This window comes from Altererythrobacter sp. MTPC7 (assembly GCF_042851395.1).
Lineage (GTDB): Bacteria > Pseudomonadota > Alphaproteobacteria > Sphingomonadales > Sphingomonadaceae > CAJXSN01.
Map to the genome: position 1 here is coordinate 1 of NZ_BTGS01000006.1, position 205,366 is coordinate 205,366.

Here is a 205,366-nt window from a genome sequence, read left to right on the forward strand (position 1 = left end):
GACCTACAACGACTGCACCTTGCCATATTTAGGCTGGTGCGAGAGCCGTCCACGACATCACGTCACAACACCGCCAGACGATGGTCGCCGTTTTGGGGGAGGTGAATCTAATGCATCGCATCTGCTTAGGTCACCAGCTGAAATGCCCGGATGTTGATCTATCGACCTTTGGATTGGCACCAGCTTTCGCTTTCATCTGAGATCGACTCACAAGCCCTTGCCTTGAATATCGCGAATGGTGTCGGAAGCCGCACGGCAGCATTTTATTCCTCGAATGCTCAAGGCGGACAGATCGTATACGCCCCCGACTTCGTCGCCGGTCCAATGTCCGCTATTTCAAATGCGCGGCCTAAAAGCCGACCGTCGCACATCCACCCTAACTCGGCCGTGCGGGCTTGCGATCCTGTCAGCTGAAACCTGCCGAACTTATAACGCTGGATGGAAGCCGCTTCCCATGAATCTGTGTCATAATGCACAAAAGCCAGGAAGATGGCGGGGGAGTTGGTCGAGAAACTCAATGTGAGAGCGATCGTAACCTAGGGCGTAACCTAAGGCAAGTCTTCGTTGAGAAAAATTCGCTTAAGTCATTGAAAAATTGGTGGACGCACTAGGGTTCGAACCTAGGACCCGCTGATTAAGAGTCAGCTGCTCTACCAACTGAGCTATGCGTCCACGCTCGGGGCCACGATGGATCATCCGATGTCCATCTCGACACGAGAGGCGCCGCATTTAGCGCGTGCGCGGCGCGATACAAGAGGCAATTTTCATTTCTTGCAAATGGGCGGCTCGACGACGGTTGCAATTCGGCCTTTCCCGGCAGGCGCGGCATTCATTTCGTCGCGCATCGACGACCCAGGCTTACGGCCTTCGCCAAAGTCGCTCAGTCCGAAATCAGCCCGCCGCTGCTGCGTTTGCGGTTCCACCTGTTCACCATCATCAGGCTGCCGATGCAGATCATGTTGGTCATCATCGACGAACCGCCATGGCTCATGAATGGCAGCGGGATACCGACGACCGGCGCCAACCCCATGACCATCATCAGGTTGATGGCGACGTAGAAGAAGATGGTGGCGGTCATCCCCGATGCCAGTAGCCGGTCGAACCGGTGTTCCGCAGCGCGCGCGACTTTCATCCCCCAGCCGAGGATCAGGCCGAAGGCGCCGATTACGAATATGCCGCCCAGCAGCCCCCATTCCTCTGCCATTGTGGCGAAAACGAAGTCGGTATGCGGTTCGGGCAGATAGTTCAGATGGCTTTGCGAGCCTTCGTTGAAACCCTTGCCGAACCACCCGCCGGACCCGATTGCGATTTTCGACTGGGTGATGTGATATCCGGTGCCCAGCGGATCGCTTTCCGGGTCGAGGAAGGTGTTCACGCGCTTCTGCTGGTACGGCTGCAGTGCGAAGAAATAGGCGAGCGGGATTGCGGCTGCGCCTGCCAGCCCGGCTCCGACAAACCATTTGAGCGGCAGGCCGGCGAGGAAGAGAACGACGCCCGCCCCGAAAACAATCGCGAGCGAGGTCCCGAGATCGGGCTGCATCAGGACCAGCGCGACAGGCATTCCGATAAGACCTGCTGCCGGCATCAGAGCGCGCCAGGTATTGATCATGCCGGTGGGCAGGGAGGCATAGAAATGGGCAAGCACCAGGACGATCGCCGGCTTCATGATCTCCGACGGCTGCAGGCGCATGAAGCCCAGGTCCAGCCAGCGCTGTGCGCCGCCCCCCAGCGCGCCCATGACCTCCACCCCGACCAGAAGGACAAGGGTGATCGCATAGATCGGATAGGCGGCAAACCGCGCCAGGTCGCGCGTGAACAGGGTCAGGATGCCGGCCATCACCAGGAATACGGCGAACCGGATGCCATGCGACATGGCATAGGGCTGGAGATTGCCGCCCGCTGCCGAGAACAGGACCAGCCCGCCGAAGCCTGTCAGCAACAGGAGCGGGAAAAGCATCCCCCATGGCTGACGGGCCACCGGGGTGGGGACGATACCGCTCACTCCGCCCGCTCCCCGCGCAATTGCTCGGCAATGGCCTCCTGCTGCGCGGCGGCGGCGCGTGCCTCTGCTTCGACGCGGGCCCCGATATCCTCGTTCCGGGCGGCGACCGGCTCGACCTGTTCACCCGCTGCCTGGGCATAGGCTGCATATTTGCGGTTGAGGCGTTCCTGCGCGGTGCCGCCCCATTGTTCCTCGTAGGTGCGCAGGGCCTCCATGCCTTTTGCCGGGTCGAAGAGGTAGGTCATGACGTCGCGCGCGATCGGGTAGGCGGAGCCGGAGCCGCCGCCATGCTCTATCACGACCGCGCCTGCGTATTTCGGGTTTTCCAGTGGAGCAAAGAACACGAACAGGCCGTGATCGCGGTATTTCCAGGGGCCGGACCGTCCATCGGAAACGCTGAGCGAGACGACCTGCGCCGTACCGGTCTTGCCCGCCATCTTCACATCGTCGAGCGGCAGGCGCGCACGGCCTGCCGTGCCGGGCCCGTTGACGACGTCGCTCATCGCCTCGCGCACCTTGATCAGGTGTTCGGAGTTGAACCCTTCGCTTTCGAACACCGGATCCTTGCCCGTTAGCAGCAGCCGCGGCTCGACATGCTTGTTCGTTGCGAGCCGTGCCGACATCACCGCCAGTTGCAACGGATTGGCAAGGTAATAGCCCTGGCCGATCGAAGCGTTGACGGTGTCGTAGGGCTGCCATGCCCGGTCGAACTTGTTCTGCTTCCAGTCCGGGCTGGGCACCGTGCCGTAGAACTGGTTGAGCACCGGCAGGTCGAATTGCTGCCCCATGCCCAGCCGCTTCGCAAAGGCGGCGACCTTGCCGAAGCCGACCTGCTGCGCGAAGTGGTAGTAATAGCTGTCGCAGCTTTGGTAAATGGCTTTCGCCATGTCGACCGTGCCGTGATTGCTCCAGCAATTGAAGAACCGGTTGCCGATGCGCCGTCCGCCGCCACACTGGATTGTCTCCGAAGGATCGACCCCGTCGAGCAGGAAGGCCATCGAATGCATCGGCTTGATCGTTGAGCCGGGCGGATAGAGGCCTTTCAGGACCTTGTTGCGCAGCGGAACGCGCTCGTCATCGCGCAGCATCGAATATTCCAGGCTGCCGATGCCGGAAGAAAAGCTGTTGGGATCGAAACTGGGCATGGATGCCATGCACAACAGGTCGCCCGTTTCGCAGTCCATCACGACGACAGAGCCGCTTTCCAGGCCGATCCGCCGCGCGGCGTAATCCTGCAGGGGTCCGTCGATCGTGGTCCTGAGGGGATCGCCCTGCACATCGGGCCGCGTGTCCAAGTCGCGCACGATGCGGCCCGATGCGGTCACCTCCACCCGGCGCGCGCCGGGTTCGCCGCGGATGACCTGCTCGAACTGTTTTTCCAGGCCGTCCTTGCCGATCTTGTAGCCCGGCGTCACGAGCAGGGGGTTCTTCTCCTCCTCATATTCTTCCGCATTGGCCACGCCGACATAGCCGATGAGATGGCCGACGCTGGGGCCGGTCGGGTAATAGCGCGAGAAACCGCGCTGCGGGATGACACCCGGCAGGTCCGGCAGGCGTAGGCTGACAGCGGCGAACTGGTCGTAATCCAGGCCGCTGGCAACCTCGACCGGCTGGTAGCTCGTGCCTTTCTCGATCTCGTCGAGGATGTCCGCCTTGCGCACCGGGTCGAGGTCCAGCAACTCGCCGAGGATCTCGACCTGCTGCTCTGCATTCACCAAACGTTCGGGAATGATATCGACCCGAAAATCGGCGCGGTTGGAGGCGAGGGGGGCGCCGTTGCGATCGAGGATCCAGCCCCGGCGCGGCGGGATCAGAGTCAGGTTGACGCGGTTGCTCTCGCTCTCGACCTCGTACCGCTCGTTCTCGGCAATCGCGATATAGCCCATGCGAACAGCCAGCAGCGTGCCGATGCCGGCCCCGAACGATCCGAGCACGAAGCTGCGCCGGTCGAAGCTGTTCTTCAGCGTCGCCCCGGTGATGATCTGCCCCGACTTCCCGCTCAGCATCAGTCGTTCACCCTGAAGCGAAGAAGGCGCAGCCGATCGAGCACCGCCACGATGCGCGCGATAACCGGGAAGATGAGGATCGAGAGCAGGATCTGGGGACCGGTTGCGATGATTGCCAACAGACTGACATCGGCCCCCGACAGGAGAGCCGCGCCGACGATTGCGACCATGATGGCAAGCGAGGCGGCCAGCCAGTCCTGCCAGAAGCTGCGCCACGGGAAGCGGGTCTCGAACGCCTCGATGGCAAGCATGGTCACGGAAAAGAACACGATACCACTGCCGAGTGGCTGTCCGCTGAACAGGTCGTCGAACAGGCCGAGGGGGAAACCGGCCCAGACAGGAAGGAGCCCCGGACGCACGAGCCGCCAGGCCAGCATCATCAGGAACCCGAGCGGCGGAACGAGCGGGATGGCGCTGACCATGGCAAGGAATGGCAGCATCGAACCGATTAGGATCGAAAGCCACGGAACGACATTGGCGAGGATCCGCGAGTGATCGCGGTTTATCCGGCTACCATATCTGTCGCGCCGCGAATTGTTGGACAGCCGCTCGATCACCGGTCGATGTCTGTGTCTGCGCCCGTGTCGCCTTCGGTCTCTCCATCCGCATCGGCCGACAGGTCGATCTCGACCGGGGTCGCCGCGCCCGAAGTTGCTGCAGGCTGGAAGATTGGATCGACCGACACGTAGTCGGTGGCCGCGGGATCGGAGATGATGCGGGCGATCCCGCCGTCATCCGTCAGCTTCGATACGATGGCGACGGCGATACCGGGGGCGTAGAACCCGCCTGCGCCGCTGGTAACGAACACGTCGCCGACCTTGAGCGGATTGATACCGAGATTGATAAGGCGGATGTCGATCTGCCCGTCGCCGCGTCCTTCGGCGAACGCGACCGTATCGTCGGTCGCGCGGCGGACCGGCACGATGCTTTCGCTGTCGGTCAGCAGGAGGACGCGCGAGCTTCTGGTGCCGACTTCCAGCACGCGGCCGACCACGCCGCGGGCGGAGCGGACGGGCATGCCCGCCTCGACACCGTCGCGGCGGCCTGCGCCGAGATAGGCGAAGCGGCGGGTGCTGGACGAACTCGACCCGATCAGGCGGGCAACCGTCACTGGCTCCCGCCCATCCTCGCGCAGCCCCAAAATGCCGCGCAGGCGGGCATTTTCCTGTTTCAGCGCCTCTGCTTCGGCAAGCCGGATGCGGGCAAGTTCGACTTCGCGCCGCAGCGCCTCGTTCTGGCTGCCCGCGCGCAGATAGCCGCGTATGTCTTCGATAAAGCCGCGACTTTCGCTGCGAACGACGGCATTCGCCTCCGCCACCGGCTTTACCGTATCGCTGGCAGCGGTCTTCGGGCCGGACATGATGTCCGGCCTGAACAGGGAAAGCGCCAGCAGGACAGCACCGATCAGCGCGCCCAGTCCGGCGACGACATACCCCGTGAACAGCCCGTATTGCGCCCTACGCGAATGGCCGGAGCGCCTGGATGATGCAGGCGGCGCCATGCGTTGCCCCTCCTCGTCCTATCAGGCCGTCATCAGGACGCCGCGATAGATCGGGTCCTCCATCGCGCGCCCCGTTCCGATGGCAACGCAAGTCAGCGGATCTTCCGCGATACTGACCGGCAGGCCGGTTTCATCGCGCAGGTGATCGTCGAGCCCTGCGATAAGCGCACCGCCGCCGGTGAGCACGATGCCCTGGTCGACGATGTCGGCAGCCAGTTCGGGCGCGGTGTTTTCCAGCGCGATGCGCACGCCTTCAACGATGGCGCCGATCGGCTCGTTCAGGGCCTCAGCCACATGGCCCTGATTGATGGTGATTTCCTTGGGCACGCCGTTCACCAGGTCGCGGCCCTTGATGACGATGCTTTCCCCGATCCCGTCGGCAGGAGCGACGGCGACGCCGTAATCCTTCTTGATCCGCTCAGCCGTGGAATCTCCGATCAGCAGGTTGTGATGTCGGCGGACGTAGGAGACGATGGCTTCGTCCATCTTGTCACCGCCGGTGCGCACCGAAGTGGTGTAGGCGAGGCCGCGCAGCGACAGCACCGCGACTTCGGTCGTGCCGCCGCCGATATCGACAACCATGGAACCGACCGGCTCCGTCACCGGCATGTCGGCGCCGATGGCGGCGGCCATGGGTTCCAGGATCAGGTAGACCGCGCTGGCACCGGCATTGCTCGCCGCATCGCGGATCGCACGCTTTTCCACCGAGGTGGAGCCGGAGGGCACACAGATCGTGATCTCGGGATAACGGAACAGGCTCTTCTTGCCGTGTACCTTGCGGATGAAGTGCTTGATCATTTCTTCCGCGATTTCGATGTCGGCGATGACGCCGTCGCGCAGCGGGCGGATGGCCTGGATGCTGTCGGGCGTCTTGCCCATCATCAGCTTGGCATCGTCGCCGACGGCCTTGACCTTGGTCTGGCCGTTGATGGTCTCGATCGCAACGACGGAGGGTTCATCCAGCACGATGCCCTGGTCCTGCACATAGACCAGCGTATTGGCCGTTCCGAGGTCGATCGCCATGTTCTGCGAACCGAATTTGAAAAGGTTGCTCAGAAAACTCATCGTGAACCGGATTCCATTGTCTTGAAGTTATTCAGAATTAGCCGTGACATTCCCGTGGGATAAGACCGTCTCTTGCGAAGCGTGCAACCCAGCGCGTTTGTGAATGCGCGTCCTTACCGAGTCGCCGGGCAGAATGCCATGCGAATTGCCAGATTGTCGGGGTAAAACCCCCCATCCGTCTCGTATAGCGGGCCACTGGTCGCTATGGTTCCGCAAATGCCGGAAATTCGTCGCCTGCCAGAACATCTCGTCAACCGGATCGCCGCTGGCGAGGTGGTCGAACGTCCGGCCGCCGCGCTGAAGGAACTGGTGGAAAACGCAGTCGATGCCGGGGCGACCCGGATTGCTGTCTCGCTGGTCGATGGCGGGCTCGCCCGGTTGGAAGTGACCGACAATGGCTGCGGGATGGAACCGGCGGCGATGGAAATGGCGCTCGAGCGCCATGCGACCTCGAAATTGCCCGATACCCTTATCGGAGAGGACCAGGCGATCGAGCGCGTGGCGACGCTGGGTTTCCGGGGGGAGGCCCTGCCTTCCATTGCCAGCGTGTCGCGCTTTACGCTGGAAAGCCGGCCACACGATGCGGACAATGGCTGGCGCCGCGTGGTCGATCACGGCGTGCTGGTGGATGAGGGGCCGGCCGCCCTGCCGCCGGGCACACGGGCGCGGGTCGAACAGGTGTTCGCCAAGGTTCCTGCCCGGCGCAAGTTCCTGCGCACGGCGCGCAGCGAATACGGCGCGTGCCTCGACATCGTGCGGCGCCTGGCAATGGCGCGGCCGGACATCGGCTTCACCCTGCAGCATGGCGACCGGCGGACCATTGCGACGCAGCCGGACGAGGCGCTGGCCGACCGCGTGGCGCAGATCGTCACGCGCGAGCTGAAGGACAACGGCGTGCTGCTCGACATGGAGCGGGGCGCCATGCGGCTGACCGGCATTGCAGGTCTGCCGACCTATAATCGCGGCGTGGCGGACCACCAGTACCTGTTCGTCAACGGTCGCCCGGTAAAGGACCGCCTGCTGGTCGGCGCGGTGCGGGGCGCCTATTCCGACATGCTGGCCCGAGATCGCCACGCCGTGCTCGCCCTGTTCCTCGACCTGCCGTCGGAAGATGTCGATGTGAACGTCCATCCGGCAAAGACGGAGGTCCGTTTCCGCGATGCGCAGGGCGTTCGCGGCTTCATCGTTTCCGGGCTCCGGCAGGCGCTATCGACGGGCGACCGGCGAAGCGCGCAGGGTCCGGACCGCGCAGCCATGGAAAGGTGGCAGCAGGAACCGGTCCGCGAGGAACCGGCACCGGCGCTGCGGTCCATCTTCGACAACCGCGACTGGAGCGCACCTGCGCAGCGCGTTGGCGAAGCTCGCCCCGGCTGGCGGGGTTACGAACAGGACGTGATGACCGCGCCGATGGGCCGCGCCGAGGAAGCGGCGCCCGTGGCGGCAGAGCAGGATTTCCCCCTGGGCATTGCGCGGGGGCAGGTTGCGAACACCTACATCGTCGCGGAATCGAAGGACGGGCTGGTTCTGGTCGACCAGCACGCGGCGCATGAGCGGCTCGTCCTCGAACGGCTGAAGGCAGCGGGGGCGGGGGAAGCGGTCGCCCGCAGCCAGGCCATGCTGATCCCCGAAGTCGTCGAGCTGGAGGAGCCGGCCTGCGACCGGCTGGAAGAGGCAGCGGACAAGCTGGACGCGCTGGGCCTTGCCATCGAACGTTTCGGTCCCGCCGCAATGCTGGTCCGTTCCATGCCTCATGCACTGGCGGGCGGCGATCCGCACAAGCTGCTGCAGGACATTGCGGACGACCTGGCGAAGCATGGCACGAGCCTGCTGCTGGGGGAGAAACTGGACCTCGTGCTGGCCACGATGGCGTGCCACGGATCGGTCAGAGCGGGGCGCACATTGCGCGTCGATGAAATGAATGCGTTGCTGCGCGAAATGGAGCGCACGCCGCGATCGGGGCAATGCAACCATGGACGGCCCACATGGGTGAAACTGGGGATGGACGATGTCGAGAAACTGTTCGGGCGTCATTAGCGCGGGGCTTGCCGCAATCCTGCTGGCAGGCTGCAACTCGGGCGAGGAAACCGCTGCCGACGAAACTGCTGCATCTCTCCAGCTTGGCGCGCTCGGTGCGCCCGATATCGAACGTCACGAAATCTACGGCACGGTCTGCGGTTTCCGCGAAGCCGGGGGTAGCATGAGGGCGCTGGCCCTGATCCAGCCCGAACAGGCATGGGTCAAGCTGGACGGCGAAGCGGTTGCGCTGCCGGTGGCCGACGATGCCGGCGAGGGGCCGCTCGGTATCGGGCTGGCCTATACCGCCGCCCCGGCGAGCCTGTCGCTGGCAGTCGAGGGTGAGGAGAAAGCATCCGGAGGCGGTCGCAGCGAAACTGGCGCCACGCTGACCGTCCGCACGGCGGCGGGTGATACAGCCGAGCTATCAGGCACGCTGCAATGTTCGTCCGGTTCCGTCTGACCGGACGCAGCCGGACGCGGTCGGGCGCGGTCGTCAATCCTCGATCGGGGCATCCCTGTCCCGGACCTCGATCAATCCGTTGCTGACCATTTCCAACACCGCTTCGCCGTGCTGGTTGTAGGTGGTGCCGCGTGACTTGAAGATACCCATTTCCCGCCGCGACTTGCTGCGGCGCTTCTCGATCACCTCGGTCTCTACCCGCAACGTATCGCCGGGATAGACGGGTTTCTTCCAGCGCAGCTGGTCGACCCCGGGCGAACCCAGCCCTGCCTGCGCATTGTCCTTCATGTTATCGACCATCATCCGCATGGTCATGGCGCAGGTGTGCCACCCGCTTGCCGAGATGCGGCCGAAATGGGTCGCTGCCGCGGCGTCTGCGTCGAGATGGAAAGCCTGCGGGTCGTATTTCGAGGCGAATTCCCGAACCTCTTCCGCCGTGACTTCGTAACGGCCGAAACTTGAACGCGATCCGACCTCTATATCTTCGTAATACAGCATGGCGCGACACTACGCGTTAAAGGGTAGGGCGCAAGAGCATCCAGATCGCCATCCCGACCATGGCAAGATTTTCGCTGAGCGAGATGAAGCCGAGTGGGACATCACCGCTGCCCCCTACACAGGCGCATTTGATGTCGCGTTTCTGGACGTACACGGCGTAGAACACGCTCACCGCACCGATCGTCCCGATGACGAGGGCCACCGGAATCGAGATCCACGGCAGGATCCGCCCGGCCATCAGCACCGCAGCCGCCGCCTCCAGGAAAGGATAGGCGTAGGCATAGGGGACGAAGCGCTGCCCCAGCAGGTCATAGCCGACAAACATGGTCGAGAACTGCTCGACATCCTGCAATTTCAGCATGGCCAGCATTGCCATCGAAAAGGCGACGAACCATTCGGCCGTGCGGATGTGGAGCGGTGTGCCGTAGACGAAAAACGCGAGGGAGACGGCGAGGGCCAGTCCGACCGCGAACACTGCCAGGACCGGCGTATAACTCTTGCCGCCATCGTCCTTGTCGCGGCCGAAATGGGCGCGAAGCGCATCGTATCCGCCCAATCGCTCCCCGCCGATAAAGGTCTGCGGCGTGGTCTTCACGCCGTGCTTTTCCTTGAACGCGTCGGTTTCCTCGCGCGTGGTCAGGTGGTGGTCCTCCACCGTATATCCCTCACGCTCGAGCAGGTATTTGGACTTCGTACCGTAGGGACAGACGTGCTTGTCCATCACCATGCGGTAAAGGCGGGCGACCTTCCGGACGCCCGCCTGTGCGTTGCTGTCGGTAGTATTGGTCATCAGGTTCGGAACTTGGGGACACCTGCGCTGGAGTCCAGTTCCGGAATGATACGATACCGGGCGAGGATCAGGCTGAAGATGCCGAACAGCAGCAGACCGATCGCCGTGAGTGTGAAGATGATGCCTTCACCGGCAAGGCTGGCCACGGCATCGCCCAGCGTCTTCACCTGGTCGCTTCCACCGGACATGAAGCCCGCCTGGAACAGCGACCAGCCGATGACGACATAGACGACTGCCCGGGCCAGGAAGCCCGCGCCGCCCAGCCAGCGGGTAAAGTCCGGGGCCTGCCCGCTGATGCGGTGCATGAAGCTGCCGGTGATGCCCTTCTTCGCCTGATGGAATGCTGCCACGAACAGCGCGATGCCGAGCAGGCCGAGAACGACGCCGCCCAGTTCGAAACCGAGGACACCGGACGCCGCTTCCTGCGCGCCGCCGCCGCTGCCGCCCGAGCCGCCGCCTTCGCTCGTCGCGAAACGGTAGGCGGAATAGGCGAGGGCGAGGTGGGCGATGCCGCTACCGGCATGGCCGATCCGCTTGCCCCAGCCTTTCGCGTCGGAGCCATTGTTCTCGATATCGAAGAACAGCGAGCAGAAACGGAACAGGGCATAGGCGATCAGGCCGATGACCATGATCCACAGGATCGCGGTGCCCAGCGGATAGTCCTCGATGGCGCGGAACACGCCATTGGTGCCTTCGGCGATCTTGCTGGCGCTCGTGAGGGCGATCAGGCCCAGCACGGTGTATAGGATCGCGCGGCTGAAATAGCCGACCCGCACCAACCAATTGAATTTCTCGGACTTGTCTACCACGTAAATATCTCCCCTGCTGGTTGCCTGTTGCAACGGGCGAGGGGGGAAATGGGTCCGGCCGATCAGACGTTGAACTTGAACAGCATCACGTCGCCGTCCTGGACGAGGTATTCCTTGCCTTCCTGCCGCAGCTTGCCGGCTTCGCGCGCCGCGCTTTCGCCGCCCAGCGCCACGTAATCGTCGTAGGCAATGGTTTCTGCGCGGATGAAGCCCTTCTCGAAGTCGGTATGGATTTCACCGGCAGCCTGCGGAGCCCTGGCACCGGCAGGGAATGTCCAGGCGCGCGATTCCTTCGGACCGGCCGTGAAGAAGGTGTTGAGACCGAGCAGTTTGTAACCGGCGCGGATCACGCGGGCGAGCCCGCTTTCCTCCAGGCCCAGTTCGGACAGGTACTCGGCGCGTTCCTCGCCCTCCATCGCAACCAGTTCGGCCTCGATGGCGGCGGATACGACAACGGCCTGCGCGCCTTCGGCCTCGGCCTTCTCGAACACGCGGGCGGAGAGGGCGTTGCCGTCCGCCGCATCTTCCTCGGCGACATTGCAGACATACAGAACGGGTTTGGCGGTCAGCAATTGCGCCTGCGCGAACAGCCGCTCTTCCTCGTCATCCCTGGGTTCGACGAGGCGGGCGGGCTTGCCCTCCTTCAGCAGCTCCAGCGCCTGTCCCAGGACACTGGCGAGAGCCTTCGCCTCCTTGTCCCCTGCGGTCGCGCGCTTTTCCGCATTGGCGACGCGCTTCTCCAGGCTTTCCATGTCGGCCAGCGCCAGTTCGGTCTCTACCACCTCGGCATCGGCGATGGGATCGACCTTGTTGCTGACGTGCTGGATGTCGTCATCCTCGAAACAGCGCAGCACGTGGACGATGGCATCGACTTCGCGGATATTGCCGAGGAACTGGTTGCCCAGGCCCTCTCCGCTCGACGCGCCTTTCACCAGGCCGGCAATGTCGGTGAAGCCCAATTGGGTGTGGATCACCTTCGCACTCTTGGCGATGCCGGCGATCTTCTCCAGTCGTTCGTCCGGGACCGCGACCTGCCCGACATTGGGCTCGATCGTGCAGAACGGATAGTTCGCGGCCTGTGCAGCCTGCGTTTCGGTGAGGGCATTGAAAAGGGTGGACTTGCCGACATTGGGCAGGCCGACAATCCCGCAGCGGAATCCCATGGGGGTGCTCCAGTAATGAGGTTTCGCGCGCCCTTAGCGGGGCGCGGCCGGCTTTACCAGTTCTTACGCCGGTTGATCGGCCGGCGGAGCCCGAGAGAGGCGATGGGCCGAACCCGTGGTGTCAGTCGTGCACCGCCTTGATAAGCGGACCGTAGCCGCTCTCGCCCAGCCATGCGAGCTGGGTTTCGCGGGTCGCCTTGTTGATCCCGACCTGCGGGATGCGGCTGCCGCTGACCTCGGCACGCAGCGGACGCGTGCCCGCCGGCATGGCGATCGTCCGGGCGATCAGGCGCGGTATGTCCATCGGATCGGCGGAGCGTCCCGAACCGTCCTCGGTCCCCATGCGGGCGACGACCTGCGGATAGCCGGAAATATGGATGTCCTGCGCCCGCTCTTTCAGCGCCTTTGTATAGATGTTGCGATTGACCCAGACCTCGGTCGGATAGCCGCCCGGCTCTACGATGGTCACGTCGATATTGTGGGGCACCAGTTCGTAGGCCATCGCCTCGCTGGTCGCTTCCAGCGCGAATTTGGTTGGCGAGTAGTGGCCGGAATAGGGGATGATGACCCGGCCAAGCTGGCTGGAAATCTGGAAGATCTGTCCGCCGCCCTTCGCGCGCATTCCCGGAAGCACGGCACGGGCCATGCGGTGCGCGCCGAAGACGTTGGTATCGTACATGAGCATGGTCGCTTCCATGTCCTGCACCTCGATCGGGCCCGACAGGCCGATGCCGGCATTGTTGACCAGCACGTCAAGCCCGCCGCCGTTCAGGCGCTCCGCTTCCTCGACGCCGGCCATCACGCTCTCGTCGTCGGTCACGTCGATCTCGATGATGTAGAGCTGCAAGCCTTCTGCCATCGCTAGGTTGCGCAGTTCGTCCGCCTCGGGCCGGGGCATGTTGCGCATCGTTGCGAATACCTTCGCGCCGAGGCGCGCGTAATGCTCCGCCCCCAACCGGCCGAAGCCGGAAGAGCAGCCGGTGATGAGAACCGACTTGCCCGAAAGGTCTGACGTCGCCTCGACTAGGTCGGCCTGTGCGCGCAGCGAGGTCGCGGCGAGGGCGCCGGTGGCAGCAGCGCCGGCAAGGAGCGAGCGGCGGGTGAGGGCGGTCATACAGTATCTCCAGACATCGACGGCACGGCAGGTTTCGGGGTTCGGCATGAGCCTGCCGGAAGCGTTCCCGTCACCTTTTTTTCAGGTTTACCCTGTAGCGCGCAGCACATGCAAATATCCAAGCCAAAACACGCATCCGCCTTTCGCAGACGCGCCCTGACCGCGTTCGCCGGGCTGGCCATGTTGAGTGCCTGCAGCGAACCGAGCGTGGCCGACCGGATTGCGCGTGCCGAAAGCAACCTGCAATCGGGCGATCTGAAGGCCGCGCGTCTCGACCTGATTTCGGTGGTGAACGAACAGCCGGACAACCGCGACGCTCGCCTGAAACTGGCGCAGACCTACCTCGCGCTGGAAGACGGCGAAGGAGCCTGGTCGCAGCTCGACGCGCTGGGGGACACTCGGGCCGATCTCGCGGTCCTGCGCGCCGAGGCGGAACTTTACCGCGGACGACCTGCCAAAGCGCTGGAGCTGGCAGCGACGACCGACGACGCGGATGCCCACCGCATCAGGGCCCGCGCGCATGTCGCGCTCGGCGACTTCGATGCGGCCCGCAGCGAACTGGAAAAAGGCGTCGAAGCGTCACCCGGCGATGCTGCCATCCTGTCGGATTATGCCCTGTTCGCACTCGCGGACGGGGACACGCCCAAAGCGAGCGAGCTTACCCGGCGTGCGGCCAAGGCTGCGCCGGATGCCATCGGCACGCGCCTCGCGATGGGACGCCTCGCGCTTGCAAAGGAGTCACCCGACCGTGCGCTGTCGCATTTCGATGCGATCTTGGAACAGCGTGCCGACCATGCCGCCGCAGTCATCGGCAAGGCGGATGCGCTTGGCGAGCTGGGCCAGCTGGACGCGCTGGAGGATTTCCTCGACGCCAATGAAGCCACCCTGGGAAGCGACCTGAGATTCGCCGTCCTCCAGGCCCGCCTAGCCGCGACGAGAGGCGAATGGGAAGAGGTGCGCTCTCTCCTGCAATCGCGGGAGAAAGAACTGCGCGACCAGCCCGAGGGAGCCTATATCTACGCCACAGCGCTCACGCAGCTGGGCAATCGCGAACTGGCGCGAACCTATCTGACGCGGCTGGAGACACGGTATCCGGGCGACCCGCGCGTCGCCCAGCTTCGTTCGCGGATCCAGTCTTCCGACTGACCGGGCGCGAAACACGCGGATACGAAAAAGGGCGGGCCGCATCACGCGACCCGCCCTTTTTTTTGGCTTGCATAGTGTCGGTCGGTCAGCCGACGAGCTTGCGCCGACGGGTGCGAGCGAGGCCGATCCCGACCAGGCCCAGGCCGAACAGGCCGAGCATGCCCGGCTCGGGAACCTGCGTACCGCCCGACGTGCTGCCGCCCGAGGTCGAACCGCCGCTGGTCGTCGTGGTCGAGCCGCCCGTAGTGGTCGAGCCACCCGACGTCGTGGAACCGCCGGACGTGGTGGAACCGCCGCTGCTGGTGCTGCCGCCGCTGGAACCGGTGTAGTGACCGCAATCCCAATAGTGCGCGTGCGTACCGCCGCCGCCCCAGTTGCCCCAGTTGCCCCACGTGCTCCACCAGGTGGCGGATGCGGGCGTTGCCAGAGACAGTCCGGCGATTGCTGCCGTTGCGAAAAGAAGTTTCCGAGCCATAACGTCGTTCCCCTGAGAATGGTTTACGACTTGGAATGCAGCTTGCGTGCCAGTTCCCGCCAGCTGCGGCTTGTAATGGTTAACGGGCTTTTCGAGCGCAGGGAGTTGTCAAGAAAATCGACAATTTTCGCTGGGATCCGGCGGGCGGCGGGCTAGTCCTGCATCCGCAGCGCGACGTCGCTGGCGAAGCGGGCGTCGTCGCCTTTGGCCAGCCATTCCGCCTCTGCACCGACGGCGGCGAGCATCTGGACCAGATCGTCTTGCTCGCCCTTGGGATAGTTGCCCAGGACGTGGCCGTGCACCGCGTCCTTGTGTCCGGGATGACCGATGCCGAGCCGGATGCGGCGGTAATCAGTGCCGACATGCTGCCCGATGGACCGCAGGCCGTTATGGCCGGCATGGCCGCCACCCCGCTTCACCTTCACCTTGTACGGCGCGATGTCGAGCTCGTCATGGAAGACGGTGAGGGCGCCTTCGTCCAGCTTGTAGAAACGCAGCGCCTCGCCGACGCTTCGGCCGCTCTCGTTCATGAATGTCGCCGGCTTCAGCAGGACGATCTTCTCGGGCCCGATGCGGCCTTCCTGCACCCAGCCGGAGAACTTCTTCTGCACCGGGCCGAAGCCGTGCATGTTGGCGATGACGTCGACCGCCATGAAGCCGACATTGTGGCGGTTCATCGTGTATTTCGGCCCTGGATTGCCGAGCCCTGTCCAGATCTGCATGCGGGCTGGATAGAGAAGTGCGCGTGCGAGGCAATGTTTGAGTTTCGGCAGGGTCCCTCTTGGCGACCGCGCAAAGGCTTGCGGTTTCGAATGGTCGCAGCTTGATGGACCGATGGCGAAGCCCGGTCGGCGACGAGCCGACCGCAAGGGCGACTGCCCGCCCGCAGCGAAGTGCCCAAAGGGCACGAGAGCGAGGAAACCGCACGCCGAACGGCGTGCGCAAACAAAAACGCCGGCCTCTCTCGAGACCGGCGTTTCGTGTTTCGAATGACGCAGAGCTTATTCGCTCTTGTCTTCCTGTTCCTGCGCAGCGTCGTCGTCCGGACCCTGCTCGGTGGCAGCGGTTTCGCCCGGCTCCATGCCTTCGCCGGTCTGGTCGTCGCCTTCGCTCTTCTTGAGAGCGGACGGGGCAACCAGCGTGGCGATCGTGAAGTCGCGGTCCGTGATGGCGCTTTCGCTGCCTTCGGGAAGGGTGACTTCGCTGATGTGGATCGAGTCGCCGACTTCCTTGCCTTCGACGTTGATTTCGATCTCGCCCGGGATCTTGTCCGCATCGCAGACCAGTTCCAGCTCGTGACGGACCACGTTCAGGACGCCGCCCTTCTTCAGGCCGGGGCTGGTTTCTTCATTGATGAAGACGACCGGGACGCTGACGTCGATCTTCGCGCCCTTCGCAAGACGGAAGAAATCGGCGTGGATCGGACGGTCGGTGACCGGGTGGAAAGCGACATCCTTGGGGATGGTGCGAACCTTCTTGCCGCCGATCTCGATGCTGACGAGGGAGTTCATGAAGTGGCCGGTCATCAGCTGACGGACCAGTTCCTTCTCCTCGACGTGGATCGGGGTGGGTTCTTCCTTGCCGCCATAGACAACGGCGGGAACACGGCCTTCGCGACGCAGTGCACGGGAGGCTCCCTTGCCTGCCCGTTCGCGCGTTTCGGCCGGCAGGTTCAGAGCATCGCTCATATCGCTTACCTTTCAAAATGCATGTGCTGTAATATCCGGATCCACCACGCCTCCAGGGATGACCATGGTGTCCGGAGCCGCGGCCCTTACGGGCGCAGGCGGGCAAAAGCAAGGGATTTGGCCGCTGCATCCGCGCATCGGGAACGGTTGACCGACGTGGTCGCCGCTACCGCATCCGGGTGACGGTGTAGCCTGCCGCTCGAAGAAGCACTGGCAAGCCCTCCGGCCCGCCCATATGCCCCGCGCCAACGGCAATCAGCGGGCGGGGGCGCTGTTCCAGCATGGCGGTGATGACCGGCATCCAGGCCCTGTTGCGGCCCTCGACCAGCGCCTCGCGCAGTTCGGGGTCGTCCAGCAGGCTTTCCTCTCCCGGGTCGAGCATTCCCTCGACATCGCCTGCCAGCCAGCGCTCGGCGGTCTTGCGGCCTGCGTCGCCGCCCCGCATTGCTTCCTTGATCGTCACGGCCAGAAGCTCTCGCTGGTCCTCTTCGGGCAGGCTATCGAAAACGCCGAGCTGCGCCACGGCTCCTTCCACTTCGCGGACGGGCCTGCCGGGGCGGAACGTTTCGATCAGGGCCTTGTCCACGCCGTTGGCCTTGTCATTGGAAGATTGGGCTTCCTGCGCCAGGATCAGCGCGGCGCCCCACGTCTCGACAGCGGTGAAGTCATTCGGACCGTAGGGGCTGCGCCTGACCAGTTCGGCCAGTTGGGAATGCAGTTCCGCCGGAACGCGCTGCGTCAGGGCAGGCTGGCCCGGCGTATGGGACAGGCGAGCGAAGACGGCGGCAATGGCGTCCCCGTCGTCCAGAGCGGCAATCTCGACCGCGAGCAGGTCAGCTTCCTCCACCGCCAGCATGACCGCTTCGCTGCGCCAGCGCGCATTGCCGGGCAGGGCGTGGATGGTCCCGAACAGCCAGCCTTCGACTTCTCCATCGGCAGAGGCGATTTCCCAGATGGCCGGTGTGCCGTGAATTGGTGGCGAGGGCGGTTTGCGAGCATCGTCGCACGACGCCGCAGCCAGCAGGACGCTGCCTGCCAGCACTGACTTCAGCAAACGCCGCCAGACTTTCACAGCGCGCCCGCGGTCAGGGCAAACGACACATCACTGGACGCGCAGCGCCGTGATCCCGCGCTCTGCCAGCAATTCCTGCACCGAATTGTTGCCGGCAAGATGCCCTGCGCCAACAGCCATGAACACCTTGCCCGGTTCGTCCAGGCGATCGTCGATCCAGACCGCCCAATCGGCATTGCGGGAATAGAGAAGCCGCTCGGCCAGCACGGGGTCTTCCTCGAACGCCTCGTTCAGGAGAACGGCCAGGCCCTCGGCATCGCCGACCGCCCATTCGTCGACCATCTTCTGAAGCTCGTCTGCCAGCGTGTCGATTTCCTCCGCCCCTTCCAGCAGGAAACGCATCTGGGCATCCATCGGCAATTCGTCGAAGATCGACATCTGGAACTCGACGGTCTCCAGCGCGCTGCGTTTCTTCGATCCGTCGGAGATATCCTCCAGCACCGATTCCGCACCGGCGGCCGGGCTGAAGCCAGCTTCCGACAGGGCGCTGTTGCTCAGCATCAGGGCGGCGAACCACGGTTCCATCGAGTCGAACGAGTCGGGCGACAGGCCCAACTTCGCCATCGCGCCTTCGTAGATGGCCAGCTGATCCTCGCTCATCAGGCCGCGCAACGTACCTTCCTGCAGGAGCGCCTTCGACACGATCACCTGCTGCATCGCGGCCATCGCTTCGGGGTTCATGTCGATTTCCGTCACCAGCTCGTCGGAAGAATCGAGGGCAGCGGCGAGTTCCCCCCGATACCAGTCGACATCTGCGGGCAGCGAATGGACCGTGCCGAACAGGTAGATGGTCGTGTCCTCGTCGGCGACTTTCCACAGGGCCGGGACCCCACTGCCGGTTTCGTCCAGGCCGACCGTTTCCGCCGGGACCGTCTTGGCCGGAACGGGCGCTGGCAATTGCTGGTCCTGCGCCGCGGCAGGACCGGCGAGGCAAAGAGCGGAGGACAGGGCAAGGGCTGCGCTGGCAAGGATCGGGAATCGCATACAATCTCCTTCGGCCACGCCCTCTGCCAGCGCAAGGGTGAATGCAGGGCTAACCCGCCCTTGCAGCGACGCAGCCTGCCCGATGCGTGCAGTGCAGCATTGACCGCTCCAGATGGCTAAGGCAGTGGGCCAGCCCATGGACCGCCTGCCCGAACGAAACCGCGGCCGCAATCCTGCGGCGTCCTTCCAGGACATGATCCTCGCCCTCCACGATTTCTGGAGCGCGCATGGCTGCCTGATACTCCAGCCCTATGACATGCGGATGGGGGCGGGCACGTTCCACACAGCCACCACGCTGCGCGCGCTGGGGCCGGAGCCGTGGAATGCGGCCTTCGTCCAGCCCTGCCGCCGCCCGACCGATGGCCGCTATGGCGAGAACCCGAACCGCCTGCAGCACTATTACCAGTACCAGGTCATCCTGAAGCCGAGCCCGGCGAACATTCAGGACCTGTATCTGGAAAGCCTGCGCGTGATCGGCATCGATCCGCTCAAGCACGATATTCGCTTTGTGGAAGATGACTGGGAAAGCCCCACCTTGGGCGCATGGGGTCTTGGCTGGGAAGTCTGGTGCGACGGTATGGAAGTCACCCAGTTCACCTATTTCCAGCAGATGGGCGGCTTCGACTGCAAGCCGGTCGCTGGCGAGCTGACCTACGGGCTCGAACGCCTCGCCATGTATATCCAGGGCGTCGACAACGTCTACGACCTCGACTTCAACGGGCAGGGCGTTAATTACGGCGACGTCTTCCTCGAGAACGAGAAGCAGATGTCGAAGTGGAACTTCGAGGTCGCCGAGACGGACGCGCTGTTCGACCTGTTCAACAAGGCCGAGGCCGAGTGCAAGAACGCGCTCGCCAATGAAGTGCCGATCGCCGCTTACGAGCAGGCGGTCGAGGCCAGCCACATCTTCAACCTGCTGCAGGCGCGCGGCGTGATCAGCGTGCAGGAGCGCGCCAGCTACATGGGCCGCGTCCGCGACCTCGCGCGCGGGAGCTGCGAGGCGCACATGGCGAAGGAAGCGCCGGTCTGGGCCGAGAAATATCCGGAGTGGTCGAAATGAGCGGGTCCGACTTCCTCCTCGAACTTCGCAGCGAAGAGATCCCTGCCCGGATGCAGGCAGGCGCGCGCGCCGAACTCGAAAAGCTGTTCCGCCGCGAAATGGACGCCGCCGGTGTCGAATGCGGCGCGATTACCGTGTGGTCGACCCCGCGGCGCCTCGCGCTGATTGCGCGTGGATTGCCCGAGGCGACCGAGGCCGTGAGCGAAGAGTTGAAAGGCCCACCGGTCGCAGCCCCCGACCAGGCGCTTGACGGCTTTTGCCGCAAGGCCGGGGTCGAGAAGGCCGATCTCGAAGTCCGCGAAGTGAAGGGCCGCGAAACCTATTTTGCCGTGAAGAACATTCCCGGCCGCGCGACCAGGGACCTCCTCGCCGAGGCGATCCCTGCCATTATCCGCGATTTCAGCTGGCCCAAGTCGATGCGCTGGGGCGCAGCCTCCATCAGCACCGAGAGCCTTCGCTGGGTGCGCCCGCTGTCGGGCATCGTCGCGCTGTTGGGCACCGACATCGTCGAGTGCGAGGTGCATGGCGTGACATCCGGCGCCGTGACGCTGGGCCACCGCTTCCACCATTCGGGCGACATCACGATCGGTGACGCCGACGACTACGCGATGAAGCTGCGAGCGGCCCATGTCATCGTCGATCAAGAGGAACGGCAGGACCTGATCCGTTCGGGCGCGGCCAAGGTTGCCGAAGAAGCAGGCCTCAAGCTGGTCGAGGACGAGGGCCTCGTGATCGAGAATGCCGGTCTGACCGAGTGGCCGGTGCCGCTGCTCGGCCGGTTCGAGGAAGACTTCCTCGAGGTCCCGCCCGAGACCATCCAGCTCACCGCGCGCGTGAACCAGAAGTATTTCGTCTGCGAGGACGAGGCTGGCGAACTCGCCAACGCCTTCATCTGCACCGCCAATATCGAGGCGGAAGATGGCGGCAAGCGAGTGGTCGACGGCAACCGCAAGGTCCTCGCCGCGCGCCTGTCCGACGCGCGCTTCTTCTGGGACGTCGATCGCAAGAAAACGCTGGCCGAGCATGCGAAGGGCCTCGAACGCATCACCTTCCACGAGAAGCTTGGCACCGTCGCCGACAAGGTCGACCGCGTGGCGAAGCTGGCCCGCTGGCTGGCCGAGGAGGGCATCGTCAAGGCCGACCCCGATCTCGCCGAGCAGGCCGCGCGCCTCGCCAAGGCGGACCTCGTGACCGAGATGGTCGGAGAATTTCCCGAACTTCAGGGGCTTATGGGTGGTTACTACGCTCGCGCCGAAGGTCAGCCCGATGAAGTGGCCGACGCCATTCGCGATCACTACAAGCCGGTGGGGCAGGGCGACGAAGTGCCGACAGCGCCGGTGACGGTGGCGGTGAGCCTTGCGGACAAGCTGGATAATATCGCTAAATTCTTCGAGATAGATGAGTTACCGACTGGGTCCAAAGATCCGTTCGCCCTGAGGCGAGCGGCGCTGGGTATTGGAAGTCTAGTTCTCATAAATAAACTGAGGTTCAGCTTGGCCCGCACCTTCGCGGAGCACTTGGGACTGACGGAAACTGATGCTGAAATCTTGATTCAGAATGGCATGATGGAGGCGGCTCAACCCCAACTGAAAACGCTTGCTCAATCGATCCGCGACAATCCTATCGATTTCACTGGTATCGCGAAAAGTGTTCAGCAAGGGATGCAGAAATTTCAAACGGATGTGGCCGAAATTCCAAAACGGATTGAGGCGGGATTTGCTGCGCTGAGGAATTCTACTGTCTTTTTGGCCGATCGCCTCAAGGTCCAGCAGCGCGAAGCTGGCGTCCGCCACGACCTGATCGACGCCGTCTTTGCCCTTGGCGGCGAAGACGATCTCGTGCGCCTGCTCGCCCGCGTCCATGCCCTGCAGGCCTTCATCGCGACGGATGACGGCGTGAACCTTCTCGCCGGGTACAAGCGCGCGGCGAATATCCTGAAGAAAGAGGACTGGCAGGGCGACGATCGTCTGTCCCCCCACACGGGCGAGGAAGATCCGCTGGTGCTGGTCGACGATCCGGACATGAAGGACATCGTCGCTGCACGGGCCGAGATGTCGAAATCACTTTCCTACACGCCCGAACCTGCGGAAAAGGCACTGGCGGACGCGCTGGACAATTCGGAGCGCCGGGCGGCCGAGGCGGTCGAGGCGGAGGACTTCGCCGCCGCCATGTCGGCTCTCGCCACGCTGCGGGCGCCGATCGACAGCTTTTTCGAGGAGGTCATCGTCAATGCGGGCGATCCGGACAAGCGAAGCAACCGGCTCGGCCTGCTCGCCCGTTTCCGCGATGCGGTGCATTCCGTGGCCGATTTCAGCAGGATAGAGGGCTGAGATTTTTCGCGTTCTCCCCGCCAGAGTGTCAACTTTGCCGGGGGTAAGAAACCATTTCCTGTCAGGAACTTGATTGCCTGACGTGAGGTTGGCACCTGTCAACTTCGTCAACATCGCCGGGGTTTGAATGGCACAGACAGTTTTCACGTTCGGTGGCTCGGCAAAGGCAACCGATGCCAGGGCCAAGGACAAGACCGTGGTCGGCGGCAAGGGCGCGAACCTTGCCGAGATGGCGGAGATCGGCCTGCCCGTTCCCCCGGGCTTCACCCTGACCACGGAAGAATGCCTGCGCTATCTCGAACAGGGCGGCGAATTCCCCGAAACCTTGCGGGACGATGTGCATACGGCCCTCGGCCATATCGAAGGAACCGTGGGTAAGCGTCTGGGAGACAAGGAAGACCCGCTGCTCGTTTCCGTGCGTTCCGGCGCAGCGATCTCGATGCCAGGCATGATGGACACCGTCCTCAATCTCGGCCTGAACGACGAAACCGTGCTGGGCCTTGCAGCGATTGCCGACGATGAACGCTTTGCCTGGGACAGCTATCGCCGTTTCATCCAGATGTATTCCGACGTCGTGCTCGGCCTCGACCATGGCCTGTTCGAGGAAGCGCTGGAAATCGCCAAGGAAGACAACGGCTTCTACAACGATACCGAGATGTCGGCTGAGGACTGGAAGGCGCTGGTCGGCGAATACAAGCGCATCGTCGAGGAAGAACTGGGCACACCGTTCCCGCAGGACGTCACGCAGCAGCTGTGGGGCGCCATTCGTGCCGTGTTCGACAGCTGGGACAGCGAGCGGGCGAAAATCTATCGCCGTCTCAACGACATACCGCACGATATGGGCACGGCGGTGAACGTGCAGGCGATGGTCTTCGGCAATATGGGCGACACCAGTGCCACCGGCGTCGCCTTCACCCGCGACCCCTCGACCGGGGAACGGACCTATTACGGCGAATGGCTGGTCAACGCCCAAGGCGAGGATGTGGTCGCCGGTATCCGCACGCCGCAATACCTGACCAGGGCGCGGCGCGAGGAAGCGGGTGCGGACAAGCCCAGCATGGAAGAGGCCATGCCCGAAGCTTACGGCGAACTGGCCCGCGTGTTCGAGCTGCTGGAGCAGCATTACAACGACATGCAGGACATCGAGTTCACGGTGGAACGCGGCAAGCTGTTCCTGCTGCAGACGCGCAACGGCAAGCGGACGGCCAAGGCCGCGCTGAAGATGGCGGTCGACATGGTCGGCGAGGGCCTGATCGACGAACGCACGGCAATCCTGAGGGTCGATCCCATGGCGCTCGACCAGCTGCTGCACCCGACGCTCGATCCCGATGCGCCGCGTGACGTCATGACGTCGGGCTTGCCCGCATCCCCGGGCGCGGCCAGCGGCAAGATCGCTCTCGACGCGGATACGGCGGAGCAGTGGGCGGGACGTGGCGAGAAGGTCATCCTCGTCCGCGTGGAAACCAGCCCCGAGGACATTCACGGCATGCACGCGGCGCAGGGCATCCTGACCGCGCGTGGCGGCATGACGTCACACGCCGCCGTGGTGGCGCGCGGCATGGGGCGTCCCTGCGTCTCGGGCGCGTCCACCGTCTCGATCGACCGCGAGGCACGCACGCTTCGCATCGCCAGCCGCGACTTGGCGGAAGGTGACGTCATCACCATCGATGGCGGCAATGGTCAGGTGATGGCAGGCGAAGTAGCCACCATCGAACCCGAGCTCGCCGGCGACTTCGGCACCGTCATGGAATGGGCCGACGCCCATCGCCGGATGCGGGTGCGCACGAATGCCGAAACGCCGGGCGATTGCCGCATGGCGCGGCAGTTCGGCGCGGAGGGTATCGGGCTCTGTCGTACCGAACACATGTTCTTCGATGCCGACCGGATCAGCGCAGTGCGCCAGATGATCCTGGCCGAGGACGAACGCGGCCGCCGCGAGGCCTTGACGAAGCTTCTGCCCGAACAGCGCGGCGATTTCCGCCAGATTTTCGAAGTCATGGCAGGCCTGCCTTGCACCATCCGCCTGCTCGACCCGCCGCTGCACGAATTCCTGCCGCACAACGACCGCGAGTTCGAAGAGCTGTCCGACACCACCGGTATCGGGGTGGCGCAGCTTCGCCGCCGTGCGGAAGAATTGCATGAATTCAATCCGATGCTGGGACATCGTGGATGCCGTCTGGGTATCACATACCCCGAAATCTACGAAATGCAGGCGCGCGCCATCTTCGAGGCGGCCTGCGATGTGGCCGAGGAAAGCGGGGAAGCGCCCGTGCCGGAAATCATGATTCCGCTGGTGGCCACCCGACGCGAACTCGCGCTGCTGAAGCAGCTTGTCGACAGGGTCGCAGGGGAAGTCTTTGAAAGCCGGGGCCGGACGCTCGATTACCTCGTCGGGACGATGATCGAATTGCCGCGCGCTGCGCTGATGGCTGGCGAGATCGCTAACGAGGCGATGTTCTTTTCTTTCGGAACCAATGACTTGACGCAGACGACGCTGGGCGTTTCGAGGGACGACGCAGGCGGCTTTCTCGCGACCTATGTCGACAAGGGAATCTTCCCGCGCGATCCGTTCGTCAGCCTCGATATCGACGGCGTGGGCCAACTGGTCGAACTGGCCGCAGAACGCGGACGTGCGACGCGCGGCGATATCAAGCTCGGGATCTGCGGCGAACATGGCGGCGATCCGGCCAGCATCGCGTTCTGTGAAGCGACCGGGCTCGATTACGTCAGTGCCTCGCCTTACCGCGTGCCGATCGCGCGGCTGGCGGCGGCGCAGGCTTCGCTACGTTCCAGCTAGCGATCGGCGGCCGGTCAGGGTGATGATCTCGAAGGTTTCCGTTACCTTCCCGTCGTCATCGGCCTGATCGAGAAACGCGCTGCGTGCGCGGGCAAGAGCCTCCTTGCCCAGGGGCGGCGCATGATCGGCCAGGGCATTGCCCAGTGCCTGGTCGCGCAGATCCGACACCAGTCGGTCCAGCGAGCCATAGCGAACCTTCAGGGTGAAGGTATCGACGACCGGGTCCTTCCAGCCTGCGCGCTGCAACAGGTCGGGGGCGGCGCGGGCATCGACGAGGGGGTGCATCCGCGCGGCGGTCCGCCCCGGCTCCGCAGCCATCATCGCCCTACGCAAGTGCCGCAGGCTTCCGCCGCCGACGAAGCTGGCAATGACGAGTCCGCCAGGGGCAAGCGCATTGCGAGCATGGATCAGCGCCCCCGGCAGGTCGTTGACCGCGTCCAATTCGCCCGAAATGCCGATGAAATCGAAACCTCGCGCCGGACTGCCCCGATCGTAAGGGCGCTCCAGATCAAGAAAGGGCAGGGCAGTCACGGCGGCCGGGGCGAGGTGGGATAGAAGTTCTCCGCCGACCTGTCCGACCAGCAAGGCACTGTCCGGCTCTGCCCGGACGAACTGAAGCCGCTCGGTCATGTCGGTTGCAATCTCTTCGCTGATGAAACGCGCAGCCGAGGGATCGCGCTCTCGCCGGCTCGCGGCGCGAAGACTACGGGCGCGGCGGCGGTTGGAACTGAAAATCCGGGGAACTTGTATCTGGGACATGCCCCGTCTCCTGACGCGCTTGCCTGTCCGCGGCAAGAGGTGCAGCAGGGACGGGATGTCTTTGCCTTCGAGACTCTCCGGCGCGCTGAAGCCGATGATCGACCTAGCCTACCCGCCGCGCTGCCCCCTGTGCGGCGATGCGCTGGGGACGCAGGAAGGGCTCTGCCTCGATTGCTGGGCGCAGCTGGACATTCCGGTCGCGCCCCAATGCGGTGCCTGCCAGAGGCCGTTGCCCGCATCCCTCGGCATGGATGACGCGCCGCTTTGCGCGCCGTGCATGAAGGAAGCGCCGCGCCATTCCGGAATTGCCGCAGCGACGTTCTACAACGATGCCTCGCGAAAACTGGTCCTGTCGTTCAAGCATGGCGGGCGGATCGCGCTTGCCCGCATGATGGGACGGTTGATGGCCGCGCGGCTCGGACCCCTGGACCCGGAGACGGTGCTCGTCCCGGTGCCGCTGCATCGATGGCGGATCTGGAGGAGGGGGTACAACCAGTCGGGCCTGCTGGCGACGGAGATCGCACGGATCACCGATGCCCGTGTCGTTCTCGACGCCTTGGAACGGACCGTTGCCACCCCGAGCCTCGGGGGCCTGGGGAGGCAAGCGCGCAGCAAGGCCCTGCAGGGCTCCATCCGGGTGTCCGCGAGGGGCCTGCGAATGATCGCGGGACGACGCGTCGTCCTGGTCGACGATGTCATGACGAGCGGTGCCACGGCCGATGCATGCCTGACTGCATTGCTGAAAGACGGCGCCCACGATGTCCGCATCGCCTGTTTTGCGCGGGTCGTCGATGGAGAGCGAGGGGGAAGTCGCCCGGTCGCAGCAGACAGGGAAAACGAAACGCCCGAGGTTCCTTTCGGAACCCCGGGCGCCGCGTGACGAAACTTTTCCGAATTCCGGCGGCCTTCCCCCGATGGCCGCACTGGGAACCCGGTCCCTCATCCGTCAAATGATACCGGCCTATTGACCGGCACCCTCTCCCCAAAACCTGGCTGCAAACTGCAATCCAAAATGTGGGCGACGTCGCTACGTCGTGGGACAAGATGTTCCATTTGCGCGGCCAATGAGGAAGAGGCATTAGCCGCAACTGCCGATTTCGCATCGCGCCTGTGACGTAACTGCAACAACTATAGCGTGGACCGATCAACGACATGGAACAGCCGACCAAAGAAGAGCGGGAACTTGGCAAGACTTTTCTCCCCAAGTTCGATGAAAATGGACTGCTGACGGCCGTCGTTACGGATATAGCGACAAAGGACATCCTGATGGTCGCGTTCATGGACCGCGAGGCGCTGGATGCGACGGTGAAGACAGGGCTCGCGCATTTTCATTCGCGGTCGCGCGGGAAGCTTTGGCAGAAAGGCGAAAGTTCCGGAAATATCCTGCGTGTTAGAGAGGTGCTGGTCGACTGCGATCAGGACGCAATCATTCTGCAGTGCGAACCTGCGGGGCCCACCTGCCACACCGGCGCGCGCAGCTGTTTCTATCGCCGGTTGGAGGGCGGTGTTCTCCGGAACGTAATATCTTGACCTTTACGTAAGGGGGATGTAGGCGGATGGCATGTCAGCCACCACCGCAAAGCGTGAATACGCGCATCTCGAACGTCCCGACGAACTCGCCAGGGAACAGTTTTCGATTTCCGACCTGACGAGCGAATTCGACTGCACTGCGCGTGCCCTGAGATTCTACGAAGACGAAGGACTTATCGCGCCCGCCCGGGTCGGTCTGACGCGCGTCTATTCCAAGCGCGACCGTGCACGGCTGGCATGGATCATGCGCGCAAAGAATGTCGGCTTCAGCCTGACCGAGATCAAGGAGATGATCGATCTCTACGACCTGGGCGACGGGCGCGTCGAACAGCGGCGCGTTACGGTCGAGAAATGCCGCGCCCATGTCGCGAAGCTGAAACGGCAGCGTGACGATATCGATTCGTCGATCAGCGAGCTGTCCGAATTCATCGAACATATCGAGACAATCGATCCGATGAAGTGACCTTACCGGCCTTCGGGTCGATCACCCCCCGAACCACACCACTCGTCCACAAAGGATAATTGATGCCCACCTATACTGCCCCGACGCGTGACACCCGTTTCGTCGTGAACGAACTTCTCGACCTGGCGAGCTACGGCAACCTGCCGGGTTTCGAGAGCGCGACGCCGGACATGATCGATACCGTCATCAACGAAGCCGGCAAGTTCTGCAGCGAAGTCCTCCACCCCCTGAACCAGGTTGGTGACCAGCAGGGCTGCACGCGCCACGACGACGGCAGCGTCACTACGCCCGAAGGGTTCAAGGAAGCCTTCGCACAGTATGTGGAAAGCGGCTGGGGCACGATCGCCTCTCCGGAAGAGTTCGGCGGGCAGGGCATGCCGCACGTGATGGGCTTCGTGGTCGAGGAATTCATGGCCACGTCCAACATGGCTTTCGCCATGTATCCGGGCCTGACGACCGGCGCCATCGCGGCGCTGATTGCCGCCGGTACGGAAGAGCAGAAAGCGATGTATGTGCCGAACATGATCGCCGGAAAGTGGCTCGGCACCATGAACCTGACGGAGCCGCATTGCGGTACCGATCTCGGCATGATCCGCACGAAGGCCGAACCCCAGGCCGACGGCAGCTACGAGATTACCGGTACGAAGATCTTCATCTCGGCCGGCGAGCATGACCTGACCGAGAACATCGTTCACCTCGTGCTGGCCAAGACTCCGGGCGCACCGGACAGCTCGAAGGGGATCTCGCTCTTCGTGGTGCCCAAGTTCCTCGTTAACGAGGACGGCTCGCTGGGTGAGCGCAACGGCGTGTCCTGCGGCTCGATCGAGCACAAGATGGGCATCAACGGCAACGCGACCTGCCTGCTGAACTATGACGGCGCGAAAGGCTGGATGGTCGGCGAGGAGAACAAGGGTCTCGCCGCCATGTTCGTGATGATGAACGCCGCTCGTCTCGGCGTCGGCATCCAGGGCCTCGCACAGTCGGAAATCGCCTATCAGAACGGCGTGACCTATGCGTTGGACCGCCGCCAGGGCCGCGCCCTGACCGGCCCCGCAGAGCCGGAAGCAAAGGCCGATCCGATCTTCGTCCACCCGGACGTGCGCCGGATGCTGATGGATGCCAAGGCGTTCAACGAAGGCATGCGGGCGCTGTGCCTGTGGGGCGCACTGCTCGTCGACCTTTCGCACAAGGCGCAGACGGAAGAAGAACGGGCCGAGGCCGACCAGCTCATTGGCCTGATGACCCCGGTCATCAAGGGTTACGGCACCGACAAGGGCTACGAATTCGCGACCAACATGCAGCAGGTCTATGGCGGCCATGGCTACGTCAAGGAATGGGGCATGGAGCAGTTCGTGCGCGATGCCCGTATCGCCATGATCTACGAAGGCACGAATGGCGTGCAGGCGATGGACCTGTGCGGCCGCAAGCTTGCCAGCAAGGGCGGGGCGGCAATCCAGGCGTTCTTCAAGCTGATCGGTGAAAACATCGCCGAGGCGAAGAAGGACGATGATCTCGCACCGATGGCCGAGAAGCTGGAAAAGGCGCTTGGCGAACAGCAGGCCGCGACGATGTGGTTCATGCAGAACGCCATGCAGAACCCGAACAATCTGGGCGCTGGTGCCCACCACTACATGCACCTGATGGGCATCGTGACGCTCGGCCTGATGTGGCTGCGCATGGCCAAAGTCGCGAAGGAAGCGCTTGCCGGCTCGCCGGAAGACAAGGCGTTCTACGAGACCAAGCTGGCGACCGCGCGGTACTATTTCGACCGCTTCGTTCCCGATGCGGGGGCGCTGCGCCGCAAGATCGAAGCGGGTAGCGAAAGCATGATGGCCCTGCCGGAAGAGGCTTTCGCCACGGCAGCCTGATTGGATAACGTCTAGGCAGAATGGAAGGGCGGCTTTGGAATGGAGCCGCCCTTTCTCGTTCAGGCGAAGACCGATCGCATGCGTGAAAGGGCCAAGGCCTGCTCTTTCAGGTCGGGAGCGGTGTCCGCATTGCCAAATCCGTAATCGTCGTTCGGGCCGACATACTGGACGACGAGCGCATCCCTGCGCGATATGGCCTGCACGGCATCGAAATAGAGCGAATACCGCGCTGCCATCTGCGGGGCGAGATGGCTCACCTGCCCGCGCACCGGGACTAGGTCCGGATCGCCCCAGATGTCTTTTGCGCCATACCCCATGCAATTGACGATGACCCGTTCGGGCAGCGCCAGCACCTCCTCGCGGGATGCGAAGCGTCGCCGGACGACCGAACCGCCAGCGGCGGCGTAACGGCGTTGCATCAGCGCGAAATACTGGTCGATGTTGAAAACCATCGTCGTGCTTTGCCGCACGGGAACGTTGGGAAACGGTTTCTCGGTTTCGTCCAGCATCCTGCCACGTGGTAGCAGGCCGCGAAGACGCCCCCACAGGTGCAACCAGTCGCGGCTCGCGCGAACATCCGGCTCGCTGCCCCCGCCAATTCCGTATTGCGGCAGAATCTCGACCGGCGTGCCGGCCCTGTCCATCGCACTCCAATGCTCCGGAAAGCTCGTGCGCGCCCACCATTCCCAGCGGTCGGCGAAACCCGGCGCGACGCCGCTGCCAAGTCCGACCCGGCTGCTGGGAGACCATACCCCCGTAGCGCCCGCCGATGCAGTCTCTCCGGCAAGCTTGTCGGCGTAGAGCGTCACCTGCCTGCCGCTTTCGGCAAGGCGGATCGCTGTCGTCAATCCGATGACCCCGCCACCGACGACGGCAACGGGACCGGAGCCTGCCGATCCGGAAATGCGGACGGCCTCCGCCGCGCAACCCCAGGATAGCGACCAGCCCGAACCGCCGTGACCGTAATTATGGATTACGGCGGTTTCATCGAACTGCTCGCGCTCGAGCCTGGGGCCGGAGGCTCGAAACGGTCGAAGGCAAACGAGCGTGCGCTGGACCAGTTCTGGCTCGAAGCGAAGCGGCGGAAGAGCCCGGGGCCGGAAGGCGGAGGTGACCTGCCGCGGACTACGCGAACACGCAGCGAGCAACGAAACTGCTCCGGCTGACAGAAGACTCCGCCGGGTTAGGTTGCTGTGCACTTCGCCCACTCGGCTTCCCTACCTCAGACCTTAGGCTTCGGGCAGGAAGTCCGGGACCGACAGATACCGCTCGCCGGTATCGTAATTGAAGCCCATGATGCGGCTGCCCACATCGAGCTCAGGCAGCTTCTTGGCGATGGCTGCCAGGGTCGCCCCGCTCGAAATGCCTACCAGCATGCCTTCCTCGGCCGCGGCGCGCCGAGCCATATCCTTGGCCGCTTCGGCATCGACCTGGATCGCGCCGTCGATGGACTGGGTGTGCAGGTTCTCGGGAATGAAGCCGGCGCCGATGCCCTGGATCGGGTGAGGGCCGGGCTGCCCACCATTGATGACCGGCGAGAGCGCGGGTTCGACGCCATAGGCCTTCATGTCTGGCCAATGCTTCTTCAGTTCCTCGGCACAGCCGGTCAGGTGGCCGCCGGTGCCGACGCCGGTAATCATCGCATCGATCGGCGTTTCGCGGAAATCGTCGAGGATTTCCTGCGCGGTGGTGCGCGTATGCACCTTCCAGTTGCTGTCATTGTCGAACTGGCTGGGCATCCATGCGCCCTCGGTCTGCGAGACGATCTCACCCGCCCGTTCGATTGCGCCTTTCATCCCCTTCGCCTTGTCCGTCAGGTCGAATGTCGCGCCATAGGCGAGCATCAGGCGGCGGCGCTCCAGGCTCATGCTTTCCGGCATGACGAGCACCAGCTTGTAGCCCTTGACCGCGGCGACCATTGCAAGGCCGATGCCGGTATTGCCGCTGGTGGGTTCGACGATGGTGCCGCCCGGCTGAAGCTTGCCCGCAGCCTCCGCATCCTCGACCATGGCGAGGGCGATACGGTCCTTGATCGAACCGCCGGGATTGGCGCGCTCCGACTTGATCCAGACCTCGTGGTCCGGGAACAGCTTGGCCATTCTGATATGGGGCGTTCCGCCGATGGTCTGGAGGATCGTGTCGGCCTTCATGGGATGTTCTCCTGCAATCTTTCTTCTGGATACTCTTCGTCCAACTCGGGCGGCGGGTCAAAGGTCCGCGTCGTGCGCAGCACCGGGAACAGGGTGCTCCACAAGGCGACCGTCACGATCGCACCCACACCGCCTGCGACGACGGCCGCAACCGGTCCCACCAGGCTGGCAAGCCAGCCCGACCAGGCATCGCCGCCTTCGTTGCTGGCACTGATAGTGAGCAGGCTGGCGGAGGAAACCCGGCCGCGCTTGTCATCGGGCGTGTGCAACTGGACCAGCGACTGGCGGATATAGACACTGAACATGTCGGCCGCCCCGACGATGAACAGCATCGCGAGGCTGAGCGGCATGTAGGTGGAGAAACCGAATACGATCGTCGCCACACCGAATATGGCAACCGCCCACAGCATCTTCGGGCCGACATTGGTCCGGAGCGGGCGGAAGCTGAAGAAGACCGCCGTCAGCGCGGCCCCGACAGCCGGCGCCATGGCAAGCTGAGCAAGACCGGTCTCGCCAACCTGCAGGATGTCGCGAGCATAGACCGGGAACAGCGCCGTCGCACCGGCCAGGAAGACGGCAAAGAGATCGAGCGTGATCGCCCCGAGCACCATCTTGTTGTGGACCACGTATTTCACGCCGTCCACGATCTGTCCGATAGGCCGCTGCGCTCCGACAATGACAGAGCGCGGGACATTGCCGATGGTGGAAAGCGCCACGATTGCGAGCAGGAACAGGACGCAAGCGATGAGATAGGGCAGGGATGGCAATATGGCGTAGGTATAGCCGCCTACCGCCGGCCCGACGATCATGCCTGCCTGCCACGCAATCGAGGACAGGGCGATGGCGTTGGGCAGGATTGCCTTGGGCACCAGGTTCGGGGCGAGGGCGGACAGGGCCGGCCCGTTGAAAGCGCGCACGATGCCCAGCACTATGGCAACCGCGAAGAGAGACGGCAGAGTCAGGGAGCCGTTCCACGTCAGCCAGGCCAGCAAGGCAGCGCAGCCGAGCTGCAACAGGATGGTCAACCGCCCGAGCAGGGTCCGGCTGAAGCGATCCGCCGCCAGTCCTGCAAACGGCGATAGCAGGAACAGTGGAATGAACTGGAGCAGGCCGATCAGCGCCAGTTGCCCCGATGCCCCTGCCACGCTCATCCCGCTGTCGCGCGCCAGATTATAGGTCTGCCACCCGATGATCAGCATCATCGCATACTGGCCAAGCGTCATGCTGAGACGCGCGAACCAGTAGGCGCGGAAGTTATGGACCTTCAGCGGGTGGGTCGGCTGCGGTGCGGTATCGGTCGGTGCAATGCTCACCCGCGCGCCATGGCAGGCGCAAACGGGTGAGGGAAGGGGTTAGCCGACTGGCGTTGGCCCTATCGTGTCTTTCTCAGGCGGGGATTGGGCTGCAGTGAATCGATAATCTGCAGGAAGTCGTCGAGCCGGACGATCCGCTCGAACTGGAATCCGGCGCGGTGGTCGCGGGTCCAGATCGCGTAGGCTTCGATCCGGCCCACGATCGGCAGGCGAATGATAACGCGGTCGCCGCGCGCGATGTCATGCGCATCGTCGACCATGAAGCCGTGCGCGGAGAGATTGCTGATATGCATGTTCATGTCGCCATGCTGGTGATGTTCGGCAATCACCGGAAAATCGACCGGGTGGCGCGCCGCGCGGCGCATATCGGTTACTGTTAGCTGTGCACCCACAGACATATTACGCGTCCCTTCGAGTAATACTTGCGAAGGGGCTGTATGCCGCAATTTGCCTGATATTGGGTTAAGCGCCGCTGTCCCGAATTGGCACAACGACACTGAAAACAAACGAATTATCTGGTTACGATCGCGTGTTTCTTTTTCCCCAGGCTCAGCTTCGCCTCGACGCCTTCGCCCAGTTCGACCAGGGCCCCCGGGTCCGTGACGGCCTGTCCGTCCAGCCTGACAGCGCCCTCGGCGATCTTGCGCTTCGCTTCCTTGTTGGAAGCCGTAAAGCCGAGTTCGGTCAGGATGGCGCCGATGCGCTTGCCCTCCGTCCCGACGGACAAGGAAGGCAGGTCCTCACCCGCACCGCCACCGGCAAACGTATCGCGAGCCGTTGCCTGCGCGGAAGCGGCGGCCTCCGCTCCGCGAACCATGGTCGTGACTTCGTTGGCGAGAATTTCCTTCGCCGCGTTGATCTCGCTGCCTTCCAATGCTTCGAGCCGTGAGATCTCGTCCAGTGGCAAGTCGGTAAAGATGCGCAGGAAATGGCCGACATCCCGGTCGTCGACATTTCGCCAGTACTGCCAGAAATCGTAGGCCGGCAGCATATCCTCGTTCAGCCAGATCGCACCGTCGACCGATTTCCCCATCTTCGCCCCGTCGGAACGGGTAATCAGCGGCGCTGTAAAACCGTAAAGTTCACGCCCGTCGATACGGCGGCCCAGCTCGATACCGTTCACGATATTGCCCCACTGGTCGCTGCCGCCAAGCTGCAGGCGACAATCGTAATCGCGGGCCAGTTTGACGAAATCGTAGGCCTGCAGGATCATGTAGTTGAATTCGAGGAACGTCAGCGGCTGCTCCCGGTCCAGTCGCGTGCGGACGGAATCGAAGGTCAGCATCCGGTTCACGGTGAAATGCTTGCCCACGTCCCGCAGCAATTCGATGTATCCAAGCTCGCTCAGCCAGTCGTCGTTATTGACCAGGATCGCGCCCGTTTCGCTGTCGTCGAAGCGCAGGATCTTTTCGAAACTGCTCCTGATCGATGCGATATTCGATGTCAGGACATCGTCTGTCAGCATCTTGCGCATGTCGTCCTTGCCCGACGGGTCGCCGACCTTGGCGGTGCCGCCGCCCATGACAACGATGGGACGGTGCCCCGCCTGCTGGATACGGCGCAGCAGCATGATCGAGGCGAGGTTGCCGATATGCAGGCTGGCTGCAGTCGGGTCGAAGCCGACATAGCCCGTCACCGTTTCCTTCGCTGCCAGTGCGTCGAGCGCGCCGGCATCGGTGATCTGGTTAAGATGGCCGCGCTCGGAAAGCAGCGTCAGCAGGTCGGAGGCATAGTCGGTCATGCGCGCCCTCTAGCAGCGGCTTTATCGAACCCCAAGAGAGTTGCGTGAAACACTGCGCGCAAGAGTCTTGCAGGCCAACCTTCCGTGGGCGATAGGCGGACGGGTGTTGCAGCCACTCGTCCTCCACCCCTTATGCGATCGGGGCCCTATCGAACGGGTCATGGCGGAAATCGAGGCTACGACGGAAGGTTGCCGTGCTCGGTTCCGGATCGAGGGCGATTTGCCGCGCGTCATCTTACCACCGCACGTGATGGCGGCGCGAGGCGACGGCCTGTGGCGCACCACCTGTTTCGAAATTTTCTGGCAGGCCGACGGCGCCGACGCGTACCGCGAATTCAACCTCAGCCCCTCGTCCAGATGGGCTGCGTATCAGTTCGATGCCCACCGCGAAGGGGGACGTGATGCTCCGGTGGAGGCAATATCCATAGCGTCGAGCGCGAGCGATACGGCGCTTTCGATCGAATGCAGCATCGCGGCTTCCCTGCCCCGGCCCGCGTCCGTTGCGCTTACTGCGGTGATCGAGAACGTGGATGGCTCCATCCAGTTCTGGGCACCGTCCTTTGCCGATGGCAAGCCCGACTTCCACAGCGCGCGCTGCCGCACAATCAGATTGGCTGACCCTGCATGACAACGAAATTCGGACTCGACTGCCTCCTAGAAGACGAGGCGCTTCTCGGCGAACTGAAAGGTCGCCGGGTTGCACTCGTCGCGCATCCCGCTTCGGTGACGGCAGACCTCACCCACAGCCTCGACGCGTTGATTGGTGCCGGTGTCAACGTCTCCAGCGCCTTCGGTCCGCAGCACGGGCTGAAAGGGGACAAGCAGGACAACATGGTCGAAACCGCGGACGAGACCGATCCGCATTACGGCATCCCGATCTTTTCGCTCTACGGCGAAGTGCGTCGTCCGACCGGACAGATGATGTCGAGCGCGGATGTTTTCCTGTTCGACCTGCAGGACCTTGGATGCCGGATCTATACCTTCGTCACGACGCTCCTTTACCTGCTGGAAGAGGCTGCAAGGACGGGGAAGTCGGTCTGGGTGCTCGACCGGCCCAATCCTGCCGGCCGACCGGTCGAGGGCACGCTGCTGATTCCGGGCCATGAAAGCTTTGTCGGGGCGGCACCGATGCCGATGCGGCACGGGCTGACCATGGGTGAGATGGGCCATTGGTTCATCGCGCATTTCGGGCTCGACGTGGATTACCGTGTCATCCGGATGGAAGGCTGGCAGCCGGAAGGAAAAGGCCACGGATGGCCGCAGGACCGCGTCTGGATCAATCCCAGCCCCAATGCCGCCAGCGTCAACATGGCGCGGGCCTATGCCGGTACGGTCATGATCGAAGGGGCCACGGTGAGCGAGGGAAGGGGCACGACGCGGCCGCTGGAAGTCCTGTTCGGCGCGCCCGATCTCGATGCAAAGGCGGTGCTGGCGGAGATGCGCCGGATCGCCCCCGAATGGATGGCAGGCTGTACCCTGAGGGACTGCTGGTTCGAGCCTACATTCCACAAGCATCGGGGGCTACTCTGCAACGCCTTGATGGTGCATGCCGAGGGGCCGGGCTACGATCACGATGCCTTCAGGCCGTGGCGGCTTCAGGCGCTGGCATTCAAGGGCATTCGTTCGCTGTATCCGGACTACGACCTGTGGCGGGGCAAGGATTTCAAATACGAATATACCGATGACGTCCTTGCTATCGACGTCATCAATGGTGGGCCATCCTTGCGCGAATGGGTCGACGATCCCGGTGCAACCCCTCATGATCTCGAACAACTGGCGAGCGTGGACGAGGCGTCGTGGATCGCCGATGTTCGGGATCACCTGCTGTACTGATGGCGACGCTTCCACCGGAACCCGCACTTGCTCCGGCCGAGTTGGACAGCCGCCTCGCGGCCAATCCGGTCGATTTGACCGCGCTGCTTGCGAAGGCGGACTGGTCGCTCAGGGCAGGGGACAGGCGTTCGGCCGGCGCGCTGTATGCAGCCGCAGCCGGATCGCCGGACCGCGACCATTCGCAAGCCTCGCCCGACCGCGTGAGGGCAGCGCAGGCCAGCATGGCGCTGCAGCGAGCCTATGTCGATCACATGATGCAAACCCTGTCCGCCGCCGGGTTCGGGCGATCCCAATGGCATTCCCGCTTTGCCAAGGCGCTCGACATCATGACCGGCCAGCGCCCCCGTAATCCTGTTACGACCGCGTGGCCGCAAATGCCGGGCGTCTTCTTCTATCCGGACCTGCCCGATATCGACTTCATCGAAGCGGATCCGGACTGGGCCGGGGAGGTCGAAGCGGCCACCGGTGCCATTGCCAGCGAATTGGACGCGCTGCGCGGCGCCGCCGACGCTTTCGAGGCCTATGTTTCGGGCCAGAGCGGAGCAGCGCAGAACGATTATCACGGCATGCTCGGCAACCGCGACTGGAGCAGCCTTCACCTGGTAGAGAATGGTGCGCGCAAAGCCCGACCGGCATCCGCGACCTTGGTTGCGCTGGACGCCGCCCCATTGTGCGAGATTGACGGCCGCACGCCCTCGGTCCTGTTTTCGCGCCTGACTGCTGGCGCGCACATTCCCCCGCATACTGGCATGCTCAATTTCCGCGCCATCTGCCATTTGCCGATCATCGTGCCCGGCAATGGAGAGATCAGGGTCGGCGGCGCGCGCAGGACGTGGGAGAAGGGCAAGCTGCTCGTCTTCGATGACAGCGTCGAACACGAGGCATGGAACCGTTCGCAGGAAGAACGGATCGTGCTGATCTTCGACATCTGGAAGCCGGAAATCGAAGACATCGAGAAAGCCCAGCTCAGAACGCTGTTCGGCACCGTGGACAGTTTCTAGAGGCGTGGAGGCCGGTGATCGACCGCCTCCGCCTGCTCAGCCTCCATTCTTGCGGCTGAGCTCCCGCATCGCTTCGTCCAGGCCTTCCAGCGTCAGGCCGTACATCCGGTCATTCACCAGTTGCTTGATCATCTTCGTGCTCTGGGAATAGCCCCACTGCTTTTCGGGCACCGGGTTCAGCCACACGGTCGCGGGATAGGTATTCGTGACGCGCTGCATCCAGGTGGCGCCCGCTTCCTCGTTCATGTGCTCCACGCTGCCGCCTGCATGGGTAATCTCGTAGGGGCTCATCGCAGCGTCGCCGACAAACACGATCTTGTAGTCGTGGCCGTATTTGTGAAGGATGTCCCAGGTCTTCGTCCGTTCGGACCAGCGCCGGCGGTTATCCTTCCACACGCCTTCGTAAAGGCAATTGTGGAAGTAGAAGAATTCGAGGTTCTTGAACTCGCTGGTCGCTGCGCTGAACAGCTCTTCAACGACCTTGATGAACGGATCCATCGATCCGCCGACATCGAGAAACAGCAGCAGCTTCACCGCATTGCGGCGCTCGGCGCGCATGTGGATGTCCAGCCAGCCCTGCTTTGCCGTCCCCTCGATCGTCGCATCCAGATCGAGCTGGTCCTGCGCGCCTTCCCGGGCGAAGCGGCGCAGGCGGCGCAGTGCCATCTTGATGTTGCGCGTTCCCAGTTCCTTGGTGTTGTCCAGGTTCTTGAACTCGCGCTTTTCCCAGACCTTCACCGCACGCTTGTGACGGCTTTCGCCGCCGATGCGGACGCCTTCCGGGTTGTAACCGCCATGACCGAAAGGCGAGGTACCGCCAGTGCCGATCCACTTGTTGCCGCCCTCGTGCCGCTCTTCCTGTTCCTCGAGCCGCTTCTTGAGCGTGTCCATCAGCTCGTCCCAGTCGCCAAGCTTCTCGATTTCGGCCATTTCCTCTTCGGAAAGGAACTTCTCCGCGACCGCTTTCAGCCAGTCTTCGGGGATTTCGACCGGGTTCTGGCCGTAATCGGTCAGGATGCCCTTGAATACTTTCTGGAAGACCTGGTCGAACGTATCGAGCATGCCCTCGTCCTTCACGAACGTGGCGCGCGAGAGGTAGTAGAACGCCTCGGGCGTCTGCTCTATCACGTCCTTGTCGAGCGCTTCGAGCAGGGTCAGGTGTTCCTTGAAAGACGCACCGATCCCTGCCTCGCGCAGTTCGTCCATGAAATTGAAGAACATCGACCGGCCCGCCTTACGTCTGGCGCCGCGACATGAAGGCCAGTCGTTCGAACAGCATCACGTCCTGCTCGTTCTTCAGAAGCGCGCCGTGCAGCGGGGGGATCGCCGTGTTCGGATTGGCATCTTGCAGGACCTCGAGCGGCATGTCCTCGTTCATGAGAAGCTTCAGCCAGTCGAGCAGTTCGCTGGTCGAGGGCTTCTTCTTCAGCCCCGGGACTTCGCGGATTTCGTAGAAGACATCCATCGCCTTCTTCACCAGCGTCTTCTGGATGTCGGGGTAATGCACCTCGATGATGTCCTGCATCGTCTCCCGGTCGGGGAACTTGATGTAATGGAAGAAGCAGCGGCGCAGGAAGGCGTCCGGCAATTCCTTCTCGTTGTTCGAGGTGATGACGACGATCGGGCGTTCGTTTGCCTCGACCCTCTCTTGCGTTTCGTAAACGTCGAAGCTCATGCGGTCGAGCTCCTGCAGGAGATCGTTCGGGAACTCGATATCGGCCTTGTCGATCTCGTCGATCAGCAGGACGGGGAGCTGTTCGGACGTGAACGCTTCCCACAGCTTGCCCTTCTTGATGTAGTTCGAAATGTCGTGAACGCGCTCGTCACCCAGCTGGCCGTCGCGCAGGCGGGCGACCGCATCGTATTCGTACAGGCCCTGCTGCGCCTTCGTCGTCGATTTCACGTTCCATTCGATCAGCGGAGCGCCGATGGCCTTGGCGATTTCGTGGGCGAGGACGGTCTTGCCGGTGCCCGGCTCTCCCTTGACCAGCAGCGGACGGCGCAAGGTGACGGCAGCGTCCACCGCAACCTTCAGGTCGTCTGTCGCGATATAATCGTCGGTGCCTTCGAAACGTTCGGTCATCAGCAGGTATCCCATTGCAACTTGTAATTTGAGAGTGGGCTAGCGAGCGCTTCGGGCAAGGGCAAGGGCGACAATCGGCCCGGTTCGGGCGCGAACGATTGGCCGATTTCCTTGCAAGTCAGCGTTCCCTAGCGTCCGATGCGCATGAGGCGCTGGGCAATCGATTCCAGCCTCGAATGCTCCAGCGCCGCATCGGGATTGTTCCACGACATGGTCAGTACGTGCCACTCGCTTCGGGAGTCGCGCAGCAGCCAGGTGAGGTTCAATACGCCCGGTTCCGATCCACCCTTGTACCCGGTGTAATTCCACTCTTCGGTCAGCGAGACGGGCATGGCCGGGTAGACTGCGAGAATGTTCCGGGCGACGGGATCGCGCAGTTGGGTAATACGGCCCAGTATGCTTGCAATATCGCGTCCGCTGGCGAACCACTCGATCGTGTCGATCGCCGTCGGACTGCTGAAGCGAGGCGGGACGATCTTCTCAGGATCGCCGCCTACATCGTCGCGGAAATCGGCAAGTATGCGCCGCCTGCGATCCTCGTCCGCAGCCAGCCATCTGGTCCGGTTCGTCTCACTGCCTTTCAGCGCGAACAGTTCCAGCGTCGAGAGAAGCGGAATGAGCCGGGACGGCCGGGAATGCCCGCTGGCAATCACTTCAGCCTCGACTGCCCGGCGTCCGACCACGTCGATGAGCACGTCGGTCGCGGTGTTGTCACTGCCGGCTATCATCTGCGTGGCCAGTGTCTGCAGGGTGGCGGGCGCGCCCTCAGGCCACAGATGCATCGTGCCGCTGGGGAAGCTGCGGATGTCGATCGTCACAACGTCAGACCAGTCGCGTTCGCCGGCCTCGATGGATCGCCCCAGGGCGGAAAGCACGTAGAGCTTGAAGGTGGAGCCGATGGCCATCTGCCGGTCACTGCCGATATCGAGCGTCGCATCGTCAGGTCGGCCGAGCGGGGCGAAGTACGCGCTGACCGTTCCCGGAAGGTCTGCAAGGTCAGCGCGGATATCGGCCAGCGAATCGTCGACCGGCGTGAAGCTCGAAAGCATCAGGCCGGCAATCTTGTGCGGCGGGTTCGGGTCGAGCGTGATCGGGCCACTCGCTATCGCATTCTCGAAGTGCAGGTAGACTGTCCCCAATAAGGGCCCGCGCGGATCGACCCGCTCCACATCGACGAATTCACCGTATTGCGCCGTGATTTGCACCACGAGCTGCGCGAACCGATCGGGGGGCACTTCTGCCAGGAATTGAGAGCCGAAGAGGGTTTCGGCATCGCCGCTCCCGCGGAAGATATCGCCCAGCGCCTCCGCCCGTGCTTCCAATTCTAGCGGAACGGGCGCGTCTTGCGCTGCCGCGGGGATGGATGACATGCCCAGCAGGCAAGCGGCAATTGGCAGGCAGATCGTTCTCATGTCCGTCTTTTGCGAGCAGTCATCGCGACATGCAACGGGTCTGGCTCTTGCGCGGCGGGCTGCTACACCCGCTTGCCACAAGGAGATTTCATGCCGACCGAGACCATAGCGATCACCACCGATGCAGGCCATGAACTGTCAGGCTCTCTGGAATTGCCTACCGGGCTGGTGCGGGGCGCGGCCCTGTTCGCCCATTGCTTCACCTGCACCAAGCAGAGCCGTGCTGCAGTGGCTGTCGCGCGCGCACTCGCGCGGGAGGGAATCGCAACCTTGCGGTTCGATTTCACCGGTCTCGGCGGGAGTGAGGGAGAGTTCGGCCGGGCTGGTTTCGCAAGCGATGTGGCGGACCTCGTCGCGGCGGCACGTGCCCTTTGCGACAGGTTCGGTGATGGCATATTGCTGGTCGGGCACAGCCTTGGCGGGGCGGCGGTTCTGGCCGCAGCCGACGATATCGGCCCGGGCAAGGTCGCGGCCATCGCAACGATCGGTGCCCCGTCCGATGTTCCGCACGTGCTGCATAACGTGAAGGGCGACATCGAAGCGATCGAGCGAGACGGTCAGGGCGATGTCACGATCGGTGGCCGGCCTTTCAGCCTGAGCCGCGAGTTCCTCGACAAGACGCGCAGCACCGATCTGCTGGCCGAAGTCGGCAAGCTTCGGCTGCCTGTACTCATCGCCCATTCGCCGACCGATCAGGTGGTTTCCATAGACCATGCATCGCATCTCTTCCTGGCAGCCAGGCATCCCAAGAGCTTCGTCAGCCTGGAAGGCGCGGATCATCTCCTGACCAAGCCGGAAGACGCCGCCTTCATTGCGGCCATCATTGCGGGCTGGGCCCATCGCTACCTGCCGCTGAAAAGCGACTGGCCGATGCCCGAAGACGGGGTGGTGGTCCGCAGCGGAAATGGCAGGTTCGGCACGGAGGTCCATACGAAGAGCCATCGCTTCGTGGCCGACGAGCCGACCGGCTATGGCGGGGACGATACGGGCCCGACGCCCTATGACCTGCTCAATGCAGCGCTTGGCACCTGCACGGTCATGACGATGCAGATGTATGCCGACCGCAAGAAGATGCCCCTGGAAGGCGTGAGCATCCACGTAACCCATGAACGCAAGCACGAAGAGCAATGCGATCACGTGGAGGCAATGCAGGAAGGCCTTCAGATGCAGGCCCTAAACCGCGTCATCACGATCGAGGGCGACGGATTGACAGAAGCCGACCGGGCGAAGCTGATCGAAATCGCCGACAAGTGCCCCGTCCACCGGACGCTGGAGGGCCACCTGCATATCCATACGCACACGGCAAACACAAAAGCAGGGTGACGCGCGCCTCACCATGACGAAGGGTTAGCTGGCGACCACCCTGATTGCAGCGTCAGGCGTCGATCATATCCCGGTCAAGTTCCCCGGCCCGGTTCTGGATGAAGTTGAACCGGTGTTCGGGATTGCGGCCCATCAATCGGTCGACCAGTTCCTTCACGGCGTGACGCTGCTCGTGTTCGGCCGGCAGGGTGATGCGAATCAGGCTGCGCGTGTCGGGGTCCATGGTCGTTTCACGCAATTGCTGCGGGTTCATTTCGCCCAGACCCTTGAAGCGTCCGACATCGACCTTCTTGCCCTTGAAAACGGTCGCCTCCAGTTCTTCGCGATGCGCTTCGTCCTGCGCATAGCGGCTCTCCTTGCCTGCGGTCAGGCGATAGAGCGGGGGCTGTGCGAGATAGAGATGTCCACCGCGCACGATCTCCGGCATTTCCTGGAAGAAGAACGTCATCAGAAGCGTCGCGATATGCGCCCCGTCGACATCGGCATCGGTCATGATGATGATCCGGTCGTAGCGAAGCGTTTCCGGGTCGCAGTCCTTTCGCGTGCCGCAACCCATGGCCAGCGTCAGGTCCGCAATCTCGCTGTTGGCGCGGATCTTGTCGGCCGTGGCGCTGGCGACATTCAGGATCTTGCCCCGGATCGGCAGGATGGCCTGGGTCTTCCGGTTGCGCGCCTGCTTGGCGCTTCCGCCCGCGGAATCGCCTTCGACGATAAACAGTTCGGTTTCGCCGTCGCCTTCTCCGCTGCAATCGGTCAGCTTTCCGGGAAGGCGCAGCTTCTTGGCATTGGTCGCCGTCTTGCGCTTGATTTCCCGTTCCTGCTTGCGTCGCAGGCGCTCGTCCATTCGCTCCATGACGCTGCCGAGCAGCGCCTTGCCGCGTTCCATATTGCCCGAAAGCCAGTGATCGAAATGATCGCGCACGGCGTTCTCGACGAGCCTTGCCGCTTCCGGAGAAGTCAGGCGGTCCTTCGTCTGGCTCTGGAACTGGGGGTCGCGGATGAAGACGGAGAGCATGACTTCACCGCCGGTCATCACGTCGTCGGCGGTAATGTCCTTCGCCTTCTTTGTTCCGGTCAGCTCGCCGAATGCGCGAAGCCCCTTGGTAAGCGCGGCGCGCAAACCCTGTTCGTGCGTGCCGCCATCGGGCGTGGGCACGGTGTTGCAGTACCAGCTGGTCGAACCGTCCGACCATAGCGGCCACGCGATCGCCCATTCGACGCGCCCCTGTCCGATGCCAGCCTCGTCATCGGGAAAATCCTGGCTGCCGGTGAAAGGTTCGGCGGTAACGCATTCGCGCCCGGAAACCTGTTCCGCCAGATGATCGGCAAGGCCGCCGGGGAACTTGAAGACCGCTTCGGTGGGCACGTCCTCGCTGGCGAGCGCCTCGGCGCATTTCCAGCGGATTTCGACGCCTGCAAACAGGTACGCCTTCGACCGGGCCAGCTTGAACAAACGTGCGGGCTTGAAGGCCCGGTCGCCAAAGATCTCGGTATCCGGCACGAAGGTGACGGTCGTGCCGCGCCGATTGGGTACGGGGCCGAGCTTCTGGATGGACCCCAGCGTCTGTCCCTTCGAAAATTCCTGCGCGTAAAGCTGCTTGTCCCGCGCGACCTCTACCCGGGTCAGGCTGGACAGGGCGTTGACCACACTGACACCGACGCCGTGCAGGCCGCCGCTGGTGGCGTAGGCCTTGCCCGAGAACTTGCCACCCGAATGCAGCGTCGACAGGATGACCTCGAGCGTGGACTTGCCCGGATATTTGGGATGCTCGTCCACCGGTATGCCGCGCCCGTTATCGGCCACCGTGACCCTGTTGCCTTCCTCGACCGTCAATTCGATCCGGCTGGCATGGCCCGCAACGGCTTCGTCCATCGCGTTGTCGAGCACTTCTGCGACCAGGTGGTGCAGGGCCCGATCGTCGGTGCCCCCGATATACATGCCGGGCCGGCGACGTACCGGCTCCAGCCCTTCGAGGACCTCGATCGAGGAGGAATCGTAATCGCCGCTTGAAGTGGGCGTACCTTCGAAAAGATCGTCAGACATGACAACAGCTATGGGGCCGCGCCTTCGACGTCACAAGCGGCTGTGCGGCGTTTTACGCCTAAATCGGTGGAGATTGCTCAGCCGCCGAAACGCTCGGGCGCAGGATCGAGGATGACGACCGATCCGTCGCGGACCTGCCGGACTTCCATCGCGCGCTCGACCTCGCCGCTGCGCTCGAACCGGAAGGCCCCGTCCAGACCGAGGAACCCGCCGTCATCGCGAAGATCGCGCACGGGGAAAGCGCGACCGACCCGCCAGTCACGTGCGACCCTCAGCGTCAGCAGCACGGCATCGTAGCCCAGCGTTGCAACGCGGAAGGGCTGGCTTCCGAAGCGGTCGCGATAGCTTTCGGAAAAGCGCTTGAACCGCGCATCAGACACGGACGAGAAGATGGCGCCCCGCAGCGGGGCCGACCGGGTGACGGAGCTTTCGCCGCTCCACAGTTCGGTGCCGATCAGCTGGGTGGCGCCCTGACCGGACGGCTTCAGGACTCCTGCAGCCCTTTCCGCGAAGCGCGCATTATCCGCGAGAACGACGGCATCGTACCCTCCAGCCTGCCGCAGGCGCTGCGCTGCGCTGATGATGGAGGTATTCCCGCGGGAATAGCGCTCGGTCGAAACCAGGCCCCCACCGGTATCGCGCAGGGCCGATGCCAGCGACGCCTCGGCCCGGCGGCCATATTCGCCTTCGGGTGCAAGGATGGAGAAGTTTCGCGCACCCCTGCTGCGGGCATATTCAACCGACCGGCGGATCGACTGGGTGGGCAGATGACCCATCACGAATACGTCCGGGCCGGCTACCTCGTTATCGTTCGAGAAAGAGATCAGGGGGACTTCGGCAGCCCGCGCCTCTGCCAGGACCAGCGGGACATTCTCCGCCATCAGCGGACCCAGGATCAGCTTGTTGCCGTCATTGACCGCGCGGCGGGCAGCCTCGCGTGCGCCCGTCGACGTATCGTAGGTGGTGATCCGCAGATTGCTCGCATCGGTGTCGAGGATCGCCATGGTCGTCGCATTGGCGATCGACTGGCCCACATTCGCGTTTCCACCCGACATCGGCACCAGCAGTGCGACCCGGTGACGCTCGGTATCGCCGGAGGGCAGGGCGGTCGCGCTCGGTTCCGGTGCAGGCGTGGTCGGTGCAGCTTCGGGAGGAGGCGGAGCGGACGAAGGGGCGCCCGGAATGATCTGGCAGCCGCCCAGCAGGGCCGCTGTGCCAGCGACGACAAACGCGCGCTTGCCCAGATTGAAACCCTTCATAACTTGCCACTCCCTCGCTGCGTGGTTCATGGGCGTATTCGTGGAAAGGACCAGCCAGACCGAACCCCTTCCCGCGGGGCTGTATATCGTCGCTACGCCGATTGGCAATCTCGGTGACATCACCATGCGCGCCGCCGATATACTGGCGCGGTGCGACGGCGTCGCGTGCGAGGATACGCGCGTCACCGGCAAGCTCATGAAGCATCTCGGCCTGTCGAAACCGCTCTGGCGATACGACGATCACGCAGGCGAGAAAGACCGTGCGCGGCTGGTCGCGTCGATGCACGACCGTGCGGTCGCGCTGGTCAGCGATGCCGGAACGCCGCTTGTCAGCGATCCGGGCTACCGGCTGGTCAACGATTGCAGGGAAGCCGGGATTGCCGTGACCACCCTGCCGGGGGCGTGCGCTGCCGTGGCGGGACTAACGCTGTCGGGCTTGCCCAATGACAGGTTCCTGTTCGCCGGGTTCCTGCCTTCGAAGTACAAGGCTCGCAAAGATGTGCTGGAGGAACTGGGCGGGATCGATGCGACGCTGGTTTTCTACGAAACCGGTCCGCGGTTGCTGAAGAGCCTGGCGGCCATTTCCGAGGTGCTGGGCGCGCGCGATATTGCCGTGGGCCGCGAACTCACGAAGCTGCACGAGGAATGCCGACGCGGCCTGCCTGACGGACTTGTTGCCTATTACGAGACGCACCCTCCGAAAGGCGAGATCGTCCTCATGATCGGGCCCGCAGATCCCGACATGGTCCAGCACGACGTGGACGCGCTGTTGCGGAATGCCATGGGCCAGATGAAAGCCTCGCAGGCAGCGGCAAGCGTGGCCCGGATGACGGGTAGCGATCGCAAGGCACTGTATGCCCGGGCGCTGGAGCTCAAGAACCAGTGAAGCGTCAGAAGGCGGAGAAGCAGGGCCGGGACGGGGAAACCCGCGCGGCGCTGTGGCTGCAAGCCAAGGGCTGGCGTATCTTGGCACGGCGGAAGAAAACGCCGCGCGGCGAGATAGACCTGATTGCAAAGCGCGGCGGCGTCGTGGCCTTCGTTGAGGTCAAATGGCGCCGCAACGCCGCCGACCTCGACCATGCGATAGACGAACGCCGCCTTTCGCGCGTGGCGGCGGCGGTGGATTGCATCGCGCATGAATATGCGGCCGAGGGGGAGGATATCCGGGTCGACGTAATCCTGCTTGCACCGGCCACCCTGCCACGCCACATCGCCAACGCCTGGCAACCTTAGGAAACAACAGATGACCCTGCGAATAGCTGTCCAGATGGACCCGATGGAAAGTGTGAAGATCGCGGGCGATTCCAGCTTTGCCCTGATGCTGGGGGCGCAGGCGCGCGGCCACGAGATCTTCCATTACGATGTCGGCACGCTGGCCTGGGAATCCGATGGAACCCCTCGCGGGAGGATTACCGCCCATGCCGCACCGGTAGAGGTGCGGCGCGTAGAGGGCGACCATTTCACCATGGGTGATCCCCTGCAGGTGGACCTCGCGCATGATATGGACGTCATCCTGATGCGGCAGGACCCGCCTTTCGACCTTGGCTATATCAGCGCGGCGCTGCTTCTCGACAGGCTCAAGGGGCAGACGCTGGTATCGAACGACCCGCGCGAGGTCGTGAACGCTCCTGAGAAAATGTTCGTTCTGGATTACGCGCAGTTCATGCCGCCGACCCTGATCGCGCGCACCATGGACGAGGTGCGCGCGTTCCAGCAGAAGCACGGCGCCATCGTCGTGAAGCCGCTGCACGGCAATGGCGGCAAGGCAATCTTCAAGCTCGACGCCGACGGGACCAACGCTTCTGCCCTGTTCGAGGTGTTCAACCAGACATGGCCGGAGGCGCACATGGTCCAGCCTTTCCTCCCCGAAGTGAGCGAGGGCGACAAGCGCATCGTGCTGGTCGACGGAGAGTTTGCCGGTGCCATCAATCGCAAGCCGGGGGAGGGCGAATTCCGCTCCAACCTCGCGCAGGGCGGCTATGCCGAAGCGGCGACCCTGACCGCGCGCGAGGAAGAAATCTGCGCGGCCATGGGTCCGGAACTGGCGCGCCGGGGCCTCACCTTCGTGGGTATCGACGTGATCGGCGGCAAATGGCTGACGGAGATAAACGTGACCAGCCCGACCGGGATCGTGGCAATCGACCGGTTCAACGGCAGCGATACGGTCGGCGCAATCCTCGACGCGGTCGAACGTCGCCATGCTGCAATGGTCGCCGCCGCCTGACCGGCTGATTTCCGAGGCACGTCGACGCATCTCGCGCATTTGTCAGCCATGGACGATTTTGTTGTCAGCCTGATCGAGCGCCTCGGCTACGCGGGGGTCGCGATCCTGATGGCGCTGGAAAACATCTTTCCGCCCATGCCCTCGGAAGCGATCATGGGCGCAGGGGCGCTTGCCATCGAACGTGGCAGCATGGATTTCTGGCCGCTTCTGATCGCCGGCACGATCGGGACGACCCTGGGCAATTACGTGTGGTTCTGGGCAGGCGACAAGTGGGGCTATGAAAGGCTGGGGCCGTTCATCGACCGCTGGGGCAGGTGGCTCACCATGGAATGGGAAGACGTGGAGCGCGCCTCCGATTTCTTCCGGAAGCACGGGCAATGGGTGGTGTTCATCCTTCGTGCCACTCCGATCATGCGGACGATGATTTCCCTGCCCGCGGGCCTCGCGCATATGGGCACGCTCAAGTTTCTGCTGTTCACGGCAGCCGGCGCGGCGCTGTGGAATGTCATGCTGATCGTCGGGACCCAGTGGCTGTCCCGGACCTTCTCCGACATCGACAATATCGTCAGCGGAGTGATCGTCGCGATCATGGTGCTGGCCGTGGCGGGCTATGTCCTGCGCCTCGTCACATGGAAACCGCGCGCGGATAGGTGAGGCGCTGAGCGCTTCGGTGCCGTAGTCAGTCGTCGCGTTCACGCGGATGCGCGCCGCGATACGCTTCCAGCATCTTCGCCGCATCGACCCTCGTGTATATCTGGGTCGAGCCGAGACTGGCATGGCCCAGCAGTTCCTGAAGGCTTCGCAAATCCGCTCCTTCGCCAAGGAGGTGCGTTGCAAAACTGTGCCGCATCGCGTGCGGCGTTGCGGTTTCCGGCAGTCCGAGCGAACGACGAGCCCGGGCCGTCGCCTTTTGCACCATTCCCTGCGACAAGCGCCCGCCTTTCACGCCGCGAAAAAGAGGTTCGTCGGCCTGCAGCGTGAACGGACATACCCGCGCATAGGCATCGACGGCGTCGCGCACTTGCGGCAGAATAGGCACCACGCGCTGCTTCCTGCCTTTGCCGGTGACACGCAGCGTCTCGCCGAGCGGGAGGACGTCTGCCGACAGGGAAAGCGCCTCTGCCACGCGCAGTCCCGCTCCGTAGAGCAGAAGTACGACAGCCCGGTCACGCGCGCCGACCCATCCTTCGGATGCGTCGCTCTCGATCCTCTCCGCAAGTCCGATTGCTTCATCGGGCGTGACAGGGCGGGGCAGCCCTTTCTTGATCCGCGGTCCCCGGAGCCGGGGGGCGTCCGTTTCCGCCGCACCGGTTTCGGCCCTGGCGAAGCGGATGAAGGCCTTGATCGCGGAGAGTTCCCGCGCGGCAGAGGCATTGGACAACCCCTCGCTGCGCCGCATGGCCAGATGGCGCCGTACAGCACCTGCATCGAGGCCCGCAACCGTTTCGAATGTTGCCAGTCCCAGCGCTTCGGCCAGCCTGCGGGCCGCCGTTCCATAGGCCCTGACGGTGTGGGGCGATCGCCGCAGGTCGACCGCGAGATGCTGTTCCCAGCGCTCCAGCACCGATGGCTCCCTCATGCGCCGACGAGGTCGCCCGGCACCAATTCGCCGAGGAGACCGTCGAGCAGGGGCATCCCCGCCTGTGTCAAGCCAACGCGGTCGCCGTCCCGCCACAGCAGGCCGAGGTCCGTGTAGAGCGCGGCCTTGTCGGGCACGATGAGCTCGCCACTCGCGAACCCAGTCCGAACGCCAAGCGCAACAAGGTCGATCCCCTCGCGCAGCCTCAGGCCCATCAACAAGGCTTCCGACGCCTGTTCCCGCCGATCGAGCGCTTGTTCTTCCGCTATGCCGTGCCCTTGGTTCTCGATGGCAGACAGCCAGTTCTCCGGCTTCTTGTGCCGCTGCGTAGCGCGACCCCCGCGCCGGCCATGCGCGCCCGGTCCAACGCCGCAATAGTCGCGGTATCGCCAATAGGTCAGGTTGTGCCGGCTTTCCTGTCCCGGGGCGGAGTGGTTGCTGATTTCATAGGCCGGTAGCCCGGCAGTCGCGGTCATTTCCTGTGTCACGGTGAAGAGCGTTGCCGCGTCGTCGCCGTCCATCGGTTCGAACGAACCAGTCCTCACATCGGTCGCGAACCGGGTGCCGGGCTCGATCGTCAATTGATAAAGGGAGAGATGGGATGTGCCGAACGCGATCGCGCGGCGCAGTTCTTCGGCCCATGCGTCCGCAGACTGTCTCGGCCTCGCGTAGATGAGGTCGAAGCTGACGCGACCGAAAAGCTCCTGCGCATGGTCCAGCGCGGACAGCGCTTCTTCGACGGAGTGCTCACGTCCCAGAAAGGTAAGCGCATCCTGCTCGAGGGACTGGATACCAAGCGATACGCGATTGACCCCGGCGTGTGCGAGCTCGGCGAACTTGTCCGCTTCAAAGCTCGTCGGGTTTGCTTCCAGCGTGATTTCCATGCCCGGCGCAAAACCCCAAAGGCGCTCCGCCTCTGTCAGCAAGGCGGCGACGAGGTGCGGTGGCATCAGGGAGGGCGTGCCTCCGCCGAAAAAGATCGATTCCAGCGGCTCGCCGCCCGCCGCATCGGCCTCGTGGCGCATATCCGCTAGCAAGGCATCCTGCCAGAGAGCATGGTCCACCTCGGCCCTCACATGACTGTTGAAGTCGCAGTAAGGACATTTCTTCAGGCAAAAGGGCCAATGGATGTATAAGGCTCGGGCCATGGGCGGACCCTCGCGCTGCCCGGGAAAGGAAGTCAAGATGCGTTCGATCAAACCGGTGCTTACCGCTGCTGCGCTGCTCCTCGGTGCCCAAACGGCAATGGCACAGGACGCGCAGACCTCGGCCGAAACCGGCACGCCGCTTGTGCGGCCCGCCGAACCCGCCGCTGCCGCGCAGCAGATCAACATGTTCGCTCAAAGCCTGCTGGGCGCGCATAATGACGCGCGGCAGAAAGTCGGCGCGCCGCCGCTGCGCTGGAGTGCCCCGTTGCAGGATGACGCCGCGCGTTATGCCGCGGTGCTGGCGGAAAAGAACATGATCGAGCATGCCAGCGCAGAAGCGCGAAAGGGCGCAGGCGAGAATTTATGGATCGGCACGACCGGCTTCTATTCGACCAGGGCGATGATCGACGCCTTCCTCAGCGAAGAGCGGTACTTCAAGCCGGGCGTGTTCCCCGATGTATCGACCACCGGCAACTGGATCGATGTCGGGCATTACACCCAGATCATCTGGAAGGACACGCAGGAGGTCGGCTGCGCAATTGCCAACAATTCGCAGAACGACGTGCTGGTTTGCCGTTATATGCCGTCGGGCAATTGGCGCGGCGTGGCGATACCCTGACGAAGCTTAGCCGAACTGGTCGGCGACCAGCTTTGCAAAGGCATCGGCGCGGTGGCTAATCGCATGCTTTTCCGCCAGATCGATCTCTGCGAATGTCTGCTCCCGCCCTTCCGGTACGAATACCGGATCGTAGCCGAAGCCCAGTTCCCCCCGGGGCGGCCAGACGAGCGATCCGGGCGCCGTGCCCTCGTACACCGCATGCTCTCCGTCCGGCCAGGCGAGCGCCAGGACGCAGTGGAAGGCGCAGGCGCGTGAAGCGTCCGGCCCCTGTGCCTGCAGCAGCCCCTCGACCTTGCCCATCGCCATGAACCAGTCGCGCCCGGCTTCGCCTTCGAACCATTGCCGCTCCGCCCAGTCGGCGGTGTAGACGCCGGGACGCCCGCCCAGCGCGTCCACGCTCAGGCCGCTGTCGTCGGCAAGCGCGGCCATGCCCGACGCCTCTGCCGAGGCGCGCGCCTTGATCAGGGCGTTCTCGGCGAAGGTCGTGCCGGTCTCCGCCGGTTCTGGCAGGCCGAGTGAACCGGCCGAGATGCATTTCACCCCATAGGGATCGAGCAGGGCCGATATCTCTTTCAGCTTCCCCGTATTATGCGTCGCAATGACGAGGGAACCGCTACCCAGCCTGCTCATGAACGCCGCATCCTTCCTTCAATGGTCCCCGGTCCGGACATCGAACCGGGGAATGCACCTGGTCAGCCGATAGCCTGATCCTGCGCCTTGAAAATGTCCGCACAGCCCATCTGGGCGAGGCGAAGGAGGCGCAGGAACGCTTCCTCGTCATAAGGCGCACCTTCGGCCGTTGCCTGCGCTTCCGCAATCTTGCCGCCTTCGATCAGGACGAAGTTGGCATCGGCGTCGGCATTGCTGTCCTCCGGATAGTCGAGATCGAGAACCGGCGTACCCTGATAAATGCCGCAGGAAACCGCCGCAACTTTCGCGGTAATCGGGTCCTCGAAAATCAGTTTCTCCTCCATGAGACCGTTGACCGCGAGGCGCAGTGCGACCCATGCGCCGCTGATCGAGGCGGTACGCGTCCCGCCATCGGCCTGGATCACGTCGCAATCGAGGGTAATCTGCCGCTCGCCCAGCTTTTTCAGATCGACCACGGCGCGCAGGGATCGCCCGATCAGACGCTGGATTTCCTGCGTCCGGCCGGACTGCTTCCCGCGTGCAGCTTCGCGGCTGCCGCGGGTATGCGTGGCGCGGGGAAGCATCGAATATTCGCCGGTGACCCAGCCTTCGCCCTTGCCCCGCAGCCACGGCGGGATGCGTTCTTCGACAGACGCCGTGCAGAGGACCTTCGTTTCGCCGAAGGAAATCAGGCACGATCCCTCCGCGTGCTTGGTGTAGCCGGTCTCGATCGTGATGGCGCGCATTTCATCGGGCGCGCGGCCAGAAGGTCGCATGGGTTTCTCCGGAAGGGGTGGCAATGTTTCGCGCCGCGATAGGCGCATGCACCACCGGCTTGCAAGCTTGCGGACCGGACTTTGCGCGCTATCTCGGAAGGCGACATGGCTTCTCCACCGCTTCTCGAACTGACAGACCGCGCACGGCTGATTTTCCAGCTCGTGGTCGAGGGCTATCTCGATAGCGGACAACCCGTCGGGTCGAAGACGCTGGCCCGGGAGGGGGGCCTCGACCTCTCGCCTGCTTCGATCCGGTCCGTGCTGGCGGAACTGGAGCAGGTCGGCCTTCTCGCGGCTCCTCACACCAGTGCGGGCCGGATGCCGACCGAAACGGGCCTGCGCATCTTCGTCGACGGCATGATGCAGGTCGCAGAACCGACGCGCGAGGAACGCCTGGCGATAGAGCAGCGACTAGAGGCGTCCGGTCCCATCGAGAAAGCGCTGGAGGCGACCAGCGCCATGCTGTCCGATATCAGCGGCGCAGCCGGAATGGTCCTGGTGCCGCGCCGCGACCCCCGTCTTTCGCAGGTTACGATCGTCCCGCTCGACAAGGGCCGCGCGCTCGCCGTGCTGGTCGGGGAAGACGGCCAGATCGAGAACCGCGTGATGGACGTCGGCAATACGCCGGCCAGCGTGCTGGAACAGGTCGGCAATTACATATCGTCGCACCTTGCGGGCCGGACACTTCCCGAGGCGAGCGATGCAATCCGGCAGGAGCTCGCAAGTGGCCGCACGGCTCTCGACGAGGCTAGCCGCGACCTGGTCGAACGCGGGATCGCGGTCTGGAGCGAGGATGCCTCTCACCGACCCGTGCTGATCGTGCGCGGGCAGGCCAACCTGCTGGATGAAGCCGCGATGGAGGACCTGGAAAGGGTGCGCTCCCTGCTCGACGATCTGGAAAGCAAGCACTCGGTTGCAGGGCTTCTCGAAAGCGCACGGGACGCGGACGCGACGCGGATCTTCATTGGCAGCGAAAACCGACTGTTCGCCTTGAGTGGCTCTTCCGTCATCGCCTCTCCGTATCGCGATCGCGAGGGGAAGGTCGTGGGCGTACTGGGCGTGATCGGGCCGACGCGGTTGAATTACGCACGGGTCGTGCCCATGGTGGATTTCACGGCCCGATCGCTGGGCAAACTCATCGGATAAACGGATACATACTCACCCATGATGGATGACACGAACAAGACGGAAGAAGCCAAGGTCGACGCCGAGATCGAGAAAGAGATGGAAGGTGTGCCGGAGCATCTTCGTGACGATGGAGCAGACGAGCCTGAAAACGCATCCGATGGCGAAGAAGGCGAGAGCCTGAGCGACGCGATCGAGGCGCTTCGCGGCGAATTGGCAGAAGCGAAACAGGAAGTTCTCTACGCGCGCGCCGACACGCAGAACGTCCGCCGCCGGATGGAGAAGGATGTCACCGATGCGCGGACCTATGCCGCGACCGGCTTTGCACGCGACATCCTGTCCGTTGCCGACAATCTTGCCCGCGCCGTCGATTCCATTCCTGAAGCGCTGCGTGAAGATGACAAGTTCAAGGGGCTGGTGGCCGGGATCGAGGCGACGCGCCGCGAACTGGACAAGGTTCTGGGCCAGCACGGCGTAACCCGCGTTGCTGCAAAGGGCCTTCCGCTCGACCCCAATGTCCATCAGGCGATGATGGAAGTCCCCACGGCGGATGCGGAGCCGGGCACGATCGTGCAGGAAATGCAGTCCGGTTACATGATCAAGGATCGGCTGCTGAGGCCTGCGATGGTCGGTGTCGCGAAAAAGCCGGACTGAGCCAATCTTCCTGCGGAACCGATGCGACCTGCGCTAGTCTAGCTAGTGGTGGGTTCGCAGAGGAGATATTTATGAACAAGAAGATGATGCTCGCGCCAGTTGCCATGGTCAGCGCCCTTTCACTGAGCGCTTGCGCCGAGAACTATGCAGCCGAAGGCGGCCTTGCGGGCGCTGCCGCCGGCGCCGGGATCGCTGCCATTACGGGCGGCGATATCGCGACCTATGCGCTTGCGGGCGCTGCCGCTGGCGGACTTGCCGGCTATTTCGTCGACAAGAACGACCGGTGCGACGGTTACAACAATGACCGCTACCTGGACGACGACTGCTTCGGCACGCGGGGCTATCCCGCCGATCCGCGCTACTGACGGTCAGATCTTGTCGCTGCCGGGGAAGCGGACGAGGAGGTCGTAGGCCTTCGCGTCGGCAACCCCGGCAAGCTTTATCCCGCGCCTCAGCAAGAAGGCGTGTTTGACGATTTCAGCCTGCTGCTCGATCCCGTACTGCTCCAGCGAGCGACCCGGTTTCAGGGCGTAGTCGTATCGGCACCACGGATGCCTGTGCAGCGGCAGATACCAATCGCCTTTCGACTGGGTCTGCCAGACATGGGTCATTTCGTGGATGAATAGTCCCTGCCGCTGCCACGGTGCTGCGGCGAAATCCTCGCAATAGCTTTCGCCCCTGGGGTGAAAATGAAGATGCCCGCGCGGGGCCATCGTCACGTTCCGCGGCTGGAAGAAAGCCCATTTGCGGCGGCGAATGGTGACTTTGCGGTAATCGATCGCATTGCCGAATATCGACCGGGCGAGGGCGGTTTCCCCGTCGGTCAGGCGCCGTTCGCCGCCGACAGGACAGAAATCCGCCGCCGCATGGTCGGCATCGGTTTCCAGGTCAGGGCCGTGCACCCTAGCGGTCTGCTCCGGCAGCGACGACTTCCGCCTCGAACGAGGTCTTGTCTCCGCCCACGACGGTCAGCGTCACTTCGAGCGATTGTCCCTCGGCAACATCGTCCTCCAGGCCGAACACCATGATGTGCCTGCCGCCCGGCTCGAACGATACCTCGTCACCGTCATTCAGCAGGAGGGGGCCCATTTCGCCCATGACCATCCCGCCGTTCCATTCCGACGTCTCGTGCAGTTCCGCGTTTTCGGACTTCTCGACCGATACCGCGCGCAGAGTGGTGGAGCGTTCGCCGGAATAGCGCACGTCCATGTAGATCGCGGCCGGGTTGCCGCTCACCGGCGGGAGCACCAGGCGGGCATTCTCGACCGTCAGGCCGGGTACGGCCTCGACATCGCCTGCCGGTGCCTCTGCCGTTTCGCCGCAGCTCGAGATGGCCGTACCTGCCACACCCAACGCCAGCGCCAATGCCCATTTTTTCACTGAAATTTCTCCGTCAAACCGTCTTGAAGCGGGCCTAGCCCGCTACCTCCCTTGTGCCAAGGAAAAGCCCTCCTATATCGCTCCCATAATCGAGCCGTAACGGGGCCCTGCCACTGACGGGGGGCCTTAAACGCGGTGTCCAACATACTGAAATGAATGGGGTATCAATGAGTAAAGTGATCGGTATCGACCTTGGCACCACCAATAGCTGCGTTGCTGTCATGGACGGAGGCAAGCCCAAGGTCGTGGAGAATTCGGAAGGCGCGCGGACCACGCCGTCCATCGTTGCCTTCACCAAGGATAACGAGCGTCTGATCGGCCAGCCTGCAAAGCGTCAGGCGGTGACTAATCCGGACAACACGCTGTTTGCCATCAAGCGCCTGATCGGTCGCCGGTTCGATGATCCGCTGACCAACAAGGACATGGACATGGTCCCGTACGACATCGTCAACGGCAAGGGTGGCGACGCCTGGGTCGAGGCCGGTGGCACGGAATACTCCCCCAGCCAGATTTCCGCCTTCATCCTGCAGAAGATGAAGGAAACCGCCGAGAGCTATCTGGGCGAAGACGTGAAGCAGGCCGTCATCACGGTGCCCGCCTATTTCAACGATGCACAGCGTCAGGCGACCAAGGATGCCGGCCAGATCGCCGGTCTAGAAGTCCTGCGTATCATCAACGAGCCGACCGCAGCTGCGCTTGCCTATGGTATGGACAAGGAAGACGGCAAGACCATCGCCGTCTACGACCTTGGCGGCGGCACGTTCGACGTCTCGGTTCTTGAAATCGGTGACGGCGTGTTCGAGGTGAAGTCGACCAATGGCGACACCTTCCTCGGCGGTGAGGACTTCGACAACGCGATCGTTGAATATCTCGCGGACGAGTTCAAGAAGAAGGAGGGCATCGACCTTCGTTCGGACAAGCTCGCGCTGCAGCGCCTGAAGGAATCCGCCGAGAAGGCGAAGATCGAACTGTCCAGCGCGCAGCAGACCGAAGTGAACCAGCCCTTCATCACGGCGCGCATGGAAGACGGCAACACGACGCCGCTCCACCTCGTCGAGACGATTACCCGTTCCAAGCTGGAGCAGCTGGTGGGCGACCTCATCAAGCGCACGCTCGAGCCGAGCAAGAAAGCTCTGGCCGATGCCGGCCTGAAGGCGAGCGAGATCGACGAAGTCATCCTCGTGGGCGGCATGACCCGCATGCCCAAGGTGCGCGAAGTGGTCGAGGAGTTCTTTGGCAAGAAACCGCACACCGGCGTGAACCCGGACGAAGTCGTCGCCATGGGCGCAGCGATCCAGGCCGGCGTCCTGCAGGGCGACGTCAAGGACGTGCTGTTGCTCGACGTCACCCCGCTGTCGCTGGGCATCGAAACGCTTGGCGGCGTCTTCACCCGCATGATCGACCGCAACACGACGATCCCGACCAAGAAATCGCAGACCTATTCGACTGCCGAGGACAACCAGCAGGCCGTGACGATCCGCGTTTTCCAGGGCGAGCGTGAAATGGCAGCCGATAACAAGCTGCTCGGCAATTTCGACCTCGTCGGCATTCCTCCGGCCCCGCGCGGCGTGCCCCAGATCGAAGTCACTTTCGACATCGACGCGAACGGCATCGTCAACGTGTCCGCCAAGGACAAGGGCACCGGCAAGGAACAGACGATCAAGATCCAGGCGTCGGGCGGCCTCAACGAGGCCGACATCGACCAGATGGTCCAGGATGCCGAGAAGTTTGCCGAAGAGGACAAGAAGCGGCGTGAAAGCGCGGAAGCGCGCAACCAGGCCGACAGCCTTGTCCACGCGACGGAAAAACAGATTGAGGAACACGGCGACAAGATCGACGCCGGCCTGAAGTCCGATGTCGAGGCGAAGATTGCCGAGGTGAAGACTGCCCTGGAAGGCGACGATGCCGACGCGATCTCTGCAAAGTCGCAGGAGCTGACCGAAGTCGCCATGAAGATGGGTCAGCAGATCTATGAGCAGGAGCAGGCCAGTGCGTCTGCCGATGCCCCTGCGGGCGGCGATGCTGCCGATGGCGGCAAGGCCGACGAAGACGTCGTCGATGCGGAGTTCTCCGAAGTCGACGAAGACGCAAAGAGCTAAGGCTCGAATGCGAACCCTGGCCGCCGCCGATGCCACCGAGCATCGGCGGCGGCTGACGTTTTGAAAACAGGCCGATCCGGACGGGGATATTCATTGGCAACCGAAACCGACCTCTACGAATTGCTTGGCGTCGACCGAGGGGCCGATGCCGCTACGCTGAAAAGCGCATATCGCAAGTTGGCGATGAAGCATCATCCCGACCGCAATCCGGGCGATCCCGAAGCAGAGGCGCAGTTCAAGGCTGTCGGTGCCGCCTATGAAGTCCTGAAGGACCCGCAGAAGCGCGCAGCTTACGACCAGTACGGCCACGCCGCCTTCCAGCAGGGCGGAATGGGCAGCGGGGGCCATGCCGATTTCGGCGATATCGGGGACATCTTCGAGACCATTTTCGGCGGAGGCTTCGGTGGTGGACGCCAGCGGCAGGCGCGCGGTGCGGACCTTCGCTACGACATGCAGGTCAGCATGGAGGAGGCGTTCGACGGAAAGAAGACCCAGATCGAGATCGAGGTTTCGCAGCAATGCGACACCTGCAACGGCTCCGGCGCGGAACCCGGCACCGGGACGCGTGGATGCAATCTGTGCAACGGCTACGGCAAGGTCCGCGCAAACCAGGGCTTCTTCGTCGTCGAGCGGCCCTGTCCCAATTGTCATGGACGCGGTGAAGTCCTCGAAGATCCGTGCAGCACATGCCGCGGCGAGGGGCGTGTCGACAAACCGCAGGCGCTCGATGTCGAAATCCCCCCTGGCGTCGATACGGGCACGAGGATCCGCCTGTCGGGCAAGGGCGAAGCGGGTCCGCGCGGCGCGCCTCCGGGCGACCTCTATATCTTCATCCACGTCGCCCAGCACGATTTCTTCGAGCGCGAAGGCACGACCTTGCTGACCCGCGTTCCGATCAGCTTCACTACCGCGGCGCTCGGCGGATCGGTCGACATTCCCGATCTCGACGGCTCGACGAACACGATCGACATTCCCGCTGGCATCCAATCGGGCCGGCAACTGCGCAAGCGGGGGGCGGGCATGCCGGTCCTCCAGGGCAGGGGGCGCGGCGATCTCGTCGTCGAAATCTTGGTCGAGACTCCGACGAAGTTGACCAAGGCACAGAAGGAACTGCTCAAGGAATTTCGCGAAACGGAGACCGGCGCGGAATGTCCGGCAGCCCAGGGCTTCTTCGACAAGCTGAAAGGTGCGCTCGGCGCATAAGGCGCGGGCAATCCAGCGTGGTCACGGGCACATTGCCCTGCCGCGCTATTTCCGTATCACCTTCTGATCTGTCATGATTGGCAGGGAAGCGCTGCAGCGAAAGGGGAGCCTCGAACATGGCCGTGTTGCCGTCCCTCACGATCATCGACGACTTTCTTGCCGATCCGCATGCAGTCCGGCGCGCCGCTCTCGCGCTCGATTACGACAGCGAGGTCAATCGCAGCAACTTTCCCGGTCGCAATTCGGCCACCGCACTGCCGACTAGGACGCTGGAAGAAGCGGTGTCGCGCCAGATCGGGGTTCAGGTGACGGGCACCCCCGACACCAGTCATGGCCGGTGCAGGATCACGCTGAAAACGGACAAGGGGAAAAGCGGCGTCCACTGCGACCCCGCATTCTATTCCGGCATCCTGTATCTCTCGCGCCCCGAAGACTGCGACCGGCCCGGCGCAGGGGGAACGGACTTCTTTCGCCACAAGCGTACCGGTATCGACCGTGTGCCGCCGACGCTGGAAGATGCGCGCGCAAAGGGTTTTCGCGACATAAACGCCGTGTTCGAAGAGGTGGTGAACAGGGACACGAACCACCCCGCCAAATGGCAGCGCACGATGCGCGTACCGATTCGGTTCAACCGCCTGATCCTGTTCTCGCCATGGCTGTTCCACACCGCCGCACCCGGATTCGGCACCGACCTGGAAAGCGGCCGTCTCGCCATGCTTCTCTTCTTCGACAGGGCCGGACCGCTGCCTGCCTGAACCATCAGGGCAAACGTTCGCGGATTTCCGATTCGATGGCGTCGATCAGTGAAGGGTCGGCGGTCAGCCTGCCGCGTTCTTCATCGAGGATCGCCAGGAAGAGCTCACGCTTGTAAGCGCTGCATACGCTGTCCAGTATCGGATTCTCGAGCGTTGAGCACACGAGGTCGACCATCCGTTCCGCGCCGTGCAGTCGCCCCCAGAGATAATCGTTCTCGCGGTAGGCCCGGCTGAAGAACGCGCCGAAATTATAGAACTCCGTCCCACGCAGGGTGGCGGCCGTTCCGCCCTCCCTGATCGACCGGGCATCCTCCGGGCTGATCCTGTCGACCTTCACCGGATCGAATTCGGTCAGGCCGTCGGCCCCCAGAAGCGGCAGTGTGGCGATATCGTAATAGGGAAAGCCGAGATAGGTCAGCAGCATCTTGCGCCGCAGGTTCTCCGGCATCTGCGTGAGCGCGGCCGAGAGCATTTCCTCTGCCTTCAGGTCCAGTTCGGGAAGCAGATGCCGCTCTGCCAGCAGGTCGAGCACCTGCCCGGGCGCTTCCATCACGTTGGCGGCGGCATGGGCAAAGTCGTCGCCCAAATGGGCCGTCGCCTCGCGGTCGAAATACAGCGACAGGATGTCGTAGATTGCCGAGCGGGCGTCATCCGTTGCGGAATCGTCGATGTCTGGATCGGCATCCCATTCGCGGGACGCGCGACGCGCCAGCAATCGCAAGCGCCGGATACGAAAGCCGAGGTCGTGGGCCCGGAAGAACGCGATGGCGGCATCGTTCGCACCGCCGCTGTCGCTGCCCAGCGATGTCAGGCCCCGCCGCTCCAGCTCGCCCCTGAGCGACGCGACCAGAGGCTGCGTATCGGGAATGGCGAGCGAAGGAGCGCTGGACAGGGCCAGGGACGCGAGCCGCTCCAGAATGCCGTTGAACTTCGTCTGGGCGTAGGGGTGGTAGGCGAACCCGGCATTTTCCGCTGCCGCCTGCTGGGCCCGGTTACGCCAGTTTTTCAGTCGGCGCGGGGTAGGGCGGTTCAGGAACAGGGTTCGGCCGAACAGCTTGTCGACCGCATCCTCCACGGCAGGGCGCATGCCGGACACGATATCGCGCCGCCGCGAAGCTTCGCGCGATTGCTTTTCCAGCGCTTCCAGATTGTCGCGGATCGGCTGTTCGCGCGGGATGGTGGATAGGGAGCCGAAAATGGCGGAGAAAAAGCCGACCGGACCGGCGTCCCCTTTAACCGCGGCCTCTGCACCGGGATTGTCGCTGCCGAAGCGTTCGGGGCGGGGATCGATATAGACGAAGCGGCGGTCGACTTCGCGGTGGGCGGGGCGGCCTCGCAAAGCCTCGATAGCGCCAGCGAACGGGGCATTCACCAGAACCGCGCCGTCGATCAGATTGACCGCACCGGCCGTGCCGCGATCTGAATGCACCGGCATGACCCGCTGGAGAAAGGCATCGCGGCCATGCCAGTCATCACCGGTCTCGCTTGCCAGCCTGTCGATCTCGTCCACCTGCAGAGGAGGAAATGCGCCTGGAAAACTGGAGGTCGCGCGCGCCGCGAAGGTCAGCTCGTAAGGATCCGCCAGCGACTTTCCCGCCTCCAGCGGCACGCGCGCGGTGAACGAGACCGGCATGCGGTGCTCGCTTTCCATGACGACGGGCGGACTGTTCAATCGCAGCATCTCGAGATGACCGCCGAAATCCGTGGCGGTCACGAACAAATCGATGGGATGGCCCGGCGGAAGCAGGGGAGGTGCAGCCTGACTGCCCGCCACGGCCTGCAATGCATCGTGCAGCAGGCGGGACATGCCGAGCCCGGAGAACGGAGGCTGAAACCAGCGTCCGCGGATCAGGCGGGACACCTTCGTGCGCACCTCTTCCCGCGTTTCCGGCGCGACGCTCTCGCTGACGGCATTTCCGGGACGGCGCAGCAGATATTCCGCGAGGGGCTGCGCCCACAATTTGGCATACCGCCAGACGGGGCGCGCATCCTTGTCCGTCAGGCGGTCGATATCCGCATTGTCCAGCCACAGTTCGGTGAGCGGCTCGAGCGACCGTCCCGAATGGATTGCCTCCGCCAGGAAAACCGCATTGATGCCGCCGGCGCTTGCCCCGGTGAGGATGTCGGGCAGAACGCGCAAGGACAGTCCCGCTTCGTCTCGTAAATGGGTGAGCAGGCGGACATAGACATCTTCCGAACCGCCCGAGACCCGGTCATCGTCATGGAAGGCGCGGCTGGCCCGTGCGAGCTTCCATATCTCTTTCGTGACACCGTGCATATACACGGCGAGGCTGACGCCGCCGTAGCAGACAAGGGCAATCCGGAGTTCTTTCTGCCCCATGCCCGCCTTGTGCAGGGGATAGGCCGCGAAGGCAATTGCGTTCCCCCAATGTTCTGTTTACGGCCCGATACATGGCGAAGCCGAAGAAACGATATATCTGCCAGGCCTGCGGGTCGGTCTCCCCGCGCTGGCAGGGGCAGTGTCCCGATTGCGCGGAATGGAACACGCTGGTGGAGGACGCGCCTGCGACGGTGTTCTCTCAGAAGCACGATTTGTCGAGCGGCGGCCGGGCCGTGTCGTTTGTTCCGCTGGACAAACCCGGAGAGATGCCTGTCCGCCAGCCCACCGGCCTTGCGGAGTTCGATCGCGCACTGGGCGGCGGACTGGTGCCGGGCAGTGCCATCCTTATGGGCGGCGATCCCGGGATCGGGAAATCTACGCTGCTGCTGCAAACAGCAGCCGCCGTTGCGAAAGATGGCGGGCACGCGGTGTATGTCAGCGGCGAGGAAGCGGCGGGCCAGGTTCGGCTGCGCGCGGCGCGGCTTGGCCTTGCGGACGCTCCCGTCAGCCTCGCAGCGGCGACGTCGGTGCGCGACATACTGACGACGCTTGGCAGGATGGACGCGCCCAAGCTGCTGGTGATCGATTCGATCCAGACTATGCATTCGGACACCATCGAAGGCGCGCCGGGCACGGTCAGCCAGGTCCGGGGCTGCGCCTTCGAATTGATCCGCTACGCCAAGGAGAACGGCGTCGCCCTCGTGCTGGTTGGCCATGTGACGAAGGATGGCACGATTGCCGGCCCCCGCGTGCTGGAACACATGGTGGACGTCGTCATGAGCTTCGAGGGTGAACGCAGCCACCAATACCGCATCCTGCGCGCGCTCAAGAACCGGTTCGGTGCGGTGGATGAAATCGGCGTGTTCGCCATGGCGGGGGCGGGGCTGGAAGAAGTCGCGAACCCCTCCATGCTGTTCCTCTCGGGCCGGGACGAGCCTCTGGCAGGCAGTTCGGTCTTCCCCGCGCTGGAGGGGACGCGTCCGGTGCTGGTCGAGGCGCAGGCGCTCATCGTCAGGCTGCAATCGGGGGCTACGCCGCGCCGTGCAGTCGTGGGCTGGGACAGCGGCCGCCTGGCGATGCTGCTCGCCGTGCTGGAATCGCGCTGCGGCCTGAATTTCAGCTCTGCGGAAGTCTATCTCAACATCGCCGGCGGCTACCGCCTTTCCGATCCTGCCGCCGACCTGGCGATTGCCGCCGCCCTGATCAGCGCTCTCGCCGACAAGGCCTTGCCTAACCGCTCGACCTTTTTTGGCGAAGTGTCGCTGGGCGGGGAAATCAGGCCCGTATCCCATGCCAGCCTCAGGATGCGGGAATCGGCAAAGCTGGGTTTCGACGTCGCATTCGGTCCGCACGGTATCGACGATGTACCGGATGGCCTGCGTTATGATGGGCTCCGCCAGCTCTCCAATCTCGTTGACCGCATCATGGGCAGCCAATAATAGCCCGTTTGAATGACGGGTTTCGATATCATCGTGATCGTAATTGTCGGCGTTGCGGCAATCGGCGGATTCATGCGCGGACTGGTGCAGGAAGTGCTGTCGCTGTCCGTGTGGTTCCTGGCGGCATTCTGCATTCACTACCTGCATTATCCGCTGTATTCCCTGCTGCTCGGCTACATCGCATCCTCGACGCTGTCGGCGCTGCTGGGCTTCGCCTTGCTGCTGCTGATCCCCTATATCGGGATGAAGATCATCATAGGTCTGGCAGCGGCCGATAATGGCGGCTCCGAACTCAAGCCTTTCGACCGCGTTCTGGGCTTTGCCACGGGACTGGCGAAGGGTGCGCTGATTGCAGTTTTCGGCTTCTGCCTCATCGCCCTCACCTTCGACGAAACGTGGAGCGTTACCGGACGCCCGGCATGGATTGCGACCGCGCGTACCTATCCCGCGATCAACGCGGCCACTAACGAGCTCGTGCCGCTTATCGCTGCGCGCCGGGCCAATTTGCGTGAAGCTGGGGAAGCTGCGGCAGAAGGCGCGGAATGACCGCTCGTCCTGCGGGGAAACTGTACACCCCGGAAATGCTTCATCTGGCCACACAGCTGGCCGAATTCCCGCCGCGGCCGGAATTGGCCCTGCACGGCGAGGCCAGGTCCGCCACGTGCGGAAGCAAACTCGCCCTCGATCTCGAAATTGCGAATGACGAAATATCCGCTTCGGGAATGCTGGTGCAGGCCTGCGCCGTCGGACAGGCGAGCGCCGCCCTGTTTGCGCAGTGGATCGATCGTCGCCCCGTATCGGAAGTGACGGATGCAGGCGAGGCCGTCGAACGATGGCTCGCCGGAGACGCTCGTCTGCCGGAGTGCATCGATCTTGCACCGATTGCCGCTGCGCGCGACTATCCCGGCAGGCATGGGGCAATCTTGCTACCGTGGAGAGCGTTTTCCGACGCGCTTTGCAACGCGCACGGATAGGGCTAATCCGTCAGGCGACGCGCCAGGGGGAGGGTAGGTCACGTCATGAGTGAAACAACAGCACCATCGCCGGAAGCCGTCGGAACACGCGAGCCCAGCGAGAAGGAAATCCGTCTCGTCATCGCCGCCAGTTCCGCGGGCACGATTTTCGAATGGTACGATTTCTTCATCTACGGGACGCTCGCCTACATCCTGAAAGACGCGTTCTACGATGTCGACAACGACACGCTCGGCCTGTTGCTGGTGTGGTCGACATTTGCCGTTGGCTTCGCCTTCCGGCCTATTGGCGCGGTATTGTTCGGTTTTCTCGGGGACCGGCTGGGCCGCAAATACACCTTTCTCGTCACCGTCACGCTGATGGGCATCGCAACTGCCGGGGTCGGCCTGATCCCGACGGTCGCAACAATTGGGGTTGCTGCTCCCATAATCGTCATCCTGCTGCGCATTCTCCAAGGTCTGGCTCTCGGCGGAGAATACGGCGGCGCGGCGATCTACGTGGCTGAACATGCGAAGCCGGAAAAGCGGGGTTTTTACACCAGCTTCATCCAGGCGAGCGTCGTTGGCGGCTTCGTCCTGTCGATCATCGTCGTGCTGGCCTGCCGGTTCCTGATACCGGAGGACGATTTCGCCGCCTGGGGCTGGCGTGTCCCGTTCCTGCTTTCGATACTGCTTCTCGTCATCTCGCTGTGGATGCGGCTCAAGCTTTCGGAAAGCCCGGTCTTTCGGGCCATGAAGGCCGAGGGGAAGATTTCCGGCAATCCCTTCGTGGAAAGCTTCACCTATCCCGGGAACAAGAAGCGCATCTTCGTCACCCTGTTCGGCGTGACCGGCGTGCTGACCACAATCTGGTATACCGCGTTCTTTTCCGGGATGAGCTTCCTGCGCGGCCCGATGCATGTCGCCGACCTGACGGTCGAACTTCTGCTGCTCGTATCCGGCCTCCTCGCCATGTCGTTTTACATCCTGGTCGGCAAATGGTCGGACCGGGTCGGACGCAAGAAACCGATCATCATCGGTGCGATCCTGTCGCTCGCACTGCTGTTTCCGGCCTTCTGGGCGCTGGGCAGCCTCGCCAATCCGGGTCTCGCCGAGGCATCGGAGCGTACGCCCGTCGTCGTGGGGGGGGCGAATTGCACGACCGATCCCTTTGCCGAATTGCTGGACCGCGAGCAGACACCCTGCGGAAAACTCCTGGAAACGCTGACCGCTTCCGGGGTCACCTACGACGTCGAACCGGCCGCCACGCTCGGCCTGTCAGCGGGCGGTGAGGACATCGCAATCGCGCCCGAGTGGCTGGAAAGCGGCGCTGCGCGAAGCGAGGGGGTCCGGGCGGCCCTTACCGAATACGGTTTCGATTTTTCGAAGCAGCAACCGGATTCCATGCGCCTCCTCGGGATCGTCGGCGTGCTGCTCGTTCTCGGGCTTCTTTCGGCGCTTACCTATGGCTCCGTTGCCGCGCTGCTGGCCGAGATGTTCCCGCCGAGCATCCGCTATTCCTCCATGTCCATTCCCTATCACATCGGGGCCGGGTATCTCGGGGGCTTCCTGCCTCTGATCGCAGGCATCATCGTTGCGCGAACCGGCGACCTGTATGCAGGGCTGTGGTACACATGGGGCGTCGTCGCTTTCGGCGTAATCGTAGCCTGGTGGGGCCTGCCGGACGGACCGCCGAAAGATTTCGAAGAGCGCGCCGAAAGCTGACGTGAGAATCGAAGACCTTCCCCCGGTCCCGCCGCCAACCATACGCCTCGACATCGACCGCGATGCGCTGGGAGCGAACTGGCGGTTCCTCGATCGTCTCTCCCGTCCGGCACGCGCCGGTGCGGCGATCAAGGCCGATTGCTACGGCCTGGGCGTCGACACCTGTCTACCCGTCCTTCTGGAAGCCGGCGCGCGCGACTTTTTCGTGGCCCACTGGAGCGAGGTTCCCGGCGTCCTGCGCCATGTTGAGGCAGGTCAATTGGCCGTGCTGCACGGCGTCAATACAACGGAAGAAGTGCAGTACGCGCGGGCCACCGGGGTTCGCCCGGTCATCAATTCGCTGCACCAGGCGCGCTTGTGGAACCAGTCGGGTGGCGGCGAATGCCATCTGATGATCGACACCGGCATACACCGGTTGGGCATATCTGCGGAACAGGCGCGTGACCCCGCAATCGCAGCGCTGGATGTCGGCATCCTGATGTCTCACCTTTCCTCCGCCGACGAAGACGGGGAAACCAGCGGCGACCAGCTTGCCGCGTTCCATGCAGTGAAGGATGTTGTCGGGGCGAGCGAACTCAGCATCGCCAACAGCGCAGGTGTCGGGCTCGGTTCGCAATACGCCTTCGATCTCACGCGGCCCGGTCTCGCGCTTTACGGCGGCGTCCCGCGGCCTGAGCTTGAAGGCCGGATCAGGCAGGTCGCTTTTCCGCGCGCCTCGATTATCCAGGTCCACGAGCTGAATGCAGGCGACAGCGTAGGCTACAACCGGGAATTTACCGCAAGCGAACCGATGCGCGTCGCCACCGTATCGCTGGGTTACGCCGATGGCTTTCTGCGCTGCTGGGGCGCGCATGGCTGGCTGGAACATGACGGCAGGAAACTGGCCCTGCTTGGCAAGGTGTCGATGGACATGGCAATCGTGGATCTTCGGGATACACCGGACGTTGGCCTCGGCGACTGGCTCAATGTTCCTTACGACCTGCCGTCCGCGTCGCGGGTCAGTGGGCTTTCCCAATACGAATTGCTGACAATCCTGGGCCAGCGAATGCGCAGCTGAGGACTGCACTTCGTTGCATCGCAACGGTATTTTGCAGTGCGCTCATTGCGGTGCAGCACGGCGTGATGCTACACTGCTGCACAAGAGGCAATCAGGACCGCGGGAAAGAGACGGCATGGCAGGCAAGGACACGGCTTCCGGAGAGCCGATCATCATCAAGAAATACGCCAACCGGCGGCTCTACAACACGCAGAGCTCCAGCTACATCACGCTGGAAGACCTGGCCAGGATGACCCGCGACGGTGTTGAGTTCGAGGTCAAGGATGCCAAATCGGGCGACGATATCACCCGGTCGATCCTGACCCAGATCATCATGGAAGCCGAAAGCGGAGGCGCCCCCATACTCCCCATCAGCTTCCTGCGCCAGATCATCGGCATGTATGGCAATTCAATGCAGGCGGTCATGCCGACCTATCTCGAAACCGCGATGCAGAACTTCCGCGAAAACCAGGCCAAATGGCAGGAAGCGGCAAAGAACACGGCTGGTGGCAGCCTGCTGGCCAGGATGCACGAAACCAACATGGCGATGATGCGCGCTGCGACCGAGGCCTTCATCCCCGGTGCGGGTCAGAAAACGGACTCGCCGCCGACGGACCCTGTTGCCGGATCGGATGACCAGCTATCGGCATTGCGCGACCAGATGGCAGCCATGCAGAAGAAGCTGGACGAGCTGGGCAAGTAACGCCACTTGACAGCGCGCGCCGGACCGGCGCCGTCAACGAATTACGGACACGCAACCCATGTCGAATATCCGCCACGCCCTTTCCGTCAAACGGGAAGACGATTTTGCAGCCTGGTACCAGTCGGTCATTTCCGAAGCCGAGATGGCGGAAGAATCGGGGGTGCGGGGCTGCATGGTCATCCGGCCCTGGGGCTACGGCATATGGGAACGTATCCAGCGCCTGCTGGACGACCGGATCAAGGTGACCGGCCACGACAATGCCTATTTCCCGATCTTCATTCCGCTCGCCAATTTCGAGCGAGAGGCGGAGCATGTCGAAGGCTTTGCCAAGGAAATGGCAGTCGTCACGCATCACCGGCTCGTCGCCGACGGGAAGGGCGGTCTGAAGCCCGATCCCGAGGCGAAGCTGGAAGAGCCGCTGATCGTTCGCCCGACCTCCGAAACCATCATCGGCGACGCCATGGCACGCTGGGTTCGCAGCTGGCGCGATCTTCCGCTGAAGCTGAACCAGTGGGCCAATGTCGTGCGCTGGGAAATGCGGACCCGCATGTTCCTGCGCACCAGCGAATTCCTGTGGCAGGAAGGGCATACTGCCCATGCCGACGAGGCCGAGGCCAAAGAACACACGCTCCGCATGCTGGAAGTGTACCGCGCCTGCGCCGAGGAAGATCTGGCGATGCCGGTCGTCGCTGGTGAGAAGCCGGAAAACGAGCGCTTTCCCGGCGCGGTGGAAACGTGGTCGATCGAGGCGATGATGCAGGACGGCAAGGCCTTGCAGGCCGGCACCAGTCATTATCTTGGCACGAACTTTTCCAAGGCAGCGAACATAAAGTACCAGGACCGCGAGGGCGGCGAACAGCTGTGCCATACGACCAGCTGGGGCGTGTCCACCCGCATGATCGGCGGCGTGATCATGACGCATGGCGACGATGACGGGCTGCGCGTACCGCCGCGCATCGCACCGCACCAGGTCGTGATTCTGCCGATGCTGCGGGACAAGCCGGAAGATGCAGCGCTGATCGATTACTGCGAGGAATTGCGCGCCAGCCTGATCCGCGAACAGGCGCTGGGCGAACCGATCCGCGTGCTGCTCGACACGAAGCCCGGCAAGGCTGCGGCAAAGAGGTGGGACTGGGTGCGCAAGGGCGCGCCCGTCATCATCGAAGTTGGTGGGCGCGACATGGAAAACGGCGTCGTCAGCCTGCTTCGCCGGGATGATCTTTGGAACCTGGATAACGGGAAGCCGGCTTTCCAGACGCCTTCCCGCGAAGAGGCTGCGTCCGGAATGGCCGCCATGCTCGAAGATATCCAGAACACGCTTTTTACCCAGGCTCGCGAGCGCCGCGACGCCAACATAAGGCGGGACATCACGACCCTGGACGGATTGCGCGCGTTCTTCTCTGCCGACGCGAAATTCCCCGGTTGGGCCGAAGTGGAGTGGTCGAAACCCACTGGCGAGGCGCTGGAGAAGGTGGTGGAACAGCTCAAGGAAATGAAGCTGACCGTTCGCAACGTCCCGATGGATGATGCCGGGGCCACCGGAACCTGCATCTTCACCGGCGAACCCGCTGCCGAGAAGATCTACGTCGCAAAGGCGTATTGACCGCGCGCAGTTAAACGTCTGAAAAGACGTCCATGCGCAAATCCCTCGTCGCCGCCGCCCTCGTCGCAACCACCGCAGCCGTGCCGGCAGCCGCGCAGGATGCTGGAACGCAATCGGCCAATGCCGATCCCGGCCCGCTCGTGTCCACGGAGCGGATGCAGGCGGACATGGACACCATTATCGGTTTCGGCACCCGGCATACCCTCTCGGCGCAGGACGATCCGGAGCGCGGGATCGGCGCGGCGGTCGACTGGGCCCTCGCGGAGTTCTCCCGGACCGGGCAGGCGTGCGGCGATTGCCTTGAAGTTCTGCCGGTCGGAAAGGTCGTGGAACCCGACGGACGCCGCATTCCGGAACCGACACTGGTTCGAAACGCCGTCGCCATCCAGCGCGGGACCGACCGGCCGGACGAAGTCGTCATCGTCCAGGGTCATTACGACAGCCGCGTCACCGATCCGCTGAACGCAGTGGACGACGCGCCCGGCGCGAATGACGACGGGTCGGGAAGCGTGATGATCCTTGAGGCCGCGCGCATCCTGTCACAGCGCGAATATCCCTCGACCATTATCTACGCCCTGCTGTCGGGCGAGGAGCAGGGGCTTTATGGCGCCGGCATCCTTGCCGACTGGATCGCGGAACAGGGCATGACCGTGAAGGCGGTCCTCAACAACGACATGATCGGCAATAGCTGCGGTAGCGACGGTTTCTGCGACGAGGAGAACGTCCGCGTTTTTTCGGAGGGTCCGCGCGCCGACCTGACGGACGATGTTCGCGCAAGCCAGCGCCGTTTTGGCGGGGAGAACGATTCGCCCGGACGCAATCTGTCCCGCTGGCTCGAAGGCGTTGCCGAGGCGCACCCGGACGGCATGCAGGTCCGACAGATCTGGCGGACCGACCGCATGGGGCGGGGCGGGGACCAGATACCGTTCCTCGACCGGGGCTATCCCGCCGTGCGCGTGACGGTCGCAGTGGAGGATTACGAGCACCAGCACCAGGACCTGCGCGTCGAGGACGGCATCACCTATGGCGATACCGCAGACGAACTGGACTGGACCTATCTCACCCGTGCAGCCCAGTTGAACGTCCGCGCGCTCGACCGGCTTGCTCGGGCGCCGATGCCGCCATCGGTCCAAGCCGACGCTGCCGTGCGGACCGATACACTCATGTCGTGGGACGCCGTGCCCGGCGCGCATCATTATCATGTGAAGGTACGCCGGACGTTCGAGCCTTCCTGGCGCGATGAGGTCCCTTCCGGAACGTTGGGGCAGGAATGGAGCGCCGATGTCATGGACACCGGAACGAGCGTCGAACTGGCCGTTCCGCTGCGCGGTGACGACTGGATCTTCGGCGTCAATGCCTGCTCTGCCGTCGGGGCGTGCAGCCCGGTTTCCAGCGCAGTGCCGGCAGGTGCTTTTGCGCCGATCACGGCAGACGAGGATGACAGCGAGTAAAGCCGTCCCCATATAGCGGGGCACATGACACAGAACATAAACAAGAAACGCGGAGGCCGGCCCCATGGCCTGCCGACACCCGCACAGATTATCGAATTCATCCAGTCCAGCGAAACTCCCGCCGGCAAGCGCGAGATCGCCAAGGCCTTCGGCCTGAAAGGGCAGGAGAAAATAGCCCTCAAGAAGCGTCTGAAGGACATGGCCGAAGAAGGCCTGATCGACGGGCGCAAGACAGCATTTCACCGCATGGGCGGCGTTCCAAAGGTCACCGTCCTGCGCATTGTCGAAATCGACGATACCGATCTCTGGGCGCAGCCCGACAATTGGTCACCCGAAAACGAAACCAATCCACCGCGTCTCCTCGTTGTCGAGGGGAAGCGCGGTCGCGGCGGCAAGCAGAAAGGGATGCCAGCCCTGAAAACCGGCGACCGGATACTGGCACGTACGGAAGAAACGGGGGATGGCTGGAAAGCCCACCCGATTAAGAAGCTCCCCGCCCGGACCGAAGGGCTGATGGGCGTCATCGAGATCGACAAGGCCGGCAAGGCATGGCTTGCCCCGGTCGATAAGAAGGTCCGCAACTCGTCGCCGGTATCGGACCTGAACGGGGCTGAGGTTGGCCAGCTTGTCTTTGCCGAACCTGCCGGACGCAGCCACCGCTCCGGCGTCAAGGTCACCGAGATTGTCGGCGACCCGCTGGCCCCGAAGGCCTTCAGCCTGATCGCCATAGCGAAGCACGGCATTCCCAATATATTTCCCGAAGAAACGCTGGAAGAGGCCGAACGTGCGGCCAGCCTGCCGCTCCATCATGACAGCCGCGAGGATCTGCGAGACGTGCCGATCCTGGCCATCGACCCGGCTGATGCCCGCGATCACGACGATGCCATATGGGCCGAACCCGATCCGGAGAACGAAGGCGGCTTCCGCGCCATCGTGGCGATTGCCGACGTCTCCTATTACGTGCGACCCGGCAGCGCGCTCGACAAGGAAGCGCGGAAGCGGGGGAACTCCGTTTATTTCCCCGATCGCGTGGTGCCCATGCTGCCGGAAATCCTGAGCGCCGACGTGTGTTCGCTGAAGCAGGGCGAGGACCGCGCTGCCATGGCCTGCCACCTGCGGATCGACGCGGAGGGCCGGGTCACTTCCCACCGGTTCACGCGTGCCGTTGTGCGTCTCACCCGAAACATTGCTTACGAAGATGCGCAAAAGGCCATCGACGATGACAGCGCCGGCGAAGAATTGCGGAACCTGTGGGCGGCATGGAAATTGCTCGCCGATGCCAGGGCCAAGCGCGATCCGCTGGACCTGGACCTGCCCGAACGGCGCGTGGTTCTCGACGAGAAGGGGCGGATTGCGGAAATCGCCGTGCGCGAACGGCTGGATGCCCACCGCGTGGTCGAGGATTTCATGATCGCAGCCAACGTCGCCGCCGCAAAAGCGCTGGAGGCGAAGGCTGCCCCGACCGTCTACCGCGTCCACGAACAGCCGAGCCGCGAAAAGATCATCGCCCTGCGCGATTATCTCGCCACGCAGGACAAGACGCTGGCCATGGGTCAGGTCATGACTCCTTCGATCTTCAACCGGTTCCTGAAAGATGTCTCGGACCCGGCGGAAAAGGCGCTGCTGATGGAAGCGGTGCTGCGCAGCCAGACACATGCCTATTACGGGCCGAACAATGCCGGTCATTTCGGCCTGGCGCTGGGAAGTTATTCGCACTTCACATCGCCCATCCGTCGCTATGCCGACCTGCTGGTCCACCGGGCGCTGGTCGATGCCTACCGGCTCGAACAGCCAAAACCGAAGAACGGCCTGCCGGAACAGTCCGGGCTGGCTGAACGGGACCGCGACAACCTCTCCCAGATTACCGATGCGATCAGCAAGACGGAGCGGCGCGCGATGGAGGCCGAGCGTGACACGGTCGACCGCTATGTCGCAGCCTGGCTTTCGGAGCGCGTCGGCAAAACCTTCGAAACCCGTATCACCGGCGTGCAAGGGTTCGGTTTCTTTGCCACGATCGTCGGTCTTGGCGGGGACGGGCTGGTACCGGTTTCCACGCTGGGACGCGAATATTTCCGCTACGACGAGGCAGCACAGGCGCTGATCGGCGAAACCAGCGGGACGCACTACGAGGTAGGGCAGAGGCTGGAACTGAAACTCGGCGAGGCGAACGCCCTGACCGGCGCGTTGAAATTCGAGATCCCGGTTGGGGACGGCAGCCCCGTCGAACCGCGCGGCGATCGACCATCGGACAAGCGCAAGGGGGCTCGGAAGCCCAAGGGAAAACGCCCGTCCGGAAGCGGGGGCCAGGGCGGTGCGAAAGGCAAGCCGAAGCGGATGACCGGCAAGCGCGGCAGGCCCGGTAACATCCGCCATCAGGGCCGCAGGAAATAGCGGAACGGGAAGGGCTGGCCGGTCATTGGTAGGCAAAAGGAGAATTATCCATGCTTACCCCCGGCCAGAAAGTGCCTTCCCTCGACCTGCCATTGACCATCGATGCCCGTTTCGAACTGTCGAAACAGAAGCCCGATACCTACACCATGCTTGTCTTCTATCGCGGCAAGCACTGCCCGATCTGCAAGGGTCAGCTGGAGGAAATCGGCGGCCGCCTGAGCGATTTCACCGATCGCGGCATCAATGTCTTCGCAATCTCGATGGATAGCGAAGAACGCGCCATGGTCGCGCATGACGAGTGGGACTCCCATGACCTGCCGCTGGCTTATGGCCTGAGCGAGGAAAAGGCCCGCGAATACGGCCTGTTCATCAGTGAGAAGCGTAGCGGTAGCGAAGAACCGGACATGTTCTCGGAGCCCGGAATGTTCCTCGTCAAACCCGACGGCGAACTGTATTTTCAGGTGGTTCAGAACGCACCGTTCACGCGGCCACCCCTCGACGATCTGCTGGACGGCATCGATTTCATTCAGAAGAACGACTACCCGACGCGCGGCACACTGACATAATCAGGCGGGCGAGGGCGCTTCTCGTCTATTTCGAAAGACGATCGATATCCTCTTTGGTGATACCGCCGGGAAGAATGTAGAGTGGGCAGGGCAGCTTGCCTGCATTGGCTGAAAAATGCGCGACGAGGGGGCCGGGTGTTCCCTCGTCCGCACTGCCCAATACCAGCGCCGCGACTTCCGGATGTTCATCGAGATATTCGCGGATCACAGCCTGGCCTTCACCAACCTTGACCGCGATGGTCGGCATTCGTCCCTCGTCATCCATCAGTGCACCGGCGGCACTGTTGGCGATGGCCTCTGCCCGGTCCCTGGCTTCCTGTTCGATCGTCGCCTGAACGCCTCCGAAAGCGTTGAAGTTCTGCGGTTGCACGAGCGCCAAGATATGAACGGCACCGCCAGTCGCTGCTGCGCGGTTGGCTGCAAACCTCAGCGCTTTGCGTGCTTCGTCCGTTTCGTCGATAATCGTAAGGTAAACGCGCATCTGCCCCCTCTTTCTGCCAGCGTATTTCGGCTGAAAACGTATGCATGGCAAGACTGCCCTTCGGACCCGGGGCCAAGATGCTTGCCGCGTGGCGGATATGTCGCCTAAGCGTTGGGGAGGAACGATAGCAGCGCTGCAAAGGACCTCGTCCGCTTTATGCCCACGCCCATCAAGATGCCCGCCCTGTCCCCGACCATGGAGGAGGGCACACTTGCCAAGTGGCTGGTAAAGCCCGGCGACAGCATCTCTGCCGGCGACATCATGGCCGAAATCGAAACCGACAAGGCGACGATGGAGTTCGAAGCGGTGGACGAAGGTACGATCGCGTCCATCACCGTCGAGGAAGGGACCGAAGGCGTCGCTGTCGGGACCGTGATCGCGATGCTGGCCGAAGACGGTGAAGACCTGGAAGAAGCAGCGAAGGCGGCGCCGGCCTCAGGCAATGACGCTTCCGAAGAGACGGCAATGGCTGCCCCGGCCCCGTCGCCAGCGCAATCGCAGGAACCAGAGGAGCCCAATCCCGCGTCTCCTGCACCGAAAGCTGAGAAGGATTCCAGCGACCGGATCGTCGCATCGCCGCTGGCGAAGCGCATTACAGCGCAAAAAGGGATCGACCTTGCGGCCATAACCGGCTCGGGGCCGGGCGGCCGGATCGTCAAGGCCGATGTCGAGGACGCGAAGGCCGGCAAGGCAGCTGAAAAGCAGGATCCGAATGCGGAAATGGCAGCGCCTCGCACGCCGTCCGTGACCCCGGCAGAAAGCGAATTCGGCGCGCCTTACGAGGAAGAGAAGCTCACCAATGTCCGCAAGGTGATTGCCCGCCGCCTGACCGAGAGCAAGCAGCAGGTTCCGCACTACTACCTGACCATCGACGTCAATCTTGATCCGCTTCTGGCGCTGCGCAAACAGCTTAACGCCAGCCTCGAGGCGGATGGCATCAAGCTCAGCGTAAACGACCTCTTGATCAAGGCGCTGGCCCGGGCACTGATGCGCGTGCCGCAATGCAATGTCAGCTTCCAGGGCGACACGGTGCACAAATACAAGCGGGCCGACGTGTCGGTTGCTGTCGCGGCGCCGAGCGGGCTTATCACGCCGATCATCACCGAAGCCGATACTAAGGGCCTCGGCCAGATCAGCACCCAGATGAAGGAACTGGCCGCCAAGGCGCGCGACGGCAAGCTCCAGCCCCATGAATACCAAGGCGGCACGGCCAGCCTGTCCAATCTCGGCATGTTCGGGATCAAGCAGTTCGACGCGGTCATCAATCCGCCGCAAGGCATGATCCTGGCTGTCGGCGCCGGTGAACAAAGGCCGCACGTCGTCGACGGCAGCCTGCAGGTCGCCACCGTCATGAGCGCCAGCGGCAGCTTCGATCACCGTGCGATCGACGGGGCGGACGGCGCGCAACTGATGGAAGCGTTCAAGCAGCTTTGCGAGAACCCGATGGGTCTCGTCGTCTGATGCAGCTTTCGCCCGCACTCCTTCTGATGCTGTGCGTGGCAATTGCCGGCTGCTCGAAGCCGATCCGCGACGATCCCGACGAGCCTTCCCCTGTCATCGAACCGATCGACCGGACAGCAACCGTTTCCGAAAGACCGGTGCGCATCGGTTTCGACGGACCGCGTTTCGATGCCTGCGCGGCTTTCGGCATGGTGACCAATATCGGGGCGGCACAGGACGCGCGGCTGACAGTCCGCAATGCACCGGCGGGGACTGCGGAGGAGGTCGACGCGCTCCCCGCAGGAGCCGGTGTCGCCATGTGCCAGCGTGTCGGCGGATGGGTCGGCATCGTCTACGCGCCGGATGACACCGATAGCGCGGGTTGCGGAACCGGCTCCCCGGTGGCGACTGTGCGCGATTACGACGGGCCCTGCCGTTCCGGCTGGGTTCGTGACGACTATCTGAAACTTATTGCAGGATAACCATGCAGGACCGGCAGCCCATGATCCGCGTCACCGCGATGCCGACCGATCTCAATCCCTATGGGGGCGTGTTCGGCGGATGGCTGATGGCGCAGATGGCCCTTGGGGCCGGCTCGCTCGCAAGCCGCGAGGGGCAGGGTAAGGCCGTGGTCGTCTCTGCCACCGATTTTGCCTTCCCGGGCGCCATGCAGGTCGGGGATGAACTCTCGGTCTATTGCGAGATCGCGGACACCGGCACGACTTCGCTGACAATTAACGCCGAAGCGATCGCCCGCACCCGCAACGGCGAGGCTGAAACCCGCGTGGCGGGCGGCACATTCAAATTCGTCATGCTGGGCGAAGACGACAAACCGCGGCCCTTCCGACAGGCTTCTATCGCCGCGGAATCAGCAAACGATTAGAGGGATTTATGGCTGGAACATCATACGACGTCGTGGTTCTCGGGTCCGGCCCGGGGGGCTATGTTGCAGCGATCCGCTGCGCACAACTGGGCCTCAAGACCGCGATCGTCGAACGTGAGCTGCTAGGGGGCATCTGTCTCAACTGGGGCTGCATCCCGACCAAGGCGCTCTTGCGCTCGGCAGAGGTCTTGCACCAGATGCAGAACGCCAAGGATTACGGCCTTTCCGTCGCAGGCAAGATCGAGGCCGACCTCGACGCCGTAGTCAAGCGAAGCAGGGGCGTTGCGAAGCAGCTCAACCAGGGCGTCACGCACCTGATGAAGAAGAACAAGATCACGGTTCACATGGGTGAGGGCAGGCTGACCGGTCCGACCTCGCTGACCGCCAAAGGCGACAAGGGCGAAGAGCAGCTTTCGGCAAAGCACGTCATCGTTGCGACCGGAGCGCGGGCGCGCGACCTGCCTTTCGCCCCTGCCGACGGGAAACGGATCTGGACCTATCGCACGGCCATGACGCCGCCGGAAATGCCGAAAAAACTGCTGGTTATCGGATCGGGCGCGATCGGCATCGAGTTCGCAAGCTTCTACAACGATATGGGCGCAGACGTGACGGTGGTCGAAATGCTCGACCGGATTGTCCCGGTCGAGGATGAGGAGGTCTCCGCTTTCCTGCACAAATCCTTGAAAAAGCAGGGTATGAAAATCTTGACCGGAGCCGGGGTAGAAGACCTCAAGGCAACGGGCGAAGGCGTCAAGGCGAAAATCAAGAACGACAAGGGCGAAGTGGCCGACCACGAGTTCAGTCACGCCATCGTCGCCATCGGTATCCAGCCAAACACAGCTGATATCGGACTGGAAAACCTTGCAAAAATGGAACGCGGCTTCATCGAGATCGACGATTTCGGGCGCACGAAATCAAAGGGCCTGTGGGCAATCGGCGATTGCACACCGGGCCCGTGGCTGGCGCACAAGGCAAGCCATGAAGGCGTCACCGCAGCGGAATCGATCGCGAAGGAATTGGGGAATGGCAAAGTCCACCCGCATCCGCTCGACCGCAGCAACATTCCCGGCTGCACCTATTGCCATCCTCAAGTCGCCAGCGTCGGCCTGACCGAAGCGAAGGCTAAGGAAGCCGGCTACAAGCTAAAGATCGGAAATTTCCCCTTCATCGGTAACGGCAAGGCCATCGCGCTGGGTGAAGCGGAGGGCTTCATCAAAACGGTCTTCGACGCCGATACCGGCGAGCTGCTGGGGGCACACATGATAGGTGCCGAAGTTACCGAACTGATCCAGGGCTACGTCGTCGGCAAGACCCTCGAAACGACCGAGGCCGAGCTGATGAACACGGTGTTCGCGCACCCCACGCTGAGCGAGATGATGCATGAAAGCGTCCTCTCCGCATACGGTAAGGCGTTGCATATATAGGGAAAATAAGTGTGACGTCATGGCTTCGTGACGTCACGAGGTCATCTAACGCTGCGAACTCGCGGTGGCCGACTGGTGCACCGGTCAAGGACCAGCGCCGGACCTCACGATCCGAATTCAGGACCCCTTCGCAGGGCAGGGCGTTGGTCTGGCAAAGGAGATTGCCATGACCAAGAATGACCCGAAAAAGCCGGACCCGAGCGACACGAGCCGTGTGACCGAGGAACATCGCGCTCTACAGAACCAGAGCTCGGTGACAGCGGATGAATACCCGAAGGAACAGCGCGAGGCGCAGTCGCTCGTCACCCCGAAGAAGAAGCAGGACGACTAGCCTCCGGACACGGCGCGCATCATTTCCGCGCACAGGATCGCGCCGTATGTTCCCACAGCGTAGCCAAGAACGGCCAGCAGCACGCCGACAGGCGCCAGGGCCGGGTGGAATGCACTGGCGACCACCGGCGCGCTGGCTGCTCCCCCCACATTCGCCTTGCTGCCGACGGCAACGAAGAAGAACGGGGCGCGAATCAGCCATGCGACTGCGAGCAGGAGGATGGTGTGGATCAGCATCCAGATCACGCCGATTGCCATGTAGCCGGGCGTCTCGGCGATTTGCGTGACGTCCATCTTCGTCCCTATGACGGCCACCAATAGGAAGATGAAAACCGTTCCGAACTTGCTGGCACCGACACCTTCCAGCGCACGCGCGCGGGTGAAACTGGCTGCCAGGCCGAAAGTCGTCGCGAACAACACGACCCAGAAGAACTGGCTCGCTAATACGCTATCATCGCCGTTCACACCGGCGAAAAACGCGCCGAGTGGTCCGGCAAGCAGGTGGCACAGACCGACGGCCGCGAATGTCGTGCCGAACAGCAGCACGTAATCGTTGCCGCTCGCGACACGTTTTACGGAAGACGTGTAATTCGCCATCTTGTCGCGCAAGGCATCGATCGCGCTGCTATCGGCCCGAAGCCAGCGATCCATCCGCGTGCTGGCCCCTGCTCCGTAGAGCAGGAAAGCCATCCAGATGTTGGCGACGATGATGTCGACGGCGATCAGGGCCGAATACTGGCTGATATCGAACTGGTAGATTTCGAGCATTGCGGTCTGGTTCGCCCCGCCGCCGATCCAGCTGCCCGCAAGCGTGGCGAGGCCACGCCAGGCAGCGCCGCTACCCTCGCCGACGATTGAGGGGTCGAACTGGGCGACAATATAGAGGGCTATCGGGCCACCGATGACAATGCCGATGGTCGCGGCGAAAAACATGATCAGAGCCTTGGGACCCAGACCGATCACGCCTTTCAGGTCTATACTCAGTGTCATCAGGAACAGCGCCGCAGGAAGGAAGTAGTCCTTCGCAACCGGCCACAGATTGCTGTCGGTCACGTCGATCAGCCCGAAAGTCACCATAAGGGACGGGAGGAGGTACGCGACAAGGATGATCGGGACGAACGTGTAAAACCGGCTCCACGACGGCCTGTCTCTGGTCACGAAAACAAAGGCCAGGACCGCGGCGAGCAGGCCAAGAATGATTCGATCGTCGGTAATCATCGTGCAGTCCCTATGGAAAAGAGGGTAGTTTCGCTTAGGCGATTTTGCTGATTCGTACCCCGTCTGAAGGTTTGCTGGCCATCTCGGGATCGTAGAAACCCCCGGATCTTCCCCCGCCTGTCCGTCCCATGAGCCATCAATGATCGGAAGTCGCCGGGTCCCGACCAGTGGTCCCGCGAGGAACGTCTCTCGTAGATTCCGAGAATTTGCCTTGCATGTTTTTCAGTAATTTACGGACGATATCTCGAGCGCTTTGCGAGGGCAGCATACCCTTCTGACGTCGCTGCGCCACGACATCGCGGTTAATTCCAGCTTTCTGCAGGATTAACCACCGGAAAGCCGCGGCACAGCTGCGTTTCATGCACCTGCGTGTTACCAAATTTTTACTTCTGGGCACGTATTGCCACGCTCATGAGACACGCATTTACAAAAACCACGGCCACCGGGATGGCTGCACTCGCCATGGTATTCGCTTCTCCGGCTTATGCAGCCGGGGTCGATGCGGGTACGCTCATCGAGAACGTCGCTCAGGCTACGTATGATGACGGGATCGGAGGCACAACCACGATCGACTCCAACCCGGTTATCATCGCGGTGGACGAGCTGCTCGATGTCACGGTCACGTCGCTCGACCCCGGTCCGGTTTCGACCCGGCCCGGCGATGACATCCTCACTTTTGAAGTCACCAATACCGGCAACGGCCCCGAAGCATTCTCCCTTTCCGCGAACCCGGCAGTCGCCGGCAACGATTTCGAACCGACGATCAACGATCTGGCCATCGATACGAACGGCAACGGCATCTACGATCCCGGCGTGGACACGATCCTCGCTGGGCCTGCCACCACTCCGGTCCTGGATGCGGACGAAGCGGTCACCGTCTTCGTTCTGCTGACCGTGCCGACAGGCGTCGTCGACGGCGACCAGGCCGATGTCGACCTTCTGGCCGAAGCGGTCACGGGTACCGGCACTCCGGGCACGACCTTTGCCGGACAGGGCGAGGGCGGCGTCGATGCCGTGGTCGGCCTGACGGGTGCAGACGACAACGCCATCGGAACGCTGATCGTGGGTATCACCACGGTCGAACTGACGAAGTCGGCTGAAGTCGCGGATCCATTCGGCGGAACCACCGTCGTCCCGGGTTCGGTCGTCACCTACTCGATCACCGCATCCGTGACCGGCAGCGGCTCGGTCGACGACCTGGTCGTCACCGACGCCTATCCGGAAGGCACCACCTATGTCGCCGGCACGCTCCAGCTCGATGCCGCAGGACTGACCGATGCCGCAGGCGACGACGCCGGCGATGCAGACGTCAACGGAATTACTGTCGACCTGGGAACGGTCGCCAGTGGAACGGATCGTGTCGTCTCGTTCGACGTCACCATCGATTAAAAGAAGAAGGGTCGCAAAATGAAATTTCTGAAGAAACTGGCTGCGGTCGTTTCCTTCTCGCTCGCCCTGCCGGGCGCAGCGATGGCGCAGGACGCAGCAATTGCCCTCGAAGGCGATGTCATGGTCGAGAAGACCGTGACCGAAGCGGACGGCACGACGACGACGGTACTGGAAAAACCCGGCACCATCGTCCCGGGCGATCGCCTCGTATTCGGGACCGATTACGTGAACAACAGCGCGGAAGTGGTGGAGAACTTCACCGTCACGAACCCGCTTCCCTCTGCCGTGCGTCTTGCACCCGAGGCCGATGCCGACCTGGTCGTCTCTGTCGATGGCGGAAGCGAGTGGGGCGCTCTCTCGGCTCTCACCGTAACGGGTGAAGACGGCACGCAGCGCGCTGCAACCCATTCCGATGTCACTCACATTCGCTGGACGCTCGCCATCGTTCAGCCCGGCGAAGAGGGACGTCTCGAATATCCGGCCGTCATCCGCTGACGGTGTGGGCTACGCCGCCAGGTCCTGCGGGCGGTCAAGGTTAACGCAGGCGCAATATTGAAGGAACGACGAAATGACACGCAGCAAGCAATTGCTGGGTGCAGTAAGCTCGATTGCGCTTGTTGCATTCTCAGCAAGTCCGGCCCTCGCCGAAGGCACGACCGCCGGGCAGGATATTACCAACAACGTCTCCGTCACCTATGACGTCGGCGGCGTGACGCAGGGTGCCGTTGTCGACAGCGACACGTTCACGGTCGACCGCAAGGTCAACGTGACGGTTGCCGAAGTCGGCGGCGACACGACCGAGGTCGCACCTGGCCAGCTTCAGGCCGCGATCAAGTTCGAAGTCACCAATGACTCGAACGACGCAGTCGACCTAGCGCTGAGCGCGCAGCAGTCCGCCGCAGACGATTTCGACATCACGAACATCAAGTTCTACGTCGACAATGGCGACGGCATCTTCAACCCGGCCGACGACCTCGAGGTTACCTATCTTGATGAGATGGCCGCGGACGAGACGCGCACCGTCTTCATCGTGGGCGACATCCCGACGGGCGTGGTCACCGGCGATACCGCCGACGTCGCGCTGGTCGCGAATGCGCACGCTGCAGACGGCACGGCAGGTGCTCTTGGCGCAGAACTGGTCGACACCGCGGGTGCGAATACCGCTGGCGTAGACACGGTCCTCGCAGACGGTGCCGGCGACGTCGATGCCGCCAACCAGGGCGATTTCTCCGACACCGACACCTATGTGGTTTCCGCCGCAGACGTGACGGTCGAGAAGACCAGCCAGATCATCAGCGATCCGGTGAACGGCACGACCGATCCGAAAGCCATTCCGGGCGCGGTGGTCCAGTACTGCATCGTCGTCAGCAACTCGGCGGGCAGCGCGACCGCGACGAATGTTGCCGTGGTCGACGTCCTGCCTGCCGACGTCACCTATGACTCCGTGTTCGGCATCTTCCTGAACGGCGATGCGACCTGCAACGGCGGTGCCGCTGGCGGCGCCTACGACGCGGGCGCCAACGAGGTCAGCGGAACGCTGGACGACATCCCCGCCTCGACCAGCCGGTCGCTCTACTTCCGCACGACGATCAACTGATCGGACGGCTTGAGTAAACGGTCATGCGTACTTCCTTCTCCATCAGCGCAGTTGCAGCAGCGATCTTCGGATTGCTGCTGCCGCTCGCCCTGTGGGGAGGAAGCGCGCAGGCCCAGACCATTACCAATATCGCGAAGGCGACTTGGACTTCGGCAGGCGATGAAGGCGGCGCGGAATCCAATCCGGTCGAATTCGAAGTCACGCCGCGTCCGCCGGAAATCATCACCTATCACCCGGTTCCGGGCACCGATGGTGGCGGCAACAAGACCTATCCGCAGCCAATCTGTTTCGGTGGCCAGAACCCGGGCGACACCGTCGGCGTACCCGACGAAACCCTGTCCACCCCGGTGGAAGAGATCGAAACGCTACGTGCCGGCGAAGACCTCGTCTTCGAGATCCGCTCGTGGTCGTCCAATCTCGACCGCGCTGCGATCGACCAGCTCGACGTCATCCTGACCACCAGCCAGGGTGACCGCGAAGAGCTTCGCATTTTCGAAACCGGCTTCAATACGGGCGTATTTGTCGGCAAGATCTCGACCGGCCGTCTTCCTCCGTTGCCGACGCAGGACGATTGTCGTCTCAACCTGGCGAATGGCGACGTCATCGAGATCGCTGCCACCCAGCCGGGCGAGAACGCGATCGTCATCCAGACCGATGTCGATGTGCTGGCCGATCCTTTCGGCGTGGTGTTCGACAGCGAGACGGGCGAAGGTGTCAATGGCGCCCGCGTGACACTGGTCGACGCCGCAACCGGCCTGCCGGCTGTCGTCTTCGCCGAAGACGGCGTGACGCCGTGGCCCTCCACCGTCATTTCGGGCCAGCCGATCACGGATGGTGCCGGCAATGTCTACGACATGGGCACCGGGGAATACTGGTTCCCGCTGACCTCGCTCGGCACCTATCGCCTCGAGATCGTCCCGCCGGCTCCGTATACCGCGCCCTCCGTCGTCAGCCCCGAAGACATCGCACGCCTGTCGCGCGAAGACGGCAGTGCGTTCGTCATCCTCGACGCATCCTATGGCGGGACCTTCACGCTGAACGATCCGACCCCGGTCGAAATCGATATCCCGCTCGACCGCCCGAGCCTGTCGGTCAGCCTGAGCAAGACTGCCAACCGCGCTGCCGCGCAGCCCGGCGATGCCGTCTTCTATACGCTCATCGCTCGAAACCAGGACCCGACCCGCGTCAAGCGCAACGTGGTCCTCGTCGATACGCCGTCGCGCTGGCTGCGCCTGCGAACGGACTCGGTTCGCGTCGACGGCCAGGCTGCTCCCGATGCAGTCCAGCCCAATGCCGATGGCAGCCGCCTGACGGTGAACCTCGGCGATATCGATGGCGGGTCCGAACGCCGCGTTACTTATGCGATGATCATCCGCCCCGATGCGCCTCCCGGCGAAGCGGTCAACAAGGCAGAGGCCACAGACTCCCTGGGTCGCCGCGCCGTCGCCAGCGCCGTGCTCGATATCGAACGCGAAAGCATTGCCGGACGCATGACCATTGTCGGCCGCGTAATGGCAGGGCAGTGCTCTATCGAAGGCACGCGTCGCGGCATCCCCAACGTCCGCGTCATGATGGAAGACGGCAGCTTCGCCATTACCGACAAGGACGGCCGTTACCATTTCGAAGGCGTCGTGCCCGGGACCCACGTCGTCCAGGCTGCACGCATGACCTTGCCCGAAGGTTCGGAGTTCGTCGACTGCCACCGCGGCACCCGCAATGCCGGCAGCGCATCCTCGCGCTTTGCCATCGGGCACGGCGGTTCGCTGGTCGTCGCCGATTTCCATGCGATTGTTCCCGAAGGCTCGCTCCCGGACCTCACCGAGCAGGAGGCTCTCTATGCCAATGCCGATGCACAGATCCCGGGCGAGCTGGGTCCCGCTACCTTGAACGGTGAAGGGCTTCCGGTGCAGAACACTGCGATCGCTCCTGCAGCGCCGGCCAAGACTGAACCGGTCCTGGAAGATTCAAATGCAACCGACTGGATCGCGCAGGGCGACGGACCCGATGGCTGGCTGACTCCGAGCGTGGACTACAATCCGCGTGCGCCGACCACCCGCGTGGCTATCCGCCATCGCCGCGGGCAGACCATCAACCTGTTCGTCGACGGAGAGCCTGTGAACAAGCTGGCTTTCGAAGGGACGCGGACACCGGAGCAGGGCCGTTTCGCCGTCAGCCACTGGCGCGGTGTGCCGCTGGAGAACGAGAAGACGATCCTGACCGCAGAGATCGTGAACTCCTTCGGCGTGGTCAATGAAACCATCGAGCGCACCGTGTACTTCACCAATACGCCGACCCGCGTCGAGCTGGTGGAATCGGAATCCATGCTGGTGGCCGACGGCCGTACGCGACCCGTCGTCGCCATCCGCGTTCTGGACCGCAACAACCGTCCCTTGCGCGAAGGTGTCTGGGGCGAGTTCAAGCTGAACGCTCCCTACCAGAGCGCGTCGCAGCTCGAGCAGCAGCAGCTGAACCAGCTCACGGGCCTGGGTTCGTCCTCCGCACGCTGGATCGTCGAAGGGTCCGACGGCATCGCCCGCATCGAACTCGCGCCGACCATGGTGAGCGGCTCGCTGCGTCTCGACTTCTTCTTCGACGACGGTGAGATCCGCCGCGAGCAGGAACTGGAAACCTGGATCGTTCCGGGCGACATCGAATGGACGGTCGTCGGTCTTGCCGAAGGCTCCGTCGGTGCGCGCACCGTGGCCGACAACATGGAGCGCGACGGCCGCTTCGACAGCGACCTCGGCGACAAGGCCCGCGTTGCGCTGTATGCAAAGGGCCGCGTGCTGGGCAAGTTCCTGACCACCATCGCCTATGACTCTGCGAAGCAGCGGGACGACCAGCGTGTCCTGGGCACGCTCGACCCCAATGCCTATTACACCGTCTTCGGTGACGCCTCGAGCCGCCGCTTCGACGCAGCGAGCCGCGAGAAACTCTATGTCCGTATCGAAACCGCGACGTTCTATGCCCTGTATGGCGATTTCGAGACCGGCTTCGATCAGACCAATCTCGCACGCTACAACCGTGTCGCCACCGGCGTTAAGGGCGAAGCGCGTTTCGGACAGGTCCAGGCGCAAGGCTTCGCCGCCGAAATCTCCACGCGTTTCCGCCGCGACGAGATTCAGGGGCAGGGGATCACCGGACCCTATACGCTCGGCAACCGCCGCATCGTCGCCAACAGCGAAACCGTGACGCTCGAGACGCGCGACCGTTTCCGTTCGGAACTGATTGTTTCGAGCCGCGTCCTCGAACGCTTCATCGACTACGATATCGACCTTCTTTCGGGCACGATCACCTTCAGCGAGCCGGTTCTCAGCCGCGACTTCGACCTCAATCCGCAGTTCATCGTCGTCGATTACGAAATCGACGCGCTGGCCGGGGGCGAGATGAATGCTGGCCTGCGTGCCGACTGGACCAGCGACAACGGCGCCATCCGCATCGGCGCAACTGCCATCACGGACAAGGGCGAAGGCGCGCGGACCGATATCGGCGCCGTGGACCTGCGTGCCCGTGTCGGCCAGTCGACCGAAATCCGCGCAGAGCTGGCTGCCAGCCGCAGCGAAGGCGAAACCGCAACCGGCTGGATGGTCGAGGCACAGCATTCCGCAGCCGATCTCGACGTGCTCGCCTATGCCCGCCAGCTCGATGCCGATTACGGGGTCGGACAGCAGAACGGCGTGGAACTGGGCCGCCGCAAGGTGGGTGTCGATGCCCGCGTGCGCTTGGACGAGCGCTTCTCGGTCCTTGGAAGCGCGTGGCAGGACGACAGCCTGGTCGACGACAACCGTCGCCGCGCCGCGCAGGTCGAACTGGGCTACCAAGGCGAAACCACGGACCTTCGCGCCGGCATCGTCCACTTCAACGATCGCCTGTCCGACGGTACGCGTAACAAGTCCACAGTGCTCGAAGGCGGCGTGACCCATCGCCTGTTCGAGAATGCTCTCGAACTGTCGGCGACCAGCAGCGTGGCAATCGAGGACGATCAGTCGATCGACCTTCCGACCCGTCACCGGTTCGGCGCACGCTATGCGCTGACCGACGATGTCCGCCTGGTTGGCCTGTACGAGGTCGCGCAGGGCGACAATGTCGATGCGCGAACCGTTCGCGGCGGTATCGAAGTGTCCCCGTGGACCGGCTCGCAGGTCGTGACCTCGATCGGCAAGCAGCGCATCGACGAATCCGGTGACCGCAGCTTTGCCGCCTTCGGCCTCTCGCAGACGTTCCAGGTCAGCCCGGAGCTCACCCTCGACGCGACCGTCGATGGCAGCCGCACGATCGGCGGCAAGCCCGACGTCGCGGACGTTGTGAATGTCGAGAAGCCGATTGCCAGCGGCGGCCAGTTCGGTCCGGGCGGCAATACCCTGTTCGAGGACTTCACGGCCGTGACGGTCGGCGGCGCTTATCGCAAGGATCGCTGGAGCGCGACGGCGCGCGCCGAATATCGCGACGGCGAATTTGCGAACCGCAAGGGCGTTACCCTCGGCGCGATCCGCCAGCTTGGCGAAGGCAGCGTCGTCGGATCGGGCTTCACCTTCACCGAAGCCCAGGGTTCGAACGGTACCGGAACGCAGATCATGGATGCGGCACTCGCTTTCGCGCACCGTCCCGACGATTCCGAAATCGCCATGCTCGGCAAGCTGGAATACCGCAGCGACTCCGTGACCGGCGCGGTTGCAGGGCAGGTCGATGCCACCGGTCGCACGGCGCTCGACGTGACCGGCGACGCACAATCGCGCCGCCTCATCGCAAGCCTGTCGACCAACTGGTCGCCGCGCGGCCGCGACGAGATCGACGACGTCGAGCAGGAAGTGCGTCGCAGCGAGTTCGGGTTGTTCCTGGGTGGCCGGTACAATTTCGACGAATTCGAAGGCGTCGATATCTCGGGCGTCACGGCACTGGCTGGCCTCGATGCACGGCTGGGCCTCGGCAACCGCTTCGAAATCGGGGCGACGGGTACGGTCCGGTCGAACCTGACGGCAGGTATCACCAGCTTCTCGTTCGGTCCCAATATCGGCTTCGTACCTGCCGATGGCGTGCTGCTGACCCTCGGCTACAACATCGCCGGTTTCCGCGACGAGGATTTCTCGGCATCGCGTAATACGGACAAGGGCATTTATGCCAGCGTTCGCATGAAGTTCGATGGCGATACGTTCGGTTTCCTGGGGCTTGGCCGATGACCTGTGATCTTCATAGCTCGGGGCAGAGCGGTATACGGCGCCTTAACCATCCTCGCGTAGGTGCAACGGCTATGGTCGCGCGCTCGATAGTAATGCTGCTTGCTCTTGCCGTATCCCTGCTGGCAAACGGCACGGCTCAGGCCCAGTCCACAGCAACCGTAGACTGGACGACCCTCGGGGCGCCCAGCGCAGGCGCATTGCCGAGCCCGTCCACCGCGACGGCAAGCGACGGCACCACGACGGCAACCGTCACTTACGCCATGGCGGCCAGCGGAACTGCGCCAACGCCGATCCTGCCGACATTCGTGTCGTATTACGATCCGGTCTTCGGCACGATCGTCGGGTCGTTGCTGATGAATTTCGACAATCCGGCCTATGATCCCAATGACAAGCTGACGACGACCGTTTCGCTCAACCGAGCAGTAACTGGCCTGCAGTTCACCATCACCGACATCGACGGCAACTCTTGGGTCGACGCGGTCGAGGTGCAATATGACACAGGCGACGGTACCTGGCGCAATGCGGCAGACAATACCGCTTTCTACACCGCCGGCGGGGCCGCGACGCGAACGAACAACACGATCATGAATGGTTGGCGGGGGACCGCAAACGTCGGTAATACGTCCACGGCGGGGAACATCGACTTCGACTTTGGCAACACGCTCGTGCGGCGGGTTAGGGTCGTCTATTTCAGCTATACGGGAACCGGAGATCCGGGCGGCCAGGCTGCCGGTCTGAGCGATCTGACCTTCAACCGCGCCTTTGCCGACCTTTCCCTGACGAAGACGTTGCTGACCGCTACGCCCACCACGGGCAACAGCGCCACGTTCCGCCTGACGCTGACCAATGCCGCGTCATCCAGTCTCTCGGCAACGAATGTCCGGGTACGCGATACGCTGCCGACCGGCTTTGTCTTCACTTCGGCAAGCGGTACGGGCTCGTTCAATGCGACTACGGGCGTGTGGACGCCGGGGACCGTCGCACGCAACCAGAGCGTCAGCATCGATCTCACCGGCACCGTCACGGCGACAAGCGGCGCGACGATCACGAACCGCGCCGAGGTTACCGCCAGCGACCAGTTCGATCCCGATTCGACGCCGAACAACAATGCTGTGACCGAAGACGATTACGCGACCGCAAACCTGACCGTGGGCGGGAACCGTGTGGCGGGTATTCCGCCGACGCTCGTCTGCCCGAACCAGACGATCCTGTTCGACTGGGATCCGGTAAACTGGACTGCCGGCAGCACGAACAACAGCTATGCGCTCGGCACGCTTGGACAGATCGGTTTCTCGCTGACCAACGACGGAGCTTGGGTCAACAACGCGGGTTTCGGCGGGCAGTCACCGGCCAAGCAGAATACTTTCACCGGAGGAATTCTTCCGGGTGAGTTCTCCCTAGGCTTGGTCGTGGACCTGCCATCCCAGTCAGCGCGTGCGACTACCACGATTGCGCTTCCGGACATCATGCGCGGCGCACAGTTCCGTATCTTCGATGTCGACAGCAATCCCGGACAGTTCGCCGACCTCGTCGTGGTGGAGGGCCGATACAAGGGCGCGACCGTGCTGCCGACGCTCACCAATGGCGTTTCCAACTACATCATCGGCAATACGGCCTATGGTGACGGCGCGTCGGACAATCCTTCGGCGAACGGCAATGTCGTCGTCACCTTCTCGCAACCGATCGACACCATCATTATCAGGTACGGAAACCATTCCGCAGCACCGGCCGATCCTGGCCTGCAGGGTATCTCACTGCACGACATCACGTTCTGCCGTCCGACGACCACTCTGGTGACGGAAAAGACCAGCCGCGTTCTGACCGATGGTATTGCAGACAACGAAGCGGAGTTTTTCATCCCCGGCGCCACGGTCGAATACTGCCTTCTCGTCACCAACACCGGTGAATCGCGTGCGACCAATATCCAGATGAACGACAGTCTGCCGGCCCAGCTCACCTATGTCGCGGGTACCTTGCGCTCGGGTTCCAACTGCGCCGATGCAGCCACTGTAGAGGACGATGATGCCGCGGGCGCGGACGAGACCGATCCTTATGGCGCCTCTTTCGCAACCGGGTCCGTCAACGGCACCGCACCCGCACTGGCTCCAGCTGCAAGCTTCGCGGTGAAGTTCGAAGCTACCATCGACTAGGGCGAAGCGCCGCTTCGACTGACGAGGCGGCTGGCGGACAGGGTGGACTTATTAAGTCTCAACCTAATGATTTGAAATCATTTTTTACTTACATGGCCGCCAAAACCGAACCCACATTTTACCCCACACGCCTGCTCTGTCGCGTGTTTGGACTAAAGAATATTGCTCTATATTGCGCCACATTGTCCAGGTGTTTTCTGTAGCATTTCCAGTTGGGTGTAGAGGCTATCGCTCTCTTTCAAGCGCTCCTTGACTATTTTGATAGCAGAGGCGCCCTGTCGCTTAGAACCGAATCTAAAACGACAGGGCTACACCATCTGGACGTTCGCATGGGGGCGTAAGGACGATGGTGCACCAGATGAACTCGCAATCATAAATCTCGCTCCTGAGCGTCTCGCGCGAAGTGCTGGCGCCCTGCCGCTCTAAGGAGGCAGACACGATAGGGCGAACCATGGGACGGGTCTCATCGCATAGTAGTGCAAGGCGGTTGTGACAGCCTCACCAGCAGAAGTCTTACCAGCAGTTAATCTAGTCCGTTCCTGAGCGGTCCTGCTGAGGGCGCTCAATGGCTGGAAGTGGGCCGTTTCCGGAATGTCGGCTGTGAAGCTCCGGACAGGGCAAAGCTGACGGTCCGTTGGGTTTCTGCCTCGGCCAGTAGCCTCTCTTATTTTACACCAGACATGCCCCGCCACATTGCCGGCAAAATTCGCCGGTCATTTGTGCGGCGTCGATGCGATTTACACGGATGCCCTTCTGCAATATCCAGCAGTATATGAGCAAACGCGACCCTAACCTTGTCACTTCCGGCCTATCGGGTAGCCAATCGAAAGATGGGGTTTCTGTCGAGGTGAACATTTTTCGTCTGGAGGACGAAGGTCAATGGACCCTCGAAGTCGTCAATGAGAAGGGTACCTCGATCGTTTGGGATGACCAGTTCGCAGATGATGACGCGGCATTCAGGGCGTTCGAGCAGGTAGTCGCTGATGAAGGTATGGCGACCTTTCTTGATAGCGCCAATGTCATCCCATTTCCCGGCCAGTGAAAGTGACCAGAATTCCCGTGAACCAATCCGACGTATGAATCGTCTGACCGGCTTGGTTTCGGGCGCCGGTAGTTTAGCTGCCATATCGTGGCGAGTTCTGGGCCGCTTCGAGACAGTCTGGTTTCGGGAGCTTTCCTAAGAAAACGGACAATCCGGTCGCGATTCAAATCGCGGCGCCGTGTCCCATCCACATCGCATTCAAAGACAAGCCCACCAGCTAGCGACATAACTCACGTTCCCTGCCATTTCGAAGACAATGCCTGTCGCAATGAGGTGCAAGCGATCGCTGCCTTACTGATTTTTATCGGAATGGTTGCGCCTATCCGGTTTCGGCCTGTGCGTTACGGGCAGCAGCAATCGCCGCTGCAAGCTCTTTTGCTGGACCCACTCCCCAGTAGTGGAGGAAGTAAAACATCGGTTCACCGCCGATCATGTGGTTATGCAATGCTACGATATGGATATCCCGCTCGCGCAGTGCGCGGAGCACGGGCTGGACTTCGTCCTCGGTCATGATGAAGTCACCATCCACGGCGGCAAGGTCGTTGGTGCCCGAGAACGCCGCCCAGGTCGTAAGCCCCATCGAACCACCGATCTCAACGCCGTGCATGCGGCCTTGGCGAGCGAAGGTGTATTTCACGACACCATCGGCGATGCTTGGCTCGGTGCCCAAGATTTCGCTCAGCGCCAGGGCTTCGATCGTGCCGTTTGCATCCGGCGTCATGCCACCGAAACTGCGCTGCGGCGTCGGCGAGGCGGCGCGCACTTCCTTGATGGCATCCCAGACGGCTTTTACACCCGCTGCCATCTTGGCGGTTTCCCCATGCCCGCCGATATGCATAAAATAGACCGGCGGATCGTCGAATATGAAATGATTGTGCAGCGCGGTGACGGTCAACCCGTTGGCGAGGGCAGCGTCCATCGCGGCTGTTATCTCATCCTCGAATACGACCGTGTCGCCCATGACCATCACTCCGCCATCGACGGGTTTGAAGGCAGCCCATGAGCCGAGACCTGCCGGGGGATCGAGGCGCATGCCGTCGACCATCACCGGCACGTCGGCGCGCGTCCAACCGATGCGTGCGACCCCATCGTCGGTCATGGTGACCTCCGAGTGCGATGCCTCGAAAATCAGTGCCTCGAGATTGCCGAGATTATCCTGCGCGTGAAGAGCCGCCGACATCGCTGATAGCGATAGAGCCAAGCCGCCGACGAACAATGTTCTGCGTAATTGCTTCATCTTAGTTCTCCTTGGATGTGATTTCAGGTGCCAGCCATCATTGCGAGGTAATACAGCGACCCAATGAGTGCGCTCACGAAGAGAACGAGCAACATCCCGATCTTGAAGCGCAGCATGGCGATCAGGGCCGCAGCGGCAATGACGACGGAGGCGACGTCGATCGTGGCGAAGTCCGGCACGAGCAGGCGTGCGCCGTAACCTCGAACCTCGTCAAGCCGTGCGAAGGCAACGTGCAGCGCAAACCAGATGGCAAGGTTTAGGATCACACCGACGACTGCTGCCGTCACCGCCGAAAGCGCCGCTGTCAGAAGCTTCACGCCGCGCAGTTTTTCGATAAATGGCGCACCAAGGAAAATCCATAGGAAGCACGGCACGAACGTGACCCACGTGACGATGACCGAAGCCGCGATGCCCGAAGCCACCGGGCCTAACATGTCTGCTTCGCGATATCCCCCCATGAACCCCACGAATTGGACGACCTGGATCAGTGGACCCGGCGTGGTCTCCGCCATGCCCAACCCATCGAGCATTTCACCGGGGGCAAGCCAGCCATGCGTCTGCACGGCTTCCTGCGCCATATAGGCCAGCACGGCATACGCGCCCCCGAATGTCACGACCGCGAGCTTGGAGAAGAAAACCGCCAGTTCCGTGAACACGTGATTTGGGCCAACAAGAAGGATCAGCGCAATTATGGGAGCTGCCCAGATGCTGCCCCAGATCAAGGCCGTGCGGACTGCTCCGCGCCATGTAGGCTGCGCTTTCGCCATACCGCCTGTATGAAGCACGGCTTCCGGCTCGCTCTCCCCGTCCTCGGTCGTTTCACGGGCGCGAATGACCAGAAACCGTGCAGGATCGAAATGCCCTCCAAGAAAACCGACCAGCGCGGCGGCCGCGATAATCAGCGGGAAAGGTGCATCGAATGCGAATATCGCCACGAAGGCTGCGGCGGCAATCAGATACATGGGCCAAGTTTTCAATGCCCTTTTCCCGATGCGCAGCAGGGCCTCGATGACTATGGCGAGCACCGCCGCCTTAATGCCGAAGAAAATCGCCTGGACGAAGCTGGCCTCCTGAAAACTGGCATAGAGCACGCTAAGCGCCATAATGCTGAGGAAGCCGGGAAGGACGAACAGGCATCCTGCGACGAGGCCACCGCGAACGCCGTGGAGCAACCAGCCAATATAGGTGGCAAGCTGCATGGCTTCCGGTCCGGGCAGGAGCATGCAGTAATTGAGCGCATGCAGGAACCGGTTCTCCCCGATCCAGCGCTTTTCATCGACTAGAATGCGGTGCATCACCGCGATCTGGCCCGCTGGTCCACCAAAGCTCAACGCGGCCACGCGCGCCCAGACACGCACCCCTTCGGAAAACGGGATCGGAGTTTGTTCTACGGAACCTGAATTAGCGGGAGAATTCATCAACGCGTCCTTCGCACACAGCTCATCGAGCCGGACTTGGGCGCATTGCCTTACCGGGCGCCGGAATAAGTGCCCGAAGTCAAACTGCTAGATCATTGATCTGGTGTTGTCAAAAGCCTTACGCGAACAGTCTGCCTTGCACTTGGAGAATGTCGGCTTTCGAGATCGGCATTTGTATCTCCGATTTCCGAATTGAGGGCACGAAGCCGCCCTCAGCTACTACCTAGTCCAGTGGCAGGTTTCAGGATCGCGACGAGACCGATCAAATGTCCAATATGAGGGCGCAAAGCCGCCGTCGGCAAAGAGACTATGACCGCTGCGAAAGTGCGATCACAAGTCTGGCGGCTAGAGCCTCTTCCGCCTTCTCACGCCGCTCCTGCGCTTTTGAGACGAGCTGCCGTTTGGAGTGATCCGGCATGCTGACAATGGCAGCAAGCATAACAGCTTGCAGGAGGTCAGGGTGCGCGGTCATCATATTATCCGACTTGCTTGCTATGCGTCGGGACTTCGCAGCCGTTCCACCAGCGACCGCAGGCTGGCAGTGAGGACGAGAGTGGCGGCTCCCATTTTGATAACTTCGATCTCGCCTTTGCCGATAAGCACATAAAGCGTGCTGCGCCCGATCCCGAGATAGCGACAGGCGTCTGGTACCCGCATGACAATCGGTTCGATGACTTGGTGCCCGCTACGTTCGCGAAGATGCTCTGTCGTGCCTGCAGATGGCATAGCGGTCGATCCTTTCATCTGTGGGGTGATGACGGACCGACCTGGGGAGCAGGGGAGGGGACAGACCGGCCCGCCATCGTCACCGATTATCGACTGAATAGGCTGTCCAGCGCCATATGACATTCCGACGCTGTTGTTGCAGTTCTTACGCTGCAGCGCCGAAGCCTTAGAGCGAGCTCACCGTTCGCATGCATCACAATGCGTGCGAACGGCGAAGGACGTCCACCTTGAGGCGGATTGTCCAGCAAATATCACATCCCAAGTTAAGTGCCGTCGCTAATATGTCTGAGAACAAACGCCTTTTCCAGGAAAGCGCCGCGGGGCTAGTTCGAAGCCATCGCATATTGCTCAACAAAACCAACCACCTGCAGCATGGCCGACGGCGCTGCTTTTATCTCGCAATCCAAAATCACTAGATATGTCAGACGTCTACGGACAATTCCTGGTATCGTAGAAGAAGAATACGTCAGACGCGCTGCCCCTGCAATTCTATTGCAATAGTGCTGCATATTAAACGGCATAAAGTGGCTAATGTGAGGGGCTATAACTTGCAGCAAACTCGCACCGATATTGTTGCTGGGAGACATTTGTGACACGGTCAAACCATCGACGGCCCTCTTTCCCAACATCACCAAACTGCGCTTGCGTGGGTGCCGAAATGGTCGAGACGTGTCTTCTCGACCAGCAGCGGAGCAGTGCATGAGCAACCAGAAGAAACGGTCCCGATGCTTTCGCTTCGCGCGCGCCAAGGTCTGAGCGACAGCAAACGAATTGTTATTGCGGTTGCTTTCGGAACCGTTCCGAAGTTGTTCGAATGTAGGAAATGGCGGGATTAAGCTGCCGTTTGAAAGCGAGCCCTGAAGCGACAGCTTTGCGCCCTCATTTCAGTCATTCAGCGCGCAGTCTGACAACCCTGAAAGCGGACGACCATCGAGCACACTCGAATGGCGGCGGGCGCTAGTTCCCGTCCTTCGCTGCTGTACAGGGGGAAAGACGGGCATCTGGCGAGCTGTTGCCAGTCGAGCGATCGACTCGCGTCGGAGGAAGCGTTGGGAAAGCAGAGAGACCGATCCAAACTGCCCGCGAACGCTAACCAAAGTTCGCCGATCATGCGTTCTATCGCACTAGTGAAATCAGCAACTTATCGCATATTTTCCCGGTGGAGATATTGTCCAAATTCGCTAGGATATACGTTCTAGGGGGCAATGGACCAACTGCTTCAGTTTGATTTGGCCTGGATTGTTCCAACGGGCGCCGCTTTGTTACGACCAGTGATGGTAATCCTGACTTCAACACCCTACTATCAGATTGCCGCATAAGGATTTTCAAGTAGGGCCGATCGATGCCAGCAGTGTTTGTTCACGTTTCCGATATTCATTTTGGACAGGAGCGTGATCACGTCGTTCACATCCATGACGACGTAAAAAGGGAACTCATAGCTGATGCATCTGAAGTCGTCGCGTCGCTTACAGCGGGAGTGGCGCAAGGAGTTCTTGTGACCGGAGACGTGGCATACTCCGGTACGTGGGAGCAGTATGAAGCAGCAGGCGAGTGGCTCGACAAGCTCGCTGCCGGGATTGGGTGCGAGATACATCGAGTGCAGATGGTACCGGGCAACCACGACCTTGATCGCGACAAGCTCTCCGTCGGCGGCTCCAAATTGCTCGAATATATTCGTGAAGGAGGGGCCGCCGAGTACGAAGAAGTAATCGCCAATGAGAATGATCGGAGTACTCTGTTCTCGAGATTCGAGGACTACGGTCGCTTCAGCGTAGGATACAATTGCGGTCTGGATGACGAGGCCAAATATGCCACAAACTTGCGCATCGAGGTCGGGCCCGGCCGATGGATCCGATTTGTCCGTCTAAATTCAGCCCTTCTTTGCCATGGAAGGGAACGAGAGGAGCCGGCAGAGCTGATGATCGGTGCGCGCCAGTTCACCATTCCGCGCCCCGTCGCCGGAGAAGAAATCGTTGTCCTCGTTCACCATCCGCTTCATTGGTATAAAGATGCGCAGGAAGTGCGACAGTATGTTGATAGTCGTGTGAGAGTATTTATCTCAGGTCACGAGCATGATCCAAAAGTGCAAGTAAATAAATTTGATGATAATTGTGACGTTATGATGCTCGCGGCGGGTGCGGCAGTACCGTTCAAATCGGACGACACTTACACCTACACCTACAACATAATTGAATTCGATTGGGATGAGTCCAGCGATAGTCTATCCGTGGCGATACATCCGCGCACATGGAATCCGGCAAAAACGTCATTCGAAGCCGACAACAAGCGCCTTGGCGGTAGTGAGCCACAGTTCATATTGGGTTCGCCGAATTTTCGGAAAGCCGGGTTGGCAGCAGTGGATAGCGGGCCGAAGCCCAGTGCTGATACTCCGGATCATGTGCCCGAGCATGTAGAATTTGTGCCCACGGAGGACGCCGAGGTCGACACAGAGGAGACAGCAACAATGCCGTCCGATGTCGAAGGCTACGAATTAGCCCTGCTGCGATTCTTTCGGGACCTGTTTGAGAGTGACCGATTGCGGATTCTGTTGGCTTTAGATGCCATCCCAGCCGAATCTAATGAACGAATGAACCAAGGCATGGAGCGCAAGCTATTCGACTGGCTTGTACGGGAAGGTCGCCTTCCCGAAATAATTGAAATGACTGATAGGCTCATTGCCGAACGAAACGAGGGGGAAATGTGATGGACAACCTACCAGTTCACATGAGGATTGCGATGCTTACGCCGTCGAATGAAGACGTAGACTCGCGTAAAGCCGCCATCAGCACATTATCCTCAAAATGGGGTAAGCTCAACCAAATCGCTGATATTTTGGCTAAGGCAGAAATGATCGCGGCATCGCTGGGTGGTGACGGGCAGCCCGCTGAAAGCCTTGGTATGGAAGTTCAAAATGCTGTGCAGAAAAAAGCTTCTGCCTTTCTCTTCACTGAGAGTCCGCTCGAGGTCGGCATTTGTGCGGGTGTCGCTGCCTTATCCATACTGGAAGAGCCGCTCAGCACCAGTGGGTGGACCACGGTCGATGTCTATTCGAATGCCTTGTGGTCATCGCTCGGCTTTCAACCACCACTGCAAGATGAAAAGCGTGAGAAGCTGCGACAAGAAGTACTCGAATTAGCTCAGAAGCGAAGTCGCGAGGCCGCTGAAAAAGTCCGTGAGCGTAAAGCTGTTCCCGACATGGCAGATTTGACCGTCACGATCGAGGAGGGCGAAGAGGAGACGAAAACCGAGACGAACTTCAAAAAAGCAAGCGGAGCTACCATTGAAGCACTTCGCCGGAACGCCGCACTTGATCGGGAAGAGCTCGATTTCCTTTGGTGGGTGCAGCTAAGCCGTAGCAGGTTGCTGAATCGGCAGTTCGCGAGCATGCCAGAACCGTTGCGTCTTGTGACGTCTGGAATTGAGGCGGCCAATCAGCTGCGCCGCCTCCCCGCAGATCTACACTATGAGCTAGTGCTCCGCACAGTCGAAGATGACCCCGAAATTGATCTGCCAGAACTTATCGAGATTATCGGAGATGATCGTGCAGAGCTTGCAGGGGCGGTAAATACAACTCGCATTGCTCAACATCCGACCATTTTCCCGTTTCTCCATGCCCTCTCGACCGGCGAAGCTGGTGGAGTGGCCGCTAATGAGAAACGAAAGGCGTCAACATGGGCAGGCCGAGCTCTGCTTGAAGCTGGTCTGATCCGCATGTGCGAAAATGGATTAATGAAACTGTGACCGGCGTCTGCGACTTCGATGGCTGTACGGTCGGAGAGACCGGCGTTTGCGCGTTGGAGCGCGATCCGGCTTCTTGCGAGCATCACGTTGGGAAGGAGCCGTCGGAATCCGCCGATGGAGCTGAAGACGAGAATGATCAGTCGGACCTAGCCACTATTGGCGCCCCGGTGCTTGAGCATCAAACGGGTATGTCGGCGTTTCCAGCTAGCCGGACGCTAGGACCAGATGCGATCTCCAAGATGATGGCGTCGCGTTACGTAAATGTAATAGGCATCCTAGGCGATCCCGAAGCGGGTAAAACGGCGTGTCTCGCCAGTCTGTACCTTATGATCTCAAACGCCAAACTGGCAGGATGGAACTTTGCAGACAGTAAAAGCCTTAAGGCTTTCGAGGACATTGCGCGAGGGGCGCGAGAATGGGATGCTGGCAATCCTCCCGACCAAATGACCGTACACACGGAACTCTCCGACGACCGCCAGCCAGGGTTTCTGCACTTGCGCCTCGTTCGTGAGTCAGACGGTCGGCGCGTTGATCTGGCTCTTCCAGATCTACCTGGAGAATGGACAACTGAACTGATCGGGACTTCCCGAGTTGACCGCTTCGAATTTATGAAGTCAGCCGAGGTTATTTGGATTGTTCTCGACGGACGAGCCCTTGAAAGCAAGGAGCGACGGCAAGGGGTAATATCGCGAGTGGGCCAACTCGCGGGACGAATTGTCACGCTATTCAGCGGCAAAATACCAAGGCTGGTGCTCGTAACTACGCATCGGGATTCTGGTGAGCTGCCGGATACAGTCCAAGCCCGCCTGATCGCAGAGTTGGGGAAGCGAGACGTTACTGCAACAATCGTACCTGTCGCGCCCTTTTCTAACGACGAAGAAGTAAAGCCGGGATTTGGCCTCGAAGATTTGATCTCAACTACTACCGCTGGCGACCGGTCTCTTTCAGAATTTTGGCCTTCCGCAGATCCAATTGAGGGCACTCGCTCTTACATATCCTACAGGAGGGACCGATGAGTAGATCAATCGTTCTTGTCGGTGGGCCGGATTCCGGAAAGACCAACTTTGTAGGACGTGTCTGGCCCGCACTTGATGCTGGGACGGGGCGTCTTCACGCGGCAGAGCAACCAGTAGACATTCGATTCGTTCTGGATGTCGCCGATCACCTCTATTCTGGAAATTTCGCACCGCGGTCGGAGCATGCGGAAGATAGGCGTGACTTCGAAGTGATTGTAGCGGCCGAGAAAGGTGGCGATCAGACGACGATCGTGATCCCGGATATTTCGGGAGAATTGTGGCTGAATGCAGCCGAGCATGGTGAAGTCTCAACTTCACTAATGGAGGAGATGAGGGCGGCGAGTGGCGCGCTGCTGTTCGTTCGTGTGAACTCGGAGGCCGACGTGCGACCGTTGGACTGGGTAACCTCTAAACAACTTCTAGAGAGGTTGGGCAATCACGAAGACCAAGGTATGCCAACACAGGTCATGCTTTGCGAGTTGCTGCGCTTCTTAGAGGTCACGCTATCTGAGCAGCCTAATGGTGAAAAACCTCGCGTCTCGATCGTCGTCAGCGCCTGGGACATTGTCGACTCCGAGATTTTCGCGAGGGGCCCAAAAGCTTGGATAGAACGCGAATATCCTTTGCTGGCAGGCCGCCTTGGTGACATCGAAGGAATCGATCTGCGCGTATTTGGCCTCAGCGTGGTGGGTGGGGATCTAAAGGTGGATGAAGCTTGCCGCGACGACGTGCAGGAAAATGGTTTGGATGGTCGTGGGTGGGTCGCGGTCGAAGATGACGATGGCAATTGGCAAAAGGATCCAGACTTAACGCTGCCGATTGCCTGGGCGGTCGGCAGCTGACCGTGAGAGTCGTCCAACGTCAGGTCCACGGATACCGACACGGACATCAACTTCTGGCAGCATCCGTCAAATTGCCGAAGGATGAACAGCTAGTCGTTGATCGGCTGTCGGATGTTGCAGGGCCATTGCGGCCAGGTGAGAAATTCAAGTCCTACCTTACAGCTTATCCGCTTCCGAGCGGCGAGAACTTTGTCCTTGCGCGGACATGGCAGGATTTGACGGTTGCGCGGGCTGGTTGCGTAAGGACTCTAAGCCTCATTATACCGATGTCCGATTGGGCCAACGCCGACGGACTGTCCGGTTATCTCGATTTGCTGGAAATCGACCGCCTTCCAGAGGATACTGATGCTACGGAGGCTGCCGTTAGCGTGGTCGCAGCGCAACCTCTTCCGCCCGTCGATAACTTCGGCGGCAGCGAATTGCTTGAAGCGCTTTTCCTCGAGGAAGCGCGACCGGTCGTGGTTTTGGACGCCGTCAATCCCGATCTCATCGCGACTCGCCTGCTAACCGCATTGTGGCCATCGCTTCGGCGGAGATTCGCAGTCTCGACCTTCGCGCGCTCGCCTCGCAAGGTCGCTGGCAGGGATTTCGAACTTGTATTCGCACCTAAGGATGCCCGGGCTAAGTTCACGGATTGGAATGGACGTCGAGTCGATGGCCGTTCAGTTCAAGGGGGTAGGCACCGGTGGACCGGGACGATCGTAACTCGGGTTTTCGACCAGCCCTATCCTCAGTTGCTTACCGACAAAGAAATCGGCCTCGTTGGCGGAGGCGATCTCGACATCGATAACGCTGCAGCGCTTCGCATCGCCCTGCTATGGGACGAACTGCTAGCGAAACTGCAGACCACTCCGACGGCGGCGCTAGGGCTGCTCGACATCGCTAACTCAGGCAAAGTGCGCGACTCGTTTGCCCTCGAAGCGATCGAACCGTCGTTGGCCGTAGCGGCACACCAGGCTTCTGCTAACTTTCCCGATGATGAGGCGTGGGGCTTTTTGGGGGCGATTGCCCAAAAGCTGCGAGGGCGATCACTGCTCAAGGGGACTGCAGCTGTCGCTGAGGCTGTAGAACAACTCACGGCACGCGCTCCTGAAGGAGCAATCGCGCTCCTGTCGCAAGAGGATCCGCGCGGAGTCGCCGCCGACCTGCTGCCTCGGATCGCATCAGGCTTTGGTGGGACTTTCACGGATCGCTCAAAGCGTGCGTTGCTGTCAGCCGATCCCATCGTCTTGGGACGATTGCTGGCCCAGGATGGGGTGCTAGTTAAGCGCGTGGCTGATGACCGTCCGCTCGTCGAACATCTCGCACGAATCCTGCCTCAGCAGGACGTTGCCACGATCCAAGTGATTGCTCGTAACCTGCTGCCCTCGCTGACGGAAGACTGGCAAATTCCCGCTGCTGAGCCGCTGCTCGCCCGTCTCGACAAGGCTCATCTTTTGATGGAGTTGCGCCGTCTTGGAGAGGTGAATGATTTTAGTGCAGCGCAGCTTTCCAGTTTAGTCTTGGAAAAGGCGCTTTCCACTTCTTCAGGAAAAGAAGTACGAGGTGCGTTAGCCACTCTCTCTCCCACCGTGCAGCGAGACAAGATGATTGCACGGACCCTGAGTCCGACAGTTGAGGATGTACGCTGGCTGACGGAGAGCGGTGTGCTCGATGGGCAGGTGGCTAACACCGTGCTGCTGGATCTACTTCGAAGCGCCGATGACCGACAGTTTACAGCCATACTGGTTGATAAGAAGATCGGGATGGGCGTGGTCGAAACGTTGGAAACCAGCGCGCCCGATTTGCTCCTACGCGCCGTGACCGGCGACGCACTCCCAATCGGTACATTCGTTCAAACATTGCCTCTTGTGATCGCCGGACTAGGCGCTGATGCCAAGGTGGAGCTGGCAAAGCATGCGCTCGATCACTGTCTCGTCTGTCGCTTTGCGGGTGACGAGGTAGAGTTTCTGGCGTCAATGCTCAGCATTCTCGGAGATAAACTCGACGGCGCCTGGGCCGCTCGCATTGGTCTGGCTGATACGATCGACGCGGCAACCGCAAGCCGCAATATGGTCGCGTTCGGGAAAGCCGCTAAACCGGCTCGGCTCTGTATTGTCCGCTCGATCGGTGACCTAGCCCAAGTTTTGCGGTCTCGGCGCAGCTTCGATTTGGACGAATTAGCCGTCAAGTCCTGTGCGGCCCTCATGTTCGATGCTGAAAACGTTGCTCCCAACGCACTTCTAGCAGCCGCCGGCCATCTACTCCCAACCTTGTTGCGGTCTGGAAACCGTCCCGTTTCGATGATGATCGCCGCCGCGTTCCCACCGCTCTACCGCGAATTGGCGAAGGCAGACGATGTGCCTGAATTATTCAAGTTCATACCGTTTTTGGACTGGGACCGGTGCAAGGCAGCACGACATGAACTTGTCGATGCTTTTATTTCATCGAAGTGGCCGCCTCGTGATCTTGCCCTCACAGCGTGTCGTGCCAACGAGCTCGATAAAATTTTGCGACGAGTTGTCAAGCATTATGCGGGTGGCGACTATCTGAAAAGGATATCTCGAGAAAGTAGAAGTCTCCCTACTTCCTGCCGCAAGTCGGTTGAGAAGGCAATCCGACATATTCGGCCGAATTCATAAGGACAGCAAGATTTGGAGAATTGAACTCATGGTTCTGAATATGTCTGCTGCGAACTGTCACGTCGCCGAACATTGACAGTCTGCTACACGCAAGAGCAAAGCCGCTAAGCTGGCGAAGGGACTGCTTGCGTAAGCTCCCTCGTTTCGCGCTGACTGGAAATCGGCCAATAGGTGCATCCAAGCCTCCACCCTTGGGATGTGAGTTGAATGTCAGCTTTCCGCGCACAAACGTCTGACAGCGGACTGTCGCCTTCCGTTTAGAGTTTCGGACGCCGCGAGGCGTCGGAAAGTCGACGGTGCCCGAACCCGCGGGCCGCACGCGGTGCGCTATGGGGATTTCGACTTTGCGCTGATCCCGACGGCTGCTGACGGTGCCGATAAGCGGAAGGGTCCGATAGCAGCCGGTCGGATTTTGCGATGACAAAGCAGCCGTAGGACGCCGGTTCGTCCGATTTTGGTGATGCGACTACTGCTTTTGGGCGGGTAATATGCGGACGTCATCGCCGCCGGAAGCGTGGCTGCGGCGGGGTGGAACAATGTCATGCCGAGCCGGGTCACGGCGCAGGTTGCCCGGATGGAGCGGCTGCGCTCGGCGGACCGCGTGGCGGATGGCAGCGCTGGAAGGTCTCGATGATGACCATGTGCCCGCCGCAGCAAGGGCATGGCGGGTGGGGATCGGGCGGTTCGACGGGCGCCTCATCGACGGCAGGCGGTGCGACCGCGAGCAGCTGGCGGGCGCGTTCGAGACGGGCCTTGCGAGTGCTTCCGGCGAGGAGGCCATAGTGGCGGATGCGGTGGAAGCCACGAGGCAGGCAGTGCAGCAGGAAGCGGCGGATGAACTCGTCGGCGCCGAGCGTCATGATCTGCTGCCGGTCTGGGGCAGAGCGACGATAATCCTTGTAGCGGAACGTTACGCCATCCTCGTCGAAGGAGATGAGCCGACTGTTCGAGATCGCGACCCGGTGGGTGTAGCGCGAGAGATAGGCGAGCACGGCCTCGGGCCCGGCGAACGGCGGCTTGGCATATACCACCCAGCGCTTCTTCCTCACCGGTGACAGATGGCGCAGCAACGCACGGCGGTCGGCCAACTCCGCCAGCTTACCGAAGAAGGCGAGCTTGCCGGCATCGTGAAGCGCCAGCAGCCGGGTCAGGAACAGACGGCGGAACAAAGCGCCCAGCACGCGCACCGGCAGGAGGAAGGCCGGGCGGGACGATATCCATCGGTCCCCGTCCAGCGCGATACCGCCGCCCGGCACGATCATGTGGATGTGCGGATGATGGGTCATGGCCGAGCCCCAGGTGTGGAGCACGGCGGTGATGCCGATGCGCGCACCCAGATGCTTGGGATCGACAGCGATGGTCAGCATGGTCTGCGAGGCGGTCTTGAACAGCAGGTCGTAGAGCAGAGCCTTGTTGTGGAACGCGATGGCGGCGATCTCGGCGGGCAGCGTGAACACGAGGTGGAAATAGCCGACCGGCAGCAGGTCGGCCTCGCGCGCGGCGAGCCAGGTCCGCGCGGCGGCGCCCTGGCACTTGGGGCAGTGGCGGTTGCGGCAGGAGTTGTAGGCGATCCGCCAATGGCCGCAGTCGGTGCAGGCCTCGACGTGCCCGCCCAGCGCGGCGGTGCGACAGTGCTCGATCGCCGACATGACCTTGAGCTGATGCAGGCTCAGGTGCCCGGCATGGGCGGCCCGATAAGCAGGCCCGGCAGCACGGAAGACGTCGGCAACCTCGAGCGAGGTGCGCACCGGCTCTCAGCCGCTCGGCACCTCGTTATCCGGTGCCGCCAAGGCCAGTCGGTCGAGCGGGCTGACAACTGCCCGCATCGTCTTCGTTGCCACCTTGGTGTAGAAGGCCGTGGTGTTGAGCTTGGCATGGCCGAGCAGTGCCTGGATAACGCGGATATCGACGCCGTCCTCGAGCAGATGCGTCGCAAAACTGTGCCGTAGGGTGTGCGGTCCGACCCGCTTGGCGATATCGGCTGCCTCTGCCGCTTGAACGACGACCCGGTAGAGCTGGCGGGTGCTGATCGGCACCGTCGCGTTCTGACCTGGGAAGAGCCACCCATCGGCATGAAGCACACCCTGTTGCCGCCCCGCGCGCCACCACTCCCGCAGCAGCACAAGCAGACCTTCGGGCAGCATGGCGTTGCGATAGCGTCCACCCTTGCCGCGTTCGATCCTGAGCAGCATGCGCTTGCTGTCGATATCGCGCACCTTGAGCGCCGAGACCTCGCCGACCCGCAGCCCCGCACCGTAGGCCACCGACAGCGCGGCCTGGTGCTTGAGGCAGGTCGTGGCGTCGAGGAGCCGCTTCACCTCGGGCTGGGTCAGCACAACCGGGATCTTGCGAGCATGAGCGGTGCGGACCAGCTTGCGGGCAAGCCCGGGCCGGTCGAGGGTGTGGGTGAAGAAGAACCGCAGCGCCGCGACAATGCTGTTCATGGTCGGCGCCGGAACGCCGGCTTCCTGCTGTTCGATCTGGAAGCGGCGGATATCCTCGGCGGTCGCGGTGTGGGGCGAGCGCCCCAGCCAGGTCGCGAACCGCCCGACATCGCGCAGATAGTTGCGCTGCGTCTCCGGGCTGAACCGGCGCATGGTCATATCCTCGATCAGCCGCTGGCGCAGCGGGCTGATGGGCGAAACAGGTACAAGATCGTTCATCTCTCGACTCCTCGGTTGAAGGAGCCGGAATGGTCGGCCTTGTTCGATCTACTCGCTACGTTCTTGCTCTGGCGTCACCCGCGCCGCCAGCACCCCTCCCGCGAAGCGGGTTCGTGCTCCGGCCCAAAAACTGCCGGAAGGTTAGGGCTGCTTCGAACGGGTGAAATGGGTTTAGAGCAGGATCGCTTTACGGATGCCCGCCGCACAATCTGGCAAGTCTTTGCGTTATAGATTACTGCTTGTCTCGTCTTGCCCGCGCTTCCGCCCTGAGCTTCTCGAGCCGCTCCGAACACACCTCGTGCACCACGCGACCAAGCACCTCAACCTGCTCGCCCAGCCATTCGAGCTCTTCTTTAGTGATGCGATAGTGCTTCGAGTAACGCGCTTTGACGTAGGCTTCCCTGAGCTTCTCGAACCTTGCGCGATCTTTACGATTGTCGCGCGGCCAGACGTAGGTCAGGCGTGGATCAACACGCTCGGCCTGCGTGCGCAGGAAGCCAAGGTTGTGCACATGGGGCGTGTAGAAAGTGCAGACCAACAAAGCCGTATGGTACATTCGCTCGGCAGATTGGTGGAGATCGAAGACCGCTTTCTTGAACTTACCACGTGCCTTGGCATCGACATAGCCATCGAAGAAATCTGACGCGCTCGGCATCCAGTCTTCGAAATACTCCTGAGCCATCTTGAGCGCCTGCGTCGGCGTCTTGGGCTTGGGTGTATGCAGTTCGGTGTCGTCGAACTGGTAAAGTGCTACTCCGTCCTGTTTCACATCCATGAAGAAGTAGCGGCCATGGGCTAGCCCATCGTTCACTTCCTGCAATGTATGGACGATGAAGTTGACTGGCGTCTTCAGCGTTCCGGTCACACCGTATTCGCGCATCAGCCGGTCATCAAGCCTGGACCAGTATTTGACCCTGTCCGCTAGCCGCTTGTCGTTGACGATGATGAGGAGATCGTAATCCGACTGATAGCCCTTGGCAGTATGCGGCTCGTCGACCCAGGTGCCGCGCGCATAACTGCCGTAGAGGATGACCTTGAGTATTCGGCCAGCCTTCTTCCATTCGTGCTTGGCGAGCGCGAAGGCATCGTCGAACTCTGCGAAGATCAGTTGCACGACGCGCTCGATCTCGCGCTGCTTTTGCGGTGGTAGATGATCGAGATCGGTCTTCATCGATCAAACCTTAGCAAGCTGCTGCGCTGCGTGCACCTGCTGAGTGCAGCAGCGCGCGGCGACGGCGCCACCCATAGCGCTGAGGAGCCGCGCGCGGAGCGCTCCACGTTAGCAACAATCCGGTAAGGATTGTTGTTAGGATAGTTAAGGGCGGCTGGAGCCCAGCAATCCTGCGGGTTTGCGGGATGTTTCGGTTCCCGATAGTCCGAACTTTCGGTTCCTGATAGTCCGAACGCTGCGGTTCCTGATAGTCCGAAAAGGCAGCAGGTTTATCCACAGGCACCGGCATGGCTATGCGGTAACGGGAGAGTGGAAAAGGCGGCCTGATCGAAGGCGATCTGGAAGCCTTACGGTTCTCGGCTTTCTGCATTGGGTTACGCACCATCGCCTCAGCTTGCCTTGCAGCAGTGGGCAGCCCAGTCTTTCATCAACAGTTTGCGCTTCTCCAGCAGATTGCCGCGCCGGTAGGCCGCCTCGGTCTTGTCCTTCACCACATGTGCCAGCGCTGCTTCTGCCACATCGCTCTGGTGACTGGTCTCCTCGCTCGTCCAGTCGCGGAACGCCGAGCGGAAGCCGTGAACCGTGCAACTCTCCTTCATCTCGCGCAGTAGCTTGGTCAGCGTCATATCGGACATCGCTTTCCTTCCCCGCATGCCGGGAAAGACGAGCTCGCAGTTTCTCACGCGCAGTTTCATGCAGCGCTCGATGATCCGTACTGCCCGATCGCACAGCGGCACGACATGCTCGCGATTGGCTTTCATCCGCTCCTTCGGGATGGTCCATAGTTTCTCATCGAGATCGAACTCATCGAAGACCGCGTGGCGCACTTCGCCCGAGCGGGCAGCGGTCAGGATCGCAAACTCCAGCGCCAGCCTGCTGTAGCTCTCACGCTCGCGCAGCCGCGGGATGAAGTCGGGCACCTTGGCATAGGCCATGGCCGCGTAGTGGCCTTCCTTCTTCGGCTGACGCGGCAGGCCCCTGGTGATCGCGCGCATGGGCGCCTCGCTGTCGCGGTATCCCGAGGCATAGGCCCAGTCGAGCACGGTCCCGATCCGCTGACGCACCCGGCGCGCCGTCTCAGGCTTGGCCAGCCAGATCTCGGCCAGCACATTGCGGATCATCGGCCCCGTGATGTCGTTGACCTGCACGTTGCCAAGATGGGGGAAGGCATAGGCCTCCAGCGTCCTGATCCATTGCTGCTCGTGTTTCTCGTTGCGCCAGGTCGCGCGATGCTGGGCAAGTACCTTGGCGGCAGCTTCCCGGAATGTGGGGATGCCTTCTGCTTTCCGGCGCTCGAACAGCGGGTCCAAACCAAGTTCGACCCAGGTCCTAACCTCGCGTGCGCGCTCGCGCGCGATCGCCAGCGATATCTTCGATGCGCTGCCCAAGCCGAAATCGCGGCGATTGCCGTTTTTCTGCACCCGGACCATCCAGCTCTTCGTGCCGGACGACTTCACCACGAGGTAAAGCCCGTCGCCATCGCCCAATTTGCCGGGTCTGGTGGCGGCCTTTACCGCTGTTGCTGAAAGCTTACCCATGGCTTCAAATTCTCCCACATTTATTCCCACAAATCCAATCGGACAGCGATGGATGAGCATGGACAGAGTGGGACCCGAATCACCTGATAAGCCGCGCAAATGCTTGGCTTTTTCAGGTCATCGGCGGAAAATGAGGGAAAGGGTGGTGGCGGACAGGGTGGGATTCGAACCCACGGTACGCTTGCGCGCACGCTGGTTTTCAAGACCAGTGCATTCAACCGCTCTGCCACCTGTCCGTGCACCGGCTCGCTAATGGCTTGAACTGCGTTTGTCACGGCGGACGAGCGGAGTAAATTTCGTGGCAGCCGGTGCAGGGAAATTCATTGGCTGGCCATGCGCGATGTGACACAAGCGACGCTATGAAATTCAAGCGCCTGCTCCTCGCCCTGTCCGCGTTCACTCTTGCCGCGCCGGTTGTCCCCGCAACGGCGCAGGATATGTCGTTCGACGCTTACCTGCAGATCCTGATCGCCCGCGCCCGGGCGGAAGGGGTCAGCGAAGGGACGCTCCAGCGCATGACGCAGGGTCTGACCCCGAACATGCGCGTGATCGAGCTTGACCAGGCGCAACCGGGATCGCCGCGGCGCAGCGGCTATCCTGCCCTGCAGCCTTATCTCGACACCCACGTGAACCCAACGCGGATTGCCAACGGCCAGCGCACCTTTGCGTCGACCCGCAGCATCGGACAGTCTGTGGAGGCGAAATACGGCGTGCCACACGAAATTTTGACTGCGATCTGGGGTCACGAGACGAACTACGGGTCTTATCGCGGCAATTTCGACCTCGCGCGGTCGCTTGCGACGCTGGCTTGGGAAGGGCGCCGGCGCGACCTGTTCAGCGGAGAATTCGTCGCCCTGATGAAGGTGGCGGACAAGGGTTATTCGCGCAGCGACCTCGTTGGAAGCTGGGCCGGTGCATTCGGCAACCCGCAATTCCTGCCGAGCGTGTATCTGAGACTGGCGACCGATGGCGATGGCGACGGACGAGCCAATATCTTTACCAACCAGGCCGACACGCTCGCCTCGATCGCGCGTTATTTCAAGGATTCCGGCTGGCGTACCGGACAGCCGTGGGGGGTGCGCGCCAGCGTTCCCGCCGGGTTCGATTTCGACCGCGTGGACAACGAGGTCTATGCCCCCGTCTGTGACCGCGTTCACGAGCGTCACAGCCAGTGGAAGCCGGTGTCCGAATGGCGCAATCTCGGTGTCCGGCCACAATCCTATCTCGCCGATGACGTCATGGCTTCGCTCTTCCGGCCCGATGGTCCGGGTGCCCGCGCATGGCTCTTAACCTCAAATTATCGGGTTATCCTCGAATATAACTGCTCCAATTACTACGCCATGAGTGTGGGGCTGTTAGCTGATGAGATTGCTCGATAATGCCGTTCGCAACGGACTGATAATCGGTATGGCCATCGGCCTCGCCGCCTGCGGGCGGGGAGGGGCCGAACCACTGTCTCTCGAGAGCACGCGCGCTGCGACGCCGCAGTCCGCAACCCTTGGTCCGGCCGCCGACTACCCGCAAATCATCGGCGAACCCTATAGCGTGGGGGGCAAGCTTTATACGCCCGCCGATGTGCTGAGCTACGATTCGGTAGGCTATGCCGTAACCGACCAGACCGCCGGTTCGGGCGTGCAGGTCGCGCACAAGACGCTGCCTTATCCAAGCTATGTCGAGGTGACTTCGCTGGAAACCGGCACGACGATCCTCGCCCGGGTAACATCGCGCGGCCCCATGACGTCCGATCACATGGTTGCACTGTCGCGCGAAGCCGCCGCCCAGCTTGGTGCCGGGGAGAACGAGGCCGTTCGTGTTCGCCGGGTCAATCCGCCGGAGCACGAGCGGGCCGAGCTGCGGGCCGGCAGTCGTGTCGCCCAGCGCCTCGAAGTACCCAAGGCGCTTGTCAGCGTCCTGCGCGAGAAACTGCCAGCGAGCGGCTCGGCAAGTCTGCGTTCGCCTGCTGCAGATGCTGCGCGGATGGCCTCTGCGAAAGAACAGCCATCGCCGACCCCGGTCGCAATCGCGCCGAGCGCCGCAGCCAAACCGCCGGCCGGAGCAGATCAGCCCGAAGCTCTCGCTTCCAGTTTCGATCGCGCCTTTTCTCCTGCCGCACGTCAGGATGCGAACCGTTCCTATCCGCTTCCGCCCCTGACCCTAACCGCTGCACCGGCGGTGACGTCGGCACCAACACCCGTTGCGATGCCGCAGCGCCCCGTCGTGGTAGCAAGACAGGACGCAGAGCTTGCCAATTTCGACCTGGCAGCCTCTCGAACGCCGACTGCGACCACTTCGCCACTCCAGGGCGGAGCAGGCGAAACGCAAGCCGCTTCCCAAGGCTTCGTCATTCAGGCCGCCGCATTCTCGAACAAGGGGAATGCGGAGCGTGCTGCCAGCAGCCTCGACGGTTTCGTCCGCAAGGCCGGTCGCTATTACCGTGTTCGCACCGGCCCCTACGCAACCCGTGGACAGGCCGAGGCAGCGCTCGCCAAGGTGCGCGCTGCCGGTTATAGCGATGCGCGAGTATTTACCGCAGGATAGACCGCCGGCCCTTGCCGGTGGCGGGGCACGAATTTGCGAACCAAGTTTGCTGCATTGCTGGCTGGAATGGCGCTACTGGGCGCTTCGCCTTCGCATGCACAGGGGCAGCGCGAGCTGACGCCTCCGACGGCACAGGACATTCCCATCGCCTTGATGCTGGACCTTTCGAGCAACCAAATATTGCTCTCGCGCGAGGCGGATCGACGCTTCGTGCCGGCCTCGATAACAAAGGTGATGACGGCCTTCACAGCGTTCCAGATGATGGAAGCCGGGCGGATCGTACCGAACCAGCGCATGGCCGTATCGGACGAAACGTTCGAGGAGTGGAGCGGGAAGGGGTCCAGCATGTTCGTGCCCCGCGGTGCGATGATCCCGGTGGACCAGCTCCTGCTGGGCATTACCACCGTTTCTGCCAATGACGGCTCGGTCGTCCTGGCGGAGGGAACCCTTGGCTCCGTCGAAGAATGGGTCTCGCGGATGAACGCCGAAGCCCACGCCATCGGTATGCGCGACAGCCGCTTCGGCACGCCCAATGGCTGGCCCGATGCCGGCTTCACCTTCACGACGGCAGAGGATCTTGCTCGTCTGGCGAAAGCCATCCTCACCCGGCATCCCGCGAAATTCCGCCGATATTTCGGCCATCGCGGCATGGAATTCAACGGCATCGCGCAGGACAATCACGATCCGATTAGCGGCATCGTCGATGGCGCCGACGGCTTCAAGACAGGCTTCACCAACCAGGCCGGATACGGATTTCTCGGCACTGCGGAGAGGGGGGGCAGGCGGCTGGTCATGATCGTTGCCGGGGCCGACCGGAGCAGCATCAGGGACCGTGCCGCGCGCGGCTTCCTCGAATGGGGGTTCGACGCCTTCGAAAGTCGCCGCCTGCTGGGGCGGGGCAGCAGAGTCGGCACGGCGCGCATACAGGACGGCGAAGAGAAGGATGTCGGCCTCGCGACACAAGGGCCGGTCCGCATCGCAGTTCCTGCAGGCAGCGACGCCGATGTTTCGCTATCCGTCGTCTATCGCGGCCCTGTGCCGGCCCCTGTCACGGAAGGGGAAGAGATCGCGAAACTGCGGATCGACGTAGAGGGCATGCAGCCTGCCTATGTCCCGCTCGTCGCCATCCGATCGGTAGCGCAGGCTGGCTTCCTGTCGCGCATTTCAAATGCGTTTGCCGGATTGCTCTCGTGAAGCGAGGCAAGTTCATCGCGCTGGAAGGCGGGGAAGGGACTGGCAAATCGACCCAGTCGCGTTTGCTGGTCGATGCCTTGTCGGCGCTGGGCATAAGTGCAGAGGCCACGCGCGAGCCGGGCGGAACCGAAGGGGCGGAAGCCATTCGCTCGCTCTTACTGAGCCCTCCGGGGGATGGATGGGGCCCGCGTGCGGAAGCCCTGCTGTTCGCGGCAGCAAGAGCGGATCATGTCGAAAAACGTATTCGGCCCGCTCTTGCCGAAGGCCGGTGGATCGTTTGCGACCGCTTCGTCGATTCGAGCCGCGCCTATCAGGGCGGAGCGGGCGAACTGGGCGACGGGGCAATAACAGAACTTCATGCCTTTGGCTCGGAAGGCCTCCGCCCAGACCTGACATTGGTAATCGACGTCCCTGCCGAGCTGCTGGAGCAAAGGCTCGCAATCAGGGATGCAGGCGGGAGCGACGCAATCGGTGGCCGGGCAAGTGACTATCACGCCGCCGTGCGCGAACGCTTCGTGACGAATGCCGAATCCGATTCTTCCAGCATCGTGATAGACGGCGAGGGAACGCCGGGCGAGGTGCATGACAGGATCATGGCGGCTGTCCGTCCAGTGATGGTGAACGAATGACGGATGTTCGCTCCACCCCTGCCTGGACAGAATGGCGCGCCGCGCGCGAAGGAACGCGCATGCATCACGGCTGGATTCTTGCCGGGCGGGCAGGGCTGGGCAAGCGAGCGTTTGCGATGGAAGCGGCACGCGATCTTGTCGGGGCGACGGGCGAGGGCGACCATCCCGATATCCTCGTGCTCGATCACCCGCCCAAGGACGACAAGGAAGCGCGCAAGAAAGCCGACGGGAAACCCTATGAACGGGCGCGCAATATCAAGGTGGACCAGATTCGCGCCATGCAGCGCAAGCTAACCACGCGCGCAACTCTGGGTGACAACCGCGTCGTCATCATCGATCCGGCGGACGATATGGAGGCAAGCGCTTCCAACGCCTTGTTGAAAAGCCTGGAAGAACCGCCTGCAGGGACGACCATGATCCTGGTCGCGCACCGGCCTGCGCGCCTGCTTCCGACCATTCGTTCGCGCTGCCGGATGCTCCGCTTCGGACCGCTGGACGATGACGCGATCCGCACTGCAGTCGCGAATGCAGCGCCCGAAACATCGGTCGACCTGCGCGATGCCGCTGTGCGCGCGGCTGGTGGTTCGCCGGGCATGGCGATGGCCTATATCGAGCATGACATGGGCAAAGTCGACAGGCTGCTCAGGGAAATCGTCACGCAGGGTGATGCGGATTTCACGCTGCGCGGCGCCCTGTCCGCTGCCATCGGAACGCGGCCTGACAAGGACCGGCAACGTGTCCTGTTCGATCTCGCCCGGGCCATACTGACCGACCGGATGGCGCAGACCGACCGGGAAGCCCTGCCCGGACTGGCCGACGCCCATGCCGACCTGGTGGAGCTTGCCGCGCAGGCACCGATCTACAATTTCGATGCGATTTTCCTGGTTATGGAGATAGGCAGCTTGCTCGCATCCGTCGCTGGCAATAGGAGCGGCGCCAATGTCTGATCCCTATTACATTACCACCGCAATCCACTATCCCAACGGCAAACCGCATATCGGCCATGCCTACGAGACGATTGCCGCCGACGTTCTGGCGCGGTTCCACCGCCTGCGAGGGCGGGAGGTCCGTTTCCAGACCGGAACGGACGAGCACGGGCTGAAAATGGCGCAAAAGGCGCGCGAGCTTGGCATGACGCCGCGTGCACTGGCCGACGAAATGAGCGGCGCTTTCCGCGACCTGTTCGACCGGCTGGGCATCACCTATGACCGGTTCATCCGGACGACGGATGAAGACCACCACCGGGCAAGCCAAGCGATCTGGCAGGCGATGGCAGCCAAGGGCGACATCTATCTCGACCGCTACGAAGGCTGGTACTCCATCCGCGACGAGGCCTATTACGACGAAAGCGAGCTGACCGAGGGCGAGGGGGGCGAAAAGCTGTCGCCGCAGGGCACGCCTGTCGAGTGGACGGAGGAGGAGACATGGTTTTTCCGCCTGTCCCGATATCAGGACCAGCTGCTCGACCTGCTGAAATCTCCAGGCTTTCTCGAGCCGGAAAGCCGCCTAAACGAGATGGTTTCGTTCGTCGAGGGGGGGCTGCGCGATCTGTCGATCAGCCGGACCAGTTTCGACTGGGGAGTCAAGGTTCCGGATAGCGACAACCATGTCATGTATGTCTGGGTCGATGCCCTGACAAACTATCTGACCGGGCTGGGTTATCCCGATGAAACAGATAATTACAGCAAGTTCTGGCCAGCGAACCTGCACCTTATCGGCAAGGATATCGTGCGTTTCCACGCGGTCTACTGGCCGGCATTCCTTATGAGCGCCGACCTTCCCGTGCCGCAAAAAGTGTTCGGGCACGGGTTCCTGCTCAACCGGGGCCAGAAGGAGAGCAAGTCGCTCGGCAATGTGACCGATCCGGGCGAACTGGCAGATAATTTCGGCGTCGACAATCTACGCTATTTCCTGCTGCGGGAAATCGCATTCGGCCAAGACGGGAGCTATTCGCCGGAGGCCATCGTGACGCGCTGCAACGCAGAACTTGCAAACAGCTTCGGCAATCTGGCGCAGCGCACATTGTCCATGATTAACAAGAACATGGATGGCAAGATTGAAGCTTTCCAGAGCGCGCCGGAAGACGATGCGCTGCTGTCGACCGTCCGGGAAGCGACCCGCCACGGCCTACCCGGCCAATTCGAGAAACTGGCGTTCTCAGCCGGTATCGAGGAGTGGATCAAGGCCGTCTATGCCTGCAACCAGTATGTCGACGAACAGGCGCCATGGGGCCTCAAGAAAACCGACCCCGAGCGAATGAAAGCCGTTCTCCAGACGCTTTTCCTCGCGATCCGCGACCTGGCGATCGCAATCCAGCCCGTCGTGCCTGAAAAAGCCGCCGCGGTTCTCGACCAGCTAGGCATTCCAGAAAACCAGCGGGCCTATGCCGACCTTGAGGACGCCGGCTGGTTCGATGCGCTGGTCGAAACCGGTTTTACCGTCGAAAAGCCGACACCGGTATTCCCTCGTCTGGACATGCCGGAAGGAGCCCCTGCCTGATGCTGATCGACAGCCACTGCCACCTCGAATACGAAGGGCTCGTCGAAGATCAGGACGGCGTTCTCGAACGCGCGAGGGCCGCCGGGGTGGGGGGATTCCTCAACATTTCGACCAGGCAGAGCGAGTGGGACCGCGTGGTCGGCACTGCGCAGCGCGAACGCGATGTTTGGGCCAGCGTGGGCATCCACCCGCACGAGGCCGATGCGCATGAGGATTTGGGCCGCGATGTCCTGCTCAAGGCCACCGAGGCCGAGAAGGTTGTAGGGATCGGGGAAACCGGCCTAGACTATTATTACGACAAGTCGGACAGAGCGGTTCAGCAGGACCTTTTCCGCATGCATATCGGTGTTGCGCGGGACACCGGTTTACCTCTCATTATCCATACCCGCGACGCGGAAGACGATACCGCCCGGATCTTGGCGGAAGAGAAGGAGAAGGGCGATTTTCCCGCCTTGATCCATTGTTTCACAGCCTCCGCCGAGTTCGGCGAGAAAGTGCTGGCAATGGGCCTTTCGATCTCGATCTCGGGGATCGTGACTTTCAAGAATGCCAAGGACTTGCAGGCGGTTGCTGCCGAGGTACCTCGGGACCGATTGCTGGTCGAAACAGACAGCCCGTTTCTGGCTCCCGTTCCGCACCGCGGCAAACCGTGCGAGCCGGCCTTCGTGCGCAACACCGCGCAGTTCATCGCCGACCTGCGCGGTGAGGCGCTGGAGGACCTTGCCAGTTATACCACCCGCAATTTTCATGCGCTCTTCAGCCGCACAACGAATGGCGGGGCTGCCGCATGAAGCTGATCATGCTGGGATCCGGCACGTCGTCCGGAATTCCGCGGGTCGGCAATGATTGGGGCGCGTGCGACCCTTCCGAGCCCAGGAACCGCCGCAGTCGAGTCTCGATCATCGTCGAGGGACCGGCCGGCGAACGACTGCTGGTCGATACGTCGCCCGACCTTCGACAGCAATTGCTGGACAACGCGATTGGCAAGATCGACGCCGTGTTCTGGACGCACGATCACGCCGATCATTGCCACGGAATCGATGACTTGCGCGGGTTTCGTTATGCCCGTTCGAACCCTTTGCCCGGCTTCGCTACCGAGGAAACCGGCCGGCGTCTGAAAGCCCGCTTCGATTACATCTTCGAGGGTCAGTTCGGTTATCCGATGGTGGTCGATTTTCAACCCCTCGACCGCCTGCGGATGTTTGCGGGCTTCGGCATCGAATGGTGCAAGATGCCGCATGGCCCGGCAAAAAGCACAGCCTTCAAGTTCGAACAAGACGGAAAATCAATCGGTTACGCGACTGACTTCAGCGAGATTACGAGCGAAATGGTGCGGGTATTGAAGGGTGTCGATATCCTGGTCAGCGACTGCCTGAGGCGTTCTCCGCATCCGACACACGCGCATCTCGACATGGCGCTGGAACTCGGGGCCCGGTGCAAGGCTAAGCGGATCGTGCTGACCCATCTGGACAAGAGTATGGATTACCGGACGTTGTGCGGCGAAGTGCCGAAGCACGTCACGGTCGGGTATGATGGTCTGGAGATGATGGCATGAACCAGTACGATACGGTCCAACTCATCGCCTTGATCGGCTGGCTCGTCTTGGCGGCCGGTGCGCTTGCATCGTACAAGATGGATTGGAAACAGGGCCTTCGGCTCGGTTTCCTCTGGGCCGTCATATTTGCGACCGTGTTCCTGTTCATCTCTGTCGTCCAGTAAGGCTCCGCACCCCCTCCGGCTTCCCGAAGTATTTTACATAATATATATTATCATTCTAATGGTAGTCAGGCTGAGGGGAGCTCTGCGAACTCCCCTGTCGCCCGTTGTTGTTATTCCCACCAATATGGCTGGCGCCTGGCGTCACCGGTCCCGACCTCGTTCATGGTCCGCGCATCGTAGAGACGACCGCCGAGCATAACCTGCGATATCCTGTCCGAATTCCGGATATCCGCGCTCGGATCGGCATCCAGCACGACAATGTCGGCAAGCTTCCCGACCTCGATCGATCCGATGTCGCGATCCATTCCGAGTGACTTTGCAGGTTCGATCGTTCCCGCACGCAAGGCTTCGATCGGCGTCATCCCGCCGCGGACAAAGCTCCATAGTTCCCAATGCGCAGCAATGCCGGCTTGCTGCCCGTGGGCGCCGATGCTGACCTTCACGCCGCGATCTGCCAGCTTTTTCGCCTCGCGCGCTGCATTGTCGTCGACGAATGCCCATTCAGGAGCCTTCGTGCGGCGTGCCGTGGCAGCCAGCAATTGCCTCGGCGGCGTATGCACCAGGAGCGGATTGTCGAACACGTCCGTCGCCTGACGCCAGTACGGGTCGCCCGCCAGGCCGCCATAGGTGACGACCAGTGTCGGCGTATAGTTGGACTGCGACTGCCCGAAGAACTGGAGCACGTCGTCATACATCACGTCGACCGGCACATTGTGTTCCACGGTCGAATTGCCGTCGGCCACCACAGTCATGTCCATCCCGAACAGGGAACCGCCCTCTGCCACGACCAGCATGTTCTCCGCGGCAGCAGCGCGGGCCACCTGCTGGCGCTGTTCGCGGCGGGGCTGGTTGTAGTTCTTGACCGATATGCCGCCCTGCGATTTCAGGCGGCGGACATGGGCCAGCGCATCGTCATAGCTGTCGACCCGGGCATAGACGCTGGCCGCTTTCGCCCCGTACACGATCTCTCCCGTCGAGAAGATACGCGGCGCTAGAAGCTGCCCTGCCCTTTGCCGTTCGGCCGCGGCAAAAATCATGCTCGCGCTGGAGCTCGGATCGTGGATCGTGGTCGTCCCCAAGGCCAGCTGCTGCACCTGCGCCCAGTTCTGCTGAGGGATCAGGTCTCCGCTACCCTGCGGCCCGTGGGCATGGGCATCGACCAGGCCAGGCATGATCGTCTTGCCCGCCATGTCGATGACATTCGCTCCGCCAGGAACGGTGATCTGCGCTGCAGGGCCAACCGCGACGATCCGGTCCCCGTCTATGACGACGGTACCGTTGTCGATCGCGCCCGCGCCCTCGCCCGCCATGGTCAGGATGCGGGCGCCGGTAAGGGCCGTGACGCCCGATGGCTTGTCCGCGCCGACGGTCATGGAAAGGTCATATCCCGACGTGGGCGGCGTAAACCCGCTGACATCGCCATCCTGCGGCTCGCTGGCGAACAGGGCCGAACTGGCTGCGCGATAGAGAGTAGGCCCCATCGACCAGTAGAGCGTATCTCCACCCTGCGACCAACCGATGTAATCCGCCCCGCCCTCACTGACTTTCGTCACCGGCAGGGCGCCGCCCGTCTCCCCGACATTCACCGCCTGACCGCCCGGCATCAGCGGCATGGTGAACGCCTCGTAATTCTGGCGGAAAGCGAAATGCCGGCCATCCGGCGAAACGATGAAGTCGTTCACCAGCTCGCCCTGGGCATGAACGCGGCGTGCCTCGCCCGAGAGATCGGAACTGATCAGTTGGAGATTGCCGTCCTGACGCCCCAGCATGAAGACGCGGTCGTTGGCTCTCCCGAACTGCGGCGATCCGGTATCGCGCGCAATCAGTCGCGGCGTTCCTCCGCCGACCGGGACACTGTAGACACCGGGATTTTCCGAATAGTCGGGCGAATTGAGATAGCCCCCTTCCCGCTTTTCGAACACGATCGTCGATCCGTCGGGCGAGAATTTCGGCTGTGCGTAATGTCCGGGCTGCGCGGTGACAATGCGTCCGCCGCGACCATTGGCATCGGCAACGACAATTTCCCCCAGCCCCTGATCGGTCCAGCGGACATAGACCATTCGCCGTCCGTCGCGGCTGAAAGAAGGCCACAATTCAAGGGCATCCGCCTGGTTCGTAACACGCCGTGGAGTGCCGCCGCCTGCATTCCTGACGTAAAGCTTGCCAAGAGTTTCGAAGACGATGGTCCGCCCATCCGGCGACAGGGTCGCGAAGCGCGGGATCGAGGTCGTAAATCTGTCCGGCGCGACGGGGATGACCGGATGCGGAGCATCGGCGATCCCGCGCGTATCGTCGATCCGAAATGGAATTTCGGTGGCGGCTGAGCCATCGGCGTTAACCCGCCGGATCTTACCCCCGCCCAGAACACGATCGCACGGCTGTCGGGCGTCCAGTCCATGTTGGGATAGACCCCGGTAACGGCCCAGGTCTCCTGCACGTCGAGGTCCAGTTCGCCGTAGATCATCGCCTCGCGGCCGCTGGCAATATCCTTCACCCACAGCTGCGACTGGTCCTTGTCTCGCCGGACGAATGCAATCTTCTCGCCATCGGGCGACGGAGTGGGCCGCACCGCCCCGCCATAACCGGAGACGGCAACCGTACGCTCGCCGGTTGCCAGATCGTAGCGCTCGATCTCGAAAATGCCCTGCGTCGAATCCTGCGCATATTCGAAGATCGGGCCGGACGTGTTGTTGCGCGTGAAGTAGACCGCTTCGCCGTCGGGGGAATAGATCGGCTCGCCCAGTTCCTTCTGGTGCTGCTCGTTGGGCCGCTCGACAAGCTTGACCCCGGCCCCGCCCGAAACATGATATAGCCAGATCTCTCCCGTGCCGAGGGAGCGGCCGGTCGTGAAATGCTTCTTCGCAACGATGAACCGTCCGTCCGGCGACCAGCTTGGCTGGTTGAGCAAGCGAAAATCTTCTTTCGTCAGTTGCTGCTTGTTCGATCCGTCGGCGTTCATGATCCAGATATTGTCACCGCCGCCGCGGTCCGAAGTGAAGGCAATCCGCCGCCCGTCGGGCGAGAAACGCGGATGGACTTCCCACGCCAGACCTTCGGAAATCCGAACCGGTGCCCCGCCCCCGATCGGCATCGTGTAGATGTCACCCAGCAAGGAGAACGCCACCGTCCGCCCATCGGGGGAAACGTCCACATCGATCCACGTGCCCTCGTCCGTGCGGATGGGAACCTGCCGGATGGTCGCACCGGGCGGCGCATTGACGTCCCATTCGCCTTCGGCCGGCGGTGTCGCAGCAGCACTGGCGGCATTGACGGGCGTTCCGCTGCCCTCTGCCGGCATGGCGTCGATTTCGGGTTGGGGCGCGATCACCTCGTCTTCCGGAACCTCCGTTTCCTCGACCGGGGTCGGCAATCGCTGGTCCTGCGCAGACAGTGGGCTGAGCGCGAGGACACTTGTCGACAGCATGGCTGCGGCGGCGATGGATTTCATTCGTGGACTCTCCCTGTTCGAATGCCTGTCTGCGCTGATGTGGAAGATGTGGCAAGCGGCGAACCAGCGAACGCCTTTCGCTGGCCGACGAGCGTCGCACCCTGTACCGGGACAGGCATGGCAGAAGATCAAGAACCTTCCCTCGCCGCGCCAAGCGGACAGACCGAAATCGCGCGCCTGCTTGGCATCATGGCCCGATTGCGAGACCCCGATCGGGGATGCGAATGGGATCTCGCGCAGGATTTCAGCAGCATCGCGCCCTACACCATCGAGGAAGCCTACGAAGTTGCAGACGCGATCGAGCGAGGCGCCATGGACGAGCTGCGCGAGGAACTCGGTGACCTGCTGCTGCAGGTTGTTTTTCACGCGCGGATGGCGGAGGAGCGAGGTCTGTTCGCCTTCGATGACGTTGCCCGGGCAATCTCCGACAAGATGGAGGCGCGCCATCCTCATATCTTTCGCGATGCGGGCGGTACGATGACCGAGGGGCGCTGGGAAGAATTGAAAGCCGCCGAGCGTCAGCAGAAGGGGGCCAGCAGTGCCATGGACGGCGTCGCCCGCGCCCTGCCCGCTCTGCTGAGAGCGGAGAAGCTGCAGAAACGTGCGGCCCGCGACGGCTTCGACTGGGGCGATACCGAAGGTCCCACGGCGAAAGTGCACGAAGAGATCGGGGAACTTGCGGAAGCTCCCCAGGAGAACCGTCTCGAAGAGGCCGGCGACCTGCTGTTTGCCGCGGTCAACCTGGTTCGCGCTTACGGCGTCCCCGCCGAAGAGGCCCTGCGTGCGGCGAACGACAAGTTCGAGAGGCGTTATCGCGGAATGGAAGAGGCCGCCTCAGGGACCTTCGCAACGCTCGATCTCGACGCCCAGGAGGCGCTTTGGCAGCAGGTAAAGGCTGCCGAAACATTCTGACCGGCTAGAGCGTTTCGAACTGACCGAATTCCTTGGGGTTCAGCCGGACCCTTATCTGCCGCATCGGCTGGCCCTCATGTGGCTCGCCGTCGGCATCGTCCAGCACCTCTCCGTGGGCGTGAAGCCAGGCGATCCTTTGACCATCGCTGGCAGGAATCTGGTATTCGCGCGTGACTGCCTGCGTCGTCAATTGCGCGCCGATGCGCTGAACCAGTTCATCGACCCCTCTCCCCGTGAAGGCGGACAAGGCCGCGACATCGGGATCGTCCGCCGCGATTGCTTCCAGCGCGTCCGCGCGCTCACCGTCCAGAAGGTCGAACTTGTTCCAGACTTCGAGGATAGGAATGGCACTTGCGCCATCATCGGCATCGATGACCCCGAGATCGGTCAGCACGTCGAGCACCTGCTTTTTTTGCGCTGCCGTGGAAGGGTTGGCGATGTCGCGGACATGCAGGATAAGGTCTGCGGCAGTCACTTCTTCCAGCGTCGCGCGGAAGGCGGCAACCAGCTGCGTCGGCAAGTCGGAGATGAAGCCCACCGTGTCCGACAGGATCGCCTTCTCTACGCCGGGCAGTGAAATCGCGCGCATGGTGGGATCGAGCGTGGCGAACAATAGGTCTTCCGCCATCACACCTTCGCCCGTCAACCTGTTGAAAAGCGTAGATTTCCCTGCGTTGGTGTAACCCACAAGGGCAATGACGGGCCACGGCGCGCGCCCCCGCCTGTCGCGGTGGAGCGTGCGTGTCTTGCGGACCTGCTCCAGTTCACGGCGCAAGCGTCCCATTCGCTGCCGGATCATCCGCCTGTCGGCCTCGATCTGCGTTTCGCCGGGTCCGCCGAGGAATCCGAAACCGCCTCGCTGTCTTTCGAGATGGGTCCAGCTGCGGACAAGCCGGCTCTGCTGGTAATCCAGATGGGCCAGTTCGACCTGCAATCGCCCTTCGGCTGTGGCCGCACGTTCGCCAAAAATCTCCAGGATCAGTCCGGTCCGGTCGATGACCTTCCGGCCGACCTTCTCTTCCAGGTTACGTTGCTGGATGGGACTGAGTGCCCCGTCCACGACAACCAGCTCCACCTCGTTCAATTCGCAATCGGTCGCAATACGCTCGACCTGGCCCGAACCGAACAGCGTATTCGGTTTGACGTCGCGCACCGGGAGTACGTAGCTTTCGGCAATTACCAAGCCGATTGCCAGTGCAAGTCCGCACGCTTCCGCCAGTCTGGCGTCCGCATCCAGATCGTATCTGACGGAGCGGATATCGGGGCAGACGACCAGCGTCCGCCCGCCCCGCACAACCTCTTCGCGTTCGTCGTCGAGAAAGCTCAGCTGTCGTCGCCTTCGAAATCGTCGGACAGGTCGACAGCCTCAGCCGGCTGAACCGTCGATACGGCGTGCTTGTAGGCGAGCTGCACGAAACCATCGCGCTCCAGAAGCACGCAGAAAAGGTCATACGCCGCGATGCGGCCCTGCAGCATGACGCCGTTGACGAGGAACATGGTCACCTGCACCTCCGCCTCGCTCACCTTGGCGAGGAAGACATCCTGCAGAAGGCGCTGCTTCCGGTTGCCGGCCTGGCTTGCAAACTGGCCCGCATCCATGGGGGAACCGGGCATGATGGTGCTGATGGCGTGCTTGTAGACCAGTTGCGACTGGCCATCACGCCGAAGGAGCATCGAAAAATTATCGAACCACGTGACAATGCCCTGAAGTTTCACGCCTTTTACGAGAAAGACGGTGACCGGGGTCTTGGTCCGGCGCAGCTGGTTCAGGAAAGCGTCCTGCAGATTACCCGACTTCGTTTCGGCGGGGGGTGGATCTTTTTTCACGCGCGGGCGTGCACTCAACGTTCGTCCGTCCGACATTCTTGTCGTTCCTTTTCTTGGCGGCCACACGGGCGGTCCGCAATCAGGTCGCACGGGAGGTGCAACCGGTTCGCATGGCGGGACAAGCGCCATGGCTTATTGAACGAAACCGATGCAACGCTGCATCGGTTCCGGTTCCTATCTAGTCATCATTCTTGCGTTCGGTCATCCCCAAAATCTTCAATTTCCGGTGAAGTGCCGAACGCTCCATCCCGATAAAGCTGGCGGTCTTCGAGATGTTGCCGGAAAAGCGGCGGATCTGGATCCCGAGATATTCCCGTTCGAAGTTCTCCCGCGCCTCGCGCAACGGCACGCCCATCAGCGTCGACATCCCTGTTCCACCGCCGATCTTGCCGCTAGTGACTTCGGCCGGCAGCATGTCGGGTTGCACCTCTTCGATCCGGTCGCGCGGGGACAGGATGACCGTCCGCTCGACGACATTGCGAAGCTGGCGGACATTGCCCGGCCATTCGTAGGCCTGGAGCGCTGCCATGGCCTCCTGCGTGATTTCGGGGGGCCGTATGCCCTGCTCGGAGGCGTAGCGGGTGAAGAAATGCTCCGCGAGCGCAGGCACATCATCGCGTCTTTCTGCCAGCGATGGGATCGTCACCGGCACGACGTTCAGGCGATAGAAGAGGTCTTCGCGGAACCGCTTGTCTTCGATTTCCTGCTGGAGGTCGCGGGACGTCGACGATACGACACGCACATCCACCCCGATCTGGCGTGACCCGCCGACGCGGACGAAGCTCTGCTCGGTCAGCACCCGCAGGATGCGTGCCTGGGTTGCCAGCGGCATGTCGGCAACCTCGTCGAGAAAGAGCGTACCCCCGTCGGCCTTTTCCAGCAGGCCTGCCCGAACCAGCTTTCCATCCGCCTCCTCGCCGAAGAGCTCGTGCTCGAACCGTTCGGACGTGATGCGGGCCGAATTGACCGTCACGAAAGCGTGGTTGGCCCTGGGGCTCCATGCATGAAGCAACCGGGCGGCCACTTCCTTGCCAGCACCCGCAGGTCCGGTCACCAGAACCCTGCTGCCGGTGTTGGCGACACGCTTCAGCGTAGCGCGGACCTGGTTGATCGCGGTCGAGTTGCCGGTGAACTCGTCGCTCGCCGATTGCCCTTCACGCAGCTGGATATTCTCGCGGCGAAGACGCTCCGTCTCCGTCGCCCGGCCTACCAGCATGAGGAGGCGCTCCGCCTCGAATGGCTTTTCCAGGAAGTCCATCGCGCCACGCGAAACCGCCGAGACCGCCGTATCGATATTCCCGTGGCCCGAGAAGATAATCACGGGCAGTTCGGGTTCGCGCTGCTTGATCGCGTCGAGCACCTCCAGGCCGTCCATCTTGCTGCCATGCAGCCAGACATCCAACAGCACGAGGCTGGGCCGTCTCTCGTCGATCATCTCCAGCGCGCTATCGCTGTCGCCTGCGGTGCGGCAGTCGAAGCCCTCGTCGCTGAGGACCCCGGAAACCAGGTCGCGAATATCTTTTTCGTCGTCGACTACGAGAATTTCGAGAGCCATCAGGCATCCATCCTTGCGTGCAGTATCATCTGTGTTTGACCAAGTGTCGTGTGCGTGTTCGGGCAGCTCATTCCGCGGCCTCCTGCCCGGCCATCTGCGGCTGGCGGGCGAACCGCATGGAAACGCGCGTTCCGGTGTCTCCGTGATCGGCGCGGGCGAAACTCATCGCGCCGCCATGTTCCTCGACGATCTTGTTCACGATGGCGAGACCGAGACCGGTGCCCTTCTCGCGCGTCGTCACATAGGGTTGGAGCAAGCTTTCGCTTTCCATGGGCAGGCCGATACCATTGTCTTCGACGGCAATATCGAGCCAGTTGGTATCTGCGGTAACGGTTACCGCGACGCGGCCGCGAAAGTCAGGTTCCGCAGCCCCTTCCCGCGCATCGATGGCTTCGGCTGCGTTTTTCAGTACATTGATCATCGCCTGTCCGAACTGGTGGCGATCGCAGGCAATCTCGATCGGCCCGGCGTCCCTGGCATCGAACCGGAAATCGATTTCGGGATGCGCCACTTCCTGCAGGAATAGCGATTGGCGGACGAGATCCAGCGCGTCTTCCTGCCGAAATACCGGCTTTGGCAAGCGCGCGAAGCTGGAAAATTCGTCGACCATGGTCCGCAATTGGCCGACCTGCCGCACGATCGTGCTCGTCAGTTCATCGAACAACTCGCCATCCTGCTCGATCTGGCGGCGATAGCGGCGCTTCAATCGTTCTGTCGCAAGCTGGATGGGAGTCAGTGGATTCTTGATCTCATGCGCGATCCGCCGGGCGACATCCGACCAGGCAGCCTGCCGCTGATCCAGAAGCTGCCGGGTGATGTCCTCGAAGGTAATGACGAAACCGCCAGCGGCCGCAGAGTTCTTCACCGCGAGGGTCAGGATTTCGCCGCCCTTGTCGAAGCTGACGACGCCCTGCCCTATTCCAGACTGCACCAGCGCGCTCATCTGCGGCGCAAGCGCGTCGAGCGACAATCCTTCGGTACCATCCACCCCGGCAGGCAGCAGGAGCGACTGCGCCGATCCATTCATCAGCAGGATCTGACCTTCGGAATCGACCGAAATGATGCCGGCGGTAATCGATTCCAGCAAAGCTTCCATGAAGCTGCGACGATCGTCGAGCTGCAAATTGGCGAGCTTCAGGTCGTCTGTCTGCGATTCGATCTGTGCTGTCATGCGGTTGAATGCGCGGTTCAGCAGACCGATCTCGTCGGCCCCCGTGCGACCTTCCACGCGCAGGGAGAAATTGCCTGCCCCAACTTTCCGCGCTGCAGCAACGAGATCGGTCAGTGGCTCCACCTGTCGATCCGCGAACCTGAGCGCGAACCACACGGCAAGCCCCACCAGGAAAAGGCTGACGAAGAAGAGGGCGAGGTTGAAGCGAAGCTGCAGCGCCCTCGCTCTGCTGGTCAGCACATCATATTGCGACACGACGGAGCTTGCCCGCTCCCACTGGCTGAAGGAGAGCGCTTCGGAATTGCGGGCATTGTAGAGGTAAATTCCGCGCGCAGCATCGATCGGCGCCACCGCCTCGATGCGCGTCGCATCGGCGAACACCGCGACAGGTTCCTGGTCGGAGAATACCCCAAGAGCCAGTTCGCCGCGCTCGGCAGGCTGGGAATCCTCTCGCAGATTGAATGCAGCCGCCGTCGTCAGCGTCCCGTCGGGGAATGCCTGCAAGACGGCGGATTCGTTGATTTCCCGGCCTTGCATCTGGTAGCTGAAGTCTTCGAGAAACTCCGTGTTCGTGAGATCGAGCTCGCCCGTATTGGCAAAATAGAAACGCAGGTCGCCGGCCATCGTGACCGTCTCGTTCGCAACTTCCAGCTGGTTCTGCTCGTAATATCCGCGCGCAAGTTCGTTCGCGTTTTCCATCAGGCCGCGCGAATTGCCGGAAAACCAGAAATCGACACCCGACTGGAACAGCACCGCGGCGAAGCCTGCTACCAGCAAGGTCGGCACCGCAGCGATCAACGAGAAAAGGAACACCAGCCTGACATGAAGCCGCGCCGTGCTGCCGGCAGCGCGGCGGATGGCAAGACGCCGTCCGCACAGGACCAGCAGGGCCATGGCCGGTATCATGGTACCGATCAGGAGGATCGCGACCTGACCCGTGGGCAATAGCTGGCCGTCCGGCGGGGCATTCCTGAAAGCCGCCCATGTCGTCGCTATCATCCCGAGCACGGCTGCCAGTGTCACCAGTTCCAGCAGCAGGAAGATATTCGCCCGGCGCGACGCCACGACGAAGCGGCGCATCCAGCGCGGGCTCCTCCGTGTGGTCTGTTGCGCTGCGTCTACCATCGTTGCGTGATTACAACAGTGGTGTGACTTCTCGGCAAGGGGAAAATTGCAGGCCGCCGCTCCGTCAGGCGCGCGTGGTAAACAGTTCGGCGTCTATCGAAAGGTCGCTCAGCCTCTTGCGCAGCGTATTGCGATTGATCCCGAGCATGGCGGCAGCACGCAGCTGGTTGCCGCCGGTCCGGCGCAGCACTTCTTCGAAAAGGGGTTTTTCGAAGGCTGCCTGCGCCTTGCGGTGGAGGGCTCCCGACGGTGGATTGGTTCGCTCCAGCCATTCCGCAATCGCCGCCGACAAGCCCTGCTCCTCGTTCCTCGCAGCGGGACGCGCAGCGCTTTCCCGGGAGGTGATTTCCTCGACCAGCTCATCGGTAATGACATCCTCGCGTGCCATGATGGCGAGCCGGAAGACCAGGTTCCTGAGCTCGCGCACATTCCCGCGCCATTCGAGACGAGACAGGCGGTCGATTGCCTTTTCGGACAGGCCTCGCCTCGGCAGCCCTTCCTCCACAGCCTGTGCCAGGAAGTGGTTTGCCAGCATCCCGATATCCTCGCGCCGCTCCCTGAGAGGGGGAAGCTCGATCGGAACGACGGCGAGGCGGTAATAGAGGTCTTCGCGGAACGTCCCGGCGGCGATCATCGGTCCCAGATCGCGATTGGTGGCCGTCACGATGCGAACGTCGACGGCCACGTCCTGACGCCCTCCGACCCGGCGGATCCTGCCCGATTGCAGCGCCCGCAGGAGCCGGGTCTGAGCTTCCACCGGCATGTCGCCGATCTCGTCGAGAAATAGCGTGCCACCATTGGCCTGCTCGAACTTGCCGATCGCCTGCGCCGTCGCGCCGGTGAACGCGCCTTTCTCGTGTCCGAACAGCTCGCTTTCGATCAGGTCGTGGGGGATGGCCGCAGCATTCACGGCGACGAAGGGTCCGGTCTTGCGATGACCCAGCTGGTGGATCGCCTCGGCCACCAGTTCCTTGCCTGTGCCGGATTCACCGGTAACCAGAACCGTCAGGTCGTTGCGCAGGACACGGGCGATCATGCGGAAGACCGCCTGCATCGCCTGGCTGCGCCCGACGAGGGGCATTCCGTCGCCCGCCGCGTCGTCGGCCACCGCGCTCGCCCCTTGACCGGCGGCTTGCCGGACAGCACGCAGAAGCTCGTCCAGATCGAAGGGCTTCGGGAAATACTCGAACGCTTCGTTCTCGCTGGCCCGCACAGCCGTGTCGAGCGTGTTCTGGGCCGACAGGACGATAAAGGGCATGGACGGCGCGAGGGACCGCACGGTGTCGAGCGCGGCAATCCCGTCACCGTCTTCGAGCATCACATCGGTCAGCATTGCCGCGTAGGACCGTTTCGCCAGCAATGCGTCGCGGTCAGCGATCCCGGTGCAATGTGTCACCGAATAGCCGTCCGATTCCAGCGCGGAGACAATGACGGTCGCGATAGCCGGATCGTCCTCGACCACGAGAATGTCTTTGGGGGCGCTCATTTCGCATCCTTCGCTTCGGCAAGATGGATCCGGAACCTGGTCAGACCCGCACTGCGATCCCGCTCGTTCGCGATACGGCCATCCATGTCCCGCACAAGTTTACGCACCAGTGCGAGGCCAAGGCCCTGACCACCCTTTTTCGAAGTCACGAACGGTTCGAATACCCGTTCCGCAATGGCGGGATCGATGCCCGGTCCGTTGTCGCTGACGGTAATCTCGATCGGCAGGGAAACGGAGCGTCCGCGGCCACGGCGCAGCACGTTCATGACCAGCCCCGTCACATAGCGCGTCCTGATGGTCACGCAGGGATGGTCTTCCCCGGCACAGGCGTCGCGTGCGTTCCCCAGCAGGTTGATCAGCACCTGCTGCAGCGCATCGCGGCTGGCGATGACCGCGGGCAAGGAGGGGTCGAACTCCTCGGTAAATGTCACCTCGGGTGCGCCTTCTACCGAGCGCACGACGCCCAGCGCGTTGCGTATGACCTCGTGCAGGTTGATGGGCTCAAGCGGGTCGACCTGCTTGCTCCCCAGCTTCTGCATACGGTCGATCATCCGGGCGATCCGGTCGACTTCCGCCGTCACCAGCCGCGCAAGGCCCTGGTCCCCTTCCGGCAGCTTGCGCTGAAGAAGCTGGCTGGCCCCGCGAATGGCTGCGAGGGGGTTCTTGATTTCATGCGCGAGGACCGCTGGTGCAGCGATATCGGACGGCTGCGGATCGTCCGCCATGTCGGCCTGGCCTGCATCGGACAGTGTGATCACGCGCCACCCCGGCTCCGCCGACACCGGCGAGATCGTCAGGTTCACCAGCCTTCCCGGCATGTCGCCGATCGTGATACCGCGGGCCGTCAGCACGGTATCGGGTTCATCCAGCAGCCGTCCAACGCGCTCGTCCGCGATATTCGCGGTTTCGCGGAACGGCTTGCCGAGCAGGCGGCTCGCGCCCTTTCCCAGCAGGTTCTCCGTCGACTGGTTCGCCTCGCGTATGATTCCGCCGGGGTCGATCAGCACGAATGCGAAGATCAGGCTGGAAACCTGTGTCCGGTGGTCCGGCGCAGCCACCGGTACGCTCATTAGGGGCGCCTCACGCTGCGCGGCGATGACGGAACGGTTCGTAGAAACGCTCCAGCTCGCCGAGCACCTGGTCGGGATCGTCGATGAAGTTCACGTGATTACGGAACTCTGCCGAGCCGTGCATGCCCTTGGTATACCAACCGAGATGCTTGCGCGCGACCTTGGCCCCGACATCGCGGCCATAAAGGTCGAGCATCCTTTCGTAATGCTCGATCACGGTTTCGTACTGTTCGTCGAAATCGGGGCTCGCAAGCGTTTGCCCGGTCTTCCACCAGTGCATGACCTGGCCCAGCAGCCATGGCTTGCCATAGGCTCCGCGGCCGATCATCAGGCCATCTGCACCCGATTGCTCCAGCGCGTTCGCAGCGTCCTCGACCGTGCAGATATCGCCGTTGACGATGACCGGGATCGAGACCGCTTCCTTCACCTTGCGGACGAAGGACCAGTCGGCGCTGCCCTTGTACATCTGGTTGCGGGTGCGGCCGTGGACCGTGATCATCCTGACGCCCAGATCCTCCGCGATCTTCGCCAGTTCCGGCGCATTCAGGCTGGAATGGTCCCACCCCATCCGCATCTTGACGGTAACCGGGACATCGACCGCCTTAACCGTTGCTTCCATCAATCTGGTCGCCAGCGGGACCTCGCGCATCAGCGCACTGCCGGCCATCCCGTTCGTCACCTTGCGGACCGGGCAGCCGAAATTGATGTCGATGATGGCGGCGCCCTTGTCCTCGCTCAGCTTGGCAGCTTCACCCATGCTTTCGGGATCGCAGCCGACCAGCTGCATGGAAATCGGGTCCTCGGTAACGTCCCACTCGGCTTTCTGGATGCTCTGGCGGGTTTCGCGGATGGCCGCCTGGCTCGCCATCATCTCGGTTACGTTGAGACCCGATCCGTAGCGGCGCACCAGCATGCGAAACGGCATGTCGGTGACCCCGGTCATCGGGGCAAGGACGACGGGCGTATCGATCGTCACCCCGCCCACCTGAATGGGTTTGGGGGGATAGGGAGGCTGGGCAGGTGTCATGGTGGTAACAATGTTTGCCTAAATATTGGGCACGCGCCTAGTGGATTGCAGTCCGAACCGCAAGCGCGTAGCGCCGCCGCGAAGATGAGCGATCCATCCGCCCTCCCCCCGTTTTCGGTCGTCATTGTCGCAGCCGGCAAGGGCTTGCGGGCGGACCAGCCCGTGCCGAAGCAATTTGCATCATGGCGGGGCAAGCCGGTGCTGCGACATTCGGTCGAACGGTTTCTCTCGGCCGGCGCCTCCCGCATCGTCATCGCAATCCCTGACGGGGGCGATGACGTGGCGAGGCAGGCAGTTGACGAAGACGAACGCCTTTCTTTCGTCATCGGCGCGGAAACCCGGCAAGGATCGGTCGCCAATGCACTGCACGCCCTTCGCGGCGGGGACACGGACCATGTGCTGATCCATGACGCCGCCCGGCCGATCGTGCCGCTTGCCGTCATGGAGCGGCTGCTTGCAGCGCTGACGGAACATACGGGCGCAATCCCCGTCCTGCCGGTCGTCGACAGCCTGGCAGTAGAGAAAGACGGCGTCATGGATGGCAGCGCCGACCGCGAGGTCTTAAAGCGCGTCCAGACACCGCAGGCCTTCCGCTACGAAGCGATCCTTGCAGCGCATGACGCATGGAGGGGCGCACCGCTTGCAGGGGACGACGCGCAGGTCCTGCGTGCGCACGGTGGCAGTATTGCCCTTGTCCGCGGCAGCGAAGACCTGCGCAAACTTACATTCTCGGAGGATTTCATGACAGCTTTACCGCCTGTGCGGACGGGCATGGGTTACGATGTCCACCGCCTGGCCGATGGCGAGGAACTGTGGCTGTGCGGCATCCGGCTGGATCATCCTCGCGGCCTTGCGGGGCACAGCGATGCCGATGTCGGCCTGCATGCGATCACGGATGCGATTCTGGGCGCGGTGGCGAAGGGCGATATCGGGCAACATTTCCCGCCCGGCGACGAAGAATGGGCCGGTGCGTCCTCCGACCAGTTCCTGGCCCATGCCGTGAAGCTTGCCGCAGAGGCGGGCTACACGGTTGGAAATATCGACCTGACACTGATCTGCGAAGAGCCGAAGATCGGTCCGCACCGCAATGCCATGCAGACGCGGATCGCCGAGATCATAGGCAGCGAAGCGTCCGCCATCAGCGTCAAGGCAACCACGACCGAGCGGCTGGGCTTTACGGGACGCGGCGAAGGTATTGCCGCCCAGGCCGTTGCGACAATGGTCCTGCAGGCGTAGGGGCGCCCCATGTCCGAAATGCTCCTGCCTGACGATATCGCGCAACTCGCGGCAAAGGTCGTTGAAGCCAATACCGCTTCCGGTCGCAAGGTTGTGCTCGCCGAAAGCTGTACCGGCGGCCTCGTCTCCGGCGCGCTGACCGAAATACCCGGTTCGTCATCCGTGCTCGACCGCGGGTTCGTGACCTACTCAAACGAAGCAAAGATGGAGATGCTGGACGTACCCAGCGACATCATCGAAACCTTCGGTGCCGTGTCCATCGCATGCGTCTGGGCCATGGCGCAGGGGGCGCTCAAGCATTCAGGCGCAGATGTGGCCGTGGCCATCAGCGGCGTCGCCGGCCCCGGCGGAGGCACCGCGACCAAGCCGGTCGGAACGGTCGTTTTCGCCCGCGCCATCCGGGATAGCGAAGACGAGCCGGAAGGCGAGCTCAAGCGGTTCGGCGATGTGGGACGCGCGGAAATCCGCCGTCAGGCGACGCTTTGCGCACTGGAATTGCTGCTACCGTAAAGCGCGTCCGCCCGCGTTTCGAATGCGGTCACCATCTTGCGGAAAGCCCGGTCGAAATATTGCCCTGCCATCGCTTCGAAGACGCGGTTCTTGAACGTGAAATCGACGCAGAAGTGGATGCGGCAGCCCCCTCCCTCGCGCTCTTCGAATTGCCACGTATTGTCGAGATCGCGCAGCGGCCCGTCGACATAGTGAACTCTCAGATATTCCGGCCGTTTCTTCTCCACGCGTGACGTGAAGCTTTCGCGGATGGCCTTGAAGCCGACGACCATGTCGGCAATCATCTCTACCTCGCTGTCGGAACGAACCCGGGTCGCGACGACCCAGGGAAGGAATTCACGGTACCTGCCGACATCCGCCACCAAGTCGAACATCTGTTCGCGGCTATAAGGTAGCTCGCGGGTTTCTCGGATGCCAGGCATCAGGCCCCCGCCCCCGACCTCGCTCCCGACTTCGCCAGCTTTGCCTCCCGCGCCGCCTTCATCTGGGCGAAGTCGTCACCCGCATGATAGCTGGACCGCGTCAGTGGCGAGGATGCGACCTGCAGGAACCCCTTTGCCCGCGCAATGGCGCCGAAGGCATCGAAGGCCTTCGGGGTCACGAAATCCTCGACCTTGGCGTGTTTCGGCGTGGGCTGGAGGTACTGGCCCATCGTCATGAAATCGATGTCTGCACTGCGCATGTCGTCCATCACCTGATGCACTTCGAGCCGTTGCTCGCCGAGACCAAGCATGATGCCGGATTTCGTGAAGATCATCGGGTCGTGCGCCTTCACCTCTTCCAGCAGACGGATGGAGGCATAATAACGCGCCCCCGGCCTGATGGTCGGATACAGCCGTGGCACAGTTTCCAGATTGTGGTTGTAGACGTCGGGACCTGCCTCGCAGATCGCCTCGACCGCCGCGCGCATCTTGCCGCGAAAATCGGGTGTCAGGATCTCGATCGTCGTATCGGGCGTCTCGCGTCGCAGTGCCTTGATGACCTTCACGAACTGGTCGGCGCCGCCATCGGGCAGATCGTCGCGATCCACGCTCGTGATCACGATATGCTCCAGCCCCATCTTGCCCGCCGCAACGGCGACGTTCTCCGGCTCCATCTTGTCGACGATGCGCGGCATTCCGGTCTTCACGTTGCAGAAGGCACAGGCACGGGTGCACACATCGCCGAGGATCATCACGGTCGCGTGTTTCTTCTCCCAGCACTCCCCGATATTCGGGCAGGCGGCTTCTTCGCAGACCGTATTGAGACCGAGATCGCGCATCAGGGTGCGCGTTTCGTGATACCCCTTGCTGACAGGCGCCTTCACCCGGATCCAGTCCGGCTTGCGCTGGCGTGCGGGGCGTTCGCTGTCGGGCTTGGGGGTGCCGGAAAGATCGTTCATGCCCGCCCATCTAGGCGTCCCGCTTGCCAGTGACAATGGCGGCGGTATGAAGCGTCGCATGACCAAGGAAACCACGCCTCCGCTCGACTCGCTGATCTCCGGCTACCGCAATTTCCGTGAGACCGGCTGGGAACCCCATCGCAAGCGCTGGGCGCAGCTGCGCGAGGGACAATCGCCGGAAGTCATGGTCATCGCCTGCAGCGACAGCCGGGTCGATCCCGCGCAGATCTTCGATGTCGATCCGGGCCAGATTTTCGTCGTCCGCAACGTGGCCGCGCTGGTCCCTCCCTACGAAACCACGCCCGGACAGCACGGCGTGTCGGCAGCGCTGGAATTCGCGGTCCAGGTCCTGAAGGTGAAGGAGGTCGTCGTGATGGGCCACGGGATGTGCGGCGGCTGCGAAGCGGCCCTGACAAAGTCCATGGCCGATGCACGCCCGGGCGAAGGCGGTTTCGTCGCCCAGTGGATCTCCATGCTCGATGAAGCGGTGGTAAAGGTCTCCGGCGAATTCGGCTCCGAAGGCCGCGATGCCCTGCGCGCGATGGAGCACGAGGCGGTTCGCGTCAGCCTGCAGAACCTGCGCACCTTCCCTTGCGTGCAGGAGAAGGAAAGCGCCGGCACGCTGAAGCTGCGCGGTGCCTATTTTGCCATCTCGCATGGCGTTCTGAACCTGCTGGACGAAGATAGCGGAAAGTTCGCCTCCGTTACCTAGGGCGCGCTTGTAACCGCATCGCGCCAGTGCCAAGGCCGTATCCATGTCTGAAATGGATGCAAAGAACATCGCCCTCCTGATCGATGCCGACAACGTCAATCCGCGTGGCATCGACAGCGTTTTGACCGTCCTGGCGGAGCTGGGGCAGGTCAATATCCGGCGCGCCTATGGCAACTGGGCCAAGGACGCGCTGAAAAAATGGGGCGACATCACCAACCGGTACGGCATCCGTCCGCACCAGCAGTTCGACCTGACGCGCGGAAAGAACGCCACCGACATGGCCATGAGCATCGACGCGGTCGATCTGCTCTACCAGGGCAAGGTCGACGGGTTCGGCATCATGAGCAGCGACAGCGATTTCACCCCGCTCGTCACCCGGCTGAGGCAGGATGGTCTCCCCGTTTACTGCTTCGGTGACGGAAAGACCCCGATGGCGCTGAAAACCGCCTGCACCCGTTTCATCGATGTCGACAAGCTGATGCGCGGCGACCGCCCGGAACGCAGCCAGTCCGCGAGCCGGAAGAAGGGCGACACTCCGCCCGAGCCGCAAATCGCAGACAACGCCGTCGAGGAAGAGCTGATCGACCTGCTGGGCGAAGCTTGGAAAGCGTCGAACCGCGATGACGACGGATACGCCCGTTTGCAGGAAGTCGGCCAGATCGCGGGCAACCGTTCCAGTTTCGATGTGCGCAATTACGGGTTCAAGCAATTGTCCGAGATGTTCCGCTCGCTCGACCGTTTCGACATCAAGCGCGGGTCCAACGGCCAGCTTTACGTGCGCCGCCTTCGCTGAGCAGGCTCCGACTGGACAAAGAAAAACGGCGCGGATCTCTCGATCCGCGCCGTTTTCTTTCTCAGGTCAGTCCTGTCAGCTCGACGGCTGCTCTGCCGTCGTTGCCGGAGCCGCGGCCATGTCGCGCCCGGCATAGGCGTTCCACAGACGGGCGATGGCGCGGCGAGCACCCTCGACCTGCGCGAAGGTCGCACGGGCTTCCTCCGTCTTGCCCTGATCGAGCTGGGCGATGCCCAGGCGGGTCAGAACACGGGGGGTGTCCACGCCCGGCTTGTCGAGAGCCATGGTGTAGAATTCCTCGGCTTCGGCCGCACGGTCGTAGTTCAGATAGGCGTCACCCGTCGCCATCAGCAGCGCGCTGTCAGCACCGGCCTTGCGGGCATCTGCTGCCAGCTTCGGCAATTCGGCCCTGTCGGCGTCCACCCGGCCACGCGCATTGTTGCGTACTTCGACGACGTAGGGATTGCTTTCCGACAGATTTCCATCGGCCAGACCTTCCGCGATCACGGCATCGACTTCACCCGGCAGACGGCGCGCATCGGCGGCGTCCACATAGTCGAGATAGTCGCGCTCGCTACGCAGGACATTGGCACGGCGTGCCAAGCGAAGAAGGTCGAGCGTCTGCTGCGAATCGTACTGCAGCATGTTGCGCTGGATCGCGATCGCATCGCCCCACGCGCTTTCCGACGGGAACTGGTCGACATAGAGGAGGCTGTACTGCACCGCCTCCTCTGCATTGTTGGCTTCGTAGGCGGCCGACAGGCCGCGCTTGATCCACGCTTCGTCCACCGGCTGTCCGGCGGCGACGAGATCGTTGATCGTGCCGCGCAGATAGGTCAGCCCGTCCTGCGTGCGCCCTTCGTTGAGATACGTCTCGGCAATCAGGCCGGTCAGTTCGACCTCGCTGGCGCCCGCTTCCACCGCACGCTCGAGATAGGTGCGAGCGGTCGCATAGTCCTGCGCATTGTAGGACAGCTGGCCGGCCAGGGTGTTGAACTTGGCAACATTCTCGGCACTGGTCTTGCCGCTGCCGAGCATCTGCTTGACGCCTTCCAGCTGAAGGTTGTTATCTTCCGTCAGACGTCCGACATTGTAGTAGAGGCCGCCGGTCGCATACTTGTCGTCAGGCGTTTCCGATGCGGCAAGGACGCCGGGCAGCGCGGCCTTCGCCGCGTTGAGGTCGGGCGTCTCCGCCTTCAGCATCTCGTCGACAGGCTGATAGGCAGCGACGAAGCCCTTCGAATATTGCGGCTTCTCGGCCTTCTTCTGGGCATGGGCCGGCACTTCGAGAGCGGTCACGCCAAGGGCGGTTCCGCCCATCAATGCGACGGCGAGAGCGGCGCTGGCACCGAAACGGCCGGTGCTGCGACGACGTGCAAAAGGGGATGCGAACATTCTTATTTTCTCCCAAGAAACTCGGTAAACCTGTTTGAGGCCCGCGCGGGCTGCACATGTTTTAACGCTCGTGCAAGCCGGTGGTGCCGATTTGATTGCCAAAGCGTAGGATACGGGCGCTGAATGGCGATTGAATGATGCGGCGCACCATTCTGCGCCATTCGGCCCTGATATGTGGAAAACGCGGCCTGCGAACCCTATCTGGGGGGCCTGAAGCTTCCTCCGCGGGGTGATCTCCCCTAAACTCATTCCCATTGCCGAAACCGGCCCTGTTCCGGTTTGCACCGCCATGTAGCGAGACCCAGCCTTGAGCGACGATACAGACACCCTTTCCCCGCCCCAGTCCCCCGGCGATTTCGAGCGGATCGATATCGTCGACGAGATGAAGACGAGCTATCTCGATTACGCGATGAGCGTGATCGTCAGCCGTGCGCTGCCCGATGTGCGCGACGGCCTGAAACCCGTTCACCGCCGCATCCTCTACGCCAGCAAGCAGGGCAATTTCGTCGCCGGGCGGCCCTATGTGAAGAGCGCGAAGATCGTCGGCGACGTGATGGGCGACTATCACCCGCATGGCGACAGCGCGATCTACGATGCGCTCGCCCGTATGACGCAGGACTGGTCGCTGCGCGTGCCGCTAGTCGATGGCCAGGGCAATTTCGGGTCGATGGACCCGGACCCGCCCGCCTCCATGCGCTATACCGAGGCCAAGCTGGCCAAGGTTGCCAACACCCTGCTCGACGACCTCGACAAGGACACGGTCGATTTCGTCGACAATTACGACGGCCGTATTCAGGAACCGTCCGTCCTGCCCGCACGGTTCCCGAACCTGCTGGTCAACGGCGCCGGCGGCATCGCCGTCGGCATGGCGACCAATATTCCCCCGCACAATCTGGGTGAGGTCATCGACGGCTGCTTCGCCTATCTCGACAATCCGGGGATCTCGTCCGAAGAGCTGGTCGAGTTCATTCCCGGCCCCGATTTCCCGACCGCCCCGCTCATCCTCGGCCAGTCCGGCGCGCGTGCCGCGTACACGACCGGCCGCGGTTCGATCCTCATGCGGGCGCGCCACGAAATCGAGACACGCTCCGGCGACCGCCAGTCGATCGTCCTGACCTCGATTCCCTTCCAGGTCGGCAAATCGGGCCTGGTCGAGAAAATCGCCGAGGCGGCAAAGGACAAGCGGATCGAGGGCATCTCCGACATTCGCGACGAAAGCAGCCGCGAAGGCGTGCGCGTCGTCGTCGACCTGAAGCGCGATGCCTCGGCGGAAGTCGTGCTGAACCAGATCTGGCGCTACACCCCGGCGCAGTCGAGCTTCCCGGCCAACATGCTGGCCATTCGCGGCGGCCGCCCGGAAACGCTGTCGCTGCGCGACATCATCCAGGCCTTCATCTCGTTCCGCGAAGAGGTCATTACCCGCCGCACGAAGTTCGAACTGAACAAGGTGCGCGAGCGGGCGCACGTCTTGCTCGGCCTGGTCGTCGCCGTATCGAACCTCGACGAGGTCGTCGCGATCATCCGCGGTTCGTCGAACCCCCAGATCGCCCGCGAGAAACTGCGCACACGCGAATGGCCGATTGGCGAGATTGCCCAGTATATCCGTCTGGTCGAAGCGATCGAGCCGGACGCGGAACAGGAAGGCGGAACCTATCGCCTGTCCGAACGCCAGGTGAAGGCGATCCTCGACCTGCGACTTCACCGCCTGACAGCGCTCGGCCGCGACGAGATCGGCGACGAACTCAAGGAGCTGAGCGTCGCGATCGAGGAATACCTCGCCATTCTCGCAGACCGGGTGAAGCTCTACGGCGTGCTGCGCGACGAACTGTCGGAGATCCGCGAACTCTACGCCACGCCCCGGGTATCCGAAATCGCGCCCGCGTGGGACGGGATCGACGACGAGGACCTGATCGAGCGCGACGAGATGGTCGTGACCGTCACCCATGACGGTTACATAAAGCGCACGCCGCTTTCGACCTTCCGGGCCCAGAACCGGGGCGGCAAGGGCCGTGCCGGAATGGCGACGAAGGACGAGGACGCGGTGAGCGAGATGTTCGTCACCAGCACCCACAATCCCGTCCTGTTCTTCAGCACGATGGGCAAGGTCTACCGGATGAAGGTGTGGAAGCTGCCCGAAGGCGGACCCGCCACGCGCGGGAGGCCGATCATCAACATGCTGCCCTCCCTCGACGATGGCGAGACGATCCGCACCGTGCTCCCCCTGCCCGAGGACGAGGACATGTGGGGCGCGCTCAGCGTGGTCTTCGTCACCGCGAAGGGCAATGTCCGGCGCAACAGCATGGACGCCTTCACCAATATTCCCAGCAACGGCAAGTTCGCGATGAAGTTCGACGCCGACAGCGATGACGAACTGATCGGCGTGGCGCTGCTCGAGGCAGGCGACGACGTCCTTCTCGCCACCCGACTCGGCAAGGCGATCCGCTTTGCCGGGGAGGATGTCCGCGAGTTCACGTCGCGCACCTCTACCGGCGTTCGCGGCATGAAGTTCAAGGAAGACGGTGATGCGGTCGTCTCGCTCTCCATCCTTCACGAGGGAAGCGCCACGCCCGACCAGCGCGAGGCGTATCTGAAGGTTGCACCCTGGAAGGCCGACGAGGACGCCCCTGCCCTGTCCGATGATCATGCGAAGATGGCCGAGGAGGAACAATTCATCCTGACCGTCTGTGCCAATGGTTATGGCAAACTGTCGTCCGCTTACGAATATCGCAAGGCGGGCCGCGGCGGTATGGGCATCACCAATATCGACAATATCCCTCGCAATGGCGAAGTCGTCGCCAGCTTCACGGCGACGCAGAACGACCAGTTGATGCTGGTCACCGACCAGGCGAAGCTGATCCGTATCGGCCTCGACAGCTTGCGCGTCATCGGGCGTGCATCGTCCGGCGTCCGCCTGTTCGACGTTGCGAAGGGCGAGACGATCGTATCCGCCGTCCGGATCGACGAGGACGAATCTCCGGAAAACGAAGCGGAAGAAGCCATCGTGGAAGAGATGGTCGAGAAGCGCGGCGGCGGCGACGAAACCGCGCCGGAGACGACCATGGACCGCGACAGCAATGAAGGCGAAGCTCCGCCGGAATAGCTTGGCAGATGCATCACCGACCGGGTGTGGTCCGGGTCAGGCGGAGCCGCGCGCTCGCATGGTCTGGACCACGCCCGTCGCAATCAGGAACTGGCCGGCGAAATATACCGGCCAGATCAGCAGGTCGCCGATCTCCTCCCACCCGAGCGGTCCCATTCGGGCGAAGATCAGCAGGTCGGAAATGACGAAGAGGACCGCCCCCAGACCGACGCGGTAGCGGGGAAACGCACTCCACCATGCCGCCGCGGCCATGCCGCCCAGCGCCAGCCCGTAAAGCGTGACCGCCCAGTCCAGCATCAGGAAATAGGACACTGCAGGAGTAAGCAGCAGCAAGGCGGCGCCTGCCATCCTCTGGCTATTGGAGAGGGCCTGGCGAGGATGCCGCAGGTATAGTGCGATCGCAGTGACATGCGCGGCGAAGAACGCTGCCCCTCCGGCGCGAAAGTCCAGTTCGATGGCCATGTCGCCAAGGGCCGAAAGGGCCATGACCGTGCCGATCAGCACACCGTCCGTTCCGCTCAGCCGTCGCCAGCAATAGACCCCTAGAGCAGCAGCCCCCACCCCCTTCAGCAAAATCAGGTAAAGCCCGCCGATTTCATTATCCGACAGGAAATACCATGCGACCGCACCGGTCAGGGCGACCAGCAACCAGGGCCGTTCATGGGCAAGTGTGCGGGTGGAAACAGGTAGTCGGGCCATCAGGACAACCGCTAGGGCTTGCAGGGCATGCGGAGCAAGACCTAGATGCGGCCCGCGTAAGGACACGACCAATCATGACACACGATATCCATATCATCGGCGGCGGACTGGCCGGCAGCGAAGCGGCATGGCAACTCGCCCGGCGAGGCTTCAAGGTTCGCCTGTCGGAAATGCGCGGCAGCGGCGACACGACCGACGCGCACCAGACCGACGGCCTGGCGGAACTTGTGTGTTCAAATTCCTTCCGATCCGACGATGACGAGAAAAATGCCGTGGGGCTGCTGCATCACGAAATGCGGCGGCTCGATTCGCTCGTCATGCGGGCCGGCGAGAAGGCCAGGGTTCCAGCAGGCTCTGCCATGGCGGTGGACCGCGATGTCTTTTCCGAAGAGGTGGAGCGCACCCTGTCCGTGCATCCTAACATTACCGTTGTGCGCGAGCGAATCGATACTCTTCCGGCAGATGAACCGGTCATCGTGGCCACCGGTCCCCTGACTGCGGCCTCTCTTGCCCAGAGCATCGTGCGCGCGACCGGGGAAGAACGCCTCGCCTTCTTCGATGCCATCGCGCCGATCGTCCACCGTGACAGCATCGACATGGACGTTTGCTGGATCCAGTCGCGCTGGAACAAGCGCAACGAAGCTTCCAACGAAGACGGCGATTACATCAACTGTCCGATGACGAAGGACGAATACCTCGCTTTCCATCAGGGCCTGATCGATGGCGAGAAGACCGAGTTCAAGGAATGGGAGGAGAACACCCCCTATTTCGATGGCTGCATGCCGATCGAAGTCATGGCCTCACGCGGTGTCGACACGCTGCGCTATGGACCGATGAAGCCCGTCGGCCTCGACAATCCGCGCGATGTCACTCCCGAATTCCCGCAGGGCCGCTGGCCCTATGCGGTGGTGCAGCTGCGACAGGACAACAAGCTGGGCACTTTGTGGAACATGGTCGGCTTCCAGACGAAGCTGAAATACGGCGCGCAGGTCGAACTGTTCCGCACGATCCCGGGGCTACAAAACGCCGAATTCGCGCGGCTGGGCGGATTGCACCGCAACACCTTCCTGAATTCCCCCCTGGTGCTGGATCGCCAGTTGCGCCTGAAGGGCATGGAGAACGTCCGCTTTGCGGGGCAGATTACCGGCTGCGAGGGCTATGTCGAAAGCAGTGCAGTGGGCCTCGTGGCCGGAATGATGGCCGCTGCCGAACTGGCCGGGGACACATGGGTCGGACCGCCCCGCACCTCTGCCCTGGGCGCGCTCCTGTCGCACATTACCGGGGATGCCGAAGCGGAGACGTATCAGCCGATGAACGTCAATTTCGGCCTCTTCCCGCCACTGCACGACGTCAAGAAGAAGCAGCGCAAGGAGGCCTATACCACCCGCGCCAAGGCCGATATGCGGGACTGGATCGCGCAGCTCGATACCGTGCCCGCATAAGCGGGTCAGCACCGGCAGGCCGGTTTCTTCCTCGGTTTGGGCGCCGTCGTGGCGAATTCGGCCTGCGTCAGCTTGCGGTCGCCATCGGCATCGGCCCCGTCGAACTTCGTCGCGGTCGATACGGCCCATTCCTCGAAGGTCAGCAGGTTGTTGCCATCCCTGTCGAGTTTCCTGAAAGCGTTCGTCCTTGTGGACAGCATTTCGGCCCGCGTAATCGCGAGATCGCGGTTGCGGTCGTAGCGGAAAAACCGCCGCTGTTCGCGGCTCAACTGCGTAGCCTCCGGAGGGGTAGGACCGCGCATCTCGCCCGGATCGACTTCGGGCAGTTCGGGCTCGGCCGGCGTTTCGGTGGCTTCAGGAGCCGGTTCGGGAGGAGGTGCGGCTTCCTCCACCTGGGCCCTGCCCTGCCACCAGAACATCCCGACGCTGGCCAGCATCAAGGCCAGCACCGCGCCCAATATCATTCGATCCATCGCGTCCCCTATTCCCTGTCCTCACCGCCCGACTAGGCCATGCCGCATGGCAAGCGCAAGAGCCGGAAATCCATCGAAAATCGGGCGATCCTTGCGAAGAGCCCTTTGCCCGAGACCGGCGAGAACGGAAAAGGGCCGAAGCCGCCGGGGAAGACGGGACAATGTGCCGGACACCGGTGAACTGGCATCGGGTACTGGCACACCGCGTTCCTTCAGGTCCGCCAGGGCAAATAAGCGCGCGGCATCGTCGACCCTGCCCGCCAATTTGTCATCGATATCCGGCTGCAACGCCCGGGCGAGCGCCAGCCAGGCAGCAGAGCGTCCACCAACGAAGCCTTCGATGTCGCTTGCAGACAATGACTGTCCGGTCGCAAGCACCTCCCAGCCATCGACGAGCGCGCCCAGCCCGGCAGCTTCGCCACCCCAGTTCGCCAGTTCCTCGAGCAGCGGCTCTCCCTTCGGCCAGTTCTCCGGCTTGTCAGCGAACCTGTCGCGCCACCAGGCCAGTTTGAGCTGCGCGATGATCGGCTCGCTCGCTTCCCTCACCGCGCGGCCCAGACGTGCATCGAGCAGGAACAGCGCATGAAAGAAGCGCCTGTCCTGACCGGTCGCAGAGCTCGCTGCGAGCTTCATCGCCGGCGGAATTTCCTGAAGGTCCAGAGTATCCATCGTCGCCATTCGTTACCTCTCGCCGTGCCTGTCAACCGTTGTCGCCCGGTAATGCGCACGCGGCCCATATCCAGCGACTTCTCGCGAATTCCCAATCGATTCCAAATCTTAACCGGGTTGCGCTTAGGAATGCTGGCCTGGCTCCTTACCCCGGCTGGATTTTCAGCTTTTTACGGTACGCCTCCAATCTCCTAAGGAATTAACCTTGTCCGTAAGGGAAACGCTTACGTGGGCCACGTTACGGGCATCCTGTGATGAAACCGGCAGCCTTTTCCAAACCTCTCCTGTCCCGCCTCCTGCGAGACCGTTCAGGCAATACGCTCGCCATTGTGGCCGCAGCGACGGCCCCGCTTGTCGCGATGGTCGGCAGTGCGGTCGATATCGGCCGCGGCTATGTCGCACAGAGCCGTCTTCAGCAGGCCTGCGACGCCGGGACGCTGGCTGCCCGGAAGCGCCTGGGTTCGGACCTTCCACCCAGCGGTCATGTCCTCGGCCAGGTCAGAATGACAGGAAAGAGCTTTTTTGACCTGAATTTCCCTGAAGGGCGGTACGATACGACGGAGCTTTCCTTCGTCATGACGCTGGAAGAAGACTTCGCAATCACCGGCGCCGCCAGCGCCAACTTACCCACTGCCGTCATGGGGATTTTCGGCAAGAACAATATCCCGATTGCCGTCTCGTGCGGGTCGCGGATGAACTTCACCAATCTCGACATCATGATGGTGCTCGATACGACCGGGTCAATGCGGCACACGAATTCAGGGGATACGCAGTCGCGCATGGATTCCATGCGCAGCGTGATCACCGCGTTCGCCGGAAACCTCGAGGAAGCGAAAGCGCCCGATACGCGCATCCGTTTTGGGTTCGTCCCGTATGCGACCAACGTGAATGCTGGTCACCTTCTCGAAAACCAGTGGGTTGCGAACACCTGGCAGTATCAAAGCCGTAAACAGGACGGAAGCGAAACCACACCGGGCACGCGGACATATGATACGAACTGGGCTTACGTATCGGGCTCCAGAAGCGACTGGCAGGTCGAAAGTACCTATGACGCAACATACTACCCTGCTGTGCAAACCCCGCCAACCAGTGGCCAGGACGAGAGGAACGGTTCCTACACGCCCGAGCGCTGGGTCTGCGAGGGTAGCCAGCCTGCGAACTCCTTCACAAAAACGGACACCCTGCTGGGACAATCGAGCGAACCGTTTGCCGGTCCGCCTGCAGGAACGCGCGAGATCGACGAGATGCAGCGGTATGAAAACGGAACGCTGTATCGAACGACCCTGAACGGAGAGACCTGTACGGTCGAAAGCCAGAACTTCGACGAGTTCGTTCACTTCTTCGACCGCATCACGGACCCATCGGAAAATACCGAGAATTTCTTCCTCTATACCCAGCTGAACAGGAATGTTGCGGACTGGCGGACGACCACGCTTGGCTGCATGGAAGAACTCCCGACCTATCAGATCAGCGACTATGCCTCCGTCGACCTGACGCGTGCGCTCGACCTGGATATTGACCATGTTCCCGACGGCACCGCCGGGACCCAGTGGGGGCCGCGGCGGCCGGACCTCGTCTATGCGCGGTCCCTTACCGGTGGCGGTGGGGGATCCTTTACGCCCGACGACGTGCGCACCAGCAAGACTTTCTCTCGCACAGGTTACTGGTGGATGTCGGAATGTCCGGAACCTGCGCAGAATCTGGCCGAGATGACCAAGACCGAGATCGAGACCTACCTTGCGACACTGACGCCGAAGGGCGCCACCTATCACGACATCGGCATGATCTGGGGCGCCCGCCTGCTGAGCCCGGATGGCCTTTTCGCGGCAGAGAACGCGGACGAATCGAACAACAAGCCGACGACCCGCCACCTTATTTTCCTGACCGATGGCCAGACGGAACCTTATGATGTGGCTTACGGCCCCTATGGCGTCGAGCCGCTCGACAAGAGGCGGTGGGACCCTGACACATCCTCGATGTCGCTCGTCCAGACTGTGGAGGAACGGTTCAAGTTCGCCTGCCGGGAGATCAAGAAGAAGAACACGACCGTCTGGGTGATTGCATTCGGCACCTCCGTTAATGCGGCGATGACCGACTGTGCTGGTCCCGGCCATTATTTCGAGGCCGCCAACGCCGCTCAGCTCGACGAGGCCTTCGCGTCGATCGCGAGGTCCATGGGCGACCTGAGGGTCAGCAAATAATGGCGATCTTGCGAAGATTTTCAAACGACCAGAGCGGTGCGACGCTCATGGAATTCGGGCTTATCGCGCCTGTCCTGATGACCCTGCTAATGGGCATTTTCGATATCAGCTACAACATCTACGCGACTGCCATCCTGGAAGGTGCCATGCAGGAGGCTGGGCGCAACTCCACGATCGAGAATGCGACGACTTCCACGATAGACAACCGTGTCGAGGAACAGGTCCATGCGGCAGTCCCCAATGCCAGCATCACGTTCGCCCGCACCGCTTATGCGGAATATACCGATATCGGCCGGCCGGAAGACTTCACCGACCTGAACTCCGATGGGGTGTGCAATGACGGAGAGCCGTTCGAGGATGTCAATGCGAATGGCGTCTACGATACCGATCGCGGGCTGTCCGGCCAGGGCGGCGCGCGCAACGCCGTGGTTCTGAAGGCGACGATGACCTTCGACCGCTTCTTCCCGGTGGCATCGTTCGTCGGCCTTCCTTCGACCTATACGACGAGCTCCACGACTGTGCTCCGCAACCAGCCCTACGATATCAATGAAGTGGCACCTGCGACGGAGAATTGCCTGTGACCGCATTCGGCCGCAAATGCAAAGCGCTCCTGCGCAACCGAAGCGGCGTCGCGATGACGGAATTCGCGCTGGCTGCCCCCTTGCTGCTGGGCATCTCGCTGTATGGAATGGAAACGGCCTATCTCACGGTCGTCCACATGAAGGTGAACCAGGCCGCGATCCACGTGGCCGACAATGCCTCGCGCATCGGGGACGTATCGACCCTGGACAACCGCGCAATCTACGAAGCGGATATCAACGACCTGCTTGTCGGCGTCGACCTCCAGGTCGGCAACCTCGATATCTTCGAACATGGCCGGGTCATCATTTCCAGCCTGGAAACCAACCCCGACAACACGGCCCAGCAATGGATCCACTGGCAGCGCTGCAAGGGCAAGCTGGGCTGGGTTTCGACCTATGGCCAGGAAGGCGTCAAGGGCGGCTCGTTCCAGGGCATGGGTCCGATGACCCAGAAGGTGAAAGCGCTGCCCGGCGATGCCGTTATGTTCGTGGAAATCGCCTATGATTTCCAGCCACTCTTCGGTGCGACTTTCGTCGGAGAGGGGCGTATCCACGCCTATTCCTCTTTCACCGTCCGCGCCGACCGCGACCTGACCCAGATCTACCAGCGGGACACTACGTCACCCGACCCGGTGGCTTCATGCACGACCTTCGATGACCTCTCAGGCGAGGCAGGTTCGGGCGGAATCGTCAATCCCGGTGGAGGCATGCACGGCCCCGGTGGCGGTCCGGGCGGAGGCAGCTCGGGCGGAGGCGGAACCAGCGGCGGCGGCGGTGGTGGTGGTGGCGGCCCCGGCAAAGGCGGCCCCGGCGGAAAAATGTGACCCGCTCCAGCGCTTTTAAACCGCCTCGGTCTTAATCCACGTAACAAACCTTCTTAACGGCCTTCACGATCCGGTCGCTGTCGAGGATCGCCAGCTTTTCCAGATTGGCAGCGTAGGGCAGCGGCACCTCTTCGTCCGTGACCCGCAGCACCGGCGCGTCGAGGTCGTCGAAGCCCTCCTCCATGCAGATCGCGATGATTTCCGAAGCGATGGAGCAAGTTGGCCAGCCTTCCTCGGCGACGACCAGGCGGTTCGTTTTCTTCAGGCTTTCGAGGACGGTCCTCTTGTCGAGGGGGCGCAGCGTACGAAGGTCGATGACTTCTGCATCGATCCCCTCTCCGGCAAGCTGCTCGGCCGCTTCCAAAGCAAGCCCGACGGCAATCGAATAGGCGACAATCGTGACATCGCTACCCTCGCGCATGATGCGCGCCTGGCCGATGGGCAGGACCCAGTCGTCCATATCGGGCACATCGAAGCTGCGACCATAAACCAGTTCGTTTTCAAGGAATACGACGGGGTCTTCCGTCCGGATTGCGGCTTTCAGCAGGCCCTTGGCGTCCGCTGAATCGTATGGTGCGATGACAATCAGGCCGGGCACGCTGGCATACCACGGGCCGTAATTCTGGCTGTGCTGCGCCCCCACCCGGCTGGCGGCGGCATTCGGCCCCCGGAACACGACGGGACAGCGCATCTGCCCGCCCGACATGTAATTTGTCTTGGCCGCAGAGTTCACGATGTGGTCGATCGCCTGCATCGCGAAGTTGAAGGTCATGAATTCCACGACCGGGCGCAGGCCGCCCATCGCCGCGCCGGTGCCGATGCCGGCAAAACCGTATTCGGTAATCGGCGTATCGATCACCCGCTTGTCGCCGAATTCATCCAGCAGGCCCTGCGTTACCTTGTAGGCGCCCTGATACTCGGCGACTTCCTCGCCCATCACGAAGACCCGGTCGTCCCGGCGCATTTCCTCGGCCATTGCATCGCGCAGGGCTTCGCGAACGCTGGTGGAAGTCATGGAGGTGCCTTCGGGCACGGCAGGGTCGGCGACAGCGGCACGTTCCTGTTTCGCAGGCTTCGTCGCCTCGGCTTCGGAAGGCTCGCGGCCCACATCCTTGCCTTCGCCTTCTACGTCGGTCTTTGCCTGCTCCTCGGCAGCCTCCGAACCGGCTTCTGGCGCGTCCATATCGCTCGCGTCTTCGCCGTCGCCTGCCAGCATGGCGATGACGGTGCCGACCGCCACGTTCTCCGTGCCTTCCTCGACAAGGATCTTGCCGAGCGTCCCTTCGTCGACGGCTTCGAATTCCATCGTCGCCTTGTCGGTTTCGATCTCGGCGATGATGTCACCGATTTCGATCGTATCGCCCTCGGACTTGAGCCATTTGGCGAGCGTTCCTTCCTCCATCGTCGGGGAAAGCGCGGGCATTTTCAGTTCCACAGCCATGCTCAGTACTCCTCCACCAGGACATCGGTGTAGAGTTCGGACGCATCCGGCTCGGGCGAATTTTCCGCGAAGTCGGCCGCCTCGGACACGCGGGCGCGGATGGCCTTGTCGATGGCCTTCAGCTCGGCCTCATCCCTGCCGCCTTCGATCAGGGTCTTCTTGATCAGGTCGATGGGATCATGATGATCCTTCTGGTCCTGCACCTCCTCCCGCGTCCGGTATTTCGCGGGGTCCGACATGGAGTGACCGCGATAACGATAGGTGTTGAGTTCCATCAGGACCGGTCCGTTCCCGTCGCGAACATATTTGAACGCGACCTCCGCAGCGGCGCGGACTTCCAGAACGTCCATTCCGTTCACTTCCATTCCCGGGATGCGGAAGGCCGTGCCACGGCGATAGAATCGCGTTTCCGCGCTCGACCGTTTCGTTGCCGTGCCCATCGCGTACTGGTTGTCTTCCACCACGAACACGATCGGCAGCTTCCACAGCGCGGCCATGTTGAAGGTTTCGTAGACCTGCCCCTGGTTGGCAGCACCATCTCCAAAATAGGCGAGGCAGATGCCGCCGTCGCCGCGATATTTGTGGGCGAGCGCGAGGCCGCCGCCGAGCGACACCTGCGCACCCACGATACCGTGGCCGCCATAGAATTTATGCTCGGTGCTGAACATGTGCATCGAGCCGCCCTTGCCCTTCGAGATGCCCGCCTGGCGACCGGTCAGCTCCGCCATGATGACATTGGGATCGATGCCGTAGGCGAGCATGTGTCCGTGATCGCGGTAGCCGGTGATCACGCTGTCCCGGTCGTTGTCGAGCGCGGATTGCAGACCGATGGCGACCGCTTCCTGGCCGATATACAGGTGGCAGAAACCGCCGATCAGCCCCAGACCGTAAAGCTGTCCTGCGCGCTCTTCGAACCGGCGGATCAGCAGCATCTGCTCGTAGAACTCCAGCATCTGCTCTTCGGAGGCGGCAAACTTCTTCGCCTTCTCGAAATCGTCCTGCAGGCTGTGAAGAGCGAAGTCCTCGTCATCCTTGGTCGCGGGTTCGGCGGGTGTGTTGCGGGCTTTCGAAGGCTTGGCCAAGCTCGTCATTCCTCTTGCAGTGCGCGGCACGGGTACCGGCTATCGACGCACCGCACCCTCTACCGTTCCCTTGGCAGGACCGCTACGGCTTCGCAATGTTTCCGAATAGGAATGCAGACGCGCATGCGTCTGGACGAGCCCGGATTATTTGCCCTCGGGCTCCAGCTCGAGCACGATTTCATCGGGGTGCAGCACATGCATGTTTTTGCGCAGCAATTCGCCGACCATGTCGGGATCGGCCCGGTCCGGATGCAGCGCATCGACACGCCCCCTCAACTCGTCACGCTCCGCTTCGAGCACGGCGAGCTGCGCTTTACCCTGTTCGAGCAGGCTGGCCTGTTCACCCCAGGCAAGGAGCCCGCTAGGCCCCAATAGAGCTAGCCCGGTCAGGACGAGCAGAGACACCAGGGCAACGCCCTGCACGGCCTGTTGCCGTGTCGAAACCAGTCTGTGCCCGCTTTGCGCCATGCCCACGTAAGAATCATAGTTACCAGCCGGTTACAAGCGGAATTTCGCCTTCTGCGACCAAGTGATTCAAACGATTCGCTTTTAATAGGAGCGCGGCAGCCCCAACACGTGTTCGGAGAGGTAGCTGAGGATGAGGTTCGTCGAGATCGGAGCCACCGTATAGAGCCGCGCCTCGCGGAATTTGCGCTCCACATCGTATTCCTCGGCAAAACCGAACCCGCCATAGGTCTGGACGCACATGTCGGCCGCGGCCCAGCTTGCTTCCGATGCCAGCATCTTGGCCATATTGGCTTCTTCCCCGGCATTGCCACCTTGGTCGTAGACCTCCGCCGCATGATGGACCATCAGTTCCGCCGCGCGCATCTGGGCATAGCAGCGCGCAATCGGGAACTGGATGCCCTGGTTCTGGCCGATGGGCCGGCCGAAGACCTGCCTGTCCTTCGCATACTCGCTCGCGCGTTCGATGAACCATTTCGCATCGCCGATGCATTCCGCCGCAATGAGAACGCGCTCTGCATTCATGCCGGACAGGATGTAGCGGAAGCCCTTCCCCTCTTCTCCGATCAGGGCGGATTTGGGTATACGCAGATCGTCGAAGAACACCTCGCACGACGAATGGTTCATCATCGTCCTGATCGGCTTGATCGTCATCCCGCCCGATGCCTGCGCCTGTTGCATATCGACCAGGAACAGGGAGAGGCCTTCTGTCTTCTTCTCAGTCTCATCCTTCGGTGTCGTGCGGGCGAGGAGCATCATCAGATCGGAATGCTCGGCCCGGCTGGTCCAGATTTTCTGGCCGTTGACGACATAGTCCTCGCCATCCGCCTCGGCGAAGGTGCGCAGGGAGAGCGTATCGGTCCCGCTGGTCGGCTCGCTCACCCCGAAAGCCTGCAGGCGGAGCGTCCCGTCGGCGATTTTCGGCAGGTAGTGCGCTTTCTGCTCGTCGCTGCCGTAACGCAGCAGCGTGTTCATGACATACATCTGCGCGTGCGCCGCGCCGCCATTGGAACCCGACGCCTGTATTTCCTCCATGATCACGGCGGCCGCGTCCAGTTTCAGGCCGCTGCCGCCATATTCCTCGGGGATCAACGCAGCGAGGAAACCGGCGCGCGTCAACGCGTCGACGAATTCGGAAGGGTAGGCACGCTCGCGGTCCTTCTCCCTCCAGTACTCGTTCGGAAATTCATCGCACAGCGCACGAACGGCGCGGCGGATTTCGTCGAGGTCTTCGCGGTTTTGCATGAGAGCTGCTCCAGACATCCATTCTGTTTTGCACTCCCTTGGCAAGCATGGAGCCTGCCGACAACCGCGGAACCGCGCCGGGCCTGGCGGGCTTTACAATTGCGCCCCGATTGCCCTATATAGTTTCTATTGAAACCAGTTTAGCGATTAGCCCGGAGAGACCTTCCCATGCCAGACCTGTTCGAAAACCCCGCCGGCCTCGATGGATTCGAGTTCGTCGAATTCTGCGCGCCTGAAAAAGGCGTTCTGGAACCTGTTTTCCAGGCGATGGGCTTCACCCAGGTGGCGAGCCACCGGAGCAAGGACGTTCATCTCTGGCGGCAGGGGAACATCAACCTCATTGCCAATTACGAGCCGCGCAGCGCAGCGTGGTATTTCGCCCGCGAGCACGGCCCGAGCGCGTGCGGGATGGGCTTCCGCGTGAAAGACGCTGCCAAGGCGTACGAACACCTTATCGAAAAAGGCGCGGAGCCGGTCGCCAACGAACCGGGCCCGATGGAACTGAGCATTCCTGCCATTCGCGGCATTGGCGGCGCGATCGTCTACCTTATCGATCGTTGTGCCGACGAAGGCGAGGACGGCCTGTCGATCTACGACATCGATTTCGAATATTTGCCGGAGGTCGAGAAGCACCCCGAGGGCGCGGGCTTCAGCCATATCGATCACCTGACGCACAACGTCTATAACGGCCGCATGGCCTACTGGGCCGATTATTACGAGACGCTGTTCAACTTCCGCGAAATCCGTTTCTTCGACATCAAGGGCGAATATACCGGCCTGACCTCGAAGGCACTGACCGCGCCCGATGGCAAGATCCGCATTCCGCTCAACGAGGAAGGCGAAGGCGGCAAAGGCCAGATCGAGGAGTTCCTGAAGGAGTTCAACGGCGAAGGCATCCAGCACATCGCCCTGATCTGCGACGACCTCGTGACGGCATGGGACCGGCTGAAGGAGTTCGGCGTGCCGTTCATGACCGCACCGCCTGCTACCTATTACGAAATGCTCGACGGCCGCCTGCCGGATCATGGCGAACCGGTCGGGGAACTGCAGACGCGCGGCATCCTGATGGATGGCACGACCGAAGGCGGCCAGCCCCGCCTCCTCCTCCAGATCTTTGCCGAGGCGCAGGTCGGACCGGTGTTCTTCGAATTCATCCAGCGCAAGGGCGACGAAGGCTTCGGCGAAGGCAATTTCAAGGCCCTGTTCGAAAGCATGGAACGCGACCAGATCAATCGCGGTTCTTTGAAGGTGGACGAAAAGGAGCCTGCAGAATGAGCGCGCACCCCATCTCTCTCGGCGGCGTCCATCACGCCGCCTATCGCTGCAAGGACGCGAAAGAGACCGTCGAATGGTATCGCGACGTCCTCGGCATGGAATATACCAGTGCCTTCAGCGAGGATCACGTGCCCTCGACGGGCGAATACGACCCCTACATGCATGTCTTTCTCGACGCGGGGAACGGCAACATCCTCGCTTTCTTCGAACTGCCCAACCAGAAGGACATGGGCCGCGACGAGAACACGCCGAAATGGGTTCAGCATCTCGCCTTCAAGGTCGGCAGCGAGGACGAATTGCTGGCCGCGAAAGCCCATGTCGAGAGCCTCGGCATAGATGTCCTTGGCCCAACCCATCACGGTATCTTCAAGTCGATCTATTTCTTCGATCCGAATGGCCACCGGGTAGAACTGGCCACTGATATCGGCACGAAAGATCAGTATGACGAGCTGAAGCGCGTCGCCATGCCGATGCTCGACGAATGGAGCGAGACGAAGAAAGCACCGCGTCACGCCGACTGGCTACACGAGATTGCGCGCAAGGAGCATGGCGAAGCCGCCAAATAGGCCGATTTCGGAACCTCCCTGTCCATCGATGCGTTACGGCGCACAAATTGGACAGGGATTTTCATGACGACGACCACGACACCGACCGCGCCGGGCGAAACCTACGACCGCACCGTGAACACGGTTGCCACATTGCAGGATACGCTGGTCGACATGGCGGAGGGGCTTATCGCCGCCCTCCCCAATCTGGCCATCGGCCTCGTCGTGCTGTTCATCACCTGGATAGTCGCCAAGTTTGCGGCCAAGATCGCCGACCGGCTGACGGGCAAGACCGATATCCGGCCCAGCCTGAAAAACCTGATCGACACTCTGGTGAAACTGGCGATCTGGCTGGTCGGCCTGATGGCCGCGCTGGTCGTGATGATGCCGGGCTTCACACCCGCAAGTGTCATTGCCGGTCTCGGCATCGGCGCCGTCGCGATCGGCTTCGCATTTCAGGACATCTTCGAGAATTTCCTCGCAGGCGTGCTCATCATGCTTCGCGAAAAGATGCGGATCGGCGATGTGATCGAATGTGAAGGAATTACCGGCAAGGTCGAGCACATCACGCTGCGCGAAACCTATGTCCGCAAGCTGTCGGGCGAGGTCACGCTGGTTCCCAACTCGATGCTGTTCAAGAACCCGGTCGAGATCCTGACCGACGAGACGCAGCGCCGCCACGAAATCATGGCAGGCGTGTCCTACGATACCGATCTCGACCAGGCGGCAAAGGTCATCCGCGCCTCGGTCGAAGGTTGCGAAGCGGTCGATAGCGACAAGGGTATCGATGTCTTCGCCAACGAATTCGGCGACAGTTCCGTCAACTTCAAGGTGCGCTGGTGGTCCGGTTCGAAGCCCCGCGACATGTGGGAATCTACGGACGAAGTCGTTCGCGCAATCAAGCGCGGCCTCGACGATGCGGGCATCGAAATCCCGTTCCCCTACATCACCCATACCTTCAAGGAGCGGGTACCGCTGGGCAAGGAACCGGGTGAGCCGAACTCCGCGGACTAGCTTTCGCAGCGCGGGTCCTCCATCGGCAATCCGATGACAGGTGACATGCAAACGCAGCCCGGCAGGAACGGCAAGGTTGAGGCCGGACCCAAGGGGCTCTCGCGGCGAAGCGAATTCGCGCTCGCCGCGATGACCGGGGCGACGGTTGCCAATGCCTATTACGTCCACCCGATCATTGCGGAGATCGGGACGGATTTCGGTGTCGGGGCGGCGAGTATCGGCCTCGTGCCCGCTGCAAACCAGATCGCCCTGGCGCTTGGCATCTTCCTTCTCCTCCCGCTTGGCGATCGCTTTTCCGCACGCCGCCTTTCCCTGATCCTGTCGGCAGCGCAGGCCGCCTCGCTGTTCCTGATGGCCTTCGCCGGGAACTTCTTCCTGTTCCTCGCCGGATCGACCTTGCTCGGCTTCTTCACGATCGTGCCGTATCTGACACCGTCCTACGCGTCCAAGCGCGTGCCGCCGGACAAGTTGGGTAGCGTCACGGCAACGCTGACGGCCGGCATCATCGTCGGTATCCTCGTCGCCCGTGTCGGAGCCGGGATCGTCGCGGAATATCTCGACTGGCGAATGGTCTACTGGATCGCTGGCGCGATCATGGTCGCAACGACCCTGTCCGTGCCCGTATTTCTCGAGCCTCGCCGGGCAACCGCCGAGCCGGTGCACCGCACGCCCTATTTTACTCTCGTCGGCTCGACCCTCACGTTGATGCGCGAATACCCGCTGGTCATACGCTCCGGCCTGATCCAGGCGCTCAATTTCGGCATCTTCCTGTCGGTATGGCTCGCCCTCGCCTTCCACCTGACGAGCGACGAAATGGGATATGGGACGGATACTGTCGGGTATCTTGCTGCTATTTCGATCGTCAGCGTATTCGTGACACCGGCGCTGGGGCGATGGTCGGACCGGGTCGGGCCTTACCGAGCACGATTCTGGCTCGCGGTCGGCCAGGCCACCGGTATCGCGCTTCTCTGGCCCTTGGGGAACAGTCTCTGGCTCCTCCTGATCCCGCTGAGCATCATGAACCTCGCCGGACCGGCAATCGACGTGGCGGGCCGCATGACCTTCCTGTCCCTCGACCCTGAGGTGCGGACCCGGCTGATGACGGGCTACATCATCCTCATGTTCTGCGGTGCAGGCGTTGCAAGCTGGGCGGCGCCGGCAGCCTATGAATGGGCCGGATGGCCGGGGACAGCCACTCTGGTCGGTGTGATGTCTGCAGGAATCGTCGCGCTGTCCTGGCGCGGGATGCGGACGGCCTCTCAGCCTGCCTGAAGCTCGTCCAGAAATTCGCGGATGCGTTTCGCGTTCTCGCCCAGATCGCTGATACCGACCCTGCTGACAGAACGCATGTCGACCAGCGAACCATCGCCATCTTCGACCACGCGAAGAACGACGTCGTCGCGGAATTTCAGCCAGCTGGCATAGGCCGTGGCTTCCAGGCGGCCTTCTTCGGCAGAGACGTCCGCTATCGTCCAACCACGCGCTTCGGCGAGCGATTGCGCGCGGGCAATGACTTCTGCCGGAGGCGCGGCGATACGCACGGTGTCGAGGTCGCCATAGGCCTCCGCATGCAGGCGGCGCCATTCGTCTTCGCCGGACAGCCCGCGCAGGTTATCGGGCGAAAGCGAAAGCGCGGTGAAGCTTGGCGGATCATCCAGATCGGTCGTCGCATCGTGAATGGCCGGCAAGCCGCTCGTCGACAGGACCGGCACGGCCAGCGCGCCGACAAAGAAACCGCCGATAATCAGGCCCAGCAGTGCGGGCCGCGCATGCGGCCAGCCCTTGCGCCAGTTCAGGAAGAGCGCGACCAGTCCAAGTAGTGCCGCGAGCGCTGCAACCGGGGTGCTGTAGAAAAGGGAGAAGAAGCCCGGCATCTTGCCGATCAGGTCGTAGCGAGCCAGCGTCATGCCGCCGAAGGCCACGATGGTCGCTGCAATTGCGAGGAAAAACGATGCCCGACTGATCCGCCGCGTCCAGGGGTGGGTACCGTCCGTCATCGCTATCTCCCGCCTCGCAAGTGGTGTCCCCGAGAGGATTCGAACCTCCGGCCCCCGGATTAGGAATCCGATGCTCTATCCAACTGAGCTACGGGGACCCGAACGCGGCAATACGGGCGACTCGCCCCGCTGGCAACGCTGTTGCATGCGTTCTAGTTCGCCTCCTCCGGCGGGACGACCGGGACCAGCAAGGGCGCAATGCCGATCCCTTCCTCGATCAGGTCGAGCGCCTCTTCCTTCGTGGCGCGGCCGTGGATCAGCTTCTCGTCACGCTCGCCGTAGTGCATTTCGCGCGACTGGGCCGCGAAATCCTTACCCACCCAGGTGCTGTCCTTGATTGTTTCGCGCTGCACCTTTGCAAGCGCGGCCATGGCGGCCCTGACTTTTTCCGGCAGCTTACCGCCTTCGAGGCCCGTATCGCCCCTGCTTTCCGTTTTTCCGGTGGTCGTAAGCGTATTGCCCTTTGCGAACACGGCCGGAGCCATCGGGGCCTTGGCTACGGCCTGCGATCCGCATTCGGGGCAGGAAACGAGTCCCCGCTCCCGCTGGTCGGCAAAATCGCCGCTCGACCGGAACCATATCTCGAACCGATGCGCGTTGTCGCATGACAGGTCGTAAACGATCATACGATCGACTTAGGAATATCGCGCCGGTTGGCAAGACTGGGAACCTGCGCCCGCACCTGGGAGATCCGCTGCGGGTCGATTTCCGCAAAACCGATGCCCGGCTCCTCCCCACCAAGGTCGAGCAGGACCTCACCCCAGGGGTCCACCACGAGGCTGTGGCCGTAGGTCTCGCGGCCATCCTCGTGCCTTCCTACCTGCGCCGCAGCAACTACATAGGCGCTCGCCTCAATTGCGCGGGCCCGTTGCAGGATGTGCCAGTGCGCCTTCCCAGTAGGCTTCGTGAAAGCGGCCGGTATCGCAATCGCGTCGCAGCCTGCGCGGCCCAATGCATCGAACAGGGCCGGGAACCGGATATCGTAGCACACGGTCAGCCCCAGCGTGCCGAGAGCCGTATCTACCACACAAGGCGCTTCGCCAGCGCGGTAGGCATTGGACTCGCGCCAGCTTTCCCCGCTGTCGAGATCGACGTCGAACATGTGCATCTTGTCGTATCGGGCGATGATTTTACCCGACCGGTCGATGACGAAAGAGCGATTGACCCACTTGCCGCCTTCATCGACGCGAAGGGCAAGCGAGCCAATCGCAACCGAGATATCGTTCGCAGCCGCTGCCTCGCGCGCGGCGGCAAGAACTGGATCGGTCTCTTCGGTGCAGATCGACTGCGCCGCCCGGGCCCGGTCCCTGTCAAGCAGTCCGGTCATCTCTGGAGTGAACAGCATTGCCGCACCGCCCTGCGCTGCCTGCCCGGCTGCGTCGGCCAGAGCGGCTGCGTTCCTGACCGGGTCGATGCCCGTCTGCATCTGGGCGATGGCGATGCGGGTCATCAGCCTGCCAGAAGGGCGTCCAGCCTGCCTTCACGCTCCAATGCTGCAAGATCGTCCGAGCCGCCTACATGCGTATCGCCGATGAATATCTGCGGGACCGTTCTCGCCCCGGGGGCGCGCTCCAACATCTCGTCGCGCTTCGGGCCGCCCATGGTGATGTCGAACTCTTCGTAATCCACGCCTTTTTCGTCGAGCAGGCGTTTCGCCCGAACGCAGAAACCGCATCCGAACTTGGTGTAGATATCGACTTTGGGATTAGCCATTCTCGTTCCTTTTCATGCCCTTGGCGTGGTCTTGAAACCGCCGGGCCCTTACCTAAATACCGTAATGCAAGCGGTGCCGATACCGGGCCGCTTTGCACTCTACAACGGATGCCGTGCCTTGCGGGTCCGACATATCATTCGAATTGCTCACAGGAGAGTTTGTATGTCCCGTTTCGATTTCACGCCCTATCGCCGCAGCACCGTCGGTTTCGACCGGCTGTTCGACATTCTGGAAAACCAGAACCGTGCCGGCGGGGGCGATAATTACCCCCCTTTCAACATCGAGAAGCGCGGCGATGACGATTATCGCATCACGCTCGCGATCGCCGGTTTCCGGGAACAGGATCTCGACATCACCGCCCAGCAGAACCTGCTGACGGTCATCGGCCGGAAACGCGAAGATTCGCCTGAAGGTGAAATGCTGCATGTCGGCATCGCCAATCGCGGTTTCGAACGCCGTTTCGAACTTGCCGACTACGTGCGGGTGAAGAACGCCGATCTCGCCGATGGCCTGCTGACGGTCGACCTGGTACGCGAAGTGCCCGAGGCGATGAAGCCGAAGAAGATCGCGGTGAACGGCCAGCAGCCGTCACTGTCCGTGGTCGAGGCCGACGAGGATGATGGCGAAGAGACCAACGCCGCCTGATCGACCGCTCGATCCTTAACGCAAAGGGGCCCGCCCGGCATTCGAGCCGGTGCGGGCCCTTTTTCATGCAGCCCAGTGGATCGTGCTTGTTCCGAAAACGATATGGGGCGGATCCCGGGATAGAGATCCGCCCCGCGACAAAGCTGCCGCCCTATCGGAGTATGGCCATCCGGGTCGCAGAAGACAGCCATCTTCCGGTAAGCTCTGAATCGCGGTGAACGCGCCCTGTTTCGATGCTGCGCACAGGCAACATCGGTCCCTATAAGCACAGAGGGTTATCAAATGATAGGGTCGGCGAATTGTATAGGTGCGACACGGCGGCCGGATTTGGCCTGGTCCGCAACCGCTCACACCAGTCGCGACTGTTCCAGCGCAGCGTGGATGAACCCGGCAAACAGCGGATGCGGATCGAACGGGCGCGATTTCAGCTCCGGATGGAACTGCACGCCTACGAACCATGGATGATCCGGACGCTCGACGATTTCGGGCAGCAGGCCATCCGGCGACATGCCCGAGAACACCAGCCCGTCCTTTTCCATTGCGGGGATATAGGCCGCGTTCACTTCGTAACGGTGGCGGTGGCGTTCGGAAATGGTAGTCTCGCCGCCATAGATCGTGCTGACCAGGCTGTTGCCCGACAAGGCCGCGTCATACGCGCCCAGGCGCATGGTGCCGCCAAGATCACCGCCTTCCTCGCGGGTTTCCAGGCCCTCTTCGCTCATCCATTCGGTGATGATGCCGACCACGGGTTCCTCGGTCTCGCCGAATTCCGTCGATGAGGCAGAGCCATGGCCCGACGACCTTGCGCTTTCCACGCAGGCCATCTGCATGCCGAGACAGATGCCGAAAAAGGGAACCTTCCGCTCGCGGGCAAAGCGCACGCTGGCAATCTTGCCCTCGCTTCCCCGTTCGCCAAAGCCGCCGGGGACCAGGATCCCGTGAAGCGGTTCGAGCGCGGCGGCCAGTTCCGATTCCTCGCCTTCGAAAATCTCGGCATCGATCCACTTGATATGGACCTTGGTGCGATTGGCCATTCCGCCGTGGATGAGCGCTTCGTTGAGCGATTTGTACGCGTCTTGCAGGCCGACATACTTGCCGACCACGCCGATCGTAACCTCGCCTTCCGGATGGAAATAGCGGTCGGTCACGTCTTCCCAGGCGGAAAGGTCGGGGTCCGGTGCATCGGTGATGCCGAAGCCGCGCAGGACTTCGCTGTCCAGGCCTTCGCGGTGATACTGGAGCGGGACCGAGTAGATCGACGGCGCATCGAGCGCCTGGATGACCGCTTCGGGGCGGACGTTGCAGAATTGCGCAATCTTGCGACGCTCGCCTTCCGGAAGCTCGTGTTCCGCACGGCAGAGCAGGATGTCGGGCTTGATACCGAGGCTGGCCAATTCGCGGACGGAGTGCTGCGTCGGCTTCGTCTTCAGCTCGCCGGCGGCGGCAATATAGGGGACCAGCGTCACATGGACGCTGAGCGTCTGCATCGGCTCCAGTTCGTTTCGCAGCTGGCGGATCGCCTCCATGAATGGCAGCGATTCGATGTCGCCCACCGTCCCGCCGATTTCGCACAGGATGAAATCGAGGTCGCCGTCCTCGCCCGACTGGTCGGCCAGGGCGAAATCCTTGATCGCGTCCGTGACGTGCGGGATGACCTGCACCGTCGCGCCGAGATAATCGCCGCGGCGTTCTTTCGCGATGATGTCCTGATAAACGCGGCCGGAGGTGATGTTGTCGCTCTGCCGGGCGGATACGCCGGTGAAACGCTCGTAGTGGCCAAGGTCGAGATCGGTCTCGGCCCCGTCGTCGGTCACGTAGACTTCGCCATGCTGATACGGGCTCATCGTGCCCGGATCGACATTCAGATAGGGGTCGAACTTGCGAATGCGGACCTTGTAGCCACGCGCCTGCAGCAGCGCGCCGAGGCTTGCCGCCATGAGACCTTTTCCGAGCGAGGAGACCACGCCGCCGGTAATAAAAATGAACCGCGCCATGGGAGACGAGCCTTAATCCTGGATGCGGATTCGGGGCAAGCGAATTGCATCGGCCCTGCCCGGCCCATCCACATCAAATTGTCAGAACAGAAGCGAAGGGCCGATTACTCGGTCGCACCTGCGAGCGGATCCTCGGACGGCGTGGCGGTCTCATCGACGGGCGGCGTGTCGTCCGTTTCTGCCGTCACCGAGCCATCGGCGGCACCGGCCAGCGGATCCTGGTTCGCCGTCACGGTACGGTCGAGCGTCGATTCGATCTCGTCCCCGCCGGTCACTTCCACAGCCAGCGCTGCGAGCGCGATCGAGAGGACGACGAACAGGATGGCGAGAATGCGTGTCGTCTTCGTCAGGAAGTCGGCCGCACCGCGCGCACTCATCATGCCGCCCGGCGATCCGCCGATGCCGAGGCCACCGCCTTCGGAACGCTGCATGAGGATGACCGCGACCAGCGCGGCGGCCACGATCGTCTGGACGACAAAGAGGAAAAGAAACATGGGTGCCCGGCACCTTTGCAATTATGCGAAAGAACGTGTGGGGCGCATCTAGGCGCTGAGCGGCGTCATGCCAAGGGGCTTGCCCGGGTGGCATCCCCCGACGACGTCAGGCATCTCAGCCTTCGGCGACATCCCCTGCAGCCAGCGCGATATTCATGAAGCTTTCTGCCGAGAGGCTTGCCCCGCCGACCAGTGCCCCGCCGACATGCGGAACGGCCAGGATCTCGCGGGCATTCTCCGGCTTTACCGAACCGCCGTACAGGATGCGCATTTCGCCGGCAGCCTCTTCCCCGAAACGGGCTTTCAGGAAGTCGTAAATCGCCTGGTGCATCGCAGCGATATCCACGGTCGTCGGGACCAGTCCGGTGCCGATTGCCCAGATAGGTTCGTAGGCGACAGTCAGGCGTTCGCCTGCATCGGCCAGTTTTTCCGGCAGCGAATGGCGCAATTGGTCGAGCACGAATTTCTCCGCACCGCCATCTTTCCGGACGTCTTCCGGTTCGCCGCAGCAGACGATCGCATTCATACCCGCATCCAGAGCGGCATTCAGCTTCGACAGGACCAGCGCGTCGCTCTCGCCGTGGTTTTCGCGGCGCTCGCTATGACCGAGAATGACGAACTTGGCGCCGGCGTCGGCAGCCATGGTCGCGGAGATGTCACCGGTATGCGCACCGTCCTGCTCGGCATGGCAGTCCTGCGCACCCACGGCGATCTGCTCCGCCTCGCGGTGGACGGCATGGATCAGCGTGAACGGCGGAGCGATGGCGACTTCGGTCTTCATGTAGCGCTGGGCCGCACGGTCGATCGCCCGCGCTTCCGAAAGCATCGCGCGCGTTCCGTTCATTTTCCAATTGCCGACGATATAAGGTCGGTTGCTCATGCGATGTTCCTGAATTTCATACTTCAACCGTCCTTAGACGGTGGGGGGACGGGGCCGCTAGCCGAGCGGGCGCGATAGGTCAAAACCGTTTGCGACCTGTTGCGGCAAGGTCGCAGCCCCTATAGAGGCTCGTGACGACAAATGCCTCCCGGTATGGGCGGCGGCAGATACATTTCCCCGGATAAACGACCGACATGATCAATTCCTTCCGCAGATTTTTCCAGTCCAAGATCGGGCTCGGGATCACGCTGGCCTTCCTCGCGGTGATCGGATTTGCCTTTGCCAGCATGGATGTATCCTCCAGCGGGACGTTCGGCGGCCTGTCGGGCACCAGCAATGTTGCCGTCGTCGGCGACGAAAGGGTCGGCACGGGCGACCTGAGCCAAGCGGCGACCAATGCGCTCGACCAGGTTAGACAAAACAATCCGACGATCGCCATGCCCAGCTTCATCGCGGAAGGCGGGCTGGAACAGGTGCTGGAAAGCGTCATCGACCGCACGGCAATCGCGGAATTCGCCCGCAAATACGGCCTGCGGGCCGGGACGAACCTCGTAAACAGCGAAATCCGCCGCATTCCTGCATTTCGCGGACCCGACGGCAGTTTCAGCGAAGATGCCTATCGCGGCGCTCTCGGCCAGCAGGGGCTGAGCGATGCGATGGTTCGCGACGATCTCAGCCGCGGTCTCCTGGCCCAGCAGGTCATGGTGCCAACCACTTTCGGCACACAGCTGCCCGACAAGCTGGCGAGCCGTTACGCTGCGTTGTTCAAGGAACGCCGCACGGGCTCTCTCGGCCTGATCCCCAGCGCCCTCTTCGCGCCGGAAAAGGACCCGACCGCTGCGGAACTGCAGGCGTTCTATCGCGGTAATCGCAGCGACTATATCAGGCCGGAGCGCCGCGTATTGCGCTATGCCAGCTTCGACACGGACGCCTTGGGCGACCGCGCAGAACCGACCGAGCAGGAACTGCGCGCCCGCTACAACGAAAACCGCGCGCAATATGCGGCCAGCGAAGAACGGTCCTTCAGCCAAGTCATTGTGCCGACGCAGCAGGCCGCCAACGCCATCCGCAACCGCGTGACCGGCGGCGAATCGCTCGCTGCGGCCGCGCGTGAAGCCGGGCTGGAGCCGGCCGCGATCGGACCCGTTGCACGCGCAGATTTCGCCAGCCAGACCTCGCCCGCCGTGGCGCAGGCCGCCTTCGAGACGCAGGAAGGCCGCATTGCTACTCCTGCACGCAGCGGACTTGGCTGGCACGTCGTCCAGGTGACCGATGTGACCGCCATCGGTGGCCGCTCGTTCGAGCAGGCACGCAGCGAAATCCAGACCGCGCTTCGCGAGGAAAAGCGTCGCCGCGTCGTCAACGAACTGGCGGCCTCGATAGAAGAGCGCCTGTCCGACGGCGAATCCCTCGCTGACATTGCCGGGGAACTGGACATCGAGATTGCCACGTCCCGCCCCCTGACCGCCGCGGGCCTCGTCTACGGGACCCCGGACCAGCAGGCCCCGGACATCCTGCGCCCTGTCCTTCCGACCGCCTTCCAGATGGAAGAGGGCGAACCGCAACTGGCCGAAGTCGAGGCGGGCGAGACGTTCCTGCTGTTCGAGACGAGCACCATAACCGAAAGCGCCACCGCTCCGCTCTCCGAGATTGAGGACGAAGTGACCGCCGCGTGGAAACTTGCCCGCGGCGCTGTCGCGGCCCGTGCGGCGGCAGATCGTATCCTCGATCGCATCGAAGGCGGCCAGAGCGTGGTGGAAGCCTTCGCTGCCGAAGAAACCCGTCTGCCCCGCCCCGATGCACTGGCACTGACGCGAGAGGAATTGCTGCAGAACCGCCAGCGTGTCATTCCGCCCCTGGCACTGTTTTTCTCGATGGCAGAAGGCTCGACGAAGCAGCTGGAAGCGGAGAACGACAATGGTTGGTTCATCGTCGATCTCGACGATATCGAGGCCGGGCTGATTGCGTCCGACGATCCGTTGTTCGCGCAGGCAAAGGCGCAATTCTCCCAGACGCTGAGCGACGAATACAGTCGCCAGTTCGTGGCGGCGATGCGTGCGGATGTCGGCGTTGAGACGAACGACGAAGCGATTGCCGCTGTGCGACGCGCGCTCGTCGGCGAAAACTAGGGGCTCGCGGTTTCCGTGACGCCGGCGAGGCTTTCGGGCGCAGAGGACGCGCGTCTGCAACTGGCAGGTGGGCGCCCCGCTCTTGTCTGGCGCGAGCTGGTCGCAGACACGCAGACACCGGTCGGCGCCGCGCTCAAGCTGATCGAACCGGGACGCGGAGACTTCCTGCTCGAATCCGTCGAAGGCGGTGAAGTTCGCGGACGCTACAGCCTGCTCGGTCTCGATCCGGATCTGGTCTTTCGCGCCGATGGGAGCGGCCCTGCCATCAATTCGCACTGGCAGACCGACCGCAGCGCTTTCGTACCATGCTCAGCCGAACCGACGTCCGCGCTGCGCGATCTCATCGGACAAAGCCGGATCGATGTTCCGGACGGCTTGCCGCCCGCCCTTGCTTGCGTGGTCGGTTATTTTTCCTACGAAACGATCGGAATGGTCGAGAACGTGGCGCGCGCGGCGCAGCCGGGTCTCGGCCTGCCGGATATGGTCTTTACCCGGCCGACCGTCCTTCTGGTGTTCGATTCCCTGACGGACAAGCTGTTCTGCATCGCGCCCGTCTGGCCAGGCGAGAAAACGCCGGACATGCAGCTGGAACAGGCGGCCGACCGGATCGACGACACGCTTCGAAGGTTAGACGATGCCGCACCGCGTGCCGACGGCATCGTCGATTTGCCGGAAATGAAGCCTGAACCTGCCATGCCCGAGGGCGACTATGCCGACATGGTTGCCCGGGCGAAGGACTACATCGTTGCCGGCGACATTTTCCAGGTGGTCCTCTCGCAGCGTTTCTCCTGCCCGTTTCCCCTCCCCCCGCTTGCGCTTTACCGCGCCCTGCGCCGGGTGAACCCTTCGCCGTTTCTCTACCTTCTCGACCTGCCCGGTTTTGCGGTGGTCGGCTCCAGTCCCGAGATTCTCGTGCGGCTGCGCCAGGGCGAGGTCACGATCCGGCCTATCGCCGGGACGCGGCCCCGCGGCGCGTCGCGCGCGGAAGACGACAGCAACGAGAAGAGCCTGCTGGCCGACCCCAAGGAGCGGGCCGAACACCTGATGCTGCTCGATCTCGGCAGGAACGATGTGGGCCGTGTTGCGAGTGAGGGCAGCGTGGAAGTCACCGACAGCTTCACCGTCGAAAGATACAGCCACGTCATGCATATCGTCAGCAATGTGGTCGGAAAGCTCGATCCGTCGAAGGATGCCCTCGATGCGCTGTTCGCCGGCTTCCCTGCCGGGACGGTCAGCGGCGCGCCCAAAATTCGCGCCTGCGAGATCATCGCCGAACTGGAGCGCGATGCGCGCGGCCCCTATGCCGGAGGGGTCGGTTACTTCGCGCCCGATGGCAGCTTCGATAGCTGCATCGTCCTGCGCACGGCCGTGGTGAAGGACGACGTGATGCACGTGCAGGCCGGTGCAGGGATCGTCGCCGACAGCGATCCTGCATACGAACAGCGCGAATGCGAGGCGAAGGCCGGGGCACTCTTCGCCGCAGCGCGGGAAGCGGCCCGTGTCGCCAGCGAACCGGGCTTCGGCCAGTGAGGCGTTCACTCGTCATCTCATCTATCGCGCTGGTACTGGCATCGTGCGGCGACCAGTCGGGCGGGGAACCGGTCATGCGGACCGAGATCGGGTCCGGCGTCGCGGAAGAAACGGCATCGCCAACTTCGGAAGCTGAAGGCGCGCCAGAAGCGCAGGCGAACTCGCCCTGCCGCCGGACGACCGAAATGGGAGTTATCTATACCCATTGCATCGCCGACCCCGGCAGGCACCGCGTGACCATGTCCCTGGGCCCGAAAGGCTCCTACTACCGGACCTTCGCACGGCTCGCTGGGGCGCGCAGCAGCACGGCCTCTCCGGTCGTCTTTGCCGTCAATGGAGGCATGTACGATGAGGCCGGTGCGCCCATCGGTTATTACGTCGAGGACGGCGAGCGCAGGCGCGAGCTCAACCGCGCCGATGGCCCCGGCAATTTCCACATGCAGCCCAACGGCGTGTTCTACGGTACGGACACCAGCTGGCGCATTCGGACGACCGACGATTTCTACGCCAGCGTGTCCGACCGTCCGCGCTTCGGCACGCAGTCGGGCCCGATGCTCCTGATAGACGGCAAGCTGCATCCCGATTTTCAGGAAGACGGGCCATCGAAGATGATCCGCAACGGCGTCGGCGTCGATGCGCAGGGCCGCGCGCATTTCGTCAAGTCGGAAGGCGGCGTCAGCTTCGGCAGGTTCGCTGCCTATTTCCGCGATGTGGCGAAAACGCCCGATGCACTCTATCTCGACGGCAATGTTTCGGCCTTGTGGAGCCCGGGCGATGACCGCATGGACACCACCGTCCCGCTTGGCCCCCTGATCGTGGTGGAGGAAAGAGAATGACCCAGCCAGAACGCCGCACTCTCTATCCCGAAATCGAACCTTACGAGACAGGGATGCTGGATGTCGGCGAAGGACATTCGCTCTATTTCGAGCGGGTTGGTACGCCAGGTGCGAAGCCGGCCGTGTTCCTCCATGGCGGCCCCGGCGGCGGCATGGCGCCGGACCACCGGCGGCAGTGGGATCCCGAACTCTACGACGTCCTGCTGTTCGACCAGCGGGGCTGCGGCAAGTCGCTTCCGTTCGCGGAGATCGAGAACAACGATACGTGGCGCATCGTGGACGATATCGAGCGCCTTCGCGAGATGTGCGGACACGAGGCATGGCAGGCATTCGGTGGCAGCTGGGGCTCCACCCTCGCCCTCGCCTATGCGCAGGCCCACCCGTCCCGCGTGACAGACCTGGTCCTACGCGGCGTTTTCCTCGCCACGGCGAAGGAGAAGCAGTGGCTGTACGGCTACGGCGCCAGCGAGATCATGGCCGAGCAATGGGATGAGTTCATCGGCCTCATTCCCGAAGACGAGCGCGGCGATCTTGTGAACGCCTATTACAAACGCCTGACCAGCGACGACGAGGCCACACGCCTCGCGGCCGCGCGCGAATGGTCGCTGTGGGAAGGCAATGTCGCAACGCTGCTGCCCAACGAAGCCCTGCTGGGCAGTTTCGCCGATCCGTCGAAAGCGGTTCCTTTCGCCCGCATCTGCGCGAAATTCTTCCTCGAGGACTTTTTCCTGGAAGAGAACCAGTTGCTGGAAAACGTCGGTCGAATGCAGGGCATCCCCGGTATCATCGTGCAGGGGCGTCACGACATCTGCACTCCGCCAAGCGCGGCCTGGGCGCTGAAAAAGGCCTGGCCGGAGGCGGAATTCCGGATCGTTCACGATGCCGGTCACAGCGCGAGCGAGCCGGGCATTATCGACGGCCTGGTGCGAGCCACCGACAGCCTGGCGGGTAAGGCCTGAGCGTCATGATCCTCGTCATCGACAATTACGACAGCTTCACGTTCAATCTCGTCCATTACCTCATGGAAATGGGCGCGCAGGTCCGGGTGGAACGAAACGACGCGATGTCGGCAGCCGATGCGTTGCGGCTGGCCCCCGACGGCATCCTCATATCTCCGGGTCCGAAAACGCCTGACGAAGCCGGTATCAGCCTCGACCTGGTGGGCGCCTGCGCCGATGCGGCAAAACCGCTGCTCGGCGTGTGCCTTGGCCACCAGTCGATCGCGCAGTATTTCGGCGGCGAGGTCGTTCGTGGCGGATTGATGCATGGCAAGACCAGCCCTGTCGACCACGACGGAACGGGCGTATTCGCCGGCCTTCCCAGTCCGTTCACCGCCACCCGCTATCATTCGCTTGTCGTCGACAACATGCCGGACAGCCTGCTGGTAAACGCGACCAGCGAGACGCCCGGACTCGACGGCACAAGCGTCATGGGCGTACGCCACGCCGACCTCCCCATCCATGGCGTGCAGTTCCACCCGGAAAGCATCGCGACCGAACACGGTCACGCACTGCTTGCCAATTTCCTCACCCTGTGCGGCATGGAGGCAAAGCTACCGGCATGACGACCCTGCCAGACCCATCCCGGCATCTTGCCGAAGACGAGGCGGAAAAGGTTTTCGGCCACATCCTCGACGGCGATGTCGGCGACGATGCGATCGAAGCCTTCCTGACAGGGATGACCGAACGCAGCGAAACCTCGGACGAGATTGCAGGGGCCGCGCGTGCCTTGCGCGCGCGCCTGATCCCGATTGCGGCACCGGATAATGCGGTCGATTGCTGCGGAACGGGCGGCGATGGCCATCATACGCTCAATGTATCGACCGCGGTCAGCCTCGTCGTGGCCGCGGCTGGCGTTCCCGTGGCCAAGCATGGCAACCGCGCCGCCAGCAGCAAGTCCGGCGCTGCCGACACGCTCGAGGCTCTCGGGCTGGACATGGAAGCGGCCGGCAGGACGGCGGAGAAAACGCTTGCCGAACTCGGTATCTGCTTCCTGTTCGCAAAGAACCACCATCCCGCAATGGGGCGCATCCAGCCCATCCGCCTGAAGATCGGCAAGCGAACGATCTTCAACCTGATGGGTCCCCTGTCGAATCCGGCACGGGTCCAGCGACAGCTCATCGGTATTGCCCGCCCCGGATATGTGCCGATCTATGCTGGTGCCAAGGCGCGGCTGGGGACGCAGAGAACCATGATCGTGTCCGGCGACGAAGGTCTGGACGAACTCAGCCTCGCGGGCGGAAACGAAATTGCCGACGTCATGGGCAACCGATTCGACATGCGGCGTGCCGATGCATCCTTCGTGGGCGTGCCCCACGCGCCGGTCGAGGCGATCCGCGGCGGCGACGCGCAGCATAATGCAGCCGCGCTGAAATCGCTCCTGCGCGGGTCGCCCGGCCCCTACCGTGATGCGGTGATCTTGAACGCGGCGGCGACCCTGCTCGTGGCAGATGCCGCCGAGGACTGGAGCAGCGGGGCAGCAATGGCAGCGGAAGCGCTCGACAGCGGAGCAGCCCGCAAACTGCTCGTCCGCTGGATCGACATGGCTGTCTGAGATTGGCTTTCGCACGATGAACAAGCTCGAGGAAATCTGCGCGGCAAAGCGCGACGAGGTGGCCCGGCGCAAGGCTGCGGCTTCGGTGGCCGACATGACTGATCGCGCAGCCGGGCAAACAGAGCCGCGCGGCTTCGAGGCAGCGCTCCGCTCGGCCTCGCGCGATGGCTTCGCCCTGATCGCCGAGATCAAGAAAGCGTCCCCGTCCAAGGGACTGATCCGCCCCGATTTCCGCCCTGCCGATCACGCACGGGATTATGAGGCGGGCGGCGCGGCCTGCCTCTCCGTCCTGACGGACGAACCGTATTTCCAGGGGCATTCGGATTACCTTGTCGAGGCGCGCGAGGCCTGCGACCTGCCGGTCCTGCGGAAGGACTTCATGGTCCATCCGTGGCAATGCATCGAGGCGCGGGCGATGGGCGCCGATGCTATCCTCATCATCGTGGCCGCCCTGTTGGATTCGCAGATGCTGGAAATCGAGGCTGCCGCGCTTGAGCACCGGATGGACGTACTGGTCGAGGTGCATGACGAGGCGGAAATGGAGCGTGCGCATGCCCTGCAATCCAAACTCGTCGGGGTGAACAATCGCGACCTCAAAACCTTCACCACCGATCTGGCCGTGACGGAAAGGCTGGCACCACTGGCGCCCGAAGGCGCGCTACTGGTCGGGGAGAGCGGGATCGGCAGCCATGCCGACTGCACGCGTCTTTCGCACAGCGGTGTGCGGACGTTCCTGGTCGGGGAAAGCCTGATGCGCGCAGAAGATGTCGCGGCGGCGACGCGCGCGCTGCTCGAAGGTCGCTAGATCGCTGTGCTCGAAAGCGGCAGTGTGGCAGGAAGGCCCTCATGAGCAAACTGACCCATCTCGGCGCCGACGGCACGGCACACATGGTCGATGTCGGAAGCAAGTCGGCAACTTCGCGCAAGGCGGTTGCCGAGGGCACGATCGCCATGAATGCGGCCGCGCTGGGCGCCATTCGCGATGGCGCGGTTCCGAAAGGCGATGTGCTGGCGGCAGCCAGGATCGCCGGGATCATGGCTGCGAAGAAAACGGGCGAACTCATCCCCCTTTGCCATCCGCTGTCGCTGGACACGGTGACGGTCGATTGCACTGTCGAAGATGAGTGTGTCAGGGTGACTGCAACAGCCTCCCTGTCCGGGCGCACCGGCGTCGAGATGGAGGCAATGACCGCGGCGAGCGTCGCCTTGCTAACCATCTACGACATGGCGAAAGCGCTGGACCGCGAGATGGTGATTTCCGGCGTCAGGCTTCTGTCCAAAACCGGCGGCAAGTCCGGCGACTGGTTTGCTTCGAACTGAAAGCGGCACGAAGCCGGAACGCCTGTTCCGGCCCGAACTGCTCCAGAATGGCGCAATTGCTTGACTTAGCCAGATAGGTTCCCTAATCGTTCCGCATTCGTTCGCATTATCGCGCACGGATACGGCGAAACGATACAGGAGCTTGCCGATGCTCACGGCGAAGCAGCACGAACTGATCCAGTTTATCCAGCAGCGGCTGGAGGAAACGGGAATTTCTCCTTCATTCGAAGAAATGAAGGAAGCGCTAGATCTCAAGAGCAAATCCGGCGTGCATCGCCTGATTTCGGCATTGGAAGAGCGCGGCTTCATCCGGCGCCTGCCCAACCGCGCGCGTGCGCTCGAAGTCATCCGGCAGCCGGAAGATGCCGTTCCTGCCAGTGCCGCAAGGCCGAAGGCCGCGAACGACCTCGTCGGGGTGCGCGCTCCCGCACCTGCTACGCGGCCCGAACCGGCTAACGATGTCATCGAGATTCCTCTCCATGGTCGTATTGCGGCCGGTGCCCCCATAGAAGCGCTGGAAGACCACCAGAGCCTGCCGGTCCCGGCTGCCCTGCTCGGCCCGGGCGATCACTATGCGCTCGAAGTATCGGGCGATTCGATGATCGAAGCCGGCATTTTCGATGGGGATTTCGCCCTGATCCGTCGGACGAATACCGCCCGTGACGGTGAGATCGTGGTCGCGCTCGTCAACAACGAGGAAGCGACCCTGAAATACCTGCACCGCGACAGCGGCAATGTTCGCCTCGACCCGGCCAATTCTGCCTACGAAGCACAGGTCTACGCTCCGGCACAGGTCGAGGTTCAGGGAAAGCTGGCAGGCCTTCTGCGCCGGTATCACTAGTCCTCAGGCTTCCTGCCATTTGCCAAAAAATCGCAGAGGCCGGGACCAGTGCATCATTCGCTGTCACGGCCACGCCACCATCCGTGACTGCCTTGCGTATCGGCGACGCGGCTTATTTTCCCTTCGCTCAGCGCTATCGACAAGCCGCCACTGTGGTCCAGGAACCGGCGGTCCGCGCGTAGCCAGCGGGGCTGGCAGGAGCGCGGCAGATAGCGGTCGGCGACGACGATATCGGCTCTTTCGCAAGCCGCGGCCAGGGCGCGCTCGCCCACGAGGTCACGGCTTCTTGCCATCAGAACCTGCCATTCGCGCGCCCCTCGCTCCAATGCGATGACGCAGAAATCGCGTGAACATTCTGCGCCTTTCCAACCGCGAAGCGGTATGACCTCTCCGGAAGTTCCGGCCAGTTCTTGCAGATTGTCCTGCGCATAACCCGATCGGCTCTCTCGAAGCATGAGAAGCCTGTCGTCCTCGCCAGCGATGCCGACATGGCGCCCGTCACCGGATATCAGCAGGTCGGGCGTCGGCGTCGTCACTACGAGACAAACGCCCAGCGCGGCAGGCACGAGGCCCAGTGTCCTCTTTCGCCCCTTCCAGAGCGCCAGCCAAAGGCCACCGGCGGCGAACAGGGCAAATGTGAACCGCGACATTTGCGGCATCAGCTTGACTGCCCCGGGCTGCTCGGCAGTCCAGTGCGCAATGCGAAGCAATAGCTCGAGCGAGAACTCGGCCATCCACCACGCCGGTGCGCCCAGGCCGACGGTATCGAGAAACAGGGCAATCGCGATCAGCGGCATCGATACGAAGGTCACAAGCGGAATGGCCACCACATTGGCGAAAGCGCCGTAAACCCCCGCCCTGTGAAAATGGAACAGCACGATGGGCATCAGGGCGAATTCGATGACGAGCCCCGTAATCAGCAACATCGCGCCGCGCCGCGAGGTTCTGGCCGCCCAGCTTTCTTCCCGAGGCGCAAGAAACTGCTGGACCGGCGCGCTGTTATGCAGTGCGACAATCGCCAGCACGGCGGAAAAACTCATCTGGAAGCTGGGCCCCACAAGAGACTCGGGCCACAGGAAGAGAACGAAAGCTGCTGCCAGCGCCACCATGCGCAACGATAAAGCTTCCCGCCCGAACGCCAGTGCGCCCAGCACCAGCAAGGCCGCAGCGCAGCTTCGCACCGTGGGAACTTCCGCGCCTGTCAGCAGCGTATAAGCAATGCCAGCCACTGCGCCGACGCCTGCTGCCAGCACCGGGAGACGCACGCGCAAGGCGAGCCACGGCCATAGCGCCAGCAGCTTGATGGCCACGAGATAGGCTGCGGCAATTACGGCGCTCACATGCAGGCCGCTGATCGAAAGCAAATGGGTCAGTCCGCTGTCGCGCATGGCGTCCTCGTCCGCCTCGCGGATCGATCCCCGGTCCCCGCTGGCGAAAGCGGCGGCGATTGTCCCTTCCGATCCGGACACATTGGCCCTGACATGAGCCGACAGCGTTCGCTGCAACGCCTTCAACCGGTCCACATCCGGCGGGGCCGCCTGCGAAAGTTCGACCGGGCCGATGACCGAACCCGTGCCGGACAGGCCCATGAACCACGCGGTCCGCGCGAAATCGTATCCGCCCGGCACCATGGGCGATGCCGGGGGCATCAGGCGAGCGCGCAGCCGGACTGTCGCCCCTTCGATGAAGGCAGGATCATCGCTCGAGCGCGGAACGTTCACCCGGACCTTGCGCGCCGTCGCCGTCTCGGCATCGCGCATGGCAAGGGTCAGGCGCACGCGATCCCGCGAAGGCTGCTCCTCCCGGTCGAGCACTTTCCCGTTGAAGTGCAGTACGCGCGGATACTCGAACGCCTCTGCCCCCACTACCGCCGATCGTGCCCAGACCAGCGAAACGCCGAGCGCGAATGCGCAGCCCATGCCGATGGCGGCGAGGCCGAGCCGCATCCGTGCTTCGCGCGTTGTCCAGTGCCATCCGGCGAGTGCAAGCAGGATGCCGCAACCAATTGCCGACGCCCACATCCAGCTGGCCGGCAGGAGGAACCAGGCAGCCACCCCTCCCCCAAGCGCGACGACCAGCCAAGGCGCCCTCTCGAAGCCTGCATCCTCGAGCGCTGCATCCAGACGGTCGCCGATGCTGGACAAGCGGAAGCGCCCCTGCCAATGCCGGTGCTGCAATGCAGCATGGCCTGGCCCGGCGTCGCCGCTCCCCAGCGGAACCTCGGTTACCCCTCTCGACGCCATGGTCACGAGAATAGAAAAGGAAGCCGCGCCAGATGGCAAGCGAAAGCGACCAGAAAAACAGCGGGAAAATCAACGGCGTGGTGACACGCTTCGCCCCCTCGCCCACGGGATACCTGCATCTTGGCGGCGCTCGCACCGCGCTCTTCAACTGGCTGTTCGCCCGCCATCACGGCGGCCAGGCGCTGCTGCGGATCGAGGATACCGACCAGAAGCGTTCCACCCAGGATGCCATCGACAAGATCATCGACGGACTGGACTGGCTGGGTCTCGATTACGATGATGAACCCATGTTCCAGTCGAAGCGCGCCGAGCGGCACCGCGAGGTCGCCATGGCCCTGCTCGAGTCGGGCAATGCCTACAAATGCTACGCTACGCCCGAAGAACTGGAAGAGATGCGGGCCGCCCAGCGCGCTGCCAGGCAGCCGATGCGCTATGACGGCCGCTGGCGGGATCGCGGCCCCTCCGAAGCGCCGGAAGGTGCGCCCTTCACCGTTCGGCTGAAAACGCCGAACGAAGGTGAAACGGTGATTACCGATGCCGTCCAGGGCGAAGTACGCGTCGCCAATGCAGAAATCGACGACTACATCATCCTGCGCGCGGACGGGACGCCGACCTACATGCTGGCCGTGGTCGTCGACGATCACGACATGGGCTGCACGCACATCATTCGCGGCGACGACCACCTGAACAATGCGTTCCGGCAATTGCCGATCATCCGCGCCATGGCTTGGGAAGAGCCGGTCTATGCCCATGTCCCCCTGATCCACGGGGCGGACGGGGCGAAGCTGTCCAAGCGGCACGGCGCCGTCGGCGTGGAAGCTTATCGCGACGAACTGGGCGTCCTGCCCGAAGCGCTGTTCAACTACCTCCTGCGCCTCGGTTGGGGTCATGGCGACAAGGAAGAATTCACCCGCGCAGAAGCGATCGAGCTGTTCGACATCGACGGTGTCGGGAAAAGCGCGTCACGGTTCGACACGAAGAAGCTGCTGAACCTCAACGGCCATCATATCCGCGAGGCGGACGATGCGCGCCTCGCCAGGTTGGTTGCCGACGAGATGGACGGGCAACCCGACCTGGGCCTGCTCGAAAACGCCATGCCGTTCCTGAAGCCCCGGGCAAAGGATGTCCACGAGCTGGTCGAGGGCGCAGCGTTCCTGTTTGCGAAGCGGCCGCTCGCCATGACGGATAAGGCGGCCAAATTGCTCGATGACGAAGGCCGCGCAAGATTAGGTCAGGTTTCTGCCGAACTTCATGCCGAAAATGACTGGACAAGCGAGGCCCTCGAAGCCACTACGAAAGCACTTGCCGAGCGCCTTGAACTGGGGCTCGGAAAACTGGCGCAGCCCATGCGAGCGGCGCTGACGGGGACGACGACGTCCCCCGGAATTTTCGACGTTCTCGTCCTGCTGGGCAGAGAGGAGTCCCTCGCGCGGATCGACGCGCAGGCGGAACCTCGCAGCTGAAGCAGCACGCTATTGATTGTATTTGAAGGAGAAACGCTGGTGGCTGATAACACGGCAAAAATGGAACTCGGCGGCAATGCATACGAATTTCCGGTGCTCGAGGGCAGCTGCGGACCCGACGTTGTCGATATTCGCAAGCTCTATGGCCAGACCGACGCATTCACGTTCGACCCGGGCTACAAGTCGACGGCCAGCTGCGAAAGCGCCCTGACCTTCATCGACGGTAATGAAGGCGTGCTCCTGCACCGCGGCTACCCCATCGGCCAGCTGGCAGAGCATTCCAGCTTCATGGAAGTCAGCCACCTGCTCCTGAACGGCGAGCTTCCGTCGCAGGAAGAGCTGGACGACTTCACCTACACCATCACCCGCCATACGATGCTGCATGACCAGCTGCGCCAGTTCTACCAGGGCTTCCGCCGCGATGCGCATCCGATGGCCATCATGTGCGGCGTGGTCGGCGCCCTGTCTGCGTTTTATCACGACAGCACCGATATTTCCGACCCCGAGCACCGCAAGATCAGCAGCCACCGCCTGATCGCCAAGATGCCGACGATTGCAGCTGCGGCTTACAAGTACTCGGTCGGTCAGCCGATGATGCAGCCGGACAATTCGCTCAGCTATACCGGCAACTTCCTGCGCATGACGTTCGGCGTCCCGGCTGAGGAATACGAAGTGCATCCCGCGATCGAGCGCGCGATGGACCGTATCTTCATCCTCCACGCGGACCACGAGCAGAACGCGTCGACCTCGACCGTTCGCCTTGCCGGTTCTTCGGGCGCAAACCCGTTTGCGTGTATCGCTGCCGGTATTGCCTGTCTGTGGGGCCCCGCCCATGGCGGCGCCAACGAAGCTGCGCTCAACATGCTGCGCGAAATCGGTACGCCGGACCAGATCCCGCACTATATCGAGCGCGCTAAAGACAAGAACGACCCGTTCCGCCTGATGGGTTTCGGACACCGCGTCTACAAGAACTACGATCCGCGTGCGACGGTCATGCAGAAGACCGTGCGCGAAGTGTTCGAGGCCCTGCAGGTCACCGATCCGGTCTTCGAAACGGCTCTCCAGCTCGAGGAAATGGCGCTCGACGACGACTATTTCAAAGAGAAGAAACTGTTCCCGAACGTCGACTTCTACTCGGGCGTCATCCTCTCGGCGATCGGCTTCCCGACCACCATGTTCACCGCTCTCTTCGCGCTTGCCCGCACGGTCGGGTGGGTCGCGCAGTGGAACGAGATGATCTCCGATCCCGGCCAGGTCATCGGCCGTCCGCGTCAGCTCTACACGGGCCCGACGCAGCGCGACTACGTTCCCGTAAGCGAACGCTGAGCGGTACAAGGTAATGCGTGCACCGCGCTTCCTGTTGCAGGTTGCCGGTGTCACGCTGTTGTTGACCGGGGTCTGGTGGGTCCTGCAGGGCGCAGGCATCATCGGGGACCCCGGCACCAGCTTCATTGCCGGAGACCGTCGCTTTCTCGCCATCGGCGGGGTTGCAGGGCTGATCGGTATCGCCCTGCTGACCTATCTGCGCAGGACGGGACGTTGATCGTCAGTCCTGCGGTGTCAGGAAAAGCGTAAAACGCGCGCCCTTCCCTTCCTCGCTTTCAATCACGATGTCGCCGCCCATCGCCCGCGCGAGGCGGCGCGATATGTGCAGGCCAAGGCCGGAGCCGCCATCGCCGCTACGGCCCAGACGCTCGAACTTGTTGAACGCGCGTGCGGCGTCTTCGGCCGACATTCCCGGCCCCTGGTCGATGATCGAAATTGTCGGCTTACCCGAGATCTCGCGGGTCTCGATAGTGACTTTCGTGCCCGGCGGTGCATAGTTGATCGCGTTCCCGATCAGGTTCAGCAATATCTGCAGGACCCGCCGGAACTCGCCCGTGGCCGGTTGCCTGCTGCCTTCCGCCGGCTCGGCCAGGGTGATCTGCTTGTCGCGCGCACGAACGCCGAGGATCCCGGTCGCCTGCCTTGCGACATCGACGAGATCGATCGGATCGGGTGCAGTCGTGAAATTGTCGGACTCCACGATTTCCAGGTCAGCGAGATCTTCGACCAGGGCCAGCAAATGCTGACCTGCGGTTGCGATATCGGCGGCGTAATTGCTGTATTCGTCGGGCAACGGTCCCGCGAGCCGCGCCCTGATCGTTTCGGCATTGGCGATGATGCGCGCGATAGGTTGCCGCAATACAGGACCCAGCTCGCCTGCGAGACCATCCGGCGACGGATGGTTGCCCAGTGGCTGTGGCCCCCGCGACCTGGTCGGCAAGGGATCGTCGGCTACCAGCAAGAGTTCGAATCCCTCGCTCCCCGGATCGCGCTGTCCCAAGGGCAATAGCCTGATCGAGAAGCCGCGGCCTTCGCTTTCGATACGGCATTTTGCGCCGTCCAGCAGGCGCCAGTGTACCGGCTGGTGGTGATCGATATCGAGCAGGTCGACGAATCTCTTCCAGTCCTGCCCCGCTGCCTCGTTCATTCGCTCGACAAGGGGCTCGACGTCTTGCCCTTCGCCGACCGCGTGTACGATGGATTGCCGTGAATCGAGCCTGACGATGGCATCGGCCGTTGCGCGATCCGATGCGTTGCGACGACGCTGTTCGGAAGCGGCATCGAGGCCGCCGGTCGCGGAACGCCAGTTGGCCAGGGTGATGATGCATCCCTCGCCATTGCTGTCGGGCCGCGCATCGGCCCAGGTTCGTATGGTGCGTTCACCGTCGAACGCACGAATATCGCGCGAGAGAGCCACACCGAACCTCCTGGTCTTCGAGATAAGCTCGCGCAATTCCGGCACTGCGACCATGCCGGGCAATTCGCCTCCGCACCGTGTCTGGAGCGAAGCCAGAACCTCGTCGGCGAAGACAAGCCTGTCCTGCGCATCCGTTCGGCCATGGACGGTGGAGGAGGAAGCGATGTTCATCGTCCGTTCGCGCCCATCGCCGTGCTTTCGCCGAGGATCGTGCGCGCTTCGCCCGCGTGCATCCTGTCGAAGTTTTCCGGCAGTTCAATTTCCGGATGCAGGTAGAGAAACTGTTCCTCGATCGTGCGCGGCTGCAACCCTGCTGCCTTCAGGGAAAGCGCGAGGCGTGCCATCTGGCGGTCATTTGTCAGCAGGGCAGCTTTCTCGCGAGGAATCCCGGAATTCGTCGCCAGGGCGGAAATGAATAGCGACACCCCTGCATGGGGCAACGCAAGCGCCTTTTCGGTAACGCCTGCTGCTCCGCTCAGAAGGGAGGAAAACAGAGCGGTCCGCGTATTGTCCGGAACCGACGCCTTGCGCATGTCCGCAAGGATGGACGCGACCGCTTGCGGATCGTCCACACTGTTTGCGCCCTGCCAGCAAGCGATCGCATGGTTCAGTAACGAACCCGGCAATTCCTCGAGCGGCAGGACCATGCGCCGCTGCTGCTCCATGAACCGGGCCTGCGCAGTCAGGGCGGCCATGCCCTTGCTGGCGACGTCCTGCTCCTTCGCAGCGATGAAAGCCTGCAGCATGGGCGTCAGCACGGGATCGAGCGAGTTGCGCGCCTTCAGGCGCTCTGCCACCTGGAACTCTATCGCCAGCGCATGGCAATGCTCCAGAAATTCGGAACTGCCCGAGATTGCATGGACGAGGTCGTCGGTACGCATGGCGTCGATATCGGCCTGCACCTTGGCCGCCCCGCCTGCCTCTTCTTCGCCCGTGTCCGGTACTGACGGGTCAGGGGTATGCTTGCCCTCGAGCTCCAGCAATTGCCGGGCCACGTCGACCAGCATTCCGCGAACGCGCGCGACGATGGCATCGGTGAACAGCGAGTGATCGTGGTTCATCACCAGGTGGCCGAGGATCGGACCGACCGTGCCAAGTACGGTGTCGCCATAGGCCAGCTCGGCCCGCAAGATATCCTGCACGGACATTGCGGGCTGCGCTTTATCGGCCCTGTCGGTCGTACTTTGCTCACTCATGGCAGATCGCATAGCCCAACGTGGTTAAGACTGCGTTATGCGTCCTGTGCCGCGGAAATGAAATGCCAGCGCGCCGAAGCCCAGCATGGTCGGCACGAAAACGGCGCCCCACCAGATACCGAAAATTCCCGAACTCGCAGCGAGTGTCCATATCACCGGTGGCTGTACGAAGGCCCGAAATCGCTTTGGAGCGATCGGCCTGCCGATCCAGACCAGCAGCAGGGCGATGACCGAAGAAAATGCCGCAGCCGTAATGCTTTCCCCGCCAGCCAGTCCGGTTCCGACTGCGATGGCAGCGACGACCTCGCAGGCCGGTTCAGCCAAGCGGCTCCAGTCAGCGGTTTCGGGACGCGAGAAGCGCAGAGGCTGGGCCAGTTTGCGGACCTGTCGACCGATATCGGCGGCCACCATCGCCGCGACTGCAAGGATGATCGCTATTGCGGGTCTGCCCAGCCCGATCAGGGCGACACTCCCGACCAGCGCGAGGACCAGAACGCCGTAAGCATACGCATCCGGCAGATTGCGAGCGGCCAGATAGCCTGCACACCGCTGCGTCAAACTCGCCACCGTGCTCGGTGCTTCAGGGGCTTGGAGCGAAAACGGACGGTCATCTGCGGGAAGGCGCCAATCGCCATTTTCCAGCAGAGGGACCGATACGGCGCGCTCCTTGACACCCGACGATCGGGCGATGCGCGGCAAGGCGCTGAGCGGTTCGAAGTCAGTACCCAGCATATCCAGCTGCGACACATGACGACCGGGCATGCGCAATATCCCCGCCCATGCGCTATGCAGATCGAGCCGTTCCAGACCGGCGGCGAAGGCATGATCGGCCGGCAAGGTCGCAATGGCCTTTTGTGCGCCCAGCTTTTCCAGAACGACCGAATTACGGGCAAGGACGCCCGGCGCGATGACAATCAGTTCCGCATCTTTCGGCACGGAAGTTGCGATGTCGCCGGGCCGTGAAACAAACCGGAAGGCCAGACCTTCACTTTCCGCCAGGTGCTGCGCTGCCAGCACGTCTTCATCCGCAGGGTTTCGGCCGAGAAACATTATTGCATCGCAGCCCATGGCGATTGCCATGTCCACCTGCCTTTGCAGGACCGTAGTGCCGGCATAGCGCTCTCGATTGACGCAAGGCCGCTCTCCCGAATCCGCCAATGCAAGCATGGCGATAAGTCTGCAGCCCTGGACCATGACGGCCAATTAAGGGTAGCGCAGCCTCCTGCCAAGCAGGCTCGGCACGCGAAGTGAGATCAGCGGTCGAAGTCTGCGAGAAAGCCGTCGAGCTCGCGCAGGATCAGAGGATCGCCCGGTGCGCTGGCGATGGCGTTCTCGGCCAGGGCCATCAGCGGCTCGGCATGGAAACTCGCGGCGAGACCCTTGATCCGCTGCGCGGCGACCAGCCAGTTGCCGTCACATCGTGCCCTTTTGAGCAAATCCACCTGCTGTTCGACACTATCGCGAAAAGCCGCACTTAGTTCCGCATGCAGCGCGGCATCTTCGCCCGCAGCGGCCGCAAGGTTCGCAGAAAAGTTCGCATGTTCGAACGCCATGGGCCCGGTCAATAGCGATCCAATGGTTAAGGCAGGGTTTCAAGACTGGCGCTTTATGGTAAATGCCCAAGGATGACTGGGGGTCACACCATACGGGCGATCGGGCCCGAGCCAGAGGGCGACGACGCGCACCGCGCGGCCGACGCCGCGACCGAGGAATATGGCACGGCGGAGTCGGAAGACTCCTACGAGTCCGAGGAAGAGCTGTGGGAGGAGGAGGCCGGTACGGGCCGCGCGACTCGCAGCGGATGGATATGGCCTGCCCTCGCGCTGTTCGTGATTGGGTGCTGGACCGTGTTTTTCGGCTGGACCTACCGCGAAGAAATGCTGGCCGGGGCGTCTGCGCAAGACTGGATCGGCTGGGCCGGGGACTGGGCCCTGCCCGTCCTGCTGGTCATCGGAATCTGGCTTATCGCCATGCGGACGAGCCGCCGCGAGGCATCGCGCTTTGCCGATGCCGCCCACGCGCTCTCGACCGAATCCGCCCTGCTGGAAGAACGACTCGTCACGGTGAACCGGGAGCTGAGCCTGGCACGCGAATTCCTGTCGTCCGAAACACGCGAACTCGAAACGCTTGGCCGCGTCGCCGGGACGCGCATCACGGAGCACGCGGAAAGCCTGCAGTCCCTGATCGGTCAAAACCATGACCAGGTAGAGCGGATCGGAACCATCAGCGAAAACGCGCTCGCCAATATGGACCGGCTGCGCGACGAACTCCCCGTTATCGCAAACTCTGCCCGCGATACCTCGAACCAGATCGGCGCCGCCGGTGAAGGTGCCAGCGAACAGCTGGAAAGGCTCGTGACAGGGTTCGAACGGCTCAATGTCTTCGGGCAGGCGAGCGAGCAGCAGGTCGCCTCGCTCAGCGAACGGATCGATGCCGCCCTCGCCGCATTCGAAGCACAGGCAGCCCATATGGGCGACGTGACCGAACAACGCTTCGCCGCGCTGCGCCAGGCAAGCGAGGATTATCGGGGCGAACTGGATTCGCGAGAAGTCGCCGGACTGGCCGCCATGCGGCGCCGGATGGACAGCCTCGGCGAGGAACTTGCTGCCAGCAGCGCGGAACTGGATCGTGCCGAAGCCGCCGCTATCGACAGTCTGAAAGAGCGCCTCGCCGGACTTTCCGATGAAAGCGCCTCGCTGTCCGCCGGCCTTAGAGCCACCGAGCAGCAGGCAGGAGACAGCTGGTCCCGCCAGGTCGATGCTCTGCGCGAACGCCTTGGACAGGCGGTGGAGGAAATCCAGGCGCTCGATGCACAGGCGCTCGAAAACGCCCAGGCCAAGCTGGCGGAACTTCGCACCGAGGCCGAGCGTGTCGATGCCGCCATGGCGGACCGGGACGCCGCGTTCGGATCGCGTGTGTCCGCGCGCCGGGAAGAAATCGAAGGCGCAGAGGCTGCTTCGCTTTCGGCACTGGAAGACCGCTTTGCGGCCTTCGACGCCGGTCTGGCCCATCGCAAGGACCAGCAGGCGGAATATGCCGAAGTCGTCCAGCAGCGTACCGAGGCAACCCTCGCGAAACTGGCGGAACTGGCCGGTCAATCGGAAGAACTGGCTGCCAGGGCCGAGGATGCCCAGCAACGCCTGACCGCATCGAGCGAGACCATGGCAGCGCGTATGGCAGGCGCAAGGGAAGATAGCGAAGCCCTGCAACCGGCCATCGAGGAACTGACCGAAGCAAGCGTGCGCCTGCTCGAACTCATCCAGGCCGGCGCCAATCACAGCCGGGAAACCTTGCCCTCCTCGCTCGAGGAGGCGGAAACCCGCCTGATTGCAGCCCGCGAGGCCGGAGAGGAATTGCAGGCACTGCTGGGCGAAACGGGAAGCCGCTCTCGCTCGGTGTCCGACTACGTCATCCTGGCGCGTGAAGAGACTGAAAAGGTCGATGCCAATCTCGACGGTCTGGGCTCCCGTCTCGATGGCCTGCGCCAGACGTTTGCGAACGAGGTCGAGGCGCTTCGTGTCTCGCTTGCCGCACTGGAGGACGATACGGATGCTGTCGGCGAAAAGGCATCGACAACTCTGCGGGCATCGATCGACGATCTGGATCGCAAGGCGCGCGAGGCGCTGTCCCTGACCGACACGGAAACGGAAAAACGCCTCGGGCTCCTGGCGGACACGATCGGCGAAAAGACAGCCGGGGCGATCAACGCCGCGCTGACGGAGCAATCATCCCGCAGCATTGCCGATCTCGACGCCGCCGCAGCGAAGGCAGCGGAGGCTGCGAGGCAGGCAGCCATGCAATTGCGGGACCAGCTTGCCCTCGTCAACGAACTGGCAGGCAATCTGGAAAACCGCGTTGCCCTGGCGCGGGAACGGGCGGAAGAGCAGGTCGACAACGATTTCGCGCGCCGCGTCGCTCTGATTACCGAAGCGCTGAACTCCAACGCGATCGACATTGCCAAGTCGCTGTCCAGCGACGTGACCGATACGGCATGGGCATCCTACTTGCGCGGCGACCGTGGCATCTTTACCCGCCGAGCCGTCAGCCTGATCGGAAACACGGAAGCGCGCGAGGTCGCCGAACTTTACGACACCGACCCCGACTTCGCGGACCACGTCAGTCGTTACATCCACGATTTCGAGGCGATGCTTCGCACCATGCTTTCGACCCGCGACGGAAACGCTCTAGGCGTTACCCTGCTCAGCTCCGACATGGGCAAGCTCTATGTCGCTCTCGCACAGGCAATCGAACGGCTCCGCTCCGATTGATCGGCGGGCCCCTTCGGCTCAGCTAGCGGTATCCTCGGTGACGAGGTGACCAGGCCGCTCGAAGATGTCGATCGCATCGACGCCGATCCAGCGGTTTTCGTAGTTGAGCACCCACAGCGTGGTCAGCACAGTAGCCATGATCGTGGCTCTGATCACGATCCTGCCGGGCCGGAAATTGGCAGGCGCGCTATCAGCCTGCCCGGGTACCTTTTCCACCCCCATCTCGTCGGCCGTTTTCACGCCGAAGGGTAGCAGGACGAAGGCGCACATCACCCAGAACAGGAAATAGATCGCAAGGATGGAAGTGATCTGCATTCCGGTCAGCCTGCGAGGTCCACGACCCGGACCTGCGGTTTCTTGCCAGACCAGCGCGTGGCAGCCCGCCGAGCCGCAAGACGGGCCGCTTCCAGCCTGTCGCCTGCAGCCGAGCCTCCGCCCCGCCGCGGGCCCCTGCCCCGTCCCTTGCCGGGACGCCCGATCGCCTTTGCTACATCGGCCCTCGCTTCGGCGATGAAGTCGTCGTGGTCTTCATCCAGCGGAAGGCCGATGCTTTCCACGGTAACGCCGCCTTCCGGTTCGAGGATGACGATCACGGCACCATTGTGCGCCAGCCTGCGCCGCATCACGATGCTCTCGCCATTGGCTGGCACGATGATGTCGCCGTCCAGGACCAGGCGACCGGCTTCTATCTCCGCGATCTTTCCGGGCTTTCCGGGGGCGAGCCGCACGATGTCACCGTTCTTCTGGAATACGGCACTGGGAATTCCGGCGGCCAATCCGACCCTCGCCTGTTCCTGCATGTGACGGATCTCGCCATGGACAGGGACGAGGATTTCCGGTTCCAGCCATTCGTACAGGGCCTCGAGCTCGGGGCGGCCCGGATGGCCCGAGACATGGATCATGCTCTGCCGGTCGGTGACCATGACGATGCCGCGTTCGGACAGGCGGTTCTGCACCTTGCCGATACTGATTTCGTTACCGGGGATCTGGCGGCTGGAAAACAGGACGACATCGCCTTCGCTCAAGGACAGCGGGTGATTGTCCTCCGCTATGCGGCTGAGCGCAGCGCGCGGTTCGCCCTGTCCGCCGGTCGCCATAATCAGGACTTTGCCGCGTGGCAGGCCCATGGCTGTGTCCCAGTCGACGGTCTTGGGGAAGTTCTGGAGGTACCCGTTATCCTGCGCGACTTCGATCATCCGGTCGAGCGATCGCCCGGCGACAACCAGTTCGCGCCCGGTCGCCTCCGCCACTTCGCCCAGCGTCTGCAGCCGCGCGACATTGGAGGCGAAAGTGGTCACCAGCACACGGCGCCCGCTCCACTTCTTCACCTCTTCCATCAGGCCCTTGTAAACCGCACCTTCCGAACCGCTCGGTTCCGGATTGAACACATTGGTGGAATCGCAAACCAGCGCGAGCACGCCTTCGGCGCCCATTTCGCGCAGCTCTTCCTCGGTCGTCGGTTCGCCGATGATCGGGTCTTCGTCCAGCTTCCAGTCGCCGGTGTGGAAGATCCGGCCATAAGGCGTGTCGATGGCCAGCGCGTTTCCTTCGGCGATGGAATGCGCCAGCGGAAGATAGGTGACTTCGAACGGTCCCAATTCGATGTGACCGTGGTCCTCTTCGATGATGCGAACCTCTACTTCGTCCAGCAGGCCTGCTTCCTGCAGTTTGCGGCGTATCAGCTCGGCGGTGAACGGCGTCGCGTATAGGGGGACGCCCAGATCGGCTGCGAAATAGGGAATGGCCCCGATATGGTCCTCGTGAGCATGGGTCAGCACGATCCCCAGAAGGTCATCTGCGCGATCCTCGATAAACTCAATATCGGCGAACAGCAGTTCGGTGCCGGGATATTCGTTTGCGCCGAAGCTCATGCCGAGATCGACCATCAGCCACTTGCCGTCACAGCCATACAGGTTGACGTTCATGCCGATCTCTCCCGACCCGCCAAGGGCCAGGAACACCAGTTCGTTTTCGGGCGTGTAATCCTTTTTCACGAGCCGGCCCTGTCCGCGAGAATCTTGAGCCCGCGTATCGTCAGGTCGGCATCCACGACATCGAAGATGTCGGTATGGTCATCGAACAGGACTGCGAGGCCGCCGGTCGCAACAACCTTTGCCGGTCTGCCGATTTGCGCACGCATTCTCTCGATCAGCCCTTCCATCATCGCGACATAGCCCCAGAAAATGCCGATCAGCATCTGGTCTTCCGTATTGCGGCCGATCACGCTGCGACTTTCCGGAGCGCGGATTGCGATGCGGGGCAGCTTGGCCGTCTTCCCCACCAGCGCATCGAGCGACAGATTGATCCCCGGTGTGATGATGCCGCCCTTGTAAGTGCCGTTGAAATCGAGCGCTTCGAACTTTGTCGCGGTTCCGAAGTCGACGACCACCTTGTCCCCTTCGACCAGTTCGTGCGCGGCCACGCAGTTGAGCGCGCGATCCGCGCCAAGCGAACTGGGCTGGTCAACGTCGATCTCGAACCCCCATTTCGCGGCGCCCTGCCCGGCCACCAGCGGTGTAAGGCCGAGATATTTCTCGATCAGGACGGTCAGATTATGATCCGCCCTGGGCACGACAGATCCGAAGATGACCTGCGTGATGTCGCTGCGGGAAATATTCTCGATCTGCAGCAATTGCAGCAGCCAGACGGCGTATTCGTCGCCCGTCCGGCGCGGATCGGTCGCGATGCGCCAGCGCGCACGCACCTCGTCCCCGTCGAAAACGGCAAAGACGAGGTTCGTGTTTCCGACATCGATGGCGAGCAGCATGAAATCAGGTCTCCTTGGCGAGCATCACGTCGCCGGCATGAATGGTACGCACAGAACCGTCACCCAGGCGCAATTGCAGCGAGCCATTGTCGTCCAGCCCGTCGAACGCACCTTGCCGAACAGTCCCGTCCGGTTCGTGCACGGATAGTTTCGTACCGATGCCGAAGGCCGCAGCCTGCCATCGGCGCAGGATCGCCTCCAGCCCGTAGGTACGCCAGCGTTCAAGCTCCCGGTCCAGCGCGATGGCGAGATCGCGGGCGAACAGGTCGCGGTCCGGTGCCGGCCCGAGTTCGGCAAAGGCCATCGTCTTGCGGCCGGGCACCTCGGGAGCCTTGGCAAGATTGACGCCGATGCCGAGAACGACGGCGTCTCCCTCTCTCTCGAGCAGTATTCCGGCCACTTTGGCCTCACCAAGCATGAGGTCGTTCGGCCATTTCAGACGCAATCGTGAAGGGTCGCCGGAAAGCGGGGTCGCCGCTTCGTGCAGTGCCAGTCCAGCCACCAGCGCAAGCGTGTGGGCAGGCGGATCGCCTGGACCCGGACGAACCACGGTGGAGCCCATGAAATTTCCCGCGCCATCGAACCATTCGCGGCCCTGTCTGCCCCTGCCGGCGGTCTGGCGGTCTGTTACCAGCCACTCGCCTTCAGGCACGCGCTCCCCGCTGCGCAGGGCGTTCAGCAGGTCGGCATTGGTTGACCCGGTCTCGGCCGCAATGCGGATCGAGCGGGCGCTGCCCTCAGCCAAGGAACAGCGACGCTGCTGCTGTGTCCGCCTGATCGCCCAGCCAGTTCGTCAGCAGGAAGGCAAGCGGGCTGACGAGGATCGCACTGCCGATCAGGATCGCCCAGCTGGCCGTGTCCGCCTCGCCCGTAGCGCGGTCCACCGGATCATCGAAGAACATAACTTTGACGAACTTGATGTAATAGAACGCGCCGATGACGCTTGCCGCGATACCGATGGCCGCGAGCAGGACCAGATCGGCCTGGACCGCCGCCTGGAAGACGACGAACTTGCCCCAGAAGCCGAACAGCGGCGGGATACCCGCAAGGCTGAACATCAGGATGAGCAGGCACCAAGCCATCAGAGGGCGCGTGGTCGACAGGCCGGCGATATCGTCGAACGTTTCGAGTTGATCGCCCTGCGCATTGCGCAGCATCAGCACTGCGACGAAGCTGCCCAGCGACATCACGACGTAGATCGCGAGATAGACCAGCATGGCGGACACGCCCCCGACGGTCGCAGCGGCGAGACCGATGAGAATGAAGCCGACATTGTTGATGGAGGAATAGGCCAGCAGGCGTTTCAGATTGTTCTGGCCGATTGCACCGAGGGCACCGACGACGATCGAAGCAAGCGCGGCAAAGATGACCACCTGCCGCCACGCCAGGACCTGGTCCCCGAATGCATCGAGCGAGACGCGTGCCAAAAGGGCGATCGCCGCGACCTTGGGCGCAGTGGCGAAGAAGGTCGTGACGGGTGTCGGCGCGCCTTCGTAAACGTCCGGCGTCCACATGTGGAACGGAACCGCGCTGATCTTGAATGCAAGGCCCACCAGCATGAAGATCAGGCCGAACAGGGCGCCGGTCGATATCTCGCCGGTCAGCGCGGCTGAAATCCCGTCAAAGGATGTCGTCCCGGTGAAGCCGTATGTCAGGCTCATACCGTAAAGCAGGATGCCCGAGGCCAGAGCGCCGAGGATGAAATATTTCAGGCCGGCCTCTGCCGAGCGCTGGTCGTCGCGCAGGAAACTGGCGAGGACGTAGGCCGCAAGGCTGTTGAGCTCCAGACCGATATACAGCGAAACCAGGTCGGTCGCGGCAACCATCAGGCTCATGCCCGTCGTCGCAAGCAGGACCAGGATGGCATATTCCCCGCGAAGCGCTCCGTTGCGGGCGAGGAAGGACGGACCGATCGCAAGACAGGCAATACCGGCGAGGTACATTAGCGTTTTCGCGAAAGCGGCGAAGGGGTCAGCCGAAAACTGCGTCAGGAACGCCATGGCTCCCGCACCGGCGGTCCCCTCGGTCACGGTCGGAACCACGAAAAACAGCGCGGCGCCAAGAGCCGACGCGGCCAGTATGAAGACGAGCCGTGCTGTCGAGCGCCCGCCGTAAGCGACCACGAGCAGCAGGAGCATGGCCGCCGAGCTCAGCAGGAGCTCCGAAGCCATGAGGCCGAGGGACTGCATGATATCCATCAGTGCTCTCCCCCTTCCGCATGCTCGTAGGGAACGTAATTGGCCGCATTCGCACACGGCTCCCCTGCCTGCAGCTTCGCATCGCCCTGCGGAGCAGCGCGTGCCACGCGCGCTTCAAGCGCCGCGATGTCGCTACGCATCGGCGCGATGAAACTTTCCGGATAGATACCCATCCACAGAACCGCTGCAGCGATCGGGGCGAGCATGACCCACTCGCGTGCGTTCATGTCGGACATGGCCGCAGCGTCCTCGTTCACCTGGGCCCCGAAAACAACGCGGCGATAGAGATAGAGCATGTAGCCTGCACCAAGGATGATGCCGGTGGTCAGGATGAGCGTCACGTCGCTGGAAATCTCGTATACGCCGGCAAGGCTGACGAATTCAGCGACGAAGCCGCTGGTTCCGGGAAGCCCGATGCTGGCCATGGTAAAAAGGAGGAAGAACAGCGCATAACGCGGCATGTTGATGGCAAGCCCGCCATAGCGCGATATCTCGCGCGTATGCAGCCGGTCGTAGATGATGCCCACGCACAGGAACAGCGCGCCCGATACCAGCCCGTGGCTTAGCATCATGATCATCGCGCCTTCCAGACCCTGTACGTTGAAGGCGAACAGGCCGGCGGTCACGATGGCCATATGGGCGACCGAGGAATAGGCGATCAGTTTTTTCATGTCCTGCTGAACCAAGGCCACCAGCGAGGCATAGACCACCGCGATGCACGACAGGATTAGGACCAGCCAGACGAACTGGGCGCTCGCCTCGGGGAACATCGGCAGGCTGAAACGGATGAAACCGTAGCCGCCCAGTTTCAGCAGCACGCCTGCAAGAATTACGGAGCCTGCGGTGGGCGCCTGGACATGCGCGGCAGGAAGCCACGTATGCACCGGGAACATCGGCATCTTCACAGCGAAACTGGCGAAGAAGGCGAGCCACAGCCACGTCTGCGCTTCCGGCGCGAAATCGTACTGCATCAGGGTCGGGATGTCCGACGTTCCGGCAGTGTTGACCATCCAAAACATCGCGATCAGCATCAGGACCGATCCGATCAGCGTATAGAGGAAGAACTTGAAGCTGGCATAGATGCGGTCCGCCCCGCCCCAAATGCCGATGATGAGATACATCGGGATCAGGCCCGCTTCGAAGAAGATGTAGAACAGGAACAGATCCTGCGCTGCGAACACGCCGATCATCAGCGTTTCCATGATCAGGAAAGACGCCATGTATTCGCCGACGCGCTTCGTGATGCCGTCCCAGCTTGCAAGGATGCAGATCGGCATCAGGAACACGCTGAGCATGATCAGCATCAGCGCGATGCCGTCGATACCGAGCGCGTACTGAAATCCGGCGAACAGGTCTGCCCGCTCCGTAAATTGCCACTGCGGGCCGCCAATCTCGAACCCGGCCCACAGCAGGATGCCAAGCGCAAGGTTTATCAGCGTGGCTGCCAGCGCGACCAGACGCGCCTCGCTCGCTGCAAGGAAGAAGCAGGCCAGGCCGCCGACCAGCGGGACCAGCAGCATCAGGGAGAGGATCGGAAGACCGTCCATCACATCAATACCCAGGTAATGGCGGCCACGAGGCCGAGTAACATGACAAGCGCGTAGCTGGTGAGATAGCCCGACTGGAAGCGCTTCGCACCGGCGGACCCCTGCCTGACAAGCCAGGCGACACCGTCAGGCCCGAAGCGATCGATCGTGCCGATATCGACGAGTTTCCAGAAGGCGCGGCCGACGATGAAGGCGGGTTTGACGAACAGGATGTTGTAGAGCTCGTCGAAATACCACTTGTTATAGAGGAACCGGTAGATCGGACCCAGCTGCTCCACCGTCTTCCCGGGAATCGAAGTGTCCTTGATGTAGGCAAGCCAGGCGAACAGCAGGCCGAGCAGCATCGACACGGTCGCCGTCAGCTTCACCCAGAGCGGCACCGCGTGCAGCGCATGGATCAGGTTCTCGTTGAAATAGATCGCTGCGCCCCAGAAGCCGTTCGGATCGACGCCTTCCGAAGACCCGTCGATGAACGGGTACTTGAAGACGTAACCCGCAAAGATAGCGCCCATGCTCAGGATGACGAGCGGGATCAGCATGACCCACGGGCTTTCGTGCGGATGATAACCGCCCGTCCCGGACTGGTGATCGGCGGAAGGCACTGCATGATGCGCATCGTGGCCGGCATCTTCCTGGACCGGGGGATTGTGCTCCTCCGGTTCGTCATGGCCGTGATGGACAGCGTGCTGGATATGCTCGCTCTCGATCCAGCGCGGCTTGCCCCAGAAGGTCAGGAACATCAGGCGCCAGCTGTAGAAGCTGGTCAGCAGCGCGGCGAAGGCACCGGCCCAGAAGGCAAAATTGCCCATGTTCGTGCCGCGCGCGAACGCTGCCTCCAGGATCGCGTCCTTGGAATAGAAGCCGGCGAAGCCGAAGAACCCGAGGACGCCGACGCCGGTAATGGCCAGCGTGCCCGCCATCATCGCCCAGAACGTGATCGGGATTTTCTTACGCAGGCCGCCGTAATACCGCATGTCCTGCTCGTGATGCATGGCGTGGATGACCGAGCCTGCACCGAGGAACAGTAGCGCCTTGAAGAAGGCATGCGTGAACAGGTGGAACATGGCGACACCGTACGCCCCTACACCGGCGGCGAAGAACATGTAGCCCAGCTGCGAACAGGTCGAATAGGCGATTACGCGCTTGATATCCCACTGCGTCGTGCCGACCGTTGCAGCGAACAGGCAGGTCATCGCGCCGATGAAGGTCACGATCGCCAGCGCAGTCGGCGCCGTCTCGAACATGGGCGACAGGCGGCAGACCATGAACACCCCGGCCGTCACCATCGTTGCGGCGTGGATCAGCGCGGACACCGGCGTCGGCCCCTCCATCGCATCCGGCAACCAGGTGTGCAGGCCCAGCTGTGCCGACTTGCCCATCGCACCGATGAACAGGAGGATGCACAGGATATCCATCGTGTAGAAACGGAACCCTATGAACGTGATGCTGCTACCGCTCATGCCGGGCGCGGCTTCGAGGATTTCCGGGATCGACGTCGTGCCGAACACCAGGAACGTACCGAAAATGCCGAGCATGAAGCCGAGGTCGCCCACGCGGTTGACGGTAAAAGCCTTGATTGCCGCCGCATTGGCGCTCGGCTTCTTGAACCAGAACCCGATCAGCAGGTAGCTGGCCAGGCCCACCCCTTCCCATCCGAAGAACATCTGTACGAGGTTGTCTGCCGTCACCAGCATCAGCATGGCGAAGGTGAATAGCGACAGGTATGCGAAGAACCGCGGCTGGTCCGGATCTTCGTCCATGTAACCCCAGCTGTAGAGATGGACGAGCGCGGACACGCTGTTGATTACGACCAGCATTACGGCGGTCAGCGCATCGACCCGCAGCGCCCAGTCGAAGGTCAGGTCGCCCGAACGCACCCAGTCGAGCACGGGCACGACGGTCGCCTGTTCCGTCCCCCCGAGAAAACCGAGAAAGATCGGCCAGCTCAGCGCAGCGGACACGAACAGGGCGCCGGTCGTTATCGACTTGGCAACCGTGTTGCCCAGCGCCCGGTTGCCGAGCCCGGCTACGATCGCTGCCAGCAGCGGCAGGAATACGATGATCAGGATTTGCGAGGACACCGGGCGATTATCCCTTCATCCGGTTGACGTCGTCGACGGCAATGGTGCCGCGCGCACGGAAATAGATGACGAGGATGGCAAGGCCGATGGCGGCCTCTGCCGCGGCGACGGTCAGGACGAACATCGCGAAGATCTGTCCCGTCAGGTCGCCGAGGAAGGCGCTGAATGCGACGAGGTTCAAGTTCACTGCCAGCAGGATCAGCTCGATCGCCATCAGGATGACGATGATGTTCTTGCGGTTGAGGAAAATGCCCAGCACGCCCAGCACGAACAGGATCGCGCTGACGATGACGTAATGTTCGATGCCGATCATAGCTCGATCCCTTTGCCGATCGTCGGCTGCTTCATCACGACGGCCTCGTCCGGATTGCGGCGAACCTGCTTCTGGATGTTCTGATGACCGCGCACCGACTTCTGCTCGCGGTGGGTCAGGACAATGGCCCCGACCATGGCGACCAGCAGGATTACGCCGGCCATCTCGAACAGGAAGATGTAAGGCCCGTAAAGCAGCGCGCCGAGGCTCTGGATATTGCTGACGCCGACAATCGGAGCGGCGCTGCCGTCAGGCGTCCCCAGCGCCAAAGCGCCTGCGCGGTAGGCCCCGATACCCAGCACCAGTTCCGCCAGCAGGACCAGCGCGATGGCGATGCCGAGCGGGAAGTTCTTCATGAAGCCAGCCCGCATCGACGCGAAATCGATGTCCAGCATCATCACGACGAACAGGAACAGCACCGCGACCGCGCCGACATACACGACGACCAGCAGCATCGCGAGGAACTCCGCCCCCACCAGCACCATCAGCCCTGCCGCATTGAAGAAGGCGAGGATGAGCCACAGCACGGAATGCACGGGGTTGCGCGCCATGATCGTCAGCACGCCGCTGAGAATCATGAGCCCTGCAAACAGGTAGAAGGCGATAGTCTGTATCATGGTGCCCCGGTTAGATGAGCGCGCGGTTAGCGGTAGGGCGCGTCGGCTTCAAGGTTTGCGGCAATCGCCCGCTCCCACTTGTCACCATTCGCGAGCAGCTTGGCCTTGTCGTACAGCAGCTCTTCGCGCGTTTCCGTCGAATATTCGAAATTCGGCCCCTCGACCACGGCATCCACGGGGCAGGCTTCCTGGCAGAAGCCGCAATAGATGCACTTGGTCATGTCGATATCGTAGCGCGTCGTGCGGCGACTGCCGTCTTCGCGCGGTTCCGATTCGATAGTGATGGCCTGCGCCGGGCAGACCGCTTCGCACAGCTTGCATGCGATGCAGCGCTCTTCCCCGTTGGGATAGCGGCGCAGGGCATGCTCGCCGCGGAAACGCGGGCTCAGCGGGTTCTTCTCGTAAGGGTAGTTAATCGTAACCTTGGGCTTGAAGAAATACTTCAGCGTGAGGGCGTGCGCCTTCACGAACTCCCAAAGCGTGAACGCCTTGATGGTCTGCGCGATGCTCATGACGAGAAATGTCCTGTGGCCATCAGGTAGCCGGAAATGACGACGATTGCGACGAGGCTGAGCGGCAGGAACACCTTCCAACCGAGCCGCATGAGCTGGTCGTAGCGATAGCGCGGTACGGTTGCCATGACCCAGCTGAACATGAAGAAGAAGAAGAATGTCTTCAGCAGGAACCACACGATGCCGGGCACATAATACAGCGGCGCCCAGTCGATCGGCGGCAACCAGCCACCGAAGAACAGGATCGTGTTGAGGCTGCACATCAGCAGGATGTTGGCATACTCGCCCAGCCAGAAGAGTGCGAAGCTCATCGAACTGTATTCGGTCTGGTAGCCAGCAACCAGCTCGCTCTCCGCCTCGGTCAGGTCGAACGGGACGCGCTGCGTTTCCGCCAAGGCCGAGATGAAGAACATGATCCACATCGGGAACAGCAACAGGTTGAACCAGTAACCGTTGACGATGCCGAGGCCGTGGCCGCGCTGCGATTCGACGATCTCGGTCAGGTTGAAACTGCCCGCCCACAGGACGACGCAGACCAGGATGAAGCCGATGGAGACTTCGTAGGAAATCATCTGCGCCGCTGCGCGCATGGCGGAGAAGAACGGATATTTGGAGTTACTCGCCCAACCGCTCATCACCACGCCGTAAACCGACAGGCTGCTGATCGCGAGAATGTAGAGCAGACCGACATTGATGTCCGCCAGCACCACGCCCGCATCGAAGGGAATGACTGCCCATGCCGCCAATGCGACGGTGAAGGTCACGATAGGCGCAAGCAGGAAAATGCCCTTGTTCGCCGCACTGGGAATGATGGTTTCCTGCAGGAAGACCTTCAGCCCGTCGGCAAAGCTTTGCAGCAGCCCGAACGGCCCGACCACATTAGGCCCGCGCCGCAAATTGATCGCTGCCCAGACCTTGCGGTCGACATAGATTACCATCGCCACGCTGAGCATCAGCGGCAGCGCGATCAGCAGGATTCCGGCGAATGTCGCGAGCGTCCACGCTACTTCGTAAGACATGCCCCAGGACTGGAAGAAGTCGGTCATTCCGCCGCCTCCGCGAGTTCATCGCCGTGCAGCAATTCGTCCGAACAGCGCTGCATCACGTCGCTGGCGCGGGCGATGGCGTTGGTGAGATAGAAGTCCTTGATCGGATAGGCGGAAATCGCCTTACCCTTGCCAGCCTTCTTCGCCTTAGGAAGCTTGCCGAAAGCGGCCAGTCCTTCTTCGCCCAAGGCAGGCACTTCGGCGATCATCGCGCTCTGCAATTCGGCGAAGCTGTCGAAGCCGACGTCCACTTTGAGGCTATCTGCCAGCGCGCGCAAGATGGTCCAGTCCTCACGCGCATCGCCGGGGGCGAAGACGGCCTTTTCGGCGAATTGCACACGACCCTCTGTATTGACGTAGGTTCCGTCCTTCTCGGCGTAGCTCGCCGCCGGCAGGATGATGTCCGCCGCATGCGCGCCCCGGTCGCCGTGATGGCCGATATAGACCTTCAGGCTGTCGGCGAAGGGTTCGAAATCCATCTCGTCCGCGCCCAGCGCCAGTACCACTTTCGGTGCGGCCTTTGCGATATCCTTGATGCCGCCCTTCTGCGCGTAACCGAGCATCAGCCCGCCCATGCGCGCAGCCGAGAAGTGCATCACGTTGAAGCCGTTCCAGCCATCCTTCACCAGGCCGAACTCTTCGGCGAAGGCGATACCGGCGTTCAGCGCACCAGCAGCCAGCGAGGCGCCGCCCATGATGATGGCGGGTCGCTCGGCGGCCTTGAACGCGTCGGACACGTGGCCCGGCAGGTCGTCCAGCACGCCCGTATCCTCGCCGAGATACTCGACCGGGAAGGTCGGGTCCCAGTGCGGGCCGACGATGAAGACCTTCGCGCCGCGCTTCGCCGCCTTGCGCAGGCGGACATTGACCAGAGGCGCCTCGTGCCGGACCTGGCTGCCGACGATCAGGATCGCATCGGCGGTCTCTATCCCGGCGAAGGTGCTGTTGAAATTCACCGCCGCGAGGTTCGACACGTCGTAATCCATGCCGGTCTGGCGGCCTTCGAGCAGGGCCGAGCCGGATGCCTTCAGCAAGGCCTTCGCCGCGAACATCGTTTCACAATCGACCATGTCGCCCGCAATCGCCGCGATGCTGGATGCATCGCCCTTCAGCTGCTTGGCAATGGCCTTGAAAGCCTCGTCCCAGCCAGCGGGCTGGAGCTTGCCCTTCTTGCGCATGAAGACCTTGTCGAGGCGCCGCTTGCCGAGGCCATCGACCTGGTAGCGCGCCTTGTCGGAGATCCATTCCTCGTTCACGTCGTCATTGATGCGCGGCGTGGCCCGCATGACCTCGCGCCCCCGCGAATACAGCGTGATGTTCGCGCCGACAGCGTCGGAGACATCGATGCTGAGCGTCTTCTTGAGCTCCCACGGACGCGCTTCGAACGCATAGGGACGGCTGGTAAGCGCGCCGACCGGGCACAGGTCGATGACGTTGGCCGCAAGTTCGTGGCTCGCCGCCTGCTCCAGATAGGTCGTGATCTGCATGTCCTCGCCGCGATAGAGCGCGCCGATCTCGTCCACGCCCGCGATCTCTTCAGAGAACCGCACGCAGCGGGTGCAGTGAATGCAGCGGGTCATGATCGTCTTGATCAGCGGGCCCATATATTTCTCGGTCACCGCCCGCTTGTTCATGTCGTAGCGCGAACCGCCACGGCCATAAGCGACGGCCTGATCCTGCAGGTCGCATTCGCCGCCCTGATCGCAAATCGGGCAATCGAGCGGGTGGTTAATGAGGAGGAATTCCATCACGCCTTCGCGCGCGGTCTTGACCATCTGCGTGTCGGTGCGGATTTCCTGCCCCTCTGTCGCGGGCAGCGCGCAGGATGCCTGCGGCTTGGGCGGTCCGGGCTTCACTTCGACGAGGCACATACGGCAGTTGCCGGCGATGCTCAGCCGCTCGTGATAGCAGAAGCGCGGGATTTCCTTCCCCGCAAGCTCGCACGCCTGCAGGACGGTCGCGCCGTCGGGAACGTCCAGTTCCTGTCCGTCTACGGTGACTTTAGGCATTACTCGGCTGCCTCTGCAAATTGTGCGTTATGTTCTTCGATCCGCCGTTCCAGCTCGGGGCGGAAGTGACGGATGAGGCCCTGGATCGGCCATGCGGCAGCGTCGCCCAGCGCGCAGATCGTGTGGCCCTCGACCTGTTTCGTCACCTGCTGCAGCATGTCGATTTCCTCGATCGCTGCATCGCCGGTCCGCAGCCGCTCCATCATGCGCCACATCCAGCCCGTACCTTCGCGGCAGGGCGTGCACTGGCCGCAGCTCTCGTGCTTGTAGAAATAGCTGATGCGGGAAATCGCGCGGACGATGTCGGTCGACTTGTCCATAACGATCACGCCGGCCGTGCCGAGGCCGGAGCCAAGTTCCTTCAGCCCGTCGAAATCCATCGGGGCGTCCATCATCTGCTCAGCCGGCACTAGGGGAACGGACGAACCGCCCGGAATGACTGCGAGGAGGTTGTCCCATCCGCCGCGAATACCGCCGCAATGCTTCTCGATCAGTTCGCGGAATGGAATGGAAAGTGCTTCTTCGACGACGCAGGGCTGCTCGACATGGCCCGAGATCTGGAAAAGCTTCGTGCCCTTGTTGTTCTCGCGTCCGAAGCTGGCGAACCACGCGCCTCCGCGCCGCAGGATCGTGGGGACGACCGCGATGCTCTCGACATTGTTGACTGTGGTCGGGCAGCCATAGAGGCCCGCGCCCGCCGGGAACGGAGGCTTGAGGCGCGGCTGGCCCTTCTTGCCTTCGAGGCTTTCGATCATCGCGGTTTCTTCGCCGCAGATATAGGCGCCCGCACCGCGGTGCAGGAAGACATCGAAATCGTAGCCGGACTTGGCCGCGTTCTTGCCGATCAGGCCTGCGTCATAGGCCTCGTCGATTGCCGCCTGCAGCGTCTCAGCCTCGCGGATATATTCACCGCGAATGTAGATATAGGCCGCCCGCGCACGCATCGCGAAGCCCGCGACAAGCGCGCCCTCGATCAGCTTGTGCGGATCGTGGCGGATGATCTCGCGGTCCTTGCACGAGCCGGGCTCGGACTCGTCGGCATTGATGACGAGGAAGCTCGGGCGACCGTCCTTGCTTTCCTTGGGCATGAAGGACCACTTCATGCCGGTCGGGAAGCCGGCCCCGCCCCGCCCGCGCAGGCCGGATGCCTTGATCTCGTCGATGATCGAATCCTGGCCGCGCGCGATCAGCGACTTGGTATCGTCCCAGTCGCCGCGCGCCTGCGCTGCCTTCAGCCCCCAGTCCTGGAAGCCGTAGAGATTGGTGAAAATGCGGTCCTTGTCCTGAAGCGACATCAGCCCACACCTCCTTGCGTGAGGAAATAGAGAGCGCCCAGTCCGATGACGATCATGGCGCCGAATTTCACGAGGCCCATCAGCACCTTCCACGCGACGAAAGCGAGCGCGATGGCGACCACGATGGTGATGAGTTCTGCCATTACCACGCGCCCCGGTAATCGTGGTTGGCGTCGACCATTTCCTTGAGCGTGGTCGGGCCGTCCTTGGGCTCGGAGGTGTGGCGACCGGGTTCCTGCGTGCCCGCCTTGGGCTGCTCGCCCTTCGCCAGCGCGTCCAGCACGGCGTCGAGGCGTTCCGGCGTCAGGTCCTCGTAATTGTCGTCGTTGATCTGGACCATCGGCGCGGTGGCGCAATTGCCCATGCACTCGACTTCGGTGAGGGTCCACAGGCCGTCTTCGGACACCTTGCCCTTCTTCATCCCGCGCGCCTTGCAGGCGGCGATAATGTCGTCGGAGCCGCGCAGCATGCAGGGCGTCGTGCCGCACACCTGGACGTGGTATTTCCCGACCGGGCGCAAATTGTACATGAAGTAGAACGTCGCGACCTCGACCACGCGAATGATCGGCATGTCGAGATAGGCGGCGACATATTCCATGACCGGCAGAGGCAGCCAGCCCTGCGTGTCGGTTTCCTCGCCCACCTGTCGCTGGGCCAGGTCGAGCAGCGGCATCACCGCCGATTTCTGGCGGCCTTCCGGGTACTTTGCGACGTGCTTGTCAGCCTTCGCCTTGTAGGCTTCGGTGAAAGCGAAATTGCCCCACCGCTCGCGCAGTTCGGGCGTGTCGGGGGCCAGGGAACGATCAGCCATGGGTCAGCCTGTGTTGCAGATAGCGGCCCGCATAGAGGCCGATGACGGCGGCAAAGGCCGTCGAGAGGATTTCCTTGAGCGTCGATTGCCCGTGAAACGCGAGCAGATACGCCGCCACCGCCGAAGCGAAGGCAGCGAACGCCGCGACGAAGATGAAGATTTCGCGGAGCACTATCGATCACACTCCCCGAACACGACGTCGATCGCGCCGAGGATGGCGGTGGCGTCGGGAAGCATGTGGCCCTTGCTCATCATGTCCATTGCCTGGAGGTGGCTGAAGGCGGTCGGGCGGATCTTGCAGCGATAGGGTTTGTTCGACCCGTCGCTGACGAGGTAGACGCCGAATTCTCCCTTGGGGCTTTCCGTCGCGACGTAAACTTCGCCCGCGGGCACGTGGAAGCCCTCGGTGTAGAGCTTGAAGTGGTGGATCAGCGCTTCCATCGACTGCTTCATCGCACCGCGCTTGGGCGGGGAGACCTTGCCGTCGGTGCTGGCGATCGGACCCTGAGGCATTTCGGCGAGGCACTGCTTGATGATGCGGGCCGACTGGTAGACCTCGTTCACGCGGACCATGAAGCGGTCGTAGCAATCCGAATTCGTGCCCACCGGGACGTCGAAATCCATGCGGTCGTAAACGTCGTAGGGCTGCGACTTGCGCAGGTCCCACGGAATGCCGGCGGCGCGGATCATCGGGCCGGAGAAGCCCCATGCCAGCGCGTCGTCCTTGCTCACCACGGCGATGTCGACATTGCGCTGTTTGAAGATGCGGTTGTCGGTCACGAGGCTCATCGCGTCGCCGAACAGTTCCGGCAGGCGTGTGTCGAGCCATTCGCCGATATCGACCAGCAGTTTCTCCGGCACATCCTGATGGACGCCGCCGGGACGGAAATACGCACTGTGCATGCGCGCGCCCGAAGCCCGCTCGAAGAAGTTCATGCAGTCTTCGCGCAGTTCGAACACCCAAAGGTTCGGCGTCATCGCGCCGACATCCATGACGTGCGCGCCGATATTGAGGAAGTGGTTCGAAATGCGCGTCAATTCCGCAAACAGCACGCGCAGGTACTGGGCGCGCTCCGGCACCTCGATGTTCAGCAGCTTCTCGATCGCCAGGACGTAGCTGTGCTCCTGGCAGAGCGGCGAGCAATAATCGAGCCGGTCGAAATACGGCAGAGCCTGCAGATAGGTCTTGTGCTCGATCAGCTTTTCCGTGCCGCGGTGCAGCAGGCCGACATGCGGATCGATCCGCTCGATGATCTCGCCGTCCAGTTCCATCACCATGCGCAGCACGCCATGCGCTGCCGGATGCTGGGGACCGAAATTGATCGTGTAGTTCGAAATCACCTCGTCGCCGGTGGTGGGCGACTCTTCAAGCTGGATGCTCATGCGTCGTCTCCCTTCGGCTCGGTGGCGGGACCGGTATCGGTCGTCTTGCCCTTGCGCGCGGCGCGGGCCGGCTGGTCCTCGGTCGGCTCCGGCGGCGGAGTGCGTTCTTCGTCCGTCGGCTCTTCGGCAGGAGCGCCTGCGCTGACCTTTTCGGCCGCGTGCTTGTCGGTTTTCTTGCCCGCGCCGGTATCGGACGGCTTTTCCGTCACCTTCGGATCGTCGATCGGAGGCGTATCGGCCTTCTCGTCGCCCGGGAGCACGTAGTCAGCCCCTTCCCACGGGCTCATGAAGTCGAACTGCCGCAGGTCCTGCGCCAGCTTGACCGGTTCATAGACCACGCGCTTCTCGTCTTCGGAATAGCGCAGCTCGGTATAGCCGGTAAGCGGGAAATCCTTGCGGAAGGGATGACCTTCGAAACCGTAATCGGTCAGGATGCGGCGCAGGTCCGTATTGCCGTCGAACAGCACGCCGTAGAGGTCGAACACCTCCCGCTCCAGCCAGCCGGCATTGGGCCAGATATGCGTGACGGTCGGCACCGGCGTCGCCTCGTCGGTCGAGGTCTTGACCATGATGCGGTGGTTCTTCGTGACCGACAGCAGCATGTAGACGACTTCGAACCGCTCGGCCCGGCCGGGATAGTCGACCCCGGCGATTTCCATCAGCTGCTGGTATGCGTGGTCATCGCGCAGCGCCTGCAGGACGTTCGCCACCTCATCGCGCGCGACGGTCAGCAGGATCTCGCCATGCTCCTCGCGCGCGCCGGTGACTGCACTGCCCAGCGCCGAGACCAGCGTATCCTGCACGCCATCATTGCTGGCGTATTTCGGCGCGGAATGAAGGACGCTTCCCATCGGATTACCTCTCGATCGTCCCGCTGCGGCGGATCTTCCGCTGCAACTGCATCACGCCGTAAAGCAGCGCCTCTGCCGTTGGGGGACAGCCGGGCACGTAGATGTCGACCGGCACGATGCGGTCGCAGCCGCGCACTACGCTGTAGCTGTAATGGTAATAGCCGCCGCCATTGGCGCAGCTGCCCATGCTGATCACGTATTTCGGCTCCGACATCTGGTCGTAGACCTTGCGCAGGGCCGGGGCCATCTTGTTGCACAGCGTGCCGGCCACGATCATCACGTCCGACTGGCGGGGCGAGGCGCGCGGGGCGACGCCGAAACGCTCCATGTCGTAACGCGGCATGTTGACGTGAATCATCTCGACCGCGCAGCAGGCAAGGCCGAAGGTCATCCACCAAAGGCTGCCGGTGCGCGCCCACTGGAACAGGTCTTCCGTCGAGGTGACGAGGAAGCCCTTGTCGTTCACTTCCGTCTGGAGCGCGTTGAAATACTCCGCGTCGGGCTGGCGCACATCCCCGCCCTTCGCCGTCGGCTGGATCAGCGCATCGCGGCCATGCGAGCTGGTGGTCATCTGCTGGCTCATGAAACTATTCCCAATCCAGCGCGCCCATCTTCCACTCGTAGGCGAAACCAACGGTGAGGATGGCGAGGAAGACGATCATCGACGTCCAGCCGATCATGCCCGTAATGCCCAGGCTGACGGCCCAGGGAAACAGGAAAGCAGCTTCCAGGTCGAAGATGATGAACAGGATCGCGACGAGGTAAAAGCGCACGTCGAACTGGCTGCGCGGCTCCTCGAACGCGGGAAAGCCGCATTCATATTCGCTCAGCTTCTCGGTCGTCGGATTGTGAGCGCCGGTCAGGCGGGACACGCCCATCGGCAGGAACACGAATGCTGACGACAGCACGACCGCAACGCCCAGGAAGAGCAGGATCGGCAGATATTGTGACAGGTCAACCAAGTCGGGACTCGCTTACAGCCGGAATCACGCAGCGAAACGCTGCAGAAAGGTTCTTGCGCGCCCTAGTCCCCTGCCCATCGCGGTGCAAGGGGGCCTTAAGCGGTATATCCCCGCGAAAAGGTGCAATTCACGCAACCTCTTGTGCGGCGATGTGCGCACGAGAGGAGCGTTATCGACCAGCTCAAGCCTTCTTCATCTCGCGTTCGATGGTCTTGCGCGTGGTATCGCCATAGGGCGGCTTGAGCCCGGCGAGCTTGGCCACGTCGATCTTGGGCTGGGTGTAGACCGAACGCGCATGGCTGAATTCGCGGAAACCCTCCGGCCCGTGATAGCTGCCGATCCCGGACGGGCCGACGCCGCCGAACGGCAGGTCTTCCATCGACACATGCATGATGACATCGTTCACCGTCACGCCGCCTGAAATCGTGCGGGACAGGACGGTCTCACGCTCGGCAGCATCCGATCCGAAATAATAAAGGCCGAGCGGCCGGTCACGCCGGTTGATGTAATTGATCGCCTCGCCGACCTGGCTGTAGGTTTTCACCGGCAGGACGGGGCCGAAGATTTCCTCCTTCATGGCTTGCATGTCGTCGGTAACGTTGCGCAGGATGGTCAGGGGCATCTTGCGGGTATTGCTGGACGAGAAGTCTTCCTCACTCGGATTGACCTCGATCACCTCGGCGCCCTTTTCGCGGGCGTCTTCCACCATCGATTGCAACCGGTCGAAATGCCGGTCCGTCACGACCGATGCATAATCGTCATTGTCGAGCAGCGTGGGATACATGTTGTGGACGCCAAGCTGCACCGCGGCGATGGCCGCCTCTTCCCTGTCCTCGGGCACAAGCATGTAATCGGGCGCGAGGCAAATCTGCCCGGCATTGAGCATCTTGCCCAGCGCAATCCGCTCGCCCGCCTGCTCATAATTCGCGCTGCGTCCCAGAACGACGGGGCTCTTGCCCCCCAGTTCCAGCGTGACCGGCACGAGGTTTTTAGCCGCGGCTTCCATGACCTTTGACCCCGTCTGGGTCGAGCCGGTGAAGACGAGGTGATCGAACGGCAGGGAAGAGAACGTCTGCGCAACCTCGGGACCGCCGGTCACGACAGCGACTTCCGCCTCGTCGAAATATTGCGAGACGAGTTTCTGCAGCAGATCGCTCGTGCCTTCGGTGAACTCGCTCGGCTTGATCATGGCGCGGTTGCCGGCCGCCAGCACCTGCATCAGCGGCGCCATCGAAAGGTTGACCGGGAAGTTCCACGGGCTGAGGATGCCGATGACGCCTTTCGGCTCGTAGCGAAGCTCCGCCTTCGCGCCCATCAGCGGCAGGGGAAAGCGCAGCGATCGTTTTTCGGGCTTTGCCCAGTGGTCCATCTTCTTCAGGCAGTATTTGCCGAAGCCGATCGTGCCCGTGATGTCGGTAATCATCGAGGCATCGTGGCTGCGATTGCCGAAATCGGCGCTCATCGCGCGGGCCAGTTCTTCGCCGTGATCGACCAGCAGGGCGATCGCGCGCTTGATCCGGTCCTTGCGCGTTTCCATCGGTTCGGGACGGGCGGCGGTGAAATCCTTGCGCTGGACGTCGAGGATGCGCTCCAGTTCACCTGTCTTGTCGCTCTTGTCGCCGTCCGCCATCGCTCTCTCCATTTGATTATCTTGCAGCACAGCATTAGCTGCCTTGTCGTAGATACGCTTTGCAACACGACATGCTCCCGAAAGGCAAGAGTTACCGATGACCCAGTTTTCCCCCAACGACCCGATCGTGATCCTGTCCTATGCCCGCACGCCGATGGGCGGGATGCAGGGCGCATTGTCCGACGTCAGCGCAACGGAACTCGGCGCGGTTGCAGTGAAGGCAGCGGTTGAGCGTTCCGGTGTGGAGGGCGCGAAATTCGACCGCGCCTATATGGGCTGCGTCCTGCCCGCAGGTCTCGGCCAGGCACCGGCCCGTCAGGCGATGGTGAAGGCTGGCCTGCCGAAATCCGTCCAGGCGACGACCGTGAACAAGGTCTGCGGCAGCGGTATGCAGACCGTCATCATGGGCGCGGAAGCGCTGGCCAGCGGCACGGTGGACTACGTGGTAGCAGGTGGCATGGAGAGCATGACCAATGCGCCCTACCTGCTGAAGAAGCATCGCAGCGGTGCGCGCCTGGGCCACGACACCACCTATGACCACATGTTCCTCGACGGGCTGGAAGACGCCTACGAGGAAGGCCGCGCCATGGGCACGTTCGCGCAGGATACCGCCAATGATTACCAGATGACACGCGAGGAGATGGACGAATATTCCATCGAAAGCCTGCGCCGTGCCAATGCCGCCATCGAGACCGGGGCATTCGAAGGCGAGGTCGTTCCCGTCACCTTCTCGACCCGGAAGGGCGACGTGACCGTCGATACGGACGAACAGCCCGGTCGCGGCCGTCCGGACAAGATCCCGACCCTGCGCCCCGCCTTTGCGAAGGACGGCACAATCACGGCAGCTACCTCCAGCTCGATCTCCGACGGCGCGGCAGCCGTCGTCCTTTCGCGCGAAAGCGTTGCGAAGGACGCAGGACAGCAGCCGGTCGCCCGGATCGTGGCGATGTCGGCCCATGCCCGCGAGCCCAGCGAGTTCACCATCGCTCCCATCGGCGCGATAGAGAAGGTCCTGGAAAAGGCCGGCTGGTCCGCCGACGAGGTCGAGCTGTGGGAAGTCAACGAAGCCTTTGCCTGCGTCGCAATGTTCGCGATGCGCGACATCGGTATTCCGCACGACCGGATCAATGTGAACGGCGGCGGCACCGCGCTGGGTCATCCCATCGGAGCCAGCGGGACCCGCATCATCGTCACGTTGCTCAATGCGCTGAAGAAGCAGGGCAAGACGAAGGGCATTGCCAGCCTCTGCATCGGCGGCGGCGAAGCCACGGCTGTGGCTGTCGAAATCGTCTGACCGTCCGGCAGATCCGCGTTGGCGAGCCCCGGGGTGATTATCTCAGGGCTCGCCAGCGCCCCACAGGCGATCCTGCTCGACGAAGCCGCTCCGGCGGCCGACCGTGAATTCGCACCAGCCGGCATCGCAATCGCCCAGACTGCCGATAACTCCGGTTTCCAGCTTCCAGCGCAAAGCGGCATTCCCCGCCGGCGAAGCACGCATCGGAGCCAGACCCTCGCCCGTGACGTAGGCCGTGCGGTCAGCACTGATCAGTGCGGCGGTAACCCAGCCTTCCGTCCCGTCGGGATCCTGCACGAACCGCCAGCCCTCCTGCACACGCAGGACCTTGAGCGGCAGGTCGTCCCGCTCGTACACCCACTCGATACGGTAATCACGGCCCGGCCCGACCCGCATGTTGAGCTGGGAGGTGTCGATGCTGGCCCAATAGGGCGTCTCCCGCTCCTGCGCCGAGGCAGGACCCGCCGCGAGGATCGAGGTAAAAAGCAGGGCGAGGACGGTACGTGCGGGGTTTTTCATGACCCGGCCACCGATACTTCACCCGCCGCGGTCGCTTCAAGCGGGAAACGCCGCCGGTCCCTGCTCGTCTTTCCGGTGCTTGACCCGAACAGGCGCATTGTCCAATCGTTCGGGCAATGAACACGCCCTCGCAATCCGACCTCGTCATCAGTCCCGGCGCCCAGGGCGCGAGCGGACGGAGAGTTTCCGGCGCCCCGCGCGTCGTCGTCACCAGGCACCTGTTGCCCAGCGTCGAGGCACGCCTGTCCGAATTGTTCGAGACTTCCCTCAATCCGGACGACAGGGCGATGACGCGCGAGGAATTGCGCGCTGCGATACAGGACTGCGACGTGCTGGTCCCGACGGTGACCGACACGATCGACGCCGATCTCATCGAAAGCGCGGGCGAGCGGATGAAGCTGATCGCCAGCTTCGGTGCGGGAACGGATCATATCGACCTGGCTGCGGCAGCGAAGCGGGGCATCATGGTCACCAATACGCCGGGGGTCTTCACCGACGATACCGCCGATCTTACCATGGCCATGATCATCGGCATCCCGCGACGTGTGCGCGAGGGCACGTCCCTCGTAAGGCGCGGCGAGTGGACCGGCTGGGCGCCCTCCGCCCTGCTCGGCCGCCAGCTGGGCGGTAAGGTGCTTGGCATCGTCGGCATGGGCCGGATCGGCCAGGCGGTCGCTCACCGCGCCAGAGCTTTCGGGCTGGAAATCCGGTATCACAACCGCAGGCCCCTTCCCCGAGCGGTCGAAACCATGTTCGGCGCGACCTATGTCGAATCGCTGGACGACCTTCTGGCCCAGTCCGACATCGTCAGCCTGCACTGCCCGGCCTCGCCCGAAACGCTGAAGATGATCGATGCCGGCCGGATCGCCGCGATGAAGGCAGGTTCTGCCCTCGTGAACACGGCACGCGGCGACCTCGTGGATTACGAAGCGCTGATCACTGCCCTGCACGAAGGGCATCTGTCCGGTGCGGGTCTGGATGTCTTCCCCGAAGAGCCCGACATCGACCCGCGCCTGCTGGATCATCCCAACGTCATAGCCCTGCCCCATATCGGCAGCGCGACGGTGGAGGGGCGAGAAGCCTCGGGCGAGAAAGTGATTGCCAATATCCGGTTCTGGGCCGACGGGCATCGCCCGCCCGACCAAG

Annotated in this window: 184 protein-coding genes, 3 tRNA genes and 1 pseudogene; 91 read left to right on the top strand and 97 right to left on the bottom strand. The window is 62.6% G+C overall.

Annotation, left to right across the window (positions count from 1 at the left end; all coding sequences use genetic code 11):
- Positions 1-596: 596 nt before the first annotated feature.
- From ACGHJ7_RS06515 to ACGHJ7_RS06540, 6 genes are all read right to left on the bottom strand, one after another.
- Positions 597-672 (bottom strand) — tRNA-Lys (locus ACGHJ7_RS06515).
- A gap of 208 nt (positions 673-880) precedes the next feature.
- Positions 881-1,957 (bottom strand): rod shape-determining protein RodA, encoded by a 1,077-nt coding sequence (rodA, locus tag ACGHJ7_RS06520; protein ID WP_390475971.1) that lies wholly within the window; start codon positions 1,955-1,957, stop codon positions 881-883.
- Between the two features lie 41 nt (positions 1,958-1,998).
- The gene (gene mrdA, locus ACGHJ7_RS06525; RefSeq protein ID WP_390475624.1) at positions 1,999-4,008 is read right to left on the bottom strand and encodes a penicillin-binding protein 2; all 2,010 of its coding nucleotides are present in this window, start codon (positions 4,006-4,008) and stop codon (positions 1,999-2,001) included.
- Complete coding sequence (gene mreD, locus ACGHJ7_RS06530; RefSeq protein ID WP_390475626.1) at positions 4,008-4,565, bottom strand: rod shape-determining protein MreD; 558 nt, start codon at positions 4,563-4,565, stop codon at positions 4,008-4,010. The genes mrdA and mreD overlap by 1 nt, the downstream gene beginning before the upstream one ends.
- Entirely contained in the window at positions 4,562-5,509 is a 948-nt protein-coding gene (mreC, locus tag ACGHJ7_RS06535; RefSeq protein ID WP_390475628.1) for a rod shape-determining protein MreC, read from the bottom strand. Before mreC ends, mreD begins: the two co-directional genes overlap by 4 nt.
- A 21-nt stretch (positions 5,510-5,530) precedes the next feature.
- On the bottom strand, positions 5,531-6,574 hold the full coding sequence (locus ACGHJ7_RS06540) for a rod shape-determining protein (RefSeq protein WP_390475629.1): 1,044 nt from the start codon (positions 6,572-6,574) through the stop codon (positions 5,531-5,533).
- Between the two features lie 216 nt (positions 6,575-6,790).
- Between ACGHJ7_RS06540 and mutL the strand changes: the two genes are divergently transcribed.
- Positions 6,791-8,608 carry a DNA mismatch repair endonuclease MutL gene (gene mutL, locus ACGHJ7_RS06545; protein ID WP_390475630.1) on the top strand — a complete coding sequence of 606 codons (1,818 nt, stop codon included), beginning with the start codon at positions 6,791-6,793 and terminating at the stop codon, positions 8,606-8,608.
- The gene (locus tag ACGHJ7_RS06550; protein ID WP_390475632.1) at positions 8,580-9,050 is read left to right on the top strand and encodes a hypothetical protein; all 471 of its coding nucleotides are present in this window, start codon (positions 8,580-8,582) and stop codon (positions 9,048-9,050) included. Before mutL ends, ACGHJ7_RS06550 begins: the two co-directional genes overlap by 29 nt.
- Before the next feature lie 33 nt (positions 9,051-9,083).
- On the opposite strand, the gene ACGHJ7_RS06555 is transcribed toward ACGHJ7_RS06550, so the two are convergent.
- The 5 genes from ACGHJ7_RS06555 to ACGHJ7_RS06575 form a co-directional block, all read right to left on the bottom strand.
- Complete coding sequence (locus ACGHJ7_RS06555) at positions 9,084-9,548, bottom strand: MaoC family dehydratase (RefSeq protein ID WP_390475634.1); 465 nt, start codon at positions 9,546-9,548, stop codon at positions 9,084-9,086.
- A gap of 16 nt (positions 9,549-9,564) precedes the next feature.
- Positions 9,565-10,338, bottom strand: coding sequence for a MauE/DoxX family redox-associated membrane protein (locus ACGHJ7_RS06560; protein WP_390475636.1), 774 nt, complete (start codon positions 10,336-10,338; stop codon positions 9,565-9,567).
- A complete protein-coding gene (locus ACGHJ7_RS06565; RefSeq protein WP_390475638.1) occupies positions 10,338-11,147 on the bottom strand; it encodes a DUF1206 domain-containing protein in 810 nt (269 codons plus the stop codon). The genes ACGHJ7_RS06560 and ACGHJ7_RS06565 overlap by 1 nt, the downstream gene beginning before the upstream one ends.
- A 62-nt stretch (positions 11,148-11,209) precedes the next feature.
- Positions 11,210-12,310, bottom strand: coding sequence for a redox-regulated ATPase YchF (gene ychF / locus ACGHJ7_RS06570; protein ID WP_390475640.1), 1,101 nt, complete (start codon positions 12,308-12,310; stop codon positions 11,210-11,212).
- 121 nt (positions 12,311-12,431) lie between these two features.
- Entirely contained in the window at positions 12,432-13,424 is a 993-nt protein-coding gene (locus ACGHJ7_RS06575) for an SDR family oxidoreductase (RefSeq protein WP_390475642.1), read from the bottom strand.
- A 180-nt stretch (positions 13,425-13,604) separates the two neighbouring features.
- Here ACGHJ7_RS06575 and ACGHJ7_RS06580 point away from each other — a divergent pair, with 180 nt between their 5' ends.
- Complete coding sequence (locus tag ACGHJ7_RS06580; protein WP_390475645.1) at positions 13,605-14,570, top strand: tetratricopeptide repeat protein; 966 nt, start codon at positions 13,605-13,607, stop codon at positions 14,568-14,570.
- 85 nt (positions 14,571-14,655) lie between these two features.
- On the opposite strand, the gene ACGHJ7_RS06585 is transcribed toward ACGHJ7_RS06580, so the two are convergent.
- The 5 genes from ACGHJ7_RS06585 to ACGHJ7_RS06605 all read right to left on the bottom strand — a co-directional run bounded on the left by ACGHJ7_RS06585 (position 14,656) and on the right by ACGHJ7_RS06605 (position 18,789).
- Entirely contained in the window at positions 14,656-15,045 is a 390-nt protein-coding gene (locus tag ACGHJ7_RS06585; RefSeq protein ID WP_390475648.1) for a PEP-CTERM sorting domain-containing protein, read from the bottom strand.
- A 152-nt stretch (positions 15,046-15,197) separates the two neighbouring features.
- Positions 15,198-15,767: an aminoacyl-tRNA hydrolase gene (pth, locus tag ACGHJ7_RS06590; protein ID WP_390475650.1), complete on the bottom strand. Its 570-nt coding sequence runs from the start codon at positions 15,765-15,767 to the stop codon at positions 15,198-15,200.
- Positions 15,768-16,046: 279 nt separating this feature from the next.
- The gene (locus tag ACGHJ7_RS06595) at positions 16,047-16,733 is read right to left on the bottom strand and encodes a 50S ribosomal protein L25/general stress protein Ctc (protein ID WP_390475652.1); all 687 of its coding nucleotides are present in this window, start codon (positions 16,731-16,733) and stop codon (positions 16,047-16,049) included.
- Positions 16,734-16,899: 166 nt separating this feature from the next.
- Positions 16,900-17,787 (bottom strand): TraB/GumN family protein, encoded by an 888-nt coding sequence (locus tag ACGHJ7_RS06600; protein ID WP_390475654.1) that lies wholly within the window; start codon positions 17,785-17,787, stop codon positions 16,900-16,902.
- 48 nt (positions 17,788-17,835) lie between these two features.
- Positions 17,836-18,789 carry a TraB/GumN family protein gene (locus tag ACGHJ7_RS06605; protein WP_390475656.1) on the bottom strand — a complete coding sequence of 318 codons (954 nt, stop codon included), beginning with the start codon at positions 18,787-18,789 and terminating at the stop codon, positions 17,836-17,838.
- A gap of 136 nt (positions 18,790-18,925) precedes the next feature.
- On the opposite strand from ACGHJ7_RS06605, the gene ACGHJ7_RS06610 reads away from it, so the two are divergent.
- The 3 genes from ACGHJ7_RS06610 to ppdK all read left to right on the top strand — a co-directional run bounded on the left by ACGHJ7_RS06610 (position 18,926) and on the right by ppdK (position 24,976).
- Positions 18,926-19,849: a glycine--tRNA ligase subunit alpha gene (locus ACGHJ7_RS06610; RefSeq protein WP_390475973.1), complete on the top strand. Its 924-nt coding sequence runs from the start codon at positions 18,926-18,928 to the stop codon at positions 19,847-19,849.
- On the top strand, positions 19,846-22,179 hold the full coding sequence (gene glyS / locus ACGHJ7_RS06615) for a glycine--tRNA ligase subunit beta (RefSeq protein ID WP_390475658.1): 2,334 nt from the start codon (positions 19,846-19,848) through the stop codon (positions 22,177-22,179). The genes ACGHJ7_RS06610 and glyS overlap by 4 nt, the downstream gene beginning before the upstream one ends.
- Before the next feature lie 127 nt (positions 22,180-22,306).
- The gene (gene ppdK, locus ACGHJ7_RS06620; protein ID WP_390475660.1) at positions 22,307-24,976 is read left to right on the top strand and encodes a pyruvate, phosphate dikinase; all 2,670 of its coding nucleotides are present in this window, start codon (positions 22,307-22,309) and stop codon (positions 24,974-24,976) included.
- Here ppdK and ACGHJ7_RS06625 read toward each other — a convergent pair.
- Positions 24,962-25,735 carry a methyltransferase gene (locus ACGHJ7_RS06625; RefSeq protein WP_390475662.1) on the bottom strand — a complete coding sequence of 258 codons (774 nt, stop codon included), beginning with the start codon at positions 25,733-25,735 and terminating at the stop codon, positions 24,962-24,964. The two genes, ppdK and ACGHJ7_RS06625, sit on opposite strands and share 15 nt — an antisense overlap.
- Before the next feature lie 55 nt (positions 25,736-25,790).
- Between ACGHJ7_RS06625 and ACGHJ7_RS06630 the strand changes: the two genes are divergently transcribed.
- The 4 genes from ACGHJ7_RS06630 (at position 25,791) to ACGHJ7_RS06645 (ending at position 29,596) form a co-directional block, all read left to right on the top strand.
- Positions 25,791-26,615 carry a double zinc ribbon domain-containing protein gene (locus tag ACGHJ7_RS06630; RefSeq protein ID WP_390475664.1) on the top strand — a complete coding sequence of 275 codons (825 nt, stop codon included), beginning with the start codon at positions 25,791-25,793 and terminating at the stop codon, positions 26,613-26,615.
- Positions 26,616-26,887: 272 nt separating this feature from the next.
- Positions 26,888-27,265 (top strand): phosphoribosyl-AMP cyclohydrolase, encoded by a 378-nt coding sequence (gene hisI, locus ACGHJ7_RS06635; protein ID WP_390475665.1) that lies wholly within the window; start codon positions 26,888-26,890, stop codon positions 27,263-27,265.
- A gap of 31 nt (positions 27,266-27,296) precedes the next feature.
- Positions 27,297-27,728 carry a MerR family DNA-binding transcriptional regulator gene (locus ACGHJ7_RS06640; protein WP_390475667.1) on the top strand — a complete coding sequence of 144 codons (432 nt, stop codon included), beginning with the start codon at positions 27,297-27,299 and terminating at the stop codon, positions 27,726-27,728.
- Between the two features lie 62 nt (positions 27,729-27,790).
- The gene (locus tag ACGHJ7_RS06645; protein ID WP_390475669.1) at positions 27,791-29,596 is read left to right on the top strand and encodes an acyl-CoA dehydrogenase C-terminal domain-containing protein; all 1,806 of its coding nucleotides are present in this window, start codon (positions 27,791-27,793) and stop codon (positions 29,594-29,596) included.
- Between the two features lie 59 nt (positions 29,597-29,655).
- Here the strand turns inward: ACGHJ7_RS06645 and ACGHJ7_RS06650 are convergent, their stop codons facing one another.
- Positions 29,656-30,444, bottom strand: a complete 789-nt coding sequence (locus tag ACGHJ7_RS06650) for an FAD-dependent oxidoreductase (protein WP_390475671.1) — start codon at positions 30,442-30,444, stop codon at positions 29,656-29,658.
- 108 nt (positions 30,445-30,552) lie between these two features.
- Between ACGHJ7_RS06650 and ACGHJ7_RS06655 the strand changes: the two genes are divergently transcribed.
- Positions 30,553-30,762 (top strand): hypothetical protein, encoded by a 210-nt coding sequence (locus ACGHJ7_RS06655; protein WP_390475673.1) that lies wholly within the window; start codon positions 30,553-30,555, stop codon positions 30,760-30,762.
- Positions 30,763-30,825: 63 nt separating this feature from the next.
- Here ACGHJ7_RS06655 and cysK read toward each other — a convergent pair whose 3' ends face one another.
- The 4 genes from cysK to tyrS form a co-directional block, all read right to left on the bottom strand.
- Positions 30,826-31,746, bottom strand: coding sequence for a cysteine synthase A (gene cysK / locus ACGHJ7_RS06660; protein WP_390475675.1), 921 nt, complete (start codon positions 31,744-31,746; stop codon positions 30,826-30,828).
- Positions 31,743-33,059, bottom strand: coding sequence for an MFS transporter (locus tag ACGHJ7_RS06665; RefSeq protein ID WP_390475676.1), 1,317 nt, complete (start codon positions 33,057-33,059; stop codon positions 31,743-31,745). The genes cysK and ACGHJ7_RS06665 overlap by 4 nt, the downstream gene beginning before the upstream one ends.
- A gap of 59 nt (positions 33,060-33,118) precedes the next feature.
- A complete protein-coding gene (locus ACGHJ7_RS06670) occupies positions 33,119-33,457 on the bottom strand; it encodes a PilZ domain-containing protein (protein WP_390475678.1) in 339 nt (112 codons plus the stop codon).
- A 113-nt stretch (positions 33,458-33,570) separates the two neighbouring features.
- Positions 33,571-34,800, bottom strand: coding sequence for a tyrosine--tRNA ligase (tyrS, locus tag ACGHJ7_RS06675; RefSeq protein ID WP_390475679.1), 1,230 nt, complete (start codon positions 34,798-34,800; stop codon positions 33,571-33,573).
- A 160-nt stretch (positions 34,801-34,960) separates the two neighbouring features.
- On the opposite strand from tyrS, the gene ACGHJ7_RS06680 reads away from it, so the two are divergent.
- The 3 genes from ACGHJ7_RS06680 to ACGHJ7_RS06690 are packed head-to-tail and all read left to right on the top strand — an operon-like array spanning position 34,961 to position 37,634.
- Positions 34,961-35,428, top strand: coding sequence for a hypothetical protein (locus ACGHJ7_RS06680; protein ID WP_390475681.1), 468 nt, complete (start codon positions 34,961-34,963; stop codon positions 35,426-35,428).
- Complete coding sequence (locus ACGHJ7_RS06685) at positions 35,425-36,633, top strand: exo-beta-N-acetylmuramidase NamZ domain-containing protein (RefSeq protein ID WP_390475683.1); 1,209 nt, start codon at positions 35,425-35,427, stop codon at positions 36,631-36,633. Before ACGHJ7_RS06680 ends, ACGHJ7_RS06685 begins: the two co-directional genes overlap by 4 nt.
- Positions 36,633-37,634, top strand: a complete 1,002-nt coding sequence (locus tag ACGHJ7_RS06690; RefSeq protein WP_390475686.1) for an aspartyl/asparaginyl beta-hydroxylase domain-containing protein — start codon at positions 36,633-36,635, stop codon at positions 37,632-37,634. The genes ACGHJ7_RS06685 and ACGHJ7_RS06690 overlap by 1 nt, the downstream gene beginning before the upstream one ends.
- A 36-nt stretch (positions 37,635-37,670) precedes the next feature.
- Here the strand turns inward: ACGHJ7_RS06690 and ACGHJ7_RS06695 are convergent, their stop codons facing one another.
- From ACGHJ7_RS06695 to ACGHJ7_RS06705, 3 genes are all read right to left on the bottom strand, one after another.
- Positions 37,671-38,855: a VWA domain-containing protein gene (locus ACGHJ7_RS06695; RefSeq protein ID WP_390475688.1), complete on the bottom strand. Its 1,185-nt coding sequence runs from the start codon at positions 38,853-38,855 to the stop codon at positions 37,671-37,673.
- Between the two features lie 13 nt (positions 38,856-38,868).
- Positions 38,869-39,717: an AAA family ATPase gene (locus tag ACGHJ7_RS06700; RefSeq protein WP_390475690.1), complete on the bottom strand. Its 849-nt coding sequence runs from the start codon at positions 39,715-39,717 to the stop codon at positions 38,869-38,871.
- A 128-nt stretch (positions 39,718-39,845) separates the two neighbouring features.
- Entirely contained in the window at positions 39,846-41,129 is a 1,284-nt protein-coding gene (locus ACGHJ7_RS06705) for a serine hydrolase (protein ID WP_390475692.1), read from the bottom strand.
- A gap of 90 nt (positions 41,130-41,219) precedes the next feature.
- On the opposite strand from ACGHJ7_RS06705, the gene ACGHJ7_RS06710 reads away from it, so the two are divergent.
- Entirely contained in the window at positions 41,220-42,452 is a 1,233-nt protein-coding gene (locus tag ACGHJ7_RS06710; protein WP_390475694.1) for an alpha/beta fold hydrolase, read from the top strand.
- A 52-nt stretch (positions 42,453-42,504) separates the two neighbouring features.
- On the opposite strand, the gene parE is transcribed toward ACGHJ7_RS06710, so the two are convergent.
- Both parE and ACGHJ7_RS06720 read right to left on the bottom strand, forming a co-directional pair.
- Positions 42,505-44,496 (bottom strand): DNA topoisomerase IV subunit B, encoded by a 1,992-nt coding sequence (gene parE, locus ACGHJ7_RS06715; protein ID WP_390475697.1) that lies wholly within the window; start codon positions 44,494-44,496, stop codon positions 42,505-42,507.
- 77 nt (positions 44,497-44,573) lie between these two features.
- Entirely contained in the window at positions 44,574-45,755 is a 1,182-nt protein-coding gene (locus tag ACGHJ7_RS06720) for a penicillin-binding protein activator (protein WP_390475699.1), read from the bottom strand.
- A 28-nt stretch (positions 45,756-45,783) separates the two neighbouring features.
- On the opposite strand from ACGHJ7_RS06720, the gene rsmI reads away from it, so the two are divergent.
- From rsmI to ACGHJ7_RS06740, 4 genes are read left to right on the top strand one after another with little or no spacing between them, the layout of a single operon-like run.
- The gene (gene rsmI / locus ACGHJ7_RS06725; RefSeq protein ID WP_390475701.1) at positions 45,784-46,641 is read left to right on the top strand and encodes a 16S rRNA (cytidine(1402)-2'-O)-methyltransferase; all 858 of its coding nucleotides are present in this window, start codon (positions 45,784-45,786) and stop codon (positions 46,639-46,641) included.
- Positions 46,638-46,988, top strand: coding sequence for a YraN family protein (locus tag ACGHJ7_RS06730; protein ID WP_390475703.1), 351 nt, complete (start codon positions 46,638-46,640; stop codon positions 46,986-46,988). The genes rsmI and ACGHJ7_RS06730 overlap by 4 nt, the downstream gene beginning before the upstream one ends.
- 10 nt (positions 46,989-46,998) lie before the next feature.
- Positions 46,999-47,979 carry a glutathione synthase gene (gene gshB / locus ACGHJ7_RS06735; RefSeq protein WP_390475706.1) on the top strand — a complete coding sequence of 327 codons (981 nt, stop codon included), beginning with the start codon at positions 46,999-47,001 and terminating at the stop codon, positions 47,977-47,979.
- A 48-nt stretch (positions 47,980-48,027) separates the two neighbouring features.
- Positions 48,028-48,633 (top strand): DedA family protein, encoded by a 606-nt coding sequence (locus ACGHJ7_RS06740; RefSeq protein WP_390475708.1) that lies wholly within the window; start codon positions 48,028-48,030, stop codon positions 48,631-48,633.
- A 25-nt stretch (positions 48,634-48,658) separates the two neighbouring features.
- On the opposite strand, the gene ACGHJ7_RS06745 is transcribed toward ACGHJ7_RS06740, so the two are convergent.
- Positions 48,659-49,558, bottom strand: a complete 900-nt coding sequence (locus ACGHJ7_RS06745; protein WP_390475710.1) for a tyrosine recombinase XerC — start codon at positions 49,556-49,558, stop codon at positions 48,659-48,661.
- On the bottom strand, positions 49,555-50,706 hold the full coding sequence (hemW, locus tag ACGHJ7_RS06750) for a radical SAM family heme chaperone HemW (RefSeq protein ID WP_390475712.1): 1,152 nt from the start codon (positions 50,704-50,706) through the stop codon (positions 49,555-49,557). Before hemW ends, ACGHJ7_RS06745 begins: the two co-directional genes overlap by 4 nt.
- Positions 50,707-50,743: 37 nt before the next feature.
- On the opposite strand from hemW, the gene ACGHJ7_RS06755 reads away from it, so the two are divergent.
- Positions 50,744-51,325, top strand: coding sequence for a CAP domain-containing protein (locus ACGHJ7_RS06755; protein ID WP_390475714.1), 582 nt, complete (start codon positions 50,744-50,746; stop codon positions 51,323-51,325).
- A 6-nt stretch (positions 51,326-51,331) separates the two neighbouring features.
- Here the strand turns inward: ACGHJ7_RS06755 and rdgB are convergent, their stop codons facing one another.
- Positions 51,332-51,955, bottom strand: a complete 624-nt coding sequence (rdgB, locus tag ACGHJ7_RS06760) for an RdgB/HAM1 family non-canonical purine NTP pyrophosphatase (RefSeq protein ID WP_390475716.1) — start codon at positions 51,953-51,955, stop codon at positions 51,332-51,334.
- A gap of 62 nt (positions 51,956-52,017) precedes the next feature.
- Positions 52,018-52,731 (bottom strand): ribonuclease PH, encoded by a 714-nt coding sequence (rph, locus tag ACGHJ7_RS06765; RefSeq protein ID WP_390475719.1) that lies wholly within the window; start codon positions 52,729-52,731, stop codon positions 52,018-52,020.
- A 105-nt stretch (positions 52,732-52,836) separates the two neighbouring features.
- Here rph and hrcA point away from each other — a divergent pair, with 105 nt between their 5' ends.
- From hrcA to ACGHJ7_RS06780, 3 genes are all read left to right on the top strand, one after another.
- Entirely contained in the window at positions 52,837-53,877 is a 1,041-nt protein-coding gene (gene hrcA, locus ACGHJ7_RS06770; protein ID WP_390475721.1) for a heat-inducible transcriptional repressor HrcA, read from the top strand.
- An 18-nt stretch (positions 53,878-53,895) separates the two neighbouring features.
- Positions 53,896-54,510, top strand: coding sequence for a nucleotide exchange factor GrpE (gene grpE / locus ACGHJ7_RS06775; RefSeq protein WP_390475723.1), 615 nt, complete (start codon positions 53,896-53,898; stop codon positions 54,508-54,510).
- Between the two features lie 71 nt (positions 54,511-54,581).
- Positions 54,582-54,875 (top strand): hypothetical protein, encoded by a 294-nt coding sequence (locus tag ACGHJ7_RS06780; protein WP_390475724.1) that lies wholly within the window; start codon positions 54,582-54,584, stop codon positions 54,873-54,875.
- 3 nt (positions 54,876-54,878) lie between these two features.
- Here the strand turns inward: ACGHJ7_RS06780 and ACGHJ7_RS06785 are convergent, their stop codons facing one another.
- Complete coding sequence (locus ACGHJ7_RS06785; RefSeq protein WP_390475726.1) at positions 54,879-55,412, bottom strand: vgr related protein; 534 nt, start codon at positions 55,410-55,412, stop codon at positions 54,879-54,881.
- Position 55,413: 1 nt separating this feature from the next.
- Positions 55,414-55,890 (bottom strand): copper chaperone PCu(A)C, encoded by a 477-nt coding sequence (locus ACGHJ7_RS06790; RefSeq protein ID WP_390475727.1) that lies wholly within the window; start codon positions 55,888-55,890, stop codon positions 55,414-55,416.
- 167 nt (positions 55,891-56,057) lie between these two features.
- On the opposite strand from ACGHJ7_RS06790, the gene dnaK reads away from it, so the two are divergent.
- From dnaK to ACGHJ7_RS06805, 3 genes are all read left to right on the top strand, one after another.
- Entirely contained in the window at positions 56,058-57,989 is a 1,932-nt protein-coding gene (gene dnaK / locus ACGHJ7_RS06795; protein WP_390475729.1) for a molecular chaperone DnaK, read from the top strand.
- A gap of 93 nt (positions 57,990-58,082) precedes the next feature.
- Positions 58,083-59,192, top strand: a complete 1,110-nt coding sequence (dnaJ, locus tag ACGHJ7_RS06800; RefSeq protein ID WP_390475731.1) for a molecular chaperone DnaJ — start codon at positions 58,083-58,085, stop codon at positions 59,190-59,192.
- 116 nt (positions 59,193-59,308) lie between these two features.
- The gene (locus ACGHJ7_RS06805; protein WP_390475733.1) at positions 59,309-59,947 is read left to right on the top strand and encodes a DUF6445 family protein; all 639 of its coding nucleotides are present in this window, start codon (positions 59,309-59,311) and stop codon (positions 59,945-59,947) included.
- A 4-nt stretch (positions 59,948-59,951) separates the two neighbouring features.
- On the opposite strand, the gene ACGHJ7_RS06810 is transcribed toward ACGHJ7_RS06805, so the two are convergent.
- On the bottom strand, positions 59,952-62,288 hold the full coding sequence (locus ACGHJ7_RS06810) for a patatin-like protein (protein WP_390475735.1): 2,337 nt from the start codon (positions 62,286-62,288) through the stop codon (positions 59,952-59,954).
- A 71-nt stretch (positions 62,289-62,359) separates the two neighbouring features.
- On the opposite strand from ACGHJ7_RS06810, the gene radA reads away from it, so the two are divergent.
- The 10 genes from radA (at position 62,360) to ACGHJ7_RS06860 (ending at position 74,152) form a co-directional block, all read left to right on the top strand.
- Positions 62,360-63,727, top strand: a complete 1,368-nt coding sequence (radA, locus tag ACGHJ7_RS06815) for a DNA repair protein RadA (RefSeq protein WP_390475737.1) — start codon at positions 62,360-62,362, stop codon at positions 63,725-63,727.
- 12 nt (positions 63,728-63,739) lie between these two features.
- Entirely contained in the window at positions 63,740-64,273 is a 534-nt protein-coding gene (locus tag ACGHJ7_RS06820) for a CvpA family protein (RefSeq protein WP_390475739.1), read from the top strand.
- Positions 64,270-64,701, top strand: a complete 432-nt coding sequence (locus ACGHJ7_RS06825) for an iron-sulfur cluster assembly scaffold protein (RefSeq protein ID WP_390475741.1) — start codon at positions 64,270-64,272, stop codon at positions 64,699-64,701. Before ACGHJ7_RS06820 ends, ACGHJ7_RS06825 begins: the two co-directional genes overlap by 4 nt.
- A 45-nt stretch (positions 64,702-64,746) precedes the next feature.
- Positions 64,747-66,402 (top strand): MFS transporter, encoded by a 1,656-nt coding sequence (locus ACGHJ7_RS06830; RefSeq protein WP_390475743.1) that lies wholly within the window; start codon positions 64,747-64,749, stop codon positions 66,400-66,402.
- 1 nt (position 66,403) lies between these two features.
- Complete coding sequence (locus tag ACGHJ7_RS06835) at positions 66,404-67,459, top strand: alanine racemase (protein ID WP_390475745.1); 1,056 nt, start codon at positions 66,404-66,406, stop codon at positions 67,457-67,459.
- A gap of 115 nt (positions 67,460-67,574) precedes the next feature.
- Positions 67,575-68,141: a polyhydroxyalkanoate synthesis repressor PhaR gene (gene phaR / locus ACGHJ7_RS06840; RefSeq protein WP_390475747.1), complete on the top strand. Its 567-nt coding sequence runs from the start codon at positions 67,575-67,577 to the stop codon at positions 68,139-68,141.
- Between the two features lie 58 nt (positions 68,142-68,199).
- Positions 68,200-69,744 carry a proline--tRNA ligase gene (gene proS / locus ACGHJ7_RS06845; RefSeq protein ID WP_390475750.1) on the top strand — a complete coding sequence of 515 codons (1,545 nt, stop codon included), beginning with the start codon at positions 68,200-68,202 and terminating at the stop codon, positions 69,742-69,744.
- 32 nt (positions 69,745-69,776) lie between these two features.
- A complete protein-coding gene (locus tag ACGHJ7_RS06850) occupies positions 69,777-71,195 on the top strand; it encodes a M28 family peptidase (protein ID WP_390475753.1) in 1,419 nt (472 codons plus the stop codon).
- A gap of 24 nt (positions 71,196-71,219) precedes the next feature.
- A complete protein-coding gene (gene rnr, locus ACGHJ7_RS06855; protein ID WP_390475755.1) occupies positions 71,220-73,586 on the top strand; it encodes a ribonuclease R in 2,367 nt (788 codons plus the stop codon).
- Positions 73,587-73,636: 50 nt separating this feature from the next.
- Positions 73,637-74,152 carry a peroxiredoxin-like family protein gene (locus ACGHJ7_RS06860; RefSeq protein WP_390475757.1) on the top strand — a complete coding sequence of 172 codons (516 nt, stop codon included), beginning with the start codon at positions 73,637-73,639 and terminating at the stop codon, positions 74,150-74,152.
- Positions 74,153-74,177: 25 nt separating this feature from the next.
- Here ACGHJ7_RS06860 and ACGHJ7_RS06865 read toward each other — a convergent pair whose 3' ends face one another.
- Positions 74,178-74,633: a universal stress protein gene (locus ACGHJ7_RS06865; protein WP_390475758.1), complete on the bottom strand. Its 456-nt coding sequence runs from the start codon at positions 74,631-74,633 to the stop codon at positions 74,178-74,180.
- A 156-nt stretch (positions 74,634-74,789) separates the two neighbouring features.
- Between ACGHJ7_RS06865 and ACGHJ7_RS06870 the strand changes: the two genes are divergently transcribed.
- The 5 genes from ACGHJ7_RS06870 (at position 74,790) to ACGHJ7_RS06890 (ending at position 78,711) form a co-directional block, all read left to right on the top strand.
- Positions 74,790-76,094 (top strand): pyruvate dehydrogenase complex dihydrolipoamide acetyltransferase, encoded by a 1,305-nt coding sequence (locus ACGHJ7_RS06870; protein WP_390475760.1) that lies wholly within the window; start codon positions 74,790-74,792, stop codon positions 76,092-76,094.
- Complete coding sequence (locus ACGHJ7_RS06875) at positions 76,094-76,555, top strand: hypothetical protein (RefSeq protein WP_390475762.1); 462 nt, start codon at positions 76,094-76,096, stop codon at positions 76,553-76,555. The genes ACGHJ7_RS06870 and ACGHJ7_RS06875 overlap by 1 nt, the downstream gene beginning before the upstream one ends.
- A 2-nt stretch (positions 76,556-76,557) precedes the next feature.
- Positions 76,558-76,956 carry an acyl-CoA thioesterase gene (locus tag ACGHJ7_RS06880; RefSeq protein ID WP_390475764.1) on the top strand — a complete coding sequence of 133 codons (399 nt, stop codon included), beginning with the start codon at positions 76,558-76,560 and terminating at the stop codon, positions 76,954-76,956.
- A gap of 8 nt (positions 76,957-76,964) precedes the next feature.
- A complete protein-coding gene (gene lpdA / locus ACGHJ7_RS06885) occupies positions 76,965-78,380 on the top strand; it encodes a dihydrolipoyl dehydrogenase (RefSeq protein WP_390475766.1) in 1,416 nt (471 codons plus the stop codon).
- Positions 78,381-78,546: 166 nt separating this feature from the next.
- Complete coding sequence (locus ACGHJ7_RS06890) at positions 78,547-78,711, top strand: hypothetical protein (protein WP_390475768.1); 165 nt, start codon at positions 78,547-78,549, stop codon at positions 78,709-78,711.
- Here the strand turns inward: ACGHJ7_RS06890 and ACGHJ7_RS06895 are convergent.
- The gene (locus tag ACGHJ7_RS06895) at positions 78,708-79,928 is read right to left on the bottom strand and encodes a DUF819 domain-containing protein (RefSeq protein WP_390475770.1); all 1,221 of its coding nucleotides are present in this window, start codon (positions 79,926-79,928) and stop codon (positions 78,708-78,710) included. The two genes, ACGHJ7_RS06890 and ACGHJ7_RS06895, sit on opposite strands and share 4 nt — an antisense overlap.
- Before the next feature lie 447 nt (positions 79,929-80,375).
- Between ACGHJ7_RS06895 and ACGHJ7_RS06900 the strand changes: the two genes are divergently transcribed.
- The 6 genes from ACGHJ7_RS06900 to ACGHJ7_RS06925 all read left to right on the top strand — a co-directional run bounded on the left by ACGHJ7_RS06900 (position 80,376) and on the right by ACGHJ7_RS06925 (position 91,283).
- Positions 80,376-81,317: a hypothetical protein gene (locus ACGHJ7_RS06900; protein ID WP_390475772.1), complete on the top strand. Its 942-nt coding sequence runs from the start codon at positions 80,376-80,378 to the stop codon at positions 81,315-81,317.
- A gap of 18 nt (positions 81,318-81,335) precedes the next feature.
- Positions 81,336-81,812, top strand: a complete 477-nt coding sequence (locus ACGHJ7_RS06905) for a hypothetical protein (protein WP_390475774.1) — start codon at positions 81,336-81,338, stop codon at positions 81,810-81,812.
- A gap of 73 nt (positions 81,813-81,885) precedes the next feature.
- Complete coding sequence (locus ACGHJ7_RS06910; RefSeq protein WP_390475776.1) at positions 81,886-82,914, top strand: hypothetical protein; 1,029 nt, start codon at positions 81,886-81,888, stop codon at positions 82,912-82,914.
- A gap of 23 nt (positions 82,915-82,937) precedes the next feature.
- Positions 82,938-88,091: a hypothetical protein gene (locus ACGHJ7_RS06915; RefSeq protein WP_390475778.1), complete on the top strand. Its 5,154-nt coding sequence runs from the start codon at positions 82,938-82,940 to the stop codon at positions 88,089-88,091.
- Positions 88,092-88,162: 71 nt separating this feature from the next.
- The gene (locus tag ACGHJ7_RS06920; protein WP_390475780.1) at positions 88,163-90,241 is read left to right on the top strand and encodes a DUF11 domain-containing protein; all 2,079 of its coding nucleotides are present in this window, start codon (positions 88,163-88,165) and stop codon (positions 90,239-90,241) included.
- 772 nt (positions 90,242-91,013) lie between these two features.
- The gene (locus tag ACGHJ7_RS06925) at positions 91,014-91,283 is read left to right on the top strand and encodes a hypothetical protein (protein ID WP_119512645.1); all 270 of its coding nucleotides are present in this window, start codon (positions 91,014-91,016) and stop codon (positions 91,281-91,283) included.
- A gap of 319 nt (positions 91,284-91,602) precedes the next feature.
- Here the strand turns inward: ACGHJ7_RS06925 and ACGHJ7_RS06930 are convergent, their stop codons facing one another.
- The 3 genes from ACGHJ7_RS06930 to ACGHJ7_RS06940 all read right to left on the bottom strand — a co-directional run bounded on the left by ACGHJ7_RS06930 (position 91,603) and on the right by ACGHJ7_RS06940 (position 94,664).
- Positions 91,603-92,520: a DUF1259 domain-containing protein gene (locus ACGHJ7_RS06930; RefSeq protein WP_225081837.1), complete on the bottom strand. Its 918-nt coding sequence runs from the start codon at positions 92,518-92,520 to the stop codon at positions 91,603-91,605.
- 23 nt (positions 92,521-92,543) lie between these two features.
- On the bottom strand, positions 92,544-93,938 hold the full coding sequence (gene chrA / locus ACGHJ7_RS06935; protein ID WP_119512568.1) for a chromate efflux transporter: 1,395 nt from the start codon (positions 93,936-93,938) through the stop codon (positions 92,544-92,546).
- A gap of 492 nt (positions 93,939-94,430) precedes the next feature.
- Complete coding sequence (locus ACGHJ7_RS06940; protein ID WP_196846157.1) at positions 94,431-94,664, bottom strand: helix-turn-helix domain-containing protein; 234 nt, start codon at positions 94,662-94,664, stop codon at positions 94,431-94,433.
- 1,342 nt (positions 94,665-96,006) lie between these two features.
- Here ACGHJ7_RS06940 and ACGHJ7_RS06945 point away from each other — a divergent pair.
- The 5 genes from ACGHJ7_RS06945 to ACGHJ7_RS06965 are packed head-to-tail and all read left to right on the top strand — an operon-like array spanning position 96,007 to position 102,884.
- Positions 96,007-97,368: a metallophosphoesterase gene (locus tag ACGHJ7_RS06945; protein WP_390475783.1), complete on the top strand. Its 1,362-nt coding sequence runs from the start codon at positions 96,007-96,009 to the stop codon at positions 97,366-97,368.
- Positions 97,368-98,405: a GTPase-associated system all-helical protein GASH gene (locus ACGHJ7_RS06950; protein ID WP_390475785.1), complete on the top strand. Its 1,038-nt coding sequence runs from the start codon at positions 97,368-97,370 to the stop codon at positions 98,403-98,405. The genes ACGHJ7_RS06945 and ACGHJ7_RS06950 overlap by 1 nt, the downstream gene beginning before the upstream one ends.
- Entirely contained in the window at positions 98,378-99,421 is a 1,044-nt protein-coding gene (locus tag ACGHJ7_RS06955) for a hypothetical protein (protein WP_390475787.1), read from the top strand. The genes ACGHJ7_RS06950 and ACGHJ7_RS06955 overlap by 28 nt, the downstream gene beginning before the upstream one ends.
- On the top strand, positions 99,418-100,263 hold the full coding sequence (locus tag ACGHJ7_RS06960) for a hypothetical protein (RefSeq protein ID WP_390475788.1): 846 nt from the start codon (positions 99,418-99,420) through the stop codon (positions 100,261-100,263). Before ACGHJ7_RS06955 ends, ACGHJ7_RS06960 begins: the two co-directional genes overlap by 4 nt.
- 2 nt (positions 100,264-100,265) lie before the next feature.
- Complete coding sequence (locus ACGHJ7_RS06965; protein WP_255548718.1) at positions 100,266-102,884, top strand: hypothetical protein; 2,619 nt, start codon at positions 100,266-100,268, stop codon at positions 102,882-102,884.
- 554 nt (positions 102,885-103,438) lie between these two features.
- Here the strand turns inward: ACGHJ7_RS06965 and ACGHJ7_RS06970 are convergent.
- The 5 genes from ACGHJ7_RS06970 to ACGHJ7_RS06990 all read right to left on the bottom strand — a co-directional run bounded on the left by ACGHJ7_RS06970 (position 103,439) and on the right by ACGHJ7_RS06990 (position 108,492).
- On the bottom strand, positions 103,439-104,632 hold the full coding sequence (locus ACGHJ7_RS06970; RefSeq protein WP_390475790.1) for an IS91 family transposase: 1,194 nt from the start codon (positions 104,630-104,632) through the stop codon (positions 103,439-103,441).
- Positions 104,633-104,638: 6 nt separating this feature from the next.
- On the bottom strand, positions 104,639-105,547 hold the full coding sequence (locus ACGHJ7_RS06975) for a tyrosine-type recombinase/integrase (protein WP_196845874.1): 909 nt from the start codon (positions 105,545-105,547) through the stop codon (positions 104,639-104,641).
- Positions 105,548-105,779: 232 nt separating this feature from the next.
- Positions 105,780-106,718, bottom strand: coding sequence for a HEPN domain-containing protein (locus ACGHJ7_RS06980; protein WP_196846162.1), 939 nt, complete (start codon positions 106,716-106,718; stop codon positions 105,780-105,782).
- 389 nt (positions 106,719-107,107) lie between these two features.
- Positions 107,108-108,256: a tyrosine-type recombinase/integrase gene (locus tag ACGHJ7_RS06985; RefSeq protein ID WP_390475794.1), complete on the bottom strand. Its 1,149-nt coding sequence runs from the start codon at positions 108,254-108,256 to the stop codon at positions 107,108-107,110.
- A 146-nt stretch (positions 108,257-108,402) separates the two neighbouring features.
- Positions 108,403-108,492, bottom strand: a tRNA-Ser gene (locus tag ACGHJ7_RS06990).
- A gap of 123 nt (positions 108,493-108,615) precedes the next feature.
- Here ACGHJ7_RS06990 and ACGHJ7_RS06995 point away from each other — a divergent pair.
- From ACGHJ7_RS06995 to ACGHJ7_RS07035, 9 genes are read left to right on the top strand one after another with little or no spacing between them, the layout of a single operon-like run.
- Positions 108,616-109,635, top strand: coding sequence for a lytic transglycosylase domain-containing protein (locus tag ACGHJ7_RS06995; RefSeq protein WP_390475796.1), 1,020 nt, complete (start codon positions 108,616-108,618; stop codon positions 109,633-109,635).
- Entirely contained in the window at positions 109,619-110,794 is a 1,176-nt protein-coding gene (locus ACGHJ7_RS07000; protein WP_390475798.1) for an SPOR domain-containing protein, read from the top strand. Before ACGHJ7_RS06995 ends, ACGHJ7_RS07000 begins: the two co-directional genes overlap by 17 nt.
- 33 nt (positions 110,795-110,827) lie before the next feature.
- Positions 110,828-111,988, top strand: a complete 1,161-nt coding sequence (locus ACGHJ7_RS07005; RefSeq protein WP_390475800.1) for a D-alanyl-D-alanine carboxypeptidase family protein — start codon at positions 110,828-110,830, stop codon at positions 111,986-111,988.
- Entirely contained in the window at positions 111,985-112,617 is a 633-nt protein-coding gene (tmk, locus tag ACGHJ7_RS07010) for a dTMP kinase (protein WP_390475802.1), read from the top strand. The genes ACGHJ7_RS07005 and tmk overlap by 4 nt, the downstream gene beginning before the upstream one ends.
- Positions 112,614-113,564: a DNA polymerase III subunit delta' gene (locus ACGHJ7_RS07015; RefSeq protein ID WP_390475804.1), complete on the top strand. Its 951-nt coding sequence runs from the start codon at positions 112,614-112,616 to the stop codon at positions 113,562-113,564. The genes tmk and ACGHJ7_RS07015 overlap by 4 nt, the downstream gene beginning before the upstream one ends.
- Positions 113,557-115,116: a methionine--tRNA ligase gene (gene metG / locus ACGHJ7_RS07020; RefSeq protein WP_390475806.1), complete on the top strand. Its 1,560-nt coding sequence runs from the start codon at positions 113,557-113,559 to the stop codon at positions 115,114-115,116. Before ACGHJ7_RS07015 ends, metG begins: the two co-directional genes overlap by 8 nt.
- Positions 115,116-115,907, top strand: a complete 792-nt coding sequence (locus tag ACGHJ7_RS07025) for a TatD family hydrolase (RefSeq protein WP_390475808.1) — start codon at positions 115,116-115,118, stop codon at positions 115,905-115,907. Before metG ends, ACGHJ7_RS07025 begins: the two co-directional genes overlap by 1 nt.
- Positions 115,904-116,671, top strand: a complete 768-nt coding sequence (locus ACGHJ7_RS07030; RefSeq protein ID WP_390475809.1) for an MBL fold metallo-hydrolase — start codon at positions 115,904-115,906, stop codon at positions 116,669-116,671. The genes ACGHJ7_RS07025 and ACGHJ7_RS07030 overlap by 4 nt, the downstream gene beginning before the upstream one ends.
- Entirely contained in the window at positions 116,668-116,835 is a 168-nt protein-coding gene (locus ACGHJ7_RS07035) for a hypothetical protein (protein WP_390475812.1), read from the top strand. Before ACGHJ7_RS07030 ends, ACGHJ7_RS07035 begins: the two co-directional genes overlap by 4 nt.
- A gap of 110 nt (positions 116,836-116,945) precedes the next feature.
- Here ACGHJ7_RS07035 and ACGHJ7_RS07040 read toward each other — a convergent pair.
- Positions 116,946-120,283: pseudogene (locus ACGHJ7_RS07040) on the bottom strand (amidohydrolase family protein).
- Positions 120,284-120,400: 117 nt separating this feature from the next.
- Between ACGHJ7_RS07040 and mazG the strand changes: the two are divergent.
- Complete coding sequence (mazG, locus tag ACGHJ7_RS07045; protein ID WP_390475814.1) at positions 120,401-121,195, top strand: nucleoside triphosphate pyrophosphohydrolase; 795 nt, start codon at positions 120,401-120,403, stop codon at positions 121,193-121,195.
- Positions 121,196-121,199: 4 nt separating this feature from the next.
- Here mazG and hflX read toward each other — a convergent pair whose 3' ends face one another.
- The 7 genes from hflX to dusB all read right to left on the bottom strand — a co-directional run bounded on the left by hflX (position 121,200) and on the right by dusB (position 130,456).
- Positions 121,200-122,489 carry a GTPase HflX gene (gene hflX, locus ACGHJ7_RS07050; protein ID WP_390475816.1) on the bottom strand — a complete coding sequence of 430 codons (1,290 nt, stop codon included), beginning with the start codon at positions 122,487-122,489 and terminating at the stop codon, positions 121,200-121,202.
- 29 nt (positions 122,490-122,518) lie between these two features.
- A complete protein-coding gene (gene hfq, locus ACGHJ7_RS07055; protein ID WP_390475819.1) occupies positions 122,519-123,058 on the bottom strand; it encodes an RNA chaperone Hfq in 540 nt (179 codons plus the stop codon).
- A 142-nt stretch (positions 123,059-123,200) separates the two neighbouring features.
- Positions 123,201-124,577: a sigma-54-dependent transcriptional regulator gene (locus tag ACGHJ7_RS07060; protein ID WP_390475821.1), complete on the bottom strand. Its 1,377-nt coding sequence runs from the start codon at positions 124,575-124,577 to the stop codon at positions 123,201-123,203.
- Positions 124,578-124,644: 67 nt separating this feature from the next.
- Entirely contained in the window at positions 124,645-126,828 is a 2,184-nt protein-coding gene (locus ACGHJ7_RS07065) for an ATP-binding protein (RefSeq protein WP_390475823.1), read from the bottom strand.
- A gap of 109 nt (positions 126,829-126,937) precedes the next feature.
- Positions 126,938-128,359: a sigma-54-dependent transcriptional regulator gene (locus tag ACGHJ7_RS07070; protein ID WP_390475825.1), complete on the bottom strand. Its 1,422-nt coding sequence runs from the start codon at positions 128,357-128,359 to the stop codon at positions 126,938-126,940.
- Complete coding sequence (locus tag ACGHJ7_RS07075) at positions 128,356-129,429, bottom strand: nitrogen regulation protein NR(II) (protein ID WP_390475827.1); 1,074 nt, start codon at positions 129,427-129,429, stop codon at positions 128,356-128,358. Before ACGHJ7_RS07075 ends, ACGHJ7_RS07070 begins: the two co-directional genes overlap by 4 nt.
- 10 nt (positions 129,430-129,439) lie before the next feature.
- On the bottom strand, positions 129,440-130,456 hold the full coding sequence (gene dusB / locus ACGHJ7_RS07080; RefSeq protein WP_390475829.1) for a tRNA dihydrouridine synthase DusB: 1,017 nt from the start codon (positions 130,454-130,456) through the stop codon (positions 129,440-129,442).
- An 84-nt stretch (positions 130,457-130,540) separates the two neighbouring features.
- On the opposite strand from dusB, the gene ACGHJ7_RS07085 reads away from it, so the two are divergent.
- Together ACGHJ7_RS07085 and ACGHJ7_RS07090 are read left to right on the top strand one after the other, a co-directional pair.
- A complete protein-coding gene (locus ACGHJ7_RS07085) occupies positions 130,541-131,692 on the top strand; it encodes a bifunctional 2-C-methyl-D-erythritol 4-phosphate cytidylyltransferase/2-C-methyl-D-erythritol 2,4-cyclodiphosphate synthase (protein ID WP_390475832.1) in 1,152 nt (383 codons plus the stop codon).
- 9 nt (positions 131,693-131,701) lie between these two features.
- The gene (locus tag ACGHJ7_RS07090) at positions 131,702-132,202 is read left to right on the top strand and encodes a CinA family protein (protein ID WP_390475833.1); all 501 of its coding nucleotides are present in this window, start codon (positions 131,702-131,704) and stop codon (positions 132,200-132,202) included.
- Here ACGHJ7_RS07090 and ACGHJ7_RS07095 read toward each other — a convergent pair.
- The gene (locus ACGHJ7_RS07095; RefSeq protein ID WP_390475835.1) at positions 132,163-132,624 is read right to left on the bottom strand and encodes a type II toxin-antitoxin system RatA family toxin; all 462 of its coding nucleotides are present in this window, start codon (positions 132,622-132,624) and stop codon (positions 132,163-132,165) included. The genes ACGHJ7_RS07090 and ACGHJ7_RS07095 overlap by 40 nt on opposite strands.
- Positions 132,624-133,583, bottom strand: a complete 960-nt coding sequence (gene lipA, locus ACGHJ7_RS07100; protein WP_390475837.1) for a lipoyl synthase — start codon at positions 133,581-133,583, stop codon at positions 132,624-132,626. The genes ACGHJ7_RS07095 and lipA overlap by 1 nt, the downstream gene beginning before the upstream one ends.
- 58 nt (positions 133,584-133,641) lie before the next feature.
- Here lipA and ACGHJ7_RS07105 point away from each other — a divergent pair, with 58 nt between their 5' ends.
- Both ACGHJ7_RS07105 and ACGHJ7_RS07110 read left to right on the top strand, forming a co-directional pair.
- Entirely contained in the window at positions 133,642-134,295 is a 654-nt protein-coding gene (locus ACGHJ7_RS07105) for a carbonic anhydrase (RefSeq protein WP_390475977.1), read from the top strand.
- A 43-nt stretch (positions 134,296-134,338) separates the two neighbouring features.
- Complete coding sequence (locus ACGHJ7_RS07110; RefSeq protein WP_390475838.1) at positions 134,339-135,088, top strand: NYN domain-containing protein; 750 nt, start codon at positions 134,339-134,341, stop codon at positions 135,086-135,088.
- 75 nt (positions 135,089-135,163) lie between these two features.
- Here the strand turns inward: ACGHJ7_RS07110 and ACGHJ7_RS07115 are convergent, their stop codons facing one another.
- The gene (locus tag ACGHJ7_RS07115) at positions 135,164-136,483 is read right to left on the bottom strand and encodes a hypothetical protein (protein WP_390475840.1); all 1,320 of its coding nucleotides are present in this window, start codon (positions 136,481-136,483) and stop codon (positions 135,164-135,166) included.
- A gap of 307 nt (positions 136,484-136,790) precedes the next feature.
- Between ACGHJ7_RS07115 and gyrA the strand changes: the two genes are divergently transcribed.
- A complete protein-coding gene (gyrA, locus tag ACGHJ7_RS07120; protein WP_390475842.1) occupies positions 136,791-139,583 on the top strand; it encodes a DNA gyrase subunit A in 2,793 nt (930 codons plus the stop codon).
- A gap of 36 nt (positions 139,584-139,619) precedes the next feature.
- Here gyrA and ACGHJ7_RS07125 read toward each other — a convergent pair whose 3' ends face one another.
- Positions 139,620-140,282, bottom strand: coding sequence for a lysoplasmalogenase family protein (locus tag ACGHJ7_RS07125; protein ID WP_390475844.1), 663 nt, complete (start codon positions 140,280-140,282; stop codon positions 139,620-139,622).
- 74 nt (positions 140,283-140,356) lie between these two features.
- On the opposite strand from ACGHJ7_RS07125, the gene trmFO reads away from it, so the two are divergent.
- Complete coding sequence (trmFO, locus tag ACGHJ7_RS07130; protein ID WP_390475846.1) at positions 140,357-141,724, top strand: methylenetetrahydrofolate--tRNA-(uracil(54)-C(5))-methyltransferase (FADH(2)-oxidizing) TrmFO; 1,368 nt, start codon at positions 140,357-140,359, stop codon at positions 141,722-141,724.
- 5 nt (positions 141,725-141,729) lie between these two features.
- Here the strand turns inward: trmFO and ACGHJ7_RS07135 are convergent, their stop codons facing one another.
- Together ACGHJ7_RS07135 and ACGHJ7_RS07140 are read right to left on the bottom strand one after the other, a co-directional pair.
- Entirely contained in the window at positions 141,730-142,197 is a 468-nt protein-coding gene (locus ACGHJ7_RS07135; protein WP_390475848.1) for a hypothetical protein, read from the bottom strand.
- A 21-nt stretch (positions 142,198-142,218) separates the two neighbouring features.
- Positions 142,219-142,866, bottom strand: coding sequence for a hypothetical protein (locus ACGHJ7_RS07140; protein WP_390475849.1), 648 nt, complete (start codon positions 142,864-142,866; stop codon positions 142,219-142,221).
- A gap of 254 nt (positions 142,867-143,120) precedes the next feature.
- Between ACGHJ7_RS07140 and ACGHJ7_RS07145 the strand changes: the two genes are divergently transcribed.
- From ACGHJ7_RS07145 to ACGHJ7_RS07155, 3 genes are read left to right on the top strand one after another with little or no spacing between them, the layout of a single operon-like run.
- The gene (locus ACGHJ7_RS07145) at positions 143,121-145,067 is read left to right on the top strand and encodes a pilus assembly protein TadG-related protein (RefSeq protein ID WP_390475851.1); all 1,947 of its coding nucleotides are present in this window, start codon (positions 143,121-143,123) and stop codon (positions 145,065-145,067) included.
- Between the two features lie 47 nt (positions 145,068-145,114).
- Complete coding sequence (locus ACGHJ7_RS07150; protein WP_390475853.1) at positions 145,115-145,648, top strand: TadE/TadG family type IV pilus assembly protein; 534 nt, start codon at positions 145,115-145,117, stop codon at positions 145,646-145,648.
- A gap of 53 nt (positions 145,649-145,701) precedes the next feature.
- Positions 145,702-146,472, top strand: a complete 771-nt coding sequence (locus ACGHJ7_RS07155) for a TadE/TadG family type IV pilus assembly protein (RefSeq protein WP_390475855.1) — start codon at positions 145,702-145,704, stop codon at positions 146,470-146,472.
- A gap of 31 nt (positions 146,473-146,503) precedes the next feature.
- Here the strand turns inward: ACGHJ7_RS07155 and ACGHJ7_RS07160 are convergent, their stop codons facing one another.
- From ACGHJ7_RS07160 to ACGHJ7_RS07175, 4 genes are all read right to left on the bottom strand, one after another.
- Positions 146,504-147,913, bottom strand: a complete 1,410-nt coding sequence (locus ACGHJ7_RS07160; RefSeq protein WP_390475857.1) for a pyruvate dehydrogenase complex E1 component subunit beta — start codon at positions 147,911-147,913, stop codon at positions 146,504-146,506.
- Between the two features lie 2 nt (positions 147,914-147,915).
- On the bottom strand, positions 147,916-149,004 hold the full coding sequence (gene pdhA, locus ACGHJ7_RS07165; protein WP_390475859.1) for a pyruvate dehydrogenase (acetyl-transferring) E1 component subunit alpha: 1,089 nt from the start codon (positions 149,002-149,004) through the stop codon (positions 147,916-147,918).
- A gap of 135 nt (positions 149,005-149,139) precedes the next feature.
- On the bottom strand, positions 149,140-149,463 hold the full coding sequence (locus ACGHJ7_RS07170; protein WP_390475860.1) for a septum formation initiator family protein: 324 nt from the start codon (positions 149,461-149,463) through the stop codon (positions 149,140-149,142).
- Positions 149,464-149,544: 81 nt separating this feature from the next.
- Entirely contained in the window at positions 149,545-150,705 is a 1,161-nt protein-coding gene (locus tag ACGHJ7_RS07175; protein WP_390475863.1) for an acyl-CoA dehydrogenase family protein, read from the bottom strand.
- 168 nt (positions 150,706-150,873) lie between these two features.
- On the opposite strand from ACGHJ7_RS07175, the gene hppD reads away from it, so the two are divergent.
- The 4 genes from hppD (at position 150,874) to ACGHJ7_RS07195 (ending at position 154,811) form a co-directional block, all read left to right on the top strand.
- A complete protein-coding gene (hppD, locus tag ACGHJ7_RS07180; protein ID WP_390475865.1) occupies positions 150,874-151,980 on the top strand; it encodes a 4-hydroxyphenylpyruvate dioxygenase in 1,107 nt (368 codons plus the stop codon).
- The gene (locus ACGHJ7_RS07185; RefSeq protein WP_390475867.1) at positions 151,977-152,546 is read left to right on the top strand and encodes a VOC family protein; all 570 of its coding nucleotides are present in this window, start codon (positions 151,977-151,979) and stop codon (positions 152,544-152,546) included. Before hppD ends, ACGHJ7_RS07185 begins: the two co-directional genes overlap by 4 nt.
- 63 nt (positions 152,547-152,609) lie before the next feature.
- Positions 152,610-153,539, top strand: a complete 930-nt coding sequence (locus tag ACGHJ7_RS07190; protein ID WP_390475869.1) for a mechanosensitive ion channel family protein — start codon at positions 152,610-152,612, stop codon at positions 153,537-153,539.
- Positions 153,540-153,584: 45 nt separating this feature from the next.
- A complete protein-coding gene (locus ACGHJ7_RS07195) occupies positions 153,585-154,811 on the top strand; it encodes an MFS transporter (protein WP_390475871.1) in 1,227 nt (408 codons plus the stop codon).
- Here ACGHJ7_RS07195 and ACGHJ7_RS07200 read toward each other — a convergent pair.
- The 5 genes from ACGHJ7_RS07200 to grxC all read right to left on the bottom strand — a co-directional run bounded on the left by ACGHJ7_RS07200 (position 154,799) and on the right by grxC (position 157,249).
- The gene (locus tag ACGHJ7_RS07200; RefSeq protein ID WP_390475872.1) at positions 154,799-155,536 is read right to left on the bottom strand and encodes a DUF1499 domain-containing protein; all 738 of its coding nucleotides are present in this window, start codon (positions 155,534-155,536) and stop codon (positions 154,799-154,801) included. The two genes, ACGHJ7_RS07195 and ACGHJ7_RS07200, sit on opposite strands and share 13 nt — an antisense overlap.
- Before the next feature lie 21 nt (positions 155,537-155,557).
- Positions 155,558-155,634, bottom strand: a tRNA-Arg gene (locus ACGHJ7_RS07205).
- A gap of 54 nt (positions 155,635-155,688) precedes the next feature.
- On the bottom strand, positions 155,689-156,162 hold the full coding sequence (locus ACGHJ7_RS07210) for a DUF1178 family protein (protein ID WP_390475874.1): 474 nt from the start codon (positions 156,160-156,162) through the stop codon (positions 155,689-155,691).
- Positions 156,159-156,986, bottom strand: coding sequence for a carbon-nitrogen hydrolase family protein (locus tag ACGHJ7_RS07215; RefSeq protein ID WP_390475875.1), 828 nt, complete (start codon positions 156,984-156,986; stop codon positions 156,159-156,161). Before ACGHJ7_RS07215 ends, ACGHJ7_RS07210 begins: the two co-directional genes overlap by 4 nt.
- A complete protein-coding gene (gene grxC / locus ACGHJ7_RS07220) occupies positions 156,986-157,249 on the bottom strand; it encodes a glutaredoxin 3 (protein WP_390475877.1) in 264 nt (87 codons plus the stop codon). Before grxC ends, ACGHJ7_RS07215 begins: the two co-directional genes overlap by 1 nt.
- 163 nt (positions 157,250-157,412) lie before the next feature.
- On the opposite strand from grxC, the gene ACGHJ7_RS07225 reads away from it, so the two are divergent.
- Positions 157,413-157,895 carry an Hsp20 family protein gene (locus ACGHJ7_RS07225; protein WP_390475879.1) on the top strand — a complete coding sequence of 161 codons (483 nt, stop codon included), beginning with the start codon at positions 157,413-157,415 and terminating at the stop codon, positions 157,893-157,895.
- Between the two features lie 347 nt (positions 157,896-158,242).
- Here ACGHJ7_RS07225 and ACGHJ7_RS07230 read toward each other — a convergent pair whose 3' ends face one another.
- The 3 genes from ACGHJ7_RS07230 to tpiA all read right to left on the bottom strand — a co-directional run bounded on the left by ACGHJ7_RS07230 (position 158,243) and on the right by tpiA (position 161,263).
- A complete protein-coding gene (locus ACGHJ7_RS07230) occupies positions 158,243-159,889 on the bottom strand; it encodes a CTP synthase (protein WP_390475880.1) in 1,647 nt (548 codons plus the stop codon).
- A gap of 104 nt (positions 159,890-159,993) precedes the next feature.
- Positions 159,994-160,383 carry a preprotein translocase subunit SecG gene (gene secG, locus ACGHJ7_RS07235; RefSeq protein ID WP_390475882.1) on the bottom strand — a complete coding sequence of 130 codons (390 nt, stop codon included), beginning with the start codon at positions 160,381-160,383 and terminating at the stop codon, positions 159,994-159,996.
- A gap of 115 nt (positions 160,384-160,498) precedes the next feature.
- Positions 160,499-161,263, bottom strand: coding sequence for a triose-phosphate isomerase (tpiA, locus tag ACGHJ7_RS07240; RefSeq protein WP_390475884.1), 765 nt, complete (start codon positions 161,261-161,263; stop codon positions 160,499-160,501).
- Positions 161,264-161,457: 194 nt separating this feature from the next.
- Here tpiA and ACGHJ7_RS07245 point away from each other — a divergent pair, with 194 nt between their 5' ends.
- The 9 genes from ACGHJ7_RS07245 (at position 161,458) to lexA (ending at position 170,472) form a co-directional block, all read left to right on the top strand.
- Positions 161,458-163,392 (top strand): SurA N-terminal domain-containing protein, encoded by a 1,935-nt coding sequence (locus tag ACGHJ7_RS07245; protein ID WP_390475886.1) that lies wholly within the window; start codon positions 161,458-161,460, stop codon positions 163,390-163,392.
- A 15-nt stretch (positions 163,393-163,407) separates the two neighbouring features.
- Positions 163,408-164,922 carry an anthranilate synthase component I gene (trpE, locus tag ACGHJ7_RS07250; protein WP_390475888.1) on the top strand — a complete coding sequence of 505 codons (1,515 nt, stop codon included), beginning with the start codon at positions 163,408-163,410 and terminating at the stop codon, positions 164,920-164,922.
- Positions 164,919-165,758, top strand: coding sequence for a phosphodiester glycosidase family protein (locus ACGHJ7_RS07255; protein ID WP_390475890.1), 840 nt, complete (start codon positions 164,919-164,921; stop codon positions 165,756-165,758). The genes trpE and ACGHJ7_RS07255 overlap by 4 nt, the downstream gene beginning before the upstream one ends.
- Entirely contained in the window at positions 165,755-166,717 is a 963-nt protein-coding gene (gene pip, locus ACGHJ7_RS07260) for a prolyl aminopeptidase (RefSeq protein ID WP_390475892.1), read from the top strand. Before ACGHJ7_RS07255 ends, pip begins: the two co-directional genes overlap by 4 nt.
- A 5-nt stretch (positions 166,718-166,722) precedes the next feature.
- On the top strand, positions 166,723-167,322 hold the full coding sequence (locus ACGHJ7_RS07265; RefSeq protein ID WP_390475894.1) for an anthranilate synthase component II: 600 nt from the start codon (positions 166,723-166,725) through the stop codon (positions 167,320-167,322).
- Positions 167,319-168,311 (top strand): anthranilate phosphoribosyltransferase, encoded by a 993-nt coding sequence (gene trpD / locus ACGHJ7_RS07270; RefSeq protein ID WP_390475895.1) that lies wholly within the window; start codon positions 167,319-167,321, stop codon positions 168,309-168,311. Before ACGHJ7_RS07265 ends, trpD begins: the two co-directional genes overlap by 4 nt.
- 16 nt (positions 168,312-168,327) lie before the next feature.
- A complete protein-coding gene (gene trpC, locus ACGHJ7_RS07275) occupies positions 168,328-169,116 on the top strand; it encodes an indole-3-glycerol phosphate synthase TrpC (protein ID WP_390475897.1) in 789 nt (262 codons plus the stop codon).
- Positions 169,117-169,157: 41 nt separating this feature from the next.
- Positions 169,158-169,631, top strand: a complete 474-nt coding sequence (gene moaC / locus ACGHJ7_RS07280) for a cyclic pyranopterin monophosphate synthase MoaC (RefSeq protein ID WP_390475899.1) — start codon at positions 169,158-169,160, stop codon at positions 169,629-169,631.
- 148 nt (positions 169,632-169,779) lie between these two features.
- Complete coding sequence (gene lexA, locus ACGHJ7_RS07285; protein ID WP_390475901.1) at positions 169,780-170,472, top strand: transcriptional repressor LexA; 693 nt, start codon at positions 169,780-169,782, stop codon at positions 170,470-170,472.
- Positions 170,473-170,525: 53 nt separating this feature from the next.
- Here the strand turns inward: lexA and ACGHJ7_RS07290 are convergent, their stop codons facing one another.
- Positions 170,526-172,715, bottom strand: coding sequence for a ComEC/Rec2 family competence protein (locus ACGHJ7_RS07290; RefSeq protein ID WP_390475903.1), 2,190 nt, complete (start codon positions 172,713-172,715; stop codon positions 170,526-170,528).
- 32 nt (positions 172,716-172,747) lie between these two features.
- Here ACGHJ7_RS07290 and gltX point away from each other — a divergent pair, with 32 nt between their 5' ends.
- Genes gltX through ACGHJ7_RS07305 form a run of 3 tightly spaced genes read left to right on the top strand, consistent with a single transcriptional unit; the run spans position 172,748 to position 175,721 of the window.
- Positions 172,748-174,178, top strand: a complete 1,431-nt coding sequence (gltX, locus tag ACGHJ7_RS07295) for a glutamate--tRNA ligase (protein ID WP_390475905.1) — start codon at positions 172,748-172,750, stop codon at positions 174,176-174,178.
- A 39-nt stretch (positions 174,179-174,217) separates the two neighbouring features.
- Entirely contained in the window at positions 174,218-175,504 is a 1,287-nt protein-coding gene (locus ACGHJ7_RS07300; protein WP_390475908.1) for a citrate synthase, read from the top strand.
- Between the two features lie 13 nt (positions 175,505-175,517).
- The gene (locus tag ACGHJ7_RS07305) at positions 175,518-175,721 is read left to right on the top strand and encodes a hypothetical protein (protein ID WP_390475910.1); all 204 of its coding nucleotides are present in this window, start codon (positions 175,518-175,520) and stop codon (positions 175,719-175,721) included.
- Positions 175,722-175,724: 3 nt separating this feature from the next.
- On the opposite strand, the gene ACGHJ7_RS07310 is transcribed toward ACGHJ7_RS07305, so the two are convergent.
- The 4 genes from ACGHJ7_RS07310 to ACGHJ7_RS07325 form a co-directional block, all read right to left on the bottom strand.
- Complete coding sequence (locus ACGHJ7_RS07310; protein WP_390475912.1) at positions 175,725-177,092, bottom strand: sensor histidine kinase; 1,368 nt, start codon at positions 177,090-177,092, stop codon at positions 175,725-175,727.
- Entirely contained in the window at positions 177,089-178,117 is a 1,029-nt protein-coding gene (locus tag ACGHJ7_RS07315) for a hypothetical protein (RefSeq protein WP_390475914.1), read from the bottom strand. The genes ACGHJ7_RS07310 and ACGHJ7_RS07315 overlap by 4 nt, the downstream gene beginning before the upstream one ends.
- A gap of 24 nt (positions 178,118-178,141) precedes the next feature.
- Complete coding sequence (locus ACGHJ7_RS07320; protein WP_390475916.1) at positions 178,142-179,284, bottom strand: hypothetical protein; 1,143 nt, start codon at positions 179,282-179,284, stop codon at positions 178,142-178,144.
- An 86-nt stretch (positions 179,285-179,370) separates the two neighbouring features.
- Positions 179,371-179,670 (bottom strand): Hpt domain-containing protein, encoded by a 300-nt coding sequence (locus ACGHJ7_RS07325; RefSeq protein WP_390475918.1) that lies wholly within the window; start codon positions 179,668-179,670, stop codon positions 179,371-179,373.
- A gap of 72 nt (positions 179,671-179,742) precedes the next feature.
- Here ACGHJ7_RS07325 and ACGHJ7_RS07330 point away from each other — a divergent pair, with 72 nt between their 5' ends.
- Positions 179,743-182,385: an ATPase gene (locus ACGHJ7_RS07330; protein ID WP_390475920.1), complete on the top strand. Its 2,643-nt coding sequence runs from the start codon at positions 179,743-179,745 to the stop codon at positions 182,383-182,385.
- 18 nt (positions 182,386-182,403) lie between these two features.
- Here the strand turns inward: ACGHJ7_RS07330 and ACGHJ7_RS07335 are convergent, their stop codons facing one another.
- The 21 genes from ACGHJ7_RS07335 to ACGHJ7_RS07435 all read right to left on the bottom strand — a co-directional run bounded on the left by ACGHJ7_RS07335 (position 182,404) and on the right by ACGHJ7_RS07435 (position 202,419).
- Positions 182,404-182,700, bottom strand: a complete 297-nt coding sequence (locus tag ACGHJ7_RS07335; protein ID WP_390475922.1) for a DUF1467 family protein — start codon at positions 182,698-182,700, stop codon at positions 182,404-182,406.
- A gap of 5 nt (positions 182,701-182,705) precedes the next feature.
- On the bottom strand, positions 182,706-184,379 hold the full coding sequence (locus tag ACGHJ7_RS07340; protein WP_390475924.1) for a ribonuclease J: 1,674 nt from the start codon (positions 184,377-184,379) through the stop codon (positions 182,706-182,708).
- A complete protein-coding gene (locus ACGHJ7_RS07345; RefSeq protein WP_390475926.1) occupies positions 184,376-185,152 on the bottom strand; it encodes a type III pantothenate kinase in 777 nt (258 codons plus the stop codon). The genes ACGHJ7_RS07340 and ACGHJ7_RS07345 overlap by 4 nt, the downstream gene beginning before the upstream one ends.
- A gap of 4 nt (positions 185,153-185,156) precedes the next feature.
- On the bottom strand, positions 185,157-185,897 hold the full coding sequence (locus ACGHJ7_RS07350; RefSeq protein ID WP_390475928.1) for a biotin--[acetyl-CoA-carboxylase] ligase: 741 nt from the start codon (positions 185,895-185,897) through the stop codon (positions 185,157-185,159).
- Positions 185,890-187,350 carry an NADH-quinone oxidoreductase subunit NuoN gene (gene nuoN, locus ACGHJ7_RS07355; RefSeq protein WP_390475930.1) on the bottom strand — a complete coding sequence of 487 codons (1,461 nt, stop codon included), beginning with the start codon at positions 187,348-187,350 and terminating at the stop codon, positions 185,890-185,892. Before nuoN ends, ACGHJ7_RS07350 begins: the two co-directional genes overlap by 8 nt.
- Entirely contained in the window at positions 187,350-188,897 is a 1,548-nt protein-coding gene (locus ACGHJ7_RS07360) for an NADH-quinone oxidoreductase subunit M (RefSeq protein ID WP_390475932.1), read from the bottom strand. Before ACGHJ7_RS07360 ends, nuoN begins: the two co-directional genes overlap by 1 nt.
- Entirely contained in the window at positions 188,897-190,978 is a 2,082-nt protein-coding gene (nuoL, locus tag ACGHJ7_RS07365; RefSeq protein ID WP_390475934.1) for an NADH-quinone oxidoreductase subunit L, read from the bottom strand. The genes ACGHJ7_RS07360 and nuoL overlap by 1 nt, the downstream gene beginning before the upstream one ends.
- Positions 190,979-190,985: 7 nt before the next feature.
- Entirely contained in the window at positions 190,986-191,291 is a 306-nt protein-coding gene (gene nuoK / locus ACGHJ7_RS07370; protein WP_390475936.1) for an NADH-quinone oxidoreductase subunit NuoK, read from the bottom strand.
- A complete protein-coding gene (locus ACGHJ7_RS07375; protein WP_390475939.1) occupies positions 191,288-191,908 on the bottom strand; it encodes an NADH-quinone oxidoreductase subunit J in 621 nt (206 codons plus the stop codon). The genes nuoK and ACGHJ7_RS07375 overlap by 4 nt, the downstream gene beginning before the upstream one ends.
- A 26-nt stretch (positions 191,909-191,934) precedes the next feature.
- Positions 191,935-192,420 carry an NADH-quinone oxidoreductase subunit NuoI gene (nuoI, locus tag ACGHJ7_RS07380; RefSeq protein ID WP_390475941.1) on the bottom strand — a complete coding sequence of 162 codons (486 nt, stop codon included), beginning with the start codon at positions 192,418-192,420 and terminating at the stop codon, positions 191,935-191,937.
- A complete protein-coding gene (gene nuoH / locus ACGHJ7_RS07385) occupies positions 192,417-193,466 on the bottom strand; it encodes an NADH-quinone oxidoreductase subunit NuoH (RefSeq protein ID WP_390475943.1) in 1,050 nt (349 codons plus the stop codon). Before nuoH ends, nuoI begins: the two co-directional genes overlap by 4 nt.
- Positions 193,463-195,475: an NADH-quinone oxidoreductase subunit NuoG gene (gene nuoG / locus ACGHJ7_RS07390; RefSeq protein ID WP_390475945.1), complete on the bottom strand. Its 2,013-nt coding sequence runs from the start codon at positions 195,473-195,475 to the stop codon at positions 193,463-193,465. The genes nuoH and nuoG overlap by 4 nt, the downstream gene beginning before the upstream one ends.
- Positions 195,475-196,770 carry an NADH-quinone oxidoreductase subunit NuoF gene (nuoF, locus tag ACGHJ7_RS07395; protein ID WP_390475947.1) on the bottom strand — a complete coding sequence of 432 codons (1,296 nt, stop codon included), beginning with the start codon at positions 196,768-196,770 and terminating at the stop codon, positions 195,475-195,477. The genes nuoG and nuoF overlap by 1 nt, the downstream gene beginning before the upstream one ends.
- Positions 196,770-196,913, bottom strand: coding sequence for a hypothetical protein (locus ACGHJ7_RS07400; protein WP_390475949.1), 144 nt, complete (start codon positions 196,911-196,913; stop codon positions 196,770-196,772). Before ACGHJ7_RS07400 ends, nuoF begins: the two co-directional genes overlap by 1 nt.
- Positions 196,913-197,581 carry a complex I 24 kDa subunit family protein gene (locus ACGHJ7_RS07405; RefSeq protein WP_390475951.1) on the bottom strand — a complete coding sequence of 223 codons (669 nt, stop codon included), beginning with the start codon at positions 197,579-197,581 and terminating at the stop codon, positions 196,913-196,915. Before ACGHJ7_RS07405 ends, ACGHJ7_RS07400 begins: the two co-directional genes overlap by 1 nt.
- Positions 197,574-197,753, bottom strand: a complete 180-nt coding sequence (locus ACGHJ7_RS07410; RefSeq protein WP_390475954.1) for a hypothetical protein — start codon at positions 197,751-197,753, stop codon at positions 197,574-197,576. Before ACGHJ7_RS07410 ends, ACGHJ7_RS07405 begins: the two co-directional genes overlap by 8 nt.
- Positions 197,753-198,964, bottom strand: coding sequence for an NADH-quinone oxidoreductase subunit D (locus ACGHJ7_RS07415; RefSeq protein WP_390475957.1), 1,212 nt, complete (start codon positions 198,962-198,964; stop codon positions 197,753-197,755). Before ACGHJ7_RS07415 ends, ACGHJ7_RS07410 begins: the two co-directional genes overlap by 1 nt.
- Positions 198,961-199,815, bottom strand: coding sequence for an NADH-quinone oxidoreductase subunit C (locus tag ACGHJ7_RS07420; protein ID WP_390475960.1), 855 nt, complete (start codon positions 199,813-199,815; stop codon positions 198,961-198,963). Before ACGHJ7_RS07420 ends, ACGHJ7_RS07415 begins: the two co-directional genes overlap by 4 nt.
- 4 nt (positions 199,816-199,819) lie before the next feature.
- A complete protein-coding gene (locus ACGHJ7_RS07425) occupies positions 199,820-200,386 on the bottom strand; it encodes a NuoB/complex I 20 kDa subunit family protein (protein ID WP_390475979.1) in 567 nt (188 codons plus the stop codon).
- 16 nt (positions 200,387-200,402) lie between these two features.
- The gene (ndhC, locus tag ACGHJ7_RS07430; protein ID WP_390475963.1) at positions 200,403-200,777 is read right to left on the bottom strand and encodes an NADH-quinone oxidoreductase subunit A; all 375 of its coding nucleotides are present in this window, start codon (positions 200,775-200,777) and stop codon (positions 200,403-200,405) included.
- 181 nt (positions 200,778-200,958) lie between these two features.
- Complete coding sequence (locus ACGHJ7_RS07435; protein WP_390475964.1) at positions 200,959-202,419, bottom strand: coniferyl aldehyde dehydrogenase; 1,461 nt, start codon at positions 202,417-202,419, stop codon at positions 200,959-200,961.
- Between the two features lie 85 nt (positions 202,420-202,504).
- On the opposite strand from ACGHJ7_RS07435, the gene ACGHJ7_RS07440 reads away from it, so the two are divergent.
- Complete coding sequence (locus ACGHJ7_RS07440; protein WP_390475965.1) at positions 202,505-203,701, top strand: acetyl-CoA C-acyltransferase; 1,197 nt, start codon at positions 202,505-202,507, stop codon at positions 203,699-203,701.
- A gap of 42 nt (positions 203,702-203,743) precedes the next feature.
- Here ACGHJ7_RS07440 and ACGHJ7_RS07445 read toward each other — a convergent pair whose 3' ends face one another.
- On the bottom strand, positions 203,744-204,220 hold the full coding sequence (locus ACGHJ7_RS07445; RefSeq protein ID WP_390475967.1) for an SH3 domain-containing protein: 477 nt from the start codon (positions 204,218-204,220) through the stop codon (positions 203,744-203,746).
- A 116-nt stretch (positions 204,221-204,336) separates the two neighbouring features.
- On the opposite strand from ACGHJ7_RS07445, the gene ACGHJ7_RS07450 reads away from it, so the two are divergent.
- Positions 204,337-205,366: 2-hydroxyacid dehydrogenase (locus ACGHJ7_RS07450; RefSeq protein ID WP_390475969.1), on the top strand; the 1,030-nt coding region annotated here is incomplete at its 3' end.

Coding starts and splice junctions, on each gene's coding strand:
- ACGHJ7_RS06700 (WP_390475690.1), bottom strand. CDS start 39,717: ATGACCGAACGTTTCGAAGGCACCGACGATTATATCGCGACAGACGAC.
- ACGHJ7_RS06865 (WP_390475758.1), bottom strand. CDS start 74,633: ATGCGCGTTTACCTTACGATTATCGACGAAACGGACGAAGCACGCAAA.
- ACGHJ7_RS07420 (WP_390475960.1), bottom strand. CDS start 199,815: ATGGGAAGCGTCCTTCATTCCGCGCCGAAATACGCCAGCAATGATGGC.
- ACGHJ7_RS06740 (WP_390475708.1), top strand. CDS start 48,028: ATGGACGATTTTGTTGTCAGCCTGATCGAGCGCCTCGGCTACGCGGGG.
- hrcA (WP_390475721.1), top strand. CDS start 52,837: ATGGCTTCTCCACCGCTTCTCGAACTGACAGACCGCGCACGGCTGATT.
- lipA (WP_390475837.1), bottom strand. CDS start 133,583: ATGAACGATCTTTCCGGCACCCCCAAGCCCGACAGCGAACGCCCCGCA.
- ACGHJ7_RS07445 (WP_390475967.1), bottom strand. CDS start 204,220: ATGAAAAACCCCGCACGTACCGTCCTCGCCCTGCTTTTTACCTCGATC.
- ACGHJ7_RS07090 (WP_390475833.1), top strand. CDS start 131,702: ATGTCCGAAATGCTCCTGCCTGACGATATCGCGCAACTCGCGGCAAAG.
- parE (WP_390475697.1), bottom strand. CDS start 44,496: ATGTCTGACGATCTTTTCGAAGGTACGCCCACTTCAAGCGGCGATTAC.
- chrA (WP_119512568.1), bottom strand. CDS start 93,938: ATGAATTCTCCCGCTAATTCAGGTTCCGTAGAACAAACTCCGATCCCG.
- tpiA (WP_390475884.1), bottom strand. CDS start 161,263: ATGAGCAACCGACCTTATATCGTCGGCAATTGGAAAATGAACGGAACG.
- gshB (WP_390475706.1), top strand. CDS start 46,999: ATGACCCTGCGAATAGCTGTCCAGATGGACCCGATGGAAAGTGTGAAG.
- hfq (WP_390475819.1), bottom strand. CDS start 123,058: ATGTCGGACGGACGAACGTTGAGTGCACGCCCGCGCGTGAAAAAAGAT.
- ychF (WP_390475640.1), bottom strand. CDS start 12,310: ATGGGATTCCGCTGCGGGATTGTCGGCCTGCCCAATGTCGGCAAGTCC.
- ACGHJ7_RS06685 (WP_390475683.1), top strand. CDS start 35,425: ATGACAACGAAATTCGGACTCGACTGCCTCCTAGAAGACGAGGCGCTT.
- dusB (WP_390475829.1), bottom strand. CDS start 130,456: ATGACACCTGCCCAGCCTCCCTATCCCCCCAAACCCATTCAGGTGGGC.
- mreC (WP_390475628.1), bottom strand. CDS start 5,509: ATGGCGCCGCCTGCATCATCCAGGCGCTCCGGCCATTCGCGTAGGGCG.
- nuoH (WP_390475943.1), bottom strand. CDS start 193,466: ATGACCGACTTCTTCCAGTCCTGGGGCATGTCTTACGAAGTAGCGTGG.
- mutL (WP_390475630.1), top strand. CDS start 6,791: ATGCCGGAAATTCGTCGCCTGCCAGAACATCTCGTCAACCGGATCGCC.
- ACGHJ7_RS06980 (WP_196846162.1), bottom strand. CDS start 106,718: ATGAAGACCGATCTCGATCATCTACCACCGCAAAAGCAGCGCGAGATC.
- pdhA (WP_390475859.1), bottom strand. CDS start 149,004: ATGACGAGCTTGGCCAAGCCTTCGAAAGCCCGCAACACACCCGCCGAA.
- ACGHJ7_RS06780 (WP_390475724.1), top strand. CDS start 54,582: ATGAACAAGAAGATGATGCTCGCGCCAGTTGCCATGGTCAGCGCCCTT.
- ACGHJ7_RS07225 (WP_390475879.1), top strand. CDS start 157,413: ATGTCCCGTTTCGATTTCACGCCCTATCGCCGCAGCACCGTCGGTTTC.
- ACGHJ7_RS06690 (WP_390475686.1), top strand. CDS start 36,633: ATGGCGACGCTTCCACCGGAACCCGCACTTGCTCCGGCCGAGTTGGAC.
- ACGHJ7_RS06805 (WP_390475733.1), top strand. CDS start 59,309: ATGGCCGTGTTGCCGTCCCTCACGATCATCGACGACTTTCTTGCCGAT.
- ACGHJ7_RS07215 (WP_390475875.1), bottom strand. CDS start 156,986: ATGACCCGCATCGCCATCGCCCAGATGCAGACGGGCATCGACCCGGTC.
- ACGHJ7_RS06850 (WP_390475753.1), top strand. CDS start 69,777: ATGCGCAAATCCCTCGTCGCCGCCGCCCTCGTCGCAACCACCGCAGCC.
- ACGHJ7_RS06945 (WP_390475783.1), top strand. CDS start 96,007: ATGCCAGCAGTGTTTGTTCACGTTTCCGATATTCATTTTGGACAGGAG.
- moaC (WP_390475899.1), top strand. CDS start 169,158: ATGAGCAAACTGACCCATCTCGGCGCCGACGGCACGGCACACATGGTC.
- ACGHJ7_RS06890 (WP_390475768.1), top strand. CDS start 78,547: ATGACCAAGAATGACCCGAAAAAGCCGGACCCGAGCGACACGAGCCGT.
- ACGHJ7_RS07000 (WP_390475798.1), top strand. CDS start 109,619: ATGAGATTGCTCGATAATGCCGTTCGCAACGGACTGATAATCGGTATG.
- ACGHJ7_RS06640 (WP_390475667.1), top strand. CDS start 27,297: ATGTCAGCCACCACCGCAAAGCGTGAATACGCGCATCTCGAACGTCCC.
- ACGHJ7_RS06910 (WP_390475776.1), top strand. CDS start 81,886: ATGACACGCAGCAAGCAATTGCTGGGTGCAGTAAGCTCGATTGCGCTT.
- rph (WP_390475719.1), bottom strand. CDS start 52,731: ATGCGACCTTCTGGCCGCGCGCCCGATGAAATGCGCGCCATCACGATC.
- ACGHJ7_RS07415 (WP_390475957.1), bottom strand. CDS start 198,964: ATGAGCATCCAGCTTGAAGAGTCGCCCACCACCGGCGACGAGGTGATT.
- ACGHJ7_RS06975 (WP_196845874.1), bottom strand. CDS start 105,547: ATGAACGATCTTGTACCTGTTTCGCCCATCAGCCCGCTGCGCCAGCGG.
- cysK (WP_390475675.1), bottom strand. CDS start 31,746: ATGAAGGCCGACACGATCCTCCAGACCATCGGCGGAACGCCCCATATC.
- ACGHJ7_RS07305 (WP_390475910.1), top strand. CDS start 175,518: ATGCGTGCACCGCGCTTCCTGTTGCAGGTTGCCGGTGTCACGCTGTTG.
- ACGHJ7_RS06580 (WP_390475645.1), top strand. CDS start 13,605: ATGTTGAGTGCCTGCAGCGAACCGAGCGTGGCCGACCGGATTGCGCGT.
- ACGHJ7_RS06960 (WP_390475788.1), top strand. CDS start 99,418: ATGAGTAGATCAATCGTTCTTGTCGGTGGGCCGGATTCCGGAAAGACC.
- grpE (WP_390475723.1), top strand. CDS start 53,896: ATGATGGATGACACGAACAAGACGGAAGAAGCCAAGGTCGACGCCGAG.
- ACGHJ7_RS07110 (WP_390475838.1), top strand. CDS start 134,339: ATGTCTGAAATGGATGCAAAGAACATCGCCCTCCTGATCGATGCCGAC.
- dnaK (WP_390475729.1), top strand. CDS start 56,058: ATGAGTAAAGTGATCGGTATCGACCTTGGCACCACCAATAGCTGCGTT.
- ACGHJ7_RS06870 (WP_390475760.1), top strand. CDS start 74,790: ATGCCCACGCCCATCAAGATGCCCGCCCTGTCCCCGACCATGGAGGAG.
- ACGHJ7_RS07335 (WP_390475922.1), bottom strand. CDS start 182,700: ATGCAGATCACTTCCATCCTTGCGATCTATTTCCTGTTCTGGGTGATG.
- ACGHJ7_RS07425 (WP_390475979.1), bottom strand. CDS start 200,386: ATGACCACCAGCTCGCATGGCCGCGATGCGCTGATCCAGCCGACGGCG.
- ACGHJ7_RS06810 (WP_390475735.1), bottom strand. CDS start 62,288: ATGGGGCAGAAAGAACTCCGGATTGCCCTTGTCTGCTACGGCGGCGTC.
- ACGHJ7_RS06895 (WP_390475770.1), bottom strand. CDS start 79,928: ATGATTACCGACGATCGAATCATTCTTGGCCTGCTCGCCGCGGTCCTG.
- ACGHJ7_RS07265 (WP_390475894.1), top strand. CDS start 166,723: ATGATCCTCGTCATCGACAATTACGACAGCTTCACGTTCAATCTCGTC.
- ACGHJ7_RS07310 (WP_390475912.1), bottom strand. CDS start 177,092: ATGAACATCGCTTCCTCCTCCACCGTCCATGGCCGAACGGATGCGCAG.
- gltX (WP_390475905.1), top strand. CDS start 172,748: ATGGCAAGCGAAAGCGACCAGAAAAACAGCGGGAAAATCAACGGCGTG.
- ACGHJ7_RS06860 (WP_390475757.1), top strand. CDS start 73,637: ATGCTTACCCCCGGCCAGAAAGTGCCTTCCCTCGACCTGCCATTGACC.
- trpD (WP_390475895.1), top strand. CDS start 167,319: ATGACGACCCTGCCAGACCCATCCCGGCATCTTGCCGAAGACGAGGCG.
- ACGHJ7_RS07035 (WP_390475812.1), top strand. CDS start 116,668: ATGAACCAGTACGATACGGTCCAACTCATCGCCTTGATCGGCTGGCTC.
- ACGHJ7_RS06630 (WP_390475664.1), top strand. CDS start 25,791: ATGTCTTTGCCTTCGAGACTCTCCGGCGCGCTGAAGCCGATGATCGAC.
- phaR (WP_390475747.1), top strand. CDS start 67,575: ATGGCAGGCAAGGACACGGCTTCCGGAGAGCCGATCATCATCAAGAAA.
- ACGHJ7_RS06645 (WP_390475669.1), top strand. CDS start 27,791: ATGCCCACCTATACTGCCCCGACGCGTGACACCCGTTTCGTCGTGAAC.
- ACGHJ7_RS06745 (WP_390475710.1), bottom strand. CDS start 49,558: ATGAGGGAGCCATCGGTGCTGGAGCGCTGGGAACAGCATCTCGCGGTC.
- ACGHJ7_RS07135 (WP_390475848.1), bottom strand. CDS start 142,197: ATGGATCGAATGATATTGGGCGCGGTGCTGGCCTTGATGCTGGCCAGC.
- ACGHJ7_RS07360 (WP_390475932.1), bottom strand. CDS start 188,897: ATGGACGGTCTTCCGATCCTCTCCCTGATGCTGCTGGTCCCGCTGGTC.
- proS (WP_390475750.1), top strand. CDS start 68,200: ATGTCGAATATCCGCCACGCCCTTTCCGTCAAACGGGAAGACGATTTT.
- hisI (WP_390475665.1), top strand. CDS start 26,888: ATGGAACAGCCGACCAAAGAAGAGCGGGAACTTGGCAAGACTTTTCTC.
- ACGHJ7_RS06540 (WP_390475629.1), bottom strand. CDS start 6,574: ATGAGTTTTCTGAGCAACCTTTTCAAATTCGGTTCGCAGAACATGGCG.
- lexA (WP_390475901.1), top strand. CDS start 169,780: ATGCTCACGGCGAAGCAGCACGAACTGATCCAGTTTATCCAGCAGCGG.
- ACGHJ7_RS07025 (WP_390475808.1), top strand. CDS start 115,116: ATGCTGATCGACAGCCACTGCCACCTCGAATACGAAGGGCTCGTCGAA.
- radA (WP_390475737.1), top strand. CDS start 62,360: ATGGCGAAGCCGAAGAAACGATATATCTGCCAGGCCTGCGGGTCGGTC.
- ACGHJ7_RS07290 (WP_390475903.1), bottom strand. CDS start 172,715: ATGGCGTCGAGAGGGGTAACCGAGGTTCCGCTGGGGAGCGGCGACGCC.
- ACGHJ7_RS07345 (WP_390475926.1), bottom strand. CDS start 185,152: ATGCTGCTCGCCATCGATGTCGGAAACACGAACCTCGTCTTTGCCGTT.
- ACGHJ7_RS06830 (WP_390475743.1), top strand. CDS start 64,747: ATGAGTGAAACAACAGCACCATCGCCGGAAGCCGTCGGAACACGCGAG.
- nuoF (WP_390475947.1), bottom strand. CDS start 196,770: ATGTCGCTTCAGGACAAGGACCGCATTTTCACCAATCTCTACGGCTTC.
- ACGHJ7_RS06625 (WP_390475662.1), bottom strand. CDS start 25,735: ATGTCCCAGATACAAGTTCCCCGGATTTTCAGTTCCAACCGCCGCCGC.
- ACGHJ7_RS06720 (WP_390475699.1), bottom strand. CDS start 45,755: ATGAAGGGTTTCAATCTGGGCAAGCGCGCGTTTGTCGTCGCTGGCACA.
- hppD (WP_390475865.1), top strand. CDS start 150,874: ATGCCAGACCTGTTCGAAAACCCCGCCGGCCTCGATGGATTCGAGTTC.
- ACGHJ7_RS07160 (WP_390475857.1), bottom strand. CDS start 147,913: ATGGCTGTGGAACTGAAAATGCCCGCGCTTTCCCCGACGATGGAGGAA.
- ACGHJ7_RS06925 (WP_119512645.1), top strand. CDS start 91,014: ATGAGCAAACGCGACCCTAACCTTGTCACTTCCGGCCTATCGGGTAGC.
- nuoI (WP_390475941.1), bottom strand. CDS start 192,420: ATGAGCATCGCGCAGACCATCAAGGCGTTCACGCTTTGGGAGTTCGTG.
- ACGHJ7_RS06950 (WP_390475785.1), top strand. CDS start 97,368: ATGGACAACCTACCAGTTCACATGAGGATTGCGATGCTTACGCCGTCG.
- ACGHJ7_RS07075 (WP_390475827.1), bottom strand. CDS start 129,429: ATGAGCGTACCGGTGGCTGCGCCGGACCACCGGACACAGGTTTCCAGC.
- ACGHJ7_RS07440 (WP_390475965.1), top strand. CDS start 202,505: ATGACCCAGTTTTCCCCCAACGACCCGATCGTGATCCTGTCCTATGCC.
- ACGHJ7_RS06605 (WP_390475656.1), bottom strand. CDS start 18,789: ATGCGATTCCCGATCCTTGCCAGCGCAGCCCTTGCCCTGTCCTCCGCT.
- pth (WP_390475650.1), bottom strand. CDS start 15,767: ATGCAGATCTGGACAGGGCTCGGCAATCCAGGGCCGAAATACACGATG.
- ACGHJ7_RS07330 (WP_390475920.1), top strand. CDS start 179,743: ATGACTGGGGGTCACACCATACGGGCGATCGGGCCCGAGCCAGAGGGC.
- metG (WP_390475806.1), top strand. CDS start 113,557: ATGTCTGATCCCTATTACATTACCACCGCAATCCACTATCCCAACGGC.
- ACGHJ7_RS07185 (WP_390475867.1), top strand. CDS start 151,977: ATGAGCGCGCACCCCATCTCTCTCGGCGGCGTCCATCACGCCGCCTAT.
- ACGHJ7_RS07085 (WP_390475832.1), top strand. CDS start 130,541: ATGAGCGATCCATCCGCCCTCCCCCCGTTTTCGGTCGTCATTGTCGCA.
- ACGHJ7_RS07375 (WP_390475939.1), bottom strand. CDS start 191,908: ATGATACAGACTATCGCCTTCTACCTGTTTGCAGGGCTCATGATTCTC.
- ACGHJ7_RS07320 (WP_390475916.1), bottom strand. CDS start 179,284: ATGCTTGCATTGGCGGATTCGGGAGAGCGGCCTTGCGTCAATCGAGAG.
- ACGHJ7_RS07210 (WP_390475874.1), bottom strand. CDS start 156,162: ATGATCGTTTACGACCTGTCATGCGACAACGCGCATCGGTTCGAGATA.
- ACGHJ7_RS07195 (WP_390475871.1), top strand. CDS start 153,585: ATGCAAACGCAGCCCGGCAGGAACGGCAAGGTTGAGGCCGGACCCAAG.
- grxC (WP_390475877.1), bottom strand. CDS start 157,249: ATGGCTAATCCCAAAGTCGATATCTACACCAAGTTCGGATGCGGTTTC.
- trpC (WP_390475897.1), top strand. CDS start 168,328: ATGAACAAGCTCGAGGAAATCTGCGCGGCAAAGCGCGACGAGGTGGCC.
- ACGHJ7_RS06670 (WP_390475678.1), bottom strand. CDS start 33,457: ATGTCTGTGGGTGCACAGCTAACAGTAACCGATATGCGCCGCGCGGCG.
- nuoG (WP_390475945.1), bottom strand. CDS start 195,475: ATGCCTAAAGTCACCGTAGACGGACAGGAACTGGACGTTCCCGACGGC.
- ACGHJ7_RS07150 (WP_390475853.1), top strand. CDS start 145,115: ATGGAATTCGGGCTTATCGCGCCTGTCCTGATGACCCTGCTAATGGGC.
- ACGHJ7_RS06705 (WP_390475692.1), bottom strand. CDS start 41,129: ATGAGAACGATCTGCCTGCCAATTGCCGCTTGCCTGCTGGGCATGTCA.
- ACGHJ7_RS06710 (WP_390475694.1), top strand. CDS start 41,220: ATGCCGACCGAGACCATAGCGATCACCACCGATGCAGGCCATGAACTG.
- rodA (WP_390475971.1), bottom strand. CDS start 1,957: ATGCTTTTCCCGCTCCTGTTGCTGACAGGCTTCGGCGGGCTGGTCCTG.
- ACGHJ7_RS07190 (WP_390475869.1), top strand. CDS start 152,610: ATGACGACGACCACGACACCGACCGCGCCGGGCGAAACCTACGACCGC.
- ACGHJ7_RS07230 (WP_390475880.1), bottom strand. CDS start 159,889: ATGGCGCGGTTCATTTTTATTACCGGCGGCGTGGTCTCCTCGCTCGGA.
- hemW (WP_390475712.1), bottom strand. CDS start 50,706: ATGGCCCGAGCCTTATACATCCATTGGCCCTTTTGCCTGAAGAAATGT.
- ACGHJ7_RS06695 (WP_390475688.1), bottom strand. CDS start 38,855: ATGTTCTTCAATTTCATGGACGAACTGCGCGAGGCAGGGATCGGTGCG.
- ACGHJ7_RS07155 (WP_390475855.1), top strand. CDS start 145,702: ATGACGGAATTCGCGCTGGCTGCCCCCTTGCTGCTGGGCATCTCGCTG.
- ACGHJ7_RS07030 (WP_390475809.1), top strand. CDS start 115,904: ATGAAGCTGATCATGCTGGGATCCGGCACGTCGTCCGGAATTCCGCGG.
- ACGHJ7_RS06930 (WP_225081837.1), bottom strand. CDS start 92,520: ATGAAGCAATTACGCAGAACATTGTTCGTCGGCGGCTTGGCTCTATCG.
- ACGHJ7_RS07145 (WP_390475851.1), top strand. CDS start 143,121: ATGAAACCGGCAGCCTTTTCCAAACCTCTCCTGTCCCGCCTCCTGCGA.
- ACGHJ7_RS06820 (WP_390475739.1), top strand. CDS start 63,740: ATGACGGGTTTCGATATCATCGTGATCGTAATTGTCGGCGTTGCGGCA.
- ACGHJ7_RS06585 (WP_390475648.1), bottom strand. CDS start 15,045: ATGGCTCGGAAACTTCTTTTCGCAACGGCAGCAATCGCCGGACTGTCT.
- mrdA (WP_390475624.1), bottom strand. CDS start 4,008: ATGCTGAGCGGGAAGTCGGGGCAGATCATCACCGGGGCGACGCTGAAG.
- rsmI (WP_390475701.1), top strand. CDS start 45,784: ATGGGCGTATTCGTGGAAAGGACCAGCCAGACCGAACCCCTTCCCGCG.
- ACGHJ7_RS07115 (WP_390475840.1), bottom strand. CDS start 136,483: ATGTTCGCATCCCCTTTTGCACGTCGTCGCAGCACCGGCCGTTTCGGT.
- ACGHJ7_RS07315 (WP_390475914.1), bottom strand. CDS start 178,117: ATGAGTGAGCAAAGTACGACCGACAGGGCCGATAAAGCGCAGCCCGCA.
- ppdK (WP_390475660.1), top strand. CDS start 22,307: ATGGCACAGACAGTTTTCACGTTCGGTGGCTCGGCAAAGGCAACCGAT.
- ACGHJ7_RS07170 (WP_390475860.1), bottom strand. CDS start 149,463: ATGGCGCAAAGCGGGCACAGACTGGTTTCGACACGGCAACAGGCCGTG.
- rdgB (WP_390475716.1), bottom strand. CDS start 51,955: ATGAGCAGGCTGGGTAGCGGTTCCCTCGTCATTGCGACGCATAATACG.
- ACGHJ7_RS07065 (WP_390475823.1), bottom strand. CDS start 126,828: ATGCGCCGCTTCGTCGTGGCGTCGCGCCGGGCGAATATCTTCCTGCTG.
- ACGHJ7_RS06825 (WP_390475741.1), top strand. CDS start 64,270: ATGACCGCTCGTCCTGCGGGGAAACTGTACACCCCGGAAATGCTTCAT.
- ACGHJ7_RS06595 (WP_390475652.1), bottom strand. CDS start 16,733: ATGAGCGATGCTCTGAACCTGCCGGCCGAAACGCGCGAACGGGCAGGC.
- ACGHJ7_RS07200 (WP_390475872.1), bottom strand. CDS start 155,536: ATGACGGACGGTACCCACCCCTGGACGCGGCGGATCAGTCGGGCATCG.
- ACGHJ7_RS06940 (WP_196846157.1), bottom strand. CDS start 94,664: ATGCCATCTGCAGGCACGACAGAGCATCTTCGCGAACGTAGCGGGCAC.
- ACGHJ7_RS06900 (WP_390475772.1), top strand. CDS start 80,376: ATGGCTGCACTCGCCATGGTATTCGCTTCTCCGGCTTATGCAGCCGGG.
- ACGHJ7_RS07435 (WP_390475964.1), bottom strand. CDS start 202,419: ATGGAGAGAGCGATGGCGGACGGCGACAAGAGCGACAAGACAGGTGAA.
- glyS (WP_390475658.1), top strand. CDS start 19,846: ATGAGCGGGTCCGACTTCCTCCTCGAACTTCGCAGCGAAGAGATCCCT.
- ACGHJ7_RS07095 (WP_390475835.1), bottom strand. CDS start 132,624: ATGCCTGGCATCCGAGAAACCCGCGAGCTACCTTATAGCCGCGAACAG.
- ACGHJ7_RS07015 (WP_390475804.1), top strand. CDS start 112,614: ATGACGGATGTTCGCTCCACCCCTGCCTGGACAGAATGGCGCGCCGCG.
- lpdA (WP_390475766.1), top strand. CDS start 76,965: ATGGCTGGAACATCATACGACGTCGTGGTTCTCGGGTCCGGCCCGGGG.
- ACGHJ7_RS07105 (WP_390475977.1), top strand. CDS start 133,642: ATGACCAAGGAAACCACGCCTCCGCTCGACTCGCTGATCTCCGGCTAC.
- ACGHJ7_RS06875 (WP_390475762.1), top strand. CDS start 76,094: ATGCAGCTTTCGCCCGCACTCCTTCTGATGCTGTGCGTGGCAATTGCC.
- ACGHJ7_RS06880 (WP_390475764.1), top strand. CDS start 76,558: ATGCAGGACCGGCAGCCCATGATCCGCGTCACCGCGATGCCGACCGAT.
- ACGHJ7_RS06610 (WP_390475973.1), top strand. CDS start 18,926: ATGGACCGCCTGCCCGAACGAAACCGCGGCCGCAATCCTGCGGCGTCC.
- ACGHJ7_RS06905 (WP_390475774.1), top strand. CDS start 81,336: ATGAAATTTCTGAAGAAACTGGCTGCGGTCGTTTCCTTCTCGCTCGCC.
- ACGHJ7_RS07400 (WP_390475949.1), bottom strand. CDS start 196,913: ATGGCAGAACTCATCACCATCGTGGTCGCCATCGCGCTCGCTTTCGTC.
- ACGHJ7_RS07070 (WP_390475825.1), bottom strand. CDS start 128,359: ATGAGCGCCCCCAAAGACATTCTCGTGGTCGAGGACGATCCGGCTATC.
- pip (WP_390475892.1), top strand. CDS start 165,755: ATGACCCAGCCAGAACGCCGCACTCTCTATCCCGAAATCGAACCTTAC.
- ACGHJ7_RS07125 (WP_390475844.1), bottom strand. CDS start 140,282: ATGGCCCGACTACCTGTTTCCACCCGCACACTTGCCCATGAACGGCCC.
- mazG (WP_390475814.1), top strand. CDS start 120,401: ATGGCAGAAGATCAAGAACCTTCCCTCGCCGCGCCAAGCGGACAGACC.
- ACGHJ7_RS07140 (WP_390475849.1), bottom strand. CDS start 142,866: ATGGATACTCTGGACCTTCAGGAAATTCCGCCGGCGATGAAGCTCGCA.
- ACGHJ7_RS07325 (WP_390475918.1), bottom strand. CDS start 179,670: ATGGCGTTCGAACATGCGAACTTTTCTGCGAACCTTGCGGCCGCTGCG.
- ACGHJ7_RS06920 (WP_390475780.1), top strand. CDS start 88,163: ATGGTCGCGCGCTCGATAGTAATGCTGCTTGCTCTTGCCGTATCCCTG.
- tyrS (WP_390475679.1), bottom strand. CDS start 34,800: ATGACCGACTATGCCTCCGACCTGCTGACGCTGCTTTCCGAGCGCGGC.
- trmFO (WP_390475846.1), top strand. CDS start 140,357: ATGACACACGATATCCATATCATCGGCGGCGGACTGGCCGGCAGCGAA.
- ACGHJ7_RS06575 (WP_390475642.1), bottom strand. CDS start 13,424: ATGACCGCCCTCACCCGCCGCTCGCTCCTTGCCGGCGCTGCTGCCACC.
- ACGHJ7_RS07405 (WP_390475951.1), bottom strand. CDS start 197,581: ATGGCTGATCGTTCCCTGGCCCCCGACACGCCCGAACTGCGCGAGCGG.
- secG (WP_390475882.1), bottom strand. CDS start 160,383: ATGTTTCTTTTCCTCTTTGTCGTCCAGACGATCGTGGCCGCCGCGCTG.
- nuoK (WP_390475936.1), bottom strand. CDS start 191,291: ATGATCGGCATCGAACATTACGTCATCGTCAGCGCGATCCTGTTCGTG.
- ACGHJ7_RS06555 (WP_390475634.1), bottom strand. CDS start 9,548: ATGCTGTATTACGAAGATATAGAGGTCGGATCGCGTTCAAGTTTCGGC.
- ACGHJ7_RS06755 (WP_390475714.1), top strand. CDS start 50,744: ATGCGTTCGATCAAACCGGTGCTTACCGCTGCTGCGCTGCTCCTCGGT.
- ACGHJ7_RS06985 (WP_390475794.1), bottom strand. CDS start 108,256: ATGGGTAAGCTTTCAGCAACAGCGGTAAAGGCCGCCACCAGACCCGGC.
- ACGHJ7_RS07175 (WP_390475863.1), bottom strand. CDS start 150,705: ATGCAAAACCGCGAAGACCTCGACGAAATCCGCCGCGCCGTTCGTGCG.
- ACGHJ7_RS07245 (WP_390475886.1), top strand. CDS start 161,458: ATGATCAATTCCTTCCGCAGATTTTTCCAGTCCAAGATCGGGCTCGGG.
- ACGHJ7_RS06915 (WP_390475778.1), top strand. CDS start 82,938: ATGCGTACTTCCTTCTCCATCAGCGCAGTTGCAGCAGCGATCTTCGGA.
- ACGHJ7_RS06995 (WP_390475796.1), top strand. CDS start 108,616: ATGAAATTCAAGCGCCTGCTCCTCGCCCTGTCCGCGTTCACTCTTGCC.
- ACGHJ7_RS06680 (WP_390475681.1), top strand. CDS start 34,961: ATGGCGGAAATCGAGGCTACGACGGAAGGTTGCCGTGCTCGGTTCCGG.
- rnr (WP_390475755.1), top strand. CDS start 71,220: ATGACACAGAACATAAACAAGAAACGCGGAGGCCGGCCCCATGGCCTG.
- ACGHJ7_RS07060 (WP_390475821.1), bottom strand. CDS start 124,577: ATGGCTCTCGAAATTCTCGTAGTCGACGACGAAAAAGATATTCGCGAC.
- ACGHJ7_RS06550 (WP_390475632.1), top strand. CDS start 8,580: ATGTCGAGAAACTGTTCGGGCGTCATTAGCGCGGGGCTTGCCGCAATC.
- nuoN (WP_390475930.1), bottom strand. CDS start 187,350: ATGGATATCATGCAGTCCCTCGGCCTCATGGCTTCGGAGCTCCTGCTG.
- ACGHJ7_RS06560 (WP_390475636.1), bottom strand. CDS start 10,338: ATGACCAATACTACCGACAGCAACGCACAGGCGGGCGTCCGGAAGGTC.